The organism is Marinomonas polaris DSM 16579 (assembly GCF_900129155.1).
GTDB classification, from domain to species: Bacteria; Pseudomonadota; Gammaproteobacteria; order Pseudomonadales; family Marinomonadaceae; genus Marinomonas; species Marinomonas polaris.
The window spans coordinates 1-230,686 of the sequence record NZ_FQVF01000006.1 but is presented as its reverse complement, the minus strand read 5'-3'; the positions used below and the strand labels follow the sequence as shown (position 1 = coordinate 230,686).

The 230,686-nt window shown below is 41.4% G+C and carries 224 protein-coding genes and 5 tRNA genes (1 of these 229 cut by a window edge); 145 read left to right on the top strand and 84 right to left on the bottom strand.

All coding sequences use genetic code 11. From position 1 onward, the window contains the following. The 12 genes from BUA59_RS08095 to BUA59_RS08040 all read left to right on the top strand — a co-directional run. Positions 1-270: the end of an EAL domain-containing protein gene (locus BUA59_RS08095; RefSeq protein ID WP_072839211.1), read on the top strand. Its footprint begins 453 nt before the window's first position; the window shows 270 of its 723 coding nt (coding positions 454-723); its start codon lies off the left edge, out of view; it ends in the stop codon at positions 268-270. Between the two features lie 147 nt (positions 271-417). After that, entirely contained in the window at positions 418-2,631 is a 2,214-nt protein-coding gene (locus tag BUA59_RS08090) for a motility hub landmark protein FimV (RefSeq protein ID WP_072839210.1), read from the top strand. Further along, positions 2,624-3,448, top strand: a complete 825-nt coding sequence (gene truA / locus BUA59_RS08085) for a tRNA pseudouridine(38-40) synthase TruA (protein ID WP_072839209.1) — start codon at positions 2,624-2,626, stop codon at positions 3,446-3,448. Before BUA59_RS08090 ends, truA begins: the two co-directional genes overlap by 8 nt. Beyond that, the gene (locus tag BUA59_RS08080) at positions 3,432-4,049 is read left to right on the top strand and encodes a phosphoribosylanthranilate isomerase (RefSeq protein WP_072839208.1); all 618 of its coding nucleotides are present in this window, start codon (positions 3,432-3,434) and stop codon (positions 4,047-4,049) included. Before truA ends, BUA59_RS08080 begins: the two co-directional genes overlap by 17 nt. Further along, positions 4,042-5,253: a tryptophan synthase subunit beta gene (gene trpB, locus BUA59_RS08075; protein ID WP_072839207.1), complete on the top strand. Its 1,212-nt coding sequence runs from the start codon at positions 4,042-4,044 to the stop codon at positions 5,251-5,253. The genes BUA59_RS08080 and trpB overlap by 8 nt, the downstream gene beginning before the upstream one ends. Beyond that, a complete protein-coding gene (trpA, locus tag BUA59_RS08070) occupies positions 5,250-6,056 on the top strand; it encodes a tryptophan synthase subunit alpha (protein ID WP_072839206.1) in 807 nt (268 codons plus the stop codon). The genes trpB and trpA overlap by 4 nt, the downstream gene beginning before the upstream one ends. A 31-nt stretch (positions 6,057-6,087) precedes the next feature. Beyond that, the gene (gene accD / locus BUA59_RS08065) at positions 6,088-6,951 is read left to right on the top strand and encodes an acetyl-CoA carboxylase, carboxyltransferase subunit beta (RefSeq protein ID WP_072839205.1); all 864 of its coding nucleotides are present in this window, start codon (positions 6,088-6,090) and stop codon (positions 6,949-6,951) included. A 4-nt stretch (positions 6,952-6,955) separates the two neighbouring features. Then, complete coding sequence (gene folC / locus BUA59_RS08060) at positions 6,956-8,212, top strand: bifunctional tetrahydrofolate synthase/dihydrofolate synthase (RefSeq protein ID WP_072839204.1); 1,257 nt, start codon at positions 6,956-6,958, stop codon at positions 8,210-8,212. Between the two features lie 3 nt (positions 8,213-8,215). Beyond that, positions 8,216-8,824, top strand: a complete 609-nt coding sequence (locus BUA59_RS08055) for an SPOR domain-containing protein (protein WP_232617150.1) — start codon at positions 8,216-8,218, stop codon at positions 8,822-8,824. Positions 8,825-8,899: 75 nt separating this feature from the next. After that, the gene (locus BUA59_RS08050; protein ID WP_072839203.1) at positions 8,900-9,433 is read left to right on the top strand and encodes a CvpA family protein; all 534 of its coding nucleotides are present in this window, start codon (positions 8,900-8,902) and stop codon (positions 9,431-9,433) included. A 77-nt stretch (positions 9,434-9,510) separates the two neighbouring features. Then, complete coding sequence (gene purF / locus BUA59_RS08045) at positions 9,511-11,016, top strand: amidophosphoribosyltransferase (RefSeq protein WP_072839202.1); 1,506 nt, start codon at positions 9,511-9,513, stop codon at positions 11,014-11,016. A 99-nt stretch (positions 11,017-11,115) separates the two neighbouring features. Continuing rightward, positions 11,116-12,291 (top strand): O-succinylhomoserine sulfhydrylase, encoded by a 1,176-nt coding sequence (locus tag BUA59_RS08040; protein WP_072839201.1) that lies wholly within the window; start codon positions 11,116-11,118, stop codon positions 12,289-12,291. Between the two features lie 102 nt (positions 12,292-12,393). Here the strand turns inward: BUA59_RS08040 and BUA59_RS08035 are convergent, their stop codons facing one another. Then, a complete protein-coding gene (locus tag BUA59_RS08035; protein ID WP_072839200.1) occupies positions 12,394-15,606 on the bottom strand; it encodes an efflux RND transporter permease subunit in 3,213 nt (1,070 codons plus the stop codon). Between the two features lie 11 nt (positions 15,607-15,617). After that, positions 15,618-16,712 (bottom strand): efflux RND transporter periplasmic adaptor subunit, encoded by a 1,095-nt coding sequence (locus BUA59_RS08030; protein ID WP_072839199.1) that lies wholly within the window; start codon positions 16,710-16,712, stop codon positions 15,618-15,620. 260 nt (positions 16,713-16,972) lie between these two features. Between BUA59_RS08030 and BUA59_RS08025 the strand changes: the two genes are divergently transcribed. Genes BUA59_RS08025 through BUA59_RS08010 form a run of 4 tightly spaced genes read left to right on the top strand, consistent with a single transcriptional unit; the run spans position 16,973 to position 24,021 of the window. After that, positions 16,973-18,904, top strand: a complete 1,932-nt coding sequence (locus BUA59_RS08025) for an ATP-binding cassette domain-containing protein (protein WP_072839198.1) — start codon at positions 16,973-16,975, stop codon at positions 18,902-18,904. A 3-nt stretch (positions 18,905-18,907) separates the two neighbouring features. Next, entirely contained in the window at positions 18,908-19,516 is a 609-nt protein-coding gene (locus BUA59_RS08020) for a DUF2760 domain-containing protein (protein WP_072839197.1), read from the top strand. 3 nt (positions 19,517-19,519) lie between these two features. Continuing rightward, positions 19,520-21,298 carry an Hsp70 family protein gene (locus BUA59_RS08015; protein WP_072839196.1) on the top strand — a complete coding sequence of 593 codons (1,779 nt, stop codon included), beginning with the start codon at positions 19,520-19,522 and terminating at the stop codon, positions 21,296-21,298. A gap of 2 nt (positions 21,299-21,300) precedes the next feature. Further along, entirely contained in the window at positions 21,301-24,021 is a 2,721-nt protein-coding gene (locus BUA59_RS08010; protein WP_072839195.1) for a hsp70 family protein, read from the top strand. A 67-nt stretch (positions 24,022-24,088) separates the two neighbouring features. On the opposite strand, the gene BUA59_RS08005 is transcribed toward BUA59_RS08010, so the two are convergent. The 7 genes from BUA59_RS08005 to BUA59_RS07980 form a co-directional block, all read right to left on the bottom strand. Beyond that, the gene (locus BUA59_RS08005) at positions 24,089-24,934 is read right to left on the bottom strand and encodes an ABC transporter ATP-binding protein (RefSeq protein ID WP_072839194.1); all 846 of its coding nucleotides are present in this window, start codon (positions 24,932-24,934) and stop codon (positions 24,089-24,091) included. Beyond that, the gene (locus BUA59_RS08000) at positions 24,931-26,016 is read right to left on the bottom strand and encodes a FecCD family ABC transporter permease (protein WP_072839193.1); all 1,086 of its coding nucleotides are present in this window, start codon (positions 26,014-26,016) and stop codon (positions 24,931-24,933) included. Before BUA59_RS08000 ends, BUA59_RS08005 begins: the two co-directional genes overlap by 4 nt. Then, positions 26,013-27,032 carry a FecCD family ABC transporter permease gene (locus BUA59_RS07995; protein WP_072839192.1) on the bottom strand — a complete coding sequence of 340 codons (1,020 nt, stop codon included), beginning with the start codon at positions 27,030-27,032 and terminating at the stop codon, positions 26,013-26,015. Before BUA59_RS07995 ends, BUA59_RS08000 begins: the two co-directional genes overlap by 4 nt. A gap of 5 nt (positions 27,033-27,037) precedes the next feature. After that, positions 27,038-27,979: an ABC transporter substrate-binding protein gene (locus BUA59_RS07990; RefSeq protein ID WP_072839191.1), complete on the bottom strand. Its 942-nt coding sequence runs from the start codon at positions 27,977-27,979 to the stop codon at positions 27,038-27,040. A 266-nt stretch (positions 27,980-28,245) separates the two neighbouring features. Beyond that, entirely contained in the window at positions 28,246-29,073 is an 828-nt protein-coding gene (locus tag BUA59_RS07985) for a lipase family protein (protein ID WP_245813112.1), read from the bottom strand. Positions 29,074-29,270: 197 nt separating this feature from the next. Further along, entirely contained in the window at positions 29,271-29,426 is a 156-nt protein-coding gene (locus tag BUA59_RS23820; RefSeq protein WP_157789903.1) for a hypothetical protein, read from the bottom strand. 335 nt (positions 29,427-29,761) lie between these two features. After that, the gene (locus tag BUA59_RS07980) at positions 29,762-30,679 is read right to left on the bottom strand and encodes a ParB/Srx family N-terminal domain-containing protein (protein WP_072839189.1); all 918 of its coding nucleotides are present in this window, start codon (positions 30,677-30,679) and stop codon (positions 29,762-29,764) included. Between the two features lie 197 nt (positions 30,680-30,876). Between BUA59_RS07980 and BUA59_RS07975 the strand changes: the two genes are divergently transcribed. Continuing rightward, positions 30,877-31,341, top strand: coding sequence for a GNAT family N-acetyltransferase (locus tag BUA59_RS07975; RefSeq protein ID WP_072839188.1), 465 nt, complete (start codon positions 30,877-30,879; stop codon positions 31,339-31,341). Positions 31,342-31,426: 85 nt separating this feature from the next. Here the strand turns inward: BUA59_RS07975 and BUA59_RS07970 are convergent, their stop codons facing one another. Next, positions 31,427-32,485, bottom strand: coding sequence for a 2,3-butanediol dehydrogenase (locus tag BUA59_RS07970; RefSeq protein WP_072839187.1), 1,059 nt, complete (start codon positions 32,483-32,485; stop codon positions 31,427-31,429). Positions 32,486-32,821: 336 nt separating this feature from the next. Between BUA59_RS07970 and BUA59_RS07965 the strand changes: the two genes are divergently transcribed. Continuing rightward, positions 32,822-33,433: a MarC family protein gene (locus BUA59_RS07965; RefSeq protein WP_072839186.1), complete on the top strand. Its 612-nt coding sequence runs from the start codon at positions 32,822-32,824 to the stop codon at positions 33,431-33,433. A 17-nt stretch (positions 33,434-33,450) separates the two neighbouring features. Here the strand turns inward: BUA59_RS07965 and BUA59_RS07960 are convergent, their stop codons facing one another. Further along, entirely contained in the window at positions 33,451-33,936 is a 486-nt protein-coding gene (locus BUA59_RS07960; protein ID WP_072839185.1) for a putative 4-hydroxy-4-methyl-2-oxoglutarate aldolase, read from the bottom strand. Between the two features lie 101 nt (positions 33,937-34,037). Beyond that, complete coding sequence (locus tag BUA59_RS07955; protein ID WP_072839184.1) at positions 34,038-34,553, bottom strand: hypothetical protein; 516 nt, start codon at positions 34,551-34,553, stop codon at positions 34,038-34,040. Between the two features lie 37 nt (positions 34,554-34,590). Here BUA59_RS07955 and BUA59_RS07950 point away from each other — a divergent pair, with 37 nt between their 5' ends. The 3 genes from BUA59_RS07950 to efpL all read left to right on the top strand — a co-directional run bounded on the left by BUA59_RS07950 (position 34,591) and on the right by efpL (position 36,856). After that, positions 34,591-35,745 carry a M14 family metallopeptidase gene (locus BUA59_RS07950; protein WP_072839183.1) on the top strand — a complete coding sequence of 385 codons (1,155 nt, stop codon included), beginning with the start codon at positions 34,591-34,593 and terminating at the stop codon, positions 35,743-35,745. Positions 35,746-35,748: 3 nt separating this feature from the next. Then, the gene (locus tag BUA59_RS07945; protein WP_072839182.1) at positions 35,749-36,111 is read left to right on the top strand and encodes a nucleotide pyrophosphohydrolase; all 363 of its coding nucleotides are present in this window, start codon (positions 35,749-35,751) and stop codon (positions 36,109-36,111) included. A gap of 172 nt (positions 36,112-36,283) precedes the next feature. Next, positions 36,284-36,856 carry an elongation factor P-like protein EfpL gene (gene efpL / locus BUA59_RS07940; protein WP_072839181.1) on the top strand — a complete coding sequence of 191 codons (573 nt, stop codon included), beginning with the start codon at positions 36,284-36,286 and terminating at the stop codon, positions 36,854-36,856. 88 nt (positions 36,857-36,944) lie between these two features. On the opposite strand, the gene trmJ is transcribed toward efpL, so the two are convergent. The 3 genes from trmJ to BUA59_RS07925 form a co-directional block, all read right to left on the bottom strand. After that, positions 36,945-37,727: a tRNA (cytosine(32)/uridine(32)-2'-O)-methyltransferase TrmJ gene (gene trmJ / locus BUA59_RS07935; RefSeq protein WP_072839180.1), complete on the bottom strand. Its 783-nt coding sequence runs from the start codon at positions 37,725-37,727 to the stop codon at positions 36,945-36,947. Between the two features lie 185 nt (positions 37,728-37,912). Beyond that, positions 37,913-39,235, bottom strand: a complete 1,323-nt coding sequence (locus tag BUA59_RS07930) for a J domain-containing protein (RefSeq protein WP_072839179.1) — start codon at positions 39,233-39,235, stop codon at positions 37,913-37,915. Between the two features lie 103 nt (positions 39,236-39,338). Next, entirely contained in the window at positions 39,339-41,714 is a 2,376-nt protein-coding gene (locus BUA59_RS07925) for an EAL domain-containing protein (RefSeq protein WP_245813111.1), read from the bottom strand. Positions 41,715-41,974: 260 nt separating this feature from the next. Here BUA59_RS07925 and moaC point away from each other — a divergent pair, with 260 nt between their 5' ends. Genes moaC through BUA59_RS07910 form a run of 3 tightly spaced genes read left to right on the top strand, consistent with a single transcriptional unit; the run spans position 41,975 to position 43,154 of the window. Next, positions 41,975-42,457: a cyclic pyranopterin monophosphate synthase MoaC gene (gene moaC / locus BUA59_RS07920; protein WP_072839177.1), complete on the top strand. Its 483-nt coding sequence runs from the start codon at positions 41,975-41,977 to the stop codon at positions 42,455-42,457. Continuing rightward, complete coding sequence (locus BUA59_RS07915) at positions 42,450-42,704, top strand: MoaD/ThiS family protein (RefSeq protein WP_072839176.1); 255 nt, start codon at positions 42,450-42,452, stop codon at positions 42,702-42,704. Before moaC ends, BUA59_RS07915 begins: the two co-directional genes overlap by 8 nt. Beyond that, the gene (locus BUA59_RS07910; protein ID WP_072839175.1) at positions 42,705-43,154 is read left to right on the top strand and encodes a molybdenum cofactor biosynthesis protein MoaE; all 450 of its coding nucleotides are present in this window, start codon (positions 42,705-42,707) and stop codon (positions 43,152-43,154) included. Between the two features lie 47 nt (positions 43,155-43,201). On the opposite strand, the gene BUA59_RS07905 is transcribed toward BUA59_RS07910, so the two are convergent. After that, complete coding sequence (locus BUA59_RS07905; RefSeq protein WP_072839174.1) at positions 43,202-44,449, bottom strand: tyrosine-type recombinase/integrase; 1,248 nt, start codon at positions 44,447-44,449, stop codon at positions 43,202-43,204. Between the two features lie 332 nt (positions 44,450-44,781). On the opposite strand from BUA59_RS07905, the gene BUA59_RS07900 reads away from it, so the two are divergent. Genes BUA59_RS07900 through BUA59_RS07890 form a run of 3 tightly spaced genes read left to right on the top strand, consistent with a single transcriptional unit; the run spans position 44,782 to position 45,693 of the window. Beyond that, positions 44,782-45,054, top strand: a complete 273-nt coding sequence (locus BUA59_RS07900) for a hypothetical protein (RefSeq protein ID WP_072839173.1) — start codon at positions 44,782-44,784, stop codon at positions 45,052-45,054. 52 nt (positions 45,055-45,106) lie between these two features. Beyond that, positions 45,107-45,379 carry a hypothetical protein gene (locus tag BUA59_RS07895; RefSeq protein ID WP_072839172.1) on the top strand — a complete coding sequence of 91 codons (273 nt, stop codon included), beginning with the start codon at positions 45,107-45,109 and terminating at the stop codon, positions 45,377-45,379. A gap of 32 nt (positions 45,380-45,411) precedes the next feature. Beyond that, on the top strand, positions 45,412-45,693 hold the full coding sequence (locus BUA59_RS07890) for a hypothetical protein (RefSeq protein WP_072839171.1): 282 nt from the start codon (positions 45,412-45,414) through the stop codon (positions 45,691-45,693). A gap of 64 nt (positions 45,694-45,757) precedes the next feature. Here the strand turns inward: BUA59_RS07890 and BUA59_RS07885 are convergent, their stop codons facing one another. Beyond that, on the bottom strand, positions 45,758-47,179 hold the full coding sequence (locus BUA59_RS07885) for a M48 family metallopeptidase (RefSeq protein ID WP_072839170.1): 1,422 nt from the start codon (positions 47,177-47,179) through the stop codon (positions 45,758-45,760). A 35-nt stretch (positions 47,180-47,214) separates the two neighbouring features. Between BUA59_RS07885 and BUA59_RS07880 the strand changes: the two genes are divergently transcribed. Both BUA59_RS07880 and BUA59_RS07875 read left to right on the top strand, forming a co-directional pair. Then, entirely contained in the window at positions 47,215-47,460 is a 246-nt protein-coding gene (locus tag BUA59_RS07880) for a sulfurtransferase TusA family protein (protein WP_072839169.1), read from the top strand. A gap of 12 nt (positions 47,461-47,472) precedes the next feature. Continuing rightward, on the top strand, positions 47,473-48,534 hold the full coding sequence (locus BUA59_RS07875) for an AI-2E family transporter (protein WP_072839168.1): 1,062 nt from the start codon (positions 47,473-47,475) through the stop codon (positions 48,532-48,534). 77 nt (positions 48,535-48,611) lie between these two features. Here the strand turns inward: BUA59_RS07875 and BUA59_RS07870 are convergent, their stop codons facing one another. Beyond that, a complete protein-coding gene (locus BUA59_RS07870) occupies positions 48,612-50,237 on the bottom strand; it encodes an alpha-amylase family glycosyl hydrolase (RefSeq protein ID WP_072839167.1) in 1,626 nt (541 codons plus the stop codon). A 186-nt stretch (positions 50,238-50,423) separates the two neighbouring features. On the opposite strand from BUA59_RS07870, the gene BUA59_RS07865 reads away from it, so the two are divergent. After that, positions 50,424-51,587, top strand: a complete 1,164-nt coding sequence (locus BUA59_RS07865) for an MFS transporter (protein ID WP_245813110.1) — start codon at positions 50,424-50,426, stop codon at positions 51,585-51,587. A gap of 19 nt (positions 51,588-51,606) precedes the next feature. Here BUA59_RS07865 and BUA59_RS07860 read toward each other — a convergent pair whose 3' ends face one another. Further along, positions 51,607-52,488, bottom strand: coding sequence for a LysR family transcriptional regulator (locus BUA59_RS07860; RefSeq protein ID WP_084122269.1), 882 nt, complete (start codon positions 52,486-52,488; stop codon positions 51,607-51,609). A 93-nt stretch (positions 52,489-52,581) separates the two neighbouring features. On the opposite strand from BUA59_RS07860, the gene leuC reads away from it, so the two are divergent. The 6 genes from leuC to hpf all read left to right on the top strand — a co-directional run bounded on the left by leuC (position 52,582) and on the right by hpf (position 58,534). Further along, a complete protein-coding gene (leuC, locus tag BUA59_RS07855) occupies positions 52,582-54,009 on the top strand; it encodes a 3-isopropylmalate dehydratase large subunit (RefSeq protein WP_072839165.1) in 1,428 nt (475 codons plus the stop codon). Between the two features lie 11 nt (positions 54,010-54,020). After that, on the top strand, positions 54,021-54,671 hold the full coding sequence (gene leuD, locus BUA59_RS07850) for a 3-isopropylmalate dehydratase small subunit (protein ID WP_072839164.1): 651 nt from the start codon (positions 54,021-54,023) through the stop codon (positions 54,669-54,671). Between the two features lie 29 nt (positions 54,672-54,700). Beyond that, positions 54,701-55,780, top strand: a complete 1,080-nt coding sequence (leuB, locus tag BUA59_RS07845; protein ID WP_072839163.1) for a 3-isopropylmalate dehydrogenase — start codon at positions 54,701-54,703, stop codon at positions 55,778-55,780. Between the two features lie 78 nt (positions 55,781-55,858). After that, on the top strand, positions 55,859-56,977 hold the full coding sequence (gene asd / locus BUA59_RS07840) for an aspartate-semialdehyde dehydrogenase (protein WP_072839162.1): 1,119 nt from the start codon (positions 55,859-55,861) through the stop codon (positions 56,975-56,977). A 164-nt stretch (positions 56,978-57,141) separates the two neighbouring features. Further along, positions 57,142-57,819 (top strand): YoaK family protein, encoded by a 678-nt coding sequence (locus BUA59_RS07835; protein WP_072839161.1) that lies wholly within the window; start codon positions 57,142-57,144, stop codon positions 57,817-57,819. Between the two features lie 322 nt (positions 57,820-58,141). Continuing rightward, a complete protein-coding gene (gene hpf, locus BUA59_RS07830) occupies positions 58,142-58,534 on the top strand; it encodes a ribosome hibernation-promoting factor, HPF/YfiA family (protein WP_072839160.1) in 393 nt (130 codons plus the stop codon). Positions 58,535-58,733: 199 nt separating this feature from the next. Here hpf and BUA59_RS07825 read toward each other — a convergent pair whose 3' ends face one another. Beyond that, a complete protein-coding gene (locus BUA59_RS07825; RefSeq protein WP_072839159.1) occupies positions 58,734-61,535 on the bottom strand; it encodes a bifunctional aconitate hydratase 2/2-methylisocitrate dehydratase in 2,802 nt (933 codons plus the stop codon). A 400-nt stretch (positions 61,536-61,935) separates the two neighbouring features. After that, positions 61,936-63,693, bottom strand: coding sequence for a formylglycine-generating enzyme family protein (locus tag BUA59_RS07820; RefSeq protein WP_072839158.1), 1,758 nt, complete (start codon positions 63,691-63,693; stop codon positions 61,936-61,938). Between the two features lie 88 nt (positions 63,694-63,781). Here BUA59_RS07820 and BUA59_RS07815 point away from each other — a divergent pair, with 88 nt between their 5' ends. Both BUA59_RS07815 and BUA59_RS07810 read left to right on the top strand, forming a co-directional pair. Beyond that, the gene (locus BUA59_RS07815; RefSeq protein WP_072839157.1) at positions 63,782-64,393 is read left to right on the top strand and encodes a MiaE family protein; all 612 of its coding nucleotides are present in this window, start codon (positions 63,782-63,784) and stop codon (positions 64,391-64,393) included. A 95-nt stretch (positions 64,394-64,488) separates the two neighbouring features. Beyond that, positions 64,489-64,818 carry a hypothetical protein gene (locus BUA59_RS07810; protein WP_072839156.1) on the top strand — a complete coding sequence of 110 codons (330 nt, stop codon included), beginning with the start codon at positions 64,489-64,491 and terminating at the stop codon, positions 64,816-64,818. Positions 64,819-64,946: 128 nt separating this feature from the next. Here the strand turns inward: BUA59_RS07810 and BUA59_RS07805 are convergent, their stop codons facing one another. The 5 genes from BUA59_RS07805 to queC all read right to left on the bottom strand — a co-directional run bounded on the left by BUA59_RS07805 (position 64,947) and on the right by queC (position 69,428). Continuing rightward, the gene (locus BUA59_RS07805; RefSeq protein ID WP_072839155.1) at positions 64,947-66,347 is read right to left on the bottom strand and encodes a sodium-dependent transporter; all 1,401 of its coding nucleotides are present in this window, start codon (positions 66,345-66,347) and stop codon (positions 64,947-64,949) included. 268 nt (positions 66,348-66,615) lie between these two features. Further along, positions 66,616-67,398 (bottom strand): UDP-2,3-diacylglucosamine diphosphatase, encoded by a 783-nt coding sequence (locus BUA59_RS07800; RefSeq protein ID WP_072839154.1) that lies wholly within the window; start codon positions 67,396-67,398, stop codon positions 66,616-66,618. Beyond that, positions 67,398-67,901, bottom strand: a complete 504-nt coding sequence (locus BUA59_RS07795; protein ID WP_072839153.1) for a peptidylprolyl isomerase — start codon at positions 67,899-67,901, stop codon at positions 67,398-67,400. The genes BUA59_RS07800 and BUA59_RS07795 overlap by 1 nt, the downstream gene beginning before the upstream one ends. 59 nt (positions 67,902-67,960) lie before the next feature. Next, complete coding sequence (gene queE, locus BUA59_RS07790) at positions 67,961-68,611, bottom strand: 7-carboxy-7-deazaguanine synthase (RefSeq protein WP_072839152.1); 651 nt, start codon at positions 68,609-68,611, stop codon at positions 67,961-67,963. A gap of 157 nt (positions 68,612-68,768) precedes the next feature. After that, positions 68,769-69,428 (bottom strand): 7-cyano-7-deazaguanine synthase QueC, encoded by a 660-nt coding sequence (gene queC, locus BUA59_RS07785; RefSeq protein WP_072839151.1) that lies wholly within the window; start codon positions 69,426-69,428, stop codon positions 68,769-68,771. Between the two features lie 230 nt (positions 69,429-69,658). On the opposite strand from queC, the gene BUA59_RS07780 reads away from it, so the two are divergent. The 5 genes from BUA59_RS07780 (at position 69,659) to cysS (ending at position 74,882) form a co-directional block, all read left to right on the top strand. Then, positions 69,659-70,642 (top strand): bifunctional helix-turn-helix transcriptional regulator/GNAT family N-acetyltransferase, encoded by a 984-nt coding sequence (locus BUA59_RS07780; protein ID WP_072839150.1) that lies wholly within the window; start codon positions 69,659-69,661, stop codon positions 70,640-70,642. Next, positions 70,639-71,373 carry an AzlC family ABC transporter permease gene (locus tag BUA59_RS07775; protein ID WP_072839149.1) on the top strand — a complete coding sequence of 245 codons (735 nt, stop codon included), beginning with the start codon at positions 70,639-70,641 and terminating at the stop codon, positions 71,371-71,373. Before BUA59_RS07780 ends, BUA59_RS07775 begins: the two co-directional genes overlap by 4 nt. Beyond that, positions 71,370-71,699, top strand: coding sequence for an AzlD domain-containing protein (locus tag BUA59_RS07770; RefSeq protein WP_072839148.1), 330 nt, complete (start codon positions 71,370-71,372; stop codon positions 71,697-71,699). The genes BUA59_RS07775 and BUA59_RS07770 overlap by 4 nt, the downstream gene beginning before the upstream one ends. A gap of 122 nt (positions 71,700-71,821) precedes the next feature. Further along, positions 71,822-73,495, top strand: coding sequence for a glutamine--tRNA ligase/YqeY domain fusion protein (locus BUA59_RS07765; RefSeq protein ID WP_072839147.1), 1,674 nt, complete (start codon positions 71,822-71,824; stop codon positions 73,493-73,495). Positions 73,496-73,499: 4 nt separating this feature from the next. Beyond that, positions 73,500-74,882, top strand: a complete 1,383-nt coding sequence (gene cysS, locus BUA59_RS07760; RefSeq protein ID WP_072839146.1) for a cysteine--tRNA ligase — start codon at positions 73,500-73,502, stop codon at positions 74,880-74,882. Between the two features lie 68 nt (positions 74,883-74,950). Here cysS and BUA59_RS07755 read toward each other — a convergent pair whose 3' ends face one another. Next, complete coding sequence (locus tag BUA59_RS07755) at positions 74,951-75,391, bottom strand: universal stress protein (RefSeq protein WP_072839145.1); 441 nt, start codon at positions 75,389-75,391, stop codon at positions 74,951-74,953. 63 nt (positions 75,392-75,454) lie between these two features. On the opposite strand from BUA59_RS07755, the gene BUA59_RS07750 reads away from it, so the two are divergent. Continuing rightward, a complete protein-coding gene (locus BUA59_RS07750) occupies positions 75,455-75,943 on the top strand; it encodes a hypothetical protein (protein WP_072839144.1) in 489 nt (162 codons plus the stop codon). 40 nt (positions 75,944-75,983) lie between these two features. On the opposite strand, the gene BUA59_RS07745 is transcribed toward BUA59_RS07750, so the two are convergent. Beyond that, a complete protein-coding gene (locus BUA59_RS07745; RefSeq protein ID WP_072839143.1) occupies positions 75,984-76,736 on the bottom strand; it encodes a DNA topoisomerase I in 753 nt (250 codons plus the stop codon). 190 nt (positions 76,737-76,926) lie between these two features. Here BUA59_RS07745 and topA point away from each other — a divergent pair, with 190 nt between their 5' ends. The 3 genes from topA to BUA59_RS07730 are packed head-to-tail and all read left to right on the top strand — an operon-like array spanning position 76,927 to position 80,290. After that, complete coding sequence (gene topA, locus BUA59_RS07740; RefSeq protein ID WP_072839142.1) at positions 76,927-79,554, top strand: type I DNA topoisomerase; 2,628 nt, start codon at positions 76,927-76,929, stop codon at positions 79,552-79,554. Further along, the gene (locus BUA59_RS07735) at positions 79,551-80,021 is read left to right on the top strand and encodes a DUF6586 family protein (protein ID WP_072839141.1); all 471 of its coding nucleotides are present in this window, start codon (positions 79,551-79,553) and stop codon (positions 80,019-80,021) included. The genes topA and BUA59_RS07735 overlap by 4 nt, the downstream gene beginning before the upstream one ends. A gap of 2 nt (positions 80,022-80,023) precedes the next feature. Then, positions 80,024-80,290: a hypothetical protein gene (locus tag BUA59_RS07730; RefSeq protein ID WP_072839140.1), complete on the top strand. Its 267-nt coding sequence runs from the start codon at positions 80,024-80,026 to the stop codon at positions 80,288-80,290. A gap of 95 nt (positions 80,291-80,385) precedes the next feature. On the opposite strand, the gene lexA is transcribed toward BUA59_RS07730, so the two are convergent. After that, positions 80,386-81,009, bottom strand: a complete 624-nt coding sequence (gene lexA / locus BUA59_RS07725) for a transcriptional repressor LexA (RefSeq protein WP_072839139.1) — start codon at positions 81,007-81,009, stop codon at positions 80,386-80,388. Between the two features lie 69 nt (positions 81,010-81,078). Here lexA and dinG point away from each other — a divergent pair, with 69 nt between their 5' ends. The 9 genes from dinG (at position 81,079) to BUA59_RS07680 (ending at position 90,615) form a co-directional block, all read left to right on the top strand. Next, entirely contained in the window at positions 81,079-83,202 is a 2,124-nt protein-coding gene (gene dinG / locus BUA59_RS07720) for an ATP-dependent DNA helicase DinG (protein WP_072839138.1), read from the top strand. 108 nt (positions 83,203-83,310) lie between these two features. Further along, positions 83,311-84,672: a DEAD/DEAH box helicase gene (locus tag BUA59_RS07715; protein ID WP_072839137.1), complete on the top strand. Its 1,362-nt coding sequence runs from the start codon at positions 83,311-83,313 to the stop codon at positions 84,670-84,672. A 28-nt stretch (positions 84,673-84,700) separates the two neighbouring features. Beyond that, the gene (locus tag BUA59_RS07710) at positions 84,701-86,122 is read left to right on the top strand and encodes a protein adenylyltransferase SelO (RefSeq protein WP_072839136.1); all 1,422 of its coding nucleotides are present in this window, start codon (positions 84,701-84,703) and stop codon (positions 86,120-86,122) included. 53 nt (positions 86,123-86,175) lie between these two features. Continuing rightward, entirely contained in the window at positions 86,176-87,204 is a 1,029-nt protein-coding gene (locus BUA59_RS07705; RefSeq protein WP_072839135.1) for an NAD(P)H-dependent glycerol-3-phosphate dehydrogenase, read from the top strand. Next, positions 87,197-87,481: a DUF4389 domain-containing protein gene (locus BUA59_RS07700; RefSeq protein ID WP_072839134.1), complete on the top strand. Its 285-nt coding sequence runs from the start codon at positions 87,197-87,199 to the stop codon at positions 87,479-87,481. Before BUA59_RS07705 ends, BUA59_RS07700 begins: the two co-directional genes overlap by 8 nt. Further along, positions 87,468-87,947 carry a phosphohistidine phosphatase SixA gene (gene sixA, locus BUA59_RS07695; protein ID WP_072839133.1) on the top strand — a complete coding sequence of 160 codons (480 nt, stop codon included), beginning with the start codon at positions 87,468-87,470 and terminating at the stop codon, positions 87,945-87,947. Before BUA59_RS07700 ends, sixA begins: the two co-directional genes overlap by 14 nt. 39 nt (positions 87,948-87,986) lie before the next feature. Beyond that, positions 87,987-88,850 (top strand): alpha/beta fold hydrolase, encoded by an 864-nt coding sequence (locus tag BUA59_RS07690; protein WP_072839266.1) that lies wholly within the window; start codon positions 87,987-87,989, stop codon positions 88,848-88,850. 40 nt (positions 88,851-88,890) lie between these two features. Continuing rightward, positions 88,891-89,685, top strand: a complete 795-nt coding sequence (locus BUA59_RS07685) for a DUF4892 domain-containing protein (RefSeq protein ID WP_072839132.1) — start codon at positions 88,891-88,893, stop codon at positions 89,683-89,685. 9 nt (positions 89,686-89,694) lie between these two features. Further along, positions 89,695-90,615 carry a patatin-like phospholipase family protein gene (locus tag BUA59_RS07680; protein WP_072839131.1) on the top strand — a complete coding sequence of 307 codons (921 nt, stop codon included), beginning with the start codon at positions 89,695-89,697 and terminating at the stop codon, positions 90,613-90,615. 7 nt (positions 90,616-90,622) lie between these two features. Here the strand turns inward: BUA59_RS07680 and BUA59_RS07675 are convergent, their stop codons facing one another. Next, a complete protein-coding gene (locus tag BUA59_RS07675; protein ID WP_072839130.1) occupies positions 90,623-91,225 on the bottom strand; it encodes a Maf family protein in 603 nt (200 codons plus the stop codon). Positions 91,226-91,362: 137 nt separating this feature from the next. Between BUA59_RS07675 and BUA59_RS07670 the strand changes: the two genes are divergently transcribed. The 7 genes from BUA59_RS07670 to fabF all read left to right on the top strand — a co-directional run bounded on the left by BUA59_RS07670 (position 91,363) and on the right by fabF (position 96,479). Next, entirely contained in the window at positions 91,363-91,884 is a 522-nt protein-coding gene (locus BUA59_RS07670) for a YceD family protein (RefSeq protein ID WP_072839129.1), read from the top strand. A 17-nt stretch (positions 91,885-91,901) separates the two neighbouring features. After that, entirely contained in the window at positions 91,902-92,081 is a 180-nt protein-coding gene (gene rpmF / locus BUA59_RS07665) for a 50S ribosomal protein L32 (protein ID WP_072839128.1), read from the top strand. An 11-nt stretch (positions 92,082-92,092) separates the two neighbouring features. Next, positions 92,093-93,028, top strand: coding sequence for a fatty acid synthesis protein (locus tag BUA59_RS07660; RefSeq protein ID WP_072839127.1), 936 nt, complete (start codon positions 92,093-92,095; stop codon positions 93,026-93,028). 21 nt (positions 93,029-93,049) lie between these two features. Beyond that, positions 93,050-93,973, top strand: coding sequence for an ACP S-malonyltransferase (gene fabD / locus BUA59_RS07655; RefSeq protein ID WP_072839126.1), 924 nt, complete (start codon positions 93,050-93,052; stop codon positions 93,971-93,973). 57 nt (positions 93,974-94,030) lie between these two features. Beyond that, on the top strand, positions 94,031-94,765 hold the full coding sequence (fabG, locus tag BUA59_RS07650; protein WP_072839125.1) for a 3-oxoacyl-ACP reductase FabG: 735 nt from the start codon (positions 94,031-94,033) through the stop codon (positions 94,763-94,765). 133 nt (positions 94,766-94,898) lie between these two features. Next, positions 94,899-95,132, top strand: a complete 234-nt coding sequence (gene acpP / locus BUA59_RS07645) for an acyl carrier protein (RefSeq protein WP_012069834.1) — start codon at positions 94,899-94,901, stop codon at positions 95,130-95,132. A gap of 105 nt (positions 95,133-95,237) precedes the next feature. Next, positions 95,238-96,479 carry a beta-ketoacyl-ACP synthase II gene (fabF, locus tag BUA59_RS07640; RefSeq protein WP_072839124.1) on the top strand — a complete coding sequence of 414 codons (1,242 nt, stop codon included), beginning with the start codon at positions 95,238-95,240 and terminating at the stop codon, positions 96,477-96,479. Positions 96,480-96,524: 45 nt separating this feature from the next. Here the strand turns inward: fabF and BUA59_RS07635 are convergent, their stop codons facing one another. After that, positions 96,525-96,932, bottom strand: a complete 408-nt coding sequence (locus tag BUA59_RS07635; protein ID WP_072839123.1) for a PA2817 family protein — start codon at positions 96,930-96,932, stop codon at positions 96,525-96,527. Between the two features lie 61 nt (positions 96,933-96,993). On the opposite strand from BUA59_RS07635, the gene BUA59_RS07630 reads away from it, so the two are divergent. The 3 genes from BUA59_RS07630 to queF are packed head-to-tail and all read left to right on the top strand — an operon-like array spanning position 96,994 to position 99,513. Then, entirely contained in the window at positions 96,994-97,908 is a 915-nt protein-coding gene (locus tag BUA59_RS07630) for an ABC transporter ATP-binding protein (RefSeq protein WP_072839122.1), read from the top strand. 4 nt (positions 97,909-97,912) lie between these two features. Continuing rightward, positions 97,913-98,686, top strand: a complete 774-nt coding sequence (locus tag BUA59_RS07625; protein ID WP_012069838.1) for an ABC transporter permease — start codon at positions 97,913-97,915, stop codon at positions 98,684-98,686. A gap of 11 nt (positions 98,687-98,697) precedes the next feature. Then, positions 98,698-99,513 (top strand): NADPH-dependent 7-cyano-7-deazaguanine reductase QueF, encoded by an 816-nt coding sequence (queF, locus tag BUA59_RS07620; protein ID WP_072839121.1) that lies wholly within the window; start codon positions 98,698-98,700, stop codon positions 99,511-99,513. Between the two features lie 81 nt (positions 99,514-99,594). On the opposite strand, the gene BUA59_RS07615 is transcribed toward queF, so the two are convergent. Together BUA59_RS07615 and BUA59_RS07610 are read right to left on the bottom strand one after the other, a co-directional pair. Beyond that, complete coding sequence (locus BUA59_RS07615) at positions 99,595-100,479, bottom strand: AEC family transporter (protein WP_072839120.1); 885 nt, start codon at positions 100,477-100,479, stop codon at positions 99,595-99,597. A gap of 90 nt (positions 100,480-100,569) precedes the next feature. Beyond that, entirely contained in the window at positions 100,570-101,466 is an 897-nt protein-coding gene (locus BUA59_RS07610; RefSeq protein WP_072839119.1) for a LysR family transcriptional regulator, read from the bottom strand. Positions 101,467-101,574: 108 nt separating this feature from the next. On the opposite strand from BUA59_RS07610, the gene BUA59_RS07605 reads away from it, so the two are divergent. Next, positions 101,575-102,555 carry an aldo/keto reductase gene (locus BUA59_RS07605; RefSeq protein WP_072839118.1) on the top strand — a complete coding sequence of 327 codons (981 nt, stop codon included), beginning with the start codon at positions 101,575-101,577 and terminating at the stop codon, positions 102,553-102,555. A 59-nt stretch (positions 102,556-102,614) separates the two neighbouring features. Here the strand turns inward: BUA59_RS07605 and bcp are convergent, their stop codons facing one another. Further along, positions 102,615-103,064 (bottom strand): thioredoxin-dependent thiol peroxidase, encoded by a 450-nt coding sequence (bcp, locus tag BUA59_RS07600; RefSeq protein WP_072839117.1) that lies wholly within the window; start codon positions 103,062-103,064, stop codon positions 102,615-102,617. 216 nt (positions 103,065-103,280) lie between these two features. On the opposite strand from bcp, the gene dapA reads away from it, so the two are divergent. From dapA to BUA59_RS07575, 5 genes are all read left to right on the top strand, one after another. Further along, positions 103,281-104,162 carry a 4-hydroxy-tetrahydrodipicolinate synthase gene (gene dapA, locus BUA59_RS07595; protein WP_072839116.1) on the top strand — a complete coding sequence of 294 codons (882 nt, stop codon included), beginning with the start codon at positions 103,281-103,283 and terminating at the stop codon, positions 104,160-104,162. After that, positions 104,159-105,235, top strand: coding sequence for a hypothetical protein (locus BUA59_RS07590; RefSeq protein WP_072839115.1), 1,077 nt, complete (start codon positions 104,159-104,161; stop codon positions 105,233-105,235). Before dapA ends, BUA59_RS07590 begins: the two co-directional genes overlap by 4 nt. 51 nt (positions 105,236-105,286) lie before the next feature. After that, positions 105,287-106,003 (top strand): phosphoribosylaminoimidazolesuccinocarboxamide synthase, encoded by a 717-nt coding sequence (purC, locus tag BUA59_RS07585; RefSeq protein WP_072839114.1) that lies wholly within the window; start codon positions 105,287-105,289, stop codon positions 106,001-106,003. An 81-nt stretch (positions 106,004-106,084) separates the two neighbouring features. After that, entirely contained in the window at positions 106,085-107,329 is a 1,245-nt protein-coding gene (locus BUA59_RS07580) for a lipoprotein-releasing ABC transporter permease subunit (RefSeq protein ID WP_072839113.1), read from the top strand. Next, entirely contained in the window at positions 107,322-108,020 is a 699-nt protein-coding gene (locus BUA59_RS07575) for an ABC transporter ATP-binding protein (protein WP_072839112.1), read from the top strand. The genes BUA59_RS07580 and BUA59_RS07575 overlap by 8 nt, the downstream gene beginning before the upstream one ends. A 75-nt stretch (positions 108,021-108,095) precedes the next feature. On the opposite strand, the gene BUA59_RS07570 is transcribed toward BUA59_RS07575, so the two are convergent. Next, positions 108,096-108,611: a DUF2062 domain-containing protein gene (locus BUA59_RS07570; protein WP_012069849.1), complete on the bottom strand. Its 516-nt coding sequence runs from the start codon at positions 108,609-108,611 to the stop codon at positions 108,096-108,098. A gap of 44 nt (positions 108,612-108,655) precedes the next feature. Between BUA59_RS07570 and BUA59_RS07565 the strand changes: the two genes are divergently transcribed. From BUA59_RS07565 to murI, 8 genes are read left to right on the top strand one after another with little or no spacing between them, the layout of a single operon-like run. Further along, on the top strand, positions 108,656-110,590 hold the full coding sequence (locus BUA59_RS07565) for a ComEC/Rec2 family competence protein (RefSeq protein WP_072839111.1): 1,935 nt from the start codon (positions 108,656-108,658) through the stop codon (positions 110,588-110,590). Positions 110,591-110,603: 13 nt separating this feature from the next. Beyond that, positions 110,604-111,230 (top strand): MotA/TolQ/ExbB proton channel family protein, encoded by a 627-nt coding sequence (locus tag BUA59_RS07560; protein ID WP_072839110.1) that lies wholly within the window; start codon positions 110,604-110,606, stop codon positions 111,228-111,230. Further along, complete coding sequence (locus BUA59_RS07555) at positions 111,227-111,649, top strand: ExbD/TolR family protein (RefSeq protein WP_072839109.1); 423 nt, start codon at positions 111,227-111,229, stop codon at positions 111,647-111,649. Before BUA59_RS07560 ends, BUA59_RS07555 begins: the two co-directional genes overlap by 4 nt. Next, on the top strand, positions 111,646-112,683 hold the full coding sequence (lpxK, locus tag BUA59_RS07550; RefSeq protein ID WP_072839108.1) for a tetraacyldisaccharide 4'-kinase: 1,038 nt from the start codon (positions 111,646-111,648) through the stop codon (positions 112,681-112,683). Before BUA59_RS07555 ends, lpxK begins: the two co-directional genes overlap by 4 nt. Beyond that, on the top strand, positions 112,676-112,873 hold the full coding sequence (locus BUA59_RS07545; RefSeq protein ID WP_012069854.1) for a Trm112 family protein: 198 nt from the start codon (positions 112,676-112,678) through the stop codon (positions 112,871-112,873). The genes lpxK and BUA59_RS07545 overlap by 8 nt, the downstream gene beginning before the upstream one ends. Then, on the top strand, positions 112,870-113,346 hold the full coding sequence (locus BUA59_RS07540; protein ID WP_072839107.1) for a low molecular weight protein-tyrosine-phosphatase: 477 nt from the start codon (positions 112,870-112,872) through the stop codon (positions 113,344-113,346). Before BUA59_RS07545 ends, BUA59_RS07540 begins: the two co-directional genes overlap by 4 nt. A 14-nt stretch (positions 113,347-113,360) precedes the next feature. Further along, positions 113,361-114,428, top strand: coding sequence for a UDP-N-acetylmuramate dehydrogenase (murB, locus tag BUA59_RS07535; RefSeq protein WP_245813109.1), 1,068 nt, complete (start codon positions 113,361-113,363; stop codon positions 114,426-114,428). Further along, positions 114,425-115,252 carry a glutamate racemase gene (gene murI / locus BUA59_RS07530; protein WP_072839105.1) on the top strand — a complete coding sequence of 276 codons (828 nt, stop codon included), beginning with the start codon at positions 114,425-114,427 and terminating at the stop codon, positions 115,250-115,252. The genes murB and murI overlap by 4 nt, the downstream gene beginning before the upstream one ends. Before the next feature lie 3 nt (positions 115,253-115,255). Here the strand turns inward: murI and BUA59_RS07525 are convergent, their stop codons facing one another. Further along, on the bottom strand, positions 115,256-116,401 hold the full coding sequence (locus tag BUA59_RS07525) for a patatin-like phospholipase family protein (RefSeq protein WP_072839265.1): 1,146 nt from the start codon (positions 116,399-116,401) through the stop codon (positions 115,256-115,258). A 279-nt stretch (positions 116,402-116,680) separates the two neighbouring features. Between BUA59_RS07525 and BUA59_RS07520 the strand changes: the two genes are divergently transcribed. Both BUA59_RS07520 and pgm read left to right on the top strand, forming a co-directional pair. Next, on the top strand, positions 116,681-117,805 hold the full coding sequence (locus BUA59_RS07520; protein WP_072839104.1) for a beta-ketoacyl-ACP synthase III: 1,125 nt from the start codon (positions 116,681-116,683) through the stop codon (positions 117,803-117,805). 131 nt (positions 117,806-117,936) lie between these two features. Then, positions 117,937-119,580 (top strand): phosphoglucomutase (alpha-D-glucose-1,6-bisphosphate-dependent), encoded by a 1,644-nt coding sequence (gene pgm, locus BUA59_RS07515; RefSeq protein ID WP_072839103.1) that lies wholly within the window; start codon positions 117,937-117,939, stop codon positions 119,578-119,580. A gap of 99 nt (positions 119,581-119,679) precedes the next feature. Here pgm and BUA59_RS07510 read toward each other — a convergent pair whose 3' ends face one another. Both BUA59_RS07510 and ydiJ read right to left on the bottom strand, forming a co-directional pair. After that, on the bottom strand, positions 119,680-120,420 hold the full coding sequence (locus BUA59_RS07510) for a spermidine synthase (protein WP_072839102.1): 741 nt from the start codon (positions 120,418-120,420) through the stop codon (positions 119,680-119,682). Between the two features lie 101 nt (positions 120,421-120,521). After that, the gene (gene ydiJ, locus BUA59_RS07505) at positions 120,522-123,596 is read right to left on the bottom strand and encodes a D-2-hydroxyglutarate dehydrogenase YdiJ (RefSeq protein ID WP_072839101.1); all 3,075 of its coding nucleotides are present in this window, start codon (positions 123,594-123,596) and stop codon (positions 120,522-120,524) included. A 151-nt stretch (positions 123,597-123,747) separates the two neighbouring features. Here ydiJ and BUA59_RS07500 point away from each other — a divergent pair, with 151 nt between their 5' ends. From BUA59_RS07500 to BUA59_RS07455, 10 genes are all read left to right on the top strand, one after another. Further along, positions 123,748-124,686: a 1-aminocyclopropane-1-carboxylate deaminase/D-cysteine desulfhydrase gene (locus BUA59_RS07500; protein WP_072839100.1), complete on the top strand. Its 939-nt coding sequence runs from the start codon at positions 123,748-123,750 to the stop codon at positions 124,684-124,686. Between the two features lie 133 nt (positions 124,687-124,819). After that, positions 124,820-125,701 (top strand): NAD(+) kinase, encoded by an 882-nt coding sequence (locus BUA59_RS07495; protein ID WP_012069864.1) that lies wholly within the window; start codon positions 124,820-124,822, stop codon positions 125,699-125,701. Positions 125,702-125,761: 60 nt separating this feature from the next. Then, the gene (locus tag BUA59_RS07490) at positions 125,762-126,631 is read left to right on the top strand and encodes a rhomboid family intramembrane serine protease (protein WP_072839099.1); all 870 of its coding nucleotides are present in this window, start codon (positions 125,762-125,764) and stop codon (positions 126,629-126,631) included. A gap of 102 nt (positions 126,632-126,733) precedes the next feature. Continuing rightward, positions 126,734-127,015 (top strand): YeaC family protein, encoded by a 282-nt coding sequence (locus tag BUA59_RS07485; RefSeq protein WP_072839098.1) that lies wholly within the window; start codon positions 126,734-126,736, stop codon positions 127,013-127,015. Continuing rightward, positions 127,015-127,839, top strand: coding sequence for a DUF2797 domain-containing protein (locus BUA59_RS07480; RefSeq protein ID WP_072839097.1), 825 nt, complete (start codon positions 127,015-127,017; stop codon positions 127,837-127,839). Before BUA59_RS07485 ends, BUA59_RS07480 begins: the two co-directional genes overlap by 1 nt. Positions 127,840-127,849: 10 nt before the next feature. Further along, positions 127,850-130,483 carry an aminopeptidase N gene (gene pepN, locus BUA59_RS07475; protein ID WP_072839096.1) on the top strand — a complete coding sequence of 878 codons (2,634 nt, stop codon included), beginning with the start codon at positions 127,850-127,852 and terminating at the stop codon, positions 130,481-130,483. Positions 130,484-130,663: 180 nt separating this feature from the next. Beyond that, positions 130,664-132,256, top strand: a complete 1,593-nt coding sequence (locus BUA59_RS07470) for a coiled-coil domain-containing protein (protein ID WP_072839095.1) — start codon at positions 130,664-130,666, stop codon at positions 132,254-132,256. Positions 132,257-132,417: 161 nt separating this feature from the next. After that, complete coding sequence (gene metH / locus BUA59_RS07465; RefSeq protein WP_072839094.1) at positions 132,418-136,155, top strand: methionine synthase; 3,738 nt, start codon at positions 132,418-132,420, stop codon at positions 136,153-136,155. A gap of 89 nt (positions 136,156-136,244) precedes the next feature. Further along, entirely contained in the window at positions 136,245-136,853 is a 609-nt protein-coding gene (gene cobO / locus BUA59_RS07460) for a cob(I)yrinic acid a,c-diamide adenosyltransferase (protein ID WP_072839093.1), read from the top strand. A 109-nt stretch (positions 136,854-136,962) separates the two neighbouring features. Further along, positions 136,963-137,316 carry a RidA family protein gene (locus BUA59_RS07455; protein WP_072839092.1) on the top strand — a complete coding sequence of 118 codons (354 nt, stop codon included), beginning with the start codon at positions 136,963-136,965 and terminating at the stop codon, positions 137,314-137,316. Between the two features lie 71 nt (positions 137,317-137,387). On the opposite strand, the gene BUA59_RS07450 is transcribed toward BUA59_RS07455, so the two are convergent. Further along, complete coding sequence (locus BUA59_RS07450) at positions 137,388-137,882, bottom strand: Crp/Fnr family transcriptional regulator (protein ID WP_072839091.1); 495 nt, start codon at positions 137,880-137,882, stop codon at positions 137,388-137,390. A 300-nt stretch (positions 137,883-138,182) separates the two neighbouring features. Between BUA59_RS07450 and BUA59_RS07445 the strand changes: the two genes are divergently transcribed. Further along, a complete protein-coding gene (locus tag BUA59_RS07445) occupies positions 138,183-139,769 on the top strand; it encodes an ABC-F family ATPase (protein ID WP_072839090.1) in 1,587 nt (528 codons plus the stop codon). Between the two features lie 88 nt (positions 139,770-139,857). On the opposite strand, the gene BUA59_RS07440 is transcribed toward BUA59_RS07445, so the two are convergent. From BUA59_RS07440 to BUA59_RS07425, 4 genes are all read right to left on the bottom strand, one after another. Further along, positions 139,858-140,700, bottom strand: a complete 843-nt coding sequence (locus tag BUA59_RS07440; RefSeq protein ID WP_072839089.1) for an MOSC domain-containing protein — start codon at positions 140,698-140,700, stop codon at positions 139,858-139,860. 141 nt (positions 140,701-140,841) lie between these two features. Further along, positions 140,842-142,008 carry a type III PLP-dependent enzyme gene (locus tag BUA59_RS07435; RefSeq protein ID WP_072839088.1) on the bottom strand — a complete coding sequence of 389 codons (1,167 nt, stop codon included), beginning with the start codon at positions 142,006-142,008 and terminating at the stop codon, positions 140,842-140,844. A gap of 266 nt (positions 142,009-142,274) precedes the next feature. Further along, positions 142,275-142,694, bottom strand: a complete 420-nt coding sequence (locus BUA59_RS07430; protein WP_072839087.1) for a DUF6691 family protein — start codon at positions 142,692-142,694, stop codon at positions 142,275-142,277. A gap of 10 nt (positions 142,695-142,704) precedes the next feature. Then, complete coding sequence (locus BUA59_RS07425) at positions 142,705-143,103, bottom strand: YeeE/YedE family protein (RefSeq protein ID WP_072839086.1); 399 nt, start codon at positions 143,101-143,103, stop codon at positions 142,705-142,707. Between the two features lie 224 nt (positions 143,104-143,327). On the opposite strand from BUA59_RS07425, the gene BUA59_RS07420 reads away from it, so the two are divergent. Together BUA59_RS07420 and BUA59_RS07415 are read left to right on the top strand one after the other, a co-directional pair. Beyond that, on the top strand, positions 143,328-143,798 hold the full coding sequence (locus tag BUA59_RS07420; protein ID WP_072839085.1) for a DUF6942 family protein: 471 nt from the start codon (positions 143,328-143,330) through the stop codon (positions 143,796-143,798). Further along, positions 143,792-144,235, top strand: a complete 444-nt coding sequence (locus BUA59_RS07415) for a tellurite resistance TerB family protein (protein WP_072839084.1) — start codon at positions 143,792-143,794, stop codon at positions 144,233-144,235. Before BUA59_RS07420 ends, BUA59_RS07415 begins: the two co-directional genes overlap by 7 nt. A gap of 77 nt (positions 144,236-144,312) precedes the next feature. On the opposite strand, the gene BUA59_RS07410 is transcribed toward BUA59_RS07415, so the two are convergent. Further along, positions 144,313-144,897, bottom strand: coding sequence for a Fe-Mn family superoxide dismutase (locus BUA59_RS07410; RefSeq protein WP_072839083.1), 585 nt, complete (start codon positions 144,895-144,897; stop codon positions 144,313-144,315). A 158-nt stretch (positions 144,898-145,055) separates the two neighbouring features. Between BUA59_RS07410 and BUA59_RS07405 the strand changes: the two genes are divergently transcribed. From BUA59_RS07405 to cysN, 3 genes are all read left to right on the top strand, one after another. Further along, on the top strand, positions 145,056-145,979 hold the full coding sequence (locus BUA59_RS07405; RefSeq protein WP_072839082.1) for a hypothetical protein: 924 nt from the start codon (positions 145,056-145,058) through the stop codon (positions 145,977-145,979). Positions 145,980-146,203: 224 nt separating this feature from the next. Next, positions 146,204-147,109 carry a sulfate adenylyltransferase subunit CysD gene (gene cysD / locus BUA59_RS07400; protein WP_072839081.1) on the top strand — a complete coding sequence of 302 codons (906 nt, stop codon included), beginning with the start codon at positions 146,204-146,206 and terminating at the stop codon, positions 147,107-147,109. A gap of 18 nt (positions 147,110-147,127) precedes the next feature. Continuing rightward, positions 147,128-148,741: a sulfate adenylyltransferase subunit CysN gene (cysN, locus tag BUA59_RS07395; RefSeq protein WP_072839080.1), complete on the top strand. Its 1,614-nt coding sequence runs from the start codon at positions 147,128-147,130 to the stop codon at positions 148,739-148,741. 65 nt (positions 148,742-148,806) lie between these two features. Here cysN and BUA59_RS07390 read toward each other — a convergent pair whose 3' ends face one another. Both BUA59_RS07390 and BUA59_RS07385 read right to left on the bottom strand, forming a co-directional pair. Continuing rightward, on the bottom strand, positions 148,807-149,547 hold the full coding sequence (locus BUA59_RS07390) for a siderophore-interacting protein (RefSeq protein ID WP_072839079.1): 741 nt from the start codon (positions 149,545-149,547) through the stop codon (positions 148,807-148,809). Positions 149,548-149,557: 10 nt separating this feature from the next. After that, the gene (locus BUA59_RS07385; RefSeq protein WP_072839078.1) at positions 149,558-150,004 is read right to left on the bottom strand and encodes a MarR family winged helix-turn-helix transcriptional regulator; all 447 of its coding nucleotides are present in this window, start codon (positions 150,002-150,004) and stop codon (positions 149,558-149,560) included. A gap of 211 nt (positions 150,005-150,215) precedes the next feature. Between BUA59_RS07385 and BUA59_RS07380 the strand changes: the two genes are divergently transcribed. From BUA59_RS07380 to nadA, 13 genes are all read left to right on the top strand, one after another. Next, a complete protein-coding gene (locus BUA59_RS07380) occupies positions 150,216-150,707 on the top strand; it encodes a GreA/GreB family elongation factor (protein WP_072839077.1) in 492 nt (163 codons plus the stop codon). A gap of 189 nt (positions 150,708-150,896) precedes the next feature. After that, entirely contained in the window at positions 150,897-152,669 is a 1,773-nt protein-coding gene (aspS, locus tag BUA59_RS07375; protein ID WP_072839076.1) for an aspartate--tRNA ligase, read from the top strand. Between the two features lie 160 nt (positions 152,670-152,829). Then, the gene (gene ruvC, locus BUA59_RS07370) at positions 152,830-153,387 is read left to right on the top strand and encodes a crossover junction endodeoxyribonuclease RuvC (protein WP_072839075.1); all 558 of its coding nucleotides are present in this window, start codon (positions 152,830-152,832) and stop codon (positions 153,385-153,387) included. Then, complete coding sequence (ruvA, locus tag BUA59_RS07365) at positions 153,384-153,986, top strand: Holliday junction branch migration protein RuvA (protein ID WP_072839074.1); 603 nt, start codon at positions 153,384-153,386, stop codon at positions 153,984-153,986. The genes ruvC and ruvA overlap by 4 nt, the downstream gene beginning before the upstream one ends. A gap of 3 nt (positions 153,987-153,989) precedes the next feature. Then, complete coding sequence (ruvB, locus tag BUA59_RS07360) at positions 153,990-155,003, top strand: Holliday junction branch migration DNA helicase RuvB (protein WP_072839073.1); 1,014 nt, start codon at positions 153,990-153,992, stop codon at positions 155,001-155,003. A gap of 9 nt (positions 155,004-155,012) precedes the next feature. Beyond that, positions 155,013-155,693 carry a protein TolQ gene (tolQ, locus tag BUA59_RS07355; protein WP_012069892.1) on the top strand — a complete coding sequence of 227 codons (681 nt, stop codon included), beginning with the start codon at positions 155,013-155,015 and terminating at the stop codon, positions 155,691-155,693. Then, positions 155,693-156,121, top strand: a complete 429-nt coding sequence (gene tolR, locus BUA59_RS07350) for a protein TolR (RefSeq protein ID WP_072839072.1) — start codon at positions 155,693-155,695, stop codon at positions 156,119-156,121. Before tolQ ends, tolR begins: the two co-directional genes overlap by 1 nt. Next, a complete protein-coding gene (gene tolA, locus BUA59_RS07345; RefSeq protein WP_072839071.1) occupies positions 156,121-157,062 on the top strand; it encodes a cell envelope integrity protein TolA in 942 nt (313 codons plus the stop codon). The genes tolR and tolA overlap by 1 nt, the downstream gene beginning before the upstream one ends. After that, positions 157,062-158,360 carry a Tol-Pal system beta propeller repeat protein TolB gene (tolB, locus tag BUA59_RS07340; RefSeq protein ID WP_012069895.1) on the top strand — a complete coding sequence of 433 codons (1,299 nt, stop codon included), beginning with the start codon at positions 157,062-157,064 and terminating at the stop codon, positions 158,358-158,360. The genes tolA and tolB overlap by 1 nt, the downstream gene beginning before the upstream one ends. A 19-nt stretch (positions 158,361-158,379) precedes the next feature. Then, positions 158,380-158,949 (top strand): peptidoglycan-associated lipoprotein Pal, encoded by a 570-nt coding sequence (gene pal, locus BUA59_RS07335; RefSeq protein WP_072839070.1) that lies wholly within the window; start codon positions 158,380-158,382, stop codon positions 158,947-158,949. Then, positions 158,949-159,737, top strand: coding sequence for a tol-pal system protein YbgF (gene ybgF, locus BUA59_RS07330; protein WP_072839069.1), 789 nt, complete (start codon positions 158,949-158,951; stop codon positions 159,735-159,737). Before pal ends, ybgF begins: the two co-directional genes overlap by 1 nt. A 41-nt stretch (positions 159,738-159,778) precedes the next feature. Then, a tRNA-Lys gene (locus BUA59_RS07325) sits at positions 159,779-159,854 on the top strand. A gap of 41 nt (positions 159,855-159,895) precedes the next feature. Beyond that, complete coding sequence (gene nadA / locus BUA59_RS07320) at positions 159,896-160,942, top strand: quinolinate synthase NadA (RefSeq protein WP_072839068.1); 1,047 nt, start codon at positions 159,896-159,898, stop codon at positions 160,940-160,942. A gap of 24 nt (positions 160,943-160,966) precedes the next feature. Here the strand turns inward: nadA and BUA59_RS07315 are convergent, their stop codons facing one another. After that, positions 160,967-162,481 carry a hypothetical protein gene (locus tag BUA59_RS07315; RefSeq protein ID WP_072839067.1) on the bottom strand — a complete coding sequence of 505 codons (1,515 nt, stop codon included), beginning with the start codon at positions 162,479-162,481 and terminating at the stop codon, positions 160,967-160,969. 111 nt (positions 162,482-162,592) lie between these two features. On the opposite strand from BUA59_RS07315, the gene BUA59_RS07310 reads away from it, so the two are divergent. Together BUA59_RS07310 and BUA59_RS07305 are read left to right on the top strand one after the other, a co-directional pair. Continuing rightward, a complete protein-coding gene (locus tag BUA59_RS07310; protein ID WP_072839066.1) occupies positions 162,593-163,159 on the top strand; it encodes a nitroreductase family protein in 567 nt (188 codons plus the stop codon). Between the two features lie 93 nt (positions 163,160-163,252). Continuing rightward, positions 163,253-163,340: transfer RNA gene (locus BUA59_RS07305), tRNA-Ser, on the top strand. Positions 163,341-163,405: 65 nt separating this feature from the next. Here BUA59_RS07305 and BUA59_RS07300 read toward each other — a convergent pair. The 4 genes from BUA59_RS07300 to BUA59_RS07285 form a co-directional block, all read right to left on the bottom strand. Next, on the bottom strand, positions 163,406-165,304 hold the full coding sequence (locus BUA59_RS07300) for a metallophosphoesterase family protein (RefSeq protein ID WP_072839065.1): 1,899 nt from the start codon (positions 165,302-165,304) through the stop codon (positions 163,406-163,408). Positions 165,305-165,361: 57 nt separating this feature from the next. Next, positions 165,362-165,760: an acyl-CoA thioesterase gene (locus BUA59_RS07295; RefSeq protein ID WP_072839064.1), complete on the bottom strand. Its 399-nt coding sequence runs from the start codon at positions 165,758-165,760 to the stop codon at positions 165,362-165,364. 24 nt (positions 165,761-165,784) lie between these two features. Continuing rightward, positions 165,785-166,813: a GGDEF domain-containing protein gene (locus BUA59_RS07290; protein ID WP_072839063.1), complete on the bottom strand. Its 1,029-nt coding sequence runs from the start codon at positions 166,811-166,813 to the stop codon at positions 165,785-165,787. Between the two features lie 161 nt (positions 166,814-166,974). After that, entirely contained in the window at positions 166,975-167,319 is a 345-nt protein-coding gene (locus BUA59_RS07285) for a translation initiation factor (protein ID WP_072839062.1), read from the bottom strand. Between the two features lie 145 nt (positions 167,320-167,464). On the opposite strand from BUA59_RS07285, the gene BUA59_RS07280 reads away from it, so the two are divergent. Then, positions 167,465-168,007 carry a GNAT family N-acetyltransferase gene (locus tag BUA59_RS07280; protein WP_072839061.1) on the top strand — a complete coding sequence of 181 codons (543 nt, stop codon included), beginning with the start codon at positions 167,465-167,467 and terminating at the stop codon, positions 168,005-168,007. Here BUA59_RS07280 and BUA59_RS07275 read toward each other — a convergent pair. The 3 genes from BUA59_RS07275 to BUA59_RS07265 are packed head-to-tail and all read right to left on the bottom strand — an operon-like array spanning position 167,976 to position 170,288. Continuing rightward, complete coding sequence (locus BUA59_RS07275) at positions 167,976-168,704, bottom strand: pseudouridine synthase (protein ID WP_072839060.1); 729 nt, start codon at positions 168,702-168,704, stop codon at positions 167,976-167,978. The two genes, BUA59_RS07280 and BUA59_RS07275, sit on opposite strands and share 32 nt — an antisense overlap. Continuing rightward, positions 168,701-169,639 carry a D-2-hydroxyacid dehydrogenase gene (locus tag BUA59_RS07270; protein ID WP_072839059.1) on the bottom strand — a complete coding sequence of 313 codons (939 nt, stop codon included), beginning with the start codon at positions 169,637-169,639 and terminating at the stop codon, positions 168,701-168,703. The genes BUA59_RS07275 and BUA59_RS07270 overlap by 4 nt, the downstream gene beginning before the upstream one ends. Before the next feature lie 10 nt (positions 169,640-169,649). Then, positions 169,650-170,288 carry an arylesterase gene (locus BUA59_RS07265; protein ID WP_072839058.1) on the bottom strand — a complete coding sequence of 213 codons (639 nt, stop codon included), beginning with the start codon at positions 170,286-170,288 and terminating at the stop codon, positions 169,650-169,652. Positions 170,289-170,314: 26 nt separating this feature from the next. On the opposite strand from BUA59_RS07265, the gene BUA59_RS07260 reads away from it, so the two are divergent. Genes BUA59_RS07260 through BUA59_RS07250 form a run of 3 tightly spaced genes read left to right on the top strand, consistent with a single transcriptional unit; the run spans position 170,315 to position 175,843 of the window. Next, entirely contained in the window at positions 170,315-170,998 is a 684-nt protein-coding gene (locus tag BUA59_RS07260) for an ABC transporter ATP-binding protein (RefSeq protein WP_072839057.1), read from the top strand. After that, on the top strand, positions 170,995-173,454 hold the full coding sequence (locus BUA59_RS07255) for an ABC transporter permease (RefSeq protein ID WP_072839056.1): 2,460 nt from the start codon (positions 170,995-170,997) through the stop codon (positions 173,452-173,454). The genes BUA59_RS07260 and BUA59_RS07255 overlap by 4 nt, the downstream gene beginning before the upstream one ends. A gap of 40 nt (positions 173,455-173,494) precedes the next feature. After that, positions 173,495-175,843, top strand: coding sequence for a DNA polymerase II (locus BUA59_RS07250; protein WP_072839055.1), 2,349 nt, complete (start codon positions 173,495-173,497; stop codon positions 175,841-175,843). A 14-nt stretch (positions 175,844-175,857) separates the two neighbouring features. Here BUA59_RS07250 and BUA59_RS07245 read toward each other — a convergent pair whose 3' ends face one another. Together BUA59_RS07245 and BUA59_RS07240 are read right to left on the bottom strand one after the other, a co-directional pair. Further along, the gene (locus tag BUA59_RS07245; RefSeq protein ID WP_072839054.1) at positions 175,858-176,634 is read right to left on the bottom strand and encodes a TatD family hydrolase; all 777 of its coding nucleotides are present in this window, start codon (positions 176,632-176,634) and stop codon (positions 175,858-175,860) included. After that, positions 176,631-177,815: an EAL and HDOD domain-containing protein gene (locus BUA59_RS07240; RefSeq protein ID WP_072839053.1), complete on the bottom strand. Its 1,185-nt coding sequence runs from the start codon at positions 177,813-177,815 to the stop codon at positions 176,631-176,633. Before BUA59_RS07240 ends, BUA59_RS07245 begins: the two co-directional genes overlap by 4 nt. Positions 177,816-177,928: 113 nt before the next feature. On the opposite strand from BUA59_RS07240, the gene BUA59_RS07235 reads away from it, so the two are divergent. From BUA59_RS07235 to BUA59_RS07210, 6 genes are all read left to right on the top strand, one after another. Next, positions 177,929-178,864: a chemotaxis protein CheV gene (locus BUA59_RS07235; RefSeq protein ID WP_072839052.1), complete on the top strand. Its 936-nt coding sequence runs from the start codon at positions 177,929-177,931 to the stop codon at positions 178,862-178,864. A 108-nt stretch (positions 178,865-178,972) separates the two neighbouring features. Beyond that, positions 178,973-179,776: a sulfite exporter TauE/SafE family protein gene (locus BUA59_RS07230; protein ID WP_072839051.1), complete on the top strand. Its 804-nt coding sequence runs from the start codon at positions 178,973-178,975 to the stop codon at positions 179,774-179,776. 180 nt (positions 179,777-179,956) lie between these two features. After that, complete coding sequence (gene hemH, locus BUA59_RS07225) at positions 179,957-180,949, top strand: ferrochelatase (RefSeq protein ID WP_072839050.1); 993 nt, start codon at positions 179,957-179,959, stop codon at positions 180,947-180,949. 1 nt (position 180,950) lies between these two features. After that, positions 180,951-181,688, top strand: a complete 738-nt coding sequence (locus BUA59_RS07220; RefSeq protein WP_072839049.1) for an HAD family hydrolase — start codon at positions 180,951-180,953, stop codon at positions 181,686-181,688. Beyond that, entirely contained in the window at positions 181,646-182,056 is a 411-nt protein-coding gene (locus BUA59_RS07215; RefSeq protein WP_245813108.1) for a hypothetical protein, read from the top strand. Before BUA59_RS07220 ends, BUA59_RS07215 begins: the two co-directional genes overlap by 43 nt. Before the next feature lie 3 nt (positions 182,057-182,059). Next, the gene (locus tag BUA59_RS07210; RefSeq protein WP_072839047.1) at positions 182,060-182,575 is read left to right on the top strand and encodes a DNA topoisomerase family protein; all 516 of its coding nucleotides are present in this window, start codon (positions 182,060-182,062) and stop codon (positions 182,573-182,575) included. A gap of 22 nt (positions 182,576-182,597) precedes the next feature. Here BUA59_RS07210 and BUA59_RS07205 read toward each other — a convergent pair whose 3' ends face one another. Then, entirely contained in the window at positions 182,598-183,479 is an 882-nt protein-coding gene (locus BUA59_RS07205) for a TIGR01777 family oxidoreductase (RefSeq protein ID WP_072839046.1), read from the bottom strand. 167 nt (positions 183,480-183,646) lie between these two features. On the opposite strand from BUA59_RS07205, the gene BUA59_RS07200 reads away from it, so the two are divergent. From BUA59_RS07200 to BUA59_RS07170, 7 genes are read left to right on the top strand one after another with little or no spacing between them, the layout of a single operon-like run. Beyond that, positions 183,647-184,054: a sirohydrochlorin chelatase gene (locus tag BUA59_RS07200; protein ID WP_084122259.1), complete on the top strand. Its 408-nt coding sequence runs from the start codon at positions 183,647-183,649 to the stop codon at positions 184,052-184,054. Positions 184,055-184,093: 39 nt separating this feature from the next. After that, on the top strand, positions 184,094-185,485 hold the full coding sequence (locus BUA59_RS07195) for a Wadjet anti-phage system protein JetA family protein (protein ID WP_072839045.1): 1,392 nt from the start codon (positions 184,094-184,096) through the stop codon (positions 185,483-185,485). Then, entirely contained in the window at positions 185,485-186,132 is a 648-nt protein-coding gene (locus BUA59_RS07190) for a DUF4194 domain-containing protein (RefSeq protein WP_072839044.1), read from the top strand. Before BUA59_RS07195 ends, BUA59_RS07190 begins: the two co-directional genes overlap by 1 nt. A 9-nt stretch (positions 186,133-186,141) precedes the next feature. After that, entirely contained in the window at positions 186,142-189,558 is a 3,417-nt protein-coding gene (locus tag BUA59_RS07185) for an SbcC/MukB-like Walker B domain-containing protein (protein ID WP_072839043.1), read from the top strand. Next, positions 189,555-189,884: a BolA family protein gene (locus BUA59_RS07180; protein WP_342742473.1), complete on the top strand. Its 330-nt coding sequence runs from the start codon at positions 189,555-189,557 to the stop codon at positions 189,882-189,884. The genes BUA59_RS07185 and BUA59_RS07180 overlap by 4 nt, the downstream gene beginning before the upstream one ends. 18 nt (positions 189,885-189,902) lie before the next feature. Next, positions 189,903-190,205 carry an STAS domain-containing protein gene (locus tag BUA59_RS07175; protein ID WP_072839042.1) on the top strand — a complete coding sequence of 101 codons (303 nt, stop codon included), beginning with the start codon at positions 189,903-189,905 and terminating at the stop codon, positions 190,203-190,205. Positions 190,206-190,216: 11 nt separating this feature from the next. Then, positions 190,217-191,365, top strand: coding sequence for a fused response regulator/phosphatase (locus BUA59_RS07170; RefSeq protein WP_245813107.1), 1,149 nt, complete (start codon positions 190,217-190,219; stop codon positions 191,363-191,365). Positions 191,366-191,393: 28 nt separating this feature from the next. Here the strand turns inward: BUA59_RS07170 and BUA59_RS07165 are convergent, their stop codons facing one another. Next, entirely contained in the window at positions 191,394-192,038 is a 645-nt protein-coding gene (locus BUA59_RS07165) for a UPF0149 family protein (protein ID WP_072839040.1), read from the bottom strand. Between the two features lie 96 nt (positions 192,039-192,134). Between BUA59_RS07165 and BUA59_RS07160 the strand changes: the two genes are divergently transcribed. From BUA59_RS07160 to BUA59_RS07145, 4 genes are all read left to right on the top strand, one after another. Continuing rightward, positions 192,135-193,901, top strand: a complete 1,767-nt coding sequence (locus BUA59_RS07160) for a RecQ family ATP-dependent DNA helicase (protein WP_072839039.1) — start codon at positions 192,135-192,137, stop codon at positions 193,899-193,901. Between the two features lie 35 nt (positions 193,902-193,936). Further along, complete coding sequence (locus BUA59_RS07155; protein WP_232728816.1) at positions 193,937-194,416, top strand: SprT family zinc-dependent metalloprotease; 480 nt, start codon at positions 193,937-193,939, stop codon at positions 194,414-194,416. Between the two features lie 119 nt (positions 194,417-194,535). Next, positions 194,536-195,375, top strand: a complete 840-nt coding sequence (ttcA, locus tag BUA59_RS07150; protein ID WP_072839037.1) for a tRNA 2-thiocytidine(32) synthetase TtcA — start codon at positions 194,536-194,538, stop codon at positions 195,373-195,375. A gap of 10 nt (positions 195,376-195,385) precedes the next feature. Next, a complete protein-coding gene (locus tag BUA59_RS07145; protein WP_072839036.1) occupies positions 195,386-195,949 on the top strand; it encodes a YfaZ family outer membrane protein in 564 nt (187 codons plus the stop codon). 70 nt (positions 195,950-196,019) lie between these two features. On the opposite strand, the gene BUA59_RS07140 is transcribed toward BUA59_RS07145, so the two are convergent. Genes BUA59_RS07140 through hemN form a run of 3 tightly spaced genes read right to left on the bottom strand, consistent with a single transcriptional unit; the run spans position 196,020 to position 198,740 of the window. Continuing rightward, positions 196,020-196,562 (bottom strand): adenine phosphoribosyltransferase, encoded by a 543-nt coding sequence (locus BUA59_RS07140; RefSeq protein ID WP_072839035.1) that lies wholly within the window; start codon positions 196,560-196,562, stop codon positions 196,020-196,022. A 24-nt stretch (positions 196,563-196,586) separates the two neighbouring features. Continuing rightward, positions 196,587-197,348: a fumarate/nitrate reduction transcriptional regulator Fnr gene (fnr, locus tag BUA59_RS07135; protein ID WP_072839034.1), complete on the bottom strand. Its 762-nt coding sequence runs from the start codon at positions 197,346-197,348 to the stop codon at positions 196,587-196,589. Positions 197,349-197,369: 21 nt separating this feature from the next. After that, entirely contained in the window at positions 197,370-198,740 is a 1,371-nt protein-coding gene (hemN, locus tag BUA59_RS07130; RefSeq protein ID WP_072839033.1) for an oxygen-independent coproporphyrinogen III oxidase, read from the bottom strand. Positions 198,741-198,782: 42 nt separating this feature from the next. Here hemN and BUA59_RS07125 point away from each other — a divergent pair, with 42 nt between their 5' ends. After that, positions 198,783-199,523 (top strand): alpha/beta family hydrolase, encoded by a 741-nt coding sequence (locus tag BUA59_RS07125; RefSeq protein ID WP_245813106.1) that lies wholly within the window; start codon positions 198,783-198,785, stop codon positions 199,521-199,523. Between the two features lie 18 nt (positions 199,524-199,541). Beyond that, positions 199,542-199,775: a sulfurtransferase TusA gene (tusA, locus tag BUA59_RS07120; RefSeq protein ID WP_072839032.1), complete on the top strand. Its 234-nt coding sequence runs from the start codon at positions 199,542-199,544 to the stop codon at positions 199,773-199,775. A gap of 73 nt (positions 199,776-199,848) precedes the next feature. On the opposite strand, the gene BUA59_RS07115 is transcribed toward tusA, so the two are convergent. The 3 genes from BUA59_RS07115 to BUA59_RS07105 form a co-directional block, all read right to left on the bottom strand. Beyond that, the gene (locus tag BUA59_RS07115) at positions 199,849-200,442 is read right to left on the bottom strand and encodes a CBS domain-containing protein (protein ID WP_072839031.1); all 594 of its coding nucleotides are present in this window, start codon (positions 200,440-200,442) and stop codon (positions 199,849-199,851) included. A 46-nt stretch (positions 200,443-200,488) separates the two neighbouring features. Further along, on the bottom strand, positions 200,489-200,794 hold the full coding sequence (locus BUA59_RS07110; RefSeq protein ID WP_072839030.1) for a hypothetical protein: 306 nt from the start codon (positions 200,792-200,794) through the stop codon (positions 200,489-200,491). 266 nt (positions 200,795-201,060) lie between these two features. Next, entirely contained in the window at positions 201,061-201,477 is a 417-nt protein-coding gene (locus tag BUA59_RS07105) for a MaoC family dehydratase (protein ID WP_012069940.1), read from the bottom strand. A 67-nt stretch (positions 201,478-201,544) separates the two neighbouring features. Between BUA59_RS07105 and BUA59_RS07100 the strand changes: the two genes are divergently transcribed. The 8 genes from BUA59_RS07100 (at position 201,545) to BUA59_RS07065 (ending at position 208,793) form a co-directional block, all read left to right on the top strand. Then, positions 201,545-202,189 (top strand): HAD-IA family hydrolase, encoded by a 645-nt coding sequence (locus tag BUA59_RS07100; protein ID WP_072839029.1) that lies wholly within the window; start codon positions 201,545-201,547, stop codon positions 202,187-202,189. Between the two features lie 3 nt (positions 202,190-202,192). Next, positions 202,193-203,212, top strand: coding sequence for a signal peptide peptidase SppA (gene sppA, locus BUA59_RS07095; protein ID WP_072839028.1), 1,020 nt, complete (start codon positions 202,193-202,195; stop codon positions 203,210-203,212). A gap of 198 nt (positions 203,213-203,410) precedes the next feature. Next, positions 203,411-204,175: a hypothetical protein gene (locus BUA59_RS07090; protein ID WP_072839027.1), complete on the top strand. Its 765-nt coding sequence runs from the start codon at positions 203,411-203,413 to the stop codon at positions 204,173-204,175. A gap of 53 nt (positions 204,176-204,228) precedes the next feature. Beyond that, positions 204,229-205,143, top strand: coding sequence for a 50S ribosomal protein L3 N(5)-glutamine methyltransferase (gene prmB, locus BUA59_RS07085; protein WP_072839026.1), 915 nt, complete (start codon positions 204,229-204,231; stop codon positions 205,141-205,143). Between the two features lie 3 nt (positions 205,144-205,146). Beyond that, positions 205,147-206,244, top strand: coding sequence for a chorismate synthase (gene aroC, locus BUA59_RS07080; protein WP_072839025.1), 1,098 nt, complete (start codon positions 205,147-205,149; stop codon positions 206,242-206,244). An 83-nt stretch (positions 206,245-206,327) separates the two neighbouring features. Further along, positions 206,328-206,888, top strand: a complete 561-nt coding sequence (gene yjjX, locus BUA59_RS07075; protein ID WP_072839024.1) for an inosine/xanthosine triphosphatase — start codon at positions 206,328-206,330, stop codon at positions 206,886-206,888. Between the two features lie 34 nt (positions 206,889-206,922). Further along, positions 206,923-207,603, top strand: coding sequence for a pyrimidine 5'-nucleotidase (yjjG, locus tag BUA59_RS07070; protein WP_072839023.1), 681 nt, complete (start codon positions 206,923-206,925; stop codon positions 207,601-207,603). A gap of 290 nt (positions 207,604-207,893) precedes the next feature. Continuing rightward, positions 207,894-208,793, top strand: coding sequence for a bestrophin family protein (locus BUA59_RS07065; protein ID WP_072839022.1), 900 nt, complete (start codon positions 207,894-207,896; stop codon positions 208,791-208,793). Positions 208,794-208,929: 136 nt separating this feature from the next. Here the strand turns inward: BUA59_RS07065 and BUA59_RS07060 are convergent, their stop codons facing one another. The 11 genes from BUA59_RS07060 to BUA59_RS07010 form a co-directional block, all read right to left on the bottom strand. Continuing rightward, on the bottom strand, positions 208,930-210,495 hold the full coding sequence (locus tag BUA59_RS07060) for a sensor domain-containing diguanylate cyclase (protein ID WP_072839261.1): 1,566 nt from the start codon (positions 210,493-210,495) through the stop codon (positions 208,930-208,932). A 105-nt stretch (positions 210,496-210,600) separates the two neighbouring features. Further along, positions 210,601-211,773: an MFS transporter gene (locus BUA59_RS07055; RefSeq protein ID WP_072839021.1), complete on the bottom strand. Its 1,173-nt coding sequence runs from the start codon at positions 211,771-211,773 to the stop codon at positions 210,601-210,603. A gap of 257 nt (positions 211,774-212,030) precedes the next feature. Next, positions 212,031-214,640 (bottom strand): heavy metal translocating P-type ATPase, encoded by a 2,610-nt coding sequence (locus tag BUA59_RS07050; RefSeq protein ID WP_072839020.1) that lies wholly within the window; start codon positions 214,638-214,640, stop codon positions 212,031-212,033. Positions 214,641-214,673: 33 nt separating this feature from the next. Beyond that, on the bottom strand, positions 214,674-215,084 hold the full coding sequence (locus tag BUA59_RS07045) for a MerR family transcriptional regulator (protein WP_072839019.1): 411 nt from the start codon (positions 215,082-215,084) through the stop codon (positions 214,674-214,676). Positions 215,085-215,245: 161 nt separating this feature from the next. After that, positions 215,246-216,535: an NAD(P)/FAD-dependent oxidoreductase gene (locus tag BUA59_RS07040; protein WP_072839018.1), complete on the bottom strand. Its 1,290-nt coding sequence runs from the start codon at positions 216,533-216,535 to the stop codon at positions 215,246-215,248. A gap of 86 nt (positions 216,536-216,621) precedes the next feature. Further along, positions 216,622-217,071 carry a YaiI/YqxD family protein gene (locus BUA59_RS07035; RefSeq protein ID WP_072839017.1) on the bottom strand — a complete coding sequence of 150 codons (450 nt, stop codon included), beginning with the start codon at positions 217,069-217,071 and terminating at the stop codon, positions 216,622-216,624. Between the two features lie 116 nt (positions 217,072-217,187). Next, positions 217,188-218,837, bottom strand: a complete 1,650-nt coding sequence (locus BUA59_RS07030; protein WP_072839016.1) for an electron transfer flavoprotein-ubiquinone oxidoreductase — start codon at positions 218,835-218,837, stop codon at positions 217,188-217,190. 53 nt (positions 218,838-218,890) lie between these two features. Next, positions 218,891-220,660 (bottom strand): acyl-CoA dehydrogenase family protein, encoded by a 1,770-nt coding sequence (locus tag BUA59_RS07025; protein ID WP_072839015.1) that lies wholly within the window; start codon positions 220,658-220,660, stop codon positions 218,891-218,893. A gap of 140 nt (positions 220,661-220,800) precedes the next feature. Next, positions 220,801-221,862 (bottom strand): AraC family transcriptional regulator, encoded by a 1,062-nt coding sequence (locus tag BUA59_RS07020; RefSeq protein ID WP_084122255.1) that lies wholly within the window; start codon positions 221,860-221,862, stop codon positions 220,801-220,803. A 139-nt stretch (positions 221,863-222,001) separates the two neighbouring features. Continuing rightward, positions 222,002-222,355 carry a hypothetical protein gene (locus tag BUA59_RS07015; RefSeq protein WP_072839014.1) on the bottom strand — a complete coding sequence of 118 codons (354 nt, stop codon included), beginning with the start codon at positions 222,353-222,355 and terminating at the stop codon, positions 222,002-222,004. A 61-nt stretch (positions 222,356-222,416) separates the two neighbouring features. Further along, on the bottom strand, positions 222,417-222,845 hold the full coding sequence (locus tag BUA59_RS07010; RefSeq protein WP_072839013.1) for a cytochrome b562: 429 nt from the start codon (positions 222,843-222,845) through the stop codon (positions 222,417-222,419). A 224-nt stretch (positions 222,846-223,069) separates the two neighbouring features. Between BUA59_RS07010 and BUA59_RS07005 the strand changes: the two genes are divergently transcribed. Next, positions 223,070-223,378, top strand: a complete 309-nt coding sequence (locus BUA59_RS07005) for a hypothetical protein (RefSeq protein WP_072839259.1) — start codon at positions 223,070-223,072, stop codon at positions 223,376-223,378. Positions 223,379-223,386: 8 nt separating this feature from the next. Here BUA59_RS07005 and BUA59_RS07000 read toward each other — a convergent pair whose 3' ends face one another. The 9 genes from BUA59_RS07000 to BUA59_RS06960 form a co-directional block, all read right to left on the bottom strand. Next, a complete protein-coding gene (locus BUA59_RS07000; RefSeq protein WP_072839012.1) occupies positions 223,387-225,870 on the bottom strand; it encodes a Lon protease family protein in 2,484 nt (827 codons plus the stop codon). A 217-nt stretch (positions 225,871-226,087) separates the two neighbouring features. Then, on the bottom strand, positions 226,088-226,888 hold the full coding sequence (locus BUA59_RS06995) for a TatD family hydrolase (protein WP_072839011.1): 801 nt from the start codon (positions 226,886-226,888) through the stop codon (positions 226,088-226,090). A 7-nt stretch (positions 226,889-226,895) separates the two neighbouring features. After that, the gene (gene holB / locus BUA59_RS06990) at positions 226,896-227,834 is read right to left on the bottom strand and encodes a DNA polymerase III subunit delta' (RefSeq protein WP_072839010.1); all 939 of its coding nucleotides are present in this window, start codon (positions 227,832-227,834) and stop codon (positions 226,896-226,898) included. Continuing rightward, a complete protein-coding gene (gene tmk / locus BUA59_RS06985; protein WP_072839009.1) occupies positions 227,835-228,473 on the bottom strand; it encodes a dTMP kinase in 639 nt (212 codons plus the stop codon). Positions 228,474-228,484: 11 nt separating this feature from the next. Then, positions 228,485-229,516 carry an endolytic transglycosylase MltG gene (gene mltG / locus BUA59_RS06980; RefSeq protein WP_072839008.1) on the bottom strand — a complete coding sequence of 344 codons (1,032 nt, stop codon included), beginning with the start codon at positions 229,514-229,516 and terminating at the stop codon, positions 228,485-228,487. Continuing rightward, positions 229,503-230,330: an aminodeoxychorismate lyase gene (gene pabC / locus BUA59_RS06975; RefSeq protein ID WP_072839007.1), complete on the bottom strand. Its 828-nt coding sequence runs from the start codon at positions 230,328-230,330 to the stop codon at positions 229,503-229,505. Before pabC ends, mltG begins: the two co-directional genes overlap by 14 nt. A gap of 47 nt (positions 230,331-230,377) precedes the next feature. Then, positions 230,378-230,453, bottom strand: a tRNA-Glu gene (locus BUA59_RS06970). 28 nt (positions 230,454-230,481) lie between these two features. Next, positions 230,482-230,556, bottom strand: a tRNA-Gly gene (locus BUA59_RS06965). Between the two features lie 53 nt (positions 230,557-230,609). Further along, a tRNA-Glu gene (locus BUA59_RS06960) sits at positions 230,610-230,685 on the bottom strand. Between the last annotated feature and the right edge of the window lies 1 nt (position 230,686).

Below are 230,686 nucleotides of genomic sequence, written 5' to 3'. Positions count from 1 at the left end.
TTAGATGATTTATGCAACCCAAAATCTATGTTATCTGTTGCTGTATTGCAGTTAGTTGAATGGGTTAAATTGGATAAATGTGTGCTAGAAAAGAGATTAGATGCTAATTTTATGGTGTTTGTATCAAAGATAATTGATTTCGCTCATGCTACGGGGAAGCAAGTTATCCTTGAAGGGGTCGAAGTAGAGGAAGACTTAGCTTTTGCTCGACGTATAGGTGTAGATTATGTGCAGGGGTTTTATTTTCGAAGTGGTTTTTTGAGTCATTAGGTGTAAAAAATGTATTGCTTTGATGTTTTTTATCTCTCTCTTGCATTAAGTGCAAACCATTGATTCTAAAGCTATTGATAAATGATCACCTGTGTAAGATACTTGTTTAGATATTTATGTCCATAATTTGTAAATAAAGGGAAGCTTATGCTCAGAAAAACCCTCGTTAGTATTGCTGTGTCAGGCGCGCTATATGTGTCCAGCAGTTACGCACTGGAACTGGGTGAGTTGACCTCTCAATCAAATTTGGGCGAACCTTATCGCGGAAAAATCGAACTTTCTGATGTGGGGGCTTTAACAAACAACGACATATTGATTCGTCTAGGCAGTGAAAGTGAATTTCGTCAAGCAGGCTTTGCTCAGACAAGAGTTTTATCACAGTTGAAATTTGATGTTGTTCGTGAAGGTGGTAATCTCGTTGTGGCTGTGTCATCTGACCAACCATTACGAGTAGATGAGTTACACTTTATATTGGCTGCTCGTTGGCCTAGCGGCCAGGTTGTTCGAGAATATCAGACACCATTAAATCAATCCGCATTGGTTAAAAAATCTCAAAAAGAAGTCGTTCAATCCACTCCTGTTGCATCTGTTACGTCGGCATCAAATCAATCAGTTTTTCGTCAAGCGACTATTGCTGCGGAAAAAATGTCCCCAAAAGGTCAGTTGAATGTAGTCAAAGGGAATACTCTTTGGTCTATCGCTGGTCAAAATCGTCCGACGAATCAACTAACCATCTATCAAACAATGATGGCGATTCAGGCGCTTAATAAAGATGCCTTTTATTCAGATAATATTAACCTTTTGAAAGAAGGTGCCATTCTGCGTTTGCCGACACAGGATCAAATCGCACTTTTTAATAAATCAATTTCAAAGGAAGAATTCCAACGTCAACATGATGCTTGGATGGCACTGAAAGGCTCTAAAAATAGCTCAGCTATTGAGCAAGCTCAATTAAATACTCAAGCGAAAGCTAAAGCTGCAGCTAATGCGCCTGCAGCTGGCGGTGATAAGTTGACCTTGGCTTCTGGGCAAAGTTTACTGCCTGAAAATGCTGCGAGCTCAAATGCTGGTGATGATAAGAGTGCTGCCCTAAATGCTTTGCAAGGTGAGTTATCTGCTTCACAAGAAATGCTAGACAAAGAGCGGCGTGAAAAAGGTGAATTATCAACTCAATTGGGTGATTTGAACAAGCAGCTTGAAACTCTTGAACAGCTGATTAGTTTAAAAGATAAACAAATGGCAGATTTGCAACAGCAATTTACCAGCGCTCAGCAGGCTCTTCAGGAACAAAAAAATACTGTTGACCAGCTTCTAGAGGCAGATCAAATTCGTCGAGAAAAAGAGCTGGCGGAAGAGAACTCCCTTGTTAACAAGATATTCGGCAATCCAATCGTTGTATCAATTGGTGCGGTGGTATTGCTGCTGTTTGGTTTCTTGATTGGCCTCGTTATGCGTAGAGCTGGTAAGAAGCAAGAGGAGCAAGACCCATTAAAAAAGGATGAGTTTGATCTCTCTTCAGCTGCGGTTGTCGCGCCTGTTGCTGTAGCTGCGGCAGCTAATTATGCATTAGACGATGGGATCGAAGAGAAAGAAGAGCTAAAAGAAGAAGATCCTTTCGCTTTTGATTTTGATACGCCTGATGAAGACGATGATCTTGAAGATTTTGGTTCTTTTGGGGACGATATTGCTTCTGTAGAATTTACTGACCCAATGGTCGATGACAAAATAGACTTATCTGAAGATCCGGAAGATGAACTTGAAAGTGCAGCAGAAGACGATGCTATTGACGATGACATGTTTGCGTCTTTTGATGAACCGGATGATTTGTCTGATCCAGCATTAGACTTTGATGAAGACGATGAGCTAGATGAACTGGAAACCTTTGTTGAGGATGATATACCAACAATGACACCAGAAGCTGTTGAGTCGGTTTCTGATGATGTGGAAGATGAGGTTGAAAGTGAAGAAGAGTCTTTTGTTTCGAGCCTATTAAATGATGTTGATCAAGATGATGTTGATGAGTCGTCTATCTTTAGTGGTACTCCAAATGATTCTTTGGCTAATTCAATAGAAGAAACATTAGCTGAGGCTCAGCAAGAGGAAGATGAAATAGAGGTTCCTTCATTTGGCGAGGCTGAAGCGGCTGAAGATGAAGAAGTTAGCGATGAAGAGGAAGAGTTCGACTTCTTTGATGCTAGTGGTGATGAAGTTGCAACCAAGCTTGATTTAGCAAGAGCCTATATGGATATGGGTGATGAAGAGGGTGCTCGAGTTATTCTAGATGATGTTATTGAGTCAGGTAATGAACAGCAGATTGCTGAAGCACAGAATATGATGGAGCGAATGTTCCCAAGTGACTAAAAAAGTAGTACTAGTTGTTGAATATAATGGCTCTGAGTATAAGGGTTGGCAAGCACAGAAATTTGGTGTTCCAAGTGTTCAGGAGAATTTAGAAAAAGCGTTAGCCATAATTGCAAATCATCCTGTTAAGGTGGTTTGTGCCGGTCGAACGGACTCAGGTGTCCATGCAAGCGCCCAAGTGGTTCATTTTGAAACTGATGTTGAGCGTAGTGAACGTGCATGGACGATAGGAGTTAATACTTATCTTCCCACAGATATTACCGTTGTGGCTGCAAGTTCTGTTTCAGATGACTTTCATGCTCGTTTTAGTGCATTAAGCCGTCGTTACCGATACGTTATTTATTCGTCGGCTTTTTGTCCGGCAATATTAGCCAAAGGGGTAACTTGGACGTACAAAACACTTGATGTTGCGGCTATGGAAGCAGCTGCGAAAGTGTTTCTGGGTACTCACGATTTCTCTTCTTTTCGCGCGATTGGCTGCCAAGCCAATACTCCTATACGGACGATCCTAAACTTTGATGTGCAGCAGCTAGGCCAATATATTGTCTTAGATGTTAGAGCTAACGCTTTTTTGCATCATATGATTCGAAATTTTGCAGGTGTCTTGATGTCTATTGGTGCGGGCGAAAAACCTGTTTCTTGGGCAAAACAGACCTTAGAGGCAAAGGATCGCACCAAGGGTGGAATTACAGCGCCACCGACAGGGTTGTATTTTGTTGACGCTCAATACCCTGATGTCTTTAATGTACCGAAACGACCTTTAGGTCCTCATTTTTTACCCTATGTAGACGAGCCAGTTTATGAATTGCCGAGTTAAAATCTGCGGGATCACAAATTTAGACGACGCATTAGTTGCGTGTCGCTATGGTGCAGATGCTTTGGGATTTGTTTTTTACGAAAAAAGCCCCAGATATGTTGCTCCTGATGTGGCGAATTTTATTGTTACTCAGTTACCACCATTCGTAACCCCAGTTGCTTTATTTGTAGATGCGGATAGATCTCTGGTTCAATCTGTAATAAGTGGCAGTTCCCGCTGGACTATTCAATTTCATGGTGGTGAACCTGAATCTGAATGTATTTCTTATCAACGCCCTTATATGAAGGCATTGAGAATACAGCAAGGGGATGATGTTGCTGCTTTGGTGGATCAATACCCAAGTGCTAGTGCTATTTTGCTAGATGCTTATAAAGCTGGCGTTCCTGGTGGAACGGGTGAAGTATTTGATTGGTCTTTAATACCGGTCGGCTTGTCTAAACCAATTGTGTTAGCGGGCGGTTTAACGCCAAGTAATATTGAGCAAGCAATAAGACAAGTTAAGCCATATGCCGTCGATGTAAGTGGTGGTGTTGAATTATCTAAAGGCATTAAGAGTGAGCTTAAGGTTCAAGAATTTATTAGTGGAGCGAAATGTGGATAGCAAAGACATTAATCTAGATTTACCAGACTCTCATGGTCGTTTTGGTCCCTATGGCGGCATATTTGTTTCCGAAACGCTGATGTCAGCGTTGGAAGATCTGACTGAGATGTATGAACGCCTGTCTAAGGACAGCGATTTTCAAGCCGCCTTCGATTATGACTTAGCGCATTACGTTGGTCGTCCTTCACCGCTATATTTTGCTGAGCGACTAACGAAAAAAGCAGGTGGAGCGAAGATATATCTGAAGCGTGAGGATTTAAATCACACTGGCGCTCATAAGATAAATAATACAATCGGTCAGGCTCTGCTTGCGAAGCATATGGGCAAGCCAAACATTATTGCAGAAACCGGCGCTGGACAGCATGGTGTGGCTTCTGCGACGGTTGCTGCTCGATTGGGTTTAAATTGTAAGGTATTTATGGGGGCGGAAGATATTCGTCGTCAATCACTTAACGTATATCGTATGAAGCTATTAGGTGCGGAAGTGATTTCCGTTGAGTCTGGCACCAAAACGTTAAAAGATGCGCTTAATGAAGCGATGCGTTATTGGGTAGGGAATGTGGATGATACCTTTTATATTATAGGTACTGCTGCAGGTCCTCACCCTTATCCTAAATTGGTTCGAGATTTTCAATCTGTAATTGGTCGCGAAACTAAGGCTCAGTGTTTAGCTCAAGAGGGACGTTTGCCAGATGCTCTAGTCGCTTGTGTTGGTGGTGGGTCAAATGCCATTGGTATGTTTCACCCATTCATCAAAGATGAAAGTGTCGCAATGTACGGAGTTGAAGCGGGTGGTGATGGCATTGAAACAGGTCGCCATGCGGCTCCATTAAGTGCTGGGCGCCCTGGTGTTCTGCATGGCAACCGTACTTATGTCATGGCCGATGATGATGGTCAAATTATTGGTACTCATTCTATCTCTGCGGGTTTGGATTATCCTGGTGTTGGTCCTGAACATGCTTGGTTAAAGGATATCGGGCGCGCTAACTACGTGGCGATTAATGATGATGAAGCGATGGATGGCTTTAGAGATTTAACTCGCTTAGAAGGCATAATGCCTGCACTTGAGTCAAGTCATGCTGTGGCTTACGGTATGAAGTTAGCGGCGACCATGGATAAAGATAAGATTGTTGTGATCAACCTTTCGGGGCGTGGTGATAAAGATATTCTTACCGTTGCAGAATTGGATGGGATTGAAGTATGAGTCGCATTAAACAATGTTTTGAAAATTTAGAAAAATCTGGTAAAAAGGCGCTCATTCCGTATATTACCGCTGGCGATCCTAGTCCTGATTCTACAGTGACCTTGATGAATGCTTTGGTTGATGCTGGGGCTGATGTGATTGAAATTGGTATGCCTTTTTCGGATCCCATGGCCGACGGCCCAGTAATTCAGTTAGCCTGTGAACGTAGCTTGGCAGCTGGCACCAGTGTTAAAAAAGTATTGCAAATTATTACTGAATTTAGACAAGGTAATAAGCAAACGCCTATTGTTTTGATGGGTTATTTAAATCCAATTGAGTTTTTTGGCTATCAAGCTTTTTCAGATGCCGCAAAAGAAGCGGGTGTTGATGGTATTTTATTAGTAGATCTGACTCCTGAAGAGGCGACAGATGTAGTAGAATGCTTCCGAGAGAACGAGATAGATCTTATTTATTTGCTGTCACCTACGACAACACCAGATCGCGCAAAGAAAATCTGTGACTTGGCATCAGGCTATGTGTACTACGTTTCTGTGAAAGGTGTAACTGGTTCTGCTGAACTGGATGTTGATAGTGTTAAGAAGCATGTGGATTCATTACGTGAAATTACCACCTTACCTATTGGTGTTGGTTTTGGTATACGCGATGCAAAAACTGCAGCGGCAGTAAGTAAATGTGCTGATGGCGTGATTGTTGGTAGTGTATTAGTGAATGCTATCGCTGAAAATAAAGATCATCAAAAAGAATATATAGCTGACGCTTTAAGCGCCATTTTATCGCCTATGCGAAATGAAATGGATGCTTAAGCGATAGCAAACGAGAAATGTGGAGAAGTAAATGAGTAGCTGGTTAGATAAATTTGTCCCTTCTATTGTACGTAGTGAATCAAAGCGTAGTGCAGGTTCTGTACCTGAGGGTCTTTGGAAAAAATGTCCAAAATGTGAAAATGTTCTATATCGCCCAGAGTTGGAAAAAAACTTAGATGTTTGTCCAAAATGTAATCATCATCTTCGTGTTGGTGCTCGTCGTCGTTTGGATATTTTTTTGGATAAAGAAGGTCGTCATGAAATCGGCGCTCATCTTGAGCCTGAGGACAAATTAAAATTTAAAGACTCGAAACGCTATAAAGATCGTTTGGCTGATGCTCAAAAAGCAACGGGCGAAAAAGATGCTTTGGTTGCGATGCAAGGTGCTTTGAATGGAATGCCAGTGGTTGCTGTTGCGTTTGAATTTAGCTTTTTGGGCGGTTCTATGGGCGCGATTGTCGGTGAACGTTTTATTCAAGCAGTTAATGTTTGTTTGGAAAAACGTATTCCACTTGTGTGTTTTTCTGCCAGTGGTGGGGCGCGTATGCAAGAGGCGCTAATTTCCTTGATGCAGATGGCGAAAACAAGTGCTGGTTTGGAGCGCCTGAAGCAAGAAGGCATTCCATATATTTCTGTTATGACAGATCCAGTTTTTGGTGGTGTATCTGCTTCTTTGGCTATGTTAGGCGACTTGAACGTTGCTGAGCCAAATGCCTTGATTGGTTTTGCTGGTCCGCGTGTTATTGAGCAGACAGTTCGCGAAAAATTACCTGAAGGTTTCCAGCGTAGTGAGTTTTTGTTGGAAAAAGGTGCGCTAGATATGATCATCAAACGTGATGAAATGCGTAATCGCTTATACAATATCCTGTCTTTGCTGACTAATAAGGTTGCTTAATTAGATGACGCACACGTCATTAGCTAGCTGGCTCTCATATATTGAGAGCCAGCATCCTTCAGAAATAGAGTTAGGTCTAGAAAGAGGGAGCAAAGTATTAGCTCGATTAAATTTAGCTAGACCTAAGCATAAAGTGATCACTGTAGCTGGAACAAATGGTAAAGGCTCAACCTGCGCCATGTTGACTCAGTATCTGTGCGAGCAAAATTATTCTGTTGGTACCTATACTTCTCCCCATTTTCTTGCTTTTAACGAACGCATTGCATTGAACGATTTGCCTTGTGACGATGAGATTCTTTGTCGTGCTTTCGAGGCAATTGAGGCGGCGCGTGAAGGCATCACTTTGACCTATTTTGAATTCAGTACACTTGCTGCGCTATGGATCTTCGATCAATCCAACTTGGATTATTGGGTGCTAGAAGTGGGGCTGGGTGGGCGTTTGGATTCTGTCAATATGATAGATACCGACGTTGCTGTTGTTACCTCTATTTCTTTGGATCATATAGATTGGTTGGGCGATAACCTAGATGTTATTGCGCGAGAAAAAACAGGCATTGCGAGAAAAGATAAGCTACTCATCAGTGGTGTTGTTAATCCTCCTAGTACTATTGCTAGCACAGCGTTAGAGGTGGGGGCGCATTTGCGTCAAAAAGGTGTCGACTTCCACTTTGAGTTAGATAGCAATACCTGGTCGTGGTCTGGTGATGGGCTTCAGTTTGAAACATTGCCGATACCATCACTTCCTCTGCAAAACGCAGCTACAGTTATTGCAGTTTTGGTTTATATGGGCTTTTCTCCTACGCATGCTGATTTAGTTTCTTTATTTAGCCGTGCGCAGCTAATGGGGCGTTTTCAGAAAGTAGCTACGTTTCCTGATGTGTACATTGATGTGGCCCATAATCCTGAAGCTGCTATTGAATTAGCTCATCGCATAAGCAATTTGCCGATTCAACCAGTTGCTGTCTGCGGTATGTTAAAAGACAAAGATATTGCTAGTGTTATGAAGCATCTTGCAGGCTGTTTTTCTGATTGGTTTTGTTGTGATTTAGCTGGACCAAGAGGGGCAAAGGCAAGCGAGCTTGTTAAGCATATTGTGCATAGTTCACCTTCTCTCGCTTTAAACGCAAAGGCTTTTCAGTCTGTTGGTGATGCTTTTAGTTCAGCTTTAGTGAAAGCTCAAGATGAGCAGCGTTCAGTGATTGTTTTTGGTTCCTTTGTAACTGTCTCGGATTATTTGGCGCTTAATCAATCAAAAGAGTGATTTATGATAGATAGAACCATTACATACAGACTTATTGGCGCCGGTATTATGGTGTTATCAGCGGCCATAATATTACCTTTGATTTTGGATGGTGAGCGTCCAGCTGAGCTTGATGTTCAGGTTCAAGTCACTACTCCTCCGGCTTTTCCCATTGTTGAAATTGCCCCAGTTCAGTCTGTCGATAATTTACCGATAGAGCAATCAATTGGTGAAGATAGGGCGGCAGAGGATATTCGTTTGATTCCAGTTCCTCAATCTGCGAATGACGTTTCAAGTATTAGTGGAGTGGAGTCGACTGTTTCCGCTAAACCTGAGGCCAAACCAGAAGCGAAACCTGCAGTAGAGAAAGAGCCTGTTGAAAAATCGGCACCTGTGCAGGTTGCTGATCGTTGGGTACTTCAGATTGCTACTTTTAAGAGCAAAGAAAATGCTGTTCGTTTAGTCGAAAAGCTTAAAGGGGCAAATTATGATGCCTACAGTTTGACGACCAATTCACTTTATAAAGTGTATGTTGGTCCTGAATTCAAGCGAGAAACCTCCGAAAAAATGCGTGAAGAGATTAAGAAAAAATTTAACTTAAACGGAATTGTTGTTAAATATTCAGTGAATTAGTTCGAGGTTTGGTGTCGTGGTATTTGGAAAATCCTAGGCATCTGTTAAACTTCGCAGCGATTTTTAGAGGTATTCATGGGGCAAATAAGTTCAATGTCGACAATTGATTGGTTGATTATTGCTGTAGTGGTTCTTTCTACTCTTTTGAGTTTAAAAAGAGGCTTTGTTAAAGAGGTTTTATCACTTCTTACTTGGGTTGTTGCCTTTGTTGTGTCGGTAAAGTTCTCAGATCAGATGCAGGCATTGCTTCTTGATCAAGTTCAAAATGACCAGATTCGTTATATTGTTTCTTTTGTTTCCCTATTTATAGCAACGTTAATTGTTGGGTCCTTGGTGAGTTTTTTACTGGGTTCTCTGATTCAAGTAACGGGCTTGTCGAGCACTGATAGAGTATTAGGCATGTTATTTGGCTTTGCTCGTGGTGGTTTGATTGTTGTGGCTTTCGTTTCTTTATTGAGCTTGAGTCCAGCGATAGAAAAAACTGAGTTTTGGAAAACTTCACAATTGATCCCTCAACTGGGTCAGTTGAATGACTGGACGCGTGATATGTTAGGCAAGAGCTCGGATCTTATGGATTCGTCTCTCATTGATCGCGCCCTTGGAAATTAGTTGCTCGAAGTAGCAATCAAATAGATAAAGAACCTTTGCGGCGTTTGTCGCAATTCCCCAACACGAGGATCTAGAACATGTGTGGTATCGTTGGTGTCGTAGGCACGTCTGTGGTTAACCAAGCAATTTTTGATGCGTTAACCCTTCTTCAGCATCGTGGGCAAGATGCTGCGGGTATGGTTACAAGCCATAACGGACGATTATGTTTACGCAAAGACAATGGTCCGGTGAGTGAAGTATTTCGCACTCGCCATATGAAAAAACTACACGGTAACATAGGTATTGGGCATGTCCGTTATCCAACGGCAGGGACTTCTAGTTCAGCAGAAGCTCAACCTTTCTATGTTAACTCTCCCTACGGCATTTCACTTGCACACAATGGTAATTTAACGAATACCGCTAAACTGAAACAAGAAGTGTTTGAATCTGACTTGCGTCATATCAATACAACTTCTGATTCTGAAGTTTTGGTAAACGTTTTGGCTCACGAACTTCATGAAGAAGGGAAGTTGGTGCCAACACCTGAAGATATCTTTAATGCGCTTGAGCGTGTTTACAAGCGTATCGAAGGCGGCTATGCGGTAGTCACTCTGATCACAGGTTATGGTATTTTGGCTTTCCGTGATCCAGATGGCATTCGCCCATTGATTTATGGCTCCCGTCAAACAGATGAGGGCGTTGAATATATGGTCGCTTCTGAGAGTGTGGCGCTTGATGCGGCAGGCTTCAAAATTGAGCGGGATATTCAGCCAGGTGAAGCGATCTTTTTTGATCTAAACCACAATGTTCATGTCCGTCAGTGCACACCAAAAAAAGTAGCGCGTCCTTGTTTGTTTGAATATGTGTACTTTGCTCGCCCCGATACCGTTATTGACAGCATCTCAGTATACAAAGCACGTATTAATATGGGGGATCGTCTTGCAGCAAAAATTCAGCGTGAATGGATAGATCATGATATTGATGTGGTTATTCCAATTCCTGATACAAGCCGAACAGCTGCTTTGCAAATCGCACAAACATTAAATATTCCGTTCCGTGAAGGTTTGGTTAAAAACCGCTATATCGGTCGTACGTTTATCATGCCGGGTCAGGCTATTCGTAAAAAATCTGTACGTCAAAAGCTGAACCCTGTGCCTTTTGAATTCAAAGATAAAACGGTATTACTAGTTGATGACTCCATTGTTCGTGGTACGACGAGTAAAGAAATCATAGAGATGGCGAGAGAAGCGGGTGCGAAGAAAGTATACATAGCATCAGCTGCGCCAGAAGTTCGTTACCCGAATGTTTACGGTATCGATATGCCTGCAGCAAAAGAGCTTATTGCACATGATCGTAATGTTGATGAAATTTGCAAATTAATTGGTGCTGATAAATTGATATTCCAAGATTTGCAAGATTTGATAGATGCATGTATAGATGAGAAGCATTCAGATGTTCGTGAATTCGATACGTCTGTGTTTGACGCAAAATATATTACAGGCAATATTGATGCTGCTTACTTGGCAGGCATTGAAGGCGCGCGTAATGACTTAAATAAAGCTGCGGTTGAAGACCAAGCTAGCGATATGATGCACCCTATGTAATATTTGCATTATCTCGTGACGGATAAAACTAAGCCAGGTCACGCCTGGCTTAGTTGTTTTTGGGAAAAGATTTTTTGAAGCATGTCTTGGAGTGAAGTAATGGCTGATTATAAAGATGCAACGAATGCGATTCGTGCAGGTATTCGTCAAACGCAAGAGCAAGAAAACAGCGAAGCCATTTTTATGACCTCGAGCTTTGCTTATGGTAGTGCAGAAGAGGCGGCAGGGAAGTTTTCCGGTGAAGAGGATGGTAATGTTTACTCTCGTTTTACCAATCCAACAGTAGAGTTATTTGAAAAGCGCTTAGCGACCTTAGAAAAAGGCGAAGCTGCTATTGCAACAAGTTCTGGCATGGCGGCATTAATGACGTTGGCCTACAGTTTGTTAAGTGCAGGTGATCGGGTTGTTTGCTCCCGCAATATCTTTGGCTCAACAGTTAAGTTTTTTAATGCCTATACAACAAAATTTGGTGTTGAAGTGCTTTATGTGGATGCGACAGATTATGCAGCATGGGAAGAGGCGATTAACGAAAATACACGTTTTTGTTATTTCGAAACGCCTTCTAATCCACTGTATGAAGTGGTTGATGTTGCTCGTGTGGCTGCCTTGGCGCATGCTAAAGGTGCGTTGCTTTGTGTTGATACGGTTTTAGCGACACCAGCGTTGCAGAATCCTTTGACGCAAGGTGCTGATATTGTCATGCAATCAGCGACTAAATTTATTGATGGTCAAGGCCGCTGCTTGGGCGGGGCTTTAATTGCCAGCCAAGAAATAGTTGATGTCTTCACTGCCTTTATGCGTAGTGCTGGGCCATGTATGAGTCCGTTTAATGCTTGGGTGTTGTTAAATGGTCTAGAGACCTTGTCTTTGCGTATGACAGCACATTCTGCAAACGCTATGAAGCTGGCTACATATTTAGAAGCGCACCCTAAAGTGCTTAAAGTAAATTACGGCGGATTGCCGAGCCACAAATATCATGAGCTGGCTAAACAACAGCAAAAAGACTTTGGCGGATTGTTGTCTTTTGAAGTGGAAGGTGGTCGCAAGTCTGCTTGGGCGGTCATTAATGCCACGAAATTGATGTCGATTACAGGCAACTTGGGTGATACCAAAACTTTGGTGACTCATCCAGCTACTACGACTCATGGGCGATTGACGGACGATGAAAAAGCCAAAGCTGGTATTACAGAAGGATTGATTCGTGTCTCTGTTGGTTTAGAAGATATCGACGATATTATTGCGGATGTTAAAGAAGCGTTAGACCAATTGGTTTAAGCCTCATTTGTAACCAAATAATCGGTTATAAAAAAGCGGACTTAGAAGGTTTTCTAAATCCGCTTTTTTGTTTTCAGTTATTCTATTTTTGACAGCTAAATTTTAGTTGTCTTTGTCAGGTGCGTTCTTATTGTCAGCCGTTCCAAACGGCTGGTCTTGTGTTTCTCCCTTTGGAGTTTCTCTTTCCAATGACTGTTCTTCTAATGCTTGCAGCTGCTTTCGCTCTTTACGTCGATAGCCTAAAACCAATAAACAGGGCGTCAGAATAAGCGTTAATGGTGTGGCAAAGGTGAGGCCACCAGCAATGGCCGTGGATAATTGTGTCCACCATTGCGCCGATGGTGCACCTATGCTGAAGGATTGGTGAATCAGATCAATATTGAATTGAAACACCATAGGCACCAAGCCAAGGATAGTTGTGATAGTGGTTAGCATAACAGGCCTGAGACGCTGAACGCCTGTTCTGATTGCTGCTTCACGCACCAACATGCCTTGTTTACGCAAACCGTTGAAAGTGTCGATTAGAACGATATTGTTGTTAACCACAATGCCTGCCAAAGCAATAACACCAACCCCGCTCATTACAATGCCAAATGGCTGCCCTTTTACCATTAGGCCAATGAATACACCCATGGTTGAAAAGATTACCGCACTCAGAATTAATAAACATTGGAAGAAATTATTAAACTGAGTCACCAAAATGATCGCCATGATGAAAAACGCTACACCAAATGCTTTGATCAAAAATACCATGGATTTTTGTTGGTCTTCAGTGTTGCCGCGGAACTCATAGCTAACAGATTTATCTATACCTGCTGCATTTAGTTTTACTTTTATGGCTTTTATTACTTCATCAACGACTAAGCCGTCTTTCACGTCGGCATCAATTTTAATGGTTTTTTTGCCATCGGTCCTGTTTATCACACCTTGCTTCGGTGCTGCATATCGATGAATGAAGTTGCTGGCTGGAATACTTCCTTGGTTTGTAGGGATCTGCAGTTGATCTAATTGATCAAGGCTGCGTTGATTAACGGGATAGCGTAAAACAATATCAATTTTGTCATCGGCTCCTTCCGGTAAGAAATCGCTCAGAGTTATACCTGTTGTAACTAGTTTAATGACATTGCCGAGACTGTTAACGTCGACTCCGTATCGACTGGCTTCTTCGCGATTGATATCAATACGCCATTCAATACCAGCCAGGGATCTGTCATCGCTAACCGTTATTATCTCATCTCTCAACAATAGCTGTTTGCTGATCTCATCAGCGGCAAGATTAAGGGCTTCAGTGTAATTGGAACTAAGCTGTAGCTGGATATCAGCCCCAGATTGTGGCCCACCTTGTTCTTTTTCTGCGCTGATTTCAATGCCGGGTATTTGCTTAGTTCTTTCTCGTATACGATCCAAAATAGCGCCAGCGGAGTCTCGTTTGTACCACTCAATAAACTCCATACTAATGGAGCCAATACTATCTGGTGCAGCGCCATTTCCAGGGGTGGCGTAAGATGTTGCGACGACACTTTTTAGTTCTCTTGTGCCGATAATTTGTTGCTCGACTTGTCTTACCAAAGCATCTTTTTCTTCTAAAGAAAGATCACCCCGGGCTCGTATATCCAAATTAGCGGATTCGGGTTCGATATTAGGGAAAAACTCAATGCCTTTACCAAACTTACCATAACTAGCAAAAATGCTAAGCAGCAGAGCAATGGTGAATAGTAAAACCCAAATAGGATATTCGACTAAGCGAGTTAACGTTCTTCCATAGAAACCTGTTGGTCCAGTAAGTTCGCTTAGGTCACCCGTTTCCGTGATGCGTAAGGCATGCATGGTTTTTTCGGTGTAGGCACCTTTTTTGCCAATAATAGAACCGATGGTGGGTAATACAATTAACGCCATTACCAAAGACGAAGAAAGCGTCGCTATGATGGTAATCGGCATAAAACGCATAAACTCCCCAACTATGTCGGGCCAAAAAAGCAATGGCATGAAAACTGCTAAAGTAGTAGCAGTAGAGGCCGTGATTGGCCATGCCATGCGTTTAGCTGCTTCACTGTAAGCTTGTCGCTTGGACGCGCCTTCTGCTAGTTTGCGGTCTGCATACTCAGTGACAACGATAGCGCCGTCTACCAGCATGCCAACACTAAGGATTAGGGCAAACAACACCACCATATTGATGGTGTAGCCTTGTAAATCGAGAACCAAAATACCAGAGAGGAAGGCGCCAGGAATAGCGAGGCCAACCAATATGGCGCTTCGTACGCCAAGTGCCCAGACAATAACTATCATAACTAGCAAGGTTGCTGCCAAAACGTTATTGAACAGATCGTTTAGAGAGGTTTCGATGTCGATGGATTTATCACCAGTAAGGTCGTATTCAACACCATCTGGCCATTGTTCGCTTTCGTTCTTTACTGTGGCTTTAATTGCTTCAATGGTCTCTATAATATTTACGCCGACTCGTTTGGATACGGCAAGTGTTATACTGCGTTTGCCTTCTACTCGAGCGTAACTGGTTGGATCTTCAAAAGTTAGTTCGCCTGTTGCAATATCGCCTAGTAAGACGACTTGATCGCCATCAGCCTTGATTGGCAAATTCAGAATGTCTTCTTTTGTCTTGAGTAGGCCGGGGACTTTTAAAGAAAAGCGCCCAGCGCCAGTATCTAGATTACCTGCCGCAACCAATTTGTTATTGCCAGAAACAAAACTCGCAACGTCAGCCAGAGAAAGGTTATATGATTCAAGTTGCTCGGGACGAATGATGATCTGTGCTTGTTGGTCTCGGTCACCACTAATTTTTGCTTCTAATACGCCATCAACCGCTTCAATAGAATCTTGCAGGTTTTTTGCAATACGGCTGAGTGTTGCGAAGCTTACATTGCCAGATAAATTGACTCGTAGTACAGGGAATGTTGAAAGGTTTACCTCTGTTACGGTCGGTTCATCGGCATCGTCAGGCAATTCGCTTTTAGCTCTATCTACCTTGTCTCTAGTATCGCTAATTGCTTGGTCAATATTTACACCGGATTCGAATTCAAGCGTGATAGAGGCGTGACCTTCAGAGGCGGTAGATTTTAGTTCTTTTAAACCTTCTAGCCCTTTGAGTTCTTTTTCTAACGGATGAACCAACAAGCTGTCAGCATCTTCTGGTGAAATGCCGTCTAAAGAAACAGAGACATAAGCCATTGGAATGGTAATGTCAGGATCACTTTCTTTGGCGATTTCGATGTAAGAAACCGTACCCATAATTAATATGAGGACGAAAAACATCAGTACAGTTCGAGAGCGAGCTAAGGCCGCCTCAATTAATAGTTGCATATTGGGCCTCCTTAGTTTTGGTAGTGAGCTTCAATTTTATCACCCGCAGACACAAAACCTTGTCCGACGGTAATAATGTTCACATTATCTGGAAGGCCGCGTACCCATACTTGATCGCGTTCTGATTTAATGATTTCTACAGGTAATACAACGACAGTATTGTCGATACTGATAGTTTTTATAGCCGTTCTGCCTGAATCATCTAAGGTCAGTAGTGCTGGTGAAAAAGCATGAGCTCTTTGTTGATCTAGAATGAAATCAACGGCAGCAGTTAAACCAGCAGGTATCGCATTGTCTGGATTATCTACCTGCATTTCGACACTGATAGTACGACTAGATTCGTTAGCGGTCGTGCTGATATAAGAAACAAAGCCTTCTGCCTCATAGCCAGATTCGAGACGAATGTTACCTTGAGTGCCAAGCTTTATAAGTTGAATCTTATTTTGAGGAATATTGACACTAACTTTGATTGGGTTAACTGAAACTAGAGTGCCAATAGTCGCACCAACCGCTAACACTTGTCCTTCTTGCACGTTTAATGTGTTCAATATGCCAGAGAATGGTGCTGTTACGTTTGCATTTTCCAAATCAACTTGTAATGCTTTTTCTGTTGCTTTGGCTGACGCTAGGTCTGTTTCTGCTTGGGCTAGATTGACCTTTGAAGTCAAATTACCTGCATTCAGTTTTCTTATGCCATCTAGTTCAAGCTGTTTTTGTTTGACGAGTAAGCCAGCTTGCTCTATTTGAATCTTTAGCGTGCGAGTGTCTATTTGCACTATAGATGAGCCTTTTTTAATAAAACGACCTTTTTCTACAGGTAATTTTATTATGCGGCCCTGATAACTGTTAATAAGCTGTAAAGTCTCATCTGCTAAGGTCTTTCCGCTTAATGGCAAGTGCATTTCAATGGTTTTGGTAATTAATGTTTTGGCTTGAACTGGATACGCAAGTTTGCTTTCTTTTGCCTGAGATGAAACGGTATCTTCATTGGGCTTTTTTTCAGTTTGACTAACCGTAATACCATTGCCTCCTGCAAACATCCAAGTCACGGTTGCGATGGCAATGACCACAGCAGTAATTGGCCCTACCTTACTTTTAAACTCCATTTGTTACTCCATGAACCAGAAAGTTTATCGTTATGTTGGTTAAGTATATTCAGAAATAATGAGGAAGGAAGAAGTTTTGTTTAAACCTTGTAAAGAGAATAGCGAGATTAAATTGTTGTTTTCTGAGTGAAGTCGCTAAAAAAAATTTCTGAGCGCAAAAAAGCGTTTCTTTTTAATCACTAGTCACGTCAATTTGATGAACCTTCGCTTAGAAGGATGATACTATACTGCCACAAAATTTTTACTTTATATGGATAGATATGAGTCTATTGTCTTTAGAACAGATCAGTGTTGCTTTTGGGCATAATCCGCTGCTGTCAAAAATCAGTTTTTCAGCAGAAGCTGGAGAGCGTGTTGCAATTATCGGTCGTAACGGTGCAGGTAAATCTACACTGTTAAAAGTCATTTCAGGTGAGCAAATTGCCGATGAAGGTATGGTTCGTCTAGAAGGTGGCATGACCATCGGACAGTTACCGCAAGAACTGCCTGATGCAAATGAAAAAACCGTACGTGAAGTGGTCAGTGAAGGTGCTGGTGAAGCACATTCATTAATGACTCGTTACTTTAAGTTATTAGAAGATTTCGAGAATGACCATTCAAATGAATTAGGTGATATTCAAACTGAATTAGATCGAATTCAAGGTTGGGATTTAGAGCAGCGTGTGAATCATATGATTCAACGTTTGGCTTTGCCAGCTGACAAATTGATGTCTGAGCTTTCTGGTGGTTGGCGTCGTCGTGTTATTTTAGCGCAAGCGTTAATTTCCAATCCGGATGTGTTGCTACTAGACGAGCCAACTAACCATTTGGACGTTCCGACCATCGAATGGATGGAGCAACAGCTGCAGCAATTTCGTGGTTTGATCTTGTTTATTACCCATGACCGTCGCTTCCTAGAGAAGTTGGCTAACCGTATCATCGAACTTGATCGCGGTAATTTGATTTCCTTCAGCGGTAATATTAATGCGTTCCTAGCCTTTAAAGAAAAAATGCTTGAAGAAGAAGAGCGCGCAAATGCCTTGTTCGACAAACGTTTGGCCGAAGAAGAAGTATGGATTCGTCAGGGAATTAAAGCGCGTCGTACTCGTAACGAAGGCCGAGTTCGTGCTTTGAAAGCATTACGTGAAGAACGTTCTGAACGTATTAATCGTCAAGGCAATGCAAAAATGGCGATTGAGACTAAAGATAAGTCTGGCAAGCTGGTGGCGGAATTCACTCAAGTTGGTCACTCTTTTGCAGACAAAGTGATCCTACAACCAATGGATTTTATTGTGAATCGTGGAGACCGAATTGGTCTGATCGGTCCAAATGGTTGTGGTAAAAGTACCTTCCTGAAAATTCTTTTAGGGGATCTTGAGCCTGAGACAGGTTTGGTTCGTCAAGGTACTAAACTTAACGTGGCGTATTTTGATCAGCTACGTGAGCAACTTGATCCAGAACAAACCGTTGCTGAAAACGTTGGTGAAGGCAAAGACGTTATCGAAATCAATGGCCAGAACAAACACGTTATCGGCTATCTTGGCGATTTCCTTTTTCCACCTGAGCGTGCTCGTACGCCAGTAAAAGCCTTGTCTGGTGGCGAACGAAACCGTGTATTGCTTGCGAAGCTATTTACTCGCCCAGCTAATCTTTTGATTATGGATGAGCCAACCAACGATCTTGATGTAGAAACATTGGAGCTTCTTGAAGAGTTACTGATGAACTACGATGGCACCTTGTTATTGGTAAGTCATGACCGTGCTTTCCTAGATAACGTTGTAACCAGCGTGATTGCTTTTGAAGGTGAAGGCCGAGTGAAAGAATACGTTGGCGGCTATCAAGATTGGATTCGTCAAGGTGGTAAATTCCCAACAGAATCTACTTCCCAAACAGATGACGCCCCAAGCAAAAAAGAAAAAGCCAAAGCAGAAGCAAAAAAAGCGGAAGATGCTAGCCAGAAATCTACTGTGCAAGCCAAACCGAAAGCCAAGCTAAGTTACAAAATTCAGCGCGAATTTGATGATATGCCAGCGACCATTGCGAAGTTGGAAGAAGAAATTGCGGCTTTACATGTAACAACCAGCGCAGCAGAATTTTATGCTGGTGATGCGGATAAAGTTCAAAAAACCTTAGCAAAGCTAGCTCACAAAGAAGAAGAGCTTGAAACAACCATGGAGCGTTGGTTAGAGCTTGAAGAGATGCAAAACGGGTAAATTATGACGAATAAAATAAAACCAGTTTCATTTGTACCGCGCTTTTTTGGCGCATTTGGTCAGTTTTTTAAATACATGGGGAGCGGCGACTATGCCGCTCGCTGTGACACGGTTGGTCAAGGCGAGCAATTTGCCTTTGAAGTTGAACCAAAAGTCATTACAGAAGAAGTTGAAGTAATTCGTGAAATCGAAGTCGCTGCGCCTGTGTTGGACACTGTCAACGCTGACGGTGCGCATCAGTTATTGCAACTATTGCAACAGGAAGCGCGCTTTATCGACTTTATTCAAGAAAGCATCGATGATTACAGTGATGCGGATGTGGGGGCGGCATCTCGCCAAATTCACGCAGGTTGTTCGAAAGTATTGAAGCAACATTTTACCATTGATGTCGTGTCTATCGATGTAGTGAACACCGCGGCAGAAAATAGTCGTGTAGAAGTGCCATCTGGTTATGATGCAAAACAGATCAAACTAGAAGGTCGAGTGGTAGGCGATGGCCCATACGCTGGCACGCTGATTCATCCCGGTTGGAAAGTAACCGAAACGCGTCTGCCAAAAGTAACCAATACTGAAAGCCTGAATATTCTAGCGCCTGCTGAAATCGAGGTATAACTCATGAGTCAATATTTCATTGGTATCGATCTAGGTACCACGCATTCGGCTGTCTATTATTCTCCGTCTAATCAGGCTGAAGCAGAAACGAATCAAGTGGGGCGCATTCAACAATTGCTCATTCCGCAGTTTATCGCGGCTGGCCAAGTGGATGCTCGTCCTTTATTACCTTCGTTTGTATATTTTCCCCATAAAACTGAATTCTTAGAAAGCGATCTGCAATTGCCTTGGGGCAAAGCGCCTTCCATTGTGGGCCAGTTGGCTCGTGAACTGGGTGCAAAATCTTCTGGTCGATTGGTACAGAGTGCTAAAAGCTGGTTGTGCCATTCTCGAGTTAGTGCTGATGAAGCGGTTTTACCTGTTGATGCGCTTGAAGAAGTCGAAAAAGTCTCCCCAGCACAAGTAACAGAAACTCTGTTAGCACATTTAGTCAGTGCGTGGGCAAACCAATTTCCTAATGAGCCGATTGTTGATCAAACAGTAGTCATCACAGTGCCAGCCTCATTTGATCCCGCTGCTCGCGCCATTACCGAGCAAGCAGCGGAAAAGGTCGGCTTGCGTGCTCGTTTAATCGAAGAGCCATTAGCCGCGTTTTACGCATGGTTGAGCGATCAGCAAAACTGGACAGATAGCCTAGAAGTCAATGAGCATATTTTGGTAGTTGACGTTGGCGGTGGCACGACAGATTTATCCTTGATCCAAGCGGTCGAACAAGAGGGTGCTCTTGGCTTAGAGCGCGTGGCGGTTGGACGTCATATTTTGCTTGGTGGCGACAATATGGATTTGACGTTGACCTACCATTTGGCTGCTCAATTAGCACAAAATGGAACTAATCTTGAACCTTGGCAAATCAGCGGTTTAACGCAAGCTTGCCGTGAAGCGAAAGAGCGTTTGTTATCGAATGCCGAGATAGATGAAGTCAGCGTTATTGTGCCAAGTCGCGGTCGTAGCTTGTTCAATAACAGCATTAAAGCGACCTTGACGCAAAACGATGTGCAGCAGCTTTTGATCGATGGTTTTTTCCCGCAAGTGCAGTTAGGTGAGCAAGCTCAAAAAACAGCACGCAGTGGTTTTAGTGCGATCAATTTGGATTACGAAGGTGATCCTGCGATTACTCGTCATATTAGTGAGTTTTTAGCTCAACATGATGTGAAGCCAACGAAGATCTTGTTAAACGGCGGCGTGTTTAACGCCAATGTGATTCGTAGCACTCTAGAAACTCGCTTAGCAGCAATGCTGTCTGAGTCGTTGAGCGGCAGAGAATTAACCATGTTGACACCATCGCATTTGGATCACGCGGTTGCCAAAGGCGCGACTTACTATGCACAAGTGCAAGCGGAAGGCGGTGTTAAAGTAAAAAGTGGTTTAGCGGCTAACTATTACATTGGTGTGGCTAGCCCAATGCCAGCTATTCCGGGCATGGCACCACCTGTCGATGCTATCTGTGTTGCACCTTTTGGTTTGGAAGAAGGCTCTGAAGAGCAAATGCTGCCGAATGAATTTTCGCTTATCGTTGGTGAAAGCGTGACCTTCCGTTTCTTCCAATCAAAAAACAGCGAAGTGCAATCTGTCGGTAAAGTTATTGCGTCTTTTTCGGTTGCGCAACTTGATGAATTGAATCCTTTGTCGGTTCGTTTGGATGCGGGTCATTATCAAGCAGGCGACATGGTGCGAGTATATTTGACTGCTCGTGTTACTGAATTAGGATTGTTGCTATTGCAAGCACACGATACCCAATCTGACCTAAGTTGGACAATTGAGTTTCAAGTTAGGGAAGCATAACCATGACACAGCCAGCTTTTCATTCTGCTTATCGAGTTGGGATTGATTTAGGGACGACCAACTGTGTCGTCTCTTACATTCCAATATCGGAGCATTCGAATTCAAATACGCCGACTTTGCTGCCCATTCCGCAAGTGATGGCAGATGGTTCGGTGCAAGAATTTACTTATTTGCCGAGTGCTATTTATGTCTTGGCGTCGGATGAAATTGGAAAAATTGATCCAGTTTTACCTTGGCGTCATCATGATAAAGAGCGAGTCGTTGGAGTTGGTGCGTTAGCTTTAGGCCAACGTCGAGCAGGGCAATTGGTACAAAGTGCGAAAAGCTGGTTGAGCCATCGTCAAGTAGATCGTCGCTCGGCGATCTTGCCTTGGGCGAGCGAATTTCCTAAAAAGCTCAGCCCACTTGAGGCGAGTAAGATTCTCTTATTACACATTAAGCAAAGCTGGAATCATCGCTTTACTGATGCACCGTTAGAATCTCAATCTATCGCGTTAACCTTGCCTGCGTCTTTTGATGAGGAAGCACGAGCCTTAACCTTGGAGGCTGCTAAACAGGCTGGTCTAAACGATTTATATCTTCTTGAAGAGCCGCAAGCGGCTTGTTATCACTACATTAGCGATGACGAAAAACTCGCCGCGTTAGTTGATAAAAAAATGCTCTTGGTGGTCGATATTGGTGGAGGCACCAGTGACTTTAGTCTGGTTGCTATTCAGCCTACATCAGCAAAGGCGAAAAGCATTTCGCTTAAACGTATCGCGGTAGGTGAGCATCTATTGCTTGGTGGCGATAACCTTGATCAAGCTTTGGCGTTTCAGTTAGATCCTAAGCAAATATCTGCGTTATCTGCTACACGCTTAGCGGCTTTGGTTCAGCAAACTCGTCAGGCCAAAGAAAGCTTGTTAAGTAAAGACGCACCGGAATCGTTAAACATTACTGTGCTTGGTGGTGGTAGTCGTTTAATCGGTGGTTCGCAAAAATTTGATGTATCTAGAGAAACCTTATTGGAACAAATTCGTAGTGGATTTTTTCCTTTGGTTAATTGCGATGACAAGGTGCAAAAGAGCGATTACGCGATGCATACCTTGGGCTTGCCTTATGAGTCAGATCCTGCGTTTACACGACATTTAGCGGCATTTTTACAGCAACATAAAGCAGTAATCGAAGCCGCAACCGGCTCAACCATGCCAGATGCGGTTTTATTTAACGGCGGTTTATTTAACAGTCCTGTGTTAAAAGCTCGTTTACTAGAACAGCTGGATACTTGGTCTTCTAAGCCTATTCTAGCCTGTTCTGCAGACGAACCTAACGATGCGGTTGCCAAAGGTGCAGCCATGTATTTAAACGCTTTGGCAGGCGAAAGTACACGCATCGAAAGTGGCGTGGCACACAGTTTGTACCTTAAAGTTGGCGAGAATCAATTCGTTGGTATCTTGCCAAAAGACACCTTAAAAGGCGAACCCATTCGCTTAGAACAAGAGTTCTTTGTCACTCTTGGTCAGCAAGTGCAGTTCCCTTTGTATCGCTCTGACGATCATATTGATTGCTTGGTTGGCAAAGTCCGTAATCAAGATGGATTGCACTATATTTCTACCTTGATGACAGAACTGGACGGCTCCATTGATTCCCAAGAAACAGCGGTAACGCTATCGGTACAAATGACCGAAGTGGGTGTGTTGCAAGTGGTGTTAAACGCGAACAACCAGAAAGACCAATGGCGTTTAGATTTTTCAACCCAAGTCAGTTCTTCGCAAGAGTCTGAGCAATCCGATGACAGTGGTTTACTGCATGCCAATATGGGACAAGCAGAAGAACATTTAGCGAAGTGCTTTTCTAGCGCGGGTCAAAAGCAAAATCCGGACTTGGTAAAATCTCTTAAGCAGGATTTGGATCAGTTACTGGGTAATCGTGATGATTGGAACCTTGCCACTTCGCGACGTTTGGTCGATAAGCTTTTAAGTCTTAAATCTGGTCGAACCAAAAGTGCTCAACATGAACGTCAATGGTTGCAGTTGATGGGCTATTGTCTACGCCCTGGCTTTGGCTCCGCGGATGATTTGGCTCGTGTGCAGCAAGTGGTAAATGTTACTAAAGCCGGTGCTCAGTATGATACGGCGCCAGTTTGGGGGCAATATTGGACCTTATATCGACGCATTGCAGGCGGTTTAAACTTGGAACAGCAAACACACTTGTTCAAACAATTTAGCCAATATTATTCGCCAACAGGGCAGCGTTCACGAGATAAAATGAAAGCGCTAACGACCAAGTCTAGTGATGATTTGATTCGTTTGGTTGGTGCGTTGGAAGGTTTGTCGAATGAAGATAAAGTCACAACGATTGATTGGTTTCTGAAGCGCTTGCAGAAGACTTCTGAGCCGGATACAGCTTGGTGGACGATAGGGCGAATTGCCTCTCGTCATCTATTGTCTGGCAAGCAAGAGCAAAGAATTGCTGAAGACAAACTGTTTCCGATCCTAGAAGTTACGCTAAAAGAAGATTGGAAAAAGCGTAAGCAAGCAGGGCTGGCAGCTGTTTTGATGAGCCAGGTCAGCATTGGTGAATCCGAAAAACTCAGCGCTTTGCGCAAAAAAGTGGCCAGTAAACTCAAAAAAGACAAATGCCCAACCCAATGGCTCGAACGTTTGGAAAGCCAAATTGAGATTAATAGTGACGAACTGAATGCATTAGTCGGGGAGAGTTTACCGATTGGATTACGCTTGTAGTTATGTGACAAACAGATCTGATTTTCAGATCTGTTTGTCACATTACTTGTTTGTATCCTTTCCTTATTTAGCTTCTAACTCGCTTCATATTAATAAGAATCGGGCTACCAGTCATCGGATCTGGAATCAGATCGCATTCAACGCCATATAATTCACGAACAAGCTCTTTGGTCATCACTTCTTTTGGGCTGCCTTGGGTGATGATCTCGCCTTTTTTCATGGCAATAATATGATCAGAATATCGGCAAGCGCTTGGTAAGTCATGGACTACCATGGCGAGAGTTTTGCCTTGTCTTGATAAATTACGTATGAGCTCGAAGACTTCAATCTGATGGCCTAAATCCAGTGCAGAGGTAGGCTCATCCAACAATAGCAAAGGCGTTTCTTGGGCAATCGACATGGCGATCCAAGCACGTTGGCGTTGTCCACCTGATAGCGTGTCTAGTAATCGATCTTTAAGTCCTTCTAAATCGGCAGCGTTTAAAGCGTAGTTGATGGCTTGCTGATCGTCCATGGCCCATTGTTTTAACAGGCTTTGGTGTGGATGACGACCAAAACGGATTAATTCCTCAATGGTTATGCCATCTGGCGCTAGCGTGTCTTGTGGTAATAGTGCGAGCCGTCTAGCGACTTCCTTGGAAGGCAGTGAATGAATGTCTTTACCATCAAGCAGGACAAACCCAGAACTTGGCGAATGAATACGAGATAAGCCATTTAATAAGGTGGATTTGCCACAGCCATTTGGCCCAACGATGGCCGTTACTTTCCCTTCAGGAAGAGAGACATCTAGATTTTCAATAATACTGGTTTTACCATGTTTCAAGGTCAGCTTTTCAGCACAAAGGCGAGTTAAGGTATTTGTTTCAGGCGTTTGTTTAGGTATCGGTTTAAATTGTAGAGACGTGGCTGTCATAACGAAGTCCTTGAAGTGCGTCGTACAAGTATCCAAATTAAGTAAGGACCGCCTATAACGGCAGTTACAATACCAACTGGTAGTTCAATTGGGGATAACACAGTTCTACCAAATAGATCGGCGAGAATCATCACCAAAGCGCCAGCGAGCGCAGAGCTTATCAACGGAATGCCACGATAACGAGCCAGAACTCGAGCGATCTCAGGGCCAATCAAGGCAATTAAGCCGACAGGTCCAGCTACCGCAACCGCAAGCCCCGTTAGTGTGATACATAAGATTAAAGCGACGATTCGGATGTATTTGATGTTTGCGCCAAGACCCATAATCACTTGGTCAGAAAAGGGCATCAAGGCAAACTGTGAAGCAAAAAGTAAGCAAGCCACTAAACAGATGACTAGACCAATGCCAAGTATACTAACCATCATTGGGTCTCGAGCACTCAAGCTACCAACCGTCCAAGGATAGGCGCTGTTTGCCACATCGATACTGACTTGGCTTAATAGCAATTGCGTTACAGCGCCAGCAATAGCGCCAATGCCAATACCGGCGACAATGAAACGATAGCCTCGTGTGCCACTGCCGCCAGCTAGGCCAAACGCCAATGCTGTCGCCGTAGCAGCACCTGCCAACGCCATAACAGAAGGCGCGAGTGAAATCCCCATACCAACCACTGACGACACTGCGAATGCCATCGCGGCGTTATCTATGCCAATTATGCCTGGTGTTGCTAAGCGGTTTCTCGCCATAGTTTGCATTAGACATCCTGCTAAACTAAAAGCGGCACCAGTAAATAAAGCGGCTAATAAGCGCGGTAAGCGTAAGTCTTGCACGATAAACTGACTCATTGCATTACCGTGGCCAAATAATACTGCAATGACTTCTTTTGGCGATATTGGCATGGTGCCAATACCAAGTGTTGCTACACAAGCTATCGCCAACAGAATTAATAACCAAACATTACGGATAATCGCTTGTTTCTCAATCAATATAGTCATGTGACGACCTAGAGACAATAAGCGATGACCATTTGGTGCTGTAGTAATTTCTTCGTTATTAGGAAGTGAGAGACTTTGATTTATCATAAGGTAGGCATTCTTCTAGATCGCACAATCAACAGTAGTACCGGGGCCCCAATAATCGCGGTCAGCACTCCTAATGGCATTTCTGCTGGTTGAGCAACAAGGCGTGATACAACATCTGCAGAAATTACAATAATTGGCCCTAGAGGTAAGCATAACCATAGAGTACGGCGAATATCAGGTCCCACTAAGGCGCGTGCGGCGAAAGGCACAACGAGGCCAATAAAGGCGACAGGTCCGGCAATTGCGGTTGCGCCACCTACTAACAAAGCAACAGCGACGATAACTACAGCGCGAACTCGCTGAGGTTTATGGCCAAGTCCTATAGCAACGCGTTCCCCAAGTGCTAGGGAAGCTAATGGCTTCGCTGTATATAAAATGCAAATTATCGCAATCAGCATGGAAGGCAAAACTGAAAATAGGGTATTAGTGTCTCGACCAGCGACGCTGCCTGTTACCCAAAAGCGAATTTCATCGGCGGCTCTTTGGTCAAATAGTAACAATAGAGAAGTCACAGCGAGTAACAGACTTGAAAGCGCGGCTCCAGCCAGCACTAAGCGAATTGGGTCGTTTTGTTGTCCTTGCATTCGAGCGACACCAAGCACACACAAACAGCCTAACAAAGCGCCAAACTGGGCAACACCAACAGTTAAAGTTGCCGTGCTGGCACCTAGTACCAAAGTAATTGCAACGGCAAGGGAGCTTCCAGCACTAACGCCAAGTAAACCAGGCTCAGCCAATGGATTGCGTGCTACAGCCTGCATTAAAGCACCAGCAATACCAAGTGTTAAACCGACAAATAAACCGATCAGTGTTCTGTTGGCGCGTAAATGAAATACGGTGAATTGAGTATCTGCGGAACCATTACCTAATAGTGTTTGAAAGGAGGCTTGGAGGCTTAACCCTCCAGCACCAAACAATAAACTGCAGAAACAGCAAAGTGCCAGCACAAAAAGTGCTGACACAAAAACACTAAACAATGGTCGTTGTGCAGGAGGAATATAGAACCAACTAATCATTTAGGTTATTTAATCTTGTTATTAATAATATTTTGAATGTCATCAAGAATGGCGTGGGCAGCAAGTGGACCAGCGGCGCTTGTCCATAACTGACCATTTACTGCGATAACTTTATCTTCTTTCACAACATTAAGACGTGAGAAAGAGGGCGATGTCTTGGCTGCTTCAAGTGCATCTTTACCTTCAGTGTTGAGTGTTGCCAAGAACAACCAGTTACTGTCGACTTTAGATAAATTTTCTAAGCTAAGAGGGCTGCTATGAGGACGGCCTTCTTTTATCACACCTGCATCGTTGATGATGAACCCAGCCGCTGCGAGAACATCGGTAGAGAAAATTTGTGATGACATAACGATAGGACCTTGAGGCATCCAGCGCGCTAATGTTGCAGAGCGCTCATTTTTTGGTAGCTTTGCAGTAATGACATCTTTCAGAGCGTTTTCACGATCTTTTATGTCACTCAGGATAGTATTCATTTGTTCGTCTTTGTTTAACGCTTGCGCATACACTTTAGCAACTTTAATCCAGTTGTCAGATACCATTCCTGGTGAAATAGGGACGATGGTTGGTGCAATTTTTGACAGAATATTGTATTGATCCTGAGGTAAGTTCGTAGATGCTAGGATCAAATCTGGACGTTGTGCAGCAATAGCTTCAAGATTGTTTTGACGAGAAGTGCCTACCATATTAACGCCACTCGCGCGTTTTTGAATATATTCAGCTACAGAATCTCCACCACGAGTCGCAATAGCTCCTAGAGGTTTCACACCCAGAGCAATTGCGCTGTCTAGAGCATCTTCGGATAATGTTACTATGCGTTTCACATCGTCGTTAACTTTCACTTCGCCATATTTTGTAATGACACTATGTTCGCCAGCAAAAACACTGAACGATGTTGTAATGCAGGCACATAGCAAGATTTTTTTAAAAGAGAGGCGATTAAGCAACATAACGGATTCCTTTGATTTGAATATCTACAGCAGCTTTAATGGGGCATTGTTGAAAAACAAGTAATCAAGAATACTTGAAGCGCTTGGTAGGCTAATAAACTATGCTAATGATAACGCTTCTTATTATTCTTTTTAACTGTTTATATTCAATTAGATGTGACGAAATGTGCAACGTGACGTTTTATAAATCGCGTTGCCTTTTCTGATGTTGGAGAGTTGATTAGATGTTGCTTGCTAGTTAGCTAAATAGGCCAGCATAGAAAAGGCTAGTCGAATGAATAGCCGAATAGACTAATATCGGTTTTATAAGGGATTTCTTTCGGTGAGGCTTGTAGTTGCTCTATTAAGCTCAGATACGTCGCCATTTGATGTGCCAATAGATTCTTATCGCTTGGAATCGACGTGGTGAATTTTGTGGCTCTTAGCATACTTTTTACGCCATTAGTTTGGGTGAATTCTTTACTACCTAATAAAATTACTTCTTCGCCCATATGCCAAAAAATATCTAAATCTCTAATTTGCATCGGGCTAATAGGCGGAACCAAAGGAACGATATCGTTAAGCGTTACCACTCTGATTAGAGGTAAGTCATCGAATTTGTTTGCGCCTGTGATATTGGTGACTTTCGGCTGGCCAAAGGTAATTACTTGTTTCACAGGGTAGCCATCTTTTTGTAAATACATAGCCAATATGACAGCAATAGCGCCACCTAAACTGTGTCCAGTTAGTTGGATTGGCTGGTTTTTGACTAGAAAAGGTTTGATGTCCTCGTAAACGGCTTTTGCACCAGAGCCAAAACCTTGATGCAGTTTTATATCAAGAATAGTGTCTGACTTTAACTCAAGATCTAAATCCAACATGGCATTTTCTAAATTCGCCGTGCCTCGAATGGCAATGGTCTGAACGCCATTGGCACGACTTAAAAAATAACTGACTTGAGACAAAGGAATTAAAGACTGATGCACTAATATTTGGTCTTGTTCTTGCAGACGTTTTTCGAGCGTATTGGCATCTAGATAGGTATCATCTGATAATTTGGCTTGAATTTTTATAAGGGCAAAATCGGGTGCAGCAAACGCTAATTGGAAAGGCATAACAATCAAAAGAGACAGTAAAATGATCGTGTTTTTCAGCATGAGGGAATAAAAGCAACATAGTAAATAGAGAGGCGCAGAGTACTAAAAAATAGCTTTTACTAACAGCGGTTTATCGTGGGCTGATAGCTTTGGTAAGTAGGAAGACGGCTTACCAAAGTATCGAAGAGGAAGAGGCGGCACTAAAATTATAAAAACTATAAGTCGCAACCACTCCAATTAATACGTCTAACGCCATCAATGTTAAAGGTTGATAGTGTGTAGAAGTTACCTTTCATCATATATACCGCATAAGCGCGAGCCAGTGCTTTTTTGACTTTTTGTAGCGTGTCTTTTATTACAATTTTTTGCATGGTATTTTCCTCTTCAGGTTGCTTGATGCACTGATAATAGAGGCACAAATTCTGCTCAACAAACGACGTATTTTCACTGAAATGATGAAATAAATTCACTAATTTTGACGCTGTTATAAAACAGTTAAATTAGAGCTAAATTACCGATAAATAGAAGGTTTTTTGCATATTATATTCATAAATATAATGGACTGTGATGCATTTGAGGATGTTGAAGGTTTAATGTTCTGACCGATTGGATATATATGTTGAAATGCATCAAACATTGTTATGGCGCTTCTGTCAAAAAAAGACTGAGAAGAAGCGCCAAGGGTTCTACAAAAGACAGTTTTATCTTATAGATCGCTCTTATATTGCAGCATAAATGTTGCTTTGCCTTTTTTTGCATCAAACAATTTATCTAGATTTTTTTCATTGAAGCTATTGAATTGCCCCATCTCTTTTGTCGATTTTCCTGAACCACCCAAATTGTCGCTTTCCATGGTAACTAAATAATGGCTAACATCAGAGACAGCTTGGCGATAGCCATCTGTTGTGGCTAAGTCATACTTATCGAGATCAATTCCCTTGCGTAGTTCTCGTGACCAGTAGAACTCCAGAAAAGGCACTGGCGCTGCAGGTTTATCCCAAGCAATATCTCGTGAAAAGTACATAAGCGAACGGTATTTATCGTTTTCGAAATGCTCCATACCCAGTGATGTTGGCAAGGTTTTATAAGTGATGTCGTTACCCTTACTGTTTTGTAGCCAAGTATTGCCATCCGCTATCATCGCGTTCCAGAATTGACTCATATTGGTTAGATTACGATAATCTTTGGCGATAACGACATTTATTTTAAATTGCTCTCCGCCACCTTGCATATGCCAAAATGCATTAAAAGTATGGTGGCCATCTGTTAAGTAGTAATGGCCGTTAGGGGCAATCACAATGGTTTTCATGTCTTTAAGGTGCGAACCTACTGGTTCATCGCATTTATAACTTGTGGCATCGTTTGGTGTTGAGTTTGTATCGAAATGCGCCAAGCCCTTTTGGCCATTTGCCTCACAGATTTCATCAAATTTTTTCTTACTATCCAGCTTATAGCGTCCCAATTTGTAATACACCTGATCATATCCAATCGATGGTTGAGTAGGGATCAAATCACGAAGCGTTACTTGAGTTACCTTACCGACGTATAACGTCTCGGCATTGGCAAACGTAGAAACAATAAGTAATACAGCGGAAATAAGCGGTAACAGAGCTTTAAATTTCATTAAATAGTTCCTTAGGGCTCAATTCTAAACGGGCATTCTACAAAACTATTATGACATTAATGTTTTGATGGTCGTTTTTGCAATACTATTGAAGCTGTTGTTTACACATCTACGTTTTATTTTTCTGCGACTAATGCGTATTAAAAAGTTTATGCTTTTTTAGATAGCTGAAAAAGTTCGAGTTTTTAGGAAAAAATATGATCAAAATTCGTCAATATCAAGCTAAGGATGCAAAGGCTCTTTGGCATTTATTTTTCAATACGGTTCGTGCTGTGAATGCTCGGGATTATGCTCAAGCTCAGGTCGAAGCTTGGGCGCCAGAGTCTTTTGATATGACTGTTTGGCAAAACAAAATGAATGATATTCAACCTTTCGTCGCTGAGTTGGATTGTGTGGTTGTTGGCTATTGCGACTTACAGCCTGATGGTTTGATAGATCATTTTTTTTGCCATCATGAATATCAAGGTCAAGGCATTGGAAGGGCGTTGATGAATCATATTTTATCCTTAGCAGATGAACGAGACGCTTCTCGCCTTTATTCTCATGTGAGTATTACTGCTAGACCTTTCTTTGAGCACTTTGGTTTTTCGGTTATGAATGAGCAGAGAATATCTTTACGTGGGCAAGAGTTGACTAACTTCGTGATGGAAAGAAGGTTTTAATAAACACTTAGAGCGCTTATTTGCCGTCTTGTTATTGAAAAAAAAGAGAATGGTATCGGGTATAAGCCGATACCATTTGGTGGTATTAAGGACGAACAATAATTTTCACAGCCGATTCATTATTATGAATTAACGTATCGAACCCTTGAGAAATCAGGTCATCTAATTCTATTCTTTGAGTAATAAAAGGCTCTAAATTTACTTTACCTTCTTCAACCAATTTAATTGTTTCTTCATGGTTGTTTACATAAGCAATCGTACCGCGAATATCTAACTCTTTCATTACAACACTATGAACATTCACTGTGGCTGGATGGCTCCAAATGGAGACAATCACAATTGTCCCTGTCGATCTGGTGCTTTCAACTAAAGTGTCCAAAACCTTGTTGTTACTGGTGCATTCGAAGGCAACATCTACACCACGGTTTTCCGTAATCTTCATTACTTCGTCTGTGACGTTCACTTCAGTTGGATCTAAAATGTAATCCGCTACGCCTGTATCAAGGGCTTTTTCTTTACGCTTTGCACTCAGCTCTGTCATGATGACAGTGATGCCTTTTGCTTTTAAAACTGCTGATAACAATAAACCGATAGGGCCACCGCCGCCAACTAGCGCAACATCACCAGCTTTTGCTCCACTGCGGACAAACGCATGGTAGCCAACGGCCAACGGTTCAATTAAAGCAGCTTGATCCAATGGAATTGAATTGGCAATAGGATGAACCCAACGGCGTTTCACGGCAATTTTTTCGGATAAACCACCACCACAACCACCAAGACCAATAAAGTTCATATTCTCAGAAAGATGGTAATTTTCACCCGGTCCAGTAGGCACATCATCGGCAATAATATAAGGCTCCACTACCACATGTTGGCCGACTTTAATATCTTCCACTCCTTCACCTACAGCGTAAACAACACCTGAAAACTCATGCCCCATGGTCACTGGTGCAGACTCTCCTGAAATAGGGTGCGGATGGCCACAAGGCGGAATAAAGATTGGTCCTTCCATGAACTCATGTAGATCCGTACCGCAGATGCCACACCAAGCAACATCAATGCCTACCGTACCAGGTTCAACACTAGGCTCTGGAATATCCTCAATACGGATATCACCTCTATCGTAAAAACGAGCAGCTTTCATTTGGCTTTCCTTGTGTTTGATTAAAAAAATGACTAGATAAAACTACTTAGCACACTAAAGGATGTCAAATTGAATGATCAGAATCGCACTGATCACTGACAATTATCAATTAATTTGAATTAGAAGCTCTGAAGATTGCAGTGCGGATATCAATGCGCCATAAAAGAGTTGATTAATTCGCTATTACAAGATCTTTCTCTGAGAATATTGATTTTTTGCTGGTGAACGAATGAAGGGGATTAGAACGAAAAGCCAAATAGCATCAGCTATCACCACAAGTTGTAATGCGTTAAACTACGCGCCCATAATTTCCTGTAATACTAACCTGAGTATCCAATGAGCGCTGAGTTTTCTATTTTATCTGCCACTTTGTTGTTTTTGTTTGTTATCGATCCGTTCGGTAATATTCCTATTTTGTTGTCTGTAATGAAGGGCGTTCCGCAGAAACGTCAATATCAAATCGTGGTGCGAGATGGTTTGATTGGTTTGCTTATTCTGGTGTGTTTCTTGTTTTTCGGTGCGGAGTTTTTGGCGCTGTTGCATTTGGAAACGGAATCCATTTCGATTGCCGGTGGTGTTGTATTGTTCGTTATTGCATTGAAGATGATTTTTCCTTCGCCTTATACGAAAGACGCTGGTCCAGTGATGGAGCCGTTTATAGTGCCGATTTCTATTCCTATGCTGGCAGGACCGTCTACTTTAGCGACTTTATTGGTGATGGTTAAGAGCTACCCAAACGATCAGCAAGATTTACTTATTTCCGTTGGTGCAGCGTGGGGGATTTCTGTGGTCATTTTGGCTATGGCACCTTTGTTGAACCGAGTATTGAGAGAGAAAGGTTTGGCTGCACTAGAACGTTTGATGGGCATGTTGCTGCTGATGATGTCTGTACAGATGCTCGTGAACGGTGTGCGTAGTTTGTTCACGCACACGTTAGCTTCATTGTAGTTGGATCCATTAGCCCTCTATGGAAGGGCTAATGGTTGTTTGGATACGACGATACCATTTAGGTCGCAATAAATATAATCCCCTTGGGCGATCGTCATGCCCGCAAAGCGCAGTGTTTTTCCTAGATCGCCCAAGCCGCGTTTTTCCGTTGGCATTGGGTGCGCGCATAAAGCGTGAATGCCAATGTTTAGTTGTGATTGAGCTGCTATGTCACGAATTGCTCCGTTTATCACAAATCCTTCCCAGCCATTATTGACCGCTTTTTCAGCCAGCATATCGCCAAGCAAGGCCCGTCGTTTACTTCCACCGCCATCAATGACCATGACTTTTCCTTTGCCATTTTCAGCGACTAATTCTCTTACTCGACTATTGTCTTCAAAACAGGATACGGTCACGACTTCACCATAGAAATGAGTGCGTTTTCCATAAGAGATAAAAATAGGTTCAGCGATTTGTAGCTTTTCTGGGTACAAGTCGCAAAGGTCAGGGAGAAGGTCTTTCATGTTGGCACCTACTTAGAATCAAAGAGTGTGTCTTCGACTCTAAGTAGGTGAGTGTTAAATAGCCAGTGGTTCTGGTGGATATTCAGTATTCAGTGATGTGATTAGTCTTCTATTGCCGGGATGTCGTTAGGATCGATTAGGCCGTGTTCTACTGCGATTTGTAGCAGCTGAATGACAAGCTCATCTGGCGGCAGTAGGTGTAAAGGCGTTGTTTGGCCTTGTTCTGCTACGGCGTCGTCTAGGTCAACGTCACGTTCTTGAAACCAAGAGTGAATGCTTTGTACTTCGAAACTTGGCTCTAAGCCTTTTATATCGTAAGTAGCTTCGACTAAAAGACTAAGTGACTCAGGCTCAAGAGCGTAAATCACATCAGTATCAAATTCATTGATCCATTCTGCTAAGATATCGCTGGCTTCAAAGCCAAATTCGTAGAGTTGTTGTTCATCAAGGTCGTGTGCGTTAGGCTCGATACGATGGTTTTCTAGCCATTCGTCGTCAGGTATCACTAGCACTTCTTTGACTTGTGCTTCGTGAGTCGACCAAGTGAAAAGTAATGGAAAGGCTGGCTCGTCTGAAGAGTTGGCGACAGCCGTCATGAATATAGGTAAACTTGCCATAATTTAGAACCAATGTTTGATTGTTAAGGAAGAATAAATGACCAGCCGAATCAAGATCAGTAGTGCGTTTGATGGCGGTAACATCTCCGTTATTGACGCTTCGGAGCCGGACAATATTAGAGTAAAGATCCCTAATGATACAAACTCTAAATTTTTGCAGTGGTTTTATTTTCGTTTACAAGGGGGAATGGGTGAGCAATGTGTCATTCAATTTGAGAACGCCAATGATGCCGCTTACCCAGATGGCTGGGTAGATTACCAAGCGGTAGCGTCTTACGACCGCGAGTATTGGTTCCGAGTACCTACCGAATACGTGGATGGTAAATTGGTGATTACTCATCAACCAGAACAAGACAGTGTGTATTATGCTTATTTCGCACCTTATAGTTACGAGCGTCATTTGGATATGATTGCTTGGGCTGCCAGCAATGAAGATTGTATTACTGATCATTTGGGCGAAACGGCTGAAGGTCGTGATATCACTTTGTTGGAGATTAGCAAAACCCAAGGGTTAGCAAAAAACATTTGGATTATTGCTCGCCAGCATCCTGGTGAAACAATGGCTGAATGGTTTATCGAAGGTTTACTTGAGCGTTTGTTTGATGAGTCTCACCCGATTGCACGCTCGCTTTTAAAGCAATGTCGTTTTTATGTTGTACCAAATATGAATCCAGACGGTGCTGTGCATGGTAATTTGCGTGTGAATTCCAAAGGTGTAAACCTGAACCGTGAATGGAAGAACCCAACGGCAGAATTCAGTCCAGAAGTGTTAGCTGTGCAAAAGAAAATGGCTGAAACGGGCGTTGATTTATTCTTGGATATCCATGGTGACGAAGCTTTGCCAGTTAACTTTGTGGATGGTTGCCAAGGTGTACCGTCGTTTGATGCTCGTATGGAAGCGATGGAGACTCTGTTTAAAGATGTTTTTACGGCTGTCAGCCCAGATTTTCAGACCGAGATTGGCTATACGCCATCACAGTTTGGTGAAGCGAATTTGACCGTGGCAACCAAGTGGGTAGGGGAAACGTATAAGTGCTTGTCTTTCACCCTAGAAATGCCGTTTAAAGATAACAAAAACTTGCCTGATGATGTTGTTGGTTGGTCTCCAGAGCGTGCAAAAATTCTTGGCGCAGATGTTTTGTATCCAATTCATCAAGTGATCATGAGTGCTCACATGAAGGCAAATGATTGATTTATGTCTGCTACAAATAACGACACCTTAGAGTTATTAAAACTCGCCATGCGCCAATTTGCACAAGAGAGAGAATGGGAGCAATTCCACTCTCCTAAAAACTTGTCGATGGCGTTGGCGGGCGAGACGGCTGAATTATTGGACTGCTTTCGTTGGCTAACAGAAGAGCAATCTTATCAGTTGGATAATAAGCAGATGTTTGCGGTGAAAGATGAGCTAGCGGATGTGTTGCTTTTTACTGTTCGTCTGGCCGATAAACTGAACGTCGATCTGTTAAGCGCAGCACAACAAAAAATCGCTAAAAATGCCGAGCGTTATCCAGTCGAAAAAGTGAAAGGTAATGCGAAAAAATACAATCAGTATTAGCTTTTAGCTGTTAATACTTCTATTTGTAGCCATTTTCCGTTAATTGTAAGGTAAATCTTGATTTAGTGTCTAGCGAACTTGGGCAAACTGGATTAGGATCTGGCATTCGAAATTGCAATGAATTTAATACCCATATTTATTTTTATAAAACGTAATTTTAGGACGAAGAAAAATGCCTAAGGCAAGTGAAATCAAAAAGAATATTGCTATCAGCTATGACAATAAAACGTACATAGTAAAGGACATTGAGCGATCTGTACCACAGGGTCGCGCAGGCGGTAGTCTTTATCGTATGCGTATGTACGACGTGGTAACTGGCCGTAAATTGGATGAAACGTTCAAAGATTCCGATATGATCGATCTTGCCGATCTTGTTCGTCGTCAAGTGATGTTTTCTTATTCTGATGGCGATGAATTTGTGTTTATGGATAACGAAGACTACACGCCTTACAGTTTGAACAAGAGTGCTGTTGAAGAAGAGATTCTTTTTGTTAACGAAGAGACAGTGGGTATTCAGGTCGTTTTGGTTAACGAAGTGCCTGTTGTTATTGAGTTGCCAACTAACGTTGAGCTAGAAGTTATCGAAACAGATCCTTCAATCAAAGGCGCGTCTGCGACTTCTCGTAACAAACCCGCTAAATTGTCTACTGGCGCGATTATCCAAGTGCCTGAGCATATTTCTACCGGTGACCGTATCAAGGTCAACGTAGAAGAACGTAAGTTTGCGGGCCGTGCGGAGAAGTAATACTTCCAACACTTTGCCAAAAATATAAAATGCAGCCAATTGGCTGCATTTTTTGTTTTAGACATTAGGTAAAAGAAGGGGGTGGTGTTTAATCTTTTTTAGCCGCTTCTTTTAATGCGTCTTTGGCCTTTTTCTCTGGATGGTTGTTTGCTTCTGTCAGTCCAGCTTCGCGTTGTACCGCAGCCAACACTCCGCGTAAAATTCCTAATTCTTGTTTCTCTGGACGAGAGCGATTAAAAAAGCGATGCAACTTATCTAGAACCTTGCCTGGATGGCTACGGATGATGAAGTTGATACCATAAAGTGTTTCTTCTAAATGTTCGTAGAAAAGATCCATGTCTTTTTTATGTGGATATTCTGGCGTTTCTTTTTTGTAGTTTTCTTTGTTTTGATTTGCCATCCAGATTTCATAAGCGACAATTTGTACCGCTTGTGAAATATTTAATACCGGATATTCATCATTGGCGTCGATATAAACTTGGCGATGACATTGAGCAATTTCATCGTTTAATAAACCTGTGGTCTCACGGCCAAAAACAATAGCAACATTATGATCAACGGCTTCTGGAATTACGCTTTCGGCGCATTCACGAGCATTCATAATAGGAAGCTGAAAAGTGCGATGACGAGCGCTTGTGCCAATGACAAGACTACAGTCTGCGATGGCTTCTTCTAATGTAGAAACGATGGTGGCATTTTCAAGCAGATCAACAGCACCGGCAGCGCGGCTGGTGGCTTCTTCTGATGGGTAGTCATTTGGGTCAACTAAATAAAGGTTGGTTAATCCCATATTCTTCATGGCTCGGGCAATAGCACCGACGTTGCCAGGATGAAAAGTGTTGATCAGTACGATTCGGATGTTACTTAGCATGGGTCGTGAAGTACTCTGGGTTGTTTGTCTCTTAGAGACCTTTGCACGACTACTCTGCTCGCCAATACTTTGTTAAAAATAGACTCAAAATGCTCATTTATAACTCATAAACACTGCTTTCTCGTGTATTTTTGCCTCGTCTTGGCTTCGCTCGTGACTTCGTGCAAAGGTCTTCAATAGTCAGATTATGGCTTTAGCGTGAGTGACTGCTCAGTGCTGGCAAAATCGACATTGTCTAAGATGACTTTGGTTGTGTCATTAAAGAGGAATTGGTTACAGGCGTGATGATACAGGGAACCTGTCTCTAACACCAACCGGTAGTTGCCTCTGGGGATGTAATTGGCTGCGTATGTTTGTTTTCCATACAAGTAGATAGAAAAGGGCGCTTGTCCGTCATAGGACTCGAAGGTGAGCATGCTGTGCTCGGGTAATTGGTTCAAAATGCGCAAACGGCTACTTCCGTCAGCCACACCAATTAACTCGCCATGCTGAGGTGCAGCACCGGGCTGGCCAAAGCAACCGGTTTGAAGTGCGTGTTGAATACTACCAAAGCCAATATTTTTTGTTTGCACCCATCCATTCATGCCGTTGTAACGGACAGTCAACCAGTTGCCTTGCGATTTAATACTTTGCAGATCTGATTGAGTTGAGATGGTTTGCAAGATGGCGCTGGATACATCTGGCTCTGCATAAAGCGTGGTGTCGGCTAAGGTGTAACTTATTCCAACACGAAACTGGGGATATAAGCCACTGATGTAGGTGGCTACTTTTTGCTCGGAGGCTGTTTCCTGCTTGGATGATTGCCAATACAGCGTGCTGTAAATGCCAGCAGCAAAACAAGCGATATAGGTAGCAGCGCGAAATGCAGCCTTTGCTGCGTCTAATTTAATCGGTTGGCTAACTGGTTCGTTATAGAACGACTGTGTGGATTGTGTAGATTGTGTAGATTGTGTGTATTCTTCTTCATCGTCCACAAAGGATTGGTAAGGTGGTATATCTGGTTTTTCGCCGCTTTGGTTGTCTGTATAGCTGTAGCCTTGTGAAGTAAAGTTTTTGGATGCCTTGAAGGCTTCTTCGTAAAGGGCTTTAACGCGTTTTTCATTTATGGTATTACGTGCTGCTTTGATAGCGTCATTACGTGTTTTTTCATGGTGAGCGTTGTTGCGCTTCATTTCTTCGTAGGCACGTTGTCGCTCTTTGACAAAGGCTTCCTGTTCTTTGTCTGTGGCGGTCGAAAAATTCGTATAACGGTTTTTGGCGCCAGAGCTTTGTGTGTTTTCTTTGGTAAAGGTAAAAGGTTTCCAGTCGTTGACTTGCGCACCTTGGCGAATGGCGTTGGTAACATTTTCGTAAGCAGCCTGAAGACGCTGAAAAAGCTCCGTTGTGTCTTTATCAGGATTTTTATCAGGATGATAGCGCCTTGCCAAACGTCTAAACGCGGTTTTTGCTTCCTGCTCGCTGGCGGTGGTTGGGATCTCCAGCAGTTGATAATCGTCTATTAGGCTCATGCGATGTTAGCTATTAACCGTGTTTTTGTGGTGAGTGGATTCTGATGTCATTAATGTTTACAGCATTATGCACGATTTGTTGGCGCTGACAAAGGCGGAACTTTTAATCTAATAATTTGAGATAATCGTTCGGCGACATAGGTCGGTAGAGGTGATAACCCTGTCCAATTTGGCATTGACACTGTAGTAATAGTTGTAGGATTTCTTCGGATTCAATACCTTCAGCAACACTAACGATATTAAGTGCCTTACAGAGATCTATCATGTTGCGGCATAAGGTCTGGCTTTGGGGATCATTTAATAAGTTCATTACAAAGAATTGGTCAATCTTTAATTCATCTGTTTCTAAAACAACGAGATTTTGCATAGAGCTATAACCTACGCCAAAATCATCGATAGCAAGCTTAAAACCTGCATGATGTAGCTGTCTTACGTTGTTATGTACTATGTTGTTGTTTTGGAAGATGCTGGTCTCAGTGATTTCTATAGTGAACTTACAGGCTGATAAATGATGATTTTGAAGCTTTTCAATGACTTGATTGGCAAAGTCTTCTTGAAGCAAATCAAGTGCAGATATGTTGATGGATAGGCGCTGTGTTGACAATGCAGCTGGGTGTTCAAAAGCCCACTGAAACACTTTTTCAAGCAACATATCTGTGAGCTTGTATATAAGACCTGTTTGTTCTGCTAATGGAATGAATTCTGCTGGCGATACTTGCCCTAAGTGCTTGTTGTGCCAACGAACAAGAACTTCACCACCGATAATACTTCGATCTGCTAAATTGACTTGAGGCTGAATGTGAAAATAGAGCTTTTCATGTTCAATATCATCTGTCAGCTGAGTGATTAAACCCAATTGATGGGCGTGATTACTTTTTAAATTATCGGTAAAAGCAGCCCAGTTACCGGATGAATAAGTGACCGAGTGGTTAGCGATGAGTGCGTTCTGATACAGTTTGTCTAAATCCGCTCCCTGTGTAGGGTAAAGTGCGCTACCTATTTTATATTGGTGTCTGAAATGAATTTTGTTTACTAGTGTTGGGGTATCAAGAATCCGCTGGATTTTTAGTATCTGTTGCTTGATTTGATCTGGAGTTGTACTGATTAAGATGATATTGGTTGCCGTTATCCGAATGACTTTATTAATACTTTTATTGGGTAAAGGAAAAGATAAAACGCCTTCCATCCTTAGGGCTTGTTGATGAATACTTTGAATGACTTCTGATATAACGGAGTCTGCTTTGGCAGGGCCAAAAGCTTGGTTCAAAGTTTGGTAGTTGCTGATGTCTATCATGACAAGTGCTAGCTGTGGAGAGTGTGGCGCTATTGATGCTAATAGTGTTGGCAGCTTATCAAAATAATAGGTTCGGTTTGGGAGATTGGTTGATGAATCAGTGAGCGCTTGTAGTTTTCGATTACGTTCAAACTGCTTGGATTTATCTGCAAAAGCAAAGGCAAAGGCAAGTAGTTGTAGCATGCTAGAAATAGGAAGAATAGATTCCGTAAAAAGGTTTATGGGTAATATTTTCCAAAAGATAAGAGTGTTTAGTATGCTGCCAATGATTAAAAAGAACCAAGAAAACAAATAAAAGCGTACCGCAATAAAGCCTTTTAGATAGGCTTTTATGCCCCAATAGATACAAATAAAAAACAGAAATACTTCGAGGCAAGCAAACAGGAGCGCAGCGGTTTTAACCGAGAATAGTTGTGTCGAAAGTAAGAATATGATGAAAATGCTGTCACCATATTTTCTAATCAATGATTGAGGGGAAGGGATCCGAACTTCTTTTAAAAAATGTATGCTGAAGCGAAATAGTATCCAAGCTCCGATACCAAATATGACAAATAGGTTTCTAATGATCCATTGGCTAATTTCTTCTGAAAAAATCCATCTACTGAACCCTGTGACAACGGATAGCGCAATAAATATAATGATATTTAGGCCAAGGTAGTAAACAAAGCCTGGCTGTCTTAGTAGGATAAAAACAAAGACATTGTGAGCGAGTAGAATAACCAAACTACTGATGATAAAGGTCCAGAAAATCAGTTTTTCCTCTTTTTTGGCTTCAGCGTTTGTATCATCAAACAACATAAAAGGTGTTAGTAGCGGACTATTACCCTGTTTACGGACTAATAGCGTTGTATCCTGCTCATTGGACAATGATATCGGTATCCAAATGCCGTTGTAGCGTTTTGTATCACCTTTCCAGCTTTCTAGTGCGCCTCTTTTCCATTGTGACTGAAGCTGATCTCCATGAAATAAATAGAAATCAAGGTGTTCGATGACGTAGTAGTTTAAGGCAAGATGAATCGTTTGCCCCATGTTTGGTGTTGTGGTTTTGGGAAAGCTTAACTTATGCCAGTAAGCGCTTTCTGAGAAGCCTTGGGACTCTTCATAAATGCTTTGTTGAAATTCCCCATTTGATAGTACATCTTTAGCTGAAATGGGCTGTGTTTCTTTGAAGGTTGGAATTAGCACGTTGATCCTTGGATCACTTCCATTGGAAATGATCGTATTTTCTGCCCATAGCTGCGTTGCTATAAAAAGAAAAAAAAGAAAACACTTTGATGCCATTCCTACTGTTCCTAACTGAAAAAGGTGATGATTAGAGGAGATCCGTCCAAGAGCGGTATTATATGTATGTTAGTGCAGTATCTCTAAGACTTTACTTGCATTCCTACTGGCTTTCTTAAAATATAGGCGACATTTTTAATCTATGTATACTGTTTAGGATTTTTATGAGCGATAAACTTACCCACTTGGATCATCAAGGCCACGCACATATGGTTGATGTCTCAGACAAAGACATTACTAAACGCACGGCAACCGCTCAGGCAATTCTTTTAATGCAACCAGCTACGTTAAAAAAAGTGATAGAAGGAGGTTTGCCAAAAGGCGACGTGTTGGCAACCGCTCGTATTGCAGGCATTCAAGCAGCAAAGAAGACATCTGACTTGATTCCTTTATGCCATCCTTTGATGCTGACTAAAGTGACGGTAGACATTAACGTGATCAGCGATTGTGAGTTAGAAGTGTTATGTACCTGCTCTCTGTCTGGAAAAACTGGCGTTGAGATGGAAGCGCTCACTGGTGCAAGTATCGCTGCGTTGACTCTATACGATATGTGCAAAGCGGTTGATAAAGGCATAGTTATTCAGAATGTGTCTTTGTTAGAAAAAAAAGGCGGCAAAAGTGGTGATTGGAGTAAAGGCAATGCTTAAGGTGAGAGTGGTGTTTTTTGCGTCTTTGAAAGAAAGCATTGGTCAGAGCGAATACATTGCAGAGTTATCCCTACCTATGAGCATTTGCGAATTAAAACATCAATTGGCTAATGAATTAGATAAAGGACAAGCGCTGCTTGAAAAAGGTATCCAATCCTCTATTGATTTCGAATTTGCTAGAGACGCAGATATTGTCCCTGAATCTGTCAGTGAAGTGGCTTTTTTTCCACCTGTCACCGGAGGCTAAATGATTCTCATACAGGAAGAAGATTTTCACGTTGATGTTTTATATAAAAGCTTATTGAAGGCTAATCAAACGGGTGCTGTTGCCATGTTTGTTGGTTTGGTACGCCAGTTTTCTGACTTACCCAAAGAGGCCTGCAGCTTCGAACTTGAGCATTATCCAGGAATGACAGAACGTAACTTACAAGCCATTGTTGATGAAGCCAATGCACGTTGGCCTTTATTAGACGTTTGCGTTGTGCACCGTGTGGGTCGTTTGTCAGTAGATGATCAGATCGTATTTGTTGGTGTCAGTGCCTCTCATCGTTCAGAAGCCTTTCAAGCGTGTGACTTTATTATGGATTATTTGAAAAGCCGAGCAGCGTTTTGGAAAAAAGAATCTGAAGGCTCAGAAAGTCGTTGGGTAGAGGCTAATACTAACGATGAAAAAAGCCTAGAGCGTTGGTCAAAATAGCACAACTCACAATAAAGAGAAGTGCTAGTTCTTGTTAAGACTGACAATTAGTGAGGTCGAAGGGTTTTCTTTCGGCCACTTGCATGACGCTCTCGATATTCAGTATCAATGTACTTATCTGTTGTTGCCATGCTGGCGTGGCCAGCGTCTTCTCTAACGTGCTCTTTTGGTCTCGTTTTTACGTCTTCCGATATGCCTGTGTGTCGTAACCAGTGAACGGTTGCAACGCGTAGGTCATCAGCATCGGCTCTCATGCCATCTTCGCACATGCGTTCATAAGCCTTGTCAAAGCACAGCTGAACTATGTTGCGAACCTGTCTTGAGCTTGTCATCGCACCTTGTCCTCGGTTTTTAGGTACAAGAGGTGTGTTTTCAGCAATGGTTGGCAGTAATGGTAAATCTCGAAACTGTCGATAGCGTTTTAAAGCATTCAACATATCATCAGATACGGCAACCAGTCGTTCTTTATTACCTTTTGAAAGAACTTTAAACCACCAATGTCCGTCGGCGTCTTTTATAAAGTCGCCCATCACTGGCGCAGACCGTTCATCGGCGACTAATTCAGAAATTCGTAAATACATGCCGAGCAAAGCATTCATTATAAATAGAGTGCGTTCATGGTGTGCGGGATCTTCTTCAGCCAACATTTCTGCTGTTTCTATTACATAGTCCCACTGCAAATTAGAAATACGTCTGACTTGTTTACGAGTGATTTCTTTTTTTACAAATTTACTTTTTTGTCGAATCAATGCCACAGGATTTTGCTGTGCAGCATCCTCTTGCATAAGAAATCCATAATAAGACGATAGGATTGAAAATGTTGCCCTGATGGCTGCTTGAGATAATGAGTGTTGTTTGGCTTTAGGTACATCACCATTTTTAAATTCTAATTTACTCACATGCGCAACAAATGGTCGCCAATCTTTATTGGCTGTTCTCTGTCCCATATGTAATTTAAAACGAGCGACGTTTTTCGTGCCAATCCAGCTTTCTGGAGGTGTTATACAAAAATGTATAAATTCTTCGATCTGATCACGACGTAACTGGGTTGTTGGGCATAAGGCGATATGCCATGACCAGAGGAGTAATCGCTCAACTTCTCGTCTATAAGAGTTGAATGTTGCTTGTGAGCCGTTGTAACTATAGATAAAGCATAATGCTAGCTGAAGATCTCGTCGATACTCAGGATCATTGATATGAGGTGTAGAGCTTTCTAAATGAGCGACAATACCTTCAAACTGAGTAAAAGGATTAGGTAAATGTTCTAAGTTATCTATTAAAGCAAGCGGTGTCATAATCTTTTATATCCAAACAGATGATGTATATTAGCAAATTTTTCGATCTATCCCTATCGATTTGTCTCTATATCGGGAATCGCTCTTAAGTGAAAGTCACGCTTTGTGTATTTATTCCTTATTCGACTGTTTTTTTGCCTTATTTATTTTGATTTCTACCTATTTTTTGTGATCTTTACTCGAATTGATGTTTGTTAGTTCGTATTTGGAACAAAGGTGGAAGATATTGTTTTGGGCTTTTTAATTTTCAGTAAAGGACTATTATAAATTTATCGAAGCGATAAACGATTTGAATTTTAAATATTAATGATTGCTCTCTCAAGGAGATAAATATGAAAACTATCACTAAAGTAACTTTGGCTCTATTAACTGCTTCTGCAATGACAACTGCAGCTTTTGCCGAAACAGGCATTGAACATGTTCAAAGTGCAAAAGGTAGTGTTGAGGCGTTAGGTGTGACTCTTGAAAATATGGGCGCTAATGTTGATACCAGTGTTGATTTAAATGGTGCTTATACTTTTGAACAGAAAGCAGCTGTTTATAATACGAAACATGCTGAACTTCAAAATCAATTTGACGCTTTGCACGCACAATCTGCAGAGTAATTAAACGCTTTATAATCGATTCAAATACTATTTAATTTTAAAGGTGAATATTATGAAAAACTTAAATAAAACTATTTTAGCGCTATTAGCTGCTTCTGTAATGACGACAGCAGCTTTTGCTGAAACAGGTACTGAGCGTGTTCAAAGTGCAAAAGGTAGTGTTGAGGCTTTAGGGGCAACGCTTGAAAATATGGGTGCTAATGTTGATACCAGTGTCGATTTAAATGGTGCTTATACTTTTGATCAAAAAGCGGCTGTATATAACGCTAAGCATACAGAATTGCAAAACCAATTCGATACATTACATGCTCAAACAGCGGAATAATAACCCCATCTAACAGATTAAAGGATAACGATATGAATACTTTAAATAAAACTATTCTAGCTCTCGTAACAGCATCTGTAATGGCTACCAGTGCGTTTGCAGCTTCTGATGAGAGTCCTACTGACCGCATTCAAAGTGCTAGAGGTAGCGTAGAAGCACTCGCTGTAACACTTGAAAACATGGGCGCTGATGTCGATGCAAATGTTAATTTGAATGGTGCATATAGTGTAGATCAGAAAGTATCTGCATACCAAACTAAACATGCTGAATTGCAAGCACAGTTTGATGAACTCCACGCACAATCAGCAGAATGATGCTGACTTGCTGTAGATAAAAAAGCCAAACTTTTAGTTTGGCTTTTTATTTTTTTATATTTCGCTAATTTCTATTTTCTTCTTCTAAGTCTTCTTGTTTTTCTGCTTCATTAATTATTTTAAATTTTGCTGCTGTTTCTTGTATGGCATTTTTGTCGTTATCTTTAGCATCATTTTCGGCTCGTTTAATTAAATACTCTGCTGTTTTATCCTTTCCTTGGCTAAAGTCTAATAAAGCTCGATAGTTTAGTGCCATAGGAATGTTGTTTCTAGATTGATAATATTGAATGTTAGCTCTCCAAATCAATCTCTGCTCATAAAGATAATTTGAATAAACTGAGATAGGTTTTGTTTTAGTTAATTGTGCATGAAGCATTGAAAAAAGAATATCTTTTGGTGCAAGGTCTAGCCGCATATTTATGATGTTAAGGCCTTGCTCTGTTTGGCCTGAAGCAGCATAACTAAGCGCTTGTAAGTAATCTGTGAATTGATTGTGTTTTTCTAGTTTATTTAAAAAAATTAGGGCTCTTTCGGGGGATTGGATAAGATAAGAGAAAAGTCCTTTAGCGAAATTTTTAGCATCATTATCCTGTATATTTTGATCTAAATAGGTAAAGGGTTTGTCTTCAATACCTGCTCTGTAAGCTAGCATACTTGCTCTAAAAAATTCAAAGTCTGTTGTTGTATTGTTGCTTAAGATAGTTTCTTTAGTCTCGGTACTAAAGGAATCAGATAGCCTTGAGTTTGGCGAAGGATGGCTTGATAAATATTCCAGTTTTGGTCTTCCCAGTGCCTGCTTAAAGAAAGCCTGAAATAATTTTGTCATACCCTCAGGTGCGAGTCCTGCGTTGATTAGATATTCTCGACCACGTCGATCGGCTTCTTGTTCTTGGTTGCGACTATAAGTTAGAGTATTTTCTGCCTGATTCGCTATACCCCCTAGCCAAAGTGCTGTTGTGGCATCAGAGCCGGCGCCAGCTAGGGCTGCAGCTATTCCTGCTCCCAGCATGACAAGAGTCTTCTGTAACTCTTCACCAGAATGTTTGGTTTGGCGCTCATAGTGCCGAAGATCCAAATGAGCAATTTCGTGTCCTAATAAGCCAAATAGCATGTCTTCACTAGTTATCATCTCCATAATATCTGAGTAAATGAAAAGATGATTGCCTGGAATGACAAAAGCATTACTCTGCGAACTATTTAAAAGAGTCATTTCAATCTTGGTGTTGTAAAGATTCGTTTGCGGAAGAATTTGAGATAGCGCATCTTTTAAGTAATCGTAGGCTGGAGGAAAGTCGATTAATGCTCGGCTTCCATTTAGTTTTCGAAACCAATATTGTCCTAGTATGTAGGAGGGATTAGACAAGGCTCTTTCGTCTTTGTTCGCTTCCAGATCAGGAATGCTGGCTGTACTTATATTGGACAAAGTACTTGTAAAAACAACGGCTAAGATGGTTAAGCCTGTTGTAACGTTTGAAAATAGTCTCATAATATGGCTAATGTATTCATTGGGTAAATTATAAAATGACGATCAATCTAGGCAATCAGTATGACGTAATCTTGGATGCAAGAGAAGATCGTTGCCCAATGCCTTTGTTAAAGGCAAAAATGGCGTTAAGTAAGATGGCGGTGGGAGAGCGCTTATGTGTGACAACCTGCGATGCAGGTTCGTTAAAAGATATCCCTCAATATACGGCACTCGTCGGATTTACTTTATTGTCAACATGTGAAGACAATGATGTGTATACCTTTGTTATTCAAAAAAGCTGAAACGGACTCGATATGTTTAAAATTGTTGATACGCTGATTAAACGGTATTTTTCTAATGAAGAAGTAGTGGTCTTTCTTTTATTACTGATTGCTACGCTCTGTGTTTTGGCTTTTTGGGGCGGGATTCTAGCACCAATATTAATTGCTATCGTCTTAGCATTTTTACTGCAGGGTTTAGTTGATCGGCTGCAACGTCTCCGACTGGGTCATCTCACATCTGTTTTTATTGTATTTTTTACTTTCTTAACCGCCTGTAGTGTTTTTATCGGTGTCATGGTACCAATTATTTGGCGCCAGGCTGTACGACTCGTGCAAGATGCACCGAGGATGTTTATGGTAATTCGCAATGAAGTGCAGCAATTTGCTGAGGGGCATAGTGATTTAGTTAGTCAAGCGGCGATAGATGAAGTAACAAATTCACTTGCCAATGAGTCAACGAATCTTGGGCAATGGTTGTTATCTTTTTCGTTGTCGAGCATTCCTTCGTTGTTCTCAGTTGTTATTTACGTGGTATTAGTGCCATTGGTGATTTTTTTCTTGTTAAAAGACCAAGATAAAATACTTGATTATTTGACGTCTTGGTTACCTAAGGAAAGAAAAATGATGCGTAATATCGCTCATGAAATGAATGGCCAGATTGCAAATTATATTCGAGGCAAGTTCATTGAGATGTTTGTCGTTGGTGTAGTGACTTATGTTGTATTTTTGGTGTTTGGTTTGAAATACGCAGAGTTGCTGGCCTTGTTAGTCGGTTTGTCGGTGTTGATTCCTTACATCGGTGCGGCTGCCGTGACTATTCCAGTTGTGTTGGTGGCGTTCTATCAATACGGAACTCAGAGTGAATTCATCTATGTGGTGGTTGCCTATTTAATCGTTCAAGCATTGGATGGTAATGTGCTTGTCCCATTATTGTTTTCAGAGGCAGTGAACTTGCATCCGCTGGCAATCATTGTTGCAGTTTTGTTTTTCGGTGGTATATGGGGGTTCTGGGGGATATTTTTTGCGATTCCATTAGCTACTTTGGTAAAAGCTATTATTAATGCGTGGCCAAACCAAGAGCTTTTGTCCTCATAGTTTTTTCTTTTCTGCATAAGCTTAAAGCCCCGCTCTTATTGCTTTAAGAGTGGGGCTTTTTTTTTAGGTTTAAAAAGTTAGTCTAGAACGGATGCGAGCAAAATACTAAAAGGAGGAAGGACGATAGTCTTTCCATCTATGTACCCACTGTGTATGGCTTCTGGCAAGGTCAATGCTGATAGTTTGAGTTCGACTGGCAATATGATGTCTTGGTTAGCGGTATTGATTGCCACGTAAAGACGTTTGCCATTATGGCTACGGAGGAATGTCAGTGTTGTTTCATCGTTGTAGATAAACTTAATGTCACCATGGCGTAACTCAGGATGACTGCGTCTTACATGAAGAAAATCTCGATAAGCATGCAAAACAGAATGGCGGTTACCTTCCTGTTCGCTAACCGCTAATGGTCTTTGGTCTTCTGCAATGGGTAGCCAAGGTTGAGCGGACTGAGTGAACCCTCCCAGTGTTTCGTTTTTCCATGGAATAGGGGTTCTGCAACCGTCTCGACCTTTAAACTCTGGCCAGAAAGCAATACCAAAAGGATCAACTAATTGATCAAATGTCAGCTCTGCTTCAGGTAGTCCAAGCTCCTCTCCCTGATACAAACAAACACTCCCGCGCAAGGTTAAAAGCATTGCCATATAGATTTTGCTTTTGGCAATTGGATCATGGTTATTTCCCCAGCGTGTAGTTACTCGTTCCACGTCGTGATTGCCGATCGACCAACAAGGCCAGCCATCGCCTAATCCCGCTTCTATTGTTTCCATTGTGTTGCGAATGTGAGCCATCGAGGAATCATGAGTGAGTAGGTCGAACGAGTAGCACATGTGTAACTTATCTTTGCCTTGTGTATAAGCTGCCATGGTTTCAAGTGCAAAATCACAGCCTACTTCACCAACGGTTGTAGTGTTTGGATATTGGTCTAATAAGCTGCGTAAACGTTTTAAAAAAGCAATATTTTCAGGTCTGGATTTGTCATATAGATGCAGCTGGTAAGCGTATGGATTGTCGAGTCGTACCCCAATACTTCCTTCCACTACTTCTTTTTTGGGAGGGTTACTTCTTAGCTCAATGTCATGATAGTAATAATTTGCTGTATCTAGTCGGAAGCCGTCTACGCCGCGTTTTAACCAAAACTCAACCGTTTCAAGTAATGCGTCGACAACGACAGGGTTATGGAAGTTTAAGTCTGGCTGGCTGTCTAAAAAATTATGAAGATAATATTGTCTACGACGACTATCCCAATGCCAAGCTGGACCACCAAAAACAGACAGCCAATTATTAGGGACTGTACCATCTGGATTTGCATCCGCCCAAACATACCAATCGGCTTTGTCGTTATCATGACTGCTGCGAGACTCAACAAACCATGGATGCTGATCTGAACTATGATTTAGAACTTGGTCAATCATAACTTTAAGGCCGTGATGATGAGCGGATGCAATCAGTTCATCAAAGTCGGCCAGTGTTCCGAAAATAGGGTCCACGTCACAGTAGTTGGAAACATCATAACCAAAGTCTTTCATGGGTGAAGTGAAAAACGGAGAGAGCCAAATCGCGTCAACGCCTAATGAAGCGATGTAGCTCATCTTCGCCGTTACGCCAGGAAGGTCGCCGATACCATCGTTATTTGAGTCGAAAAAACTACGAGGATAAACCTGATAAATTACGGCGCCACGCCACCATTCTGTTTTGTTTGTCATGATTGTCCTCGTTGTAAATAAGAAAATTATTAATATGAGCAGGGACAGGATAGGTTAAATTTGTAGCGGACTTGCACCATTATCTGTCGTGCTTTTTTACAATATTTCCAGCATACTTAATCATTATAATTAATGCATGATCTTTGTTGTCTTATTTGGCAGTAAACATCGTAATTTTTTGGAGCCATGATGTTTTCTGAAAATGCTCGCCCTGTGGCTTGGCCTTTATTTTTCTTTTACTTTTTTTTCTGTGCTGTTATCGGCGTCATGATGCCTTATATATCGATGTATTATAAATCGATTGGCTTAACCGCTTCCGAGATTGGTCGATTGATGTCTACTTTCACTTTGTCTGGCATTTTGGTACCGCATTTTTGGGGATGGTTAACTGCGAAAGTAGGTTTACCAAAACGCATACTTCAATTAGGTATTTTAGGTTGTTTTATTGCCGTCATTCCGTTTAATTGGAGCGATCAATTTGAAACCTTGTGGCTATTGACCTGTACTATGGCGCTGTTTTATTCGGCACTTATCCCGATGACTGACTCTTTGACTGTGCGGAGTATCCGACAATTGGATGTACCCTATACACGTTTAAGAGCCGGTGGTTCAATTGGTTATGTGTTTGCAGTAACTGGAGCTGGTTTTTTAATCGGTCAATTTGGGATAGGTGTCGTTATTCCTACAATGTGTGCATTTATGGCACTTGCAGTTGTGACGTCTTTTTTCCTTAAAGAACAGGCCTATGAGACCAATCAACCAAAGGCGACAACTTCTTTTTTTGCATTAGTAAAAAATCCTGAATCGATGCTGTTTTTTGTCTTAGCATTTTTGGCTTTTATGTCACATGCGCCTTTCAATGTTTTCTTTGCCGTGCATCTGTCTAACTTTGGTTACAGTGGCGAACAAATTGGCTTGTTGATGGCTTTGGGTGTGGTGATTGAAATTTTCTTGTTCTTATTTTTTGGTAATACGATTAAGCGCTTTGATGTGGTCCACATTATTACACTTTGTTTTATTTGCGGTATTGTTCGTTGGTTATTAGTCGGTTGGTTTGCCTCTATTGCATGGGTGCTTATTTTTACGCAGTTGCTCCATTGTATTACGTTTGCACTGTTTCATATGGTTTCCATTGAGCAGATTAGACGTCTTTTTCCAGAACGTTTTGCTGGTCAAGGTCAAGCCATGTATAGCGCTTTTGCTATCGGCTTAGGCGGTGGACTGGGAATGGTAATTACTGGATATCTTTGGGAATGGTTGGGTGGAGCTTGGGTTTTTACCCTAGCAGCTTGTGTTAGTATGCTGGCACTAACAATACTTCTTATTAGTCAGCGCCGTTGGTTTTCCTAAAAGTCTTTTCCTAAAGATCCTATAAACTTGTGCTGTCGCTTTTAAGTAATTCAATAAAAGCGATAGCAGCACGGCTAAGTGTTCTTTGCTTATGATGAATAACTCCTAGTTTTCTTTCTACGTTCAAATCCGGCAAGTTTAATACGACGAGTTTTTCATCGACTAGTGTCGAAGGAAGTAGTGACCAACCCCAGCCAATGTTAACCAGCATTGCTAATGTTTCTAGGTTGTTCGTGTTCATTCGCACCTGAGGTTTTAGGCCTTGTTTGCCAAATGCTTGTTCTGCTATTTGTCTTGTGAAAGTGTTTTTGTTGGGCAAAACGCAGGCGTGCTGTGCTAATTCAATTAGACTCAAGTTTTTAGAAAGCGCGAGAGGGTGATCTTTACTGACCACACAGGCAAGTGGATCAGACCAAATAGGCAATGACTCAATGAGCGGATTTTCTTTATTAGATAAAGTAATAATCCCCAGTTCTGCTCTTCCTTTTAATACATCTTGATAAGCTTCTTCAGATTGAACAAATTCAATTTCTAATTGTGCGCTTGGGAAGTCTTCTTGAAATCGTTTGAGAGATTTAGGTAAGCGGTGTAAGCCAACGTGATGGCTAGTGGATATGCGTAATTCACCGCTTACATCTTGCATTTGTAGTGTCATGCTGCGCTTTATGTCTTGCAGGTCCTCTGCCATTTTTCGTGCTTTGGGTAATAGACGAATACCGGCTTCGGTTAATTGAACCTGACGCCCGATGCGATCAAAAAGTTTTACTCCAAGACTACTTTCAAGTGAGGCAACACGTTTGCTAATAGCGGGTTGGGTAACAAAAAGTTGATCACCAGCTGCTGAAAAAGAGCTGGTTTCGGCGACTTTTATAAAGGTAAGCAGTTCGGCAATGTCTATCATTCCAAAAAATTATCCAAAACATGAAAAATATGAATTTGAGTAATTTAAGCCAAAGTTTTAGGATAGCGCAATAGATTTCTGAGGAGAGAACTTATGTCAGGTAAAACACTTTATGACAAGTTGTGGAATAGCCACCTTGTTCAGCAGCGAGATGACGGCAGCGCATTGATTTATATCGATTTGCAGTTGCTTCATGAAGTAACATCGCCACAAGCATTTGAAGGGCTTCGATTGGCAGGACGTAAGCCTTGGCGTGTGTCTTCAAGTTTGGCAACGCCAGACCATAACGTACCAACGACTAAGAAAGAGCGTATTTCTGGCGTAGATGGTATTGCCGATCCAGTTTCTAAAATCCAAGTTATCACTTTAGATGACAACTGTAACGAATTCGGTATTACTGAATTCAACATGAAAGACATCCGCCAAGGAATCGTACACGTTGTTGGGCCAGAGCAAGGTGCGACGCTTCCAGGTATGACGGTTGTTTGTGGTGATTCACATACATCTACTCATGGTGCTTTTGGTGCTTTGGCACATGGTATCGGTACATCAGAAGTTGAACACGTATTAGCAACTCAGTGTTTGGTACAAAAGAAAAGCCGCAATATGTTGGTTCGTGTTGATGGTGAATTGTCGCCATGGGTTTCTGCGAAAGACGTTGTCTTGGCGATTATCGGTGCGATTGGTACGGCTGGTGGTACGGGCTACGCTATTGAATTTGGTGGAACGGGTATTCAATCATTGTCGATGGAAGGACGTATGACTGTCTGTAACATGGCAATCGAAGCGGGCGCTCGTGTTGGTTTGATCGCAGTAGACGATACCACTATCGAATATGTAAAAGGTCGTCCTTATGCGCCAAAAGGCGAGCATTGGGATATGGCTGTTGAAGCTTGGAAAGATCTTGTTTCTGATAAAGACGCGCAATTTGACGAAGTGGTTGTGCTGAAAGCTGAAGATATCAAGCCACAGGTTACATGGGGAACGTCACCTGAAATGGTTATCGCCATTGATGAGCCAATTCCTCGCCCTGAAGATCAGAAAGATCCGGTGAAAAAAGAAGGTTATGCACGTGCTTGGAAATACATGGGCTTAGAAGGCAAAACTATGCTGGGTGATGTCACTCTTGACCGCGTTTTTATTGGCTCTTGTACCAATTCACGCATTGAAGATTTACGCATTGCGGCGCAAGTTGTTAAAGGTCGTAAAGTGGCTTCAACTCTTAAGCAAGCGATTGTGGTTCCGGGTTCTGGCTTGGTAAAAGCGCAAGCTGAAAAAGAAGGCTTGCATGAAATCTTTGAAGCGGCTGGATTAGAGTGGCGCGAACCCGGTTGTTCTATGTGTTTGGCAATGAATGCTGACAAGTTAGGTGCTGGCGAACATTGTGCGTCTACTTCGAACCGTAACTTTGAAGGTCGTCAAGGCTTTGGTGGTCGTACGCATTTGGTTAGCCCTGCGATGGCTGCGGCTGCAGCAATTGCTGGTCACTTTGTTGATGTTAATGAGTTTGTGAAACACTAGGAGAAAAGAGCATGCGTCCCTTTACTAAACACACAGGTTTAGCCGCTCCTTTGGATTTGGCAAACGTTGATACTGATATGATTATTCCGAAGCAGTTCTTGAAATCCATCAAGCGTACTGGCTTTGGTAAAAACTTATTTGATGAGCTTCGTTACGAAGACGAAGGTCAGCCGGATCAAGAATGTGATGGTCGTCCAATACGCAAAGATTTTGTACTGAATCAAGATCGTTACAAAGGCGCGAGCGTGTTATTAGCTCGTCAAAACTTTGGTTGCGGTTCTAGTCGTGAACACGCACCTTGGGCATTAGATGATTACGGCTTTCGTTCTATTATTGCTCCAAGCTTTGCGGATATTTTTTACAATAACTGTTTCAAAAATGGTTTGTTACCGATCGTTTTGCAAGCTGAAGAAGTGGATCAACTGTTCGCTGAAGTGGCATTACGTGAAGGTGCTCAAGTGATTGTCGATCTTGAAAACCAAACCGTTACATCGCCTTCTGGTGCGACATTTGAGTTTAATGTCGATAACTTCCGCAAACATTGTTTGTTGAATGGTTTGGATGATATTGGCTTAACACTCCAGCAAGATTCTGCGATCCGTCGTTATGAAGAAAAACGCATGAATGATGCGCCTTGGCTTTTCTTGCCACGCGGTCAGTAAACAAAAGACATAGCTTTTAAGGGTTTAAAATGACTAAAAATGTATTGGTATTACCGGGTGACGGTATTGGTCCAGAAATCGTAGCGCAAGCGGTTCGAGTATTGGATGCGGTAAATGAACAGTTTTCATTGAATATTCAACATGAAAGCGCCTTGGTTGGTGGTTCTGCTTATGATGAAACGGGTTCTCCATTACCTGAAGCGACATTAGCAAAAGCGAAAGCAGCCGATGCTATTTTGCTTGGTGCTGTGGGCGGACCTAAGTGGGATAAGTTAGACATGTCTGTTCGTCCTGAAAAAGGCTTACTTGGCTTACGTTCTAACCTTGAACTGTTTTCGAATCTTCGTCCTGCAATTTTATATCCGCAGTTAGCGGATGCGTCTAGCTTGAAACCAGAAATCGTTGCTGGCTTGGATATTCTTATTGTTCGTGAATTAACAGGCGGTATTTATTTCGGTCAGCCTCGTGGTATTCGTATATTAGAAAATGGCGAACGCGAAGGCTTTAACACCTATGTTTACAATGAGTCAGAAATTCGTCGCATCGGTCGTTCAGCTTTTGAAGCCGCTCGTCAACGTGGCAAGCGCGTCTGCTCAATTGACAAGTCCAACGTACTAGAAGTGACGGTTCTTTGGAAAGAAGTCATGGAAGAAGTAGCGAAGGAGTATCCTGACGTCGAATTGACTCATATGCTAGTAGATAATGCTGCGATGCAGCTTGTTCGTGCACCAAAACAGTTTGATGTAATGGTTACTGGCAATATGTTTGGTGATATCCTTTCTGATGCTGCGGCTATGTTGACAGGTTCTATTGGTATGCTACCTTCTGCTTCTCTAAATGCTGAAGGTCGCGGTATGTATGAGCCATGTCACGGCTCTGCGCCAGACATTGCAGGAAAAGGAATCGCTAACCCATTGGCGACAATTTTGTCAGTTGCTATGATGTTGCGTTATTCTTTAGACGCTAAAGATGCGGCCGATGCTATTGAAGTGGCAGTAAGTAAGGTTCTAGATCTAGGTTTAAGAACCGCAGATATTGCATCAAAAGGATGCGAAACTGTTAGTACGCAAGCCATGGGCGATGCAGTTCTAGCAGCATTAAAAGCGTAATATCATAACGATATTGGGCATTCATTAGGGATACTGCTCTTGGTATGAGTGGCCCCACAAAAAAAGGTAACGTTAACCATGTCAAAACAAACTGTAGGTTTAGTCGGATGGCGCGGAATGGTCGGTTCCGTGTTGATGCAACGAATGATGGAAGAAAAAGACTTTGATCATATTGATCCAGTTTTTTTCACTACATCTCAAACGGGGCAGAAAGGTCCAGAAATTGGTAAAGATATTCCATTGCTTCAAGATGCAAGTGACATTGAATCATTGAAAAAGATGGATATTATTATTACCTGTCAAGGCGGGGATTACACCAAGGCTATTTACCCACAGTTACGTAATGCTGGTTGGAAAGGTTACTGGATTGATGCGGCGTCTTCGTTGCGTATGGATAAAGACGCGATTATCGTACTTGATCCTGTTAACCTAAATGTTATCAAGCAAGGTTTAAGCAATGGCGTAAAAACGTTTGTAGGCGGTAACTGCACAGTTAGTTTGATGCTATTGGCGCTAGGTGGGTTGTTCGAGAAAGGCCATATTGAATGGATGACCTCTATGACTTACCAAGCGGCTTCTGGTGGCGGTGCACGCCACATGCGTGAATTGATCAATCAAATGGGTATGTTGCATGGTTCTGTTGCGGCTGAGCTTGCAGATCCTGCTAGTGCGATTCTAGAAATTGATCGTAAAGTCGCAGAAACAATGCGTTCTGGTACATTGCCAACTGACCAGTTTGGTGTTCCATTAGCTGGTTCTTTGATCCCTTACATTGACAGCCAGCTTGATAACGGTCAAAGCCGTGAAGAGTGGAAGGCGCAGGCGGAGTGTAACAAGATCTTAGGTATCGATGGTAAGCCGATTCCAGTTGACGGGCTATGTGTCCGCATCGGTGCGATGCGTTGCCATAGTCAGGCTTATACTATTAAGCTAAACAAAGATATTCCTATTGCGGATATCGAAGGCATGCTTGCTCAACATAATGATTGGGTGAGTGTGATTCCTAATGATAAGCAAGCAACTATGGAGCGTCTAACTCCGACAGCGGCAACTGGAACATTGAATATTCCTGTTGGTCGTATTCGCAAGTTGAACATGGGCCCTGAATATATCAGCGCTTTCTCTGTTGGTGACCAGTTATTATGGGGTGCAGCAGAGCCATTGCGCCGCATGTTACGCATTTTGCTAAATGACTAGAATTGCCTAGTTTATTTTCCAAAAAAAGCGCCAGTCATTCGTGACTGGCGCTTTTTTTTGCTTGCTTGGTTAAGTAGGGCATGATGTTATCAATGAGTGGTATGGCTCCATTTTTTGATAGTAGGATTACGTGGCCAAGACAAATAGAAGCTTTAGGAGGGTGTGTGTTATCAAGATTGCCAAAGTGGGTTGAGTATGGTGCATTTTTGCTTGCTTTGATCGCTGGAAGTGTTAATGCAGTTGCTTTGATAGGTTTTCAGCATCAAGCCGTGTCGCATTTATCGGGTACTGCTACGCTTATTGGTAGTGCTTTGTTAAATCCAATACCGGGGACACTTTTGCATCTAATTGGAATACTGCTAAGCTTCTTATTTGGTTCTGCGCTTTCTGGTTTTATGTTGACGGGAACATCGTTGAAACTAGGTCGCTTATATGATGTCTTATTAATCATTGAGGCCGCACTTTTATTAATTGCCATGTATTTTTTGTTAAACAATCATACCTCTGGTCATTATTTTGCGTCAGCGGCTTGTGGTCTTCAGAATGCTCTTGCAACAACTTATAGTGGTGCTGTGGTACGAACTACCCATTTAACCGGCATCTTTACTGATTTGGGCATTATGCTGGGAGGAGCTTTACAAGGAAAGCCTATGGATAAGCGAAGGGCTTTTTTGCTTCTTATAATAGTGACAGGTTTTATTTTTGGTGGCTCAATAGGGACGTGGTTATTTCATCAATTTAGTTTTTATGCTTTGTCTGTACCGGCTGGATTGTGCGTATTTCTCGCCATTCTTTATCGGTTGTACAGTAGTCGTTTGATGCGAAGTGTTGAGCCAGTTTAGGAACAAAATAAATTTGCTATTTAAACTTTCTATGATGATGCTATAGCCAGTTATAGGGAAAATAAATACATATTTTTATACAATATAGGCTTGAAGTGTTTGCTAGATTTTTAGACTTATGATATTGATATATAAAGTGTTTTAAGAGGGATTTTTTGCGTTTATATGTAAGTTCTTGGCTTTAATCATGATCTTGAGCAAGTATTTACAATATGGGTATTGAAATTTGGGCATACCATCCTTAGATTATAGGTAAGGGCAACAGAGGAGGAACAAGACTTAAGTTAATAAAAAACCTGACCAAAACAGAAGGAAATTCTCTATGTATACATTGAATATTAGCGGTCACCACGTCCAATCTGGTGAAGAAGTTCAAGAAGTAGTAAAAGATAAAATGGATCATTTGGCGCGTATCAATAATCAGATAACCACCATTAATGTGACCTTAAATACAGAGAAGCATGGGACTCATGAATTAATAGTAGAAGCCAGTGTTCATATTCCTGGTCATGACCTTTTTGCAATGGTACAAACAGATAAACAACTTAAACCTGCCCTTGACCTGTTAGTTGGCAAGTTAGAGAAACAGTTAATTAAACATAAAGCGAAGCATGCTGGTCGACAGCACCATATTAACGCTAAGGATGTAGAAAGCCCTGTAGAGCGTCAGTTGCAAGCTGAATTTGATGAGCTTGTTGAGCGCGAAGTTATTTAGTTAACCAAATCTTCTAGGATAAAGCCTCGCTTATGCGGGGCTTTTTTGTTTTTATTAGTCGCTATTTTTGTTGGTTACGGGCTTTATCGTTTAAGGCCAATAAAAAATGCCAGTGTAACCTCCACATATTGCCTGTAAGGCTTTTTGAAGGTTAACACTGGCATTGCATTATATTAACAATATGATCTTACAGTAGAGTTTAGATGTTGTTTACAGGAATAAACTCTACTGGAGCCATTGTCATTGCATCTAGCGGTGGAGCGAAGTCCGTTAGAGTAATGCCATCCACAGCCGCTTTGTATTCTTCCAATGTTGGGAAACGTCCCAATATTGTAGAAAGCACGACTACTGGAGTAGAACCAAGCAAAGACTCACCTTTCTTCTCTTTAGAGTCTGCTACAACACGGCCTTGGAATAATCGAGTAGAGGTGGCAATAACCGTATCACCTGGCTCTGCTTTTTCTTGGTTACCCATGCATAGGTTACAACCAGGGCGTTCTAAGTACATGATGTTTTCGTATTTAGTGCGTGCTTCGCCTTTTGGCTTAGCATCATCAAATTCGAAGCCAGCATATTTTTTCAGAATATCCCAATCACCCTCAGCTTTTAACTCATCAACGATGTTATACGTTGGTGGCGCAACAACTAATGGAACTTTGAATGATACGCTACCGTTTTGTTTTTCAAGGTTACGCAACATTTGGGCGATGATTTGCATATCGCCTTTGTGAACCATGCAAGAGCCAACAAAACCTAGATCAACAGGCTTGTCTTTATAGAAAGAAACTTGGCGAATCACATCGTGAGTATAACGTTTAGACACGTCATCATTGTTGACATCTGGATCGGCAATCATTGGTTCAACAATTTCGTCAAGGTCAACAACGACATCAGCATAGTAATGGGCATTGTTGTCTGGTACTAGGGCAGGTTGTTCGCCTGAAGTTATACCAGCAATACGCTTGTCTGCAAGCTTGATAAGGCCATGTAGAGTTTGTGCTTCATTCTCCATGCCTTTGTCTATCATGATCTGGATGCGTTTTTTAGCTAACTCAAGGGACTGGATAAGAGTCTTATCTTGAGAAATACAGATGGAAGCTTTAGCTTTCATCTCAGCAGTCCAGTCAGTGAAGGTAAAAGCTTGGTCAGCCATAAGAGTGCCGATGTGCACTTCGATTACACGACCTTGGAATACGTTTTCGCCGCCAAACTGTTTAAGCATCTGAGCTTGGGTAGCGTGTACAACGTCACGGAAATCCATGTAGCTCTTCATTTCGCCTTTAAAGGTTACTTTTACAGACTCAGGGATTGGCATAGTTGCTTCGCCTGTAGCAAGAGCCAATGCAACTGTTCCTGAATCGGCACCAAAAGCAACGCCTTTAGACATACGAGTATGAGAGTCACCACCAATGATAATTGCTGTGTCATCAACAGTAATGTCATTCAATACTTTATGAATAACGTCTGTCATTGGAGGATAAACGCCTTTAGGGTCACGGCCAGTTATCAATCCAAACTTGTTCATGAAAGACATAAGTTTTGGAATGTTAGCTTGGGCTTTAGAGTCCCAAACGGACGCAGTGTGACAGCCAGATTGATAAGCACCATCAACGCTTGGAGAAATAACAGTGGCAGCCATAGACTCCAATTCTTGAGCTGTCATTAAGCCAGTCGTATCTTGTGAGCCAACAATGTTTACTTTTACGCGAACATCAGAGCCAGCGTGAAGTGCTTTTTTAGATTTAACACCTACTGCGTTTTTGTTGAAAATTTTCTCAACAGCCGTTAGGCCTTGATTATCGTTTGAGATTTCTTGTGCTGGAGCGTAAACAGTTGGTGTTGGGATGCCTAAAGTTTCTGCTGCAAATGTTTGTAATTTTTTACCAAAAACAACAGCGTAGGAGCTGCCTGCTTTCATAAACTCAACTTGTTGAGGAGTGAAAGCGGAAGAAACATCAACCAACTCTTTATCACCGTTGTAAAGTTTCTTTTCTTTGGTATTGATTGTTAGAACGGTGCCTGTTTCTACTGAGTAGGCTTGTTCAAGAATCGTGTCACCATTGGCATCAAGAACTGGTTTGCCATTGGCATCTACTTTCTTAACCCAGTTTTTAAGGTCTAAACCAATACCGCCAGTAACACCCACAGTTGTCATGAAAATAGGGGAGATACCGTTGGTGCCAGCAACAACTGGAGCAAAGTTAACGAATGGAATGTATGGACTTGCTTGTTGACCAGCCCAAAGTGCGACGTTATTTACACCAGACATACGTGAAGAACCAACACCCATTGTGCCTTTCTCAGCGATAAGCATAACTTTCGCCGTTGGGTGTTTGATTTGTAATTCTTTGATTTCTTGCTGAGCTTCAGGTGTGATCATGCACTTACCATGCAGTTCACGGTCTGAACGAGAATGAGCTTGGTTACCTGGAGATAGTAAATCTGTTGAGATATCGCCTTCAGCTGCAATGTAAGTTACAACTTCAATTTTTTCGCTGATGTCAGGCAGTTTGGTGAAGAACTCTGCTTTGGCATAGCTCTCTAGAATGTCTTTAGCAATGGAGTTGCCTGCTTTATAAGCTGATTCTAGGCGTTCCATATCCGCTTCATATAAGAATACTTGAGTTTTTAACACTTCAGCAGCAGGAGCCGCAATAGCTGTATCATCAGACAATGCAAGGTCAATTAATACTTCAACTGATGGGCCGCCTTTCATGTGAGAAAGTAATTCTAGAGCAAACTCAGGCGAAATTTCTTTTACATTACTTTCACCTAAGATGATTTCTTTCAAAAATTCTGCTTTAACGACGGCAGCGCTTGTTGTGCCAGGCAAAGTATTGTAGATAAAAAAGTCTAGAGATTCTTTACGGTGTTCATGCTCAGAATCTTTGATTTGAACGATGATTTCAGATAATAAATCGCCGCCATCAATTGGTTTAGGATGCAATCCTTGGCTTTTACGATTCTCTATTTCTTGTAAGTACTCTAAATATAAGCTCATTTGCACCTCTGAATAATAATTTACGATAATGTTATGTGCTAATAATGGAATTTAGGTTAACTATATTTGCTCTAAAGAAAATAGTGCGTTTAACCTTATTTCTTCATTCCCTTGACTAGCGGTTTCTATACAGATCGTTTTTGCATCAAGGGGTAGATGCAGGAATTAAACCAAGTACAAGTCTTCCGACCTGTCTACAATATGTTTCTAGCATATTGATTCCCCTTAGTTTTCATTTTCGACTTTACTGATCGTAACGTTAAAAACATTGGCTTGGTTAAAAGCAAAATCAAGTCAATCGACACTCTTATCATTTTTTGATGCGCTTATTTTATAGAAAAAAAGTGCTCAAGACTTACTGTGCGCCATAACAATTTCGAATAGGTGACATTTAGCGGAATTATTCTGATTTAGGTAAGTCATCAGATTGCTGAATAATCCTCACTACCCTAAAACCCCAATTACTGGCTTTTAAATCAGGTTGAGCCCTGTAACGAGTAGAGCTACGACCAACTCTTGGGATATCAAACCAAGACCCACCTCGAAGTACTCTGTTGTCGCACTGATTTGCCAACCAAACTTGGTTATTAGTTGGCGCTCCATCATAAGTATCGTGATAGCAGTCTTCTACCCATTCTGCGACGTTACCGTGCATATCAAATAAGCCTAGTGGATTACTTGCTTGACTGCCAACTGGCGCTGTAGATATGCCATCCCATTGACTTCCACAGCTATCACAAACGCTATAACCTTGCTTAACATTGTCGCCATACCAAAAAGCAGTATTTGAATCTGCTCTGGCGGAGTATTCCCACTCAATTTCTGTAGGCAAGCGGTACTCTGCATTTGTTTCGCTAGAAATCCACGCGGTGTAGGCTTTTGCGTCGTACCAACTAACATTTATAACTGGTCGCTTTCCTCGCCCCCAGCCATTATCAGGAGGGAGCTCTCGGCTAGTAGCTCTTGCAAATTTGTCGTACTGGTCAAAAGTAACTTCATATTTACTGATGTAAAAACCGTTTGGAATATCAACTTCATGAGCTGGCTTTTCATTATCATCACCCATTCTGCTTTGGTCACCCATTATAAAGGTAGCTGGAGGGATTTTTTCAATTCTTGGCGCTGTTCCTCCTGAGATAAGTGGTTCTTCTAGGATTTGTGGCAAGGCTTCGAATGACGTTTCTATTACGACTTCTGGTTGCGCTGCTTTAGGTGTGATAACAACCTTTTCAGTCGATGGCGTCTCAGGCCATAAGACAATCGCAGCAACAAGACTTGTGGCAACAAAAGCGCCAGCACCAATAGTGATGGGAGATAAAGTGCGAATATAGCGTTTAACAGCTCGTTTTGTTGCTGAACTATCGCTAACTTCTGGTTTATAAAGATTGGCTCGAATGATTCGAATTACTTCAGTTAACGATTTTGGACGATGGCGTTCGCTTTCACGACTCCATTTTAGTAATCGGCCCCATGTAGAATCGCTTAAATTAGGGTGGGTGTCTGGAAGACCTGTAGTGAAATCTTTATCAAGGATAGATTCTCCCAATAACGCCGCCATTAAGAGTCGCATAAAAGCAAAGCTATCCGACGCCGGTGTGCGTTGTTGGTCTTTTTTTAGATACTCAGGAGGGAAGAAGCGTACATCCATTTCGCTGCTTTCAATTCGCTTCATCCAGTTATGAGAACCAAATCCTGTCATTAAGCCTAGGCCATTAACCACATGAATCGAATTTAAATCCAAATGGCCATGGAAGAGGCCGTTTCGGTGAACTTGATCCAATGCTTTGGCGATGTTGTCGAATAAACTAATGACAACATTAAGAGGCGCTCCGTCAGGGTATTTACCTAAAAAACTGTAGAGGTTTTCGCCACCACAGACAGCAGAGCATGAAAACACCCACAAATTAGAATAAAACGGAGGATAATTTGGAGTGATGGCAGGGTGTTTTACACTGGCGTATTTCCTAGAGTTTTGTAAGAAGTCTTCAACCTTGCCTTTGCTGGATTGAAAGAAGCGCAGGACAAAAGGGCGTCCACCTTGATCTGCAACCCAAGTGGTTTTATGGCTATCCATAGGGTAATTTAAAACATACGGATCTAGCTCGACGCCAACATGTTGGCCAATTTTTAGTTTTGTAGGATCATAAAAATCATTCATTACGAATTTGATATCCAAATCAAGACGTTGCTGCCTAAGTGCTTAATACAGGGTATAATCACGTTTTTTAACATAAAAAGGTAGAGTAATGTTATCAGCGTACCCAGAGCTTGTTGAATTTCTTCCCTGTAAATCTCCTGAGGCATGGGTAAATTGGGCTCTTGAGAATCAAACTCTGCTATTAAATGATCATGCTCACTGTGAAAAAAAAGCAGCTTCAACGGCTATGAGTCTAATGTATCGCTATGTTGATCGTGATAATTTGCTTCATAAAATGTCTCGCTTGGCTCGTGAAGAGCTATTGCATTTCGAGCAAGTTCATAAAATCATGCGAAAACGTGACGTCGCCTACGATCATTTGTCGGCTTCACGCTATGCTGATGGTCTACGAAAACATATTCGAACCCATGAACCTGCGCGTTTAGTTGATACCATGATTATTGGCGCTTTTGTTGAGGCACGTTCTTGTGAGCGTTTTGCTGCCTTAGCTCCGCATCTAGATGATGAGTTGTCGAAGTTCTATATTTCATTACTAAAATCAGAAGCAAGACACTTTGAAGATTACCTTGAGCTTGCAAAAGAATATTCAAACGAACCAATTGATGATCGCGTGGCTTTTTTCCGTGATTTAGAAGAAAAGCTTATTACTGAACCTGATGAAGAGTTCCGTATGCACAGTGGGCCACCAAGCCTGATGTAAGTTACAAAATGCCACAATCTACTTACGCATCTTAATGGTGACTTTTAGGCTGGATGCTACACTCATATTATCAGTCAGAGCTTCTGGAGAATATAATGGGCATACATAAGAGCGAAACCCTGCCAGATGTCACGTATTGGCTTGCATTGGAAATTGCGAAAGTAGACCCTGTGGTGGACTTGGATGTGATGTATAAAGGCTCTCTGGAGCTAGATTTTTTGTACCAACTACTTACTTGCAAAGTGCAACAACATTGGTGGCAAGTGTATGGTATTCAATTAAGTCCAGTAATTGTAAATAACGCCTTTTTTCGTGCTGTGGCTATGCTGCATAACCGTAACATAGAATTTTCTAGGTCTAGAAATGCAGATGAGACGGTTTGGGTGAGAGAGTTGTTATCGAGGGGGAGTCAGAAGCCACGGTAACATAAACTAGGGGTATTCTGAGATATGATAGACAAATCATTTAAAACAGTAAATTTACATCCTAGCATAATCAATTAAGCCCAAGACCAACTGGCAATTCGGTCTTGGGCTTAATTTTTTTGGCAACCTTAGAAATTAACAATACCTAATACGTTCAGGAATACAATAATAATAGCCAACGGCGTAATGTAGCGCATGGTAAATAACCAGAGTTGATGCATGATGGCAGAGCTTAAGCCTAGCTCATCTTGCATGACTGTTTTCTTCAATATCCAGCCACTAAAAATAGCCATCAATAAGCCACCAAGGGGCATAAGCCAGCTGGAGGTTAGATAATCAAGCATGTCAAAGAATGTTTTCCCGAATAGTGTCCATTCGGAGCCGATATTGAGAGAGGCCACGACACCTAAGCCACCAAGCCAAAGCAATGAACCTGCTAACATGCAAGCTTTAAAACGTGTCATTTTAAATTTTTCGGTTAGCCAAGAAATAGTTGGCTCAAGCATTGAGATAGCTGATGTCAAAGCCGCAACCGCTAGCAATAAGAAAAACAAAGTGCCAAATGTACTGCCAAAAGGCATTTGACCAAAGGCAATAGGTAGGGTTACGAAGATCAGTCCCGGTCCAGCACCCGGTTCCAAACCATTTGCAAAGACAAGCGGGAAGATGGCGAGACCTGCAGCCAGTGCAACAACCGTGTCCATGATCGCTATTATCATGGTAGTTTTGCCAATCGAGACATTTTCAGGTAGGTATGAGCCGTAAGTCATAATGGCGCCTGACGCTAGACTTAGAGTAAAAAAGGCGTGACCGAGCGCGACTAAGAACCCTGTCCCAGTCATTTTGCTAAAATCTGCTTTGAACAAAAAGCTAACACCTTCCATAAAGTGTCCGCTGGTCATTGCGTACCCTACTAGAATCAGTAACAAAATTAGCAAGCCCGGCATTAATAAATTAATTGCTTTTTCAAGTCCACCATGTAGGCCGCGTAAAACAATGCCCATAGTTAAGCCCAAAACAACAGTCATCCAGATGGTTAGAGCAATAGGGTCCGCCAACATGCCGCCAAACATGGAGCCAATCGTGTCTCCATTTTCTCCGACAAAGCTTCCGGAAGCTGCTTTCGGGACGTACGCGAATGCCCAGCCAGCCACAACCGTGTAAAACATAAGGATCATAAAGCCACACAACAATGCCATGACCCCGATGATTTTCCAGAAAGGATGCGCACCCGCTTCTCGTACTAATGTAGCAATACCTTGGGCTGGGTTGTGTCGACCGCGTCGGCCTAAAGCGATTTCAGCCATCATAACGGGGATGCCAATTATCAGAATACAGCCTAGATAAACTAGTACGAATGCACCACCACCATGCTCGCCGGTTATGTAAGGAAATTTCCATATGTTGCCTAAGCCAACAGCTGAACCGACGGCGGCAAGAATGAATGCCATTCGAGTTGACCATTGAACACGAGTAGGTGACGATTTAGTAGAGCCAGAATATCCAGCCGAGGAATAGTTATCAGACATGAAGGTTGTACCTTTGTATTTATTTTTATGGTAGTGCTCAACATGGTAAGTTGGGCGTACGAATTAGATACCAGACCGCTCTTTCGGATCACGAAAAAGAATATAGTAAGGCAGAATATTCTCTATTTTTTGATACACGGTCAAGTCTGATAGGATTTTTTTTGTATCGTAATAGGTGGGTTATTGATTATTTCACACTATAGTTCGTGGGGAGAAAACGCTTCAGCCTGTGATAACCAGAGGTGAAGCGTAGTTTTGATGCAGAGTGCTAACAAATAAGTAAAGTTTTACGATGAACTTCTTGCAGTCCAGCAAGCCCATTTTGGTTAAAATCCTCTACCAATGATTTTGATTGAGAATAAATACCGTCCTTAATGCTTGCTAGCCAGACAAAGGTATCCCAATCGCCTAATACGCAGCGCAAATTGCGATCACCTTTATGAACGTCTGGTCTATGCGTGTGACCATGAATCACGCTTTTGCAGTTATGTTGAGACAAAGAGTCTTCAACAGCTGATGGCGTGACATCCATGATTGCCATGGATTTTTCTGTCGCCATGGATTTACTGTCATTGCGAAGTTGAGCTGCTAGCGAGATACGTTGCTCAAGTGGCATAGCGAGAATGTGTTCTTGCCATGCGCTAGAACGTACCGTTTTTCTGAACGCTTGATACTCAGTATCTTCTATGCAGTATTCGTCACCATGTGTTAGTAGTACCGTACAGCTTTCAAGAGGTAATTTGGTTTGCTCATGAATGAGTTTAGCACCTACACGGTTAATCCAATCGCTACCAATCAAGAAATCTCGGTTGCCATGCAAAAAATACAAAGCGATTCCTGACTGAGATATGTCTGCCAAGGCATTTTCTATTTGAGTATTCCAATCTGCCTGATAATCGTCACCGATCCAAGCTTCGTAGAAGTCACCTAAAATATAGAGTTCGGCCTTTTCATCGCGTGAAATAAGTTCTTTGCTCATTCGTATAAACGCTCGGATAAGATCCGGGCGTTTATCACTTAGATGTAAATCTGAAATAAAATAACGAATCATTAGCCTTCGCTTTTTACTAATTCAGCACTTTCAATGATAACGTCTTCTGCAGGAACATCTTGGTGTCCAGACTTCATTGTTGTTTTCACTTCTTTGATTTTGTTTACTACGTCCATACCTGCAGTAACTTTACCAAATACTGCGTAACCCCAACCATCTGGAGTTTTGCTGCGGTGATTTAAGAAGCTGTTGTCTGCAACGTTGATGAAAAACTGCGCAGAAGCTGAATGTGGGTCCATGGTGCGAGCCATCGCCAATGTGCCGATTTCATTTTTTAGGCCATTGTCCGCTTCATTTTCAATCGCTGTACGTGATTCTTTTTGTGTCATGCCTGGTTCAAAACCACCACCTTGAACCATGAAGCCATTAATTACACGGTGGAAAATAACACCATCGTAAAAACCTGAGGTTACATAGTCTTCAAAGTTTTTCGCAGATTTTGGCGCTTTTTCGTAATCTAGTTCAACGTGAATGTCACCGTGGTTTGTATGTAGAATGATCATTTAAGATTCCTTGTATGGTTAATATAACAATGTGGTAATAAGTAAATCGTATTCAATGCTTAATCGATATTGAGCATTTTATGTGTTTGTAAGCTAAGACGCCACCGCGGATGCGATAAACAATAGTGTAAAGTGGCTTGTTGCGTATCAAGGAGTGGGATTTGATCCGTTGTTAGGTGGCTTTGATCCATGGGCTGTAAATAAAAATGTGAAAAATCCAGTGTTTCAAAGTAATCTGGCGATATATGTGATTGCGGATAAACCAACTTGAGTTCGTCTCCTTTGGTTACAACCAAAGGTTTAGCTGTTTTAGGGCTAACACATATCCAATCAATCCCATCGGGTAATGCCATTGTTCCATTCGTTTCAATCGCTATGGTATATCCATGCTGTTTCATTTCAACGATGAGCTCATCGTCTAGCTGAAGAGCGGGTTCGCCGCCAGTAAAAACAACGTATTTATGTCCTTGACCGCCAGGCCAAAGCACATCTATATGGGTGCGTAATTGTTCGGCGGTTTTAAATTTTCCGCCATGTTGCCCATTTGTGCCGATAAAATCAGTATCACAAAATTGGCATTCAGATGTGGCGCGCGTTTTTTCTGAACCAGACCACAAATTGCAGCCGGTAAAACGGCAAAATAGAGCAGGGCGACCAGCATGAGCGCCTTCGCCTTGTAATGAATAAAAGGCTTCTTTAATAGAATACATTTGGTTACACCTATTACATCTCGAAAACAGTCGAGGTAAGGGTTATAACTTTAGTTGATAATTTAATGACTAAAATTGGACATTTGTGGAACAAAAACCAATCATCACTAAAACAAACACACTAAAATCAGAATAAGTAATTTGTTTAACTCGGTGGTTAAACTTCGTAATCCAATGGATCTGTTTTACCTTGTTCAGCAAACGCTTCTAGGCGTTCGTAGCAGGCACCGCATTTGCCACAAGACTTTTCACGGCCATTGTAACAAGTCCATGTATTGGCATAGTCGAGATCCATTTTCAATCCTGTTTTTAAAATTTCGCCCTTTGATGAATGTAAAAACGGAGTGACGATTTCTACAGACTGGTAGTTGGCAATTTTAGATACCGCGTTCATGGCTTCCACAAACTCTGGACGGCAATCCGGGTAAATATGATGATCGCCAGAATGAGCACCGTAATAGACTTTGCCAGCTTCTAACGAAACAGCATAAGCAATTGCCATTGAAAGCAAAACCATGTTGCGATTTGGCACTACGGTAGACTTCATGTTGTCGTCTTCATAATGGCCTTCTGGAATTTCAGCATCACCAGTTAACGATGAGTTTGCCATTAAACTATTAATTGCGGTGATATCGACAATTTTATGAGAAACGCCTAATTCACGACAGACTCGTGCGGCAACTTCTAGCTCTTTGCTGTGCTTTTGTCCGTAGTTAAAAGATAAAGCATAAACATCCAGTCCGTTTTGAATTGCTGCATTCAGAACAGTAAAAGAATCCATTCCTCCTGAATACACAACGACGGCTTTTTCAGACATCTTTTGGTTCCTCAAAATAGGCCTTATTTGTTACTGCAAAAAATAACAGTAACTAGGCGAGGGTTGATAAAGCGCGGAGTATAGCAGACAGGCAATCACACAAACTAGAAATCTAAGAGGAAACAGGGCTTGTAACGGCTGGAACTTTGCGATATTTTTATATCCGTAACTGGTTACCTATTTTTGGGCGACCTTACTCTATTGTAAAAAATTTATATGTTGGAAACTTCATGGAACAGTTCGGAGTACTGACACTAGGTAGTCGATTAAAGCGATTAAGTGATCATTTGTTTATTCAGGTGCAAGAAATTTATTCCCAGTGCGATATACCTATTTCGGCAACCTATTTTCCTATTCTTAGGTTGTTGCAGAAAACGGGAAGTCTATCTGTGATGGAAATTGCTGACCGTTTGCATCTAAGTCACCCTGCGGTGAGCAAGCAAACTACTAAGATGATCAAAGAAGCGCTGTTAGAGAAAACAGTGGATGAGCAAGATCAGCGAAGATCTTCCTTGCACCTTTCTGAGTTTGGCTTAAATGCTATGCAGCGCGTGGAGCCTGTCTTACAAGAAATGAAAGTTGTCCTTGAAAAAATGACGGCTTTTTCTAGTGATAATTTTATGAACGGCCTGTCTTATTTGGAGTCGCAGGTTTTAGGTGGAAGCTTAGCGGATAAAGTGCTAGACCGCTTAGAACCTATTCAAATTGTATCGCTAGAAAGTCAGCATGATAAAGCGTTTTATGATCTAAATATGGCTTGGCTTGAGCGATATTTTCCAGATCAGATCGCCGAGAAGGATCGAATCGTGTTGAGTAATCCGCAAGAAGAAGTTATTGAAAAAGGTGGTGTGGTTTGGGTGGCGATTCGCAAAAGAAAATCGGTAGATTCTGTCGTTGGAACCATTGCTTTTGCTCCTCTGAATGACAGTGCTTTGGATAATAAAAGAGGTGAAGTATTTAAATTGTCGGTTGCTGAGCACGCTCAAGGAAAAGGGATTGCTCAACGTTTGCTGTCTACTGCTATTGATTTTGCTACTCAAGGCGGCTTTTCTGTGTTGTCGCTAGAAACAGCGTCGTGCCTAAAATTGGCAAGGCGTCTCTATGATAAAAATGGTTTTGTTGAGAAGTCGTTTCCTAATCCTTCTTTGTACGCAAGAGCGGATGTTTATATGGAAAAATCATTAATATTAAAAACGCCTCGAGATCCTTCATGAATACAATGCAACATATGCGTCGAGGCGCTGTAGCCTCCATACCTATGATTATTGGCGGCATTCCTTTTGGTTTGCTTTTTGGCTCGTTAGCATCGAGTTATGGGTTGAGTCCTTGGTTTGCTGTAGCTATGTCGGCTTTTGTTTTTGCGGGCTCAGCGCAATTTGTTGCACTTGGACTAATTGCACTACACGCACCTTTTTGGGTAATTGTTTCGACCACCTTTATTGTTAATCTTCGTCATCTTTTATACGCCGCGGATTTGGTCAGATTTGTGAAGCATCTGCCAATGCCAATGCGAATTATTATGGGCTTTGGGTTGATTGATGAAACTTATGCTGCCGTTCGACCAATGTATGAAGTGGGAGCGGCCGATGAAAAAAACGGACACAAAGTATATCTCGGTTCTTTTCTCTCGTTTTATGTAATGTGGAATGTGACTACCATTTTAGGTGTGTTGTCTGGAGAGCTAATTCCCAGTATGAGCGAATGGGGACTGGAATTTGCTATGGTGGCAACCTTTATTGGCATCATTACGCCATATTTAAAATATAAAGCATTTTGGTTGTGTTTATTAAGTGCAGGTGCATCTTCAATCATATTATCTGGTTTGCCAAATAATTTAGGATTGTTGGTCTCTGCAGTAATTGGTGTGGTGATGGGGTATGTGGTGGATTCTACTAATAAAACAATCTCGGACTCAGATGAGAATATGCAAGAGGTGAGCAAATGACTTTATGGCAAGGGTCTCTCATAATTCTTGGTATGTTTGCTGTTACTTTTGGTGTGCGGTTTGTTTTGTTCGCGCGAGCGGATAAAGTTGTTATGCCTGCTTTTATCGAAAAAGCGTTAAAGTTTGTTCCAGTTGCGGTTTTGACCGCCATCATTACGCCGATGATTTTGATGCCGAATAAGCACGTGGATTTCTCGTCATCTAATCCTTGGTTACTTGGTGCGTTGGCGGCTTTTGTTGTGGGTATTTGGCGTCAGCAACAGCTGCTGACTATTTTAGTGGGCGTTTTGGTTTTCTTTGCGGCGAAATACGGATTTTCTTTATAAAAAAAGAGAAAAAGGCAGAAAAGATTTTCTGCTCAATATCCCATGCAAACCTAAATACTATATACTTGTCGGTCGAAGTAACAATATTGTTAGACCAACACTTATCGGGACTTACATCAAACATGTCAGAAACGTCTAAACCAGGTAATTTCATTACCCAAATCATTGATAAAGATAACGAATCAGGCAAGCATGGCGGTAAGGTTCTTACTCGCTTTCCACCTGAACCAAATGGCTACTTACACATTGGCCATGCTAAATCTATTTGCCTTAATTTTGGCTTAGCGCAGCGTTACAATGGTCAATGTAATCTACGTTTCGATGACACTAACCCAGAGAAGGAAAGTGTTGAATACATTGAATCTATTAAACGCGATGTTGAGTGGCTTGGTTTTGAATGGAAAGGCGAACCTAAGTTTGCTTCAGACTATTTTGATCAGTTATTTGATTTTGCTGTGCAGCTTATTCAGGCAGGCAAAGCTTATGCTTGTGAGCTTAATGCTGAGCAAATGCGCGAATACCGTGGCACCTTAAAAGAACCAGGTAAAAACAGCCCATTCCGTGATCGTACCGTTGAAGAAAATATGGCCATCTTTATGGACATGAAAAACGGTAAGTACAAAGACGGCGAAGTTGTTTTGCGTGCCAAGATTGATATGGCAAGCCCAAACATCAATATGCGTGATCCGATCATTTATCGAGTTCGCCATGTACACCATCACCAAACGGGTGACAAATGGTGTGTCTACCCAATGTACGACTTTACTCATTGTTTGTCCGATGCACTGGAAAATATTACGCATTCTGTATGTACGTTGGAATTTCAAGATCATCGTCCATTGTACGATTGGGTTCTAGAGACATTAAATACGGCTCATCCGCAGCAAATTGAATTCGCGCGTTTGAACTTGAACTACACGGTAACAAGTAAGCGTAAGTTGAAGTTACTGGTAGACGAAAAACATGTTCATGGTTGGGATGATCCTCGTATGCCAACGATTTCTGGTTTGCGCCGTCGTGGTTATACGTCACTGTCTATCCGCAACTTCTGTGAACGCATTGGTGTAACCAAGTCTGACAGCGTTGTAGATGTTGGCATGCTCGAACATGCTATTCGTGAAGATCTGGATGCGAGCGCAAATCGAGTCATGGTCGTTTTAAATCCAATTAAGGTGACCTTGACCAACTATCCAGCAGACAAAGAAGAAATCTTCACCGTAGGTAATCACCCGAAAAGCGAAGAAGCGGGTACTCGCGAAGTGCCGTTTAGCAAAGATCTATACATAGACGCTGCTGATTTTGCTGAAGTGCCACCTCGTAAATGGAAACGTTTGACACTGGATGGTGCTGTTCGTCTTCGTGGCGGTTACGTCATTACTTGTGATGAAGCGATCAAAAACGAAGCGGGCGAAGTGGTTGAACTACTTTGTCGCTATGATGAAAACACTCTTGGTGTGAATCCTGAAGATTACAAACCAAAAGGTGTGATTCATTGGGTGAGCGCAAAACATGCAGTAGATGCAACAGTTAATCTTTATGATCGCTTATTCGTAAACGAAGCACCTGATGCAAATTATGAAGATAAGAACTTCTTAGACTTTATTAATCCAGAGTCTTTGACGGTATTAACAAATGCTAAAGTTGAGCCATCTTTGTTGACGTCTGACAAAGGTCAAGGCTTCCAGTTTGAGCGTGAAGGGTATTTTTGTCGCGATCTGAAAGAAGACGGTATGGTATTTAACCGTACTGTGACATTACGTGACTCTTGGGCGAAAATCGAAGCAAAAGGAAATTAAGCGCATGTTGAAGATTTACAACACCCTAAGCGGGAAGAAAGAAATTTTCAAACCAATTGAAGAGGGCAAAGTGGGGATGTATGTCTGTGGTAACACGGTATACGACTTCTGTCACATTGGTCATGCTCGCGCGATGATCTCCTTTGATATTATTTCGCGTTTTATTCGTCATCTTGGCTATGAGCTGAATTACGTTCGCAATATTACTGATGTTGACGACAAAATTATTAAGCGTGCAGAAGAAAATAACGAATCAACTCAGTCGTTGACTGAGCGCATGATTGCTGCGCAGCGCGAAGATGAACTGCGTCTTGGCAATAAAATGCCAGATCGTGAGCCAAAGGCGACTGAGTTTATGCAAGAAATTATCGATATGGTGCAAATCCTTATTGATAAAGGTTTTGCTTATCAGGGCACTTCTGGCGACGTTTATTATCGAGCCACTAAATTCAAAGATTACGGCAAATTAAATAACCGTAAGCTTGAAGATATGTTGGCTGGTGCGCGTATTGATGTTGAGGTGGCAAAAGAGCATCCAGCGGATTTCGTTTTGTGGAAACAAGCGAAAGCTGGCGAAGTGTCTTGGTCTTCTCCTTGGGGTGATGGTCGTCCTGGTTGGCATATTGAATGTTCTGCTATGTCGACTAATTGTCTTGGTAGTCATTTTGATATTCATGGTGGTGGGCCTGATCTTAAGTTCCCTCATCACGAAAACGAAATTGCTCAATCAGAGGCGGCGACAGGCAAAGACTATGTGAACTATTGGATGCACTGTGGTGCAGTTCGTGTTAACAACGAAAAAATGTCCAAGTCTTTGGGTAATTTTTTCACCGTGCGCGATGTATTGGCCAAGTTTAATCCTGAGGTGGTTCGCTACCTGATGGTTTCAAGCCAATATCGCAGTGCGATTGATTACTCAGATCAAAGTTTGCTAGAGGCTAAGGTTGCTTTAGAGCGCCTTTACACTGCTTTACGTCAACAGCAGGTTGCTGAGTCATTCGAGCCAACCGTCTTTACTGAGCGCTTTGAAGAGGCCATGAAAGATGACTTTAACACTGCAGTCGCTGTTTCTGTGTTGTTTGAGCTAGTTCGTGAGCTAAATAAAGCAAAAACAGAAGATGCAGATAAGGCCTTGGTGCTGGCTGCGGAGTTACGCTCTTTGGCAGAATTGCTTGGGTTGTTGTATCAAGATCCAGAGTACTTTTTGCAAAACAGCACTGTGTCTGAAGGATTAGATGAGGTGGCAATACAGGCTTTAATCGACGAAAGAACTCAAGCTCGCAAAGACAAAAACTTTGCTCGTAGTGATGAAATTCGTGATGAACTGGCTAGTCAAGGAATTGAACTTCTCGATAGCAGAGAAGGGACGACTTGGACCAGAAGTTAAAGTAGTAAATTGAGAATAATAAAAAGGCGATGTAATCCATCGCCTTTTTATTATATGACTAATTGTTGCTAGTCTTTGTCTTTTACCACTTTAACTGCTAATACGTCACAAGGTGCGCCATGAAGAACGCCATTTGCTGTGGATCCTAATAATAGAGCAAGACCATGACGACCATGACTTCCTACAACAATAAGATCGACTCGTTTTTCTTCAGCAATACGGTGTATTTCGCTTTCTATGCCGCCTTGTGAAATGCAGCTTTCTTGAACTGGAACGTCCAATTGGGCTTCAAGGATGGCAATGCGCTCTTTAGCAGTTTCTTGTAATTGTGCTTGAATATCTGTGATATCGATTGGTACATCACCACCATAGGCGTAATTGAGTGATTCAATAACATGGAGTATGGTAAGTTCCGCACCCGTTGCTTTGCATAGCGCGACGGCTTTATTAGCTACTTTAATACTTTCATCAGTTAGGTCAACAGCGAGTAAAATTCTGCTATACATCATAGAACACCTCCAAATTTGGCTCGATTAATTTATTTTAGTTTAAAACTAGAGAGACATTAAAATATGACCGCTCTTATTGTTATTTTTATTACACTATCATTAATGGGGTCGGCGTTATGGATTATGCCTCCTAAAAAAGAGCGTCAACGCATGGCTTTACGCATGCATGCTCGAAAACTTGGTCTTACTGTTCAGCTTACATCAATTGACCTTCCTGACAAGTGGGATAAATCAATGAATCGGCAAAAAACGATTGCCTATTCTTTTTATCGGCTGAAGCCTGTAACTTCATTGCCTGATTGTATTTGGCTGCTACCTTATGAAGTATGGAAATATAATGCCCTGCTTAGTGGGTGGTGGTCTAGTGAATTATTTGCACTGACTGCTGATGCCCAAAAAGTATTAGAAAAATACGGAGCATTGCTTGTAGGGGTAAAAATCACACCTGAGTGTGTGTCATTGTATTGGAATGAGGCTGGTGATGAGTCGGTTTTGGATGAGTTGGCTACACTGGTGTTTTCATTGGCTGAAGTAAAAAGCGTCCCTAATTAGAAATAAGAGTGACGCTTATTATGGTGTTAATAATATTGAATTAAGAATTCTTAGGTATTTCTAGGTTGTGAAGGAGTTCACTCAATACTTCTTCTGGGTTATCACTGGCTTTCATCGCTTCAATTTTAGGTGACAGTATCTGTTTCATTCGGTCTGTTACGAAGTTTTTGAGGGTGTTTTTTTCTGGGCGCTCTGTGGCATCGGATTTAATGTGCGACAAAATTACCCCATAAAGAGTTTGTGCTACGCGCATATCTCCACCAGCAAAGTTTTTATTTGCTTGAACCATTTGGCGATTTAATTGAATCCACAAGTTAAGCCAGCGCAGATATTCGTAGCAGGCTTGATAATGCGTATTACTAATACGTCCTTTTCGGCGTAAATAAAGCAACATTTTGGCAAGTTTGGTAAGGCGCTCTTTGTAGTTGCTTTTTTCTTGGAAGCTAAAAGGTTCAGGTTCTGGATTGAATGGAACGGGGTCGTTATTTCTGCCTTCTTCGGCGGTTGCAATGCGAACTTCAATCTTTTCGGGATCATCGGAATATTGCAGAAGCTCTCGAAGTGTGTCTAGATAGAAATCATAAAGCACATCGGTGGCAATGGTATCGGTATTAATATCTTTTAAACCGCGGATATGTTGTTCAACACGATCCGCGCGATTTGATAGTTGCAATTGTTTTACACGTCTTTGAGTGATTTCTTTTTCTTTTTGATGTGCTCTTGATCCAATGACCACAGATAAAAGTACAATAATGATCAAAAATGCAATTGTTAATATTTGGAGGGTAGCCATGATTGTCCTTAAGCAACGAATTCAGTATGTTAAATAAGAAATACTAAGTTCAGCAAGATATAATGTGTGAAACAATACAGGGATCGCTTGTCATATAAAAGGTGTTTGCTTAATATCAGCGCCCCTAGAGATTAAACTTCGTGCAACGTGGATTTGCAGACCTACTTTATTAAAAGGCTTACACAGTTCAATGGGAAAATCACTGGTTATCGTGGAATCGCCTGCTAAGGCGAAAACCATCAACAAATACCTGGGCAACGACTTTATTGTCAAATCTAGTGTCGGGCACATACGTGACCTGCCTTCAGGTACAACTGCCACCTCTACGCCTCAAGAGCGTGCAAAGCAGGCTGCTTTGACGCGTAAAATGAGTCCGGAAGAAAAACTTGAGTATAAAAGTAGCAAATCACGTCAGCAGTTGATTTCTAGAATGGGGGTTGATCCAGAGAGTAACTGGAAAGCTCACTATGAAATTCTGCCAGGTAAAGAAAAAGTTGTCGATGAGCTAAAACGTTTGGCAAAAAATGCTGACACCATCTATCTCGCAACCGATTTGGATAGAGAGGGAGAAGCAATTGCTTGGCATCTTCGTGAAGCTATTGGTGGTGATGATAGTCGCTATAAGCGTGTGGTATTTAACGAGATTACAAAAAAAGCCATTAAAGCTGCGTTTGAAACGCCATCTGAATTAGACATGGATCGTGTAAACGCTCAACAAGCTCGTCGTTTCTTGGACCGAGTAGTTGGCTTTATGGTGTCACCTTTGCTTTGGTCGAAAGTAGCGAGAGGTTTATCTGCTGGGCGAGTTCAGTCCGTTGCAGTTCGCTTAATCGTTGAACGTGAAAAAGAAATCCGTGCTTTCATTCCTGATGAGTTCTGGGAATTAGATGCAATGCTTGCGACGCCATCGAAAGAAGTCATTAAATTCGAGGCTGCAAAATACCAAGACAAAGAATATCGTCCAGTTAACAAGGCGCAATCTGATGAGCATGTTGCTCGCTTAAATGATGCGAAATACCTTGTTAGTAGTCGAGAAGATAAGCCGACAAGCAGCAAGCCATCTGCGCCGTTCATCACTTCTACGTTACAGCAGGCGGCAAGTACTCGTTTAGGCTATGGTGTTAAGAAGACCATGATGCTAGCACAGCGCTTGTATGAAGGCGGTTATATCACTTACATGCGTACTGACTCGACCAATTTGAGTGTTGACGCGGTTGAGGCATTAAGAGGGTATATTCTTTCCAGCTTTGGCGAGGCTTATTTGCCTGCTGATCCGATACGTTACAGCAGTAAAGAAGGTGCTCAAGAGGCGCATGAAGCGATTCGACCTTCTGATGTTACCGTACGTGTTGATGACTTGCTAGGCATGGAGAAAGATGCACATCGTTTGTATGATTTGATTCGCAGCCAATTCATGGCGTGTCAAATGACGCCAGCAGAATACACGTCAACGACCATAACTGTTACCAGTGGTGAATACGAGTTTAAAGCTAAAGGGCGTATTTTGCGCTTTGATGGTTATACTCGCGCTATGCAGACGGTTGCTAAAAAAGGCGAAGATAATATTTTGCCTGACGTAGGTCAGGGTGAATATTTGGCTCTTAAAGAATTATTGCCTGAGCAACATTTTACTAAACCTGTTGCGCGTTTTAGCGAAGCAAGTTTGGTTAAAGAGCTTGAGAAGCGTGGAATCGGTCGTCCATCAACTTACGCATCTATCATTTCTACGATTCAAGATCGTGGGTATGTACGTGTTGAAAACCGTCGTTTTTACGCGGAAAAAATGGGTGATATCGTTACTGAACGTTTGGTTGATAGCTTTAATTCTTTGATGAATTTCAGTTTTACGGCCCAAATGGAAGAACAACTAGACGAAATTGCACAAGGTAATAAAGATTGGATTAAAACGCTTAATGCGTTTTATAAAGATTTTAGCTCGGTGTTAGCTAAGGCAGAATCGCCAGATGGCGGTATGATGCTGAATGAGCCAACACCGACCGATATTGAATGTCCAACTTGTTCTCGCCCGATGCAGATCCGTACTGCCAGCACAGGCGTATTTATGTCTTGTTCTGGGTATGCTTTGCCTCCCAAAGAGCGTTGTAAAGCGACTATTAATCTTATCCGTGGCGACGAAGCCATTGCTGTAGATGATGAAGAGGGTGAATCTAAAGCGCTTATCAATAAGCATCGCTGCAAGATTTGTGGATCGGCCATGGACAGTTATTTAATGGATGAGCATCGCAAGCTTCATGTTTGTGGTAATAATCCGGCTTGTTCTGGTTACGAAGTGGAAACTGGAGTCTTTAAAATTAAAGGCTATGACGGCCCGACACTTGAATGCGATAAGTGCGGATCAGAGATGCAGCTTAAAACCGGTCGTTTTGGTAAATACTTTGGCTGTACTAATGATGAATGCAAAAACACTCGTAAGTTATTAAAGAGTGGTGAAGCTGCGCCACCAAAGATGGATCCAGTACCGATGCCAGATCTCGCTTGTCAAAAAGTAGAAGATCACTATGTGCTTCGTGACGGCGCAACGGGTTTATTCTTGGCGGCAAGTCAATTCCCACGCAAGCGTGAAACTCGTGCCCCATTGGTTGAAGAATTGCTTCCATATATGGATCAAATAGATCCTAAATATCACTTTTTTGCAAAAGCGCCTAAAAAAGATTCTGAAGGTCGCCCAGCCATTATTCGATATAGCCGCAAGACGAAAGAGCAATATGTCATGACGGAAGAGGAAGGTAAGCCAACAGGCTGGAAAGCATTTTATGTCGGCTCTAAATGGGTGATTGAGGAAGGTAAGAAAAAATGAGTGGTGCCAGTTTAGCTAGCTTAACCAATCAAAAACTAGACACGGCAAGACGCTTTATTAAGCAGAGCCAAGATAGTGATGAAGCGTGGCTAAGGGTCGGGCTGGAAAGCTCGGCTATTTTTCAGTTAAGAAGTGCTCTTAATGGTCTGCTAAAAGAAGTGAATGCAGCGTATTCGTTATCTGGATCTCTGGATGTTGCTAAACTATTAGCTGAGTCAGAAGATAAGCAGATTGTTGTTCCTGTGCTGGCGGAGCTCGCTGATTTGTTGTCACGTACTGATTCTTGGTGCTTTCAATTGAACCAGGCATATTTGGTTCAGTTTGAATGTCGTACCTCTATGTCGTCAGTAGTTCAAAGTGATAGTCTAATTGGCCGTGGAAGTGACGCTGGCGCGTCCGTGAGTTTTTATTTGGCCAAGTTGGTCGAATTGGTGTTACGTTTTAGAGAAGAGTCATCAGAGTATTGAATATGAAAGAATCCTACCTAGAAATTGTTGAGCTGGATAATGGCGATATTGTGCTGCGTCCAGCCAGTGAAGATGGTGAGGAAACCGTTCCACTAGCAACATTGCAGATATCAGATGATACTCGATCTTATTTAAAGGATCGTTATTTTGAATTGGCAAAATGCATGTTCCATGCAGGAATTGATTTTGTTTATTCAGATGATTCGTTTTTTGACGAAGACTCGGAATATCTTGATGACGAAGATTTTCGTCCTAAGATTCTGCATTAAGTCTGTGTTGTTGGTGTGAGGCGTAGGTTTACATAAAAAAGCGAAGCATATGCTTCGCTTTTTTATTGGTATGGTGTTGATGAGGTAGCGGCTACTTAAAGTCCTTGGCGAATCACACCAACTGATAAGCCTTCAATGGCGAACTCTTCGCTTTCAAGGTCGACAATGATGTCATTGAACTCTTCGTTCTCAGGAATAAGTCGAACAATACTGCCTTTTTGTTCGAAGCGTTTAACTGTTACTTCGTCACCAATGCGAGCAACGACAATTTGGCCGTTACGCACAGTAGTTGTTTTATGCACTGCTAATAAGTCGCCTTCCATTATTCCGATGTCTTTCATGCTGGTACCTGAGACAGATAAGAAATAATCGGCTTGTGGGGAGAACATATTTGCTGGGATGTTTACATGAGAAGCAATGTTTTCTTGGGCTAAAATAGGGTAACCTGCAGCAACTTTGCCTATGACAGGTAAGCCAAGGTTGTTTGTGGGGTCATCATTTGATGCACGATCAACTAAGCGTATTCCCCTTGACGCGCCAGAAAGCATCTCTATTGCACCTTTTTTACTCAAGGCTTTTAGGTGCTCTTCAGCAGCGTTAGGAGATTTAAACCCAAGCCGGCGTGCTATTTCTGCTCTGGTTGGTGGAAAACCTGTTTCACTAATAAATTCGCGAATGGTTTCTAGTACGTCAGATTGTCTTTTGGTTAATTTAATCATAGGTTATCTGGTTGTTTATACAGTTACTGTTATTATATACAGCATTCCTAACTATACTCAATGATATAAATGCTTTCAGACGAACTAAAAAAACAGATTCAACTTGCATACCGAGCATCTTTGGATGCGAAGTCCCATAAACCAAGGGCTGGACAGCGCCAGATGATTGGTGCGATCGCTCGAACTTTGGGTAACATTAAACAAGGTTCGGAAGGTGAGCGCCTTGAAGAAAAGCATGTTGCCGTAATTGAGGCAGGAACAGGCACGGGTAAAACTTTGTCATATTGCCTTGCGGCTATTCCTATCGCGAAAGCTCGTGGTCTCAAATTAATTATCTCTACTGCAACGGTAGCGCTTCAAGAGCAGATTTTGCATAAAGAATTGCCTGATTTGCTTGAACATACGGAGCTGACTTTTAAGTACACGCTTGCTAAAGGGCGAGGACGCTATTTGTGCTTGAATAATCTTGAGGGCTTCTTGAGCTCAGAAGAGCAAGCAATGGACGATATGTTCGCTGGACTTTTCGAGCATCACCTTCATTCCGATGATATTAATACTGTTCTTTATCAAGAGATGGATGCTGCTTTGCAAAAAGGCGACTGGGATGGTGATAAAGACAATTGGGCTGGTATTGTTCGTGATCAAGATTGGCGTCGCTTAACCACAGATCATCAGCAATGCACTAACCGTAATTGTGCTAATTATTCCGCCTGCCCGTTTTTTAAAGCGCGTGCTGAAATCGAAGTGGCTGATGTGATTGTTGCCAACCATGATTTGGTATTGGCCGATTTGTCATTGGGTGGTGGCGCGATTCTTACCCCGCCAAAAGAAACTATCTATGTTTTTGATGAGGGTCATCATCTTCCTGATAAAGCGATAGGGCACTTTCGACATGAAGTTCGTTTGCAGCAAAGTATTACTTGGTTACGCCAATTAGAAAAAAATCTGGTTAACTTGAAGCAAGAGTTAACAGACGATGTCAGTGTAACAGGTCAGCTGCTACTAAAAATCCCACAGCAAATACAAAGTATTGTGAACTTTATCCAATATGCCCAGCAGGGGTTAGCGCCTTATATTCAGGGTTTGGGGTTGGATCAAGAAAATAATCAGCACCGTTTCGAGTTTGGCCAAATTCCAGATGAATTACGCCAGCTGGCATACAGTTTACAGACATCTTATCAAAAGTTGTTTAACAACATTGAAAGCATCCAAGACGAATGTAAAAAGACTAAACAAAATGAAGGGATGGGTGTAACACCTGAAACTGCAGAAACTTGGCAGCCTATTTTAGGTGTCATTCTTGGTCGCTTAGAGCAATGTATTGGGCTTTGGCGTTTGTATTCTACAGTTGATGATCAAAACTATCCGCCTAATGCACGCTGGCTAGTTTTATCTGGTCAAGGGATGGAGCAAGATATTGAACTGGGCGGTTCTCCGATTCTTGCCGCAAACACATTAAAGCAGCAGTTGTGGGATAAATGTTTCGGTGCGGTAGTGACATCAGCTACGTTAACGGCGCTTAATCAATTTCATCGTTTTAATATGCGATCAGGCGTTCCTCGTGAGAGTGAGTATTTGCGCGTTATTAGCCCATTTAATTTCCAAGAAAATGGGCTTTTGGTCGTTCCAGATATGGAGCATGAGCCAAATAGAGTTGAGCAACATACCGCCGAAATTGTTGCTTATTTAGATAAGCATGTGAACACAGAAAAGGGCAGTTTAGTGTTGTTTTCTTCCCGTCGTCAGATGGAGGAAGTGGCTCAGTCTGTGTCTGCAGGATTACAAGAAATACTTTTGATGCAAGGTGAGCAATCTAAGCGCGTTATTTTGGATTCGCATAAATCTCGCATTGATGAAGGGAAAGGCAGTTTATTGCTTGGCTTAGCCAGCTTTGCCGAAGGTGTAGATTTACCAGGTGATTATTTGACCTGTGTGTACATTGCTAAAATTCCTTTTGCTGTGCCAGATGATCCAGTCGAAGCAACGCTAGCAGAATGGATTCAAAAACGTGGTGGCAACCCCTTTATGGAAATTACCATACCAGATGCTTCTTTGCGCTTAGTGCAGGCAACAGGGCGACTATTAAGAAGCGAAAAAGACTCAGGTGAAATACATATTTTAGACAAGCGTCTGAGAACTAAACGTTATGGTAAGCAATTAATTAATAGCTTACCACCGTATAAGTATCAGTAGCTTGCTTCAACAAAGCGTAAGCAAGGGGTGATAAAGCTTTACCAATTAGGTACACTCCTTGCACAGATTATTAACCTCAAAACACAATAGAAGCGTATAGATTCCAATATGGAAAACCAAACTCAAGAAGCACCATCAGAAACCACAGCAAAACCAAAACGTACACGTCGCCCAAATAAGGGTCCAAGAAGTAACGATGATAGCCCTGCAAGCGTCCAAGCGGATGCACCGCAATCAAGCAATGAAACAAAACCTGCAGGGAATGCGAACTCTAAAATTTGGTCCATAGAAGATTTTCCGGTTGCTGAAGTTGAAGGCAAGATGCGCTTCCATGATTTAAATCTTCCTGATCGCGTCATTAAGTCTATTGCTGAAATGGGTTTTGAATATTGTAGTGAAATCCAAGCTGAAACCTTACCAATGACTTTGTTGGGTTATGACATTATTGGTCAAGCACAAACAGGTACTGGTAAAACAGCTGCTTTCCTCATTGCGATGATCAGTGACTTTCTTGATTACCCTCTTGAAGAAAAAAGAGCGAATAATTTTGCGCGTGGTTTGATTATCGCACCAACTCGTGAATTGGCGATACAAATAGCTGATGAAGCTGTAAAACTGACGACGAATTGTCATTTGAACGTCGTAACTTTAGTGGGTGGCTTGAGTTATGAAAAACAAAAGATCGCACTAGAAACTGAAAATGTTGATATTTTGGTTGCCACGCCTGGTCGTTTGTTGGATTTTGCTCGTAGCCGCAAAGTGCAATTGGGGAAAGTGGAATGCTTGGTGTTAGATGAAGCTGACCGCATGCTGTCTATGGGTTTTATCCCTGATGTGAAAAGTATTATTCGCATGACGCCGCATAAAGAAGCAAGACAAACCATGTTGTTTAGTGCGACCTTCCCGAAAGATATTCAAGCGCTGGCACAGCAGTGGACTTACTTCCCTAAAGAAGTATCTGTTGTTCCAAAAGAAGCGACAAATCAAAATATTGATCAAGTGATTTATACTGTTGAAGCGGATCAAAAATGGCCTGTTTTACAGCAATTAATCGAAAAAAATGGCGGTCAACGAACTATTATTTTTGCTAACCGTCGTGATGAAACACGCGACCTTTATGAGCGCTTACGCAAAGCCAATATTAATTGCGCTATATTATCAGGCGAAGTTGCGCAAGATAAACGTGTAAAAACTCTGGCGAACTTCAAAGAAGGCATCATCCAAGTGCTTGTGGCAACAGATGTTGCTGGTCGTGGTATTCACGTGGATAACGTAGAGTTAGTCGTAAACTATTCGTTACCAGAAGATCCTGAAGATTATGTACATCGTATCGGCCGAACTGGTCGTGGTGGTGAAACCGGTAAATCTGTGAGTTTTGCCAGTGAAGATGATGCTTTTATGATTCCTGAGATCGAAAGGGTCGTTGGTGAGAGCATCCGCTGTGAGTACATGGTTGATACATCTCTATAAATATCGCTTAGTTTTTAAGTGAGATAAGATGATTTTAGAACACCATTTTGCAAGTTTGGGTGAGGCGTTTTCTTCGAAAACCCTTGTCCAGCCACTTTTTGAGCAGCGATTGGTTGAATTTAACCAATCGCTCGCTACTCTTCTGTCTATTGATATTAAATCTACCGAAACCAAACGTATCTTAAGTGGAGAAGAAACTCTGCCTTCTAGCCTAAGTATGGTTTACGCAGGTCATCAGTTTGGTGGTTTTTCACCTCAATTAGGTGATGGGCGCGGTGTGCTACTGGGTGAGGTTCGTGGTCAGGATGGTCTTTTATATGATTTGCATATGAAAGGCGCTGGGCCGACGCCTTATTCTCGTCGTGGTGATGGTCGTGCTGTATTGCGTTCTTGCATTCGTGAATATTTGGCGAGTGAGGCCATGACAGCTCTGTCAGTGCCTTCTTCCCGCGCTTTGGCACTTTATGATAGTCGAGAGGCTGTTTACCGAGAAACGCCAGAAGCAGGAGCTATGCTGCTTAGGGTTGCGCAAGGTCATATCCGCTTTGGTCATTTCGAATACTTTTTTTATCAAGGTAAGCAAGCGGAATTGGATCAGCTGATTGAATATTGCCTTACGCATTATTATCCTGACTGCTTGGCGACAGAGTCGCCGTTAGAAAGCATGTTAATCGCAGTTGTCAAACGTACAGCTAGAATGATTGCCAAATGGCAATCGATCGGTTTTCAGCATGGTGTAATGAACACAGATAACTTTTCTTTTACCGGTGAAACGATCGATTATGGTCCATATGGTTTTATGGAGGATTATGAGCCAGATTGGGTTTGCAATCATTCAGATCATGAAGGTCGTTATGCGTTCTCGCGGCAACCAGGGGTCGGTTTGTGGAATCTCAATTGTTTGATGCGATGCTTTTCAAAGCACCTTGAACGGGATCAGCTTATCGCTATCTTGCAGTGCTATGAGCCAGAGCTACAGACTCACTATGATTCATTAATGATGAGCAAAATGGGCTTAAACTCTGTACAAGATATGCATGAGTTATTACCTGAGCTATTTACAATATTGGCCGCAGAAAAAATGGACTACTCAGTGTTTTTCCGTTTATTGAGCCATTTTGAACAGGGAGGCTTTATGCTTTTGCTTGATGAAGTGGTTGATAGAGAAAGGCTGTCTAATTGGCTTGAACGCTATGAGCTTGCACGAATGAAAAATGATCTAGCATGGCCTAAAGTGAGTGCTTCTATGCTGGCAGTGAATCCGAAGTTCCTGCTGAGAAATTATTTAGCTCATGATGCAATTCTTGCAGCAGAACGAGGTGACTATTTACCCTTCCGCCGTTTATTGAACGTACTCATTACTCCATTTGATGAGCATCCAGAGTCGGATGTGCTCGCGCAAAGAGCGCCAGAGTGGGGTAGGTCATTAGAAGTTAGTTGTTCGTCTTAGTATTGTTCGTTTTTATATAGTTAGACGATATTTTTTAAAGAGAAACAGTCATTATGAAGCATTCTGTGTGTGTATTAGGTGGTGGTAGTTTTGGCACAGCCTTGGCCAATATCATGGCTAAAAATGGTCATCAAGTTAGTCAGTGGATGCGTAATGAAGAACAGGTTGAAGAGATTAATTTGACAGGTTTGAATAGTCGTTATTTACCCAATGCGCCATTGCATCGAGAACTACTGGCGACCAGTAATTTAGAGCAGGCAATACGAGATAGTGATACTGTTTTTGTGTCAATTCCTTCTAAATCATTCGAACAAGTAGTTCAGCGCATTGAGCCTTTATTAACTGCGGATAAAATATTAATTAGCACTACTAAGGGTTTTAATCCAAATCGATTTGAACTTATGAGCGATGTTTTGCGTCGAAACCCTATTACTCAAAAAATTGGCGTGTTGAGTGGTCCAAACTTAGCAAAAGAAATTGCTGCAGGTCAAATGACGGGGTCGGTAATTGCTAGTGCTGATGATAAGGTTCGCCAGCGAGTGATTGAGTTGTTGAAATCACCTACTTTTCGAGTGTATGAAAATACCGACAGTACAGGTGTTGAGCTGGCTGGCGCGTTAAAAAATATTTATGCGATTGTGTGTGGTCTTGCTAAAGCTCTAAATGTTGGCGAAAACACTATGTCGATGATTATGACTCGAAGTCTTGCAGAGATGAGCCGGTTTGCGGTGCATTTTGGTGCTAATCCTATGACCTTTCTTGGGTTGGCGGGAATGGGAGATTTGATCGCAACTTGTACTTCACCTTTAAGTCGAAATTACCGTGTCGGCTTTGCTATTGGTTCGGGTCAAGACTTAGATGAAGCCATTGGTGGAATAGGTGAGGTTGCTGAAGGGGTCAATACCTTAAAAATGGTGGTAGATGAAGCCCATAAACATGGCTTATATATGCCTCTTGCAGAAGGTTTGTCTAAATTATTGTTTGAAGGTGCTAAGCTGGAATCATTGATTGGTTCAATGATGACTGGCGAGCAAAAATGGGATGTCGAATTTGCGACAAATGAGGGGAATAACAATGTCTAAGCCAGGTTATGCTGATCAAGGTTTTTGGTTTCGTGTGATTTTTATGCTGCTGTATTGGGTGGTTTTGAATATTGCTGTCACTGTATTTGGTGTTTTGCTTGTTTTGGTAAGCTTGGTGAAATTAGGCTCCAAGTATGAGCCAGTCACTTTGTCTTCTTGGTTAAAAAGTGTGACAGCTTTCATCGGTCAGATTTTCTCATTTTTGTCTTTTGAGTCAGAAGAAAAACCTTTCCCATTTCAGCCATGGCCTCAGGTAAATGCGGATGAAGAAGCTTAAGCGCCTATATATATTGCGCCATGGAAATGCTCAACCGTATGGTTATGATCAAGATGAACTTCGTGAGCTGACAGAGCTTGGAGTGGCTGAAGTAAAAACAGCTGCTCGAGCTTTTCGTAATAAGAGTGAGATGTTTGATGTGGTTTTTGTCAGTCCTTATGTTAGGGCGCAGCAAACTGCAAAAGTCTTTTTGGCCGATCTTGATGTTTCTGTTGAGGTTGAAAACTGCCCTCTAATTACCCCGGAAGGCCAAAGTATGGATGTGGCTACTTGGCTAAATGATCTGCCCTATGAATCCATTTTATTGGTTACCCATCAGCCTTTTGCACATCAGTTTGTGGACTTTTTGGTTGATGAGCCCTTGCCGGTTAGCTTTTCGATGACGACGGCGACGTTAGCTTCTGTAGAAGGTGAGTTTTTTGCCGGAGCATGCTGTCAATTCTGTTGGTGTATTTCACCATCATAAATTATTTAATTGAATTTAGTGGGTTGGTTAAAAGCAAATATGGGAAATGAAATCGTTTATAAGCTTGCGCATACTGAAATAGCTGCTCTGCAATGGCTGCCTAAAAATACCTCGGCATTTAAAGTGTTGTCGCTACATGGGTGGCTTGATAATGCAGCTAGTTTTTCTAACTTATCTCCTCATCTCTCCGATTTTTCTCATGTTGCATTAGATCTTGCTGGACATGGCTTGTCTTTACATCGACCAGCGGGAAGTTTTTATCATTTATGGGATTATGTTTTGGATGTGGTGTCTATTTTAAACCAATCCAAGCAAAGTGTTTGGTTAATTGGTCATAGTATGGGCGGTGCTGTTGCTATGTTGGTGGCTGCTATTGCTCCTGATAAGGTTCGCGGACTGATTGTGCTTGATAATATGGGGCCCTTGAGTGGGGCGCCAGCGGATCGTGTGGTGACGTTACAACGAGCTGTTAATAAAATGGCCAAATATCGCTTGGGTAGGGATACAAGCTATCAAACGAAAGAAGATATGGTACTTGCTCGAATGGATGGTTTCACTCAGTTGTCCAAATTCGCGTCAAAAGTATTAGTTGAACGTGGTGCAAAGCAAAATGCTGATGGGATTTGGACGTGGCGTCATGATGGAAAGTTGACCTTTCCTTCGCCATTTCGGATGGATGAAGAAAGCGTTCAGGCCTTTATTCAGGAAATTAAATGCCCAACTTTGGCTTTGGTTGCTAAAGATGGGATTTATCAAAATGATCATCAGTTAGTTGAAAAGCGCGCGGCTCAATTTCCATGGATAAAGTTGAAATGGCTTGAAGGTAATCACCATTTTCATCTTGAACCAGAGAGTTGCTTTGAAGTAGCAACTGAAATTCAGCGATTTATTGATCAAAACTAATGCGTTAGCCCATCCTTAGTTGGGATGAAAGGAAGGTTGTATGGTTAAGTTTCGAGGCGTGTTGTGCCTATTGGCTGCTTTTAGTAGTGTTTCTTTTGCAGGGGTTTTAGGGATTGAACCTTATCGTGATGCACAGTTAGTTAAAAGTAATTCTCAAACTGAGCAGTTTGTAGAAATTCCTTTGAGTAAAATTCGCCGTGCTGGCAGTGGATGGGAGCCTGAAACGGTTATTCGTTTGAAAGGTGATTACTTTTCTTCGTTATACAAAATCAATCGCAATGCGCTTTTGTCTGATGTATATACTCACTACCGATCACAAATGTTGAGTGACGGCCGCAGTATCTTATTCGAGTGTGATAGTCGAAGCTGTGGTAGTAGCAATGCTTGGGCGAATAATTTCTTTGGTGATTATCTTTTGTATGGTTCGGATCAAAGTCAGTTTTTGCTTGTTGTTAAAAATAAACAAGATACTTATCAGATCTTATACCTTAATCGTCGCGGTGCTGGTGACGTGATGGTTCGTTTAGATGAAGTGAAATCGGCAGAAGCAAATGATACAGAGTTCGAAATTGTAGCCCAGATGGATGTGCAGGATATTCCTAGAATACGTCGTTTCGTCAGTGATTTACCGGCTGGCCAAAATGTGGTTGGTTTTGTTACAAGTCAAAAAATAGGAACTCTAAGTGCTATTGAGTCGGGGGATCGGCTTATTTCAATGGCGTCGGCAGGTCTAGGGGATCAGCTTAAAGATAAGGTTAGATTTATTAACTTAGCAGATCTTGGTCGCGAATCACTTGGTGTTAATCGCATATCTTTTGTTTATGTTCGTCCTTAGGCGGTAGTAGTGAATACGAAAAAGACGGTTGCTCTGGTTTTAGGGAGTGGAGCGGCACGCGGTAATGCACATATAGGTGTGATTCAAGCATTTGAAGATCGTGGATATGAAATTGTCAGTATTTCTGGTTGTTCTATTGGGGCGATAGTCGGTGGTATTTATGCTGCGGGTAAGTTGTCTGAGTATCGTGAATGGGCTGAATCTTTAGATCGAATGAATGTTATTCGTCTATTAGATATGTCTATATTGAACGGTGGTTATGTAAAAGGTGATCGTTTTTTTGAGAAAATTCAAGGCATTATAGGGGAGCCAACTATTGAGTCCTTACCGATAGCTTACACCTCTGTAGCTGTCGATTTATTGAATCAGAAAGAATTTTGGTTTCAGCGTGGTGATTTGATAAGTGCTATGCGTGCATCCTCAGCCATACCGTCTCTGGTGTTGCCTGTGACGCTTAATGGTCAAATGTATGTTGATGGCGGGGTGTTGAATCCTTTACCTATCATCCCTTCTGTGCCAGCTGGGGCGGACTATATTGTTGCGGTTGATCTTAATGGTCCTGCTGAACGAGTTGTGAACAATGTTTCTGAGAGTGATCCAGAAGGGCCTGCTTGGTGGTTGAGTACTAAAGGTTTTTTTGGAAAAAACAAAGAAGAAACAGATGAAAAGGCTAAGTATTCGCCAGAAAGTTGGGGGCGATTACAGACTATCAATATGATGTTTGAGACTATGCAAGAATCTCTTACTCAGTATAAATTAGCTGGATATCCGCCAGATTTGCTTATCTCTATACCTAAAGATATCTCTGGTTTCTATGAGTTCTGGCGGGCTAAAGAATTGGTAGAGTTTGGTTATGAAACCGCTTTAAAAGCGATTGATGGCCTTGAATCACCAAAGTCGAGCTATTTTTCTTTCCCTAAAGGCTACTAACAATAGTTTAGCCTATAGGGTTTACTCCTAGCTCTCTAAGTGATCGAGATAGAGATATAAGTGGTAAACCAATTAAACTATTAGGGTCATCACCTTCCATTTTTTCAAAAAGACATACTCCAAGCCCTTCACATTTAAAACTACCTGCGCAATCAAGAGGTTGCTCGATTGAAACATATTGAGTAATTTCTTGTGTCGTTAGTACCCTAAAATGAACGTGGTATTCATTTAATGTGTACTTATAAGATTGATCTTGTTGGTTTAAAACGCAAAGTCCTGTTAGAAAACTTACTCTTTTACCACTGAAGCAAGAAAGCTGCTTTATGGCATTTTGTTCTGTATGAGGCTTTCCTAAAATCTGGCCATTTAATACTGCAACCTGATCAGAAGTTATAATCAGCTCGTTTGAGCTTTGATTATTTTGTTGGCGTTCGTTATTTACGGCATGCGCTTTGGCAACACTAAGGCGTTTGACTAAATCGACAGCGGATTCTAGGGGAAGTGGGCTTTCGTCAATGTTGGGCGAATGGCATTCAAAAGGAATTCTTAAGCGTTCTAAGAGCGCTTTTCGGTAAGGAGAAGACGAGCCGAGTATGAGTTTTTTTTGCATTGTTTTTTAATCATTTTATTGGGATGAAAGATGATTTTACTTTTTTTTACCTCTAATGACTTAAAAAAGTGAAAAAAAGCGCTTTAAGAGCAGTTAGACTTTGACAAAAAGGGCCCTTAGCAATATTATCCCCCGCCATGTTGAATGATACGTTACCTAAATATTTTGACCCTCGTAAATACGCTAGCTATGAGCAAGCGTTCGAAGGGTACGTGCCCCTTAATGAATTTAAGGAGCTTTGTGCTATATTAGCCTCTGATGAGGGTAATGCTTTTATTCATCTAGACTTTAGAGTTGATGAGGATAGGCGCTATATTGCTACTGGATCATTAACAGCTCAAGTACAGGTTGTTTGTCAGCGTTGTATGGGGGCTGTTTCACATGATCTAGCGTTAGATTTGTCGCTGGGATTCGTTTATGACGAAGATCATGCTAAGAATCTACCGAATAGTTATGATCCTGTTGTCATGACCGATGGTGAAGTAATTTTGGCAGATATGGTCGAGCAAGAAATTATACTTGCCCTACCAATTGTCGCTTATCACGAAGAAAGTGGTTGCAACCCAACAGCTGTAAAGTATGCCTCGTCTACCGATGACGCACCGGATGACGAAAAACCGAATCCATTTAGTATATTGGCCCAATTAAAGGCTAAGTAAAGTTAGGAGCTCCAAAAATGGCAGTACAAAAAAGTAAAGTAACTCGTTCACGTCGCGGCCAGCGCCGTTCACACGATGCTTTGACAGGTCCAACTCTTTCTGTAGAAAAGACTACTGGTGAACTTCACCGTCGTCACCACATTTCTGCAGATGGTTTTTACCGTGGTCGTCAAGTTATCACCCCTAAAGGTGAGTAACTAAGATACCCATGATCAGGGTAGCTTTAGACGCTATGGGCGGGGACTTAGGTCCCCGCATTGCATTTGACGGTGCAGTAGAGATTCTTTCTCGCTATCCAGATGTCGTCATCACCATCTATCATTTCCCTAATCCCGGTCTTGAACTTCCTGCGCCTCATGAACGTTTGTCCCTGATTGCTTGCACTGACGTTATTGATGGAGATGAAGAGATAGTCTTGTCTTTATTTCGTCGTCGAAATAGTACGCTTTATCAGTCTTTAAGTGCATTGGCTCAGCGGTCGTCGGACGTTGTTGTGACCTTGGGTAATACAGGTGCTATGGTTGCATTAGCTCGTCATATACTGGGCGTGTTACGTCCGAAGCTGTATCCTGCATTAATAAGGGAGCTTTATTCTAATCCGTTGCGATGTTTGGTGGATTTAGGGGCTAATGTCCATTGTCCGCCATCAATGTTGGTTGGCTTTGCAGAGTTAGGTGCGGCTTATATTGAGGCGCTCAGTGATGAAAAGCCAAGGGTTGGCCTGTTAAATGTTGGCGTCGAAAGCTCGAAAGGTAGTGCGGTTATCCGAGAAACGGATCGGCTTTTAGCAAGCAAAATATGGCCTGATTATTTTGGTTATGCAGAAGGAACTGAGCTGTTTGATGGCGATAAAAATGTCATTGTATGTGATGGCATGGTTGGTAATGCTGTATTGAAAGCATCAGAGGGGCTGCTGTCTTTCATGATGAGTAAATTTAAAGGGGTTGACGGCGTATCATCCTTGTTTGAGACTTTTTACCAAACTGAGCGTAGGCATGGTGCTTGTTTAGTGGGTGTGCGTGGCAATTTGGTAAAAGGTCATGGTCGTTCAGATTTGTCTGCGATGATCGGTGCGATAGAGTATGGAATTGATATTGCGCGAGCGGATTTGTATTCTGCGATAGAAGCGCGTCTTTGTAGTTAAGCTTTATAGCTAGGAGATTAAATGAGCACTAAATTAGCTTTTGTTTTTCCAGGTCAGGGTTCTCAGCAGTTAGGGATGTTGGCTGATTTGGCGGAAAAACATGAAATAATAAAGCAAACTTTCGCCGAAGCATCTGATGTTCTTGGTTATGATTTATGGGATCTTGTGCAGAATGATGCTGAGAGACTTAGTCAAACGGATAAAACTCAGCCGGCGCTGTTGACGGCCAGTGTTGCTCTATGGCGCCTTTGGGAGCAGCAGGGTGGTGATAAGCCAGCGTATGTTGCAGGTCATAGTCTTGGCGAGTATTCTGCTTTAGTGTGTGCTGGTGTGATTGCTTTTACTGACGCGGTAGAGCTTGTTAAGTTGCGTGGTGAATACATGCAGCAAGCGGTTCCTGCGGGCGAGGGTGCAATGGCTGCGATTATTGGTCTTGATGATGATAAAGTGGTTGCTGCGTGCGCTGCGGCTCCAGGTATTGTTAGCGCGGTTAATTTTAACTCGCCAGGGCAAGTTGTGATTGCTGGTCATGTTGCAGCTGTAGAGGCTGCGATGGTGAATGCAAAAGAAGCAGGAGCTAAGCGTGCATTGCCTTTACCGGTGAGTGTTCCATCGCATTGCGAGCTTATGATTCCTGCTGGCGCTAAATTAGCCGAGAAACTTGAGACTATTGTTTTTAAATCGCCTTCCTGCACTTTGGTGCAGAATGTTACTGCTCAAGCTGTTTCTGACCCTTCTGTGATCAAGGCAAACTTGGTTTCTCAATTAAGTGAGCCAGTTTTGTGGACGCAATCTGTTGTGTTACTTTCGGAATTAGGTGTAACGTCTACGGTAGAGTGTGGTCCTGGTAAAGTGCTGAGTGGTCTTAATAAGCGAATAGTCAAAGGTTTAGAAACATCTTCTTTGGGTGATTTGGCTGGATTTGAAGCGGCTTTGTCTGCGTAATAGTATTTTATTATTTGTTCGAAATGCACTTTTTGAAATAGATTGTTGGAGACAGGTATGGGTCTTGAAGGAAAAATTGCTCTAGTGACTGGAGCTACTCGCGGCATTGGTAAAGCGATTGCTGTTGCTCTAGTTGAGCAAGGTGCGACCGTTATTGGTACGGCAACTAGTGAGTCTGGTGCGCAAAGTATTACTGAATATTTGGGCGCTAATGGTAAAGGCTGGGTGCTTGATGTGTCATCAAGTGAGTCAGTTGATGCGGTAATTAAAGAAATTACTGCTGAATTTGGTGCGCCAACGGTTCTTGTTAACAACGCCGGCATTACTCGTGATAATTTAATGATGCGAATGAAGGAAGATGAGTGGGATCAAGTGATTAATACTAATCTAACTTCTGTTTTTCGTGTTACAAAGGCTTGCTTACGTGGCATGACTAAAGCAAAATTTGGTCGTGTTATTAGTATTAGTTCTGTTGTTGGCTCTATGGGCAATGGCGGACAAACAAATTATTCTGCAGCAAAAGCTGGGCTAGAGGGTTTTAGTCGTTCTTTGGCAGCAGAAATAGCATCTCGCGGTATCACTGTAAATTGTGTGGCTCCGGGGTTCATTGAAACGGATATGACTAAGGTGTTATCTGAAGAGCATAAGGCCAAATTGGTCGAAAAAGTGCCTTCATCACGTCTTGGTCAACCAGAAGAAATTGCGGCAGCTGTCGCATTTTTGGCGTCAAATGGCGCTGCTTACATTACCGGTGAGACATTACATGTCAATGGCGGTATGTATATGTCGTAATTTGAGTTGAATTTTATGTTTAATTCAACGAAAATACGTCTCCGGTTCATGTCGAGAATCACACCTTTTTTGGTGATCGAATTTTTATAATATGCTCACACTGAGCTGTTAATGAGTAGAGTAGGAACTTCTAATGAGTAGCATTGAAGAACGCGTTAAGAAAATCGTTTGTGAACAACTAGGCGTTAAAGAAGAAGATGTTGTTGCTTCAGCATCTTTTGTTGATGACCTAGGTGCAGATTCCCTAGATACAGTTGAGCTAGTAATGGCTCTTGAAGAGGAATTTGATACTGAAATTCCTGATGAAGAAGCTGAAAAAATCACTACCGTACAAGCAGCGAACGACTACATCAACGCTAACTTGTAAGATATTGGTGAACTGAGTTTTCCGAAAAGCCGCTTGTATTCGTTACAGCGGCTTTTCTTATTAATAGCTCTTAAAGAATTGAGGGCGAATTGCTGGAGAAATCTTATGTCTCGTCGTCGGGTTGTAGTCACAGGAATGGGAATGGTGACACCCCTTGGCAATAATGTGAAAGATACGTGGGATAGCATCTTGGAAGGAAAGAGTGGTGTATCTGAGATCACTTCTTTTGACGCCAGTCTGTTTTCCACCCGTTTTGCAGCGCAAGTAAATGGCTTTGATGCGACTCAATATATGAGCGTTAAAGAGGCTCGCAAAATGGATCTTTTCATTCAATATGGTATCGCAGCCGCAGTGCAAGCTTTGGATGATGCCAATCTTAATGCCGATACAGCGGATTTAAGCCGTGTTGGTTGCGCGATAGGTTCTGGTATTGGTGGTTTGCCAATGATTGAAAAGAACCTTGAGCTGTTGAATGAGTCAGGCCCAAAACGTATTTCTCCTTTTTTTGTTCCAGGCGCGATTATTAATATGATTTCAGGTCATGTTGCGATTCGTTTTGGTTTTAAAGGCCCTAATATCTCTATTGTTACCGCGTGTACTACTGGTACGCATAATATTGGTATGGCAGGTCGCATGATCGCTTATGGTGATGCTGATGTGATGATTGCTGGCGGTGCTGAAATGGCTATTACTCCATTGGGTATCGGCGGTTTTGGAGCGGCTAGAGCATTGTCCACTCGTAACGATGATCATAAAACAGCAAGTCGTCCATGGGATAAAGACCGTGATGGTTTTGTGATGGGGGATGGTGCTGGTATTTTAGTACTAGAAGAATACGAACATGCTATTGCACGTGGTGCAAAAATTTATGCAGAGCTTGTGGGTTTTGGTATGAGTGACGATGCTTATCACATGACTGCTCCGCCAGAGAGTGGTGAAGGAGCTGCGTCGGCTATGAGGGCTGCTCTGAACGATGCTCGTCTTACGCCTTTAGATATCGATTATATTAATGCTCATGGTACATCAACTCCTGCTGGTGATTTAGCAGAAACTAATGCGGTAAAAGCGTTAATGGGTGAAGATGCATCAGATGTCGCAATTAGCTCGACTAAGTCCATGATAGGGCATTTGCTTGGTGCCTCGGGAGCAGTTGAATCAATTTTTTCGATACTTGCTATTCGAGATCAAGTTGCTCCACCAACCATTAATTTAGATGAGCCGAGTGACGGTTGTGATTTGAATTATGTTCCTGGAACACCACAAAAACGTAAAATAGACGTTGTTTTAAATAACTCGTTTGGTTTTGGTGGTACGAATGGAACATTAGTATTTAAGAAAATATCTTAAATACTAGGTGGGCAGATTATAATCTGCCCACCGTAGCTAGTTTTATTAATGGATTTGAGTTGGTGTGCCGCGTAATGCACTGATTTCTTTTGATATATCATAGCTTTTATTTTGACTGTCTAGCTCATATAAATGGTCTTCCAGCTGTTGATAAAGAGCAATTTCCTCATCACCTAGAAAATGCAGGCATTCGCCACCGACAAACCATAATAGCTCTCTCTTTATTAGAGGGACTAGATTTGCGTAGCATCGTATGAAGCGTGATAATACCTCTTGGGCATCGAAAGTATAATCATGGGTATTTTCCTGAATGTTTTTTATCAGGCCGTCCCACTTTTCTAAGAAGTCTAATTCTTCTTCTGCCAAGTCTGGTTGATCAAAAGGTGCGTGTTCTGCGATGCGCTGACGCAAATCAGCAAAAGCGTCAAGTATGTATTGTGTGCGTGATTCCACGTAAAACCCTATTCAAGTAAGTAACTATTTAGTCGGCTACTGCCGTACGAGAACTTCAATTATGACATATGCAATCGAAATTAGTGACCTTAAAAAGCGCTATGATAGCGGCTTTGAAGCGCTAAAAGGTATCGATTTAAAAGTTGAAAAAGGAGATTTCTTCGCGTTACTCGGTCCAAATGGAGCGGGCAAGTCTACGACAATCGGTATTTTATGCTCGTTAGTGAATAAAACATCGGGCAAAGTGTCTATTTTTGGTACAGATATTGATAAAGATTTTGCCAAAGCCAAAAAATATCTTGGTGTTGTGCCACAAGAGTTTAATTTTAACGTGTTCGAGACCGTTTTTAATGTTGTGGTAACTCAGGCTGGTTTTTATGGTATTAGCCGTTCGTTAGCAGAAGAGCGTGCGGAGAAGTACCTAAAACAGCTAGACCTTTGGGATAAAAGAAACGATCAATCGCGAATGCTATCTGGCGGTATGAAACGTCGTTTAATGATAGCCAGAGCATTAATTCATGAGCCTGAAGTGCTTATTTTGGATGAGCCAACCGCCGGTGTCGATATTGAGCTTCGCCGTTCTATGTGGGAGTTCATCAAAAAACTAAATGAGCAAGGTACGACAATTATCTTAACCACACATTATCTGGAAGAAGCAGAACAGTTGTGCCGAAACATTGCCATTATTAATGCGGGTCAAATTGTTGAAAATACCAGTGTGAAGGCTTTGTTGAAAACACTTAATCAAGAAACCTTTATTTTGGATTTAGATACTAGTCTGCCTAATGGCTGGGCTTTACCTGGCTTCAGTGTGTTAGTCAGTAAAGACGCGAGTACGATCGAAGTTGAAGTTATTAAAGGGCAGTCTATCAATGCCATCTTTCAGGCGCTTGATGCAATCTCCGTCAACGTCGTGAGTATGCGTAACAAGTCTAATCGACTCGAAGAGCTCTTCGTTAAATTAATTAAAGGCTAGATAGATGAAAAATTCGGAAATTTGGGTCGCATTTTATACGATTTTGGTAAGAGAAATTCGTCGATTTACTCGTATTTGGCCACAGACATTATTGCCACCAGCTATTACGATGACATTATATTTTGCTATTTTCGGCAACTTAATCGGTGATCGAATTGGTGAAATGGGTGGCTTTAGTTATATGCAATACATTGTGCCAGGCTTGATCATGATGTCTGTCATCACAAACTCATATTCCAACGTGTCTTCGTCGTTCTTTTCTGCGAAGTTTCAACATAGTGTGCAAGAGTTGTTGGTCTCTCCTACACCAAACTGGGTGATTCTAATGGGGTACACGCTTGGCGGTGTGGCTCGTGGTTTGTGTGTTGGTTTGATTGTTACTGTGCTGTCGCTGTTTTTTACTCATTTGGCGTTAGAAAGCTTATTCCTAACGATTCTTGTGGTGTGTTTGACGGCAATTATGTTTTCTCTAGGCGGTTTTGTTAACGCTATTTACGCTAGAAGTTTTGATGATGTATCCATTGTTCCGACTTTTATTTTAACGCCGCTCACTTACTTAGGTGGAGTGTTTTATTCTATCGATTTGCTGCCTGATTTCTGGCAATCCGTTTCGCTATTAAACCCAGTTCTTTATATGGTTAATGCGTTTCGTTACGGCATTTTGGGTGTTTCTGATATTAACGTATATTGGGCACTTGTTATTGTTTGCGTATTTATTGTGGTGTTGTTTGGATTCGGTCTGCGTTTGCTCAATCAGGGCAAAGGTATTAGAAGTTGAGGTAGTGTTATATGGGCTTTTTACCCTTAGGTCAGCAAACAGAATATGTTTCTGAGTACGATGCAGGGTTGCTTTACCCCATTGCAAGAGTTGATAAATGGACTGAGATGGCTATCGAGTCTGAGCGACTGCCGTTTTTTGGTGAAGATGTTTGGAATGCTTATGAACTGTCATGGTTAAACTTGAAAGGAAAGCCAATTGTTGCCTTGGCTGAATTTCGTTTACCTTGTGATTCGCCAAATATTATTGAATCAAAATCGTTTAAATTGTATTTGAATTCATTGAATCAAATGCGTTATGAGTCAGCTGAAGAAGTCCAAGCCATACTTGAGAAAGATCTTTCGCGGGCCGCTGGTGCTGAAGTGACGGTTATTATTCGCGATGTTGATTCAATGGCATCGTTGGTAGTATTAACGCCTGATTATTGCATCGATGAACTGGATGTTGATGTATCAGAATATCAGCCAAATGCAGGCTTATTAGAGACTGATGAGACAATGGGGGTGGTTGAAGAGCGATTGGTTAGCCATCTTTTAAAATCAAATTGCCCTGTGACCAATCAACCAGATTGGGGTTCGGTTTTTATTGATTATAAAGGCCCTAAGATTCACCACGAAAGCTTGTTGAAGTATGTTATTTCATTCCGTGAGCATACCGACTTTCATGAGCAATGCGTTGAGCGAATTTTTATTGATATCATGCGTCAGTGTAAGCCGGAGAGTTTAACTGTCTATGCACGTTATGTAAGGCGCGGAGGATTGGATATCAATCCATATCGTTCAACAGCACCATTAGTGTTGGGGAATGATCGTTTAACGCGCCAGTAGTTTTTACTTAGCTTTAAAATTCAAACCGCATAATATTAAAATTATGCGGTTTTTTTTCGGAAATTTATTTTTTAAGGCAACTTAAAGATACAGCCACCAGAGCAAGCTAACAATACAAAGTGACATGGGTAAAGAAATAAGAATCATGAGGGCAATTTCATCTACTGGCCCCTTAAACTTGCTTGCTAGCATATAACTAATAACTGCCACAGGCATGGCACTGAGTACAATTAATACAGAGCCTTCCAGGCGGCTAAGTGGAAAAAAGTAGACAACCAAACATGCACAAAGAACGCCTACCACTGGGCGAAATAGTGATAAGAGAGAAGCGCGACCGATTTTGCTGCTTTCTTTTATAGATAGACCACTAATGGATCTACCTAGTAGCATTAGCATAATAGGCAATGTTATATGGCTGAGCATGTTCAGTGTGTTCATCAAAGGCGTGGGTAAGCTAATATTAAAACTTAGGAAAAGCGCACCAATCACTAAAGCAATAACGGGACCATTTTTTAACAGCTGCTTAGGTTGATAGGTGCCAGACATAAAACCAACGCCCAAGGTAAAATGACTAATTTGTACCACTGATGAAATTACCACGGCGATAGCCATACCTTCGGCACCAAATAATGCGTAGGCAACAGGGATACCAAGATTTCCCGTATTAGGATTGACTAAAGGTGGCAGATAAAAGCGTGTAGGTAACTTGAGTGCTTTTAGAAAAACAAATGACATGAGCGACACCAAAACTAATACTAGAGCTGTCGCGGCGATAATTTTGAGCATGCTGAAAACTTGCATCTGCATCGATAAAACAGAATAAAGTAGCAAGGCAGGCAAGCCTAAGTTTGAAACCAGTGCGGCCAGTGATGGGTTTTCTAGATAGTCTGTCTTTTTACCAAGAAAGAAGCCCAAGCAAATCATCAATAAGATTGGTGTCAGTGAGTTAGTTAATGCCGAGAGCATAGAAATCCTTAGTGAGACATTTTTATCTATGAGAGATTTTTGCACAAAGGATAGGTAAGTGCAGTCGTCGTGCAAAAGTCTCTATGAGAATTAATCAGCCTTAATATTAAAGGCTTCCACAAGGTAGTGCACCAAGGCTTTTACCCTAAGGCTGATATTTCTTGATTGAGGATAAAGTAAAGTGACATCAGAGTCAGGCAATTGCCAGTCTGGCAGTAGCACTATCAGTCGACCCGATTGAATGTCTTGTTTTACATAATAGGAAGGTTGTCTAGAGATGCCTGTTCCTTCCAGGGTTGCCAACTTTACGACATGTCCGTTGGAGCATTTTAGTTTACCTTGCACTGGAAGCTCATACTTCTCTTTGCTGCTAATGTGTGTGAACGACCATCTTTTTACTGAGCCGTTGATTAGCGTGTGATCAAGCAAATCTTTCGGACTATTTAGTTTCGGCATGCTGTCAGAATAAGTAGTACTAGCAACTAAGTAGTTGGTGTAACTCGTTAGTTTTCGTCCAATTAAATTTGAGTTAGTAAGCGTGCCCATTCTGACCACAAGATCGTATTGCGACTCAATCAAATCTTCCCTTGTGCTCGAAAAGCTAAGTTCTATTTCCACCTTAGGATTTTCATTCATAAATCGAATTAAAATCGGTGCAAGTATCTCTTCACCAAATAAACCGCCAACGGAATTGATTCTGATTTGACCTCCAATACTTGAATGAGCGTTTTGAGCTGACAGAACCGCATGTTCTAGTTGATTCACTCCTTGTCGTGCAAGCTGATAAAAAGTTTCTCCAGCCGGAGACAAAGAAAGAGAGCGGGTCGATCGATAGAGTAACTGGACACCTAAGTCTTTTTCTAAACGGCTGATGATTTGTGAGACTCTAGCGCGAGAAATATTAAGCTGTTCTGCGGCTTTCGAAAAACTATGTACTTCAACTACTGCTAAAAATTCTCTTATGCCTTCAGGAAAATAAGCACACATATTGTTAAGCCTTGTTAAACAATAAATTTAATATATCGATAATTATAAACAGTTAAAACCCTCGTATAGTAGTGTGATTAATCATTAATTCGTTTATTAGGAGTGTGTATGAAAACTAGAACATTAGGGAAAACAGGATTTGAGGTGTCGGAAATTGGCTTGGGTTGCTGGCAACTTGGTAATGATTTTGGTCCGGTAGAAGATAAAGAAGCGATCGCAATACTACAAACGGCAGTAGAGGAAGGTATTCACTTTTTTGATACAGCGGATGTTTATGGTGGCGGTCTAAGTGAGCAGCGAATAGGTCAATGGCGTAAGTCGTTGAACAAGTCACCTGTTATAGCGACCAAAGTAGGTAGGAGCGCTGAGCTTTATCCTAATGGTTACAGCAAGGCCGCAGTGAAGAAAAGTTTGCAGGCTTCCGCTCAACGTTTAGGCGTTGAGTCTATCGACCTTGCTCAATTGCACTGTGTTCCTCGTGATGTGCTGTTTTCAGGTGATATATTGGCTTGGATGGAAGACCTCAAAAAAGAAGGTGTCATTAAGTATTTTGGTGCCAGTGTGGAAATGTTGGACGAAGCGATGTTTTGTTGTGGTCATACGGAGTTAGCCAGCTTACAGATATTGTTCAATGTATTTCGTCAGGATGCGACAGAGTCACTATTGCCGCTAGCTGAAAAGAACAATGTGGGTATCATTGTGCGCTTGCCATTAGCAAGTGGTTTGCTGTCAGGAAAGATGAGTCTTAATCACGCCTTTAGTGAGCGGGATCATCGTTCATATAATAAAGATGGCGCTGCATTTCATGTTGGTGAAACCTTTAATGGTATACCCTTTGAAAAAGGTATTGAGTTAGTTGAAGCGTTAAAGGGAAAGCTGCCAGAAGGGCATAATATATTGGATGTATCTTTGCGCTGGATTTTAGATCAGCCTCAAGTATCAAGTATTATTGCTGGCGCTAGTCGATCTTCCCAAGTGGTACGCAATGCGGCCGTATCGTCTCTGCCGCCTTTGAGTAAAGAGTTGCACGCGTTATTAGCGGAATTTTATCGGGAAGAAGTTAGAGAGCATATTCGCGGTGGTATTTGAATTTGAGTGACTAAATGAAAAAAATGGCGCGGAAATTATCGCGCCATTTTTTGTTCTGTTTATTTCAAGATTTGCTCAGCGTGGGCTTTGGTTTTGACCTTGCTGATAATGTCTGAAATAACACCACTTTCATCAATGATAAAAGTCGTTCTTACCGTGCCCATTGATTCACGGCCCATAAATTTCTTTAGTTGCCAAGTGCCATACAATTCATGAACTTCTTTCTCTGTATCTGCGATCAGTGGAAAAGGTAGATCATATTTGGCGATAAAGTTTTGGTGCTTTTTCTCTGTGTCGGTGCTGATCCCAAGAATTACAAAACCTTGATCTAATAGTGCTTGGTAGTTATCACGTAAGTCACAAGCTTGAGCTGTACATCCAGGAGTTGAATCCCTAGGGTAAAAATACAAAACGACTTTTTTACCTTTAAATTGGCTTAGTGTAATGGTGTCGCCATTCTGATCTTTGGCATTAAAGTCTGGTGCAATTTGTCCGATTTCGATTGTCATAAAGTTTCTCTACAGTTCAACGAAATATTTAAAGAAAAATAGTTTGCCTATTATTAGTATTTGTTTAGCAGTCGTTAGCTTAACAAGACATCAGTTAAAAATCCTCCCGAATGGCGTTTCTTGTTAATTTACTCCGGCTTTACGTCTGTCAATTATTGTTAAACCAGAGTCTGGACGTTACTATAGGCGCGCTTATAATTTTATCGGAGACTCGAAATGATCACAGGTAGTTTAGTTGCGCTTATCACACCTATGTCACCAGATGGCGCTGTAGATACTAAAAAATTAGATGATCTAATAGAGTTTCATATTAACGAGGGTACTCACGGGATCGTAGCCGTAGGAACCACAGGTGAATCTTCCACTCTTACACCAGTAGAACATGCTAATGTGATTCGTCAGGTTGTTAATACGGTTAATGGTCGTGTTCCTGTTATTGCAGGCACTGGTGCAAACGCAACACATGAAGCCATCGACCTTACTCGTAGTGCTAAAGAAGCTGGCGCAGATGCCTGCTTACTTGTGACTCCTTATTACAACAAACCAACTCAAGAAGGTTTGTATCAGCATTTTAAAGCCATAGCAGATGCAGTTGATATTCCTCAAATTCTATACAACGTACCAGGTCGAACTGCGTGCGATATGCAAAATGATACTGTGGTGCGTCTAGCTTCGGTTAAGAATATTGTTGGTATAAAAGACGCTACTGGTAATCTAGAGCGAGGTGAGGCATTGATTAAAGCTTTACCTGAAAGCTTTGCCGTATACTCTGGAGATGATCCAACGGCAGTTTCATTGATGCTTTTGGGTGGAAAAGGAAATATTTCCGTTACGGCAAATGTAGCGCCTAAAGCCGTTGCCCAAGCAGCTGAATCAGCATTAGCTGGAAAAGCGGATCAAGCACATTCAATTGATACAACGATTTCTTCGCTTCATAAAAATTTATTTTTAGAGTCTAATCCTATCCCTGTAAAATGGGCTTGTAGTCAACTAGGACTATGCGAAGAAGGAATTCGATTGCCGCTTACACCTCTTTCTGAACAGCATCATTCAGCCGTTCGACAAGCCATGATAGAAGCTGGAGTTTTATTAGTATGAATAAGTTTACCTTACAGTTTGTGAGCGCAAGCTCGTTGACTATTTTGTTGTCTGGGTGCAGTGTTTTTTTCACGGATCATTCAGATGATTATCAAGAAGAAAAACCAGTTACTTCAACACTGGATATGCCGGCTGGATCTATGCCAGCAAGCGATGTTTTAGTTATCCCTAATGAAAAAAACATTGCTAACCTAGACGGGAAGACTGCGTATACTACGCCTAGGGCTCCATTTGTATTTTACCCAATGGTTGCTGTTGGTACTGAAGAGCAAGATGATGCTATTGAGTTCACTGTCCCTGCTGATATTGCTCAAACGAAACGTATTGTTACAGATTTTCTTACCGCACTTCATGGCGATGGAGCATCGATTGCTTCACAAAGCGATGATCAGATAATAAGTGTACCATTTGATTTTCATCCGCAAGGTTGGTGGGCATCATTATGGAGCGATATTACTCGTATTCATCCAGCTCAAACTGCATTCTCTTTTCGCTTCAATGAACAAGAAGAAGGTAAAACATTGGTTACAGTACAATTTCGTGATGAGCAGCAAGATGTCGGCCCAGGAAATTGGATGAGTCCAGTTCAAAATGATGACGCTTATTCTGTCGCTGTACGTTTATGGGGAACAGTGGGGCGTCAGCTGAATCAATCATCTGCATATCTTTCTAATCGTGGTGATGCGGCATCTTTTCCTATTTGGGTAGATCATCATGGAATATTTGCAATTCATCTAGGTGATAAGGTTTCACCTTCTGATGTTGAAGCTAAATTGAACGCAGCAGGTATTTATCTTATACCTGGATCAAACCAATTACTTGCGCCAGTTCCGCCAGAAGACGTAGCTCGTGTTGGTGACGTTGTAGATCTAACCTTGCCATTAGTTGATAGTGATAAAATAAAATCACTTAAAACTATTCGCCGAAACTTGGATGATGTTAGCTGGGAAGAGCGTGAATATTCCTACAAAATAACTCATCAAAAAGCAGGTGACTTTTTAGTTATTGATGTTTCCTCTATGGACTCACCTGAAGTGGTTTCGTATCACTTGGCGCAACGTTTTGTAAATTAAATTAAATTTAATTAGATTAACCCCTCACAAAAGAAAACCGGAGACCCTCCAATGGAAAAACGACAAGAGCTATATGCAGGTAAGGCAAAATCTGTATTTCGTACAGATGATCCTGACAAAATGGTTCTAGTGTTTCGTGATGACACCTCTGCATTTGACGGTAAAAGAATTGAACAGCTTGACCGTAAGGGTATGGTGAACAATAAGTTTAATGCATTCATCATGACAAAATTACAGGAAGCAGGCATTCCAACACATTTTGAAAAGCTTTTAAGTGATACAGAATCACTGGTTAAATGTCTTGATATGATACCTGTTGAGTGTGTCGTTCGAAATGTTGCTGCTGGTAGCCTTTGTCGACGTTTAGGTGTTGAAGAGGGTATTACTCTTACACCACCAACGTTTGAATTGTTTTTAAAGAACGATGCATTAGGTGACCCAATGATCAACGAATCTCATGTTGAATCATTCGGTTGGGCAAAAACATCTGACCTAGCTAAAGCAAAAGAGCTTACATTCAAGGTGAATGATGTATTAAAAGCGATTTTTGCAGAAGGCGGCATGATTCTAGTTGATTACAAATTGGAATTTGGCCTATATAAGGGTGAGGTTTTATTGGGCGATGAGTTTTCTCCTGATGGCTGCCGTTTATGGGATGCTAAAACCAAAGAAAAATTAGATAAAGATCGTTTCCGCCAAGGCTTGGGCGGCGTGATCGAAGCTTACGAAGATGTAGGTCGTCGTATAGGTATCGATTTCGACGCATAAGCGGATTGGTAACTTAGTCCAAAATAGAGGAGCTTTGCTCCTCTATTTTTACCACGCAAGCTTGTCATACAAGGACATACATTGATTAACTTCCTTCCTTTTGCTATCGGTCTGCGTTATGCCCGAGCAAAACGCTCCAATCACTTCATTTCCTTTATTAGCTTTTCTTCTATTGCCGGTCTTGCACTCGGTGTGATGGTTCTCATTACTGTTTTGTCTGTAATGAATGGCTTTGACCGTGAATTACGTCAACGGATATTAGGTATGGTTCCTCATGCGACTTTGTGGGGAGATCCAGTGCTCAATGATTGGCGTGATACAGCAAAGCTGGTTGCTAAAATGCCTGATGTTGTTGGCGTTGCTCCACATATCCAAGCGCAAGTCATGTTTCAGTCTGGCGAAAGTGTTCATGGCGCTATTTTAAATGGCATAAACCCAGACATGGAGAAAAAAGTCTCAATCATTGGCGACAATATTGCGTCTGGCTCTTTAGATGCCCTCAAGGATACTAGCTTTGGGATCGTCCTAGGTGCTCAGTTAGCCAAGATGCTAAGAGTCGATATCGGCGATAAAGTAACGGCTATATTACCTAAAGCTAATGTGTCTATTGCTGGTGTTGCGCCTGTTCTAAAGCGATTTACTGTGGTGGGAACTTTTGAGGTTGGAGCTGAGCTAGATAGCAGTCTTGCTTATATCAATATTAAAGATGCGGCTAAATTAAAGCGCTATAAAGCTGATGATGTGGAAGCGCTGCGAATTTCATTCGATGATTTATTTGTAGCTCCTTCACGTATTTGGGATATCGCTCGAGCTGTGCCAGGGCAAAATAGAGTGAGCGACTGGACTCGTACTCATGGTAGTCTTTTCCAAGCGATAAAAATGGAAAAAACCATGATTGGTTTGCTTCTGTTATTAATTGTCGCTGTGGCTGCTTTTAATATAGTTTCCACCTTGGTAATGGTGGTAACAGATAAACGTAACGATATCGCTATACTTAGAACAATGGGTTTAACCTCGAGTCAGGTTATGTGGATATTCGTTGTTCAAGGAATGTTTATTGGTATGCTTGGGACGCTTATTGGTGTCGTCTTGGGTGTAACCTTAGCGCTCAATGTGAGTGAAATTATTGCTGCTCTACAGACATTATTAAATGTCCAGTTTTTAAGTGCGGATGTCTATTTTATTAACTACTTGCCTTCAGAGCTTCAATGGTCTGATGTGAAGCTAATTGTTATATCTGCATTTATTATGACGGTAGCGGCAACTATTTACCCGGCTTGGCGAGCTTCGAAAGTAGAACCTGCGGAGGCACTGCGTTATGAATAACAGTATCGTTTTAGAATGTCGTGAACTTTCTAAGCAATATCAAGACGGTAAGCAGGTGGTCGACGTTTTTCGCTCTATCGATCTAACCTTAAATAAAGGTGAAGCTTGTGCCATTGTCGGCTCATCGGGCTCAGGTAAAACGACCTTATTGAATCTTTTAGCTGGTCTGGATTTAGCTACAACCGGTGATGTGAGCTTGGCAGGTTTTTCTTGGTCTAGTATGAAGGATTCAAAGCGGGCCAAGATGCGAAATAAAGAAATGGGGTTCGTGTACCAATTTCACCACCTATTGCCTGAGTTTACGGCGTTAGAAAATGTATTGATGCCAATGTGGATTGCTGGCATGGATAAAAAAGAAGCCAAACAGCGTGGAGAGAAGCTTTTGGGTCAGGTTGGTCTAAAAGATCGTTTTAATCATAAGCCTTCTCAATTGTCCGGCGGAGAGCGGCAACGTGTTGCGATTGCTCGTGCCTTGGCAAATCGACCTGCTTGTGTGTTGATGGACGAGCCAACGGGTAATCTAGATGAAACTACCTCTCTAGAAATTCAAAACCTTATTAATACACTTAAAACTACTTACGATATGGCGTTTCTTGTGGTTACTCATGATGAGAAAATGTTGAGCTGGATGGATTGCGCTTATCGTTTATCGCAAGGAGCTTTGCATCCGCTAAAGCAAACTAATGTTTAGTTGAGTTAAGTTTTTTGAGTCATAAAAAAGCCAAGATTTAAAAATCTTGGCTTTTTTTGTTTTTACTAAAATGAATTATTTGTTGTTTCTAAGTTTGCGCTCTTTCCAGCGTTTGATGACATGAAGACGCCATAATATGGTGATTGCGGCATAGCTGATCGCACCAACAATCAAACCTGACACAATTGAGCCAACATAAAGTGGCATCCAAATATGTTCCATTTTATCCCAGATCCATTCAACGGAGAGTTGAAAGTTTTTTTCGTCATGGGAACCTAAAATTAACGTACCGACCTTGTAGTTGAAATAAAACACAAAGGGCATAGTTAGGGGGTTGGTAATCCATACGAGAGCAATTGACAAAGGAATGTTTGCTCGCAGCGGTACCGCAAGTAAGGCCGATGCAAGCATTTGAAATGGCATCGGAATAAAGGCCCAAAATAAGCCGTTAAAGAAAGCTCTTGCTACAGATTTACGATTTAAATGCCATAAGTTGGCTTCATAAATTTGAGCACCTAAAAGGCCTAAGGCTTTACTTTGCTTTAACTTTTCTGGATTAGGTATGAATTTTTTAAGATAATTCTTCGGCATAATCAGGTAAAAAATAATTTAGCGATCTAAGACAAGGAGGTCTTATGTTACTAAGTAGTTTGTCCATATTGATGGGCGCCATACTGGTGCCGAGCGATTATTTGTGGGTGTATTCTACTCATATCATTCTAGTGTGTCTCTACTTAATATGGTCAAAGCGTTTAATAGTTTTGTTTTTGACACTTCTCTCCTTTATTTCGATCATTTCTAGTGAACTTCTACCTGCACCATCTTTGCTTTTACAGGCTGGTAGCGTGGTGTTTGTTGATTTTGAAAGGAAAAGTTTAATCGTCAACCAGGATCAATCTTCAAATGAATGGGATTTGTCTGAAATAGGTCCGGTCAGTATTGTGTACTTCTCTGGAAAAGGCCAAAGACAAAGGCAAGATAATTTTTATCTGACAGGGTCTGATAAGGCTTCCATTCACGAAGCTCGTTCGAATTTATCATATCGAGGTGAACTAAAAAGTATCTTGTTACCAGATAAAAATGGGCCGTGGTGGCAAAGGCAGCTCTATGTAAAAAGACAAGTTGCCCAGCTAACTATTCAATTTTCTGATAAGGATCTTTCTAGTATTGACCAGGTTCATTTCTCTTTGCGTGATGAGCTACTCACTAAATTAGATATGATGTTTGGCGCATTCAACTCTTGGCGCTTCTCTAAAGCCTTGTTGTTAGGGCGAAATGATTTGTGGAGTGAACGAGATACTTGGGTAATTCGTACGCTTGGCTTGGCTCATCTATTTGTCGTTTCGGGGCTGCATACTGGGTTTATGTTCGCTATCGGATGCTTGGTGAGTAGAACTGTTTGGAGGCTGTTGCCCAGTCAAATAATGCTTTCTGGTCTAACTCGCTGGCATTGTGATGCAATAATTGTAATGCCCTTGTTACTTGCTTATGCTTATATAACAAACTGGGGAGAGCCTGTGGTAAGAGCATCGATTATGCTCAGTGTTTATTTGTGCTCTCGCATGTTGACTCTGAAAGTCTCACCATATGGCATCATTACTTTTGCCTTGTGGCTAGTACTACTTATTAACCCTAGAGCAGTGCTTAGCCCAGGATTGTGGCTGTCCTTTAGTATGGTGTACTTGTTAATTGGCTACTGCCAAACATCAGCAAAATTGTCACGATTACTCATGGTGCAAGTCATGCTTAGTACCGCCTCAATGGTGTTGATATTAGGGTGGCAAGAAGCTATATCCAGTGCCTCTATTCTAGTGAATGTTTTACTGATTCCTTTCGCGGCTTTTGTATGGTTTCCATGGGGAGTGTTATCTTCCTTTGAGGCATCGGTTATTGGGTCGACGTATAGTTATGAGTTATTAGATAGACTGCTCTATTACGTAATGACACCTGTGGATTGGACCGCTTTTGAATTGCCCTTATTATTTTTTGAGCAATTTACTTCAAGTGTTCCGAGATTAATCATGTTGCTGCTGATAGGCTATTGGGTTTATCAGAGCCCTTTAAATCGTGGGCTTGTTTGTGCGCTTGGTATTTGGTGTGTTTTATTTTCTTCGATGTTATTTAATGGCTCAAATGCTGACATTACTCTGAAAAATAAAGAAAATAGCCTAATTATTTTAGAGCAAAATGAATTATTGTTAGCTGACTCTTGGGCTGGCGCTGATCCTTCAAGACTGATGTTTGGTTCTTATTTGAAATCGGAACGACAGAATGCTTACATTTTATCGCCTAGAGCAGTGAAAGATCTCACTCCTCAAATGCTGCTAGATTACGGTATTGAGTGGGTAATACTAAAACGAAAGGAATCAGAGCAAACACTGGCGATGCTGGATGCATTAAGTGTTGATTGGTTAGTGATTTCTGCTGACGAATCTTTGGCTTTTTATTTTCAAAGCAGCCGTGTTTCAATACGCCATTCTTCCTGTATCTATTCATTTTTTCTCTTAAAATCTGACACTTGCAAACGTGTAGAAAAGTTAGAGAGTGTGTTAAATTACGTGCAAACTTAAATTGGAGAGCGAAGTGTTAGCCTTTATTCAAACTGGTGGTTTTTTCATGTGGCCGTTAATGGCGTGTTCCATCCTTACGCTGGCTATAATTATTGAGCGTTTTTGGACGCTTCGCAAAGCGGGTGTTGCACCAAAAGGGCTCTTGTCTGATGTTATGGCGAGATTGCGTGATGACAGAATGACCATTGAGTACATTCGTTCAATGCAGGCTAAAACTGGGCTAGCTTCTATTTTTGCTGCGGGACTATTAAATTCAAAGCATGGTCGTGGCGCAATGAAAGAAAGTGTTCAGGAAGCGGCAAGTCATGTTATTCATGAATTAGAACGTTTTATGAATACGCTTGGTACAATTGCAGCGATTTCGCCATTACTTGGCTTGTTGGGTACGGTTGTCGGTATGATTAAAGTCTTTTCAGTGTTGATGGAAAGTGGCGCAGGCAATACTGCGTTATTGGCTGGCGGCATTTCTGAAGCATTACTAACAACGGCGGCAGGTCTTGGTGTTGCTATTCCAGCTTTGATTTTCCATCGTTTTTTTAGTCGTAGAATAGATGAGCTTGTTGTCACTATGGAGCAGCAATCCACTAAGTTGATTGATTCACTGCATGGTGATCGAGATAAGTCAGGAGTCGCACAGTGAAATTTCGTCGTCAAAAAATAGATGACGTTCAAATCAATATAACGCCTCTGATCGACGTCGTCTTTTTATTACTTATTTTCTTTATGGTTAGCACGACTTTTAACCAAAGTACTGAGTTGACGATTGATTTGCCAACCGCAACGTCAAACGCTCCAAGTTCTGATCGCTCTAAGAACGTAGAATTGGTGATTACTGCAGATGGTCAGTATGTCATTAATGGTCAGACGCTTATCAATGAAAAAGTCGGTACTTTAATCCAAGGCTTAAAAGAAGTAACGGCAGGGGATTACACTCGACCGCTGATTATTACCGCAGACGCGAAAGCATCTTATGACATGGTTCTGAGAGTTTACGATGCGGCAGCAAGTCTTGGTATTACAAAACTTGCCCATACTGCTCAGAAAGAGCCTGTCCAGTGAGCGTAGAGTCATTATTTACACGTTCCTGGTATGGTCGTTGTGGTTGGACAAATGTATTTCGTCCGCTGCAGCCGTTGATTAAAAAAGCGGTGCATAATAAACGCAAAGCTTTTTTAGCGCATCCAGAACTGTCATACAAAGCTCCCGTTCCAGTGATTGTTGTGGGAAATATTAGCGTTGGTGGAACGGGAAAATCACCCATGGTTGTGGCTCTATGTGAGCTTTTAATTGAACACGGGTTTCGCCCAGGTATTGTTTCCCGAGGCCATGGCGCAAAAATGGACACGCCGACACCTGTATATCTAGATAGCTTGCCTAACGAAGTTGGTGACGAACCTGTGATGCTGGCTCGACGAGCAGCTTGTCCTATGGTGGTTTTCCCCAAAAGGGATGAAGCGGTAAAGTTCCTACTCAGTACAACAGACGTTAATGTCGTGGTGAGTGATGATGGCATGCAGCATTATCAGCTTAATAGAGATCTCGAGATTGCAATGCTGGATGCGACACGTGGCGTGGGTAACGGACATTTGTTACCTGTTGGTCCACTGCGAGAACCCATTGAACGACTCGCCGAAGTAGATTTTGTCGTTAGTGTTTCTGAGGCGATGACTAAGCCCCTAGAAGCTTTGAATTTGCCAGTCACTTTAACAAGGCTAGTGTCCACTAAACTGATTTCATTGGATGGAACCAAGAGTCTAGACTGCCATGAAGCATTTTCAGGTAATTCAAACTGGCATATCATGGCGGGAATTGGTAACCCCGAACGTTTTATGGCAACGCTAGAGCGCTTAGGATTACAAAAGAAAAACATCACTCATCAGTGGTTTGTTGATCATCATGCGTTTGAAGTAGCCGATATTCCTGCTGATGGAGCTGTAATCATGACGGAAAAAGATGCAGTGAAGTGCCAATCTCTTGAATTATCGAATTCAAATATTTGGTATTTGCCGGTGTCTTTAGTTCTACCAACCAGCTTTCAACAAGCATTTTTAGAAAAAATTAACCTTATAAAAATGGATCATTCCCATGAATAAAACCTTACTTGATATCCTTGTTTGTCCTGTTACTAAAGCTTCCCTTACTTTAAGTAAAGACGGAACTGAATTGATTAGCAAAGTGGGCGGCATGGCATATCCAGTTCGCGACGGCATTCCAGTTTTGTTGGAAACAGAAGCGCGCACATTAACAGCTGATGAACGTTTAGATTCTGGTTCGGCAAAATGAAATCCTACAAGGTGCTGACAGTGTGCTTAGGCAATATTTGTCGATCACCAGCGGCGCAAGGTATTTTAGAAAGTGTCGCCGCTAAGCATGATGTATTTTTAGAGCTTGATTCGGCAGGAACAGCGGCTTATCACCTAGGCAATCCACCAGATTCACGATCTATTAAAGCACTTCATCAGGTTGGCATTGATATTAGCCGTCAACAAGCTCGGCAAGTGACTAAAGACGACTTTCATAAGTTTGATTGGATTCTGGCGATGGACAGAGAGAATCTGTCCAATCTCAAGAAAATCCAACCTCAAGACAGCAAAGCTATATTAGTTATGTTCGGTGAGTTTTATGATCATGCTGCATTTGGTGAGGTAGCGGATCCTTATTATGGCGGCGATGAAGGCTTTACTGAGATGAGAAAACACCTTTGTCGAATAGCTGATTCGTTTGTGCATCACCTTCATTCAAATAGAGAAGATTAAATCAGACAATGAAAATGCGATTCAATACCGAAGATGCTTTTGCGCAGCGCATTGAACATTCCATTCAAGAAAATGTTTCCTTAGCCACATATAACACCTTTCGCTTTGATTACTCTGCTGAATATTTTGCGATAGCTGAGAGCATAGATTCATTAAAAGTTTTACTTGCTTGGGCAAAACATTTTCAAAAAAGGGTCACCATGATTGGTGGTGGCAGTAATTTGCTTATTTCAGCAGATGTTTCTGGCCTTGTGATTATTAATCGACTATCAGGTATTAATGCAAGAGAGCACGCAGGTAACCTTGTTAGTTTAACCGTGGCTGCTGGTGAAGACTGGCATAAAATAGTCGAATACGCTGTCGCTCAAAGATGGTATGGAATAGAAAACCTCGCTTTAATTCCAGGTACTACAGGTGCTGCTCCAGTACAAAATATCGGCGCTTACGGTGTTGAAATAAAAGATGTCTTAGCTCGTGTTCAAGTTATCAATAGAAACACTGGCGATGTTTACTGGATAAACGGTAGAGACTGCGGGTTTGCTTATCGCGACAGTTATTTCAAAGGTCAATGGAACGATTTATTGCTCATAACCTCGGTTGAATTGTCACTGAAAAAACAATCAGAACTTTTATTAAGCTATGGCGGATTGTCTGAACGAATTGAAGGAAAGCCAAACATTCAAGCTGTGTTTGATACTGTATGTCGCGTTAGAAGTGAAAAACTACCTGATCCAGCAGTGTTAGCAAACTCAGGTAGTTTTTTTAAAAATCCGATTGTTAGCAAAATCCAGCATGATGAATTAAAAGAGTGCTTTCCTAATCTGGTGTCTTTTCCATTTGAAGGAGGTTTTAAATTGGCTGCAGGATGGCTGATTGATCAAGCTGGTTGGAAGGGTAAGCAATATCAAGGTGTCGGTGTGTATGAAAAACAGGCCTTGGTGTTAGTGAATCATTCTGAAACCAAAGCTACTACTTTACTAGAGCTAGAAGCGCAAATAAAACAATCAGTTTTCGATAAGTATGGTGTTCACTTGGAGCGAGAGCCCGTTCAGTTGCCTCTTGGTATGGAGATACTTAAGTGAAAGTCGGCGTGATGGATTCTGGAGCAGGAGGATTAACCATCCTTAATGCCATACACCAAAAACATCCTTATCTTGATCTGGTGTATTTGGCCGACGATGCTTTTGCACCATATGGCACTAAAAGCATTACTCAATTACAAGATAGACTGGTAAAAGTTGGACGGTTTTTTGAGAATGAAAAGGTTTGCGCCATTGTTGTTGCTTGTAATACCGCGACGGTGGCGGCGATTGATGCACTTCGAGCTAGCACATTATTGCCAATTATAGGTGTCGAGCCTGCTGTAAAACCTGCTTTTCGCCTTAGTAAAAAACGCAGAGTGGCGGTGCTGGCAACACCTGTAACAGCTGAAAGTCCGCGCTTAAATCAATTGATCGATCTTTGGAAAGAGGACAGTCATGTATCTATTATGTCTAGCTCAACGTTAGCCTTTGACATTGATGCTTGGCCAGAAACAGAAGAAAAAGTTAAACAAACCATTGAGCAATTAAGCCAAGAAATGCTCGCTCAAAATATCGATACCTTGGTATTGGCTTGCACTCATTATCCTTTGGTTAAACATTTGTTTGAGCAAATACTGGGAAGTGAATGCGAAATCATAGAGCCTAGTGAAGGAGTGACAGCTCAGTTAATTCGTCGCCTCACAGAGTCTTATCCGAATGATATGAGCCAGTTACTTGATGCTGTTTCTAAACATCAAGACAGCAGTGAAAATCAAGGCAGTATAGAACTTTGCAGCTCACTTGGGTTTAAAAATATGCAGCGCCTGAATTCATGGGTTATATCATCAAGCGCCATTAAGGGCTGCAGGCACGTATTGATTTAGTGATTAATGGCTATTTTCAAAGAAAGCGATGATTCGATCCTTTTCCCACATGGCATCTTGATATCCTAAATCCATTAATGCTCGACAATACTGTGGTGTGAAGAGTAAGTAACTCGCTGCAGAACTGATTTTTTCTCTTGTTGAACCTCCGGCGGCTTTTAAAAGAATTCTAATGTTTTTAGGTAAAGTTGCTATGTAATGATGAGCTATCTCATTTAGCTCTTCTGATGGAGAGATAATTAATGTCTCCGTAGGGAGGTTTTGGTGATTGGCTTGTTTGTCTTTTGGAAGATCACGAATAAGGCTATTCATGATTTCTAGTTGATAGATATCGTCTTCAAGATTGTCGATGAATGCGCTATTTAATAGTTGTCCGAGAATTTGAGCCATACTCGGCGCGCTAGTATCGACGTCTTTTTCCTGTGTTGCCCACTTTTTTGCACTTCGGTTGCCACTCACGCCAATGATAAATAGCTTATCTGCGCCTAATTTAAGAGCAGGATAAATTGCGGATTTTTGGCGTATAGCGCCATCGCCATAATAGTGGTTATGAATTTTATGAGCAGGAAATATCGTTGGAATAGCGCTAGATGCTAATAGGTGATCGACCCCTAGATTTGCTGCCACACCTTTTCGTCGATTTCCTTGCCATGCCTGTAAATCAGGAGAGCCTTGAAAAAAAGTAGTCGATTCCCCAGTACTATAACTCATTGCAGTGATAGCCAAAGCCTTTAGCTGATGTCTATCAATTGCAGTGTTTATTCTCGTAAAATCTAAATGATTGGTGAGTAGCTCTTTTAACGGCGTGTTATCCATAAGCGCGATAGAACTATCGTGATTATGGAGGTGGAAAAGCGATAATAGGGTTTTTGTTAGTGAGCTAGCCACTGGCCAGCGTCCGACTGTATATATTTGGTCTGGTGTTAAGTGACGCCAAACAAAAGCCAGTGAAGATACGGCTTTGGAAAAATTATCAGCATGAGACGCTAGCATGGTGGCATTTAACGCGCCAGCAGAGGTACCACATAATATGGGAAAGGGAAGAGGCGTATGTTTAGGGCGCATCTTTCCCATAGCAGATAAAACACCCACTTGATAGGCCGCACGAGCGCCACCGCCAGATAATATTAATGCATTGTTATTTGTCATAAAGGCTCGCTTAGTCTGAATCTGTTCAAGCATTCCATGTATCTCATAAAATACTATTTTCTTCTATTAAAACAATCACTCGCTTTTATGCAGTATGGTTCGACCTAGCGAATAATGCCACACCTTGATATAAGTGTTTTGAATGATATTGGGCCCTTGTTATTACTAATTGTAGACTGTCCACGCAATCTACTTCACAATCCTAGCTATACTCTTTATCGCAATAGATACAAAAAGATAAATAGATACTTTTTGAATAATAAGAAAAAGGATAATCCCATGATTTCTTCTGTCGTCATTAGTGGAGTTGGTCTTTGGACTCCCGCATACAGCATTAGCAATGAAGAGCTGGTAGACAGCTATAATGCTTGGGCTGAGCAATTTAATGCCAAAAACTTTGATGCTATTGAGAAAGGCCAGATAGAAGCTAAGCCTCTTTCTAGTGCTGCATTTATTGAAAAGGCGTCCGGTATAAAAAGTCGCTATATTTATTCTAAAGAGGGTGCATTAGACATCAATCGAATGCGCCCAATACTTGAGGTTCGCAACGACGAACAAGTATCCCATCAAGCTGAAATGGCTATCGCCGCTGCGAAAAAAGCGCTTGAAGCGGCAAATAAAAAAGCCAGCGATATAGATATGGTGATTGTCTCATGTGCTTATACACAGCGTTCATATCCTGCTATCGCTATTGAAGTTCAAGCCGCATTAGGTATAGAAGGTTTTGGTTTTGATATGCTGGTTGCGTGCTCGGCCGCTACTTTTGGTTTGCAACGTGCTGTTGATGCAATAAAAGCAGGCTCTTCAAAAGGCGTGCTGGTGATAAACCCTGAACTGACATCTCCTCAAGTTAACTACATGGATAGGGATTCGCACTTTATCTTTGGTGATGTAGCAACCGCTGTGGTGGTTGAGAGCAGCGAAACTTGTCAGTCAGCTCATTCTTTTGATGTGCTAAGTAGCAAATGTATTACCTCCTATTCGAACAATATTCGCTCTAACTTTGGTTATACGACTCGCGTCACCGATGAAGATCCTTATTCGGCAGATATGTTGTTCCATCAGAATGGTCGAAAAGTTTTCAAGGAAGTTTGCCCTATGGCAGCAGATCATATTGAAAGTCATTTAAAGAGCCATGGTATTCAAGTGTCAGAGTTGAAGCGCTGGTGGTTACATCAAGCTAATATCAATATGAATTTGTTAATCAGTAAACGATTACTAGGCCGCGACGCGACGCTTGAAGAGGCGCCAGTGGTTCTTGATGAATATGCAAATACCGCTTCTGCTGGCTCTATTATTGCTTTTGCTAAGCACCATAAAGACTTGGCTGCAGGCGATATTGGTGTGATTTGTTCGTTTGGTGCAGGTTACTCAATAGGTAGTTTGATACTGCGTAAGCGTTAATTGCTCATTCTTTTCGATACTTGAATTAATTGTCTAAGTTAAGTAATACCTAAGTTAAGTCATTGAAACAGATGTGATTATAAGAGAGACTAATTGCATCGGTTTCAATGACTTAATAGGGCATTTAAAATATGGCAATTCATCCTCAAGCAGGGCAGCTTGCTTCTTACGATTTACTTGTAAATCTCCCTGAACTTATGTCGGCTTATTATTTGAAAAAGCCTCGAATTACTACTCACCCAGATGAACGAGTCAGCTTTGGTACATCAGGTCATCGTGGTAGTGCCTTATTAACCAGTTTTAATGAAAATCATATCTTAGCCATTGCTCAGGCTATTGCGGAATACCGTCAATCTCAAAATGTCTCTGGTCCGTTATACTTAGGTAAAGACACGCATGCTTTGTCTGAAGCTGCTTTTCAAACAACAGTGAGCGTGCTCACAGCTAATGGTGTGAGGGTTCGCACTCAGCTGAATGGCGGTTACACGCCAACGCCGGTTATTTCTCACGCAGTGTTAACACACAACAAGATAGAAACAGACACTAGTGATGGTATTGTTATTACGCCTTCTCATAATCCGCCGGAAGATGGTGGTATTAAATATAATTCCAGCAAAGGTGGTCCAGCAGACAAAGACATTACCGATTGGGTAGCAAAGAGAGCGAACGCTTTGCTAGAAAAAAACCTACAAGGCGTAAAGCGTTTTTCTCTAGAAGAAGTTGAAAGTAGCGGTTTAATAGAGCCTTTTGACTATATTAATCATTATGTGAATGATCTTGAAAATGTCATTGATATGAAAGCCATCGCTGATGCGAAGATTCGAATTGGTGTTGATCCTATGGGCGGTTCAGGTATTCATTACTGGGAACCCATTGCAAAAAAATATGGTGTAGACATTACAGTCGTTAATAAAGAAGTCGATCCAACCTTCCGTTTTGTGCCGCTTGATAAAGATGGTCGCATCCGCATGGATTGTTCTTCACCGTATTCCATGCAAGGGCTGTTAAAGTTGAAAGATGACTTTGATATTGCAGTGGGTAACGATCCTGATTATGACCGTCATGGTATTGTGTGTGCTAACTTTGGGTTAATGAATCCAAATGCGTATCTAGCAGTTGCGATTGAGTACTTATCGCAACACAGAAAGCAGTGGCCACAAGAAATTCAATTTGGCAAAACGCTAGTTTCCAGCGGCATGATTGATCGTGTGGTAGCTGGGCTTGGTCGTAAGTTGTGCGAAGTGCCAGTTGGCTTTAAGTGGTACGTAGAAGGGTTATACGAAGGCACTATGGCGTTTGGCGGAGAAGAAAGCGCGGGAGCATCGTTCCTACGTAAAGACGCGAGTGTTTGGACCACAGATAAAGATGGATTCATAATGGCTTTGCTTGCTGCCGAGATCTTAGCGGTAACAGGTAAAGATCCACAGACACTATATGAAGCACAAGTTGCTAAATATGGTAAGCCTTTTTATAAGCGTATTGACGTTGTTGCTACCACGGCACAGAAAGCATTATTGGGTGCGTTGGATGCAAAAAACGTTACGCAAACGCAATTGGCTGGTGAAACGATTGTGTCTGTATTAACGCATGCACCGGGCAATGATGCCGCTATTGGTGGTTTGAAAGTTTCTACTGAAAATGGATGGTTTGCGGCTAGACCATCTGGCACGGAAAATGTTTATAAAATCTACCTAGAAAGCTTTATTTCAGAAGATCATCTTGCTGAACTCGAAAGCGAGGCGAAAGCCTTAGTAGATAGTGTGCTAGGTAGTTAGTCGATATTCAACTTAGAGTGAATTTGTAATGAAAAATGCCGCTTATTCTTATAAAAAGACAAGCGGCATTTTTGTTTTCAGAGAATAAGGTAAGTGGAATTAAATTTCCGACAACCTAGATAGCCATTTAGTTAACTGGAAGCCCATTTTATCGCTTAGCTTTTGCGCTGCCGCTTTGAGTTCTTTAGCGTTACTGTGGTTCATTCTTTTACCAGCGATAATGACCCAATTACCACTGCCCGTATCTAATGCTCGTACGTCATTGAAGTGCTGTTTGATGATGTCGGTGAGTTCATGATTATTTTTCTGATCGATCCAACAATTTAAAGCTAACCAACCATCTTCTTTGATATTTTTCGCACAATTCTCAATAAAACTTGCTTGAAGAACAGAGCGATCCATTCCTTCGGTGTTATAAAGATCTGTCATTAATAAATCGACTTTTTTGGGTAGACCTTCAGTCATGTAATCAATGGCATTGGCAACTTCTAAACTGATGCGTTTACCTGTTGGTAGTTTGAAATACATCTCAGCAGCATCCATCACTTCTTGACGAAGTTCGACGGCAGTAATATGAATTGCAGGAACAGTATAGTGAAGCGCGTTAAGTAAGGTTCCGCCTCCAAGACCTAATATACAGACTCGTTTCGGCTCACAGAATAGTAAAGGCAGCATCATGGCTTGAGTGTATTCATGCTGCAAAATATGTGGAGTAGAAAGACGGATTCGGCTCTGTTCGTCACCTTCAGCAAATGACAGAATACGATATTGGCCATCATCAAATATGCGAATAGGGCCAAGTTCATCGGCACTGTCATGTAGTAAATTTTGGTGACTCATGGTGTTCCTTTCAAAAATTAAGTATTCGATTAAAGACTTTGTATCAGAAAAAGATAAGGCTCGGAATGCCGAGCCTTATTATAGTCTATCAAGTTTAGTTGCTAGTTAACGGTTGCTTCTCTTAAGTGTTTTAAGATGGCCTGCACTGGATGAGGTATGGCAACATCATCGAAACGTTTGGCTTGACTACGACAAGAGTAGCCTGTTGCCACTAGTTTTCCGAGTAAACCTGGATCGGTTACTCTTTCTTTCCAAGATAAGTCATAAATGGTTTTTGAAGTTTCTTTGTTGGCCGTTTCATGTCCATAAGTGCCGGCCATGCCGCAGCAACCGACGTTTTCAACTTTTAGTTCAAGCCCTAAAATGCTGTAGACTTTTTGCCAGTCTTGAATAGACGCTGGCGCATTGGTTTTTTCTGTGCAGTGGGTCATTAGGTGGTAAGTCGAGTTATCGCACATTAAAGGCTGTTTGATGAGATGTGCACTTTTCTTCATCAACCATTCTTGCATCAACTGGATGTTAGGTATTTGTCGAGTATCACTAAAGGCTTTGGTGTATTCCGATCGATAAGTCAATGTCATCGAAGGATCAATGCCGATAAATGGCAAGCCATAGAATGCCAAGCTTTGCAGCATATCTAAGTTCTTACGAGCAGTGCGGTTAAAAGCTTTCATGAAGCCATGTACATGCAATGGTTTGCCATTAGGCATGTAAGGCGCAAGGTAAGCTTGGAAGCCTAGACGACTCAAGGTTTCCATAGTGTCTAGTACCAATTCGGTTTCAAAGTAACTGGTGAAAGCATCTTGTACCACAATGACGGCGCGGGTTCTGTCTTTTGGACTTAAGGCTTCAATGGCCAAAGGCGTAGCCAACCGGATGCCACGACGCGACATTTCTTTTTTTAAATTGAGCTTGCTCAATTTGGGGTTGTCGGCCAAACCTATGTACTTGCTGCTGAAGTGATTAACCCAACTACGGCTCACCAACCAATTGTATGGTTGCGGAAATATCGCCATCGTCGGCATCATGAATTCTAACGAGCCGATAAGATAATCTTTAGCTGGTCGCAGATAGCGGCTGTAGTAAAGCTCTAAAAATTTCGCTCTGAACTCAGGTACATCGACTTTTATTGGGCATTGCCCAACACAGGACTTGCACGCTAAACAGCCCATCATGGAATCGTGGACTTCGTTGGAGAAGTCATAGTCTCCGCGACGTTTCGCTAGCGTGTTTTTAAGTCTTGGCAAAAAGCTGAAAAGAAAATTGCTGTCTTTGGCGTTTTTGCTAGCTTCAACCGTATCAACGCCTTGCTGGCTCATTCCGCGTAGCCATTCGCGCATTAATGAGGCACGACCTTTTGGCGAATGACGGCGATCTCGTGTGCCTTTCCAGGAAGGGCACATAGCATCATTTGGATCAAAGTTATAGCAGGCGCCGTTGCCGTTGCAATACATGCCTTCCTGAAACTGATCGCGGTTTTGAAGCGGAATCTGACGATCAAATTGACCACGCAGCGGTACCGCATCGATTTTTAATAAATCCGCACCTAATTCAAATGGTGTAGCAATTTTTCCAGGGTTTAATTGATTTCTTGGATCAAAAGCGCCTTTAACTTGTTGAACGCTAGGATACAGCTCGCCGAAAAAAGCTGGGGCGTATTCAGAACGAACACCTTTACCATGCTCGCCCCACAGCAAACCATTATATTTTTGTGTGAGTGCGACCACCTTGTCGGTGATCTCTCGGATCATAGGTTCTTGTGATTCATCCTTAAGATCAAGCGCAGGGCGAACATGCAATACACCAGCATCAACATGACCGAACATGCCATATTGCACATTGTAGCTGTCTAGAACAGCGCGAAATTCCATAATATAGTCAGCAAGGTTTTCTGGCGGCACGGCGGTATCTTCAACGAAGGGAATGGGACGCTTTTCTCCCTTTGCATTACCGAGCAGACCAACGGATTTTTTACGCATTGTCCAAAGCTTGTTAACACTGTCGTGTCCCATGGCAATGGTATAACCAAGAGCGCTACTACCGCCTTGTTTGGCTAAGGCATCCAGCTTGTCGGTTAGGACCTTAATTTTATCAGCAACTTCTTGTTCATCATTCCCTGTGTATTCTACTAGATTAATGCCTTGGATATTTTCCCCGGTGTTTTCTGGGAAATACTCAGATACGGAGTTCCAAATGATGTCGCCTTTAGCAAGACCGAGAACTTTGGAGTCGACGGTTTCGATAGAGGTTGGTTTAGCAGCCAGTAGTTCACGAGCATGACGAAGCGAACCTTCAAAGCTGTCATAACGAATATTCACTAAGGCTGCATAAGTCGGAATAGCTAGAAGGTTTACTTTGGCTTCGACAATAAAACCTAATGTGCCTTCTGATCCGCATAGCACCGAGTTCATATTGAATTGACCATCCTCTGTACGAATGTGAGCCAAATCATAGCCGGTTAAACAGCGGTTAAGTTCAGGAAAGGTGTCTTTGATTTGTTGAGCTTTGCTTTTCTGAATGTTATCTACAACACGGTGAGCATGAGCGGAATAATTGCTACCGCTTTGGATGTTAGCAAGTATCTCGTCATCAATAGGAGAAGATTCTAGTAGATGCCCATCTAACAATACGGTTTTGAGTGAAAGAACATGGTCGCGTGTTTTCCCATACATTACCGAGCCTTGTCCGCTGGCATCGGTATTGATCATGCCGCCAATGGTAGCACGATTGCTGGTTGATAATTCTGGTGCGAAAAACAAACCATGGGGCTTGATGGCTTTATTTAGCTGATCTTTTACTACACCAGCTTCAACACGAGCCCAACCTTCTTCTGGGTTAATTTCCAAAATACGGTTCATATGCTTGGATAGATCAATCACTAATCCATCCGTCAGCGACTGACCGTTGGTACCTGTTCCACCGCCTCTAGGGCTTAACACGATATCGTAAAATTCTTCTTGGTTGGATAACTGCACCAACAACTGAATATCTTGGGTATTCTTAGGGAAGATAACTCCTTGAGGTAATACTTGATAAATTGAGTTATCGGTCGACAGAACAACGCGATTGGCGTAATCAGGATTGGTGTCTCCTGAGAATCCTGAAGCTTTCAGGCGTTCGATGAAAGAAAGGTATTTAGCCTGGATCGGCGAGACTTCAGAAAGCTTTGGAATCATGTTTCATCTCCACAAATGATGAGTGCGCAGATTTTAACAAAGAAACGTCTATGAGAGTGATTTTTCTGAGTTGAAAAAAAGTGTGTGATACCCCTCTAAAAACTCATGTTACTATGCAAAGGATTTCCATTTACCGTAACTGGGTTTATTTGTGTCTTTCATTCAGCCAATCACTTTGTCACCAGCTTGCCAGCAATCGCCTAAGATTCAATATGAATTAGATATTTACCGTGGCGATCTTGAACACCCTAATGCTCCGGGCAATAAATGGCATAAACTGCAACATCACCTTAAAGCAGCCGAAAAACAAAACGCCTCTGTCATCGCGACCTTTGGTGGGCCTTTTTCGAATCATCTTCATGCTTTTGGCATGACACTTAGAACTTTGCCCTTTAAAGCAGTTGCTGTTGTTCGGGGAGAATTGCAGCCCCAATTGACTCCTACTTTAAGCGACATGGTCGAAGATGGTGTTGAGTTATGGCCTTCTTTAAGATCCGATTATCGACTTGGCATGGATTCACAAATAGTGAGTGAAATAAACAAACACCACGATAATGTCTACTGGGTTCCAGAAGGTGGTGGTGGGGTGCTTGGTGCTATGGGGTGTCATGATTGGGCGAACAACATTAGTGCTATTGATGACAAATACGATGCTTGGATTGTCTCGTCTGGAACGGGGACAACCGCAGCAGGGCTTTTGTCTAATATCAATACGCCTGATTTACATGTATTCAGTGCATTAAAAGGTGAGCCCACTCAAAGATACTTGATTTTAGACTTAGCAAGTCAGCGAACAGCTGAGTCAATGTCTAAAGAGAGCTTAGATGCAAAATTGTTCTTTCATTCCGATTGCCATGAAGGTGGTTACGCCAAACAAAGTCCTGCCTTAATCGCCTTTATGAGAGAGTTTTCACAACTAAATCCTAACTATCCACTTGATCCGATTTATACCAGTAAAAGCATGTTTGCTATTTTTAATGCGATGAAAGAGGGGGCTTGGCCGTATCGTCGTACATTATTTATCCATACAGGTGGTTTGCAAGGCTGGCGAGGATATTCAAAAGATACTAATCCCTACGCGTGTTCTTAACGAGATGGCGATAGTTGGCGTCTTCATGTTAAAGTTGCCCAACTTATGTAAAACCCATGCGAAAAATAAAAACCGTTATAAATACTTTAGTGGGTTGATTTGTTTACATCGATAGACGGGAAGAGAATGACACATGAGTCTTTTTAGACGTGTTGGTATTATTGCTCGATTAGATAAACCTCAGATTCTTGATACGGTTAAGAAACTGATGGAGTATCTTCAAGAAAAAGACATTGCGCCGGTGCTTGAAGACCAATTGGCGACCATGATGCCGGGCGTGAAAGTCGCATCTTCGGCATTAAAAGAGTTAGGTGATCATTGTGATATGGTCATGGTAGTGGGAGGTGACGGTAGTTTCCTTGGTGCTGCTAGAGCAATATGTAATTACGACATTCCTGTGCTAGGTATCAACCGAGGTACGTTGGGTTTTCTAACAGATATCTCTCCACACAATCTTCAAGAAGAATTAGATCCTATTTTTCGTGGTGAATACCATGAAGAAAAGCGCTTTATGATTGAAGCGAAAATCAAGCGTCAGAATCGTCCTAGTGGCGAAGGTATTGCGCTCAATGATTTGGTTCTTCACCCTGGTAAGTCTGCTCGAATGATTCGTTTTGATCTATTTATAGACGATCAGTTTGTGATGAATCAAAAATCAGACGGTTTAATTGTTGCCACGCCGACAGGCTCAACGGCTTACGCGCTATCTGCTGGTGGCCCTATTATGCTGCCTAAATTAGATGCCTTAGTCTTGGTGCCGATGCATCCGCACACGTTAAGTAATCGACCTATCGTGATTGATGCAAATGCAAGAATCCGCATTGTAGTATGTGAATCTAACCTTACTTACCCAAGCGTCAGTTGCGATGGCCAGCTTAATATTACAGCAGCACCAGGGGATGAGATCCACATCACTAAAAAAGCCGGTGGAATTCGACTAATACACCCTAAAAATCATGACTTTTATAACGTGTGTCGTGACAAGCTAGGTTGGCAATCAAGTTACCGACCTTAAACCGTTGGGTTATAGTTAAATTTTTAATCATTTTATAAATATATCCTCTTTAGGGGCTCCATGTATTTTGTCTATCAGTTCAAAGAAACAGAAGACCCTAAAGGGTTAACCGAAGCCTTGTGGCACCATAAAGTTGCACACCAAATTATTTTCAAAGATGGTCATAATGAATTGTGGTTGTTGGATCCAAGCCAATTCCCCGCAGTTGAACAACTTATGACGATTTGGAAAGACGATCCAGCGTTGTTGCAGCAAGCCAAACCAGCTTCTGTAGTTAGAGCAACCTCTAAAGGTGGGGTTCTTTCTCAGCTCAAACTGTCGCCAGTAACGACAATCTTATTATTGTTAACTTTGCTGGTGGCGGTGATTACTCAACTTGGCGCAGACATCAAGACAGTTGGCTACTTTTCTATCAGTCCATTCGATATTAAAAATGGGCATATTTACTTTTATGATTTGGCTGAAGTCTTCTCTAAAGGTGAGTATTGGCGTTTTTTCACTCCAGCATTATTGCATTTTAGTGTGCTCCATATTGTCTTTAACACCTTATGGATCTGGGATATTGGCGGTAAATTAGAGCGTATTCTAGGATCGGTCGTTTGGAGTGTTGGTGTTGTCATCATTGCTGTACTAAGTAACGTTTTACAGTATCAGATAAGTGGTTACCCTTTGTTTGGTGGTTTATCTGGTGTGGTGTACGGTTTAATTGGTTTTGCATGGCTTTTGCCTGTTTTAAGTAAGCGCTGGCCAATCATTATCAGCAAACAATTGATGGTGTTCTTTGTGGTTTGGCTGGGTATAGGTTATACGCCTTTTCCTGAAATGTTAGGTCTTGGCAGTATTGCCAATACGGCTCATACCATTGGTTTGCTGTCAGGATTAGTGCTTGGTGTTATTTATTGGCTCGTGACAAAACACCGTCAAAGTTAGTTAGGCTGGGCCTTTGCCTGTATTTCAACTTATAGATTTCACTTTATATTTTACTTATCAGATTTTAACAACAGCCTGCTTGAACGCGGGGAGATACGAAAAATGAATTTTAAAGAAATGATCGACAATATGTCGCCTGAAGTGTACGTCAGACTGAAACAAGCAGTAGAACTTGGTAAATGGCCCAATGGTGTGAGATTGACGCCTGATCAAACAGAATTATGTCTTCAAGCTGTTATAACTTATGACTACAGCAATAAAGAAGAAAAAGATCGTGTTGGTTACATCGACACCACAGGTCATAAAAACGTCGGTAAAAAAGACCCTGCTAAAGAACAAGACACCATTAAATGGGTTGGCGATGGTCCTGAGGGACAAGTTTGATGTTGCAGGGCAATCTTAAAAAAATGTCGACTGAGGTTCATGATGGCCAAGTTTATTACCATCTGAATTTGGGGGATGATCGTGTGTTGGTTAATGACCTGCTGGGTAAAAAAGTCTCTTTGCATCTTGATGGAACGATTCATTGTGTTAATTGCGGCAAGGTAACAAAGAAATCGTTTAGCCAAGGTTTTTGCTTTAATTGCTTTCGGAAATTGGCCGCTTGCGACACTTGCATCATGAGTCCAGAAAAGTGTCACTTTCACTTAGGAACCTGCCGAGAGCCTGAATGGGCTGAGCAGTATTGCATGCAAAGCCATTATGTTTATTTGGCTAATTCATCAGCTTTAAAAGTAGGCATCACTCGAGGTGATCAATTGCCTACGCGATGGATTGATCAAGGGGCAACACAAGCTAGGGCTTTGTTTAGAGTACAAAACCGTAGAATGTCAGGCTTAGTCGAAACCTTATTTAAAACCCAAGTGGCGGATAAAACTAATTGGCGCAATATGCTCAAAGGATCATCCATTGAGATGGATCTTGAGCAAGAGCAAGAACGTTTAATTGATCGACTTTATGAAGGACTGGATTCCTTGCAACATGAATTTGGGTTGCAGTCCATTACCGATTTATCCGATGAAAATGAAACTCATGAATTTACCTACCCAGTTTTAGAATACCCAACCAAAATTACCAGCCTTAACGCAGAAAAAACGCCTCTCATCGAAGGTACTTTGATGGGGATTAAAGGCCAATATTGGATGCTAGACACTGGCGTGATAAACATTCGTAAATACACTGGTTATCAAGCGACACTGAACTTTTAGGAGAGAGCACATGAAAGAGAGTCAACCTTCAGCGATTTATTTGAAAGACTATAAAGTCCCTCCTTTTCTAATTGATAAAACAGAACTCACATTTGATCTAGATGAAGCGACAACGATCGTTACTTCTCGTCTGCATATGCGCCGTAATCCAGCCTTTGGTAAATCGACAGCACCTTTGATTCTAGACGGTGGTGAAGACGTTAAACTGATAGGTGTTGCCATGGATGACTATGCGCTACCTCCAGAGGAGTACCGAATCAGTGAAGACAAACTGATTATTACAGCGACCGCGGATGAATTTGTTCTGACCTGTGAAACCTTGATTGAGCCGCAAAACAACACACGCCTAGAAGGTCTATATCGTTCGTCTTCTATGTTCTGTACACAGTGTGAAGCCGAAGGTTTCCGCCACATTACCTATTACCTCGATCGTCCTGATGTAATGTCAGTGTTTACTACCACTATCATTGCTGACGAAGCCCGTTATCCAGTGATGTTATCTAACGGTAATGAAGTGGAGCGTGGTAAAACTGATGAAGGCAAAACGGTTGTTGTATGGCACGACCCATTCCCTAAGCCTGCTTATCTTTTTGCTTTGGTTGCAGGGGATCTTGCGGTAAAAAATGATGTGTTTACGACACAGAGTAAACGCGATATTAAACTGCAAATTTTTACTGAGTCTCATAACATCGACAAAGTCGATTACGCAATGGAAGCGCTAAAACGCTCTATGAGTTGGGATGAAGAAACCTACGGGCGCGAATACGATCTGGATATTTTTATGATCGTTGCCGTGGATGATTTCAATATGGGTGCGATGGAAAACAAAGGGCTGAATATTTTTAATTCGTCTTGTTTGTTAGCCAGCCCAGAAACTACAACCGACGATACCTACTTACGCGTAGAAGCGATTGTTGCTCACGAATATTTCCATAACTGGTCCGGTAACCGTGTTACTTGCCGTGATTGGTTTCAGTTGAGCTTAAAAGAAGGTTTTACTGTATTCCGTGATCAAACCTTCTCTGCAGACATGCATTCCGAAACAGTGAAACGTGTAGAAGACGTTTCTTTCCTTAAAACAGCGCAATTTGCTGAAGATGCGGGTCCAATGGCTCATCCTGTACGTCCAGCATCCTTCATCGAAATTTCTAACTTTTACACTCTGACTGTCTATGAAAAAGGCGCGGAAATTGTCCGCATGATTCATACATTGTTAGGTGCTGAAAAGTTCCGTGCTGGTTCAGATTTGTATTTTGATCGTCACGATGGACAAGCCGTGACCTGTGACGATTTTGTTGCTGCAATGCAAGATGCATCTGGCTTTGACCTTTCTCAATTCAAACGCTGGTACTCTCAAGCAGGTACGCCGATTGTTACAGTGACAGATAGCTTTGACGAGGCAACAGGAACGTATCGTTTAACGATGAAACAAGATACGCCAGTCACTCCAGGTCAACCAACAAAATTACCACTGCATATTCCGGTCCGTGTTGGTTTGCTTGATGAGCAGGGCGTAGCTTTGTCTGCTGAAGTAAATGGTGTTGTTGCAGAAGATCATGTGCTGCATTTGAAATCTAGCGAGCAAGAGTTCGAGTTTAGCGGTTTAACCGCGAAGCCTGTGCCATCTTTACTACGCGGCTTTTCAGCGCCAGTGAAATTACGTTATGACTATTCTTCTAAGGATTTATTGCTATTGTTGTCTGCAGATTCTGATGGTTTTAACCGCTGGAGTGCATCGCAACAATTGGCAGTTAACGAAATTACCACGTTAATCAATCAGGCAATTGAAGGAAAAGCACTATCTATCGATTCTCAATTAGTTCATGGCTTTAAGGCCTTATTAAATGATGAAACGCTAGACCCAGCCATGGTTGCATTGATTCTGGCTTTGCCAAGCCAAGCGTATTTATCTGAGCTAGCAAATCCAATTTATCCAGCCGCTATCAAACAAGCTCGCCAATATTTAAAAATTCAGTTGGCGAATGCATTGTCGCCTGACTTTGAACGTGTTTATCGCAAACATAAAATCCAAGGTGAATACAAAGCGACTGCGCAAGATATAGCTCATCGTTCCCTGAAAAATATAGCGTTATCTTATTGGCTTGAAGCTGATAGTGAGCTTGCTCAGCAAGAGGTTGTGACGCAATTCAAGACTGCAAATAACATGACAGATCAATTTGCTGCGCTTTCTATTGCTGTGAATTCTCAACATAATAAGGCAGCGGAGCTACTGGCTGCTTTCTATGAGCAGTGGAAGTCTGAGCCATTGGTTGTGAATAAATGGCTAATGTTAAGTGCAAGCCAAGAGCAACAAACAGCGTTGGCTACCGTCAAAGATTTGATGGCACATCCTGCTTTTGATTTGAAAAACCCAAATAAAGTACGCTCTGTCTTGGGTGGATTTGGCCAAAGTGTTGCTGGCTTTCATAAAGAGGATGGCAGCGGTTACCATTTCTTGGCTGATCAAATCATTGTGTTAAATAAGCGTAATCCGCAAATTGCTTCTAGACTTTGTACACCATTAACTCGCTGGAAAAAAATGCAGCCAGAGCTAAGTGTCATGATGAAAGCTGAACTTGAACGTATTTTAGCGGAAGATTTGTCTAAAGATGTTTATGAGGTGATTTCTAAAAGTCTCGCCTAACAACACTGACTAATACATTAAGTTAATTAAAGCCCTTGTGGATTTCACCCCAAGGGCTTTTTTATGGTTTGTTTGATATTGTTTGAAGAATTGTCTTTACTACTTCTTTGCATTCTATACTTAATTCTGGCATAAGAGTGGTAACCTATTGTCGACCTTGAGTTTATTAAGGAGCGAAAAATGAAAGCACGTACGACGATTTTGATTCCTATTACCTTAGGCCTAATGATGTCTGCCTGTACGACATCCTCACGCCAGCAAACTGACTCTGTTATTGAGCCGACTGCAAGTTCTACCGAATCAGTATCTCAAACCACACCTCAAGCCCCAGTTGTTAGCGCAAAAGAAATGGAATTAGAAAAAGAGGTAGGGGCAAAAAACTCTCTTATTGATTCCCTACAAAAACAACTTGCGAATAACAAAAGGCAGCTTGCTTCCTTAAATAAATCTCTTGATGAAAAAGACATCATCATAGCTAAGCTGCAGAAGTCACCGTCAAGCGCCAATTCTTTAGCGGTATTAGAAGAGCAAAAGAAATTACGAGAATCGCTTGAATCACGCTATGCCGCATTAAAATTAGATAATGATTTACTCATGCGTCGTATCGGTCAGTTGGAAAATGAAAACTCTTCATTAAAACAGCAGGTTTCTAGCTTAGAAAATTTGCCTACATCACAAGATGACTTTAAACAAAGCTATTTTGCTTTGTTAGGCGACAATGCTGAATTACAAGGTAAATATGCTAATTTAGAAGCTGACAATCAAGCCAATCAAAAACGACTTACAGCCCTTAAAAAAGAAAATTTGATGTTAGGTGGTGCTTTATCTGACGCAAGAGCTCAGCATCAAGTTTTATGGGACAAAATTCATTCGTTAGGTGGTGATGACTCTGCTCGCTCCGAAAAAGTGCCGCAATTGAGCACTCCAATTATTCAGCCTGTTGCGAATAATAATTCAGATTACGAGCGTGAAAATTCGCAGATGCGGATTGAGCTGGCTGACTTAAAAAACCAACTGGTAAGGCAAAAATCGCTTATTGAAGAATATAAAAGTGATGTCTTGAAGTTGGAATCAGCACTTGATGAAGGTGCTGATTATGAGGCTCGCTGGAAAGATCTTGATAATAAACTAGCTCAAGCTCAACAAAATAACACAGTGCTAACCGCTCAGCTTAACGCTGCTGGAGAAGAACTTGCTGCCAGTCAAGCGGAACTTAGTGCATTGTCTGCTCGCCTAGCCAGTACTCAACAAGCGTTGGAAATAAACGAAAATAGTGGTATCTCAGTAACCGCAGCAATAGAAGCTTTGCAATCGCAAATGAGCTCCGCATTGCAGAACGTACAGTGGCAATTACCTAATGAAATTGCTCTGCATAATAATTTTGAAATTTTGGTTTCTGCAGACGTTCGTCCTTCGCTTTCCGGCCAGGTCTATCAAGCAGAATTAGTCACTGACAGTGATATTCAAATGATCAGTGATCGCATCGCTAGCGCAGTCGTTCAAAATGGTCGTTTGCAATGGCGTTGGCGCGTAGCTGGATTAAATGAAAAGCCGGAAGCACAACTTAATCTATTTGTTAGTCAGCAAATCGCCTTCCAAGATCAAACGATTCAGCGACAAGTATATCGAGGTAATGAAACCTTATCTTTGATCAATACTAACTTGTTTGAAAAATACGGTTATTGGGGTATCGCAATTTTGCTTGGCTTATTAGGTGGTTTTCTTATTGGCCGCATTAACAAATCAAAAAATAATCAAGCACTGAATTCTTAAAACCTCTGCGACATTTAAAAAATGGCGAAGCTAACCTTGATTTGTTGGCTTCGCTTTTTTCTTACCCTCGGATCATTCAACTCCTCATTACTTTTTTTCAACGCGCAAAGCAGCACTTTTCGGTATAGTACGTTTGCATATTCTTTTTTGAGGTGGTGAGAGTGGTAAAGTCCGATTCGTATTCTATTATTGAGAAACGACTAGCTGAAAACGTATTGATTCTAGATGGCGCTATGGGCACCATGATTCAGGGATATAAACTAGAAGAACAAGATTATCGCGGTGAACGTTTTGCTGAATGGAATAGTGACTTAAAAGGCAACAATGACCTGCTTTCTTTGACGCAACCAAAGATAATCAAAGACATTTATTCCAGTTATCTTGCTGCTGGCGCGGACATCATTGAAACCAACACTTTCAACGCAAATTATATTTCCATGCTGGATTATCACATGGAAGATCTCAGTTACGAGCTGAATTTTGAATCGGCTCGCTTAGCTCGTGAAGCTGCTGACGAATTCACCAAACAAAACCCAAATAAACCTCGCTTTGTTGCTGGTGCTGTTGGCCCGACTAGTCGTACTTGTACTATTTCTCCTGATGTTAACGATCCTGGGTTTCGTAACGTACATTTTGATGAGTTAGTCGACGCTTATACCACTGCTGTCGATGGCTTAATCAAAGGTGGCGTTGATATCATCTTAATTGAAACCATCTTCGATACGTTGAATGCGAAAGCCGCTATTTATGCAGTATTAGACTATTACGAGAAAAACTGTGTTCGTTATCCAATTATGATTTCTGGCACTATCACTGATGCCTCTGGTCGTACTTTATCCGGTCAAACCACGGAAGCTTTCTGGAACTCGATTTCTCACGCTAAACCTATTTCTGTTGGCTTGAACTGTGCTTTAGGTCCAAAAGAATTACGTCAGTATGTGGAAGAGCTATCACGCATTGCCGACACTCACGTATCTGCTCACCCTAATGCTGGTTTGCCTAATGCCTTTGGTGAATACGACGAATCGCCAGAAGAAATGTTAGAAGAGATTCAAGGGTGGGTAGACTCTGGTTTTCTGAATATCATCGGTGGTTGTTGTGGTACGGCACCTGCGCACATTGAAATTTTTGCAAAAGCGTTTGCAGACGCTAAACCTCGTGTTATTCCAGTAATCGAAAAAGCCTGTCGTTTGTCTGGTCTTGAACCGTTTAATATCGATGGTAATAGCTTGTTTGTAAACGTTGGTGAAAGAACCAACGTGACTGGTTCTGCTATGTTTAAGCGTCTTATCAAAGAAGGTGACTTTGATACTGCTTTGGATGTGGCTCGGCAACAAGTTGAAAACGGTGCGCAGATCATCGACATCAACATGGATGAAGGCATGTTGGACTCGCAAGCGGCGATGGAGCGATTCCTTAAACTCATCGCATCTGAACCTGATATTTCTCGTGTGCCTATCATGCTTGACTCTTCTAAGTGGGAAATCTTAGAAGCCGGATTGAAATGGGTTCAGGGCAAAGGCGTCGTTAACTCTATTAGTATGAAAGAGGGCGAAGAGAAGTTTCGTGAGCAAGCTCGCAAGCTAATGAAATACGGTGCAGCTGTTATCGTCATGGCGTTTGATGAGGCCGGTCAAGCAGATACTCGAGCGCGTAAAATTGAGATTTGTCGCCGTTCGTACCACATCTTGGTCGATGAAGTTGGCTTCCCACCAGAAGACATTATTTTCGACCCCAATATCTTTGCTATCGCGACAGGTATTGAAGAACACAACCGTTACGCCTTGGACTTTATCGAAGCTACGGGTGATATCACTCGTGAATTGCCTTATGCCAAAGTGTCTGGTGGCGTTTCTAACGTATCTTTCTCGTTCCGTGGTAATAACCCTGTTCGTGAAGCGATTCACGCCGTGTTCTTATATCATGCGATCAAACAAGGTATGACAATGGGTATCGTGAATGCAGGGCAACTTGCTTTGTATGAAGATATCCCAACGAAACTTCGCAATGCTGTAGAAGATGCGGTGCTTAACCGTACACCTGATGCAACAGACAACCTGCTCGCTATGGCCGGAGAGTTTGCTGGTACTGGCGAAGTAGCGGAAAAAGAAACCCAAGAATGGCGCGGTCTACCTGTGTCAGAGCGTCTTAGTCATGCTCTAGTTAAAGGTATAACAGAATTCATTGATGAAGATACGGAAGAAGCGCGCCAAGCCTTTGCGCGTCCTTTAGAAGTAATTGAAGGGCCGTTAATGGATGGAATGAGCATAGTCGGTGACTTGTTTGGTTCCGGTAAAATGTTCTTGCCTCAGGTAGTAAAATCAGCACGAGTGATGAAAAAAGCTGTTGCCTACTTGATGCCTTATATCGAAGAAGAAAAACGTCTTAACATGGACACCGCATCGTCTAGTAATGGCAAGATCGTTATGGCGACCGTAAAGGGCGATGTACACGATATCGGTAAAAATATTGTTGGCGTTGTTCTGCAGTGTAACAATTTCGAAGTTATCGACCTTGGTGTCATGGTTCCTGCTGAAAAAATCTTACGCACCGCAAAAGAGGTTGGTGCTGACATGATTGGCTTGTCTGGCTTGATCACACCATCGCTTGACGAAATGGTGCATGTAGCAAAAGAAATGGAACGCCAAGGCTTTGATTTACCGGTGATGATCGGTGGTGCAACTACGTCGAAAGCGCATACCGCGGTAAAAATTGAACAAAACTACAAACGCAATCAAGTGGTCCATGTTACCAATGCGTCTCGTAGTGTTGGTGTGGCAAGTGCCTTGTTGAGCAAAGATAAAGAGCGTCGTCAGAAATTTGTCGATGAGATCAAAGCCGATTACGAAAAAACACGTATTCGCTATAAAGATCGAGCCAAAGCAGGTCGTCGAGTCTCTTTGGATAAAGCGCGTCAGAATAAAGGTCCAATTGCGTTTGATGGGAGTAACGTAATTCAGCCTAAAAAGCTTGGTATCACAGTACTAACTGAAAACGATATTAATCTTAATCAGGTTAAAGATTACATAGACTGGACGCCATTCTTCCAGACATGGGAATTGGCTGGCGCTTATCCACGCATTCTTACCGATGAAGTGGTAGGTGTCGAGGCAACGCGTGTCTTCGAAGATGCATTGAAGATGCTAGATGAAGTAATCGCTACTAAGTGTTTGCAAGCTCGCGCGGTGGTTGGTTTATTCCCTGCTAACCAAGTAAATCACGATGATATTGAAATTTATGCAGATGAATCTCGTAGCGAAGTCGTCGAACGTTTGTCTTTTCTTCGAATTCAAAACGAGTTAACGGCTCCGGGGAAATATAACCACAGCTTAGCGGATTTTGTGGCGCCAAAAGAAAGTGGTATGGCGGATTATATTGGTGCTTTTGCCTGCGCTGCAGGTTTTGGAATTGATCCTCTTGTGGCGAAATATGAAGCAGATCATGATGATTACAACTCTATTATGATTAAGGCGGTGGCTGACCGATTAGCTGAAGCAACCGCAGAATATTTACACGAAAAAGTACGAAAAGAATTCTGGGGCTATGCTGAAGCTGAAGAATTAACCAACGAGCAGTTGATCAAAGAAAAATACCAAGGTATTCGTCCGGCACCAGGCTATCCAGCTTGTCCTGATCACACCGAAAAAGCCAAGCTTTGGACTTTACTGGATGTGAAAGAAAAAATTGATATGGAGATCACTGAGAGCTTTGCCATGTTACCAACGGCGGCGGTAAGTGGTTGGTATTTCGCTCATCCAGATGCAACTTACTTTGGTGTTGGTAAGATCGGGCCAGATCAAGTGGATAGTTATGCAGAGCGTAAAGGTATGAGTAAGGATGATGCTGAGCGTTGGTTAGCGCCTAATCTTGGTTATGATCCTGAAGACGATCGTATCTAATTTTTTTTATAGTCTCTTTTTTTGACCAAACCTAATCTGTGTCGCTAGTACGCGCAGATTAGGTTTTTCTATTTTTAAAGGATATTTACATGTCAAAAACTATTAAAGATCCAGATCAACACAAAAAACGCATGCAAGCGATTAAGTCACATGTTGATAAACGTATTGCCAAAGCCCAAGAAGATAAAGGCACGTTTGTCCTTTTAACTGGTAATGGCAAAGGCAAATCTAGCTCGGCGTTGGGTATGGTCGCCCGTGCTTTGGGACATGGCATGAAAGTCGGCGTGGTTCAGTTCTTGAAAGGTGAATGGAACACGGGGGAAATTGATTTCTTTAAGCAGCAAAAAAATGTGCAATGGGAAATCATGCCAGCAGGATTTACATGGGAAACACAAAACCGTGATTTCGATATCGCTTCTTCAGTGCAAGCATGGGAAAAAGCCGCCGCTATGTTGACTGATCCAAGTATCGATTTGGTGGTTCTCGATGAATTAACCTACTTATTACATTATGAGTATTTACTTGAAGATGATGTACTTAAAGGCTTGATGAATCGCCCTGAAAATCAGCATCTTGTGGTAACTGGTCGCGGTGCTTCAGATGCTCTGATTGAATTGGCTGACACGGTCAGCGAGATAAAAGAAGTAAAACATGCATTTAAGCGAGGCATTAAAGCTCAAAAAGGGCTGGAGTTTTAATGCTTTGTCGTTTTATATTAGTCGGCTAGTAATTTTATCAAGAGTTTTATAGAACACATTCTAATAATAAAGTTATGATTTTTTAACTCTCAATTTAATAGAGGTTTTTATGGCAACCATTGAGCGCATGGAAGTTGGTCAACGCATGAGTCGTATCGTTAAGCACAATGAAACGGTATACCTTTGCGGCCAAGTTGGTGCTGATGCGAATACGGACATTACTGAACAAACACGAACCATGTTAGATAAAGTGGACGTTTTGTTAGAGCAATCAGGGACAGATAAATCCTATATTTTATCTGCTACTATTTATCTTCGTGATATGAAAGATTTTACAGCGATGAACGCAGTTTGGGACGCGTGGATTCCTGAAGGGCATGCTCCAGCTAGAGCTTGTGTAGAAGCACGATTGGCAAGACCAGAGCTATTGGTCGAAATATCTGTTGTTGCTGCTTTAAAATAATACGCTGAGATAGGCTGGAGTCTTGAGCGCCAGTCTATCTTTAATTTGATTTTACAAACCTTTCTATCTCCTTAGTTTCTTTTTACCACTACATCGTTCTCCACCAAGGCATTACTTAATACTCGAATGGTTCTTGCCATATCGCGTGATAAGTTCATTAACAAAATTCCAAAATCGAATGGGTATTGGTCGTGAAAGTCACTGAATAGCTGACTGGATATTTCGAGCAATAAGCTGTCTTCTAATGCGCAAAGACTACCAACTCGCTCATGCAATGCAATCATCGATACAAAGCCAATTGCTTCACCGAAGCAAATTGTTCTAGTCCGTAGCTTTTTCTCGCCATGTTGCTTATAGAAGTCCAACTTGCCATGTAATACGGTATGGAAGCTGCCACCCTTGCTGCCATAAGAAAAAATCTCATCGCCTTTGGATACTTTGTGTAAAACGCCTTCATTCAATAGAAACTGAATAGAAGCTTCCGATAAAGCACCAAAAATAGAGCCTTCTTTCAAATGCTCTGGCGATATATCGTATTGTGATTCTGTTGCTAGGACGGTTTTCATTTCTCTCTCCGTCTATGTGAGTTCTTATTATATCATCGGCCAAAAAAATCATTTCTGAATAGCCAATAGGCTTATATTAGTTTTAGGCTTATTTGGGCTAAAACAGTAGTATCGTTTTGTATTCTATTTATAGTTTTTGGACTATGTCTGTAACAGTAAGTTCGCCTTTTTTTGGTAATAAATGCTTTCGCTCTTAAAGAGTCGAGTCAATCTGTGCGATAATGTGCGGATCAGCTTTGCTCTGACGATTTAGTCTACTAAGAGCACAATTATTTACCTCATGATAAACGGAAGAATACTTTGTTAACGACGGCTAACATCACCATGCAATTTGGTGCAAAACCTCTTTTTGAAAACGTCTCTGTCAAATTTGGAGAAGGAAAGCGTTACGGTCTTATCGGCGCGAATGGATGTGGTAAATCCACTTTCATGAAAATTCTAGGTGGCGATTTGGAGCCAAGCTCAGGAAACGTTTCAAAAGATCCAAATGAGCGTCTTGGTAAATTGAAACAGGATCAATTTGCTTACGAAGATTATTCTGTTATTGATACCGTTATCATGGGTCACACAGAGCTTTGGGCAATCAAGTCTGAAAAAGATGCTATCTATGCTAATCCTGAAATGACAGAAGCGGACGGCTTACGTGCAGGTGATCTAGAAGCAGAATTTGCTGAAATGGACGGTTACACTGCTGATGCTCGTGCAGGAGAGTTATTGCTAGGTGTTGGTATTCCTACCGAGCAGCATTATGGTTTGATGAGCGAAGTAGCTCCAGGTTTAAAGCTGCGAGTCTTGTTGGCTCAAGCCTTGTTTTCTGATCCAGAGATTTTGTTGCTGGACGAGCCAACAAACAACTTGGATATCAACACTATCCGTTGGTTGGAAGGTGTTTTGGTAGAGCGTAACTGCACCATGATCATTATTTCCCATGACCGTCATTTCTTGAACTCTGTTTGTACTAACATGGCGGATTTGGATTACGGTGAGTTGCGTTTGTTCTCTGGTAACTATGATGAATACATGACTGCGGCGACTCAAGCTCGCGAGCGTCTATTGTCAGACAACGCGAAGAAAAAAGCCCAAATCAACGAACTAAAATCGTTTGTAAGCCGATTCTCTGCCAACGCATCTAAATCTAAACAAGCAACATCTCGCGCTAAGCAAATAGATAAGATTCAGCTTGAAGACGTAAAACCTTCTAGCCGTCAGAATCCATTTATTCGCTTCGAGCAAGAGAAGAAACTACACCGTATGGCAGTGCAAATTGAAAACGTTGCTAAATCATATGATGAAGAATTATTCAGCGGCTTAAATATGATGGTTGAAGTGGGTGAGCGTATCGCGGTTATCGGGCCAAACGGTATCGGTAAAACAACTTTGCTAAAATGTTTGGTTGGAGATACCGAATTAACCAAAGGTAGTGTGAAGTGGTCAGAAAATGCCAACATTGGTTACTATGCGCAGGATCATCATCACGAATTTGAAAAAGACGTTGATTTGATCGAGTGGATGGGGCAATGGGCGCAAGAAGGTGACGATGAGCAAATCATTCGCGGTACTTTAGGTCGTCTTTTATTCTCTCAAAACGACATTAAAAAATCCGTTAAAGTACTTTCTGGTGGTGAACAAGGTCGTATGTTGTTTGGTAAGTTGATGCTACAAAAACCTAACGTTCTCGTTATGGATGAGCCAACAAACCACATGGACATGGAGTCGATTGAATCATTGAACCTAGCTCTTGATAATTATCCAGGCACTTTGATTTTTGTCAGTCATGACCGTGAATTTGTATCGTCTTTGGCGACTCGCATTGTTGAAGTAACCAGCGATGGTATTGTCGACTTCCACGGTACTTACGACGAATACTTGGCTAAAATAGAAGCCTAAGCCAAGAAATTGTGTTCTCGTTACAAAAAAGAAGGCCAAGTGCCTTCTTTTTTTATGTGTCTTTGATTACTAGAGTTACTTAAAGTATTTAAGCCTTACGTCTGTCTACGTAGACTTCTGGTTCTTTGTATTCAATAACTTGAACCTCGTCGCCCACATTAACCATCCCAGTATTTAGTGCTATCATATTAAGGCCAAAAGTAATGCTTTCCTTATCGAGCAGACGAAATTTGGCTAACGTTTTAAGGGGCTCGCCTTTTTTACTTCGTTGCGCCGTGATTGGATTCAATGTTGTGAAAATACAGCGCTCACAAGGCTTAACGTTCTCAAACTCCACCTCACCAATACGAATTCGCTTCCAGCTATCTTCTTCAAACGGCTTATTGCCTTTAATAACCAAATTTGGGCGAAATTGCGCCATTTGAATATCTTCAGGGCAAGTTCTATTGAGCTCAGCCAGAGAAGCTTCAGTTGTTAATAGGAAAGGATAACCGTCAGCAAAACCTACAGGGACTTCAGGCCTTCTTTTGGTAAAGCGTTCAGATTTTTCACCAAAATACACTAATTTTACTGTTTCGCCAGCTATCTCACTAAACCATGCATTAACTTCTTCTTGAGCAAGCTGTGCGTTGACTGAATTGTCCCAAACTGTGACTTCTAAATAATCACTGGAAAAAGCGGATAAATCGAGAGATAGGCCATGAATGAGTTCCGGATGTGAAAGCTGCCACGCACCGTTTTTACTAGGCTTAGCCGTTACTAATGTTAGGTTAGGGTGCTTTCGACCAGTAATGAATTCGCCATCAGCTTTTACTAGCATGTAACGTCGATCTCCATAAAGTCCGGCACTCTCAACTTGACTTGACGATAAAGAGATACCTTGGATGGATTTTATTGGATATATAGCTAGTTCACTTAGGGTGTACGGCATGGGTGCTCCATTTTGTGCTTTTTTGTGAGTGGCTTTTATTATTGCCCAACAGGAAAATCATTCCAATAAAAAAGCCCCAGAAAATGAATTTCTGAGGCTTTCGTTTTCTAGCTATTTAAGTGAATAGCTTACAAAAAGTACTTACAAGTAGTATGAAGCCAATGGCGGGAAGCCGTTAAATTCTACTGCGCTGTAGGTTGTTGTATAGGCACCAGTTGATAGCCAGTACATACGGTCACCAATAGCCAGGTTCAGTGGTAGGCCATATTTGTAGTTTTCATACATAATATCGGCGCTGTCACAGGTTGGGCCAGCGATAATAACTTCTTCTAGCTCGCCACCTTTTTCAACATGAATCGGATACTTGATAGATTCATCTAGCGTTTCAATAAGGCCTGAGAATTTGCCGACGTCAGTGAATATCCAACGATTTAGTGCTGTATGTGATTTACGAGAAATCAAAACTACTTCGCTGACTAGAACGCCTGCGTTAGATATCAAAGAACGGCCAGGCTCTAGAATAATGCGAGGTAAATCAGTCCCAAAATCTTCTTCCAAGAAGCGCGTAATTTCTTCTGCATAGGTTGCAAGGTCATTAGTACGAGCAATATAGTTTGCAGGGAAGCCGCCGCCCATATTGATCATTTCTAAAATGATGCCATCTTCTTCTTTAAGACGTTCAAAAATCACTTTAACGCTAGCGATCGCAGCATCCCATGCGCCGATATCGCGTTGCTGAGATCCGACGTGGAAAGAAATACCGTAAGGAATCAAACCAAGTTCTTTTGCAAGTACCAGTAAGTCCATCGCCATATCTGGACGGCAGCCAAATTTACGAGATAGTGGCCAATCAGCTGTTACTGTGCCTTCAGTCAAGATACGAACATAAACGCGAGAGCCTGGAGCTGCTTTCGCGATGTTACGCAAATCAGCTTCAGAGTCTGTTGCAAACATACGCACACCTTTTTCATAAAAGTAACGTACGTCTTTTGCTTTCTTGATAGTGTTGCCGTAGCTCACTTGATCAGGAGAAATGCCTCCGATTGCAAATAGCTTGTCCAACTCATAACGTGACGCTACATCAAAGTTTGACCCGCGGTCGCGAAGTAGAGTTAGAATTTCTGGAGCTGGATTTGCTTTGATAGCGTAAAAAATATCAGCAACAGGAAAGCCTTTGGTTAGCTCTGTATAGGCTTCATCGATAATATCTGTATCGATAACAACAAAAGGGGTATCTTTGGTTTCAGCAAACGCTTTAAAGCGGGCAAAACGCTCAGGTGTGTAGAAAGAATTGACGTCGATAGTCATGGGCTAAAGGCTCCTTAATTATGCAAAACATAAACCGATTAAATAAGTAAACGCCTTTACCTTCTCCCGTCCTACTTATGGCTGTTACTTATCCGGCTGTAAGGCCTTAAGCGACTAGCGCAGCAGTTGAAGCGGTGCGGATTATGTTCAGCAATGACGCGGGCGAAATTTAAGACGCAAGGCGTCTCGGGTCAAGTATTTTTTCATATTTTAGACTAAAAAAAAGAGACTATAAAAGTCTCCTTTTTATTTAGGGATTTCTAACACTACTTTTGGGTGATGCGTGTCTGGAAGTAATGTAACCCACTGCCAGCAATTAAAGCAGCTACGAAGTAAAAACCTTCGCTTGGATTATTCACTAATGCCGTTAATCCAGGGCCAGGGCAATAGCCACTAATCCCCCAGCCAATACCAAAAAGTGACGAGCCGATAATTAGTTTCGCGTCGATATTACGAAGCGTTGGGACTTGCCATTTACTGGCTAACAAAGGTGTTAAGCGTTTTCCTTTAATAACATAGCCAATCATGCCAACAGCGATTGCGCTTGCCATTACGATGATTAGAGAAGGATTCCAATCGCCAAAAATATCTAAAAAACCAATAACGACAGCTGGATTGGTCATTTCGGAATACGCCAAACCTAAGCCAAATAATAAACCAGCAGCGAGAGTAATAATTGCGTACATAGATATGCTCCTAATTAAGCGCGGCGACAGTAATAATAGCTGCAGCCATGAAGACCAAAGTGGCTACTATTGAGCGAGGGGAAAGTCGCGATATACCACAAACGCCGTGACCACTAGTGCATCCACCACCGAGTCGTGTTCCATAACCGACCAGTAGCCCGGATACGATCAAAAGAAGAGGGCTTCTTGCTTCCGGAAAAGCAACGGTTTGCTCTGTTAGAATACCGTAAGCGCTACCACCGATGATTAATCCTGCAATGAATAGAAATGGCAAAAATCGTTCTTTGCTAAAAAGTAGCTGAGATAGTATCCCGCTAATACCAATCACTTTTCCGACACTGAGAAGGTATATTGTGGTTGTGAGGCCAATTAATAGGCCGCCTACGAGTGGGTTAAAAATAGTATCCATAATTGGAGTCCTTTAGGTTATATAAGACTATTCTAATTTATATTAATAAGAAAAGTCTAATATAATGTTGGCAAAATAGAGTTTTATTCTTGGTTTTATTGATCTAGATAAAAAGTAAGTTATTAAGATTGCCGAGTTAGCAGCCAGTTGCACAGTCTTTACCTATTGACTAGCAGATATTAAAAAGCACTCACTGTATTCTTATGAACATTAAGGAGTCTCAGATGAACGAGTTGTGGCTAGGTGCTTGCGTAGACGAAGCCAATTATGTATTTCTTTTGCCAAACAGACCTGTTTTGCCGGATCCAGTTGATATTGGTTTTTTAAAGAAGCCTGATGTTTCTATCTTAATTGATCTAAATGGTAATCACTGGCGTAAAATATTTACGATCATGGCAAAGTTAGCTGCGCCCTCTTATGATTCATGGAAAGTCTTTCGCGATAAAGAGCTATTAACTAAAGTAGGCATTGCGTTTTCTTTAGATCAGCTTCGTGACTATAGAGGCGTTGTTTTTATTGTTGGAAATACATTTAGAGAAGGGCTGCCTGTAGTTAGTTCTGCGCAAGAAATCGGAGAAGTGCACACTTCTTTTGTTTACCTACCGTATGTTTGGTGTCCATACCTAGATTATAGGCAATTTCCTAATATTCTAATTGAAGCTCTACGTGAGTATATTTTGGAGAAAAAATGTTAAAAGCTTTAAAAAGTCTTTTCAGTCTTCCTGTAGAGCAGGGTGAGCAAATATCTTATCAGAAAGCTGTGGCGGCTCTACTTATGGAAGTTATGCTAGCTGATAATGAAATAAATGAACAAGAAGAAGGCCAGGTGAAGCGCTTCCTTCGTGAAGTAAGTGAATTGGGGGATGATATAGACATTCTCTATGAGGAGGCTCGTTCTGGTGTAGATCAAGCAAACGACCTTTATCAATTCACCAAGGTTATTAACGAAACTGCGACTCTAGAGCAAAAAATGTTGCTCTTAAAAGCTCTGTGGCGTGTTGCGCTTGCTGACGGAGATCTTGACTCATATGAAGATCATCGCATTCGTACAATCAGTGAGTTGTTATTCATGCCTCATTCCGAATTTATTCAGGCAAAACTATTTGTGCTGAATGAAATGAAAGCAGTTTAATTTTAAGCAAAAAAACGCGGCTCTCGCCGCGCTTTTTGACTGGTCTTACTATAATTCTATTTTAATAAAAAATAGAATTATGCTGCGAAGTTCGCTGCTGCGAATTCCCAGTTAGCTAGCGCCCAAAAACCTTTTAGGTAGTCAGGACGAACATTGCGGTAATCAATGTAGTAAGCGTGTTCCCAAAGATCCACTGTAATGATAGCTGTTTGACCGTTTGTCATAGGCGTTGCTGCATTACTAGTGTTTACGATTTCTAGAGAGCCGTCAGCGTTTTTAACTAACCAAGTCCAGCTAGAGCCGAAGTTATTGACCGCTTTGTCATCAAATGCAGCTTGGAATTCCGCGAAAGAGCCCCATTTTGCACTGATTGCATCCGCTAGAGCACCAGTTGGCTCGCCGCCGCCATTAGGGCTTAAGCTATTCCAAAAGAAAGTGTGGTTCCAGATTTGAGCTGCATTGTTGAAAACAGGGCCCGCTGGAGCAGATACGATGATCTCTTCAAGCGTTTTATTTTCGTATTCAGAACCAGGAACTAAGCCGTTTAATTTAACAACATAAGTGTTGTGATGCTTGCCATGATGGTATTCAAGCGTCTCAACAGACATATGAGGCTCTAGTGCGTCTTTAGCATAAGGAAGAGCGGGTAATTCAAAAGCCATTTCAATTCTCCTTGCTTTTAATTAACGAAAAATGCTTGTTATCAAGCAGTTAATGGTGCTTATATAGTAGCACTGAACAACTGAAGATAATATTCTTTAGGTCTGTTCACTAACGAATTTCCATAATTTCTATTAATAGTGACTATATAAGATTTTCCATGCGTAGAGACGATGATGTTGAGATCCCAAGCCTGACTCTGGATCAAGATGAAGTCAGCGATAGAAGGCCGTCCGGTGCAACAGCGCAAAAAGGCCATACCACTCCCACTCCTGCAAAACCAGCCCATGCACCTACTATTGTTCATAAAAAGCCTAGCTTAGCGGGTATATATATTTTATTGATACTTATACTAATTGCTTCGGCCGGAGCTGGATATTGGTTATGGCAGCAAAATATGCAGCTGCGTAATGAGCTGTATGGTGCGAAAAGTGAGATACAAAATTTAGATCATCAGCTTCTAGCAGCTGATGTTTCGGCTAATAAGCAAGGTGAAACCCTAGAAGAGACGTTGAAGAATCACGAGAGTGAGATTCGTAAGCTCTGGGGTGTTGCTTACGATACTAATAGGAAGTCGATAGCTACTAATGATGCAGCGATTGATGAACTTCAGAAAAAGCTTTCATCATTACGAGATACTGTTTCGACTCAATCCAAGCGCATTGCGGTACAAGCCGAAGCCTTTAATGAGGTTGAGGCTGGTTACAACAAGCTTGTTCCCTCTGTCGCTTCTATAGATGAAACAGTGAAAGCAATTGCAACGAAACAAGATGACCAAGCAAAACGATTGCAGTCGTCTGAGAAGCAAGTTCTTGCCCAAGCAGGACAGAACGAAGCTCAAGCCTTGAGTTTGGATCAGATTTCACAGGATTTAGTTACTTTGCAGAAAAAAGTAGCTGCTATAGAAAAACGCACAGCAGATACTAGTTCTACAGATGTGGCGAAAATTCAAGACACATTAGCTAAGCATCAAGATGCGATTAACTCGAGCGACGCTTTCAGAACTCAAGTTAATGGCGAAATCATCCGTCTACGTAAGCAGATTAATCAGCTGATGCTAGAGCAGCAACTCAGCTCTCAGTAAATTACTTCTAATAGATTTAAAAAGGCCGATTTATCGGCCTTGTCTATTTTTAGAGCTGCTACTCATTTTTTAGTTTTTTCCCTTCTTGGCCACTATAAAGGTTTTACTTATAAAGCTTTTTTAATATGCATATTCTACTAAAGTCTAGATGAGGTGCTTTTTATAACCTAAAGGCATGTTATAGTTCAAAAAATGCTGAAGCCTGACAACAGAGATGGGAAATTATGACAGAGGCAAGACTTACTCACTTAAAACAGCTAGAAGCCGAAAGTATTCATATTATACGTGAGGTGGCTGCTGAATTTGATAACCCAGTAATGCTTTATTCAATTGGTAAAGATTCTGCAGTAATGCTGCATCTTGCCATGAAAGCGTTCTATCCTGGCAAACCACCGTTTCCACTAATGCATGTGGATACTGGTTGGAAGTTTAAAGAAATGATCACTTTCCGTGATGAAATGGTGGCTAAGCTTGGCTTGGAGCTTATTGTTCATCAAAACCAAGAAGGTGTTGAGCAAGGCATTGGGCCTTTTACGCACGGTAGCTCAAAGCATACTGATGTGATGAAAACACAAGGTCTTAAACAAGCTCTAGACAAATATGGCTTTGATGCTGCTTTTGGTGGTGCGCGCCGTGATGAAGAGAAATCTCGCGCTAAGGAGCGTGTTTATTCCTTCCGCGATAAACAGCATCGTTGGGACCCAAAAAATCAGCGTCCAGAGTTGTGGAATATTTACAACGGTAAAGTAAACAAAGGCGAAAGCATTCGTGTTTTTCCACTGTCTAACTGGACTGAGCTTGATATTTGGCAATATATATATTTAGAAAGCATTCCAATTGTTCCTCTTTATTTTTCTGAAAAACGCCCAGTAGTTGAGCGTGACGGTACCTTGATCATGGTTGACGATGATCGCATGCCTTTAAACGGTGAGGTGCCTGAGATGAAGTCTGTTCGTTTTCGTACGCTCGGCTGCTATCCATTAACGGGAGCAGTTGAATCAGAAGCGGCATCTTTACCTGAAATTATTCAGGAAATGTTGCTAACAAGAAGTTCAGAGCGTCAAGGGCGAATGATTGACCATGATTCATCTGGGTCAATGGAAGAGAAGAAGAAACAAGGCTATTTCTAAGTTTGGAGTAAAGAAAGAATGTCTCACCAATCAGAATTGATCAGCCAAGACATACTTGGTTATCTGAAACAACATGAAGAAAAAGACTTATTACGTCTTCTTACCTGTGGCAACGTCGATGATGGAAAAAGTACATTAATCGGTCGCTTGCTTCATGACTCTAAGTTAATTTATGAAGATCATCTAGATGCCGTTAAGCGCGACAGCAAGAAGTCTGGGACACAAGGTGAAGAGGTTGATTTAGCTTTGTTAGTGGATGGCTTGCAAGCAGAGCGTGAGCAAGGCATCACAATCGATGTAGCTTACCGCTATTTTTCGACTGAAAAACGTAAGTTTATCATTGCTGACACACCTGGGCATGAACAATACACTCGTAATATGGCGACAGGCGCCTCTACTTGTGATCTTGCTATTATTTTGATTGATGCTCGTTACGGAGTACAAACTCAAACCCGTCGCCATAGCTATATTGCCTCTCTATTGGGTATTAAGCATGTTGTGGTTGCGATTAATAAAATGGATTTGGTTGAATTTTCTGAAGAAAAATTCAACCAGATTAAAAATGATTACCTTAAATTTGTTGATCAGCTTGGCGATCGCAAACCTGAAGATATTCATTTTGTCCCAATGTCAGCATTACGTGGCGATAACGTAGTAAATGCTTCTGAAAGCACACCTTGGTATCAAGGTGGTCCATTGATGTCGATTTTGGAAACGGTACAAATTAACCGTGATGTTAAACGCGACGCTTTTCGCTTTCCAGTTCAGTATGTTAACCGTCCTAACCTAGACTTTCGTGGTTTCTCAGGAACCATCGCAGCTGGAGCGGTTAAGCCGGGCGATAAAGTGGTTGCTTTGCCTTCAGGTAAAACCTCTACCGTTGAAAGGATTGTGACATTTGATGGCGATCTAGATGCGGCAAAAGCAGGGCAGGCTGTTACTATTACACTTGAAGACGAGATTGATATCAGCCGCGGTGATATGCTTTCGCATATTGGTCAAGAGCCTCTTATTGCAACAACGCTTCGTTCTTCTATTGTGTGGATGGCAGATCAGTCATTGGTGCCTGGTAAGTTGTATGACTTTAAACTAGGAACACAAACGGTTCCTGGTAAAGTTCATCACTTCAATCATCGTGTTGACGTCAATACCCTTGAAGTCAGTAAGATAGATGCATTGGAGTTAAACGGTATTGGTGATGCTGTTATTCAATTCGATGCGCCGGTTGCATTTGATGAATATACAGATAGCCGCTTTACTGGTGCTTTGATCATTATTGATCGTTTAACTAACGTAACAGTTGGCGCGGGCATGGTTGAAGAGGCTGTTGCGGAGCTTGATCAAGATACTGTTGTTAGTGCGGAAGATCGTGCGGCACGACTTGGGCAAAAGCCAGCTGTTATTGCATTAGCAAATAGCGTATTGGCACAAAGTGACGCGCTTGAGCGTTTATTATTACGCCAAGGTGTTGTGGCATTGGTTAAGGCTGATGCGACGGAGCAAGAAGCGGCACTGATTCGTCAAACAGGTGTGGCTTTCTTAGTGGCTGATGCTGCGATAGCTGATTCTCAAATTACTGAATCCTCATTGGATGAAGCGGTAGATTTGATTGTAGAAAGCGTTCAGTTATAACTCAATAAAATACAAAAAAACCAGCTCCGTGAGCTGGTTTTTTTTGTTTTTAGCTCAAACTTGTTTCACGCAGTTGCTTCTGTATCTATTCGCTTGACTTCTTTGTGCTGATCTTCATTGCTGCCTAATTTCCAGTAGCTAGAAATATAGAGATTTTCTTTTTCAATCTTTAGTTCATTTTTAAAAAATGAACGCAATGTTTTCATGCTGCTAAATTCACAAGCTACCCAAACTGATACGCTACCTTCAAGCCTTGATAGTGACTGGATTTGACCTAGTAACAAATTGGAGTTTTCTCCTGGATGAGGATTAATAACCCATTTTAGTTCAATGCCAGAAGGGTGCTTTAAAGGCTGAATGTCTTCTTCTGAAATTGCTTCAAGTATTGCATAGCCTTTGGCATCTTGAGGTAGTTTTGCTAGATTTACGCTAATTGCAGGCAAAGCGGTCATATCTCCCACTAGAATTTGCCAATCAGTAGACTCTTCAATAAGTTTCTTTGGGCCTGGTCCTCCAACTAAAATGATATCATTAGGTTGAGTCTGCTTTGCCCAAGTTGATGCTGGGCCACCATCTTCATGTAGTACGAAATCAATGTCTATTTCATCGGTGCGTTGGTTTCTGATGGTATAGGTTCGTACTAATGGTTTTTGATCACCTCTTGGGAAAATAAGCTTCACATAGCCACTTTCTTGGTCCTCGGGGATAGTCTGTATATTCTCGCCGCCTAGTGTTATTCGTAGCATGTTTGTTGTTACATGCGACTTTCTAATAACCGTTAGTTCACGCGGTAGTGGTCTGCTCATTTTTAGCTCCTTAACTTTGATTGTCGCAAGGCGGAAATTGATCAAGATTGCTTACCATTATTTCTGCAAGGCGTGTGAAGTCTTCTATCTGTTGTTCTGTTAAGTTTTGTGTCATGTTCTCGGTTGCGGTTTGGTCTAACATCGTAATTTTGGTAAGCAGCTCTGCGCCATTCATAGTGAGACTTAATAATTGACTACGATGATTGTCGGGGCTGCGAATTTTTTCAACGTAGCCTGATTGAACTAATTCCTTCAATACTCGAGTGATTTGTGATTTATCGAGTGAAAGTCTATCTGCGATAACCTTGGCACTGCATTTTTCAATCTTATTAATGCACTTAAGAGAGCGTATGTGACTAACAGGGATTGAAATACCTGACTTTAGAGCTGCTTCACGAAGTTGGTGTCGATAGTGGTGCATCAACTTATGAAGAGACTCGCCAATATTTTCTTTCATCTAATCTTCTTACCTGTTTATGTCTGCATATGAGAACGATTATCAATGTAAGCCTATTGGTTGATACTGTCAACTAAGAATTTTTAGTGAGACGGAAAAATCGTAATCCATGTCATTTCGTAGAGTGAGTTGCCAGACCACAGTTAATAGCTTTTCTTATTGAGGCGAATGATTACAATGCGATGATTAGAATTAAATAGATCGATACATAATGAATAAGTGCGATGTGCATAAAGTTGTTACCGCAGCGTTGTTAAGTCGCTATGAGACCGCCAAATGGGCAGCCAAGCAGGCTCATGAGGCCGCTACAAATGAAGAAAGCGTAGCAGAAAATAAATATGATACCTTTGGGTTGGAGGCTTCCTATTTGGCTCATGGACAATCGCAGCGAGTGTTGGAGTGTGAACAAGATTGGTTGATTTTTGATAAGAAGCAGCCAGTTTTATTCAGGGAGGAGGGTGCAATTGATTTGTGGTGTTTAGTCACATTGACAGAGCTTGAATCTCCATACGGTGCTAATAAATATTTTTTTATTTCTCCTTGTGCGGGCGGACTCATTGTCGAAATAAGTGAAAATAAGGTTTATCTTGTAACGCCATCTAGTCCAGTTGGAAAGAAGCTGCTTGGTAAAGTAGTAGGTGATGAAGTTGAATTACTTCAGAATGGTAAGCAAACGGCTTATGAAATAACCACTATTGAATAAAGCTAGCATTGTGAAGGACAAATTTGGCTCAAGCTCTAGAGAGTCAGACTCTGTTCGCATATAATGCCTTGCCTTAAAATATTCTGTTCTTCTATTCGATATATAAAACTCAGTTTACATTACTGACCGAATAGAAAACGTTCTAAGAAAAAATCACTCTCTTACTGAGAAAGTAATAGGAAAGAAATTATGCGCAGCCATTATTGCGGCGAGTTAAATGCTTCTAACATTTCACAAGAAATTACCCTATGCGGTTGGGTTCATCGTCGACGTGACCACGGCGGAGTTATTTTCTTAGACGTTCGTGACCGCGAAGGGATTACTCAAGTAGTTTTCGATCCAGATCGTGCCGAAAGTTTTGCCCTTGCCGACAGTGTTCGTAATGAATTCGTTGTTAAGCTTAAAGGTTTAGTACGTGCCCGTCCTGAAGGCACAGTAAACCCGAATATGAATACTGGTGAAATCGAAGTATTGGGAACTGAACTTGAAATACTAAATGCTGCAAAAACACCACCGTTTCAGCTAGATGAGCACCAATCAGTAGGCGAAGACGTACGCTTGAAAAATCGTTTCATCGATTTGCGCCGCCCTGAAATTCAGCAAAAAATGCGTTTCCGTTCAAAAGTAACATCTGTATTACGTCGCTACTTAGATGGTAATGGCTTCCTAGATATCGAAACACCTATTCTAACTCGTGCAACGCCAGAAGGTGCGCGTGATTATTTGGTGCCTAGCCGTACACAACAAGGTAGCTTCTTTGCATTGCCTCAGTCTCCACAGCTGTTCAAGCAATTGTTAATGGTGTCTGGTTTTGACCGTTATTACCAAATTGCTAAATGTTTCCGTGATGAAGATTTGCGTGCCGACCGTCAGCCAGAATTCACTCAAGTGGACATCGAAACATCGTTCATGAGTGAAAAAGACATCATGGCAATGACAGAGGATATGATTGTCAGTTTGTTCAAAGAGCTAATGGATATAGATTTAGGCACTTTCCCACGTATGCCTTACTCTGAAGCGATGGAAACATACGGTAGCGATAAGCCAGATCTTCGTATTCCATTGACCATAGTGTCAGTATCTGACTTGATGGCGAGTGTAGACTTTAAAGTATTTTCCGGTCCTGCTAACGATCCAAAAGGTCGTGTTGCAGCACTTAAAGTGCCAGGCGGTAATGAGCTAACTCGTAAACAAATTGACGACTACACTAAATTTGTTTCTATCTATGGCGCGAAAGGCTTGGCTTACATCAAGGTAAACGATAAGTCTAATCTTGAAGAAGGTTTGCAATCTCCAATCGTTAAGTTCTTACCTGTTGAAGTGCGCGCTACTTTGCTTGAGCGTCTTGAGGCAGAAGATGGTGATTTGATCTTCTTCGGCGCGGATTCTGCTAAAGTGGTTAATGAAGCTCTTGGCGCGTTACGTTGCAAGCTAGGTGAAGATTTAAATCTTTATACTTGCAAATGGGCGCCATTGTGGGTTGTAGACTTCCCAATGTTTGAAGAGACAAGTGATGGTGGAATCACTGCTATTCATCACCCGTTCACTGCTCCTTCTTGTTCACCTGAGGATTTGAAAGCCAGTCCGTTGACTGCGTTATCACAGGCTTACGATATGGTACTAAATGGCACCGAGCTTGGTGGTGGTTCTATCCGTATTCACCAGTCTTCTATGCAAGAAACAGTATTTGGATTACTGAATATTAGCAAAGAAGAGCAGGAAGAAAAATTTGGTTTCTTGTTGGATGCATTGAAATTCGGTGCGCCACCACACGGCGGTTTGGCCTTTGGTCTAGATCGACTTGTGATGCTAATGACAGGTTCTAGCTCTATTCGTGATGTTATTGCTTTCCCTAAAACGCAAAGTGCAACTTGTCTATTGACGCAAGCGCCAGGTGAAGTAAGCGAGAAACAATTAAAAGAATTGAACATTCGTATTAGAAAACCTGCTGTTGAATCATAGAAATAACTCTTAAACTTATTCTAAAACAGTAAGTTATGTTAAGAGATTGAAAGAAAAACGTAAAAGGCCGCTTATTAGCGGCCTTTTTTATGTTTTGCCATTGCATACTTTGTAAAGGGCTGTTGAAATATACAGTAATTATAAAAGGCACAGAAAAAGCATGGCCACGACCAGAATTTTAGCAATTGACCCCGGCTCTCGAATAACAGGCTTTGGGATTGTTGACGTTACAAATGGTAAATCTATTTACGTAAATAGTGGTTGTATTCGATTACCGGATGAGGCGTTATCAGTTAGGCTTAAATATATATTTCAAAATGTTTCAGCGTTATTGGAAGAATACAAACCAAATGAATTTGCTATCGAGGAAGTATTTTTGGCCAAGAACGCTAATTCGGCGTTAAAGCTTGGCCAGGCTAGAGGTGCTGCTATTGTTGCTGCATCTCTTCAAGAACTTGAGGTGCATGAATATGCCGCTCGAAGAGTTAAGCAATCGGTTGTCGGTAATGGTAATGCTGATAAAACTCAAGTTCAAATGATGGTTCAGCTTTTATTAAATTTGACCTCCAAGCCTCAAGCTGATGCGGCTGATGCTTTAGCAATTGCTTTGTGTCATGCTAATACACGAACTTCTGGCGGGCTTGAATACGGTGTCGGAAAGCGAGCGGGGCGTGCTTCTAAGCGTTGGACAGAACAAGATGTAAGGAAAACTTTGTGATCGGACGAATTGTCGGCACTTTGATAGAGAAAACACCGCCAGAACTAATGGTTGATGTTAATGGTATTGGCTATGAAGTTAGTGCTTCTATGACCACTATTTATGATTTACCTCAGATCGGAGGGCAGGTGACATTATTTACTCACCTGTTAGTTAAAGAAGATTCGCATACACTTTATGGCTTTATCGATAAAAATGAGCGCGCTTTATTTCGAGTTTTAATTAAAGTAAATGGTATTGGTCCAAAAATGGCATTGGCGATTTTGTCGAGCATGTCATCTGAAGAACTGATTGCCAATGTTCAAGAATCTGATGTAACTGCATTAACGCGTATTCCTGGAGTAGGTAAGAAGACGGCTGAGCGACTCATTATTGAGTTAAGAGATAAGCTTGGTCAGGCAGCAAAAACTGATTTATTTTCAGCTCCTGCTGTTTTGCGTCAGGTACAAGCTGACCCTAGGCAGGAAGCAGAAGCGGCGCTCATATCTCTTGGTTATAAACCACAAGAAGCGGCGAAAGCCATTGCGGGTGTTCCAATGGATGCCGCTAATAGTGAAGATGTTATTAAAGCGGCTTTAAAAGGGATGCTAAGGAAATAAAACATGATTGAGCAAGATCGTATTATTTCTGCTGAACTTAAAGGTAACGATCGTCAAGTAGATCGGGCAATACGTCCGCAAGCGCTTGCTGAATATATTGGTCAGCCCGTTGTTCGTGAGCAGATGGAGATTTTTATCCAAGCTGCAAGGCAGCGTAGTGAACCATTAGATCATACGCTAATATTTGGGCCTCCAGGATTGGGAAAAACAACTCTTGCTCACATCATTGGTAATGAGATGGGGGCTGAGGTAAGAACAACTTCTGGCCCCGTTCTTGAAAGAGCTGGAGATTTAGCGGCACTGCTAACAAATTTAAATGAAGGCGACATTCTATTTATTGATGAAATACATAGATTAAGTCCAGCAATTGAAGAAGTTCTTTATCCAGCAATGGAGGATTATCAGCTGGATATAATGATTGGCGAAGGTCCAGCTGCTAGGTCAATTAAAATTGAACTCCCACCATTTACACTTGTCGGAGCAACTACACGAGCAGGCTTACTGACATCTCCATTGCGAGATCGCTTTGGAATTGTGCAGCGCTTAGAGTTTTATGATGTTGAATCATTGACAACCATTGTGGCTCGGTCTGCTGGAAAAATGGGTATGGAGCTTGATCAGCCTGGTTGCTTTGAGGTAGCTAGAAGGTCAAGGGGGACGCCGAGGATAGCAAACCGCTTGTTACGCCGTGTTAGAGATGTGGCTCAGGTGAGTGGAGAAGTGCTTGTAGGGCAAAAAGTTGCTCAAAGGGCGCTAGATATGTTAAGTGTAGATAGTCAGGGCTTCGATCACTTAGACAGACGTATGTTATTGACTATGATAGAAAAGTTTGACGGGAGACCGGTTGGTCTAGATAGCGTCTCTGCCGCCTTAGGTGAAGACAAAGATACTATTGAAGACGTCATTGAGCCGTTTTTAATTCAGCAAGGCTTTATAATCAGGACACCAAGAGGCCGTCAGGTTACAAAGCGTGCATATGAACATTTTAATTACCAACTACCTTCAGATTTTAAATAGAGGTTAATAATGTCAATTTGGGGACTTATCGCCAGCGCTAGTTTTGTTGTTCAGCTTGTAATGTTGATACTGCTAGCTGCTTCCATTTTTTCATGGATTGTAATATTTCAAAGAATTCGTGTTTTAAAAGAAGCAAAAAAGGTGCGTACCGCATTTGAGGAAAGTTTTTGGTCGGGTATCGATCTTAGTCAGCTTTATCGCAAGCTCACACAAGAAGGTCGCAAAGTTGAAGGTATGGAAAATATCTTCACTTCTGGTATTAAAGAATTCACTCGACTAAGACAGAGTCATAATGTTGATCCAGAAGCCATTATGGATGGTGTTCAAAGAGCAATGCGAGTGGCGCTTTATAGGGAAGAAGAAAAGCTGGATCAACATCTACCTTTTTTGGCAACTGTTGGCTCAACAAGTCCTTACATTGGTTTGTTTGGTACTGTTTGGGGGATTATGCATTCTTTTATCGGTCTTGCAGAAGTTCAGCAAGCAACGTTAGCAACAGTTGCACCAGGCATTGCAGAGGCACTTATAGCAACAGCGATAGGTTTAGCTGCTGCTATTCCTGCAGTAATTGCCTATAACCGCTTCTCTTCTACGGCAGAATCCCTTGGTTCTAGTTATGAGAATTTCGCAGATGAATTTACTAGTATCCTACATCGTAAGGTACATGTGAGAGAGGGAGGCGCTGTATAGTGGCTCGCGCAAGAAGAAGAAACAAACGCCGTCCAATGGCTGAGATCAACGTCGTACCTTATATCGATGTCATGTTGGTTTTGCTTGTTATTTTTATGATTACAGCGCCAATGCTTACGCAAGGTGTTGATGTTGAACTGCCGAATGCAAATGCAGCGCCAATTCAAGATACAGAAAATGATGTCATGATTGCCTCTGTTGACTCTAAAGGTAAGTACTATTTAGATGTTGGCGGTAAGCAAGAATCAATCGCTTTGTCTCAAATACAAGATAGAGTGAGAAAAGTATTAAGTCAAAACCCAAAGATGTCTGTATTAGTAAGAGGGGATAAAAATGTCCCTTATGGTGATGTCATTGGTCTTATGGTTACACTGCAAAGTGCAGGTGTTCCAAATGTAGGTTTAGTGACTGAGCCGGATAAAAATTAATGAAGTGGTTACGTAGTGACAATTATAGTATCCCAACCGTGCTGGCTATAGGTTTACACGTTGGTATTGTTGTGGCAGGTTTTGTTGCTATTGATTTTAGCGACAATGAAATTCCAAAACCTAAGCGGCCGCCTATTGTTAATGCTACTGTTGTTGATGTCTCTCAAACCATAATAGGTAAAAGAGAGTCTGATGAAAAAGCAGCAAAACAACAGGCCGCAGCATTAGCAGAAAAAAAGAAAAGCGAAGCTGAGCAGGCTCGGAAAAAAGAAGCACAGCGTAAGGCGTTAGAGGAAAAGCAAAAGCAGCTCGCTCAAGCTAAACAGGCAAAAGATAAAGCAGAAGCTGAAAAACAAGAAACTGAAAGAAAGCAAAAAGCAGCTGAACAAAAGCGTACAGCGCAAGAGGCAGAAAGTAAGCGTTTGGCTCAGGAGCAGGCTGATAAAAAACGTTTAGCCGAAAAAGAAGCCAGCGAAAAGAAAAAACAAGAGCTTGCTCGTAAGGCTGAAGCTGATCGAGTAGCCGAAGAAGAGCGGAAGCGTCAAGAGGAAGCCGCTAAATTGGCGGAGAAGAAGAAAGCTGAAGAGGCGGCAGCCAAGGCTGCAGCGGAAGAGGCGATGCAGCGAGCTGCTGATGAAGCTCAAATGGTTCAGTCTATCAGTGGGCTAATAAATGATAGGGTTACTGCAGCTTGGATTCGCCCTCCAAGCGCTCGAAACAATATGAAAGCTCAATTGCGCATTTATTTTCTGCCTAATGGTGAAGTTATGAATGCTCAAATTACGAAAAGTAGTGGAGATGCTTTATTTGATCAAAGAGCAGTTGATGCTGTTTATAAAGTAAGAAAAATTGAAGAGTTATCGAAGGTAGACTCGTATGTTTTTGAACGAAATTTTCGTCAGGTAGATTTAATTTTTAACCCGCAAGATTTGAGAAACTAATGATGTTTAAAAAATGCTTGAGTGTTTTATTCACTTGCTTAATATTTATAAGCTCAGCTAGAGCCCAATTAGTTATTGAAATAACAAGTGGTGCAGATCAGTTATTACCTATTGCTGTTGTGCCTTTTGGATATGAGGGTGTGGATGCACTGCCTGAGGATATTGCTCAAATAGTCGAGGCTGACTTAGCGCGTAGTGGTCTATTTCAGCCTATTCCTCGATCTAATATGTTAAGCATGCCATCAAAGGAAGCGGATGTTTTTTATAGAGATTGGCGGCTTTTGAAAAGTGATTATGTTGTTATTGGTGCAATAAAAAAGCTGCCTAACAATCAATATCGTATTGGTTTCGAATTATTGAATGTTTTAAGTCAAAAGCCGGTGCAAAAGCATAGTTCTATTGATGTCAGTGCAAGAAACTTCCGCGATGCGGCTCACTATATTAGTGATAAAGTTTACGAATTATTGACAGGTACAAGAGGCGCATTTAGTACTAGAATATTATATGTTACTGCAGAAGGTGATAAAAAAGCTCCATTGTTTAAATTGCAGGTTGCAGATGCTGACGGACATCGTCCTCAAGTTGTTGTCGAATCTAAAGAGCCGATATTATCTCCGTCATGGAGTATGGATGGCAGAAAAATTGCTTATGTAATGTTTAGAAATCGACGCCCGAATATTTTCATTCAAGAATTAGCAACTGGGAAGCGTCAGCAAATCGCACAATTTAGAGGATTAAACGGTGCGCCAGCTTGGTCACCTGATGGAAAAAAATTAGCATTGGTTCTTTCTAAAGATAATAACCCTGAAATTTATACTTTAGACATCGCGACACAGAAACTTGAGCGTATGACAAACCATTATGCTATAGATACCGAGCCAAGCTGGGAGCCAGATGGTAAGGGAATTGTATTCACATCTGATCGAGGCGGTAATCCGCAGATATATCGATTAGATGTAAATAGTAAGCGTGTAGAGAGGGTTACTTTTGAAGGTGATCTAAATACCAGAGCGAGAATGACGCCAGATGGTCGCTATCTTGTTACGGTTCAAAAGAATGATGGTAATTATCATATTGCACTTCAAGATATGAAAACTGGCCGAGTTCAAATTCTCACAGAGACTTACTTAGACGAATCGCCAAGCATTGCGCCAAATGGTAGCATGGTGATGTATGCCACAACCTATCAAGGAAAGGGTATCTTAGCCGTAGTATCCGTTGATGGCCTTGTAAAATATAGGTTACCATCAGCAGACGGAGATGTACGAGAACCATCTTGGTCCCCGTATTTCAAATAAAGACATTGAGGAGTGAATAATGAGTGTAACAAAACTAGGTAAGTTTGCTGTAATTGGTTTGTCTGCAGCTTGGATTGCAGGTTGTAGCACAACAGCAACAGATACTGATTCTTCAACTGTTGCTGAAGATGCCAATTCAACTGAACAAGCAAACGAAAATACTGACCAAGCATTTGGTGCTGGTCAAGATGGCGCTATGACTAGTGTTATTGTTGATGAAAGTGCGGCTACTAATGACAATGGCATGGATTCTTTAGCTGGGGTTCAAACTGTATTCTACTTTGATTTTGATAAATCGATTGTGCGTCCAGAATCTCGTGAAGCTCTAGCAAAACATGCTGAATATTTAGTATCACACCCAGATGCACGTATCGTTTTAGAAGGTCATGCTGATGAGCGTGGTACTCGCGAATACAACATGGCTCTAGGTGAGCGTCGCGCTAAAGCAATTAGTCGTTATTTGACAATCCAAGGTGTCGCTGCTTCTCAAATTGAAACAGTAAGCTTTGGTGAAGAAGTTCCTGTTGCCTTCGGTCATGACAGTAACGCTTGGCAGTTAAACCGTCGAGTTGAAGTTCGTTACGAATAATGATTTCTAAAGTCGTAAGAATTCGCTCTTTCGCAATGGCGCTGTGTCTCACAGCGCCATTTGCGCTAGCTGAATCTCAAATGGCAAGTGGTGGACTTTCCCCTAATGCCGCTGCAGATCTACTTTTTCAATTGGAAACACTGCAACAGGAGGTTCAAAGCCTTCGTGGACAATTGGAAGATCAAGGTCATGAATTAAAGCTAATGAAAGAGAGTCAAAGAGATCGTTATATTGATCTCGATAAACGTATATCCTTACTTATGTCTGCATCTGCGAGCGAACCGAAGTATTCTTCTGCTCCAGAGCCAAGAGTAGAGCAACCAGCTACTCAAGCATCGGTACAAAAAATAAATAATTCAACTAATTCACTAGCGGCTTCGCCTCTAGCACCTATTAGTTTGCAACCACCCACTGCACAAGCTCAACAAGCTTATAATGATGCTTATAATTTAATTCGTCAGAGAAATTTTGATGAAGCGGAAACCGCATTTTCAGAGTTTGTAAAAGACTATCCGAACAATTCTTTAACAGGGAATGGTTATTATTGGTTGGGAGAAGTTAAATTAGTTCAAGGTAAGTCTAGAGAGGCTATAGAAGCATTTTCTACTGTGATTCAAAACTTTCCAGGACACAACAAAGAACAAGACTCATTATATAAGTTAGGCACTGTTAGTGATCAGCTTGGTGATACAACAAAAGCTAAGTCCTATTTACAGGATGTAATTCGACGCTTTCCCGATAGTAAAGCTGCTAAACTAGCTGCAGGGTATTTGAGTAAAATTAAATAACTTGCATTTCTCAACGGGCTCTGTAATATACGCAACCCGTTGGGTCGTTAGCTCAGTTGGTAGAGCAGTTGACTTTTAATCAATTGGTCACTGGTTCGAATCCAGTACGACCCACCAACATCTCTCATTCCGCTCCCAGTTTCTTAAGGGGTAATGATATGTCCGAACTTTTTGATAAAGCAGCACTTCGCAATACAGTTCAAAAGTATTTGTCTGAAGCAGAAAAAAGTCTTGAAATAAAATCTGTCGATGATGATCAGATTCGTGATGAGATCAAGTCTTTACTTAAGCAAAAAAATGCCGTTCTAGTTGCTCATTACTATACTGAAGATGCTATTCAAGAGCTCGCAGAAGAGACTGGTGGAATAATTGCTGACTCTTTAGAGATGGCGCGCTTTGGTGCAAATCATGACGCTAAGACTCTTGTTGTTGCCGGTGTTAAATTCATGGGTGAAACCGCAAAAATACTTAGCCCAGAAAAAACTATTTTAATGCCGACCCTTGAAGCAACATGCTCACTGGATATTGGCTGTCCGATTGAAGAGTTTTCAGCTTTTTGCGATCAGCATCCAGATAGAAAAGTGGTTGTCTATGCAAACACTTCAGCTGCAGTTAAAGCGAGAGCAGATTGGGTCGTAACCTCTAGCATTGCTTTAGATGTTGTAAATCATCTCGTAGAGCAGGGCGAAAAAATTATTTGGGCACCTGACCAGCATTTGGGGGGATATATCCAGCGTGAAACTGGTGCCGATATGATTCTTTGGGATGGTGCCTGTATCGTTCACGAAGAGTTCAAGGCAAAAGGTATTTTGGATTTAAAAGCGATATATCCAGATGCTGCCGTACTTGTTCATCCAGAATCCCCAGAAGCGGTTGTTGAGGTGGCAGATGTTGTGGGTTCAACATCCCAGTTGCTAAATGCATCAAAGAATATGTCAAATGATACCTTTATTGTCGCCACCGATAGGGGTATTTTCTATAAAATGAAGCAAGCATCACCAAATAAGCGTTTCATAGAAGCACCTACGGCTGGCTCCGGCGCAAATTGTCGTAGTTGTGCGCATTGCCCTTGGATGGCATTAAATAGCTTGGAGATGCTTCGTAACTCGCTCAGAGATAGCTCTGGTGAAATTCATGTGTCTGAAGAAACTAGAATTAAAGCATTGATTCCACTACAGCGAATGCTTGATTTTCAAGTAAGATAATTTTTATCTTCAGTTTAGGGATAGTTAACTATTTAGCGTCCCTAAATATTTCATTTCTAAATCTGAAAATGCCAGCTGTAGGCGATCACATTCAAGACTCTTTTTATTATATGTGACTCTCAGAGTTTGATAATCTTTGCTTGATATCATCTCAGATAATTTCTTTTTTAGCTCAGTGGTTGCTTGAGCTAACTGTCTATTTATTTCCCTTTGCTTTATGAGTGGCTTTGACTGACTTCTAGAGCCATGAGCACCACTTAATCCAAGAGTCTCTATCTTTTGCTTTAATTCATTATTAGTGTTTTCTGCAGACTCTAACTCTTGCGCCAATAGAGTAACGCAGGTTTCTGATTCTTGCAGTAAGCGCTCTAGCATTTTTGCATCTTTATCTTGCTCTATAAGACTAACGGATGACATGTTTTCAAGTGCGGTATTTAAGCCATCACGCAATGAGCCAAGGGTTTCTTTTTTATTTGCACTTAAAACTTGTAAATTGCCAATCGCCGTTTCATTACTTTTACTTAGCTGCTTTTCTAATTCAGCAAGTTTTGCATCTTTCACACTAATATCTTGCCTTAGTGAAGTGATGGATAAATTTGACGTCTCGAGTTCTGCTTCTAATTGCAGTATTAGCACTTGTGACTCTTTAGACATACGCTCCATTTTGGTTATAGCAACTTTTTGAGCCTCAATAGCCGCATATGTATTATTGTTTTTATATGCCTTGTCTATCTCGCTCTTAAGTTGCTCGATTACCATTTTTTGCCGATCAGAAAGGCTGCTTAAGCTAGAAATTTGTTTAAAGGAGGCGTTGCGTATCGCTTTTTCTTGCTTTTGAGCAGTTGGAATCTGCAAATTGAATTCGGAGCTACTTCCTGTATGATCAGATTGTTTTTGCTCTAATTTTTTAATTTTTTCCTGTAAGTCATTAATTTCAATCTTTAACCGCTGCTGTTCTGCTTTTTTTATTTCTAATTGCTTGAGGCGCTTTGTAGCTCGATCAATATTTTTTCGTAAATCTTCATTTAGCAAAGTTTGGTTTTTTGATAGTGACTCTTTAGTGATAAGTATTTCGGTAGCCTGAAAAAACTCGTCTTCCATCTCTTTTAGATTTTGATGTAATTCTTCAGGGTTGGTTGTTTGTAATTTAGGTGCTGACAATGCGTACAATAAGCTGGATAAGAAGCGGTTTAATATAGGCTTTGGTTTTTCACTAACTTGATTTAACAAAATAGCTCTTTCGGCTTTAAGTACCGTCCCCCAAATTTTCAATCTGTTTATTTCATGCGGATCTAGCTTACCCGGTACGATGGAATTTGCTGCAAAATTAATCTGCAAATCTAAGTAATGGGCTAATCCCTTGTAAGAGTTTGAGTCATCTATTCCATCAGTAGGGTCTAAAGTCTCTTTAGGGGAAACGCTAGTGTGTTTTGCTAACTTCTTTTTGGCAAGTGAATGAGACAGCCATAAAAAAACACCATTGGCCAACAGTAGGAAGGTACTTAACTCAAGCAGTGCCCAAATCAACCACTTTGACATAAAAAACTCCTAGACCCTAAAGTAATAAATATGATATCCATTATCATTAAACTATAGCAAATCATTATTTTAGCTTGCTGTTTTTCTTATGTTAGCGGAATTAAATATTTTATGAGTAAAGAATTTATAACATTCATGCGTAATCGTGTATCACAGGCAGCACTTAATTCACCAGCGCCATCCGAAAGCGAATGGGAGTCCATTCTTAGTGCTGCAAGTCGCGCTGCGGACCATGGAAATCTTAAGCCGTGGCGTTTCTGTATTTATGAGGGGGAGGGGCGAGCAAAACTTGGTCAGATTTATTGGCATCATGCTTTATCTGAAGTAGAACTAATGCCTGAAAGCAAGGAGGACGCTTTTGTTAAAAAGGCATATCGAGCACCAGCTGTTTTGTTAATCTATGCGAGAATTCAGGATCACCCAAAAGTCCCTCCAATAGAGCAGATTATGGCTGCTTCCGCAGCCGCTCAACAAGTTTTACTGGGATTAAATGCGCTTGGTTATGGTGGTATGTGGCGCAGTGGCCCAGCGTGTTTCACTCAAAAAACAAAAGAACTTTTATCACTAGAAAAAAATGATCAAATAATTGGGCTAATTTATGCTGGAACGCCAAAAGAAAAATCAGCATTTACTCCAGAAGTAGAGCTTGGTACTCACTTAAAATGGGTAAGAGATTAATTTTTAAGACTAATTTGATAAAAACTAGTTGCAATCCTTTTCCCTCATCACTAGAATATGCGCACAAATTACGCACTGCGTATATAAAGTTTTGGTGAGCTGTCCGAGTGGCCGAAGGAGCACGCCTGGAAAGCGTGTATGTCGAAAGGCATCAAGAGTTCGAATCTCTTGCTCACCGCCATTATTTGAAAAAAGACATCATATGATGTCTTTTTTTTCGAGTTTAATTTATTGAATTCGCTGTGTTTATTCCCAGGTAGCATCTTGTTCAGATAATTTAAAGTGTATGTCACGACCATCAGAGCACATTTGCACAACTGCTGATGGCGAGCCATCGTCATTTAATGTTACTAAGCTTATTCCTGCTCCATTCAGAAGGCGCTCACCATGAGCAGCGGTTTCTGGTTTATGCGGAATGACTTTCATGCTACGACGTCGAGTAAACCAGTTTAGTGGTGATCGAGGTGAATAAAGCCAGCGATTTAAGCGATCAAATATATCTAATAGCTTTCCAGGGAATTCATTTTTAATTCCGCTACTGGTTATTTGCCACAAGTCTGATCCTTGTTTATTCCCGCGCTGCTGAATGTCGTAAACAAAAGAGTAGTGAACATCTCCTGAAAGTATGACAAAGTTCTTCGGTGTTTGGTTATGCTTGAACATATTCATTAGGGCATAAGCTGAGCCTGGGTGAGCCATCCAGTTTTCTGCATCAACCATCAGAGGTTTACCAAGCCAAGTAAATACCCGTTGGATACTTTCGATTAGTTTAACTCCAAAAATAGGAGCTGGTGATACAAGCACGACCGCATCGAGTCCCTTTAATTGCTGCTGTAGGTCAGTTAGTGCCTCCCAATCCATTAGGCCCGAAGGGTTTTCCAGTGATTTCTCTGATCGCCAGCGCTGAGTACGAGTATCCAAAACAACAAGGGGAGGTGTTATCTGCCAAGTATAATTCCATTTAGAAAAACGAAAGAGCTCCTGTATTAACTCATCATGTTCTACTCTGCCTGGATGATTTAGCACTTTTTGAATTTCGTTTATAAGCTCGTTCGAAAAGTGTTCAGGTGCATTTCCCCAGCCTTGGCATATTAAATAGCCAAGCAGGGCGTTACCGATAATGCGAGCTGAAAATGGGTGGTTATAAGCTGTTTGCTCCCATGCTGCAGTAAGGTTCCAATCATCCGTAATGTCGTGATCATCAAAAATCATTGCGACTGGTAAATGCGCTAGAGCACGACGAACCTTGGATAAACCCTTAACAAAGTCTTGCAATATAAGAGTTTGTTTCGAAAAATCTTTCTTTTGTTCATCAGATAAACCTGACGGTTGCGACCAACCATTATCACCTAATAACAAATCCCAACCCTTAGGTGACCAAACTAGAGCGTACATAGAAAGTATTTCAGCCAAAGAAATCAAATGATTTTGAGCAGTGTCGGTTGTGAAGACAGGCTTTCGTACACCGCCAAAAATTTGATCAATCATGCTACGGTTTACTTTATTCTCAGGTAAAAGTGTTTCTCTTGCGTAGTAATAAGAGGATTCTCTATGTAACTGCTGGGCGCTTTCAATTTCAATACAAGGTAGCTTTTCATCATACATACCAAGATGAGGTATCAACTGATGAATAGCCCATAACATTGGAGCAGCTACATCATCTGCATAAATTTGATCTCCGCTCATCATTAAAATACTAGGCCAATCCTTTGGATCTGTATTTTGTAACAACTCATCAACCCTTAATAACCCATCTTTACTAGAATGATGAGGCTTGCGACAAGATCCGTGCAGCATTTTATTTATGCTTGGCTGTAAGATAAAAAATGGCAGTGATTGCTCAGGATAAACAAGATCCTCTGCCCATTTAGTCCAGTCAAGGCCATTAAGCCGTAGATCATAATGAATAGGGTTGTTAATTGGTAAAGGAGTTTCTAGCTTAATATCGAGTAGCTGTATGAATAGTTTTTCACCGGCCTTCAGTTGGGTATGACATTCAGTTATCTGAGAGTCTTTTAGTACAAATAAAGCTGTTTTGTTTTGAGTTAATATTAAGTCAACCGTAACAGGCTCTGTCGTCATCAACCAGAACGTAAGTCGATCCGTTGTCATTCTTCGTAATAACGGGCCAGCTAATACCTGCATAATTTCCTCATATCAACTTGTTGAATACTGCATATCAGTATTCAACAAGTTATTGATTTAGGATGCAACCAAATGGTCAACAATAGGTAGGCCTTTCTTAGTGGTAGATGTGACTGTCATCTTTGCACTTAGTATTAATTGGTCATTGTCAGATTGATGTACTTGCTGGAGGAAATTAAGCTTGAGCTTCGATACTCGCTCTATTGTTGTGTGGATATAAAAAGTATCACCACTTCGCAAAGATCGCATGTAGTCTAATTCTGCCTTGATCAAAACAAGATATATGCCTTGCTTGGTGATCTCGGCAAAATCTAACCCTCTTGATTTTATAAATTGATGCCTGGCGTGCTCTAAATAATTTTGATACACCGAATTGTTAACGATTCCCTGCATATCACACTCGTAATCGCGAACCTCAAAATAAATGCGATCTTTGTGATCTAATTTGTCCTTCATAGTGTGGCCTTAAAAAATTGGGATTTATTCGTGGTGGGCAATTCGATTTTTGCCAGACCGTTTTGCGTATAACAAATAATGTTGTGATCGCTCAACTAGCTCACTAGGGCTTTCGTCACCGAATAAAGTAGCCACACCTATGGACACAGTCACTTGGCGTAGCAGCACTTTGGTGTTTTTGTAGCGTATTTTTTGAATTGAAACTTCATTGCGAATAGATTCAGCTAGCTGAGATGCAACACTCAACTCTGTTTCACTCAGTAGCATAGCAAATCGACCACCTTTAAGGCGCGCAATAAAACCATTTTCAGGCAATAACTCAACTAAAAGTTTTGCTACGTATCGAATGAGTGAAGTGCCAGCTTTATTACCATATTCATGATTAATTTCAGCAAGGTTATCAATATCTATTAACAATAGGGTTAAATCATCCTCAGCATAAGGTACTAAGGAGAATAATGACCGTTCAAAACCTTTCTCATTAGCTAGTAAAGTCATTGCATCAAGTTCAGTATTCTTTTTTACATCTAATAGTTCGGAGCGAAGACTAGCTAATTCTTCTTGGGCAGAAAGTAGAGCGCTGCTAAATTTTTCAATTGCTTGATTAGCTTTGAAAGCACCTCGCTCCAACAAAAGAGCAACCTGTTCTACTTGAGCGGGTTCACTGGTATTTTTTAGTGCGGCTTTTGCAGTACGTAACGTTCCATTAAATCGCTCAAGCTCACTAGAAATGCTGCTGGTGTCTGTCTCTAAATTAGTGGTAAGACTTTTTAGTACTGAACCTTGGCGGTGAGCATGCTGGAACTCTTCAGGAAGTAAGAACTCATTGAATAGCTCTTGTGAAACAAAGGCAGGTAAACTACCAAATCGACGTAAAGCACGATCAACAACTTGGTTGAATTTTGGATTTTTATTTGACGCATATTCATACCATATACCATAATTATAAGGTGTCGGCGGAATATCTAACTTCACCATAAGTGGTATTGCTGATCGCATTAGTTGATTAGCTTGCTTAATATTATGCTGGAACATCGGAACCCCTGCTGCCATTACTTACTACCAAGACGTCCCATTTCATCGGTGGCAATTCATGTTTTATAAAAGAGCGCGAAAGCTCGGTAACATTACGGCTTCGATTTTATAACGATTTAGTTATGTTTTCTCATTCTTGAAAACATGAATATAGTAAGACTAATAATTTATAATAGCCATTAGCCACCCGTAAATTTACTAGAAAAACCTTCTTTTTCAAGCAACTCTTTTATTTTTTGTCGATTATCTCCTTGCACTTCAATCTGGCCATCTTTTACAGCGCCACCGACACCACATTGCGTCTTTAGTTTTTTGCCCAGTATCTTTAATGCATCTTCAGTAAGAGGAAGGCCAGTAATAACAGTTACACCTTTACCTTTTCGGCCCTTTGTTTCTAAGGCTATTAGAACTTTTCCATTACCAATAACGTTATCATTTTTGCATTGACACTCAGAAATAGGGTGTTCGCAGCTTGAGCAAAGCCGACCTTGGTCTGTTGAATACACTAAATTTCGATTTTTCATGGATTTTGGCAACCTCTACCATCCGTTGACACACAGTATTTTATCATTTCAATAAAAGCGAATCAGATAAAAATTGCTAAATTCGACATTTAGTTAAAATCTGCACTAAGCTGATGATAATACCAGTTAAAAAATGCGTGCTGATATGAAAAAATTACTGAGAATTCGTCAAGCCACTGAGGCTGATCTTAGATGTATTTTGCTTTTTGAGTTTCGTAACCGAGGCTGGTTTTCCCAATTTTTACCAAGCCAAGTACTAAGGCAACAAACGGAAATTTATTTTAAGCGATTACTTAGAAGTAATTTGAAGCATTTGCAATATCTGGTGTACTTACCAAACGATGTCCTGATTGGTCGTTTTAATGGACAAATATTAAGCAATAAGTCAGTTGAAGTTTCCTATCGAATCGCTAAAAATTTCACTAATCTAGGGATTGCAAAGCATGCGTTAAAACACATACTTGTTCTTTGGGCAAGTAAAGGTATAACTGAAGTGTATGCACAAGTAGCAGATCATAACAAAGCCTCAATTAAAGTCCTTCTCTCATGTGGCTTTGAAATTAATGAAATCCAAAAAAATGCGATAAATTTAGATCCAGAGATCCATGACTGCTTAGTGTTTCGCTGGTCATTTGCAGAAGATTTACCCTATAAAGTCAATCAGTTCGATAATATTCCAGTTTGTTAAGTATGTTAATTATCTTGTCACTGAAATCTGCTTTTAACGTAATAGGCTGATTTGTAATAGGATGATTGAATTCAAGACTTGAAGCGTGAAGCATCAATCTAAAGTCGTCAGACCAAATTTCTTTAGCGACTTTATTAATATGGCGACAGCCATAACAAGAATCACCCACTAGCGGATTCAAATGGTGTTTAAAATGTCGACGAATTTGATGTTTTCGACCTTGCTTGGGGGTCACTTCTAGCCAGCTTAAACGCATGCTGTCATATCGACTCACAGGAACAGGAAGTAGATACTGACTTAGTCGAGTAAAGCTAGTTTCAGCCTCTCTTTCGGTACCTTCAATTTTAAAACGAGATCTACCTTTCTGCTCATTAAGCTTAGCAAGAGGGTAATTAATCACACCATAATCATCGCAATAACCACGCACTAAGCAGTGATAAGTTTTCTTAGTTTTAGATTCAGCGAACTGAGCTGAAAGGCGCCTTGCTACTTCTGGGCTAAATGCCATCACTAATACCCCGGATGTTCCTCGGTCAAGGCGATGAACAGGAAATACCCATTTCCCTGTTTGATCTCTCAACCTTTGAACAACAGCGTCTTCTTCGTCTTTGGCCAAATTGGTTCGATGAACAAGCAAGCCTGCTGGCTTGTTGACGGCAACCAAGTGTTCATCTTGAAATAAAATAACTAGCGTCATTCTGGCTTATCTATGAAAGAAGTTATTTTATCCATAGCCATGTCGACTAATGTTTGCATCGCTTCATCACTTGCCCAAGCAATATGAGGAGTCAGTAAGAAATTTGGCTGTTTGGTAAGAGCTTGGAGTGGATGATCTAGCTGCATAGGTTCTTGTGTTGAAACATCAAAAGCCGCACCTGTGATGGTATTGTTTTCGAAAGCTCGTAACAGCGCATCCTCATCAACAATACCGCCACGGCTGATATTTAGTAATAGGCAGCTCTTTTTCATTAACGAAAACTCGGCATCACTGATTAGATTTTTTGTTTCTGGTGTTAATGGGCAATTGATACTGATGACATCGGCGAGCTTTAAGGACTCTTCGAAGTTGATGTAACTAGGTCTAGTATTTGTAGTTCCTTTGCGATCGGCAAAGATCACCTTCATTCCGAAAGCAAGCGCGATAGCAGCCACTTTTTTACCTAAGGTTCCGCCGCCTATGATAACCATAGTTGAACCTGACAAATCTTTAATCGGGTAATCAAGAAAACAAAAATATTCAGAAGTGGCCCATCTACCAGATTTTACCGCATCTAAATACGATGCAAGATTTCTTCTTAGAGCCAGCAGCATAGCAAAAGTATGTTCAGGCACGCTGATTGTAGAGTAATCCGCTACATTTTGAACGGCGATATTTTTATCCTTACAGGCTTTTAGGTCTACGTTATTGGTACCTGTCGCCATTACTTGTATAAGTTTTAAATCTGACGCGCTGTTAATCGCAGCAGCATTAACAACGACTTTATTGGTAAGTACAATACTTGCACTTTTGATACGTTCTGCTACTTCCTCAAGAGCCGTATTGTCGTATTCAACAACTTCACTAATTTGTGTAGGCAACTGGATTTTGATGTACTCAGGAAATGATCCTCTATCTAGAAAAACCGCTTTCATCTCACCTTCCTTATTTTTTTGACTGAATTTTATCTAATAGTGGTTGTAAATATGGCAGTATATTTTGCAGTACAATCGGTTGACCTTCTTTATTCGGGTGTAAGCCGTCGTTTTGCATTAGATTTTTGTTTAACGCTACATTTTCAAGCATAAAGGGTAGATAAGCGATGTTGTACTTACTAGCAATATCCTTGTACAAATTGAAGAACATTTGCGTATAGCGTTTACCGTAATTTTGCGGAATCTGATTGCCAATTAGCAATACAACAGCTCCACTACTTTGAGCTTGCTCAACCATTTTTTCCAAATTTTGTGTGGTCTGATCTAAAGGGTAACCACGTAATGCATCATTGGCGCCAAGCTCTAACACTATCAAATCTGGTTTATGAATGGCTAAAAGATTGCCAAAACGAGACAAACCACCTTGTGTTGTCTCGCCACTAACACTGGCATTAATAACTTGTATTTCAGGGTGAGATTGAGAAAGTTGATTTTCAAGTAAACTAACCCAGCCATCTTGTTGTCGTAAGTTATATGCCGCACTGAGGCTATCGCCCATAACAAGTAAAGTAGAAGCCGAAGCGAATGAACTAATGAATAGCAGCGTGACTATTGTACACAGCTGCCTTAATTTTTTTTTGAAAAACATATCAAACCTTTTTAGAGTGAATCACCATGGCTAGAAACACCGCGATTAAAGTGTCTAATTTAACCCATACAGTGACATCGAATACAGGGAATTTAACCATATTGAAAGGAATCAATATGGAAATCAAGGAAAGTGAGTCCGTTGCTATTGTCGGTTCATCTGGCTCAGGCAAGTCCACTTTACTAGGTTTGCTAGCCGGATTAGATGTGAATACATCCGGTGATATTTTTCTTTATGAACAAGAGTTCTCTAGCCAAACAGAAGAGCAAAGAGCACTCGCTCGAGGCCAATACGTTGGTTTTGTCTTTCAATCGTTTCATCTTTTGCCTAGCCTGCAAGCCATTGAAAATGTCATGTTACCCGCCGAACTAAAAGGCGATAAAGACGCACGCAAGAAGGCAGAAGTATTACTTGAGAAAGTCGGCTTGTCGCACAGGTTAACCCATTACCCGAATCAGCTGTCAGGGGGTGAACAGCAGCGCGTCGCAATTGCTCGTGCATTTGCTTCTAACCCTAAAATTTTGTTCGCAGACGAGCCTACAGGCAACCTTGATGAAGAAAATGGAAAGCTTATTATTAAATTGCTATTCGATCTTAATCAATCTCAAGGTACGACATTGGTGATGGTAACTCATGATAATGAGCTTGCTAAAATGTGCGACCGTCAATTGGTCATGTCTGCAGGTCAGCTAACGGAAAAATCTTTATGAGTTTTACCTTTCGTTTAATGTTCAGAGATATTCGTAGTGGTGATTTGCTCACACTTCTATTGGCTTTGGTTATCTCAGTGAGCACAGTCACATCGATAGGTTTGTTCATTGATCGCTTACAATTATCCTTCGAACAAGAGTCTGCAAACCTTATAGCGGCCGACCGTCTAATCCGCTCAGATGACATTATTCCAGCAGAATGGGAAACAAAGGCGAAAGAACTGTCTTTGCAAACCGCGCAAAGAACGTCTTTCACTACTATGATGTTCGCTGGTGATTCACTTCAGCTTTCTCAATTAAGTGCAGTTAGCGATGGCTATCCATTAAAAGGCGCTTATCTTGTCGACGACGTTTTATTTGGCACAGGTAAAAGTTCGACCGAAACGCCTAAGCAGGGAGAAGTTTGGGTGTCTTCGCGTTTAGCTAGCTTGCTTAAAATTACCCTTGGTGATCAAGTTGAAGTGGGAGACGCCTCGCTTAAAGTCACAAAATACCTAGTGCGAGACCCCGGTTCAAGCACTTCTGCGTTTGCTATTTCTCCACGTGCCGTGATGAACATGGCTGATCTTGCGGCAACCAATGTAATTATCCCCGGTAGCCGAGTACGTTATTCACTCTTACTTGCAGGACAGAAAGCTTCGCTTGAAGAGTATGAAACTTGGATAACGCCACAATTAAATGAAGGCCAGCGCTGGCAAACTCCCACTCAACGTGGTGAACGTATTGGTGACACTATCGGACGGGCTGAGTCGTTTTTATTACTAGCCGGTACTTTAGCCGTAGTCATGTCTGGTGTCGCTATGGCGCTTGCTTCGGCTCGGTTTGTAAAACGTCACTTGATGCAAGTAGCTATTTTAAAAACACTAGGTGCAACGCCAAAATTATTAGGACGATTATTTTTCCTACAGCTTTTTACTTTATTTCTTGTCGGTGCCGCGATTGGTTTGAGTATCGGCTGGGGCATGCAGGAAATAATCGCCTCTTTGCTGTCTGGATTAATGTCGACAACATTACCAGAACCCTCTATTAGTCGTTTGTGGCTGGGTGCAGCGACTGGGCTAATATCCATGGTGGCTTTTTGTCTACCGCTGATGTCCCATCTTATCAAGATTTCGCCATTATCTGTGTTGCAGCCTAATGCAAAAATTGAACTTAATACCTTTACCATTTACGTAATCGGATTCATCGGTATGTTTGGATTAATGTGCATGTATACCAATGGCTTCTTGCTGCCAAGCATTATGACTGCTGCCATTTTGGGGATTGCACTGTTTGTTGCAGCCATTGGTTGGTTGGCTTTTAAACTTGGCCGTTCGTTGACGTCAGGAGCCACCAGCGGTTGGCAAATAGGTCTTGCTTCCCTATATAGAAGGTTGATACCAAACCTATTTCAACTTTTGGTATTCACGTTAATCATCATGCTTTCTTTGATTCTTATTGGAGTTAAATCCAGCTTGATTGCTGACTGGCAACAACAACTACCAGAAGATGCTCCAAATCATTATTTATTCAACGTACAAGCGGACCAAATTGACCCGATTAATGACCAAACGACTCAATTGGGTCTCAAAAAATCCGATTGGTATCCTATGGTGCGTGGTCGTGTCACGGCAGTGAATGATCAAACCGTACAATCTCTTTATCCTGACGAAAAGGGCGAGCCTGAGCTTTATGAACGAGAGCTAAACTTAACTTGGTCAGACACGCTTGGAAAGGGCAACGAACTTGTCGAAGGCGATTTTTCTGCTGAAGGGCTTTCAGTCGAGCAAAAGGCAGCTAAAGAAGCAAACCTAAAAATAGGAGATAAGCTGACTATAAATATTGGTAGCAATATTGTCACCTTGCCTATTACTTCCGTTCGTACTGTTGACTGGGGATCAATGCAACCCAATTTCTATCTAATTTTGCCTAAGAGTGCGTTAGAAGATTATCCTGCCAACTTTGTAAGTAGTTTGTTTGTGAGTGATATAGAAGCGCAGTCTTTTTATCGATTGATGGCGAAATTCCCTACGGTTTCTATTTTGAATGTGGGCGATATTTTAAAGCAAATACAGACGATAATAGGGCAGTTGTCTCAGGCTATTCAGTTGGTGTTATTTTGTATTCTTAGTGCTGGCGCTTTGGTGTTATTGGCCAGCGTTCGCTCGACACTAGAAGAACGCCTAGAGGAAGGCGCCTTGTTGCGAGTGCTAGGTGCTAGAGGTGCATTAGTCAGACAGGCGTTGTTGGTGGAATTTGGCGCTCTTGGATTCTTTGCCGGACTCATTGCCGCCATAGGCGCAGAAACCTGCTTATTTGGTTTGCAGGTTTTTGTGTTCAACGCCGAAGCGAATTTTCACCCATTATTATGGTTGTTGGGACCCGCGATTGGTGTGGTAGTCATATCAACGATTGGTATATTTGCTAGTAGGACTGTGTTAAAAGTGCCGCCCATGCTTTTACTACGTGGGTTATAATTTAATAAAATAAGCACTTTTAAAATACTAGGCTGTTTAGATGTTTGTAGAAAAAACTGGCTATATTGTGAGCCGCCACACACGTGATGTTAGCGGTCACATTGAAATGAGCCTTTTTATAAAAACACCGGAAGGGACGGTAAAAGTCCTTCCGGATAGGCAGCTTAGCGTATTTTTTACCGATGCACCGCTCGATAGTCTTCCAGCTGATATAACGGGCGTGCAATGTTCTGAATCTGCATTGAAGTCATTCAATAACGAGCCAGTTGTGTTAGTTCAAAGCACTAGCCTAATGCTCCACCAGCAAATGATTAATTTGGTAAAGCGTAATGGCTTCTCTGTTTTTGAAGAAGATATTAAGGCTCACAATCGTTATTTGATGGAACGCAATATTAGAGGTGCAGTGCGTTTTATTGGTGTCCCCGACTCAAGTAATCAAACTTTTCGCCAAGCCAGGGTCATTGCTGGTGATTGGCAACCAGATTGGAACGTTTGGTCACTGGATATCGAAACCTCTGTTTCAACAAACACCTTGCTTTCCATAGGCATTACGTCACGAGATCAACGAGTCGCTTTCGTGGTAACCAACCAAGAGACCAGTTCTCCAATCATTCGTCGCTTCAGTGATGAGAAAAGCTTATTGCTGGCGTTTATTCGTTATGTAAAAAAGCATTCCCCAGATATTTTTATCGGTTGGAATTTAATAGGGTTTGATTTGCAATTTATTGATCAGCGCTGCCAAATTTTGGGGATTCGTCCGGCGTTTGGTGCTAATGGTGAAAATTGGAACATTCGTTCATCCGATAACCAAGGCAAATACTTTGCCAGCATTCCCGGACGCGTAGCGTTAGACGGCATCACTTTATTAAAAGTAGGCGGTTATCATTTTGAATCCTACAGTCTAAACAACGTCAGTAACGAAATCCTTGATGATGGCAAGCTGTTGCATGGGAGCGAACGCTGGCAAGAAATTGAAAGACTGCACAAAGAAGATCTAGGTGCGTTTGTTGCTTACAACCTGCAAGATTGTGATCTTGTCATGCGCATCTTTGAAAAACTAAAGCTCATAGAATTACAACAAACTCGAGTAGATTTAACCGGTATTCCTTTTGAACAAACTGGTGGATCAGTCGCAGCTTTTGAAAACCTGTATTTACCTCGATTGCATTCGGCAGGTTGGGTTGCTCCTGCTTGGAGTGACGATGACTTTGTTGCCAGCCCCGGCGGTTTCGTTATGTCATCTATACCTGGACTATATAAAAATGTATTGGTATTTGATTTTAAAAGCTTGTATCCAAGTATTATTCGCACCTTTCACGTTGACCCTTTAGCCCGTATAGCCGCCCAACACTCAGCTAGCTTAGTTCAGGATAAATTATCAGTTACACAGCTTGTTCCCGGTTTTTTGGGAGCAAGTTTTGATCGCCAACAAGCTATTTTGCCCTCATTAGTTGGTGAGCTCGCTCAAGCAAGGGAAGAAGCCAAAAAAGTAGGTAATGGCATTTTAAGTTACGCCATTAAAATTATCATGAATTCCTTTTACGGCGTACTGGGTTCAAATGTCTGCCGCTTTTATCACGCCGAATTAGCAAGCTCTATCACCATGCGTGGCCATGAATTGTTAGGTAGAACTCAAGTCTGGATGGAAGAGCGTGGCGCTCGAGTGATATATGGCGATACAGATTCTCTCTTTGTCACATTAAACAGCGAGCAAGAAGACCCTCAAAAACAAGGTGAGCGATTGCGCGACGACATTAATGCCTGTTTATCAAACTGGTGTAAGGAATACGCTCAGCTTGACTCCCATTTAGAGCTTGAATTTGAGCGAGTTTACGAACGATTTTTCATGCCTACAATACGCGGGCAAGAAGAAGGCAGCAAAAAGCGCTATGCAGGAAAATCAAACGGAGAACTTGTCTTTAAAGGCTTGGAGGCCGCTCGAACCGATTGGACGCCTTTGGCAAGGCAGTTTCAGCGAACCTTGTTTGAAAAAGTATTTAGTGATGAAAACCCAATTTGTTACATTCAAGAGACTATCGCAAAACTTAGAGCGGGTGACTATGATGATCAGTTGGTTTACAGCAAGCAGTTGAGTCGACCGTTGTCTTCTTACACTAAAAATAAGCCACCGCATGTCAGAGCGGCCGCCATGATTGATCAAAAAAGAGCAGAGCAGGGACTCCCCCTAGAATACAACAAAGGTAGGAAGCGTGTTTATTACCTTTATCAGCGCTCTGGCGTGGTGCCTTATGAAAGTCCTGAGAATTTGATTGATTTGGATTACGAGCATTACATCGAAAAACAGATAGAACCTATTGCCGATAGCATATTGCCATTTTTCAAAACCAATATGGCAAGTTTGCTCTCGCAACAAATCTCTTTGCTTTAGTTTTTATTAAGCGATTAGATACGGATTCCGAACGCTGTTTCTGTGTTGTCTGTTGCTATTTTTGCCAGCTCTTCCAAAGAAATTCCTTTTAATCTAGCAACCTCTTGCGCAACCCAAGGTAAATATTTAGGGTGATTTTTCTTTGGGCGTGGACGAATGTTGCGAGGCAATAAATAAGGCGCGTCGGTTTCAATAAGTAGTTTATTCAAAGGAATATGAGGCACAGAAGCTTGTAAGTCTGCGCCTCGGCGCTCATCGCATACCCAACCTGTGATACCAATAAACAATCCTAACTCTAAATACTTATCCAACTCGACTCGACTCCCTGTAAAACAATGAATCACAGATTTTCTAGCTAAACTTGGGTACTTTTTAAGTATCTCTACCATCTCTTTGTGTGCATCTCTTTCATGTAGATACAAGGGAAGGCTGTGTTCAATTGCCAACTCTATTTGCTCATTAAAGGCATAAAACTGCTCATTTGGTGTTGAGTAGTTACGATTGAAATCGAGTCCCGTTTCACCAATAGCGATAGGTGTTGCGTCTTTAATAAGAGTAGAAAACTGAGATTTGCTTTCTATATTCCAAGTTTTTGCCTGATGAGGATGGCAACCTAACGTATTCCATATCGTAGGATGTTTCTGGCTTAACACCTGGATCTGCTTACTTTCCTCTAAATCAGATGCAATGCAGATCATGCCTTTAACACCAGCTTCTTGCATGTCGATCAGGGTTTGATCTAAATCATCTAGAAAATGGCTGTGATTGATATTTACTCCGATATCTATCATAAACTCCCCATCTCACGAGCTTCTTTTAAGCTTTTTATATACAGATCTTTGAGTGATTGCTTTGACATATCTTTGCTTGCAAGCAAACCAAAGGGGATTTTCTCCCATCGACCAGCTTCATATGCGACGACTATTTTTAAAATACCGCCCAAATTGCCTTTGTATTCTAGTAATGCGGATTTTATGTTTTCATCAAGTGGTAAATCTTTTAGAAGTGTTGGCAGTTCTTCGTCTAGGAAGCTTGGTAGGTAAGAAAAAAGCCCTACTAAAAAAGCACCGTCTAACTTTGGGAACAACGTAGTAGAAAGGTTTTGGCAAAAACAAGCACGAGAAACTGCCATAGAAAATAAACAATCAGGCTTTCCCGACACACTGCCTAGCATAACAAGCCCAACCCATTTAATCAGATCTCTGACACCAATAATCTCGATTGCTCGCTGAGCATTAGAGACATTAAATTGACTACGATAAATCACAGAATGTGTCAGTTTAATGATTCGATAAGTTAACGTTGGGTCTCGTTCAATGCATTCAGCTAATACTCTTGGAGATGATTCACGGTTGTTCAGCGCCACTAATAAATCAATCAAAATAGCTTTATACGCTAAGATACGTTTACCTTTAACTGACGTCATTTTATTGATGAAATTGCCACTAAATTGGCCTTCAGGAACATTTTCTAAAAGCTGCGTAAATTGTTCCGACTTTTCAATTTTATTTACCCAAAGATTTTTTGACGATAAGGCTGGATGTTTAATTCTAGTAATAACATCATCGACAGATAGATGATCCAAGGTAAGCATTACATAAGAAAAGATACTCAGTAAGGCAACAGTAAGCGCTTCAGGCTTAGGGTTTATAATGCCCAGCTGGTAGCCTTGAAGACGAAACTCAGATAATGTTTCAACGTGTTTTTCAGTTAATTCATTGGCGCTCAAGAAAATAACCATATGAATGTTTGTTTGTAATGGTAGGGCCGAGAGTTCGGTTAAGCTAGTCTGAAAAAATATAGTTTTTTGCTGTGTTATTTCGGTAAGATTAGCATCTACAAACAAGGAGCTTAAAAAAGAAGCATCTTGTCCTTGAGTTACATTGCTTGGATGTAGTATGTAATAGGCGGTTGTTTCTGATAGTCGATTTACAACAGCTTTACGGCAAAAAAGTATATCGGCATCCTTCATTAAGAATCCTTGCAAGAAGAGTTAACACAAAAAAATACTGTAAGATTTAGTCTTATAGAATATCATGGTTATAATGGATTAATGCCTTAATTTAAAAATGTTTGGAGTAATATATGGCAAGCATGTTAGACGCTGTAGACCAAAGAACCAAGTTAGTGGGTGAAAACCGCTTGGAACTTTTAATGTTCCGCCTTGGTGGAATGCAAATGTTTGCAATAAACGTTTTTAAAGTTCAAGAGGTGGTCATGCTGCCTAAGTTGAACTTGATGCCACATAGACACCCATCCGTGGCTGGAGTCACACATTTTCGTGGCAGAACTGTTCCTGTTATCGACCTCTCTGAATCTATTGGCATGAGACCAATTGACCGTAGTCAGCCATGTAACCTAATTGTGACTGAATACAATAATACTGTTCAAGGATTTATGGTTGGTGAAGTTGATCGAATCATCAATATGAATTGGAATGAAATCTTACCACCACCAGATGGTACTGGGCGTCAACATTACTTAACAGCGATAACTCGAGTTAACGACCGCATTGTTGAAATTATCGATGTTGAGAAGGTTTTGGCCGAAATCTCACCTTATGACACCACTGTAAGTGATAACATTATAGATAAAGATCTGTTGACATTAGCCAAAGGCTTAGAAGTACTGGTTGTGGACGATTCATCTGTTGGTTTAGCGCAATGTCGCTCAACATTAGATTTTATGGGTATAACTGTTCATGAGGCTACAGATGGCAAACGAGGTCTTGAAAAGCTAAAGAAATGGGCTGATGAGGGTGAAATTGTTCCAGAAAAATTATTAATGATGATCACAGATGCAGAAATGCCGGAGATGGATGGTTATCGCTTAACTCGTGAAGTGCGTGAAGATCCAAGGCTTAAAGATCTATATATCGTTTTACATACGTCTCTTAGCGGTAGTTTTAACAAAGCCATGGTGCAAAAAGTTGGCTGTGATGATTTCTTGTCGAAATTTCAACCAGACAAGCTAGCATCTTTGATTCAAGAAAGAATTCGTAGCGTTGTTAATCAAGACTGATATAGAAAGACTACTGATTAATAATGCTTTAATAAAGCATACAAAAAAGCAGACCTATGTCTGCTTTTTTGTTGTCTTTCTCCATGGCTAGGAAGGGTGTTTTATCTTATGCCAAGTATTGAAATGTTTTTTTTATTGTTCTTTATTGGTGCAGCAACAGGTTCAATAGCTTCCGTTATTAAAATAGCGCCTGCACTTATTGCCATTCCCGCCTTATACTTTTTTTTGCCTGTGTTTAATTTGTCTTTTGAACTTCTCATGCTTCCAGCAATTGCTACTTGCATCACGGCGTTTATCCCAGCTCATCTTTATGCTTGGATAATTTCTATGAAAAAGGGAGAGGTTGATTCACAGCAGCTGATCAACTTCGCTCCAGGTATTGCTATGGGCGGTGTAATAGGCGCACAAATACTGTCTCTTAGTAGCGTGTTTGTCTTCAAAATTGCTTTCTCATTAATAGCCCTCATCGCTGTTACAAACGTTTTCTTTCTAGCTAGGCCAGAAAAAATATATGTAGCGCAAGTAGGGAAAACATGGAATTTACCCATTGGCCTAATTATTGGTGTATTGTCTCTTATGGCTGGCAATTGTGGCCATGCACTAGGCTGTTTGCTATGTAGTTTTAAGAAAGTCGAGGCAAAACTACAGCAAGGCACATCGAATGGTTTTGTTGTTTTTGCCTCTATTGCAGCAATGATCGGCTTTATTTACCCCGCACAAACGTTTGACCATATTGGATTATCTGGTTTTGCTGGTGCAGTACATTTACCTTCAATGATTGTTTTGTCGTGTAGTCATTTGTTTTTTTATTGGCTGTGCCATAATCGAGGTAATGAGCTGGATAAAAGCGTCTTATCGATCAGCTTCGTTGTATTTATTGCTTTTTCTGTCCTTCGCCTATGGATCTCATGACGTATTTTTCCGTGTGGGATGTTAATTTGTGGTACCTAGTTCAAAAATAAAACTGACACAAAACGTCTATTCAGATACGAAACTAAACAATATCAAGCTTTAATTAGCTTGGTTTTTTCATTATTGGCCCCAATTTATTAGCTTATAATAGAGCAAGAATTCCAACTCAAAAGGTATAGCATGAAAAACACGAGCGACTATGGCGTATTGATGATGAACTTGGGGACACCAGATGCTCCACAGACACCTGAAGTCCGCCGTTTCCTTAGAGAGTTTCTTTCTGATTCTCGTGTTGTAGATTTAAGCCCATTAATTTGGAAGCCGATTCTTAATCTTATTATTCTTACCATACGCCCACCAAAAGTAGCTAAGATTTATCAACAAGTTTGGATGGATGAAGGTTCACCTCTTCTAGTGTTAAGCGAAAGATTAAAAGAAAAGGTAAAAGAAGCATTATCTGAAAAAACAGGTCAAACAGTTCCTGTTGAACTGGCAATGACTTATGGCAATCCAAGTGTTGAGTTGGCAGCAAATAAATTAAGAGAGCAGGGTGTCAAAAATATAATTGTTGTTCCTATGTACCCTCAATTCTCGGCTACGACCACTGCAGCGGCTTATGATAGATTAATGAATTCGCTAAAGAGTTGTCCTCATTGGCCATCACTACAACTGCTTCACGATTATGCAGATCATCCCATGTACATCAAGGCGCTATCTAATTCGGTTCGTGCGCAATGGGACAAGCAGGGGGAAAGACGTCATCTTGTTTTGTCTTACCACGGCATTCCAAAACGTTACGTGACAAATGGCGACCCTTATGCGCGTCGATGCGAAACAACCAGTCGACTGGTTGCGGAGGAGTTGGAATTGGGGGATCACGAGTGGACACATGTTTATCAGTCTAGATTCGGTCGCGAAGAATGGTTGAAGCCTTACGCTGATGCCACACTGAAAGCTTTACCTTCGATGGGGGTGAAAAAAATCAACATTATTAGTCCCGCTTTTTCAATTGACTGCATTGAGACTCTAGAAGAAGTCACTCTAGAGCTGGGTGATGAGTTTAAGAACAATGGTGGTTTAGCGTTTGACTACATTCCAGCGTTAAACGATACACCAGATCAAGTAGCCTTATATGTTAATTTGATTGAGCAAAATACTAAGCAATGGACGTAAAATGACGTTAAACAGTTCACAGATTCGAGTAATTGCTTTTGATGCAGACGATACACTCTGGAGAAATGAGGATATTTTCATTCATGCCCAAGATGAGTTTATTAATTTACTATTGCCATATCATGATGAAAGCTACGTTCGTTCCCATCTAGGTGAAGTGCAGATTAATAATTTAGAACATTTTGGTTATGGTATAAAAGGCTTCACTTTATCTATGATCGAAACCGCTATTGAGCTAACTGAAGGTCGCATCACTGGCAACGAAATACATGAAATTATACAGCTTGCTAAATGTATGCTGGCTTCACCAGTGGAGCTGTTACCGAATGTAGAAAGCCTGCTTTCTCAACTAAAAGGACAGTTTCGTTTATTGGTTATTACTAAAGGCGATCTACTTGATCAAGAAAGCAAACTGGCAAGATCAGGTATTGCCGATTATTTCGATGCCATTGAAATAGTAAGTGATAAAACTTCCGCAGCTTACCAGCAAATACTTCAACGCCATAAGATTTCTGCAGAACATTTCCTAATGGTTGGTAACTCATTGAAATCCGACATCTTGCCCGTTTTAGATCTCGGTGCCCAAGCGCTTCATGTTCCTTATCACACCACTTGGGACCATGAAAAAGTTGCAGACGAGACACTATTGCATTACCCGCAACTGGGAACTCTCAGTGATGTAGCTCAAGTTACTGATTGGTTAAATCTTTCAACTACTATGGACAAAAAGGCAGTATGATGAAATATATAAAGGCAATTTTTTGCTCACTCATTCTTGTTTCTACATTAGCTCAAGCAGAAGAAAGTACACTTGATAAGGCAAAAGCAGGGGCTCAAAATTTATGGGAGAAAACCAAAACAACAACGTCTGAAATAGCCGATACCACCGCTGAAAAAGCATCTGAATTTGGTGAGAAGGCGTCAGAATTTGGCAGTAAAGCATCTAAAAATGCTAAAGAAACTGGCACAGTTGTCTGGGATAAAATGAAAGAGGCAGGAACAGCAACCGCTGACGGTGCTAGAAAAGGTGCCTCAAAAATCCGCAGCCTAGCAGGCCAAGAATATTGTGAAAAAGACAGTACGTCTTGCAGTAAAAATAAAGAGTAACCTGTGCAGGAAAAAGACAACAACTCTCCAGCAACATCATCTAGCAACTGGGAACAAGAGTTCCTAGATCAGAGCGATGATGCTCATATTAAATCTGCTAAAATTCGCTATCGTTGTCCAAAATGCGAAAGTTTATTGGTTTTAAAAGAAGGCGCCAATGGCGCATTCTGGGGCTGTGAATCTTATCCTGCTTGTAACTACACAGCGAATAATGAAAACGGTAAGCCAGTCAGAGCAAAACGCTACCTTTGTCCCGCTTGCCAGTCTCCACTAAGAAGAAAGACTTTTAAGGATAATGCCTTTTGGGGCTGCTCAAATTATCCAGAATGCAAAATTACCGTAGAAGATGATAATGGCGTTCCTTCAAGTACCAAAAAATACCCTTGCCGCGCTTGCGGACACTATCTTGTCAGAAAAAAAAGTAAAAATGGGTACTTTTGGGGCTGTATTACTTATCCTGTGTGCACAAATACTCTAAATGATGATAAAGGCATACCGGTATTGAAAAAGAAACGCTGACAGTTTTAAGTACATTATCCACTCAATGTTGCTTAGCAATATCCGTCAACGCATCGTCGATATTATCAAATTGAAATTCAAAGCCTTGTTTTTCTAACTTTTGAGGAACTACCTTTGCACCTTCGGTTAATAACGAGGCCATTTCTCCAAAAATAAGGTCAAGCGGCCACCTAGGTGTCGGTAAAATAGCAGGGCGCTTTAATGACGCCGCGTATGATTTCGCAAAATGTTTTTGCTCAATCAGTTGTGGAGCTACTAAGTTATAAATCCCTGTGTAGGACTCATCGAACATAGCATTTGTAATGGCTTTAATCACATCAGCTATGTGCACCCACGAAAACCATTGTTTGCCGCCAGCGATAGGACCTCCTAAACCACACAAAAATGGTAGGCGCATTTTCTCTAGCGCTCCACCAATCCCTAGCACAACTCCTAATCGAAATATCACAACCCTTGTATCATCATTCGAAAATGCTTTTGCTGAACTTTCCCAAGCTGCGCAGAGATCATGAGAGAATCCGGATTTTGGTGGTGTGTTTTCATAAAAAACTTCATTTCTTGCTACACCATAATAACCAACTGCTGACATTGAAATGACCGTCTTAGGTGGATATTGCAAAGCTTCCTTGACTTTATTTGTCAGATTTATTCGACTTTCAAATAGAACTTCTTTGCGCTTTTTAGTCCATGGCTGACTGGCAATGTTTTCACCGGCAAGATTGATGAAAACATCTATTTTTTCTTCTAATTCCGCTAACGATGCCAATGTTAATTGTCTAACTCTAGCATCTAGCCGGTTATCCACTTTTCTCACAAAGGCATAGATTTGATGATTGTCTTTTAATAGTGCGGCGAGCAAAGATTGACCAATAAATCCTGTCGCTCCAGATAATAGAATATTCATTTCATCGTGCTCCATGTGTTGCGATAATAATTGTATTACGCATAAAAAATGAAATAGGATCAATAACTTCCTAAATCTAACTCATAATCTACTTTTTGCCCGATTTGATCAGAAGATTTTAAGGTTTTTTGCTCTGCACCTTCTTTTTCTGACATAGGATGGCTAAAATGGGGAATCGAGAAACATTAGGTATCAAAATGCTACGCAAAGAATACGATCACATCATTCTTCTTGCACATGGAAGCCCTGATCCCCTTTGGAAACTGCCCTTCGAATCGCTCTATCATCAAGTGGCACAAACATATGGTGAAGGCAATGTAAGTTTGGCTTATATGGAACTTACGTCTCCATCTTTAGAAGACGTTGTAGGCATGCTAGGCGCAGAGACTCGTAACGTTGCTGTGTTGCCACTGTTTTTAGCAGTCGGACGTCATTTAAGACATGATGTACCTGCGCAAATAGCTACATTGCAAAAAGACGATTTACACATAGAGTTGCTACCTCCAATTGGAGATGATGCGCTAGTAAAACAGGCCATGCAAACTGTTGTTGCTAATCATTTAGGTAAGGTTTAAACATGCCATTAGTTTTCGTTAATCCATGGAGCCCGATGAATGCTATTTAGACACTTACCTGATGAAATATTTCAGGCATTAAGCGGCTCTAATAGAGCATTGATTGAAGCGGTATTGAATGATCTTGCTGATGTTTTTTATGATCACGCAGAAGATCCAATAAAAGACAAATCTACCATCATAGAATCGATAGAAGACACACTGCATAAGTTAGATACGCTTGCTTGGCATGATGACCAAAAAGAACCCTTTGATTCGCCGAAAACCATTCACGATTATGCCTTAAGAATCTACCATCGCTTAGTGAATACTGGTTGGCTAGTAGAGGAGCAGGAGCTGTATCGGGTCAGCGTATTGATGACTCCGCAAATTTCCATGTTACTTCGTTCTCTAGTCGAAATCAGCCGACACGGTAAACGCAACTACGGTGCAACCGTATTAAGTATTCTTAGTAACTTAGAGTCTGTTGCCAAACATCCCGTAGAACGTGGCGTAACATTACGCCAATCAGCGGAAGCTTCTAGAGATTTCTCGGCACATTTAAACCAGATATTGCTTGGTATACGCAGTCTACAACGAGAGTTGTTTGCAAGCCGAGACCCTAAAGCTATTGTAGCAGGCTTCTTTGATTTATTTGTTGAAGGTATATTGATTGCCGACTATAAAACTATCAAAACAAGTAACAACCCATTTCGCTTTAGACGCCAGATTCTTGAATTAACGCAAGAATTTTTGAGTAATCCAGAAACCATGGGGCAGGTTGCTCAGTGTTATGTTGATCAGCAGCTGATTACTATGGCTGAAGCACAAGCCATGGTAGAAAAAGATTGCCGTGACATCATTCAAACCTTTAGCAATATCGAACAACGCTTAGAACGTATTGATGAATATCGCTATCGTTTAGAAAAACGTGCGGCCGACACGGCACGCTACATGGACAGTTCTAGACCGGGCATGGCAAATAAAGTAGCTGGCATCATTACTGATGTGGCGAAATATGACAAGTTGCCAATTTTAAAAGAAGTTATTGGTTCACGTTTTATTGGCATGGCTTCAGCAGCACAACCAACAAAACGCCGTGAGCCACCACCACCTCGTGTCATGACGCCTTCAGAAGTGTCTGCTGACGCAATCAGAATGCGCGATCAGCAGCGCCGCTTCCATGAAGCTCGACAAGTTACTATTCCAAAAATGCAGAGTTATTTAGATAAGCAGATCGCTTCTGGCGATAGTAAGCATATTTTGGATTTCACCATCGAATCGGTAGAGGACTTTGTGTGCTTTGACCATTTACGTTATGTCGGCTCTCTCGGCGTGAGCGCTAAAAAAATAGAAGATTTATTTGAAGTACAGTTTACTAATCAGTATTTGGATGTGCATAACTTCGTTGAATGTCGCGAATTTACTGTCGTACGTAGGAGCAAAGCGTAATGCTTAGAGAATTAAAAAAAGTCGTTGAAGAGTCCGGTAAAGACGCTCAAGAATTCCAACAGACAGCAAACTTTGTAATTGCAAATCAATTTGCCAGCGCCTACAAACATGGTCAGCGGAAACATTATTTGCTTTTAGAGTCTTATCAGGACTACTTCGATAACTTATTCGACGCGTTAGGTATGAATCTTTACATCAACGAGAATGAACGTCTTGCCGGTGTTTTACCCATCCAGAAAGAAGCATTTGTCCGTTTGAAAACTGATGAAACGCTATTTTTATTGGTTCTTCGCCAAATTTATGAAGAAAAAATAGAAAATTTTGAAGTTGATAATGGCTTTGTCGCAACCAATACTCACACCATTTTAGACAGATTTGTTCAGCTGGTTAAACGTGAAATTCCAAATGAAACACGCTTCAAAGACATCTTAGCTTTGTTCAGCCGTCATGGGATTGTCATTCGCGGCAAATCTTATGAGGAAGACAGCAAGAATCAAATGATCAACATTACTCCGGTAGTAAGATTGATCGTAACCGAGGCGTATCTAAGACAGTTAGAATCTTTCAATGGCACCGATCCAGATGAAGATGAAATTGCTGATTCAGATGCTGAAACAGAAACAACGCAAGAAACCAATCAAGACTAGGGCCAAAATATGAAAAAGTTAAATCGAATCGTATTAGTAAATTGGTACCTACTTGGTGCAGAAGAAATTAATATTCGAGGTAATACTGCGATTATCGGACCTACAGGTTCTGGTAAATCGTCTTTACTTGATGCTATTCAAACCGTATTGACAGGGGCCAGCAAGCGTCACCTTAACTACAACGCCAGTGCAAACGATGGTAAAGCCAGTGGCCGTAGCATTCGTTCTTACATATTGGGGATGATAGACTCAGGTCAATCCAACTCAAAAGCCTTTGGAACACAACCAAGACAGGATGCAACAAGTTATCTGGCATTGGTTTTCGAAGACAGCATTACAGGTAAAGAATCAACTGTAGGTTTAGCATTAAGCGCATCCTTAGCGTCTCCTGAAGAAGATGTGCTTGGGCGTTTTGTACTTTCAAACTTTGGCGCCAGAAAATCAGATTTTATTGACGCGATGGAAGGCAAGAGCTACAAGGCCAAACCTTGGATTGAAGTACGCGAAACGATGAAAAAAGTCTGCCTAGACCCTTACATTAAATCAGGCAGCGCATCAGCAACTCAATATATCAACCGCTATCTTGAAGAGCTAAGCCCAAGCCCAGATCACTTGATCACACTGGACAGTTTCCTTAAAAACTTCAAAAACGCTTTAAAATTTGTACCGATTGCCTCTCCAACACGCTTTGTGCAAGATTTCGTCTTGGCAGAAGCGCCACTGCAAGTTGGCGCTTACCAAAAGTCTCTGCATGAGTATCGTCACTTAGAAGCTAAAACTCTTGAAGTCTCTAAGCGTATTGATGATTTAAAACTTATTCAGCAAGACTGTGAGAAAAAGCATCAGCAAGAACAAAGCGCAATCAATTATCAATGGATAGCAACCGAAGCACGTTTCGATGAGCTGGGTAGCAAACAAGATGATATTCAAGACCAATACGAGCTGCAAAAAGAGCGCGAAGAAGAGATTGAAGAAGAGCTAGCAACTCAAGGTAGCCTATTAAAGCAACTACAAGGGCAGCTACTTCGTTTCGAGCAACAGTATGAGCACTCTGATGTTGGTTTGAAGCTTCAGCAATTAGAGCAAAATAAGAAATTACTCACTCTGCAAGGTCAACAAGATCAAAAAGCCATACTGCAAGTTCGACAATTAACCTTATTATTATCGGCGCTTAACTCTTTTGAAGATTTGCTCTCAAAAGAAACCAACGCATTAGTGAAAGAATTTGCTGCATTCAATGGCTTGATCACGGAAGAAGGACGCGTAGAAGGCAACCTGAAACCATTAACTCAGAAGCTTATGGCTCTTAATGAGATTTTAGACAGAGAGAAATCTCAGGTTTTTGGCCAGCGTTCAGAGCTAAACCGTACGATCCTGAATTTAAAAGATGAATGCAAACAACTAGAATCTGATGTTTCTTCTTTGAAAGGCGGCGTTAGCCCACTTTCCCAAAATACAAAACGTCTAATTGCTTTATTAAAAGACGCTAATATTACTGCTACACCATTGAGTCACTTATCCGAAGTGACCGATAGAAAATGGCAAGATGCTATTGAAGGTTATCTTGGTGCTCAGCGTGAAGCATTAATTGTTGAACCTGAAGACGCAGAAGAGTCCATTCGTATATTCCGTGCTCATCGACGTCAATTAATGGGATGTCGAGTTATCGATACGACGCAAACACGACTTTGGTTAAATCGTGGCGATAACAATTCCGCATTGCGTTTCATTCGCTGTAATAATGATCATGCTCAAGCTTATCTAAATCGTCGTTTGGGTGGCATCAAGCCTGTAGATACAGAACGAGAATTGCTGCGCGAAGACAGTGCCATGACAGCAGATGGCATGTTAAAACTTGCTGGAACCATTTCGACTATTCGCTTTGTGCCGCACATGATGGTCGGTATCAATACCGAAGGCATGCGTGAGTCTCGCGAAAAGCAACTTGCAAGCCTAAGTGGCGAGCTAATGAATTTCCTTAAGGCGGATCAACGTCTTGAACAGGCTGATTCCTTGCTTGGTCGTGTTATGGCCAACAATCAATTTGATGCAGAAAGCATTGGTAATGCCAGCCATACTGTCACCCGTTTAACTCAAGAGCTAGAGTCGGTTGAAGCTGAAATTTCGCAACTGCAAAAGCATGACGATACTGAACTACAAGAACGCATCGAAGAGCTTAAATCGCGCATCGCAAATGTCGAACTGGATCAGAAAAAATTAGATCGTGAGCGTCAACAAATTGCTGAACAGTTTGGTGCATTAAATACACAGAAAAGTCAGCTAAGCTCGGCTTTGTCTGCCCTTGATGAAGAGCGCAATCGCCTGACATCAAATCCAAAATACGATGCCGAATTTGCAAGCGAACGTTACGCTTTATTAGAAGGCAGTATGGTAAATGGTGCGGCTATCTATAAAGAGGCTATTAGTCGAGCAGACAAAGCCAGCGAAAAAGCCCGCAGCTTTGATCAAAAGGTTCGTAAAGAAGTAGCGGATCATTATGGCAAATACCATCATGCGAATTTAGACAACGATGTTCAATTGGATTACTTGGAATCTAAGTTTGAAGAGTTCGAGCACTATGTTTCTTATCAAATCGATATTTTGAGTGAAACAGAGTTGGCGAAATACGCCAAGCGTGCAGAATTGGCTCGTAAAGAAGCAGAAGAAACATTCCGTTCAGACTATGTGTCTAAATTGAAAGACTCCCTTGATCAAGTGGCGCACATTATTCGTGAGCTTAACCACAGCTTGAAGCGTCGCCCATTTAACCAGGAAATCTATCAATTCCGCTATTATCCAAATGGCGATATGAAAGACATTCTAGATCTTGTTGAGCGCTTTAGTGCGCAAGATCAAGCCAACGTAGGCGGATTATTCGATCCACATTTAAGTAATGATCCTGATCATATTCGTGCTATCGCGTCTATTCAGGAACTTATATCTGATGATGAAAAACAACAAGATCTTGCTGACTACCGTAAATTCTATAACTTCGAAGTAGATATTTTAGACGCGGAAGGAAATAAGAAAACTACGCTAAGCCAGCGCATTCAAACCGGTTCAGGCGGTGAGCACCAAATCCCGTTCTATTTGGCGATTGCTGCTGCCTTATCTACTACCTATCGCTTACATGAAACCATGGAAGGCGAGATCGTTGGTGGTTTCTCATTGGCTATGTTCGATGAAGCTTTCAATAAAATAGATATGGTGAAGACATCTACGTGTATGGGGTTCATGAAAGACATCGGCTTACAGGTTATCGCAGCGGCGCCAGACGATAAACGCGCTGTGATGGCTGCCAATATGGATACGATTATTAGCGTATGGCGTGAAGGCGGAGCGGTATCTATTGACGTAGCTTACCCGAAAGAAAAGGGCCAAGTTTTACTAAATGGGCAATCGGACAACTTAGCAACTCCGGCATGATAGAGAATGACATGATCATACAAAATCAGATAGACCAACGTATCAATGAAAAATTGGATGTACATCATATGACGCTCGAAAACGAGAGTTATATGCATAATGTACCAGCAGGAAGCGAGTCACATTTTAAGTTGGTTCTAGTGAGCGATGCTTTCGAAGGTAAGAGACTAGTTCAGCGTCATCAGCTTGTTTATGGAGTACTGCAAGACGAGATGACAAAGATTCACGCTCTTGCTATGCATCTATACTCAATTAAAGAGTGGAGTGAGCGCAACGCGCTTGCTCCTTCATCGCCAAAATGCCACGGAGGCGAGCAGGGCGAATAACCCTAACTCGGTCAGCTAATGAGTATTTCAATCACTGTTAATGATGTCAAAGATATAGCTACAATCACTATTGTTGGAAGTTTTGATTTCTCTTTATTTAATGAGTTTAGGGCAGGCTACTCTGATCTTAATAAACCTTATAAAACCTACGTGGTTGATATGAGCATGGTCGAGTATTTAGATAGCGCTGCTCTTGGTATGCTGTTAAGTATGCGCAATGCCATTGAGGCAGACTGTAACATTCAATTAACCGGTGCTAATGCCTTTATTAAAAACATCCTCATGATCTCTCGTTTTGATAAACGCTTTGATATTCAGTAAAGGCTAGAATGATGAAATTATTATGCGTAGACAGTGAACCAGTTTATCGCGAAATTATTTCTTTATGCGCAGAGAAAGAAGGCGTGAAAGTCAAAAGTGTAGCCAGTTACGAAGAGGCTATTCTTGCATTTGAAAACTATGCTCCCGATATAGTTACTCTTGATGTGATTGTAAAGGGCGGTAGTGGCTATGATTTAGTCAAAAAACTTAAAGCCTTGTCAGGCAGCCGTTTTGTTCCGATGATTTTTCTTGCTTCTCATACAGCTGATTCAGTAATGGACAAGTGTTTTAAAGCAGGCGCGGATGACTTTATTCCCAAGCCATTTAATGAGGTGCTTTTCAATATTCGACTTAAAACGCACATGCGTCATGTCGAGCTAATGAAAGAAATGTATCGAAAAAACAAAGCGCTGACTTACTATCAAACGATGATAGAGCGAGAGCATGAAATGGCTCATCATGTACTTGATCATATTCAAACTCGAAGTGAAAAAAACTCAGAACAAGTCGCCATTACTAGGTTATCTGCCGCCAGCTTTAATGGGGACTTAGCCTTAGTCAAAACTCGCGCAGATGCTGCCCGTCTTGTTTTTGTAGGAGATTTTACGGGACATGGCTTGCCAGCTTCGATTGGCGCTTTACCCGTCATGCAAACATTCTTTGATGCAGTTGATGATTTGGTCTGTGTAAATGAGTTAGCAGTTCGAATTAATCGAATACTGTTCAGTATATTGCCCGATTATATGTTTTGTGCAGGCTATCTCATTCTTATGACACAAGAAGGTGAAATCACTTATTGGGGTGGAGGAATGCCTAATGCTTTTATTAGACGCTCCAATAGCTCAGTAGACTATTTACAGTCCAATCATATGCCGCTTGGCATTCTTTCTGCCACTGAGTTCGAAGCAGACTTACAAAGCAATAAGTTAAACGCGGGAGACACGTTGATTATTGTATCTGATGGAGTTTTAGAACTTAAAAATTGTCACGAAGAAATGCTTGGAGATAATAAGGTCAAGACCCTTATATCGAACGCTTATGCTGAAAAAAGCCTAATTACTGCGCAACAAATCATAGAGCAGCAACTTGCTGAGTATTTAGGTGAATCAGAGCAACTAGATGATATTACTCTCGTTGCTCTTAGGAGTCCTTGCTTGTAATGTTAATGTTACAAACAAGTCGCTTCAATTAAGACCTTTTACTACCTTTCTTCTTGTTGTTATTGCCTTTCGCTTTAGGTTGAACCTTTGGGAATGGTCGCTTTTCAGGTTCCGTACGCAGTACTAAAAACAAATCTGTAACCACTTCTGGAATCTGAGCAATACATGAATTAGTTAACTTTTCGCTTTCGCGAATTTGAACAACTTCTTCATCATCAAACAAATCAGACGCAACCATGATTGGTAATAACAACTCGGCAACGACTTCTTCTTTCTCCGGTTCAAACCAATGACTCTCTGTCATGAACACACCTTCCATAAAACCGGTAGCCCATTCCTGCAATTCACTTAGTTCTTCTGGTGACGAGGCCATTTCAAGTTCGCAAGGCACCATAAATCCCTCTTCCGACTCTAACTCTTTTTGAATGTCGATAAAAAGGCGTGAGAGGTACTGAAGTATTTGCTTCTCTTGTTTTTCATTTTCAAATTGCGGAGTGTCTTCAAAAATAACAGGCAGCCACTTATCTTCGGCTGTCAGAACAGGACAAATAGACAGTGCCGTTAAGAAGCCATGAGCCATAACAAAGTTCTGACATTCCTCATGAACTTGATCCGACTCCAAAAAATTTTCTAACGTCTCTAACTCAAGATCATCAAGAGGTTGGTGTGCCATGCAAATGTTTCCCTAATACAAATTAAGTGACTGATTCTAGCGAAAAGAAGGCGAAAAATCGATGCAGAAAGTGTCGTGTTAAGGGATAATTCGCAAATGAATCTAAAGAAGCGCACACTTTCACGTCTAGGCTATTCAGAATATCGTCCTTTGCAAGAACAGGCGATAGATGCTTTATGCGCAGGACGTGACGTTTTACTAGCTGCACCAACTGGTGGCGGGAAATCTTTGGCATACCAAGCTGCTGGACTTATGCGAAATGGTGTTGCTGTCATTGTTAGTCCTTTGCTATCACTTATGTCGCAGCAAGTAGAAGAATTAAACAAAAAAGGCATACGAGCTAAGTTTCTTAACTCTACTCTGAATCCTGGCGAACAAGATGATCTCATTTGGGCATTACGGCATCAGCATATTGACTTGCTTTACTTATCGCCAGAAAAGCTTGTTCAACCTTCGGTCATAGGCTTTTTACACAGCTTTGAAATTTCGTTATTTGCCATTGACGAAGCTCATTGTATTTCTCAGTGGGGAAATTTTTTTAGGCCAGAATACAGTCAACTTGGCCAGCTAAAATCTTCATTCCCCGACGTTCCTATTATTGCTCTTACGGGCACCGTCGACCAAAAAACCATGCTGACGATTCAAGAGTCGTTGCAACTTCAAAATTGCCTGCTGCTACGCAATAGTTTTGATCGTACCAATATCAAGATCCAGATAGCGCAAAAAAGAAAAGCCAAACAGCAGATTTTGTACTTTCTGCATCATGAAGTTCCAGGCGAAACAGGCATTATTTATTGCCGCTCTCGGAAAAAAACTGAAGAGCTAGCAGGGTGGTTGAGCAAACTTGGCTTACCTAGTTTAAGTTATCACGCAGCTATGTTGGAGGAAGACAAACAAAAGAATCACAAGATCTTTGCTGAGCAGCAGGGCACAATAATGGTGGCAACCACTGCTTATGGTATGGGTATTGATATTGCTCATGTACGATTTGTTGTTCATTTAGACTTGCCAAGCAGTCCTGAGTCTTATTTTCAAGAAGTCGGGCGAGCAGGACGTGATGGAAAACCGGCGAAGTCTTTGTTGCTATATGGTTTGCAGGATATGCTTCAAGCACAACAACTGGCAGCACTGCAGCCTTTGGCGGCAGAAAGAGAAATACAACATTTAGGCAGTTTGTTTCGTATTTTAGAAGGACGTGGCTGTAGACGACAAAATTTGCTATCACATTTTGATGAGAGCATCCCTGCTTGCCAACATTGTGATCGATGTCTTTCAAACAAATCCGAACAGAATATGACGACTGCTAGTCAGAAGCTTTTATCGCTGATTTATCACACAAAAGGACTTCAGCCTTTTTCGCTACTTATCCAAATTTTACTTGGGAAGAAAACCAAAGTAGTTTCGGCCGTTGGGGCAGAGTCGTTACCATTATTTGGCAAAGGCAAAGAGTTAAGTGAAGTGCAATGGAAATCAGTTATAAGGCATTTAATTGCCTACGATTATATTACGCTTGGAGTACATAGTGTTTTTGCCGTACATATCAACGAGAAATCACGGAGTGTACTTCAAGGAAAAACACAAATAATCATTCCTAGTGAGCATTATTACCCGGCCCTTCAAGAAGAGCATCTTGCAATAGACAGCATAAATTGGCATAAAATATTGGCTTGGAAGTATAGCTACGGCAAACTGGACTTAAGTGATACCCAACTTAGGTTAATTTGCTTGCATAAGCCAAACTCTATTGCTTCATTGAGTCGCTTAACTGGTTTATCAAAAGAAAAAGTGGCTGATTTTGCTGAGTCGCTCATTAAAATCATTCATGAGGTAGATTTAAAAGAGAAAGCTACATTATGCCCTTAACCTCTCGACAGACGAGCTTAAACTACGACGAAGATGTGTTGAGCATCATTATTGAAAAAGCCGATCATTGCTTTGATAAAGCTGATGCGTTTTTTGGTAATAAATTTAAACGCTCGTCATGTAATTTAAAGCAAAGAGGCAGGGCTGCAGGTACCGCACATCTGCAAAAAAATGAACTGAGGTTTAACCATTTCATGTATCAACAAAGCCCGGCTGAATTCTTAAACACCGTTGTTCCACATGAAGTTGCTCATATCATTGTATTTCAAATCTACGGTAACACGGTGAAACCTCATGGCAAAGAGTGGCAAGCTGTTATGCTTAAGGTATATGGCATCCGACCAAATCGAACACATACCTTTGATGTTCCTCCACAAAAGCAAGCCTTTGAATACCACTGCTCCTGCCAAAAACATCAATTTACTAAACAGCGTCACACCAGAGCTCAGCGCGGTGTTGAATACATCTGCAAAGGTTGTCGCTCAACATTACAATTTATAAGCAAAGATAACTGATAACCTATATAAACAGTGAGAAAGTGATTTTTTATACACTTTTGCCTTATATTATCCATTTTTGATGCGGTAGCTTCATGCTTATAGTAATATAGTCGCGTTTTGTTTACAGCGTATATATGATGGATTTATCTACTCGACCTAAAGAAAAGTTAGAGCTGAACAAGCTCCAAAAACGCCTTCGCAGATTAACCGGCCAAGCTATTGCTGACTTCAATATGATTGAAGAAGGTGACAAAGTGATGGTGTGTTTATCTGGAGGCAAAGACTCTTACACTATGCTTGAAATTTTGCGGAACCTTCAGGCTAGCGCACCTATAAATTTTAGTATTGTTGCTGTGAATCTAGATCAGAAGCAACCTGGCTTTCCTGAGCATATCTTACCTGCTTATCTGGAAGCGCTAGGTGTGGATTTTCATATTTTAGAACGCGATACTTACAGCATCGTAAAAGAAATTGTGCCTGAGGGGAAAACCACTTGTGGCTTATGCTCTCGTTTGCGCCGTGGTTCCTTATACGGTTTTGCTGAGGAAATTGGAGCGACTAAAATCGCACTTGGCCATCACAGAGATGATATTCTTGAAACATTATTCTTGAATATGTTTTTTGGTGGTAAGTTAAAGTCTATGCCACCAAAATTGCTAAGCGATGATGGTAAACATATCGTTATCCGTCCTCTTGCTTACTGCAAAGAAGAAGATATTGAAGCCTTCTCTGTGATGAAGGAATATCCTATTATCCCTTGTAACCTTTGTGGCTCTCAAGAGAACTTACAAAGACAAGTCGTAAAAGACATGTTACAAAAGTGGGAAAAAGAATTTCCTGGTAGAACGGAAACCATGTTTTCTGCTATTCAAAATGTCGTTCCATCGCATTTGGCAGACACAAAACTATTCGACTTTAAAGGGTTAAAACAGTCGCCCGCGGCCTTTGACCGATTAAATATTATTTCATTATAGGATAATAGAAATGAACCTAACGCATAAAGCTCTATTGTTAACCGTCGGTATTTTAGGGTCTTCTATCGTCAATGCATCATCCGCTGGAGTTAGTCTAACGAATGATACAGTAAAAGGTGATATTAACTTGAATATGGGAGCGTTCGGCGTTAATGGCGGCGTGACTCATAATGATGACAAAAATACCTCTACTGCACATATAGGTGTCACTGTTGAAGACTCAGATACTAGTGGACCGCTTCAAGCAGGTATTGGTATTAGACTATATGCTATCGATGCAGATTTAGACAAGAAGGACGACTTATCTGTTGCGCTTGCTTTAGGTGGTTGGTACCGATACACCTTACCAGAAGCGAATCGAGTTAGTATCTATGGCTCTGTGTATTACTCACCACAAGTATTATCCATCTCCAACTTAGATCATATGTACACTTATGAATTTCGTGCTGAATACATGACTATGCGCAATGCACGTGCGTTTATTCGATATGGCAAAACAGTAACTGTATATGAAGATGATTCTCGTAAAGAAATTGACAAAGGTCTTTCTATTGGTGCAACAGTAGACTTTTAATAACAGTAAATATTTTTTTGAAAATAAAAAGGTGGCTTATGCCACCTTTTTATTTGTTAACATTCGAGCATTATTCACCATCATAAGCGCAAAGGCTAAAAACAGGTATTTCACTGTCTCTTAGTTTTTGACTTCCGCCTAGATCAGGCAAATCTATAATAGCTGCCACTTCTTTTATATTCGCACCTTGGCTGGTCAATAGTTTGATAGCGGCAAATAGGGTACCACCAGTCGCTATCAAATCATCAAATAACAATACTTCATCGCCTGCTTTTACTGCGCCTTCTTGGATCTCCAATTCCGCTTCACCGTATTCCAAAGCGTATTTTTGTGAAATGGTTTTTCCTGGAAGCTTGCCCTTTTTACGCACTAAGATAAGCGGCTTTTGCAGTTCATAGGCTAAAACAGCAGCAATTAAAAAGCCTCGAGCATCAATGCAGGCAATATGAGTGATATCTGTTGCAATGTAGCGATGCACATAAGCATCAACAACCATTCTCATGCCTTTAGGGTCACTAAAAATGGGAGTAATGTCTCGAAAGCTTATACCTTGTTTTGGCCAGTCTTCTATTGTTTGTATTAGGGATTTAACGTAAAAATCGTCGTAAAGCATGCCTGTTGGGCCTCATCATATCAATCAAATGCGGGCGATTTTACCACAATCACTAGCAACCCCAACGAGTTTTTGCATTTCAGGGAAGTCGATTATTTCTATTTCCTTGCCATCAACATGTATTAACTCATTTTTTTGAAAACGGGTGATGACACGACTAACAGTTTCAACTGCCAATCCAAGGTAGTTACCAATTTCCCCGCGCGACATAGATAAACGAAAAGAGCTCGCTGAATAACCACGCTTTTTGAATCGATTAGATAGATTCAAAAGGAAAGAAGCAACTTTCTCATCAGCATTCTTTTTCCCTAACAATACCATCATCTGTTGGTCGTCGGATATTTTACGGCTCATCACCTTAAATATCTGATGCTTCAAAGAAGGGATATGAGAAGACAGCTCTTCAAGATGACTAAATGGAATCTCGCATACTGTTGTTGTTTCCAGTGCCTTTGCAGAAACAGGGTAGACGTTTGAATCAATCCCGCTTAAACCGACTAATTCACTGGGGCAATAAAAGCCTGTAATTTGCTCTTCGCCGACGGACGTAATATTGAATGTTTTTAAAGTGCCAGAGCGTACAGCATAAACTGAATCAAATGCTTCACCTTGGCGAAACAAAAACTCGCCCTTTTTTAGTGGTTTCTTACGCTCTATTATTTGATCTAATTTATTAATATCTTCATCAGCTAATGCTATAGGAAGGCAAAGGGCGCTTAAGCTACAGTTCTGGCATTGCGAAGTAAGTGTACTGTTGAATCGTGACTGTGTGTGTGTCAATGACATGTAAATCTCCCTGATCTCGATCTATATAACTTTAGAGTATTTTATGGCGCCGTTGAGATATTTATCAAAAACCATACAAATACAGCGAATTAATAATCTACCGCGCTCTGTAACTTTAATAGTGGTCTGCATTCCACTACGATCAATATCTAACATACCATCTTTAGTCATGGGAGTTAGATTTTCCATCTCTTCAAAAAAGTACTCAAAGAAGCGAATATTATATTTTTGCTCAATAATGGCAGTGTTCAACTCAAATTGAGAAATTAGCGTCATTATAACTTGATGTCGAATTCTGTCATCTAGATCACTAATATACCCTTTAGCTATAGCTAATTGACCTTTCTCAATACTACTCCTATAAATTGATAAGTCAGTATGGTTCTGGATATAAACACCATTTAAATCACTAATAGCAGAAACGCCAAATGCGACCAAATCTGTGCCAGCATGTGTTGTATAGCCCTGAAAGTTACGCTGTAGCTTGCCTTGTTTTTGAGCTATCGCCAAGCTATCAGTTGATTTTGCAAAATGGTCCATGCCGATATATTCATAACCAGCAGCTATCAAATACTCAATACTCATTTTCAACAAATCAAGTTTCATACTTGATACGGGCAAACTATCATCTGAAATCCGCCTTTGAGCACGGAATCGATCAGGTAAATGAGCGTAATTGAACAGCGAAATTCGCTCTGGTGATAATTCAATCACTTGCGCCAAAGTCTCTCTAAAGCCTTCTATCGATTGATAAGGCAAGCCATAAATTAGATCAAAATTAATTGACTTAATGTCTAATTCGCGAGCATCTTTTACAAGATCTGCAACCATTTTAACGGGTTGAACACGATGAATAGCCTCTTGTACCTTGATGTCAAAGTCTTGCACACCAATACTAATTCGGTTAATTCCCTTTTCAGTTAATAACTTCAGCTTAGATCGACTTATTTCTCTAGGATCTATTTCAATGCTGTAATCTTGCGTTCCGTCATTAATTAAATTGAAGTGTTGCTGAATATTATCAAATAGCACCTCAATTAATTCTTCGGTCAAAAAAGTAGGGGTGCCACCACCAAAATGTAACTGCGTAACTTCTCTTGAGTGATCAAGCATAAGGCTGCGTAATCGCATTTCTTCGCCGAGTAGTTCAACGTATTCGGCGCCTTTATCGTACTGCTTAGTCACAATCTTATTACAGGCGCAGTAGTAACAAAGGTGAGCGCAAAACGGAATATGAAAATACAAACTAAGAGGCGCTTCGGAAGGCGTTAACATCTTATCAATAAGCGCAATTTTACTAATACTTGAGTCAAATTGCGGTGCCGTTGGGTAAGATGTATAACGAGGCCCAGATAGATCGTACTTAGCGATAAGTGAAGAATCCCAAATCATGATGTGTTCCTATTAAAATTTCTAATAGGAGTTTACACTTTAGTGAAAAGCCATTTGCTGACCCAGATCAAGGATTTTCATACTGCAAATAAAACCTTTCTCCATGTTGTTGGTAATAATGCATCTAGCAAGGTTCTAACTATCGATCTAATCTGGTCTAATAGCGTTTTTTTGAAAATTATGAACATGAATTCTCTCCCTTTATATCTCGCCCACGGTGCTGGTGCTGGTCATAATCACACCTTTTTAAAGCAACTTTGTGACGCAATATCCGAGCAAAGACAGCAAACTGCGATACCAGTAACTTTTTCATATATGCAAGAGCAAGAGCGTTTAGGAAAGAAAAGGCCACCACCTAGATTTAACACCCTTGTTCCTGAATTTGCTGAGCATATTGTGGATGAGAATAGCTGTATTGTTGCTGGGAAATCCATGGGAGGCCGAGTAGCTACACAACTAACACATCTACCCATGGTGAAAGCTGTAGTATGTTTCGGTTTTCCTTTCTACCCAGCCGGAAAGCCCGAAAAAAATAGATTATCGTTTCTTGCTGAACTAAAAGCACCATGTTTGATTATTCAAGGCACAAGAGATCAATTAGGTTCGTACGATTGGGTTGGTAAGCAAATATTGCCTGACAATGTGAATATTCTTTGGATAGAAGGTGCGGACCATGACTTTAAAACGCTAAAAAAATACAATAAAAGCATAGAAGACACTGTTTTAGAAATAGCTATTCACACGAAAAACTGGCTAGAAAAGAATATCGAAACCGAAGCTTAACCTATTGAGAGAAATATTATGGAACACCAAGCTCAGCTTGATGCAACAGATTTACTTTGCCCTGAACCCGTAATGATGCTTCATGTAGAGATGCGAAAACTGGCTGCGAAGGAGGTGCTAAAAGTCATTGCGACAGATCCATCAACGACAAGAGATATTCCAAAGTTCTGCCAATTTCTTGGCCACAAGCTTATTCGACAAGATCAAGAAGGGGAGATTTATTACTATTGGATCGAAAAAAAAGAAGGTTAGTTTAAAAAAAGAGCCCAAAATCATCAACTAATTTGGGCTCTTTTTTACCTTAAAATAATAAACTAAGGATGAATTAGGCTACTTTAAGCTTTTTAGATTGCTCTTTTTGCCCAAGAATCGCACTTTGATAAGTTTGCGCAAAACTAGAAAATGAAACATCGATATCTAATCTAAGCTGACGAGCAACATCATTAGATGAAATCAATCCGCGTATCATCTTGGTATCTTCATCAATAACAAGTAAATGTTGTAGCTTATTATTGCGCTGGCTAAACAAAAGTGACTCGATATCTGAATGTTTAAGGGACGTATAAGATAGAGCAAGTAATACTTCTTTTGCTCTCATCAAATCTGCAACCATCAATTCTGAACGTTGAAAACCATTTGCTACCTGTTTAATGAAGACATCTTCAGACAAGTCTTCAAGACTAATAACGCCAACAAAGCGATTATCGGCATCGACTACGATTTTCATGCGTACATGTTCTTTTCTCATCAACTGAACCAGTTCATCTGCACGAGTATTTGATTCAATTACCCGAGGGCCGGCCGTTTGAAAATCAGTAAAGACTGATAAAGCAGAAGAATAAAGGTTTATATTTTCTGTAGTTGCAGGCCAAGTTAGTTCGTTAACGTCTTTTGTAGATACATAAGTTAGTGTTTTCATGATTAATCCCCAGTGTAAAAAATAAAATAGCTAAAACTTGGGTGAGTTATATCAGTGAAAAAGGTGGGGCTCTTGGATTGATGCTATCACTAATTTTAGCAATAACAGGTAAGCGATAATTTAGAAAAGACGCTGGAGTTAAATCGGAAGGATGAGTCCGAAACGGAATAAATACAATACAACCGCTATCTGCTCCATTGTCTTGATCTGGGACAACGACTTCATCGCATCTTTGCTCTACAGTAGGTTCTAGCCAGCGAAATTGATTTACTTCTTGAGCATTGGCGCGCTGAGATATCGTCAATAAAGACGATATAATCACGGTAATGATCATTAGTAATTGAATTTTCATGGCAACACCTAATCCTTGTTCTGTCTAATAAATATAGGCTTGCTCCTGCCTAAATCCCAGCCTTTTTTACAAAATGCCGCATTTTTTCACGATCAGACACTTTGTCTAACAATTGTGATGCAAATAAGAGGGCCATAATTAAAGATACATAAAAAAATATTTGGTCATGTCATTGATAAAATTGGCACATATTCTCGTCGCTATAACAAATACGAAAAAGCATTACCAGCTATGGGCTAATGCTTTTTATTATCATTGCTCACTTTTTATGCCGGCAGCATAATGGTTGCTTCACCTGTTACAACCACTTTACCGTCACACTCGCACACTGTTTTTAGTGTTGCACGGCGACGACGTTCATTGATATCAGTAACCGTTACAGTCGTAACCACTTCTTGACCAACAAAAACCGGAGAGCGGAACTTTAGCGTTTGCTCTAAATAAATACAGCCAGGTCCTGGCAATTGAGTACCTATCGCTGCTGAGATAAAGCCAGCTGTCAGCATGCCATGGGCAATTGGCTGACCGAAAGAAGTCGTTGCTGCATATTCAGCATCTAAATGAACAGGGTTTGTATCACCTGTTACATCAGCAAAAGCTTGTACATCTGCTTGTGTAACCACTTTGCGATATTCAACACTTTGATCAATTGAAAGTTGCTCTAATGTATAGCCTGTAGTCATTACCAATCCTTATTTAGTCATTTTCGGTTATGGTACACTCTCGCCGGACTATTCTTAAGAGGTATCTATGGTTAAGTTGGTAATTTTTGATTGGGACGGTACCTTATTCGACTCCATCGACAATATATGTCATAGCATGTTGCAGGCTGGCCACTTGGCAAGCGCACCAGCAAGAGCAAAAGATGATATAAAAAATATCATTGGTTTATCTCTCGATAAAGCCGTAGATACGGTTTGGCCAGAGTTATCTTTAAATAAACAAAATACAATTATCGAGCACTACAAGACTATTTATGTGGCATCCGATCAAACGCCACCACTGGCTTATCCCGGCGTTATAGATGTCTTGAATAAGCTACAAGCTGCAGATATGAAAATGGCGGTAGCCACGGGTAAAAGTCGTCGAGGGCTTGAAAGAGTAATGTCTCTAACTAATACAAGAGATTACTTTGTTGCATCTCGCTGTGCCGATGAAGCCATATCGAAACCACACCCGTTAATGCTGGAGCAAATACTCGCTGAACTTAATGTTTTGCCTGAGCATGCCATTATGATTGGTGACACAGAATACGATCTAAATATGGCAACGAATGCTGGAATGAAAAGCATTGGAGTAACTTATGGTGCACATCAAGAAGAACGATTAAAAGCTTGCCAACCGCATGCGCTAATAAACAATTTCAATCAATTATCAAATATTTTAGGGTTATAACAAATGAGCTGGGCAGAAGACGAAGACCGCAAACAGTCGCTTAACGAAACGTCAAGCAAGCATGTGCACACCGAGAAAAAAACCGAAAAAGAAAGTACTGATCCCAATAAAGCGATTTGGTCATTACTGGAAAAAACACTCAGTGAAAATCTTATTGAGAAACGTCGCGCTAGACGCTGGAGAATCTTTTTCCGTTTTACCACGCTAGCGATTTTCTTAGCAGTAATTGGTGGTTGGTTTGCAAAATCCAACTTTCAAGATGTCAGTTTAGAAGGTGATATAGTTGCCATGATTCCAATGCGGGGCGTTATCGGTGCCGATAACGAGATTGAATCATCAGAGTTTGTTGGTTTACTCGATGCAGCATACCAAAACTCTCGCCTAAAAGGTGTGGTCATTGAAATGAACAGCCCAGGTGGAAGTCCGGTTCATTCTGGTATTATTTACGATGCCATTCATGCGAAAGAACAAAACTATCCTGACATTCCTGTTCTCGTAGTTGTTGAAGATATGGCCGCTTCAGGTGGTTACTACATTGCGTCCGCCGCAAATGAAATCTATGCAGATAAAGCCAGTTTAGTGGGCTCAATTGGTGTTATTTCCTCCGGCTTTGACGCAAGTAACTTACTCGAAAAAATTGGTGTAGAACGTCGTACTTTCACGGCGGGTCGTAACAAAGCCTTTCTTGACCCATTCGCCCCAATGACCGAAGAAGCAAAGGTTAAATGGCAAGCAGTATTAGATGAAACTCATCAACAGTTCATCAATGCTGTAAAAGAAGGTCGTGGTGATAGACTTGTTATTACGGATGATGTCTTCTCGGGTATGGTATTTACTGGCTCGCAAGCCATCAAGATTGGTTTGATCGATGGTTTGGCTAGCGTAACAGATATATTGGACTCGCGCTTTCCCGATGCCGAGCCTGTTGTCTATGAGCCGAAGCAAGATTCATGGAAAGAGTTAGCCAAAGAATTTGGTGTTGAAATGGCGACAAGAGTTATAAACACTACCAGCATTCAATAAATATCAGCTCGATAACATTAAAGATCAGCTAGTACCACTAAGCTCCTACGGGAGCTTTTTTATTGTCTAAAATATACCAAAGCAAAAAATGAAAGTGGCAAGCTGATTCGTCGTGTTGTTTAATAGTTAAGATATATTTGATAATATAAATACAGTATTTATCTTTTAAGGTCTTAAATGATCGGTAGGACATGAACTATGGCTCGCAAAGCAAACATAGCAAGAGAAGAAATTCATCAAGCCTGCTGGGAGTTGATCGAAAAAAACAGCTTTCCAAACATTCCTCGTTTAACCGAGTATTTTCTACAAAAGGACGGGCGGCGCTGCTCAAACACCACCTTTCTAAATGCGATTACCGACTGGGAAGAAGCCTACAAAGAACAGCAACAACACGAGTTAAGCGAACTCAATGATGTGTTGCTTCCTGTCTTTAAACGCTTCTCAAGAGAAGTAACTCAAAATCTAGGGAAATTGCTTGATGAAAAATCGTCTGAAATTGAGCAGCATCAAATACGCAAGCAAGATGCCATCCAAAGCGGATATCTCTCTTTATCCTCAGTATTAATCGAATTACAAATAGCCCATGACACATTGTCGTCGGAGCACAAGAAAGTAAGTGATGAAGCAGAATTGTTTAAACAAAAGTTTGCATTTAGCGAGCAACGCTACCAAGAGGTGATTGCCCAAAATGCCGTACTAACAAGTCAGATTAAAAAAGAGCAAAAAGAACATACAGAGCTCAGAATCAACCTTGCTCAAAAAGAAGTAGACCTTGCAAAACAAGACAACCAACTCGCCAAGCTAATAGAAGAAAACGCCAAACTGGCAGCCGCACTAGAAGAAAACCAACATAGAAAAACAAAAGATGAAGCGAAAATATGGCAAGAAATGACGAAAAAACTCGATGAGTTAACCAGCTCAGTGAAAACCTTGCAACGCAAAGATAGAGGCACGAAACAATAACCGTTATAATGCGTCACTCGCCATACCCGCGCAATCATAATTAAGAAGAGAAGATGAGCTACAAACAATCAGCCGTTCGTGATTTATCCACCATCAAAGACTTCATTCGTTGGACATTCAGTCGCTTTAAACAGGCCGATTTGTTTTACGGTCATGGTACAGACAATCCATGGGATGAAGCTGTTCATCTTGTTATGGGGGCATTAAAACTTCCACTCGACTTTGATCGTGATATGTTGGATTGCGCACTGACTTACAATGAAAAGAAACACATTCTTAAACTAGTTCAAACTCGCGTCACTAAACGCGAGCCATTGCCTTACCTTCTAGGGGAAGCTTGGTTTATGGGACTACCGTTTAAAGTCACCAAAGACACATTGATTCCTCGCTCTCCAATCATCTCTTTGTTGGAAAGTGAATTTGCACCTTGGCTTAAAAACTATCCGTTGAATATATTAGATATGTGTACTGGATCTGGCTGTCTAGGTATTGCGGCAGCATTAGTATTCGAAGAAGCAGAAGTCGATATTTCAGATATTAGTGACGCTGCATTATTGATTGCCAATGAAAATATTGTGCGTCATCAAGTAGAAGACCGAGTCCATGCCATTCATTCGGATATGTTTACAGGCTTAACTGGCAAACAATACGATCTTATTATTTGCAATCCGCCTTATGTGGATGCCGAAGACTTTGAAAACGCACCGGCAGAATTCCATAATGAGCCTGAATTAGCCCTAACATCAGGTGAAGATGGACTCCATTTTACTCACGAATTTTTAGCCCAAGTCGCGCATTATCTGCAAGATGACGGTATATTAGTATACGAAGTAGGAAACACCGAAACAGCCTTACAAGCCGCTTATCCAAATATTCCCTTTATGTGGGTAGAATTAGAGCAGGGTGGCAATGGTGTTTTTATCCTAACTAAAGAACAACTTAGCGAACTATTACAAGAGCAGAAATAAACTATGTCTGGTAATACATTTGGAACACTTTTTAAAGTCACCACCTTTGGTGAAAGTCATGGGCTTGCGCTTGGCGCCATTGTTGATGGTTGTCCACCAGGCATTGAGCTTTGCGAAGCGGATTTACAGCGTGATTTAGATCTACGTAAACCCGGCACATCGAAACACACAACACAGCGTCGTGAAGCTGACGAAGTAAAAATCATGTCTGGTGTTTTTGAAGGCAAAACCACGGGGACCCCGATTGGTTTAATAATCGAAAACACCGATCAGCGCTCAAAAGATTATGGCAACATCGCAGATACTTTCCGTCCTGCTCATGCTGATTATACCTATGATCAAAAATACGGCTTCCGCGATTATCGTGGTGGCGGTCGTTCATCTGCTCGTGAAACTGCGATGCGCGTAGCTGCTGGTGCCATTGCCAAAAAATACTTGAAGCAACAATTTGGTATCGAAATTCAAGGATACTTGTCACAACTTGGTCCAATCAAATTGGAAGTTAAAGATTTAAGTCAAGTCTACGAAAATAGCTTTTTTAGCCCTGATCCAGATGCGATTCCGCAGCTTGAAGAATACATGACAGCGCTACGTCGTGAAGGTGATTCAGTAGGTGCGAAGATTACGGTTATCGCGAAGAATCTAATGCCAGGTTTAGGCGAGCCCGTATTTGACCGTCTAGATGCAGACATTGCCAAAGCAATAATGAGCATTAACGCGGTTAAAGGCGTCGAAATTGGTGACGGTTTTGATGTTGTTGAACAAAAGGGCAGCCAGCACCGTGACGAAATGACGCCAGAAGGTTTTCTGAGTAATCACGCTGGCGGTGTACTAGGTGGCATTTCATCTGGGCAAGATATTGTTGTCCATATGGCGTTAAAACCAACATCCAGTATCACTATCCCTGGTAAAAGTATCGACCGTGCCGGTAATCCAATAGAAGTTATCACCAAAGGTCGTCATGATCCTTGTGTAGGCATACGTGCAACGCCTATTGCTGAGGCAATGTTAGCCTTGACCATTATGGATCATTTGCTAAGACACAGAGCACAAAATGCCGATGTAGTTTGCCCAACGCCCATTATTAAAGGGCAAGCTTAGATTTAATAATAGTCTAAATACCAAGCCGCTATTAACAACGTAGCGGCTTTTTTATTTTTATACTTTTTGAAATTGAGGCGTAAATGACTACTAAACTAGGTTCCACCGTCATTCGAGTTTGTGTTGGATCAACTAATCCCGTCAAAGTAAATGCTGCAAGACAGGCTTTTTCACAGGTATTTCCTAATCACACCATTCATTGTGAAGAAATGCATGCTCCGTCTGATGTTGCTGATCAACCTATGACTGAAGCAGATACTCGCATTGGCGCACAAAACCGTGCTAGGTATTGTTCAGAACATAGCGCGAGCAATGACATGGACTTCTTTGTTGCTTTGGAAGGTGGCGTCGATGAATTCGAGGAGGGCGCAGCAACCTTTGCTTATGTTGCCATTTTAAGTAATGAAGGTGAATTAATGACGGGGCGTTCCGCTAATTTACCTCTACCAAATAAGGTTTATAAGCGTTTACAAGCCAACGAAGAGTTAGGGCAAGTCATGGATGAGCTGTTTAATACTGATAACATTCGACAAAAAGGTGGCGCCATCGGCTTATTTACGAACCATGCAGCAACCAGGGAAAGCGTGTATACCCAAGCATTAGTGCTTGCGTTAGCCCCAGTTCTTCATCCTGAACATTTTTAATGTACATAAATTAAGCAATATATAAGTTGAAACAATGAAATATCAATGGATCCTATTTGACGCTGACGAAACCCTTTTTCATTTTGACAATTTCGCAGGTCTAAAACACATGTTTTCTCAGCATGGCGTAACGTTTGAGCAACCAGAATATGATGAATACCAAGCTGTAAATAAGCCGCTTTGGGTAGAATATCAAAATGGTAAAATTAGCGCAGAACAATTACAAACAAATCGCTTCAAACTTTGGAGCGATAGATTAGCCATCAGCGCCAAAGAGCTTAACAAGCAATTTTTAGATTCCATGGCTGAAATCTGTAAAACATTACCAGGCGCTATAGAACTTGTAACGCATCTGCATGAAAACAAAGTAAACATGGGCATCATTACCAATGGATTTGCACAGCTACAACATATTCGTCTAGAACGAACTGGCTTTCTTCCATATTTCTCACCGGTTGTTATTTCCGAGCTCGTTGGTGTTGCTAAGCCACATCCTAAAATCTTCGAACATGCTTTAGAGCAAATGGGTACGCCAAATAAAAATCACGTGCTGATGGTTGGTGACACACTAGAATCAGACATTCTAGGCGGCAAAAATTTTGGCTTTGATACATGCTGGTTGAATCACCATAACAAAACACATCCGCAAGAGATTACGCCAACGTATCAAATTAACTCACTGCCAGAATTACTGGCTTGGTTGAAATCTCAATAAAATAAGAAACTATGAGATTTTGGAAAGCCCTATGTACACTCACTATTTCCGATAAATGTTATTATCGGAAATAGTATAAATGGATGCTTTATGCGTATAACGACTATTTTTCAGCTAATGATTACTAATGCTTGGAACCCATCATCACTGGTTCTATCATCCACGAACCAAATTCATCCTTCTATTGAAATGCTAAACAATCATCTCTCTGAATGTTTATTCTGAGTAAATTTAGTAAGTCTTGGTCTGACACATAACCGTTTATTTAATCTTTCTTTAGGCTTTACCTCATGATTGTTCGCCCAAATCCAAATTGGATAGTTATACTTACGACCCTTAAGGGTTCGATTGCCAAACGCATCGCTTTACGTGTTTTATTAATCACCGTTTTTGCCTCGCTCATTGTTCTGTTAGAAAAAACATATCCTGCGTCTTTCGAGAATGTAAGCTCCATTCCGTTTACTCTTTTAGGTTTGTCGTTGTCTATTTTTATGAGTTTCAGAAATAGCTCATGTTATGACAGATGGTGGGAAGGCAGAAAAATGTGGGGGAAAATCATCATTGAAGTACGCGCTTTTTGCCGCGAAAGTATCGTGATATCAGATGCACAAACTCGTGAGGAAATCTTAAAAATGCTTTGTGCCTTTGCACATGCTCTTAATTCAAAATTAAAAGGCAATAATGAGAGTATTTCCCTAAGTAAATGGATAGCTGATGATAAGTTCACTTTTATCGATAATCCAGCAGATACAATCTTGAGTAATATTGGTGATAAATGCTCAAAACTAGCTTCTGATGGGATCATTAGTGAATGGCGTTACTTAGAGCTTGAAAGGCGGTTAATAGGATTATCTGAAGCTCAGGCTAACTGCGAAAGAATCAAAAATACCCCGCTTCCATTCCCGTATACACTTCTATTACATAGAACGACATTTATTTTTTGCTTGTTATTACCATTTGCAATGGCTGAGCCATTAGGCTGGTTGGCCCCTATATTTACGACAATAGTCAGCTATACATTCTTTGGTTTAGATGCAATAGGCAATGAATTAGAAGATCCATTTGGCAACGATGTCAATGATTTGCCAACCGATTCAATGGTTCGAATCATTGAACGCGATGTTCATAGGGCTCTTGGAAGTATTGATCTACCGCCTCAAATGAAACCTGTTGATCATGTTTTAAGCTAAAAGCTATATTTAATGACCCCCTATGGACTAGATAAAAAAACACATTTAGCTAATTATTTGAGATTCGACAAAAAAGGGTGTGCATGAATTACCATGCACACCCTCTTCTTTTCCCCGAAATCTAATGCTATTTAGATTAAGCGATAATGCAGCGATTTCGCCCTTGTCCTTTTGCTTCATACAGAGCTTGGTCAGCCAATGATAAAGTTTTCTCTACACTTATTTCATCAGATATTGCCCAAGCTGCTATACCGATTGAAACGGTAATGTTACCAACTACATCAAATGTTTCTTCTGAAATCGCGATTCGTAATCGTTCAGCGACTAAGAAAGCATCTTCTTTAGAAGTTTCTTTTAATAACAAAACAAATTCTTCACCACCAGTTCGGGCAACCATGTCACCATCTCTAGAAAATCTATTCAATATTTTAGTTTGTTGCTTAAGAACATCATCACCCACACTATGACCATAGGCATCATTAACTCGTTTAAAATAATCAATATCCAAGGCTAAAACAGAAAATGGTATTTCAAGTAAAACTAATTGCTTAAGTTTAAACTGAAATGCTCTGCGGTTACTTGCACCGGTTAAAGGGTCAGTTTCAGCATCACGCTTAAGATCGCCAATCTGGTTTTGCATAAGCTTTACACCACTTAACATCGCTCGTTTTAGCCCTAAGCTTTCAACATACCAAGAATGTATATTTTCAATATCCTCATTAACTGTCGGACTATCAAGCGATCTAGCCTTGTCTGCAAGCTGCTGAAGTGGTTTAGAAATAGCTCGAGCAAACAACCAAATAAATAGAAAAACGGCTAAAGCCAAAGGTAAGGTACGTAAAACTACTTTTTCCATAATACCTGTTAGCGGCACTAAGGTAGACTCCACAGGGCTTTGGGTAATGACAATCCATCCAGTACTGGGGATGGTGGAGTATCCGGCCAACATTTGGATCCCTCTACTATTATTCAATAACAAGCCACCTTCTTTGGTCGCTATTATTTCATCAATGCCATCATTACCTTCAATGAAAGAGCCAATCCGTCCTTTTTCAGGGTGATAAAGAATTTGTTTGTCTTGATCTATCACATAGATATAAGAACCATTTTTATAATAATGTTCGCCCAATATTTCACTCAAAATATTTGGGCTTTTTAAGTAAATAGAACCACCAAGAAAGCCGAGGTAGTTACCCTGATAATCAAAGACAGGAGCAGAAAGAAAAACAATCAAATTCTTTAGAGTAGAAACATATGGGCTACTTATAAGCACTCTTTTTTCTTCTAGAGCCTCAACACTACCGACCGACGACAGCTTCCTTCCAACTAAATCTAGCGTTTCTGGCGAAGCAGCTTGAGTTAAACCCGATGCATCACTAATGACAACAGAGTTAAAACTATCCGTCTGAAATTTAAGGCGATTAGCCTCTTCTTTTAGGTGGGAACCATCATTCATTTTGTTAAATAATGAGTTTGCGGTATAAGTAAGCTGCTGCTGAGAGGTTCTCAAAAACACTTCTGTCGTATCAGACAGCTTACTAGCATAAGCCCTATTCACTTCTATAGTCTGCAGAACCAATTGTTCTTTCTGCACCTCATAGTTCGAATAAAAGCTATTAATGAAGGTTAAAATGGTAGCGGTTAAGGCCAAAAATAAAATAAGCCGATTAAGCTTTAAGAATTTACTTTTTAATACTGTCACAACTGTATATCCATTACATTGATTTATAAAGGCGGTTTTATAGTAGGTTTTAGCATAAAACAAGAGGCACATTTGTGCCCCTTCATTTTTATTCTTTACAACTTATCAAACGATATTGGCTTCTGACACATAGATGGCCTTACGACGATTTAACCAAACCATAACAAGCGCAAGAAAAGACAAAACTGCTGCCGCAGTTGGAATCCAATCAAAGCTGAAACCAATACTAATCACCAATCCACCTAGAGCCGCCCCTAAAGCATTTCCTAAGTTAAATGCACCAATGTTTATAGAAGATGCTAAGCCTGGCGCTTGATCTGCGATTTTCATTACTTGCATTTGTAATGGAGGGCCACTACCAAATATTACAACGCCCCATAATAAAATAGTTAAACTGGCACCAATTAGCGTCGTCGAGGTAAAGCGAAACAGTAATAAAACCAATACCTGTAAGCCTAGAAAGGCAAACAAAGCCAGATCTGGTGACTTATCAGTTACTTTGCCACTGATGTAATTTCCTAGCGTAAAACCAATGCCGACAAGCATTAGCATGGTTGCAATAGCGTTATCCGAAGCTTGAGCCAATGTCTGCATGATAGGCGCAATGTAGGTATAAAGTGTAAACATTGAACCTGCACACATCACCGTAGTCGCAAAAGCTCGCAGCGCAGCAGGCTGCATGATAGCTTTAAGCTCTGTTTTTACATCCGGCTTTTCAGCCCGTGGCATAACGGGCAAACTGCGGCTGATACCGAAAAAAGCGACAATACCTAATATCGCAGTTACTGCAAATGAAATACGCCAATCAAAATTTTGCCCCAACCAAGTAGTAATAGGAACACCAACAATATTCGCAATGGTTAAGCCTAAAAAGATCGACGCTACTGCAGAACCTTTTTTATGAAAAGGTGCCAAATTCATGGCAACAACGGCACCAATACCAAAAAAAGCGCCATGAGAAAGACTGGTGATAATTCTCGAAAATAAGAAAGTCTCGTAATTAACAGATACCGCTGAGAGTAAATTACCAACGACGAAAACCACCATTAACGCTAGCAAAGAGGTTTTGTGACTATAACGTGTTAAAAACAAAGTAATTAATGGAGCACCTATCATTACACCGACGGCATAGGCGCTAATCAATAAACCCGCAGCCGGAATGGATGCATCCACGCCATCTGCAATAACTGGTAACAGGCCCATAGGCATGAACTCAGTTGTTCCTATTCCGAAAGTACCTAGGGCAATGGCAAAAATACCCCATTGATAAGCAAGCATAAAAGCTCCGATATTTGATTCTAGATTAATGAACAATAGTGACTATTTAAGACTGAAAACAAAATAAGCCAAGAGCTTGCGCCCTTGGCTTATTGATCAACGCAAATATTTTACAACACTTGCCGAGTTATTGCTTATTGAAAGATGTCTTTACTTATTCTTACTGTGCTTTTTAGTCTGTTTCTGGTGGGTTGGCCACCAAAACCAATAGACAACAAACATGATTAGCAACACACCTAACACATTAATGAGTACGCTCATTTACCCTCCTCAGTATCTGTACTATTAAGATTTGAACGGGAAATACGGAAAAATCTAAGTCGATTAGCATTAGTCACAACTGTTACAGACGATAGGGCCATTGCGGCGCCAGCAATAACTGGGCTTAATAACCACCCCATAAACGGAAATAGAATCCCCGCAGCGATAGGAATACCTAAACTGTTATAGGCAAATGCGCCCCATAAGTTCTGCTTGATATTCCTTAACGTAGCGCTGCTTATCTGAATAACATCTGCAACACCGTTTAAGTCATTATGTATCAAAGTAATATCAGCACTCTCCATGGCAACGTCGGTTCCGGCTCCCATCGCAAAGCCCACATCGGACTGAGCTAGAGCTGGCGCATCGTTAATGCCATCACCAATCATTCCAACCACTTCACCTTGTGCCTGAAGCTTCTTAACCCAGTTCAGTTTATCGTCTGGCATCAGTTGCGCATGATAATCGTCAATGCCAACCATATTTGCAACTGAAGCGGCCGTTTCTGGATTATCGCCAGTCAGCATGACAACTTTTAGGCCTTGTTCCTTGAAGTTCGAAATAGCCGATTTGACGCCTTTCTTAATGGGATCTTCAATATAAAAAACAGCCATTAGCGCAGCTTCATCCGAGAGATAAACGCGGGTTGCTGCATTATGTTGATCATCAGAAGCGAGCAAATCTATAGAGATGCCCTTTTCTTTCATCAGGCGCTCGTTACCAAGATAATAAGCCTTCCCTTCAATACTGCCTTTCACACCTAAACCAACCAGTGACTCAAACTCATCCATAGCAACACTTTCTTTTTCTGTTGCATCCGTCTGACAATGCTCCAATAAAGCATCCGCCAAAGGATGATTAGCTCGTGCCTCTAGGGCTGAAACGATTTGTGCCACAAAATCTTTGTGAGCTTGCTCACTTAATATTTCATTAACGACTTTCGGTTTACCTTCTGTAATCGTGCCAGTCTTATCCAGCACGACAACGGTCAATTCACTCGCTCTTTGTAAGGCTTCACCGTTTCGAATAAGGCCACCATATTCTGCCGCTTTACCAATCCCTATCATGGTAGAAATAGGTGTTGCTAGCCCCAAGGCACACGGACAAGCAATTATCAGTACCGAGATGGTCGTTACCAACATATATGAGAAGACGGATTCATTGTCCACACCAAATATAGAAAGGTTAAACCACACAAGTGCCGTCAAAATAGCGATAATGACCACGCTTGGTACAAAAATAGAAGACACTTTGTCGGCTAGCACACTAATCGGTGGCTTTGAGTTCTGTGCCTTACCGACCATGGTTATAATCTGCGCGAGTAAGGTATCGGAACCAATACGAGTTGCTTTGAACAACAAACTACCTTGACCGTTTATCGTGCCAGCAGATAACAAGCTTCCTACGCTTTTTTCTATTGGTGCAGGTTCGCCTGTCAGCATAGATTCATTTACCGTGGAAAGACCTTCTAAGACCTCTCCATCAACAGCAATTTTGTCACCAGAGCGAACTCGCAAAATGTCATTCACCTTGATATCTGCCACACTAACGCGAGATTCCGTGTCGCCATCCACTCGCGTTGCCATTTTAGGTCGCAAATCCAAAAGTCGATGCAAGGCTTGGCTAGTTTTACGACGAGCTCTCAGCTCTAATGCTTGACCAAGGTTGATTAAACCAATGATCATCACTGCTGCTTCAAAGTATAAGTGGCGGGCGTTATCAGGCAACCAAGTCATAGGTGCAAGCACAACTAGCATTGAATACAACCAAGCACTACCAGTACCCAAGGCGATTAATAAATCCATATTAGCCTGATGGCTAGTAAAGGCTTTCCAGGCGCCACGGAAATAATGCTTGCCCGCACTCACCATAATCAGCAGTGTGGCAACCCCAACAACAAACCAGATAATCCTATCAGTGAGCGAGCTCACCATCATATTTCCGCCAAATAGACCATACAGCATCAAGGGAATCCCTAACCCTAAACCCAGTGCTGACGATCTACATTTATGACGATATTCAGCCAACTCTCTTTCGCCGCGTTCTTCTTCGCTTTTTTCCGCATCTAGGATAAGACTTGCTTGATAACCTGAATTCTCCACCGCTTTGATTAATGCATCTGAAGAACCTTTGGTGACAACTTGTGCGGTATGATTGGCGAAATTAACATCTGCAGAGATAACATCCTCAGAATTCGACAGTGCCTTTTGTACCGTATTAACGCAACCGGCACAGGTCATTCCACCAATAGAAAATTGATAGCTGAATGAACTGTCTACTTTATCTAGATTGTCCTGTTCTTTGTCTACTAGATTTTTTTCCTCAGCGGATTCTTGCTTATTTTTTGATTGATCATGCTCATTGTTATTAAATAAGCCTAATGATTGATATCCAGCTTCCTGGACACTAGCTTCAATTGCGGCTAATTCTAAATCAGACGTGACCACTAGTTTATGCTCTTTCGGCATACCTTCGATAACCGCTTCTGAACTTTTTTCCTGAATGAGTTTGCGAACTTTCGACACACAGCCTTGGCAAGACATACCGGTAACATTTAATGTTAATACTGTCTTTTGATCGGCTGATTTTGATTCTGAATGCGTCATTTCTACCCTCCTCTTATATCGCTATTAATAGCCCTACTTGATCTCTTCCCAGTCTTCAATCAAACAACAAATTGAATGACCATCAGGAGCACCATTTGGCATACTTTCCCAAGCTGCTAACGCGTCTTCCATTTTGACTAAATGCGCTTGCAGTTGAGCTATTTTTAGTTTGGTTTCTGGAACTTTTTTTTCCAATAAATCACGAACCATAGGACAAGGTGAATCACCACTATCGGATTGATGAAAAATCTCTTCGATTTGCTTTAAGCTGAACCCTAAATCACTGGCTTGGCGAATGAAATTTAATCGCTGCAATGCCACCTTGTCGTATAACTGATAACCATTGTTTGGATCTCGCTCAGCACGGATCAGCCCAAGCCTTGTGTAATGGCGGACAGTTTCAGCCGTTACATTGGTTTTTTTGGCTAGCTCACTTACTCGCATAGAAACTCCTTTGAAATATCTGAACTATAACCATAGTGTAAAACCTGTATGTAGCACATAGGTCAAGCTTTACTACAATAACGACTGAATAAGAAATTTGAAGCAAAAAAAACCGAGTTCGTAATGACTCGGCTTTCTGAGTAACTTGTGTAGGCTAGGAATTAATGTAGCTTAAGCTTTGGCTTGACGACCTTACCAATTTTTTGCGCTGCCATGATCACTGTGGCTTTGAACCAACCATGTATAGCAATGAGGTGAAGTCGGTATAGGGAAACATAAACGAAACGAGCAATACGTCCTTCTATAAACATGGAGCCGCCCATCAGGTTCCCCATTAGATTACCCACTGTGCTATAACGGCTCAGGTTAACTAAGGATCCATAATCTTTATAAGTGTATTCTTTTAATGGTTCGCTCAAGAAAGACGCTTTGATGTTATCAAACACTAACGAAGCCATTTGGTGAGCAGATTGCGCTCTAGGCGGAACAAAAGAACCATCAGCTTGTTTGCATGCACAGCAGTCACCGATCACATAAATGTTCTCAAACCCTGTTGTCTGTAATGTCCCTTTAACCAATATTTGGTTGTTTCTCGTGGTTTCAAAGCCTTCAATCTTGGCTACGAAGTCTGGTGCTTTTACACCCGCAGCCCAAATCATGAGATCTGCTTCAATATTTTTCTCATCTGCAGTTTGAAAACCTCGGTCATAAGCACGCACAACACGAGTGCTTTGACTAACAGTTACGCCTAAGCGAAGTAGTTCTTTTGTTGCTAAGGAGGCAATTCGATCTGGTAAAGCGGCTAAAATTCGCGGACCGGCTTCGATAAGTTGAATATTAACTCGTCTACCAGACATCTCTGGCATGCCATAAGCTTTTAGCATATCGGCAACATGGAACAGCTCGGCAGACAATTCAACGCCCGTTGCACCACCACCAACAATGGCTAGCTTCAATTTAGCATCCGTTCCTTCCTGATGAACACGTAAGAACTGATTCAAAAGAGCCTGCTGGAAGCGCTCAGCTTGTTTATGAGAGTCTAAGAAGTAGCAATGCTCTAATACGCCAGGAGTGCCAAAATCATTACTTACACTACCTACTGCCATGACAAGAATGTCATAAGAAATGGTTCGCTCAGGTAAAACAATATGGCCCATATCATCAGAAAGAGAATCTAGTGTCAAAGTCCGTGCTTCTGGGTCAACTCCCATTAGAGTGCCTAATTGAAACTGATAATGGTGTTTAGCGGCGTGAGCTCTGTAATTCACGCCATCATTATTAATATCCAGAGACCCTGTGGCAACTTCATGTAACAGAGGTTTCCATATGTGAGTCTGGCTTCTGTCGATAAGCACAATTTCTGCTTGCCGTTTTTTTCCAAAACTATGACCTAGCTTGGTAATTAGTTCCAAACCACCGGCGCCACCGCCAACAACAACGATTTTTTTCATATAAAATCACCTATAAACATTGAATAATCTGGAAAATATTCACCAAATATTCACCAAATATTTTCCAGATTCCTCAACAAAAGCCTTTATTTGATCCTTTGGGCTAATAACTTATCTAATGTGTTTGCAAAAGCCATTCTATCTTGCTGGTTGAATACAGCAGGACCTCCCGTTTGAATACCCGAAGAGCGCATCTGTTCCATGAAGTCTCGCATACCCAGACGCTGTTTAATATTTTCTTTTGTATAAAGTTCTCCACGTGGGTTAATTGCTAAGGCGCCTTTTTCGATCACATCAGATGCCAAAGGAATATCCGCAGTAATCACCAAGTCTTTAATGTCGATATTATCGACAATGTAATTATCAGCAACATCAAAGCCCGAACTCACCACACGGCGTTCGATCCATTTTGATGGTGGAATAGATATGGCTTGATTGGCCACTAAAATACAAGGGATCTCAAGGCGTTCAGCAGCACGAAAAAGAATGGTTTTAATAACATTTGGACAGGCGTCGGCATCAACCCACAAGCGCATAGGATTCCCCTTTTTGAAGGGTACTATTATTGATCAGTCGAAATATGAAATCCAGTAGTGAATAAGAACAAACGGAGCAGATATAAGTGATCCGTTTGTTCCAACACTTTGGACTACTACATATTTGGGTAGTTTGGCCCACCAGAACCTTCTGGCGTTACCCATGTGATATTCTGCGCAGGATCTTTGATATCACAGGTTTTACAATGAATACAGTTTTGTGAATTTATCTGAAAGATAGATTCATTATTGGACTCAACGACTTCATAAACGCCAGCCGGACAATATCGTTGAGCAGGCTCATTATATTTTGGTAAATTACTTTGAATCGGAATCGCCGCATCTTTTAATTTAAGGTGGCACGGTTGATTCTCTTCATGGTTAGTATTCGACAAAAATACGGAAGACAGTTTGTCAAAACTCAATAATCCATCTGGCTTTTTATAGTCTGGCGCTACGTGTTTTTCAGCCAATTCCATGCACGCATAGTCTGGTGTCATATCATTGAAAGTGAATGGCAAACCGCCAGAGAAAATATTCTGATCTAACCAGTTATAAGCGCCACCCCAGAAAGTACCAAGTTTATGCATCACTGGAACAAAGTTACGTGCTTGTTGTAATTCTTTCCCTAACCACGAATTACGCATTGCGTCATTAAATTGAACTAAATCTGCTACTGGCGTTTCTGCTTGCAGCGCGTCATAAATACTTTCTGCCGCTAACATGCCACTCTTCATTGCCGTATGAGTGCCTTTGATCTTAGCTGGGTTTAATGTACCGGCATCACAGCCAATCACTAACCCACCAGGGAAACTCATTTTAGGCAACGACGCCCAACCACCTTTGGCAATGGCTCTAGCACCATAAGAAACGCGTTTGGCACCCTTTAAATGCTCAGCTATGATTGGATGGTGCTTATATTTTTGGAATTCTTCATAAGGGCTCAAATATGGGTTTTTATAGTTCAGGTCGACAATCAGCCCAACGACCACTTGATTGTTTTCTAAATGATATAAAAAACCGCCGCCGCCTGCTTCGTTACCTAACGGCCAACCAGCTGTATGAAGAACCGTTCCTGGCTTACTTTGAGATTCAGGAACATCCCACAACTCTTTTATGCCAAGACCGTAATGCTGAGGCGCCTTGCCTTTATCCAATTCAAAACGAGCAAGAAGCTCTTTCCCCAAATGCCCACGGCAACCTTCAGAAAAGATGGTGTATTTAGCCTTCAGCAACATACCGGGCATGAAGCCATCTTTTTCAGAGCCATCTTCAGCTAACCCCATATCCCCCGTAATAACACCTTCAACATTGCCTTTATCATCGTAAGCAATATGTGCCGCAGAAAAACCAGGGAAGACTTCAACACCTAAAGATTCCGCTTGTTCAGCAAGCCAGCGACATAGGTTGCCAAGGCTAATGATATAATTTCCATCGTTGTGGAGGGTTTTCGGTACCATCCAATTGCTAAACTTTTTAGACGTTGTTTCCGAACCTAACCAATGCAGTTCGTCGACGTTTACTTTGGTATTTAATGGCGCGCCCATTTCTTGCCATTCTGGGAACAGCTCGGTTAAAGCGGTTGGATCAACAACGGCACCAGATAGTATGTGCGCGCCTATTTCAGAACCTTTTTCAACCAAGCAAACGCTGATTTCTTTTTCTTCAGCCTGCGCTTTTTGCATAATACGGCAAGCAGCAGATAACCCAGCAGGTCCACCACCGACGATTAAAACATCAAATTCCATTACTTCTCTATCTGACATGTTGCCTCCCATTTTATTTTTTTAGGGCATTCTCTATAGTCATGAAATGCTTTTCATCGATTGAAAACATTTTTGTTTAGATTGTCAACTGTTGTTGATCCAAACATTATGGAATGAATATGCCCTAAAGCTCTCGGCAAAACATGATCACAATAAAATGCTACCGAATGCTCCCAAGAGCTTTTTTGTGATTCATCGAGCTTTTCATCATTCTGCGCAGCGTGTAAGGCTCTTACTTGTAACCAAGCACCAACCAAATAGCCCATTAACATCATATAAGAATACGCTAAGCCTGTACCTAAAACAGGATTCTTTTGCATAGCAGTTAAACAAGTCTCGGTTGCCATTTTAGCTTGATCTAGTACTGCCTTCACTTTATCTGCATAAGCACTAACAGAGGATGTTTGCCATTCGGCTACTTCAGCTTCAATGTCTGCTAGCAACGACATCATGGCGGCACCTTTGTCTGAATGCAATTTACGGCCAATCAAATCAATTGCTTGTATACCATTCGTACCTTCATAAATCGGTAGAATTCGTGCATCACGCGCATGTTGAGCAACGCCTGTCTCTTCAATGAAGCCCATACCTCCATGAACTTGAACCGCTAAGGAAGTAATTTCTTGAGCTTGCTCAGTTATCCAGCCTTTAACGATAGGTGTATACAGAGCAGTACGAGCAATAGCGTGTTTTTTATCGTCCCCTGAAGCAAGATGAGACATATCATTTTCAACCGCAGCAACATAGATAAGAGAACGCATCGCATCTATTTGTGACTTCATTGTCATCAGCATACGAAGTACATCAGGGTGCTCGATAATAGCAGCGCGAGCTGTTCGCTCGGCATTCATTCCCTGTTTACGCTCTTTCGCATAGGCTAGTGCTTGCTGATATGCTCGCTCTGAGATAGCCAAACCTTGTAAGCCAACACCTTGTCTTGCATTGTTCATCATAGTGAACATGGCTTTTATGCCTTCGTTCTCTTGACCAACAAGGTAGCCAACAGCGCCTTCTTTATCGCCAAAGCTCATTACACACGTTGGTGATGCATGAATGCCCATTTTATGTTCAACGGAAACTACTTGGACATCATTTCGATGAGCAGGCTTACCTAAATCATCTAAAATAAATTTTGGGACGATAAACAAAGAAATGCCTTTCACACCATCTGGAGCATTTGGTAGACGCGCTAATACCAAATGAATGATGTTGTCACTCATCTGATGATCACCCCAAGTGATGAATATCTTTTGTCCTTTGATACGAAATACATCACCATCTGCCGTGGCTTTACAGGCAATGGCAGCGAGATCTGAGCCGGCAGCAGGCTCAGTAAGATTCATTGTGCCGGCCCATTCGCCAGCCAACATTTTAGGAAGGTATAAATTTTTTAACTCAGCGCTAGCATGTAAGCTAATCGCCTCAATTGCTCCTAGACTCAACAAAGGGCACAAAGAAAAAGCTAGGTTGGCTGCTTGAACACCTTCGTTAACGGCAGTTGCTACATAAGAAGGAAGGCCTTGGCCACCGTATTCTGGGTCGCCGGATAAACCGATCCAACCTCCTTCTGAATACGCCTTGAAGGCTTCTTTAAAGCCTTTTGCTTCGATCACCTCACCATTTTCTACCCGCGAGCCTTCTTTGTCTCCACTGGCGTTGATAGGCGCGATAACTTGTTCGGCTAATTTACCTGCCTCTCCAAGAATCGCTTCTAACAGATCGTTATCAACGCTATCTTCTAAATAAGGTGTAAGGCGCTCTGTTTTAGCAACAGAACGTAAGCTGAATAGAATGTCATTGATTGGATATAGGTATTCGCTCATTTTTTATTCTCCGGTTAGTTATCCGAGCGGATTTATGTCTATAGGATGGGAAAATATAGTAAATCTCTCAATAACAATTCAGGCCTATATTTCTGACAAATACATTCACGGCATAAAATAAAAGGCATTAAAGGTATAATTTATGGGCGTTTCATTGCTTTACCAAACTTTAAGTATTCCTCACTTTTTCGATATTCGCCTGGCGTCATCCCCGTCCATTTTTTAAAAGAACGGAAAAAAGCACTCGGTTCATCAAATCCCATTAACGCGGCGATATCATTGATGCTTAACTGAGGAGCGTTCATATAGGTAATTGCCGCTTCTTTACGGCATTCATCCTTGATATTTTGGTAGGAGGTTTTTTCGTCATTTAGACGCCGGCGTAGTGTCGATACACTCATATTAAGAGCACTCGCTACTTCATCGGCACTCGGCATTTCTCGTGAGAAATCCTTCCCTAGCATGGCCATGACTTGTGATTTTAAGCTGTTGTCGTTTTCTACCATTACCAATAACTGATAAGGCGCCGTTTTTAAGAAGCCTCTCAAGCTATCTTCTGTTTGAACAATGGGCATATCAAGGTAGGTGGCAGGAAATACTAAAGCGTTAGCGTGTTGGTTAAATCTAACTTCAGATTGGAAAAGAGTTTTGTAATATTCTACATCGTCTGGACGCTCACTGGTGAAGTAAGCCGCTTTCAAGTTTAATCGACGCCCAATTAACCAACAAATGAAATGATGCCACATGGAAAGGGTTGTTCTTAACTGCTCTTTTGATTCTGGTTCGACTAGCTCGCTGATATTTTCTACTGAAGAATCCAAAGGTGCAAAGGTCACCATGGCGAATCGACCTTTTTTAATCAACACCGGTTTAACCGTTGGACCTCGGCAAATCTCATAAAAATCACTACAACGATACAAGGCATGAGCAAGACTTCGTGCATGTATGATACAAAGGCACATCATTCTGAAAGTACCGTTTGGAACCTTACCACCACTTAGCATACCAAACGACTCATCTTGCATGAGCCACATGATTTTTTGGTAAAGCATTCCGTAACGATAAGCGGGGAATGAGTCGCTCTGCTCTATTTCATCTTGTGTTAATTCTAAACTGTCTAACACCGACTGACGGTCCAAACCTTGACCCTCAACCGCTTTTAAAAGATAGCGAACACTCGACATCGGAACAGAAGCTTTCACAGTTATCACCTTATTTAACAAATGATTTAAGTCAAAATTTTTATTGTATGGCGCTTTTTTAACATAAAAAAAGGCTGCATCTGCAGCCTTTTTTATTTTACATTTATTTGCTTGTCTTTCTGCTTTTACTTTTGCTCGTTTATTTTTGCTCAGTAAAGGCAGACAACAATTCGTCTAATGACAGATCTTCACTATCCGTATCGATGTTGTTAACGTTTTCCATAGCTTCCGCTTGCTCTGCTTTTTCATCAACAGGTTTCACGAAAACAAAACGACGAGGACGCACAGGTGCAGCCCCAGCTTCTTTTTCTGGAAGCAATCCTAATCGTTCAAGTTTCTTGTGCGCTTGTTCTTTGCGTTCCTTGGATTTCTTTGTCACAAAACGGCGAGTTGGTGAAGATTTACGAGCTTTGTTTTGCTCTTTCATCATCTCTTTTGAACCAGTTTTTCCAAGTTTGCCACGCATACTGCGCGATTTTTTAACACGAGCCATAATATCCTCTCTTTATCGCGCGCATTGTAGCAGTGAATTCATGCTAGGTCATCCAGCAGAACTAGCAATTTGCTTTAAAAGAACTGTGGCCAGTTTTTCTTTGGTTGCCCATTGCTCCAAGTAATTTTTTCACTTCTGAAGAGTTTCCTGACTTCAGTGCAGTTTCTAGATCTTTTAGAACCACGATAGTGTCATCAACTACTTTAGTGAATTCTGCTTTTTGATCTTTTAATTCATTGCCTTGCAAGTTTTCTGCAGTGAATTTATAAGGTGTTTCACTACGAGCTTTTTCAAAATAAGTAATCAGTGTATTTGCTCGTTTTGCCGCAGATTCATTGTCCCCTGACTTAACATCAGACGACATAGAGCGCATTTCATCTTTGATATTTTCCATGTAACCATGCAACCTAGTGTCATCACATGAAGCAGCAAATACAGTAGATGAACAGGAAATAGAAATAATCGCGGCAGTAAGAAGACCTTTTTTCATAAATACACCTTTTAATCCCAAAATACTTAAGCTCGAGGCTTTGTTAATCGCGTAAAACAATGTGTTTAAAATAACATGCTCGCTGAAAAAAACACCTACTATATTGTAATCGTTATAACTACTTTAACCTTGTTAATATATATTCACTAATGACACTAGGTGTGTTTGACGTGTATCTTACAAACTTTACTAGCTTGTCAGATAGATTAGTCATTTGAATGGTAATGGAGTTCAATATTTTTAAGTTTAGATACAAATTGCTTGTCCTGCTCAGTTTGGCAATAAGCAGTTTCACTTTCGCGGAGTGCAGCGACTTTGACGCAAAGCTTGCTGCAGATAAAGACGCTCAAAAGTACATGAGTGGAAAAACGTTTAAAAATGCTTTGGTTTTAAAAAGACATCTTCCAAGTAAAAGAAAAGAGGTCGCCAGCTATATTTATGTCAAAGCAGACGACCTCTATTACACAGTTTTTTCTTTAGTGAACTCTCAATGCAAAACTGAAATCATCAAAAGAACCAATGGCAAGCACTAGCTTGTCATTTATTTTTTAGTTTTTTCTGGTTTTTTCGCTTTATCAGACTTTTTATCTTTATCTGTTTTTGACGAATCATCAGATTCTTCTTCAGAATCGTCTTCTTCGTCTTCCTCTTCTTCACCAAGCTTAGATATTTCTTCTAGTCGTTCGATTACTCGAGCAGATACCGTGCCTTCTGGGTATTCACCCTCTTCATCCGCAACACCGGGCTCAATACCAGTCAATAAATGCAACGCTTCATCAGCTGTAGAAATCGCATAAACATGGAACATTCCCGCTTGCACAGCCTCAACAATCTCATCGCTTAACATCAAATTCACGGCATTAGACTTAGGAATAATAACGCCTTGTGTACCAGTTAAACCACGGGCATTACAGACGTTAAAGAAGCCTTCAATTTTTTCATTCACGCCACCAATGGCCTGAATCTCACCGTACTGGTTTAACGAACCAGTAATGGCAAGATCCTGACGTAGAGGCACTTGAATCAACGCTGATAGCAAACAACACAATTCTGCCGTAGAAGCACTGTCACCATCAATATAACCGTAGCTCTGCTCCATCGCGATAGAAGCGGAAATATCTAATGGAAAACGCTGAGCATATTTATTACCAAGATAACCAGATAAGATCAAGACACCTTTAGAGTGAATGTTTTGACCTAGGTTTGACTCTCGTTCGATATCAATAATGCCTTTACCACCCGGATAAACCGTTGTGGAAATACGAGCAGGCGCACCAAAGCTACTATCACCAATCTGCATGACTGTTAAACCGTTGATTTTACCAACCGCATAACCATCACTTTCTAGTAACACTGTACCTTCAATGATCTCTTCAATGATTTTCTCACTGACTCGACCTGTGCGATGTTTTTTCGCTTTTAAAGCACGAGCAATATGGTCCGCTGTGATTTCGCTGTCTTTCGCCATCTGACGAACAAAATCGGCCTCACCTAATAATTCAAATACATCACCGATTTTTGCAGCCATTTCACGTTGATGTTCTGCTAGACGGCTGCTGTATTCGATCAAAGCAGCAACGCCATCACGCGTCACGTTGGCATACTCTTCTTTATCTACTCGATCCTTCATTAGGCGAGCAAAAGACAACTCTGAATCTTTAGAGCGTTTAAGAGTATCGTCAAAATCGACTAAAACTCGGAACATTTCTTGAAAATCTGGATCCGCATCTTGCAACAAGTAATAAATATCACGCGCACCGATCAATACAACTTTCACCTGTAAAGGCAAATCCTGCGGTGAAAGCGTCGTGGTATTCATCAAGCCCATATCAGCATAAGGATGCTCAATTTTGATAGTTTTGCTTTTTAGTGCGCGCTTAAGTGCTTCCCACAAATAATGGTCTGTTAGCAGTTTTTCAGCATCTAAGATCAAGTAACCACCATTTGCTGCATGCAAACTACCAGAACGAATCAAACGATAACTTGTCACCAACATACCCTGATCGCTACTGTGCTCCACCTGACCAAATAAATTTCGGTAGGTTGGATGCGGCTCGTACACTACAGGCTGCCCACCATTAGTTTCGTGTGTAATAGCGATATTCGGCAAATACAGTTCTTCATAAAATTGACGACGACCTATTTCATCGCGGTTCTCAGAAGCTTTATCGTCAGCCATTTGATCTATTATGGTTTTATCTAAATCGTCTCTCAACGCATTAAGATGCGCTGTAATATCAGCATCGTCTTTGTATTTCTCAAACAAACCTGACATTAATGGATCTAGCGCTTCTTTGACAGTGTCTAAATTTAACTGGCGAATTTGCTCATAAGTTGCGCGCTTCCATTGCGGCAAACCCAATAACTCTTCATTAAGCAATCCTTCAAGTGTCGAAACACCTTCTTGAAATGCATCACGCTCGTCATCGGTTAATGCGGCAAACTCATTCTCTTCTAATGCTTTGCCATCCTTCATAGGCGCAAAGCTCACAGAAGATGCGTCACGAAACATGGCGACGCCAATTTTGCCGGAGACACGCTCTACTTTATTGATCGCGGCTTCATATTGATCGTTAAAAGCACGATCAATTACACTTTTCTGTTGCTGATACGTAGGGTTTTCAAAAGCCGCTGGAAAGGTAACCATTAGGCCATCAATTAATGCTCGAATTTCTTTTTCAAATTCTGAAGCTTGACCCGGAGAAAACTCCAGTGCTTTTGGACGATGACTTTCGGTAAAGTTATTAATATAAGCCCATTCATTAGGCGCTGGACGGCGTTTTGCTTCACTTTTTAAGTAGCTTAATACATAAGAAGAACGACCAGTGCCAGAATCGCCCATAGCAAAAATATTGTAGCCAGGACGTTGCATCGCCACACCGAATTGAATGGCTTCAACAGCACGCTCTTGACCTAAAATACCGCTAAGTGGCTCAATATCGTTTAATGTTTTGAAAGTCAGGTGATCCGCAGGAACTTTAGCTGAAAGAGCTTGATACGGTAGAGAAGTAACCATGTTGGACATCAATGGATTTCCTTATGTCTAACAAGCCATTCAGAAAATAGGCTTGCGAAAGAAGAAGGCTCTTCTTTCAAATATTTTAAATAAATACAATATGTTGAGACTAACACTGTGATTTCACTTCGACTATATGGAAGCGGAAATATCATTGTTTTATTAGCAAAAAACACCAGCTGTCCAACTTTTTGTTACTCAATTGCACTGAACCTTGGGAAACAATCTAGAGCTGAAGTTGATGCTGCGGATTTGCTTTCGCAAAAACTCGATGAAAATTAGCCGCGGTCGCTTCTAGTAAGGCCTCGTAACGAATACCTTTCAAATCTGCCACATATTGAGCAACTTCAGAAACATATTGAGGCTCATTTTTTTTGCCTCGATATGGTACTGGAGCTAAATAAGGTGAATCCGTTTCAACAATTAAAGATTCTAAAGGCAACTTGCGCACGGTTTCTTTCAGGTCTTGTGCCGTTTTAAAGGTCACAATCCCAGAAATAGAAATTAAGTAGTTTTCATCTAATGCGGCTTTTGCCATCTCGTAATCTTCAGTAAAACAGTGCAGCACACCAGCACTATCCCGATTGCCATATTGCTTAATCAAGGACAAAGTATCTTCTTTGGCATTTCGAGTATGAACAATCACGGGTAGGCCCAGACTACCAGCTGCTTGAAGGTGATGGATAAAACTCTCCTTCTGAGCTTCATGAGCCTCTGCTGATGCTTCATAAAAATAATCTAAACCAGTTTCGCCTATTGCGATAACTTTTGGGTCAGCGGCATACTGACGTAGTAGGCTTTCATCAGTAACAAGACCTTCACTTTGCAAAGGATGAACACCACAACTAGCATAGACGCCGTTGCGCTTAGTAAATCCTAACACGGTATCCATTTTATTAAGGTCGACGGAGATAGTGAGCAACTGCCTAACGCCCTTTCGATACGCGGCATCAATGACTGAATTTATATCATTGTTATGTGGAGCCAGATCGAGCATATCAAGATGGCAATGGGTATCAATTAACATAGTTGGTTTACCACTGATTCAATTCGTGTGTGAGTTGCATAATGGGGTTTAAATTTGTCTTTTGAAGGTCTGACTTCAATTTTTGTAGAGATTGATAACGCAACATTAGAGTTTGAATGCCTAAACGAGCAATAAGCGTGTCGTAAATCGTTTGCAGTGCTTCATCAATAGGCGCACCAGTCGAGTGACAAATGCATTGATGGAGAATTGCCGCTAAGCCGTTGCAGTAATCTTCAATATTATTACTGTCCAGACCTTTTAATACAGCACTAACTGACACTGTTCCTCGCAGCATGCTCGTCAATTGATCTGGCAAACCCGCATATAACTGAGTTTTACCTTGCTGCTGAATCGCCAGTAACCGAAATGGCTGAGTAGTTAACCAAAATAACGCCCCCAAAGCTTTGCCATCTGGTTGTTGCATCAGCCAGGATTTCACTTCATTCATACTTGGAGTAGGCACATTAACCAATAAACAACGACTTCTAATCGTTGGCATAAGGCTGCTTGATTGTGAACTAGTGAGAACAAAAAAGGTTCTATCGGCAGGTTCTTCAAGTGCTTTTAACACTGCGTTGGCCGCATTAATATTCATCGCTTGGGCGTGGGTAATTAATACGACTTTATTTTGTCCCACTTGGGGCTTTTGGCTAATTTGACGCACTAATAGACGGACTTGGTCAACTTTAATCGTAGAGGCTTCGCCATCTAAAACGCGAAAATCAGGATGCGTATCAGCGCTCATCAGCTGACATGAATGACAAGTACCACAAGCTGCAGCCTGATTTTTTTCGCACATTAAATCTTTTACCATTTCATGGGCAAGTTCTTCTTGCCCAACGCCATCAGCACCAGTAATCAATAAAGCATGAGAAAGACTATTAGTTTGTTTCAGCACCTGAACTTGACGCAAACATGGAATCAACCAATCAGCAATATTCGTCATCTAACAGTCACCAGCCCAAGCTTCGTTTAGCTTTGCCAGTTGCTCTTCAATCTGACTTTTAACTGATTCTAAAGACTGGCTTGCATCGACGATTTTTACTCTTTTAGGATCCGCTTCAGCACGCTCAAGAAAGCCATCACGAACTTTTTGATGGAACGCAAATGATTCTTTATCTAAGCGGTCTTGATGCTGACGCTGAACCACACGCTCTTGCCCTAATTCAACAGGAACATCTAATACTAGAGTTGCATCGGGCTTATTATCGCCAACCACCCAATTTGCCAATTGATCAAGCATAGCGATATCGCCACCGCGAGCTTTACCCTGGTAAACGTAGCTTGAGTCTAAAAAACGATCACTGATCACCCAAGTACCTTTATCTAAAGCGGGTTGGATTTTTTCCGCTAAATGTTGCGCTCTCGCGGCAAAAACAAGCAATAACTCAGTGACATCGTTCACCGATTCGTCTCGTGGAGTCAAAACAAGCTGGCGGATCTCTTCAGCAAGTGGTGTACCGCCCGGCTCACGAGTCATTATGTAAGGAATTTTATGGTCATCTAACCACTGGCGAATAAAATGAATCGCCGTTGTTTTGCCACTACCTTCTCCACCCTCAAGCGAAATAAATTTACCTCTCATACAACCTTCCTCTATTTCGCAATCACTGGAGTCGAACGATAGTCTTCTCGTCGTTTAAACTGATACTTTCTTACCGCTTGGTTATGCTCTTGCAGAGTATTTGAAAAAGCATGCGTACCATCTCCCTTGGCAACAAAATACAAGGCCTTTGTTTGTTCTGGGTTTAATGCAGCTTCAATAGCCTCGCGACCAACATTAGCTATTGGTGTTGGCGGTAACCCATAAATTCTGTAAGTATTATATGGAGATGAGTCTTGGAGACCTTTGCGCGTCAAATTGCCCTTGAATAGATCACCAAGACCATAAATAACGGTAGGATCAGTTTGTAGTCGCATGCCTTTTTCTAAACGACTAATAAACACTTGAGAAATTAATGGTCGTTCATAAGGTACGCCGGTTTCTTTCTCGATAATAGACGCCATAATTAACGCTTCATAAGGTGATTTATAGGGTAAGTTCTCTGTTTTTTTCTCCCACAAATCGTTCAACGTTTGAGTCATCAATTCATGAGCATGCTTTAATATACTAACGTCAGTATCGCCTTCATGATAGCGATAAGTATTGGCAAAAAATTGGCCTTCAGGATGTGAAACGTCGAGCCCCACTTTCTTCACTATTTCTTCATTCGATGCATCTAGCAAGGTCATAGTGATATTTCCACGAGCTTGCATTGCCAGTAGAAAATCCCGAGTTGTCTTGCCTTCCAGCAAAGTAATAGAGTAAAAAATAGATTGCCCTGAATCAAACAGTGCCATTATATCCAATAAATTCATCTCAGGTTTGATTGCATACTTGCCAACCTTAGGCACCCACTCTGAATGCAATTTAGCAACCACACGAGTTAAGTATGGATTAGCAATCAACCCTTTTTCACTTAGCTCATTACCTAAACTATAAGCCGTATCTCCCGCTTTAACTTCAAATTCTTCTTTCGACGTTATTTCCACAGGAGCAGTAATAGTATGATAAAGATAGCCTGCCAATATAGCCGACAAAGTAACAGATAAAAAAACAACGCGGTAAAACCACTTAATAAACGCCATGCATATCCTTAGCTTGCATTAGAATTTGTAATTTCCGAGTATGAATTCCAATTGGAAAAGATACTCCTGTAACACCAATGACAGGCACTATACCCATGAGACTATTGGTAATAAACACTTCATCCGCAGCCATCAAATCGCAAAGCAGAAATCGACCAATTTGGATTGTATAATCATATTGACGTTCAATAATGGCTTTTCTATAGGTACCTTGCACACCTGATTGCTCAAGTGAAGGGGTATAAAGCACACCTTGCTTACACCAAAAAAGATTACTCTGAATACACTCAACCAGCTCTCGATTGCCATTCATCATAATTGCTTCAAAATCAGGTGACGATAAATATTGCTTAGCAATCACATTTTCAAGCCTGTTTAAATGCTTCATTCCAGCAAGAAAGCGATTGGAACTGACAGGAACTGGCGAAATGGAAAGTGAAACACCTTTTTCTCGATGAACTTGGTAATCAGGTGCAGGTAGGATACCGATAATGATGGAATGAATACAGTTCTCAGGTGCTAAATAGCCTCTTCCGCCCTCTCCTCGACTGATCATAATTTTTACAACAGATTCTTCATGGATCAATGGCAAGACATCGGAATACAAAAAATTATACAGAGAAGTTTTTTGCTCTAAAGAAAAAGGCATAGCAAGCTTAGAAAGCCCACGATAAAGGCGAGAAAGATGATCGTTGATTTTTAAGAAACTCTGAGGAAAAACACGAATAGTTTCAAACACACCATCACCGTAAGCCAAGCCACGATCAACAACGGAAACCGATTTGTCTAATCTGTAATTGACGAACCAAGTCATGGCTAAAAACTCAAAATGAAGGTTAGCTATGATAGCGCAAAAAAGGATGGCGTCCCATAGGGGGTTCGAACCCCTGTTACCGCCGTGAAAGGGCGGTGTCCTAGGCCTCTAGACGAATGGGACATACAAAAAACTTTCTCTTTTAAGAAAGTGGAGCGGGAAACGAGGCTCGAACTCGCGACCCCAACCTTGGCAAGGTTGTGCTCTACCACTGAGCTATTCCCGCATTACATTGCTATATACTACTTAGCAATACTTTACCTTTAAAAAAGGTAAAAGTGGCGTCCCATAGGGGGTTCGAACCCCTGTTACCGCCGTGAAAGGGCGGTGTCCTAGGCCTCTAGACGAATGGGACA

Excerpts from the sequence above, each read along its gene's own strand:
- BUA59_RS07685 (WP_072839132.1), top strand. The coding sequence starts at position 88,891 with ATGGTTAAGTTTCGAGGCGTGTTGTGCCTATTGGCTGCTTTTAGTAGT.
- cobO (WP_072839093.1), top strand. The coding sequence starts at position 136,245 with ATGTCAAAAACTATTAAAGATCCAGATCAACACAAAAAACGCATGCAA.
- BUA59_RS07950 (WP_072839183.1), top strand. The coding sequence starts at position 34,591 with ATGACCAGCCGAATCAAGATCAGTAGTGCGTTTGATGGCGGTAACATC.
- accD (WP_072839205.1), top strand. The coding sequence starts at position 6,088 with ATGAGTAGCTGGTTAGATAAATTTGTCCCTTCTATTGTACGTAGTGAA.
- queF (WP_072839121.1), top strand. The coding sequence starts at position 98,698 with ATGGGCTTTTTACCCTTAGGTCAGCAAACAGAATATGTTTCTGAGTAC.
- BUA59_RS08025 (WP_072839198.1), top strand. The coding sequence starts at position 16,973 with ATGAGTCTATTGTCTTTAGAACAGATCAGTGTTGCTTTTGGGCATAAT.
- BUA59_RS08035 (WP_072839200.1), bottom strand. The coding sequence starts at position 15,606 with ATGCAACTATTAATTGAGGCGGCCTTAGCTCGCTCTCGAACTGTACTG.
- hemN (WP_072839033.1), bottom strand. The coding sequence starts at position 198,740 with ATGATTTGGGATTCTTCACTTATCGCTAAGTACGATCTATCTGGGCCT.
- BUA59_RS07435 (WP_072839088.1), bottom strand. The coding sequence starts at position 142,008 with ATGACTATCGACGTCAATTCTTTCTACACACCTGAGCGTTTTGCCCGC.
- BUA59_RS07615 (WP_072839120.1), bottom strand. The coding sequence starts at position 100,479 with ATGCTCTCGGCATTAACTAACTCACTGACACCAATCTTATTGATGATT.
- queC (WP_072839151.1), bottom strand. The coding sequence starts at position 69,428 with ATGTCTGAAAAAGCCGTCGTTGTGTATTCAGGAGGAATGGATTCTTTT.
- folC (WP_072839204.1), top strand. The coding sequence starts at position 6,956 with ATGACGCACACGTCATTAGCTAGCTGGCTCTCATATATTGAGAGCCAG.
- ydiJ (WP_072839101.1), bottom strand. The coding sequence starts at position 123,596 with ATGATTCCAAAGCTTTCTGAAGTCTCGCCGATCCAGGCTAAATACCTT.
- BUA59_RS07750 (WP_072839144.1), top strand. The coding sequence starts at position 75,455 with ATGACCGCTCTTATTGTTATTTTTATTACACTATCATTAATGGGGTCG.
- tusA (WP_072839032.1), top strand. The coding sequence starts at position 199,542 with ATGGAACACCAAGCTCAGCTTGATGCAACAGATTTACTTTGCCCTGAA.
- tolA (WP_072839071.1), top strand. The coding sequence starts at position 156,121 with ATGAAGTGGTTACGTAGTGACAATTATAGTATCCCAACCGTGCTGGCT.
- aroC (WP_072839025.1), top strand. The coding sequence starts at position 205,147 with ATGTCTGGTAATACATTTGGAACACTTTTTAAAGTCACCACCTTTGGT.
- BUA59_RS07730 (WP_072839140.1), top strand. The coding sequence starts at position 80,024 with ATGAAAGAATCCTACCTAGAAATTGTTGAGCTGGATAATGGCGATATT.
- BUA59_RS07885 (WP_072839170.1), bottom strand. The coding sequence starts at position 47,179 with ATGAGACTATTTTCAAACGTTACAACAGGCTTAACCATCTTAGCCGTT.
- BUA59_RS07625 (WP_012069838.1), top strand. The coding sequence starts at position 97,913 with ATGAAAAATTCGGAAATTTGGGTCGCATTTTATACGATTTTGGTAAGA.
- BUA59_RS07300 (WP_072839065.1), bottom strand. The coding sequence starts at position 165,304 with ATGCAGGTATTAGCTGGCCCGTTATTACGAAGAATGACAACGGATCGA.
- BUA59_RS07415 (WP_072839084.1), top strand. The coding sequence starts at position 143,792 with ATGTTAAAAGCTTTAAAAAGTCTTTTCAGTCTTCCTGTAGAGCAGGGT.
- BUA59_RS08005 (WP_072839194.1), bottom strand. The coding sequence starts at position 24,934 with ATGACAGCCACGTCTCTACAATTTAAACCGATACCTAAACAAACGCCT.
- moaC (WP_072839177.1), top strand. The coding sequence starts at position 41,975 with ATGAGCGATAAACTTACCCACTTGGATCATCAAGGCCACGCACATATG.
- BUA59_RS07315 (WP_072839067.1), bottom strand. The coding sequence starts at position 162,481 with ATGTCAAAGTGGTTGATTTGGGCACTGCTTGAGTTAAGTACCTTCCTA.
- BUA59_RS07090 (WP_072839027.1), top strand. The coding sequence starts at position 203,411 with ATGGCTCGCAAAGCAAACATAGCAAGAGAAGAAATTCATCAAGCCTGC.
- fabF (WP_072839124.1), top strand. The coding sequence starts at position 95,238 with ATGTCTCGTCGTCGGGTTGTAGTCACAGGAATGGGAATGGTGACACCC.
- BUA59_RS07180 (WP_342742473.1), top strand. The coding sequence starts at position 189,555 with ATGATAGAGAATGACATGATCATACAAAATCAGATAGACCAACGTATC.
- BUA59_RS07055 (WP_072839021.1), bottom strand. The coding sequence starts at position 211,773 with ATGCTTGCTTATCAATGGGGTATTTTTGCCATTGCCCTAGGTACTTTC.
- BUA59_RS07815 (WP_072839157.1), top strand. The coding sequence starts at position 63,782 with ATGTTATCAGCGTACCCAGAGCTTGTTGAATTTCTTCCCTGTAAATCT.
- BUA59_RS07800 (WP_072839154.1), bottom strand. The coding sequence starts at position 67,398 with ATGATTCGTTATTTTATTTCAGATTTACATCTAAGTGATAAACGCCCG.
- BUA59_RS07520 (WP_072839104.1), top strand. The coding sequence starts at position 116,681 with ATGATTTCTTCTGTCGTCATTAGTGGAGTTGGTCTTTGGACTCCCGCA.
- BUA59_RS07035 (WP_072839017.1), bottom strand. The coding sequence starts at position 217,071 with ATGCGCTTGTGGGTTGATGCCGACGCCTGTCCAAATGTTATTAAAACC.
- topA (WP_072839142.1), top strand. The coding sequence starts at position 76,927 with ATGGGAAAATCACTGGTTATCGTGGAATCGCCTGCTAAGGCGAAAACC.
- holB (WP_072839010.1), bottom strand. The coding sequence starts at position 227,834 with ATGACGAATATTGCTGATTGGTTGATTCCATGTTTGCGTCAAGTTCAG.
- BUA59_RS07770 (WP_072839148.1), top strand. The coding sequence starts at position 71,370 with ATGACTTTATGGCAAGGGTCTCTCATAATTCTTGGTATGTTTGCTGTT.
- BUA59_RS07010 (WP_072839013.1), bottom strand. The coding sequence starts at position 222,845 with ATGAAAAAAGGTCTTCTTACTGCCGCGATTATTTCTATTTCCTGTTCA.
- BUA59_RS07795 (WP_072839153.1), bottom strand. The coding sequence starts at position 67,901 with ATGATCATTCTACATACAAACCACGGTGACATTCACGTTGAACTAGAT.
- BUA59_RS07425 (WP_072839086.1), bottom strand. The coding sequence starts at position 143,103 with ATGGATACTATTTTTAACCCACTCGTAGGCGGCCTATTAATTGGCCTC.
- BUA59_RS07805 (WP_072839155.1), bottom strand. The coding sequence starts at position 66,347 with ATGTCTGATAACTATTCCTCGGCTGGATATTCTGGCTCTACTAAATCG.
- fabD (WP_072839126.1), top strand. The coding sequence starts at position 93,050 with ATGAGCACTAAATTAGCTTTTGTTTTTCCAGGTCAGGGTTCTCAGCAG.
- BUA59_RS07380 (WP_072839077.1), top strand. The coding sequence starts at position 150,216 with ATGAATAAGTGCGATGTGCATAAAGTTGTTACCGCAGCGTTGTTAAGT.
- BUA59_RS08020 (WP_072839197.1), top strand. The coding sequence starts at position 18,908 with ATGACGAATAAAATAAAACCAGTTTCATTTGTACCGCGCTTTTTTGGC.
- BUA59_RS07525 (WP_072839265.1), bottom strand. The coding sequence starts at position 116,401 with ATGACAAATAACAATGCATTAATATTATCTGGCGGTGGCGCTCGTGCG.
- ttcA (WP_072839037.1), top strand. The coding sequence starts at position 194,536 with ATGATGGATTTATCTACTCGACCTAAAGAAAAGTTAGAGCTGAACAAG.
- BUA59_RS07285 (WP_072839062.1), bottom strand. The coding sequence starts at position 167,319 with ATGAAAAATCGAAATTTAGTGTATTCAACAGACCAAGGTCGGCTTTGC.
- pepN (WP_072839096.1), top strand. The coding sequence starts at position 127,850 with ATGAAAGAGAGTCAACCTTCAGCGATTTATTTGAAAGACTATAAAGTC.
- leuD (WP_072839164.1), top strand. The coding sequence starts at position 54,021 with ATGCGTCCCTTTACTAAACACACAGGTTTAGCCGCTCCTTTGGATTTG.
- BUA59_RS07470 (WP_072839095.1), top strand. The coding sequence starts at position 130,664 with ATGAAAGCACGTACGACGATTTTGATTCCTATTACCTTAGGCCTAATG.
- BUA59_RS07910 (WP_072839175.1), top strand. The coding sequence starts at position 42,705 with ATGATTCTCATACAGGAAGAAGATTTTCACGTTGATGTTTTATATAAA.
- BUA59_RS07675 (WP_072839130.1), bottom strand. The coding sequence starts at position 91,225 with ATGCAAAAAAAACTCATACTCGGCTCGTCTTCTCCTTACCGAAAAGCG.
- BUA59_RS07230 (WP_072839051.1), top strand. The coding sequence starts at position 178,973 with ATGCCAAGTATTGAAATGTTTTTTTTATTGTTCTTTATTGGTGCAGCA.
- BUA59_RS07590 (WP_072839115.1), top strand. The coding sequence starts at position 104,159 with ATGAATAAGTTTACCTTACAGTTTGTGAGCGCAAGCTCGTTGACTATT.
- BUA59_RS07895 (WP_072839172.1), top strand. The coding sequence starts at position 45,107 with ATGAAAAACTTAAATAAAACTATTTTAGCGCTATTAGCTGCTTCTGTA.
- BUA59_RS07875 (WP_072839168.1), top strand. The coding sequence starts at position 47,473 with ATGTTTAAAATTGTTGATACGCTGATTAAACGGTATTTTTCTAATGAA.
- sppA (WP_072839028.1), top strand. The coding sequence starts at position 202,193 with ATGAGCTGGGCAGAAGACGAAGACCGCAAACAGTCGCTTAACGAAACG.
- dapA (WP_072839116.1), top strand. The coding sequence starts at position 103,281 with ATGATCACAGGTAGTTTAGTTGCGCTTATCACACCTATGTCACCAGAT.
- asd (WP_072839162.1), top strand. The coding sequence starts at position 55,859 with ATGTCAAAACAAACTGTAGGTTTAGTCGGATGGCGCGGAATGGTCGGT.
- mltG (WP_072839008.1), bottom strand. The coding sequence starts at position 229,516 with ATGGCGTTTATTAAGTGGTTTTACCGCGTTGTTTTTTTATCTGTTACT.
- BUA59_RS07955 (WP_072839184.1), bottom strand. The coding sequence starts at position 34,553 with ATGGCAAGTTTACCTATATTCATGACGGCTGTCGCCAACTCTTCAGAC.
- aspS (WP_072839076.1), top strand. The coding sequence starts at position 150,897 with ATGCGCAGCCATTATTGCGGCGAGTTAAATGCTTCTAACATTTCACAA.
- BUA59_RS07030 (WP_072839016.1), bottom strand. The coding sequence starts at position 218,837 with ATGTCAGATAGAGAAGTAATGGAATTTGATGTTTTAATCGTCGGTGGT.
- BUA59_RS07265 (WP_072839058.1), bottom strand. The coding sequence starts at position 170,288 with ATGTTTTTCAAAAAAAAATTAAGGCAGCTGTGTACAATAGTCACGCTG.
- BUA59_RS06995 (WP_072839011.1), bottom strand. The coding sequence starts at position 226,888 with ATGTTAATTGATACCCATTGCCATCTTGATATGCTCGATCTGGCTCCA.
- fnr (WP_072839034.1), bottom strand. The coding sequence starts at position 197,348 with ATGTCATTGACACACACACAGTCACGATTCAACAGTACACTTACTTCG.
- BUA59_RS07430 (WP_072839087.1), bottom strand. The coding sequence starts at position 142,694 with ATGTACGCAATTATTACTCTCGCTGCTGGTTTATTATTTGGCTTAGGT.
- purC (WP_072839114.1), top strand. The coding sequence starts at position 105,287 with ATGGAAAAACGACAAGAGCTATATGCAGGTAAGGCAAAATCTGTATTT.
- queE (WP_072839152.1), bottom strand. The coding sequence starts at position 68,611 with ATGTATTCTATTAAAGAAGCCTTTTATTCATTACAAGGCGAAGGCGCT.
- BUA59_RS07780 (WP_072839150.1), top strand. The coding sequence starts at position 69,659 with ATGGAACAGTTCGGAGTACTGACACTAGGTAGTCGATTAAAGCGATTA.
- BUA59_RS07900 (WP_072839173.1), top strand. The coding sequence starts at position 44,782 with ATGAAAACTATCACTAAAGTAACTTTGGCTCTATTAACTGCTTCTGCA.
- BUA59_RS07185 (WP_072839043.1), top strand. The coding sequence starts at position 186,142 with ATGAAAAAGTTAAATCGAATCGTATTAGTAAATTGGTACCTACTTGGT.
- BUA59_RS07390 (WP_072839079.1), bottom strand. The coding sequence starts at position 149,547 with ATGAGCAGACCACTACCGCGTGAACTAACGGTTATTAGAAAGTCGCAT.
- hpf (WP_072839160.1), top strand. The coding sequence starts at position 58,142 with ATGTATACATTGAATATTAGCGGTCACCACGTCCAATCTGGTGAAGAA.
- fabG (WP_072839125.1), top strand. The coding sequence starts at position 94,031 with ATGGGTCTTGAAGGAAAAATTGCTCTAGTGACTGGAGCTACTCGCGGC.
- BUA59_RS07405 (WP_072839082.1), top strand. The coding sequence starts at position 145,056 with ATGCGTAGAGACGATGATGTTGAGATCCCAAGCCTGACTCTGGATCAA.
- BUA59_RS07190 (WP_072839044.1), top strand. The coding sequence starts at position 185,485 with ATGCTTAGAGAATTAAAAAAAGTCGTTGAAGAGTCCGGTAAAGACGCT.
- BUA59_RS08010 (WP_072839195.1), top strand. The coding sequence starts at position 21,301 with ATGACACAGCCAGCTTTTCATTCTGCTTATCGAGTTGGGATTGATTTA.
- BUA59_RS07015 (WP_072839014.1), bottom strand. The coding sequence starts at position 222,355 with ATGGCTCGTGTTAAAAAATCGCGCAGTATGCGTGGCAAACTTGGAAAA.
- BUA59_RS07310 (WP_072839066.1), top strand. The coding sequence starts at position 162,593 with ATGAGTAAAGAATTTATAACATTCATGCGTAATCGTGTATCACAGGCA.
- BUA59_RS07970 (WP_072839187.1), bottom strand. The coding sequence starts at position 32,485 with ATGAAAGCTGCTCGTTTTTACGATAGAGGTGATATCCGTATTGAGGAT.
- pgm (WP_072839103.1), top strand. The coding sequence starts at position 117,937 with ATGGCAATTCATCCTCAAGCAGGGCAGCTTGCTTCTTACGATTTACTT.
- BUA59_RS07975 (WP_072839188.1), top strand. The coding sequence starts at position 30,877 with ATGATCAAAATTCGTCAATATCAAGCTAAGGATGCAAAGGCTCTTTGG.
- bcp (WP_072839117.1), bottom strand. The coding sequence starts at position 103,064 with ATGACAATCGAAATCGGACAAATTGCACCAGACTTTAATGCCAAAGAT.
- BUA59_RS07890 (WP_072839171.1), top strand. The coding sequence starts at position 45,412 with ATGAATACTTTAAATAAAACTATTCTAGCTCTCGTAACAGCATCTGTA.
- pabC (WP_072839007.1), bottom strand. The coding sequence starts at position 230,330 with ATGACTTGGTTCGTCAATTACAGATTAGACAAATCGGTTTCCGTTGTT.
- BUA59_RS07660 (WP_072839127.1), top strand. The coding sequence starts at position 92,093 with ATGATCAGGGTAGCTTTAGACGCTATGGGCGGGGACTTAGGTCCCCGC.
- BUA59_RS07495 (WP_012069864.1), top strand. The coding sequence starts at position 124,820 with ATGAGTCTTTTTAGACGTGTTGGTATTATTGCTCGATTAGATAAACCT.
- BUA59_RS07250 (WP_072839055.1), top strand. The coding sequence starts at position 173,495 with ATGTTTGTAGAAAAAACTGGCTATATTGTGAGCCGCCACACACGTGAT.
- BUA59_RS07270 (WP_072839059.1), bottom strand. The coding sequence starts at position 169,639 with ATGAAAGCGGTTTTTCTAGATAGAGGATCATTTCCTGAGTACATCAAA.
- hemH (WP_072839050.1), top strand. The coding sequence starts at position 179,957 with ATGAAAAACACGAGCGACTATGGCGTATTGATGATGAACTTGGGGACA.
- BUA59_RS07385 (WP_072839078.1), bottom strand. The coding sequence starts at position 150,004 with ATGAAAGAAAATATTGGCGAGTCTCTTCATAAGTTGATGCACCACTAT.
- BUA59_RS08055 (WP_232617150.1), top strand. The coding sequence starts at position 8,216 with ATGATAGATAGAACCATTACATACAGACTTATTGGCGCCGGTATTATG.
- cysN (WP_072839080.1), top strand. The coding sequence starts at position 147,128 with ATGTCTCACCAATCAGAATTGATCAGCCAAGACATACTTGGTTATCTG.
- ruvC (WP_072839075.1), top strand. The coding sequence starts at position 152,830 with ATGGCCACGACCAGAATTTTAGCAATTGACCCCGGCTCTCGAATAACA.
- yjjX (WP_072839024.1), top strand. The coding sequence starts at position 206,328 with ATGACTACTAAACTAGGTTCCACCGTCATTCGAGTTTGTGTTGGATCA.
- BUA59_RS07985 (WP_245813112.1), bottom strand. The coding sequence starts at position 29,073 with ATGCCTTTCCAATTAGCGTTTGCTGCACCCGATTTTGCCCTTATAAAA.
- BUA59_RS07205 (WP_072839046.1), bottom strand. The coding sequence starts at position 183,479 with ATGAATATTCTATTATCTGGAGCGACAGGATTTATTGGTCAATCTTTG.
- BUA59_RS07945 (WP_072839182.1), top strand. The coding sequence starts at position 35,749 with ATGTCTGCTACAAATAACGACACCTTAGAGTTATTAAAACTCGCCATG.
- sixA (WP_072839133.1), top strand. The coding sequence starts at position 87,468 with ATGAAGAAGCTTAAGCGCCTATATATATTGCGCCATGGAAATGCTCAA.
- yjjG (WP_072839023.1), top strand. The coding sequence starts at position 206,923 with ATGAAATATCAATGGATCCTATTTGACGCTGACGAAACCCTTTTTCAT.
- murB (WP_245813109.1), top strand. The coding sequence starts at position 113,361 with ATGCGATTCAATACCGAAGATGCTTTTGCGCAGCGCATTGAACATTCC.
- BUA59_RS07745 (WP_072839143.1), bottom strand. The coding sequence starts at position 76,736 with ATGGCTACCCTCCAAATATTAACAATTGCATTTTTGATCATTATTGTA.
- BUA59_RS07220 (WP_072839049.1), top strand. The coding sequence starts at position 180,951 with ATGACGTTAAACAGTTCACAGATTCGAGTAATTGCTTTTGATGCAGAC.
- BUA59_RS07115 (WP_072839031.1), bottom strand. The coding sequence starts at position 200,442 with ATGAAAACACTAACTTATGTATCTACAAAAGACGTTAACGAACTAACT.
- BUA59_RS07275 (WP_072839060.1), bottom strand. The coding sequence starts at position 168,704 with ATGACGCTAGTTATTTTATTTCAAGATGAACACTTGGTTGCCGTCAAC.
- ybgF (WP_072839069.1), top strand. The coding sequence starts at position 158,949 with ATGATTTCTAAAGTCGTAAGAATTCGCTCTTTCGCAATGGCGCTGTGT.
- BUA59_RS07690 (WP_072839266.1), top strand. The coding sequence starts at position 87,987 with ATGGGAAATGAAATCGTTTATAAGCTTGCGCATACTGAAATAGCTGCT.
- BUA59_RS07480 (WP_072839097.1), top strand. The coding sequence starts at position 127,015 with ATGTTGCAGGGCAATCTTAAAAAAATGTCGACTGAGGTTCATGATGGC.
- pal (WP_072839070.1), top strand. The coding sequence starts at position 158,380 with ATGAGTGTAACAAAACTAGGTAAGTTTGCTGTAATTGGTTTGTCTGCA.
- BUA59_RS07710 (WP_072839136.1), top strand. The coding sequence starts at position 84,701 with ATGATTTTAGAACACCATTTTGCAAGTTTGGGTGAGGCGTTTTCTTCG.
- BUA59_RS07160 (WP_072839039.1), top strand. The coding sequence starts at position 192,135 with ATGAATCTAAAGAAGCGCACACTTTCACGTCTAGGCTATTCAGAATAT.
- BUA59_RS07575 (WP_072839112.1), top strand. The coding sequence starts at position 107,322 with ATGAATAACAGTATCGTTTTAGAATGTCGTGAACTTTCTAAGCAATAT.
- BUA59_RS07775 (WP_072839149.1), top strand. The coding sequence starts at position 70,639 with ATGAATACAATGCAACATATGCGTCGAGGCGCTGTAGCCTCCATACCT.
- BUA59_RS07260 (WP_072839057.1), top strand. The coding sequence starts at position 170,315 with ATGGCTAGAAACACCGCGATTAAAGTGTCTAATTTAACCCATACAGTG.
- BUA59_RS07610 (WP_072839119.1), bottom strand. The coding sequence starts at position 101,466 with ATGTGTGCTTATTTTCCTGAAGGCATAAGAGAATTTTTAGCAGTAGTT.
- prmB (WP_072839026.1), top strand. The coding sequence starts at position 204,229 with ATGAGCTACAAACAATCAGCCGTTCGTGATTTATCCACCATCAAAGAC.
- BUA59_RS07630 (WP_072839122.1), top strand. The coding sequence starts at position 96,994 with ATGACATATGCAATCGAAATTAGTGACCTTAAAAAGCGCTATGATAGC.
- BUA59_RS07105 (WP_012069940.1), bottom strand. The coding sequence starts at position 201,477 with ATGACTACAGGCTATACATTAGAGCAACTTTCAATTGATCAAAGTGTT.
- BUA59_RS07455 (WP_072839092.1), top strand. The coding sequence starts at position 136,963 with ATGGCAACCATTGAGCGCATGGAAGTTGGTCAACGCATGAGTCGTATC.
- BUA59_RS23820 (WP_157789903.1), bottom strand. The coding sequence starts at position 29,426 with ATGCAAAAAATTGTAATAAAAGACACGCTACAAAAAGTCAAAAAAGCA.
- BUA59_RS07410 (WP_072839083.1), bottom strand. The coding sequence starts at position 144,897 with ATGGCTTTTGAATTACCCGCTCTTCCTTATGCTAAAGACGCACTAGAG.
- BUA59_RS08040 (WP_072839201.1), top strand. The coding sequence starts at position 11,116 with ATGGCTGATTATAAAGATGCAACGAATGCGATTCGTGCAGGTATTCGT.
- cysD (WP_072839081.1), top strand. The coding sequence starts at position 146,204 with ATGACAGAGGCAAGACTTACTCACTTAAAACAGCTAGAAGCCGAAAGT.
- BUA59_RS07735 (WP_072839141.1), top strand. The coding sequence starts at position 79,551 with ATGAGTGGTGCCAGTTTAGCTAGCTTAACCAATCAAAAACTAGACACG.
- BUA59_RS08090 (WP_072839210.1), top strand. The coding sequence starts at position 418 with ATGCTCAGAAAAACCCTCGTTAGTATTGCTGTGTCAGGCGCGCTATAT.
- BUA59_RS07065 (WP_072839022.1), top strand. The coding sequence starts at position 207,894 with ATGATTGTTCGCCCAAATCCAAATTGGATAGTTATACTTACGACCCTT.
- tolB (WP_012069895.1), top strand. The coding sequence starts at position 157,062 with ATGATGTTTAAAAAATGCTTGAGTGTTTTATTCACTTGCTTAATATTT.
- BUA59_RS07825 (WP_072839159.1), bottom strand. The coding sequence starts at position 61,535 with ATGAGCTTATATTTAGAGTACTTACAAGAAATAGAGAATCGTAAAAGC.
- BUA59_RS07980 (WP_072839189.1), bottom strand. The coding sequence starts at position 30,679 with ATGAAATTTAAAGCTCTGTTACCGCTTATTTCCGCTGTATTACTTATT.
- BUA59_RS07905 (WP_072839174.1), bottom strand. The coding sequence starts at position 44,449 with ATGACACCGCTTGCTTTAATAGATAACTTAGAACATTTACCTAATCCT.
- BUA59_RS07565 (WP_072839111.1), top strand. The coding sequence starts at position 108,656 with ATGTTACTAAGTAGTTTGTCCATATTGATGGGCGCCATACTGGTGCCG.
- BUA59_RS07050 (WP_072839020.1), bottom strand. The coding sequence starts at position 214,640 with ATGACGCATTCAGAATCAAAATCAGCCGATCAAAAGACAGTATTAACA.
- BUA59_RS07705 (WP_072839135.1), top strand. The coding sequence starts at position 86,176 with ATGAAGCATTCTGTGTGTGTATTAGGTGGTGGTAGTTTTGGCACAGCC.
- BUA59_RS07240 (WP_072839053.1), bottom strand. The coding sequence starts at position 177,815 with ATGAAGGATGCCGATATACTTTTTTGCCGTAAAGCTGTTGTAAATCGA.
- BUA59_RS07045 (WP_072839019.1), bottom strand. The coding sequence starts at position 215,084 with ATGCGAGTAAGTGAGCTAGCCAAAAAAACCAATGTAACGGCTGAAACT.
- BUA59_RS07930 (WP_072839179.1), bottom strand. The coding sequence starts at position 39,235 with ATGAGCCTAATAGACGATTATCAACTGCTGGAGATCCCAACCACCGCC.
- BUA59_RS07170 (WP_245813107.1), top strand. The coding sequence starts at position 190,217 with ATGAAATTATTATGCGTAGACAGTGAACCAGTTTATCGCGAAATTATT.
- BUA59_RS07005 (WP_072839259.1), top strand. The coding sequence starts at position 223,070 with ATGGAGTTCAATATTTTTAAGTTTAGATACAAATTGCTTGTCCTGCTC.
- BUA59_RS07140 (WP_072839035.1), bottom strand. The coding sequence starts at position 196,562 with ATGCTTTACGACGATTTTTACGTTAAATCCCTAATACAAACAATAGAA.
- rpmF (WP_072839128.1), top strand. The coding sequence starts at position 91,902 with ATGGCAGTACAAAAAAGTAAAGTAACTCGTTCACGTCGCGGCCAGCGC.
- efpL (WP_072839181.1), top strand. The coding sequence starts at position 36,284 with ATGCCTAAGGCAAGTGAAATCAAAAAGAATATTGCTATCAGCTATGAC.
- tolQ (WP_012069892.1), top strand. The coding sequence starts at position 155,013 with ATGTCAATTTGGGGACTTATCGCCAGCGCTAGTTTTGTTGTTCAGCTT.
- BUA59_RS07420 (WP_072839085.1), top strand. The coding sequence starts at position 143,328 with ATGAACGAGTTGTGGCTAGGTGCTTGCGTAGACGAAGCCAATTATGTA.
- BUA59_RS07450 (WP_072839091.1), bottom strand. The coding sequence starts at position 137,882 with ATGAAAACCGTCCTAGCAACAGAATCACAATACGATATATCGCCAGAG.
- BUA59_RS07995 (WP_072839192.1), bottom strand. The coding sequence starts at position 27,032 with ATGATTAGTTGGTTCTATATTCCTCCTGCACAACGACCATTGTTTAGT.
- BUA59_RS07880 (WP_072839169.1), top strand. The coding sequence starts at position 47,215 with ATGACGATCAATCTAGGCAATCAGTATGACGTAATCTTGGATGCAAGA.
- BUA59_RS07670 (WP_072839129.1), top strand. The coding sequence starts at position 91,363 with ATGTTGAATGATACGTTACCTAAATATTTTGACCCTCGTAAATACGCT.
- BUA59_RS08000 (WP_072839193.1), bottom strand. The coding sequence starts at position 26,016 with ATGATAAATCAAAGTCTCTCACTTCCTAATAACGAAGAAATTACTACA.
- BUA59_RS07235 (WP_072839052.1), top strand. The coding sequence starts at position 177,929 with ATGGCAAGCATGTTAGACGCTGTAGACCAAAGAACCAAGTTAGTGGGT.
- BUA59_RS07290 (WP_072839063.1), bottom strand. The coding sequence starts at position 166,813 with ATGGCAGCAGGGGTTCCGATGTTCCAGCATAATATTAAGCAAGCTAAT.
- BUA59_RS07165 (WP_072839040.1), bottom strand. The coding sequence starts at position 192,038 with ATGGCACACCAACCTCTTGATGATCTTGAGTTAGAGACGTTAGAAAAT.
- BUA59_RS07025 (WP_072839015.1), bottom strand. The coding sequence starts at position 220,660 with ATGAGCGAATACCTATATCCAATCAATGACATTCTATTCAGCTTACGT.
- tmk (WP_072839009.1), bottom strand. The coding sequence starts at position 228,473 with ATGAGAGGTAAATTTATTTCGCTTGAGGGTGGAGAAGGTAGTGGCAAA.
- BUA59_RS07715 (WP_072839137.1), top strand. The coding sequence starts at position 83,311 with ATGGAAAACCAAACTCAAGAAGCACCATCAGAAACCACAGCAAAACCA.
- BUA59_RS07990 (WP_072839191.1), bottom strand. The coding sequence starts at position 27,979 with ATGTTGCTTAATCGCCTCTCTTTTAAAAAAATCTTGCTATGTGCCTGC.
- dinG (WP_072839138.1), top strand. The coding sequence starts at position 81,079 with ATGCTTTCAGACGAACTAAAAAAACAGATTCAACTTGCATACCGAGCA.
- BUA59_RS08080 (WP_072839208.1), top strand. The coding sequence starts at position 3,432 with ATGAATTGCCGAGTTAAAATCTGCGGGATCACAAATTTAGACGACGCA.
- BUA59_RS07490 (WP_072839099.1), top strand. The coding sequence starts at position 125,762 with ATGTATTTTGTCTATCAGTTCAAAGAAACAGAAGACCCTAAAGGGTTA.
- BUA59_RS07755 (WP_072839145.1), bottom strand. The coding sequence starts at position 75,391 with ATGATGTATAGCAGAATTTTACTCGCTGTTGACCTAACTGATGAAAGT.
- BUA59_RS08050 (WP_072839203.1), top strand. The coding sequence starts at position 8,900 with ATGGGGCAAATAAGTTCAATGTCGACAATTGATTGGTTGATTATTGCT.
- lexA (WP_072839139.1), bottom strand. The coding sequence starts at position 81,009 with ATGATTAAATTAACCAAAAGACAATCTGACGTACTAGAAACCATTCGC.
- BUA59_RS07040 (WP_072839018.1), bottom strand. The coding sequence starts at position 216,535 with ATGAAAAAAATCGTTGTTGTTGGCGGTGGCGCCGGTGGTTTGGAACTA.
- BUA59_RS07860 (WP_084122269.1), bottom strand. The coding sequence starts at position 52,488 with ATGATAGACATTGCCGAACTGCTTACCTTTATAAAAGTCGCCGAAACC.
- BUA59_RS07200 (WP_084122259.1), top strand. The coding sequence starts at position 183,647 with ATGGGGAATCGAGAAACATTAGGTATCAAAATGCTACGCAAAGAATAC.
- BUA59_RS07870 (WP_072839167.1), bottom strand. The coding sequence starts at position 50,237 with ATGACAAACAAAACAGAATGGTGGCGTGGCGCCGTAATTTATCAGGTT.
- BUA59_RS08030 (WP_072839199.1), bottom strand. The coding sequence starts at position 16,712 with ATGGAGTTTAAAAGTAAGGTAGGGCCAATTACTGCTGTGGTCATTGCC.
- BUA59_RS07915 (WP_072839176.1), top strand. The coding sequence starts at position 42,450 with ATGCTTAAGGTGAGAGTGGTGTTTTTTGCGTCTTTGAAAGAAAGCATT.
- BUA59_RS07145 (WP_072839036.1), top strand. The coding sequence starts at position 195,386 with ATGAACCTAACGCATAAAGCTCTATTGTTAACCGTCGGTATTTTAGGG.
- leuC (WP_072839165.1), top strand. The coding sequence starts at position 52,582 with ATGTCAGGTAAAACACTTTATGACAAGTTGTGGAATAGCCACCTTGTT.
- BUA59_RS07820 (WP_072839158.1), bottom strand. The coding sequence starts at position 63,693 with ATGAATGATTTTTATGATCCTACAAAACTAAAAATTGGCCAACATGTT.
- BUA59_RS07440 (WP_072839089.1), bottom strand. The coding sequence starts at position 140,700 with ATGCCGTACACCCTAAGTGAACTAGCTATATATCCAATAAAATCCATC.
- BUA59_RS07540 (WP_072839107.1), top strand. The coding sequence starts at position 112,870 with ATGAAATCCTACAAGGTGCTGACAGTGTGCTTAGGCAATATTTGTCGA.
- BUA59_RS07175 (WP_072839042.1), top strand. The coding sequence starts at position 189,903 with ATGAGTATTTCAATCACTGTTAATGATGTCAAAGATATAGCTACAATC.
- cysS (WP_072839146.1), top strand. The coding sequence starts at position 73,500 with ATGTTGAAGATTTACAACACCCTAAGCGGGAAGAAAGAAATTTTCAAA.
- nadA (WP_072839068.1), top strand. The coding sequence starts at position 159,896 with ATGTCCGAACTTTTTGATAAAGCAGCACTTCGCAATACAGTTCAAAAG.
- BUA59_RS07000 (WP_072839012.1), bottom strand. The coding sequence starts at position 225,870 with ATGTCCAACATGGTTACTTCTCTACCGTATCAAGCTCTTTCAGCTAAA.
- BUA59_RS07865 (WP_245813110.1), top strand. The coding sequence starts at position 50,424 with ATGATGTTTTCTGAAAATGCTCGCCCTGTGGCTTGGCCTTTATTTTTC.
- BUA59_RS07965 (WP_072839186.1), top strand. The coding sequence starts at position 32,822 with ATGAGCGCTGAGTTTTCTATTTTATCTGCCACTTTGTTGTTTTTGTTT.
- BUA59_RS07510 (WP_072839102.1), bottom strand. The coding sequence starts at position 120,420 with ATGAGTCACCAAAATTTACTACATGACAGTGCCGATGAACTTGGCCCT.
- BUA59_RS08015 (WP_072839196.1), top strand. The coding sequence starts at position 19,520 with ATGAGTCAATATTTCATTGGTATCGATCTAGGTACCACGCATTCGGCT.
- trmJ (WP_072839180.1), bottom strand. The coding sequence starts at position 37,727 with ATGCTAAGTAACATCCGAATCGTACTGATCAACACTTTTCATCCTGGC.
- BUA59_RS07485 (WP_072839098.1), top strand. The coding sequence starts at position 126,734 with ATGAATTTTAAAGAAATGATCGACAATATGTCGCCTGAAGTGTACGTC.
- acpP (WP_012069834.1), top strand. The coding sequence starts at position 94,899 with ATGAGTAGCATTGAAGAACGCGTTAAGAAAATCGTTTGTGAACAACTA.
- BUA59_RS07245 (WP_072839054.1), bottom strand. The coding sequence starts at position 176,634 with ATGATAGATATCGGAGTAAATATCAATCACAGCCATTTTCTAGATGAT.
- BUA59_RS07280 (WP_072839061.1), top strand. The coding sequence starts at position 167,465 with ATGAAAAAATTACTGAGAATTCGTCAAGCCACTGAGGCTGATCTTAGA.
- BUA59_RS07605 (WP_072839118.1), top strand. The coding sequence starts at position 101,575 with ATGAAAACTAGAACATTAGGGAAAACAGGATTTGAGGTGTCGGAAATT.
- BUA59_RS07810 (WP_072839156.1), top strand. The coding sequence starts at position 64,489 with ATGGGCATACATAAGAGCGAAACCCTGCCAGATGTCACGTATTGGCTT.
- purF (WP_072839202.1), top strand. The coding sequence starts at position 9,511 with ATGTGTGGTATCGTTGGTGTCGTAGGCACGTCTGTGGTTAACCAAGCA.
- BUA59_RS07700 (WP_072839134.1), top strand. The coding sequence starts at position 87,197 with ATGTCTAAGCCAGGTTATGCTGATCAAGGTTTTTGGTTTCGTGTGATT.
- trpA (WP_072839206.1), top strand. The coding sequence starts at position 5,250 with ATGAGTCGCATTAAACAATGTTTTGAAAATTTAGAAAAATCTGGTAAA.
- ruvB (WP_072839073.1), top strand. The coding sequence starts at position 153,990 with ATGATTGAGCAAGATCGTATTATTTCTGCTGAACTTAAAGGTAACGAT.
- BUA59_RS07255 (WP_072839056.1), top strand. The coding sequence starts at position 170,995 with ATGAGTTTTACCTTTCGTTTAATGTTCAGAGATATTCGTAGTGGTGAT.
- BUA59_RS07545 (WP_012069854.1), top strand. The coding sequence starts at position 112,676 with ATGAATAAAACCTTACTTGATATCCTTGTTTGTCCTGTTACTAAAGCT.
- BUA59_RS07100 (WP_072839029.1), top strand. The coding sequence starts at position 201,545 with ATGGTTAAGTTGGTAATTTTTGATTGGGACGGTACCTTATTCGACTCC.
- BUA59_RS07570 (WP_012069849.1), bottom strand. The coding sequence starts at position 108,611 with ATGCCGAAGAATTATCTTAAAAAATTCATACCTAATCCAGAAAAGTTA.
- BUA59_RS07195 (WP_072839045.1), top strand. The coding sequence starts at position 184,094 with ATGCTATTTAGACACTTACCTGATGAAATATTTCAGGCATTAAGCGGC.
- BUA59_RS07960 (WP_072839185.1), bottom strand. The coding sequence starts at position 33,936 with ATGAAAGACCTTCTCCCTGACCTTTGCGACTTGTACCCAGAAAAGCTA.
- BUA59_RS07110 (WP_072839030.1), bottom strand. The coding sequence starts at position 200,794 with ATGAAAATTCAATTACTAATGATCATTACCGTGATTATATCGTCTTTA.
- BUA59_RS07765 (WP_072839147.1), top strand. The coding sequence starts at position 71,822 with ATGTCAGAAACGTCTAAACCAGGTAATTTCATTACCCAAATCATTGAT.
- leuB (WP_072839163.1), top strand. The coding sequence starts at position 54,701 with ATGACTAAAAATGTATTGGTATTACCGGGTGACGGTATTGGTCCAGAA.
- BUA59_RS07295 (WP_072839064.1), bottom strand. The coding sequence starts at position 165,760 with ATGAAGGACAAATTAGATCACAAAGATCGCATTTATTTTGAGGTTCGC.